Below are 230,686 nucleotides of genomic sequence, written 5' to 3'. Positions count from 1 at the left end.
AACAAATCGTATACGACCTGTACCTACAGGAAGCTCGTTATAATAAACTAAAATATGTTTACATTCCTCACCGATTTCATCAAATGTATCGAATTCATCCTCCAGAGGGACATTTTGTTCTTTTATAAATACTTCTTTTCGAATATGAAAGGCAGTTTCTAAATCAGTAAGTTCTGTTATGAGTTTGGAGTGCAAATTGTTCAGCCCTTTCTAGTTTGATGTACTTTTGTTTTCATAGTATATCATAATACCACGCTATAAAGAGAAAATATAAAAAGCTGACTGTAAGAGTCAGCTTTCATTATAATTCCTTAATCCCATTTTTTGTTCCAATAATCGCCTTACTAGTCATATTAACAAATAACCCTGTTTCAACTACGCCTGTAATCATTTTTAATTGCGTGTGTAAATTGGCGGGATTCGTTATGTTTTGAGGGAATACACAATCGATAATCACGTTATTATTATCGGTAATAAACGTTTCATTATTTTGTAAACGTAACGTTGTTTGACAACCTAAAGATCGAATTTTTCTTTCCGTTTGTTTCCATGAAAAAGGTGTAATTTCAACAGGTAAAGGAAAAGTACCTAAATGCGTTACGAGTTTTGATTCATCAGCAATGATAATTAGTTCTTTGGAGGAATTGGCAACGATTTTTTCACGAAGTAATGCGCCACCGCCGCCTTTTATTAATTGTAAATTTGAATCAATTTCATCTGCACCATCGATTGTAAGATCGAGTATATCAATTTCGTTTAAGGAGATTAATGGAATGGAAAGTTGTTTAGATAGAGATTCCGTTTCTTTTGATGTTGGTATAGCTTGAAATGATAAGCCTTCCTTTACACGCTCACCTAATTTTTGTATCGTCCAATATACAGTAGAACCTGTACCAAGTCCAACTTTCATCCCTTCTTTTACAAAGTTAGCAGCATATTCACCGGCAAGCTGTTTTAAATTCATCATATTATTCTGCTGGACGCGGGCCTGCATCAAGACCTGAATTTTCTACTGTAAGTATAGGGCGAACGACTATATCTTTATGTACGTGCATTTGGCATGATAAACGTAAGTGATCTTCAATTCCTTTTTCCGTAATCGCATTTTTTTCATTAGAATTCGCTTCACAAAACTCACCTGCTATTATTTCAACCCTACAAGTTGTGCAGCGGGCTTTTCCGCCGCAGCGATGGAGAATGTGTACACCGTTATCTTCAATCGCTAATACTAACTTAGTGCCTTCTTTTACATCAAAAGTTCCCGCACCTTCAATTGTTAATTTTGGCAAATTTGTTCCTCCTCACGTAATATTGTACATAACATATTTATGACCGCGAATTATTAAACATAAACATAATTTTTTTATATGCCCCGTAACTTTTTTATTTATTGAATCGTTAATTTAGTAAGCGCTGAAAAGGAGTGGTTATTTTGTGCACAAAAGTAACTCATATTTTTAAAAATCATATCGATATGAATCATTCAAATATAAACTTTTTAATTGAGCAATACGGAGAATTGAAAAGGTACTGTACATTTTTAACGAAAAACAAGTGGGACGGCGAAGACCTTGCCCAAGAAACAGTTTGTAAAGTTCTTCAAAAATATAGTAATAAAGATATTTGTATGACACTTGTATATAAAATAGCTCGCAATCGTTGGATAGACCAGATGAAATCAAAATCAGTTCATGAAAAAATAAAGGGACAAATTACTTTTGAAGAACCACATGAGAACATTGCAGATTTGCATGAAATGGTAGGGAAAGTATTATCGTTACTCAATGTACAACAATCCACCATTTTATTATTAAAGGATGTTTTTCAATATAGTATCGCTGATATTGCTAAAGTATGTTCCATATCGGAAGGTGCAGTAAAAGCTTCTTTATTTCGGAGTAGAAATAGGCTGAAAACTGTAAGTGAAGAAGGGATTGAGATTGTAGAATTCACAGATGATATTGAAGTTGTAGTAACGTCTATTCGTGAGGAAAAGCCGGAATTGTTAACAAAGCTTCTTCCGACAATAGATTTTACTAAGTTACCGTCTAAACAGCCAGTCTTATTATTTAATGCAAAAAAACCTTCTTCCTACAGTTGTATGCTTTGCGTGGCATAACAATTATTGGAGGGATTAAATATGAATGCAATTCCATATGTAGTAGAACAAACGAAATTAGGAGAACGTTCCTATGATATATATTCAAGGTTATTAAAAGACCGCATTATTATTATCGGTTCAGAAATAAATGATCAAGTAGCAAGTAGTGTCGTAGCTCAATTATTATTTTTAGAAGCGGAAGATGCCGAGAAAGATATATTTTTATACATTAACAGCCCAGGCGGCTCAACGACAGCAGGTTTTGCCATATTAGATACGATGAATCTCATTAAACCAGATGTACAAACGCTATGCATGGGATTTGCAGCATCATTTGGTGCATTGTTATTATTATCAGGTGCAAAAGGGAAACGGTTTGCACTCCCTAATAGTGAAATTATGATTCATCAGCCACTTGGTGGTGCGCAAGGTCAGGCAACAGAAATTGAAATAACAGCAAAAAGAATACTAAAGTTAAAGCGTGATATTAATAAAATGATTGCAGAAAAAACAGGGCAATCAATTGAAAGAGTAGCACATGATACAGAAAGAGATTATTTTATGACTGCAGAAGAAGCGAAGGCATATGGGATAGTAGATGATGTTGTTACGAAAAAATAAGATAAAACAGGCTAGAGGATATGCTAACCCTCTAGCCTGCTTTGTTAATCTTTTACCCATTCATCAACTAGCGCTTGATTCTTTTTAATCCATTTTTGTGCCGCTTCTTCGGGATCTTTCGTTTTATTTAACTCGACCATTAATGTACCAAGTTGTTCATCGTTCATTTTCCATTTATCAAAGTATTTTATGATATCCGGATGATCTTTTTCGAAACCTTTACGAACAGAGTAATAAATGTCATCTTTTTCACCATATACTTTCTTAGGGTCTTTTAAATATTTTAAGTCAAATTCCGAAAAGCCCCAATGCGGATTCCAAAGCGTAACAGCGATTGGTTTCTTTTTCGTATATGCTTTCTTTAGTTCACTCATCATTGCAGCTTCAGAAGATTGGACAAGTTTTAGTTTAATATCATATACCTTCATTGCTTTATTCGTTAAATTCATAAGACTACTACCGGGTTCGATGCCAACAATTTTGTTATCTAGCTCATCTTTATGTGCATTTAAATCCTCAATACTGTTAATGTTTTTCATATAAGAAGGGACGACGAGGCCAAGTCCAGTACCTTCATACCATTTGGATTTTAAGACAATATCATCTTTATAACGAGCATTTAACGGTTTATCCGTAACGGGTAGCCATACTTCTAAATTAGCATCAACATCACCGCGAGCAACACCAGTCCAAATTGCCGCTTTTTCTAAATACATGAGTTCAACTTTGTAACCTTTTTGTTCTAATAAAACTTTCCACATGTTTGCCGTGGCAATGTTTTCTTTCCAACTTGTTACACCAAGTTTAATTTTTCCTTTCGAATTTGCATTTGTTGCATTACATGAAGAGAAAATCATAGTAATAAATAACGAAAGGCATATAAGCCATATTTTCTTTCTCATTGAAACCCTCCTAAGAAACGTTTGCCTTTTTAAATAAATGTATAAGTAAGCATTCTTATTATGAACGGAAACAAGAATTTTAAAGAAATCTTATGAATGTCATTTTTATGTAATATTTCTTTGCAAAATCGCAACACTATGTGAATAGATGGGTAGAAAAGGAGTAGTGACATGGATAATACAAAGGTGCGTATTGAAAACGTAACAAAAGTATTTGGGAAACACCCGCAAAGAGCGCTTACCTTATTAAAAGAAGGAAAAAGCAAATCGGAAATTTTGAAAGAGACAGGAATGAACGTTGGTGTGAAAAAGGCAACGTTTGAAGTATATACGGGAGAAATTTTCGTAATTATGGGGCTGTCTGGTAGCGGGAAATCTACGTTAGTTCGTATGTTAAACCAATTAATTAAGCCAACTGCAGGACATATATACATAGATGGGGAAGATATCGCAACGATGGGAAAAGAAGAGTTGCGAAGAGTGAGAAGAACGAAGATGAGCATGGTTTTTCAAAAGTTTGCTTTATTTCCGCATCGTACAGTGATACAAAATGTTGCGTACGGATTAGAAATTCAAGGGGTTCCAGTAGAGGAACGAGAGCATAAAGCATTAGAATCGCTACAGTTAGTAGGACTTGATCATCATAAAGATAATTATCCAAGTCAACTTAGTGGCGGTATGCAACAGCGTGTTGGAATCGCAAGGGCATTAACAAATAATCCCGATGTATTGTTAATGGATGAGTCATTTAGTGCATTAGATCCACTTATTCGAAAAGAAATGCAAGATGAGCTGTTAGAATTACAAGATAAAATGGAAAAAACAATTATATTTATTACACATGATTTAGACGAAGCGCTTCGAATTGGAGATCGGATTGCATTAATGAAAGATGGAGAGATTGTTCAAGTTGGAACGCCAGAAGAAATTATGATGAGTCCTGCCAATGAATTTGTCGAGAAGTTCGTGGCGGACGTGAATTTAGGAAAAGTCATTACGGCGGAATCTATTTTAAAACGACCAGAGACATTATTGATTGATCGTGGACCACGTGTAGCACTTCAAATTATGAGGAACGCTGGTGTATCAACTGTATATGTTGTTAACAAAAAATATGAATTTTTAGGTATATTAACTGCGGACGATGCGAGTAAAGCCGTTCAAAAACAGTGGCCAATTGCGGATTTATTACTTAACGATATCCCGCACGTGTATGTAGATACTTTGCTTGAGGAAACATATGCAAAAATGGCGGAGATGAAATATCCGTTGCCAGTAATTGATGAGAAGAAAAGGCTAAGAGGAATTATTAAACGTGAAAGTGTCATTCAAGCTCTTGCAGGTAATATTGAGGAAGAGGTGAAAGACGATGAGTAGTATACCACGTATTCCATTAGGCGAATGGGTCGATTCATTTGTGGCAAGTTTATATGAGCACTTTGAAGGATTATTCCGAGGATTCTCTTATATTATCGGCGGATTCGTTGATTTACTCACTAATTTTTTAACAATAATACCAGCCGTATTGATGATTATTATCCTTTGTTTCCTCATTTGGTACACAACGAGAAAAGTATCTTTAGTTATTTTTACACTGATCGGTTTATTATTTATTTTAAATATTAACTACTGGGCACAAACGATGCAGACATTAGCACTCGTACTTACATCTGTTATTATTTCAATCATTGTAGGAATCCCAATCGGAATTTTAGCTTCTCAAAATGAACGCTTCTCAAAATTTTTAAAACCGACATTAGATTTTATGCAAACAATGCCTGCTTTCGTATATCTCATTCCTGCGATTACATTTTTCGGAGTAGGTGTAGTACCTGGAATTATTGCATCTGTAATCTTTGCAATGCCACCGACAATTCGGTTTACTGACTTAGGAATTAGGCAAGTTCCAGAAGATTTAATAGAAGCAGCGAATGCGTTTGGCTCTACCGCATCACAAAAATTATTTAAAGTACAATTACCACTTGCAACTGGGACAATCATGGCTGGTGTGAACCAAAGCATTATGCTTTCTTTATCGATGGTAGTAACAGCATCTCTTGTAGGTGCACCAGGTCTTGGGGTTGATGTATACCGCTCTGTAACACAAGTAAATATCGGAATGGGATTTGAAGCCGGACTAGCTATTGTTGTCATTGCGATTATATTAGACCGTATTACACAAGGTTTTCATCAAAAAAGAAGATAAACAAAAAACACACTTTATTATACAAAGTGTGTTTTTTGTTCGGAAAAATTACATACGAACGATAACAGAACCACCAGCTGGTGCACAAACTTGGTTTTGTTGCTGTTCCATTGATTTAATTAAATGATTATTTTCTTCGATTAATGAGATTAATTTCGCTAATTGGCTTTCAAGACTTGCGATACGCTGCATCATATATTGTGAATCATGATGCAATGTATTCCTTACGGGATGGGGGGAATACACATATTGTTGATTTATATTTGGATTCCAATGAGGATGCATTTAAATCGTTCCTCCTTCAATAAATTACGAAGCTTTCTTATAGTAAATGCCTATGCATAATTAATGGTTACTTGAAATTTTTCATTATAAAAGGAGTATGTACAGAAAATGGAAAATATTATATATGAAGTTAAATCGCATTTTTTGGAAATATTTAAATGAGATAGTGAATATAGTAATACATTCAAGTAAATGTATGTTATTTAAGGAGAAACCTTGGGAGGCGATGCAATTTTGGCTAAAAATAATAAAAGAAATGATGCCTTGGCGATAGGTATCGGTATAGGGGTTGTAATCGGTGTATTTCAAGGGTACTTTACAAATAATTTAGTAATCGGAATTGTGATAGGGATCGTAATTGGCATTGCATTTTTGAAGAAATAATGAAGTTGTAAATTCATTTCAAAAATTGCCTTTTAAAAGAACGAATTTTCGGAATATAAATCCTATTTTTCCTTTTTTTATGATATTATAAATAAAAAGGATGGTGATGGATATGTCAACAAACAATCAAGTAGAGCAAAACTGCTTTATTTGCGAAAAACATAGAGGAAACATTACAGTTCCAGGTGGAGCTATTTACGAAGATGAACTCGTTTACGTTGGACATGTCCACTGGGATAGGGAAGAAACATACCTTGGTTATGTAATGATAGATATAAAAAGACATGTACCTGGCCTTGCTGAACTAACAGATGAAGAAGCAAAAACGTTCGGACTTATAACAAGTAGAGTAAGTAAAGCGCTAAAAGAAAGTGAAGGTGCAGAACATATTTACACTTTTGTTTCAGGGAATGGTGTACCACATATGCATATGCACATCATCCCGCGTTATCCAAATACACCCAAAGAGTTTTGGTCACCAACGGAAGTAGCGAAATGGACTGGTGCGCCATATGGTGACGCAGAGAAAATCAAAAAACTATGCGAAAGAATACGAAAGTATATGGTGAGTGAATATGCATACAAGAAATAATAGACAATATTCATGGATTGGAAATAAGAAGATGTGTTTAGACGAAGTTTCAGTAAAACAATATGGTGATATCGTACTCGGTACATATGGCGGGAATATAAGTGCCGGAGCAAAAAAGAACGAAGATGGCGCGTTAGTTTGGTCAAATGGTGATTGGGAATTTGCAGCTATTTTAGATGGACATAATAGTGCGGAAAGTGTTGATTTAGTAGTAAATACAATCCAAAAAGAATATGAAAATATAAAAGTAATGATGAATGAATCGATTGATACAGTATTTCGATCTGTTGAAAATCATATACTTACAATTTTTCAGTCCTCTTCATTTAAAGAAAAGTGCCAAAAAATTAAAGGTGAAACAGCTTGCTTAATATGTGTAAGAAAAGAAAATTATATATGGTGGTTATCTATTGGTGATTGCCTCATTTATGTATTTCATGAAGAATTACATAAGTTAGGACAATATGCATTAAATCAGCGTCATTTTTATGAATGGATTGGAAATGTAAACATATTTCATTTACCAGTTCCTTGCTATTCAACAGGAATTCGTGAATTACGTACTGGAAAGAATCGAATTGTAATGGTTACAGATGGAGTATTAGAATGCGGGAAACGACACTATGAAACACCATTAAATCTATATAACGATATGAATAGAAATATAATAGAGCTTGAAGAAAGTGTTCAGCATGTATTAGAACATGTTCATCATCAATTCGGACGAGATAGTGCGACAATTATTAGTTGGGACGTTGAAAACAAAGAGAATGCTACATATCCGAGTAATCAGCCGGATAAAAGGTAAAGGAGGAGACATCACTGTTTTTAGTTAAAGTAATTCTATTAGTATTATGGATCATATTTGTAGTTATTTTGGAAAAAGTAGTGAGAAAAAAATTAAATATACCGAAACAAACTGACTGGAATAGTAAATATGTAAACAACTCTCATAAATGGGGTACTAGGGTTCTTATCATTTCTTATATAATTGTTACAATGATATGTGCCACTTTAAATCCCATTTATATTAGTAATTTACCCATATTATTTTTAATAACTTTATATTGCTTTCAATCATATATGGAGTGGAAATATGATAAAGAATCGAGGGAATATGTCATTTCTTTAGGAACAGTTCCATTATTAATAATAACAGGAATTATGTTTAATCTCTTCTTTTATAGTTATTGGATTTAATCATATGTGGAATGAACGGGGTGCCAAAATGAAAATACCTAAATTACGTGCTGAAGTAATGATTGTAAATGAAGATCGTTCTAAAGTACTTGTACAATGTGATTTAAGTGAAACATTTTATCGTTTTCCAGGCGGTTCTATTGAATTTGGTGAAACAGCAAAAGAAGTAATCATGCGAGAATTAATGGAAGAATACGATTTGAAGATCTATGTTCAAGAATTAGCCGTTGTAAATGAGCATATTTTTGAGTGGAACAACGAAAAAGGACATCATTGCACATTGATACATAGGGGGACTGTTCAAGAGAGAATTACAAATGAAATAAGACATAAAGAATATGAGGATATTATATTAATTTGGAAAAGTATAAATGAATTAAAGGAGAAGCGCACATATCCTGAAGGGATTGTAAGCTATTTAGAAGAGGATAACCGTAATATAGTCCACTTTATTTCTAAAAATATATAAGGTAATAGGGGGGATCACAATGGGAAGCTCTACTTTTTGGATACTAATTATCGTTTTTTGCATAGCTGGCTATTTTTTCGATAAGTACTTGAGAAAAAAATTGGATATGCCAAAGAGTCGTTTTTGGGGATATAAGCATGCGAATAGCCTGCATGTAAAATTGGAAGTAGGACTATTTATAATTTATTTAATAACTAGTTTTATTTATATATATAAATTCGAAAACGCTAATATTGGATATGCTATTATTACTTATTTAGGGGTAACATGGATTTTAAGATCATGGATGGAATGGAAGTATGATAGAGAGTCGAAAGAATATATATTTTCGATAATCGGACTAGTTTCATTTATAGTTATGTTCTTAATATTATTTTATATCGTTCCACCTGCTGCGCAATAAAGTGACTATTTAGAAAATACTAGCTATCATGTAATCCACTTTACTTTAAATAATGCAACGTAGTAATAGGAGGGGATTAAACATGTGGAATTCTACAGTTTGGATAATCAATATAGGAATTGCTATAGGTGGTTATTTTTTAGAACAATTTTTAAGAAGAAAGTTGAATATGGAGAAGAGAGGTTTCTTTGGATATAAGCATGTAAATAGCTTGCATGTAAAATTGAAAATAGGCTTGTTTTTTATTTATTTTATAAGTGGTATCGTTTATGTTAATAGTTATGAAAATGCAAATGTAGCTTATGTACTTTTCACTTTCTTTGGAATATCACAGGCGTTACAAATTTTGATGGAGTGGAAATTTGATAGAGAATCGAAAGAATACATCCTTTCAACAATCGGTTTACTTGCATTTGTAGTTATGATTTCATTGCTACTTTACTTCGATCCGATTTCAGCGTAAAGGTAAGTCTGTAGATATAAAACGAGGGGATGAAATGGTTTGGGGTTAAATGAAATATTAGAACGAATTCGAGTGAAGTCTGTAGAGCAATCACTACTAATAATAGGTGTTGATGGTTGTGGGGGAGCAGGAAAAAGTACGTTAGCTAATAAAATAAAAAATAAATTTTCAACTGTAACGATTGTTCATATGGATGATTTTTATTTACCATCCACACAAATTGTAAATGAACATCCTATGAATAAATCGGTTGGTGCAGATTTTGATTGGAAACGCCTTTTACAAGATGTTTTAGATCCGATTAGTGATGGTATTGAAGGATGTTATAAACGTTACGATTGGGAAACGGATTCTTTAGCAGAATCTCATACTGTCCCTACAAACGGAATTGTTATTATAGAAGGTGTATATGCAACACGTCAGGAGCTGGCGGAACTGTATGATTTGAAAATATGGGTGAATTGTCCTCGTGAAACACGTATAAAAAGAGGGATTGCTAGAGACGGGGAAGCAGCACGCGATATGTGGGAAAACAATTGGATGGTTGCTGAAGATATGTATGTAGAAAGTCATAAGCCACATGCATTTGCAGATATTATTATTGATGGCACAAATCAATAGTTAACTAATAAATAAGAAACCATTTACTACTAAATGGTTTCTTATTTAAATTCATCATTTATTTTGGATAATATGGATGTAACGAAATTAGTTTTATCCTCTGTATATTGATGTTTATCATTAGGATTACATTTTCTTAAAGGTTCTCAATACAATGTATTCCCACAATCTCCAAGGAAGAATCTTCTTCGCAAAAATCATAAATTTTACACCTTTTCCAATCGGATATCGTAAATTCGTATGCTTAGATTCAGCGATTTCTACGATTTTATTTGCAACATCTATCGGATTACCGAATGTATCACTGCCGCTATTAATATGTTTTTGTATTTTATCCATATATTCTTTGTAAGGAGACGATGTATCAGATTGGTTTGTAGCTAGTTGTTTACCAACTTCCCAAATATTTGTGTTATAAGAACCTGGTTCTATTAAAGCAACCTCTATTCCGAACGGTTTTACTTCTAAACGAAGAGATTCACTCCAGCCTTCTAATGCATATTTTGAAGAAACGTAAGGAGATAGACCAGGGAATCCAACTTGACCACTAATGCTACTTATATTAATGATTTTCCCACTTTTTTGTACTCTCATATAAGGTAATACAAGTTGAGTAATTGATATAGCTCCAAACAGGTTCGTTTCAAATTGTTTACGGTATTCCTCTACTGGAATTTCTTCTACAAAGCCCCCATTTGCATATCCTGCATTATTAATGAGAAGGTCTACTCTGCTTATTTCTTGTAAATACAATTGAAAGTTATGTATAGAGTTTTGATCGGTTACATCTAATTGTTGAATTTTTATGTTTTGTTGTAAGTTGAGTTTAGTAGCTTGAGATATTAAATCTTTTTGCTTATTAATGTTTCGCATTGTAGCGATAATTAAATAGTCTTTTTTCGCAAGCTCAAGTGTTGTTAAAAGTCCGAATCCACTTGAAGCCCCAGTAATAACAGCGATTTTTTTATTCATTTTTTGCTCGCTTTCTTTTTCTTTTATCATAACGAATTGTATAGCGAATAGCTATTTATTGTATAAAGATATTTGTTATACTTGAGAAGTATTATCAATTAATTAATGGTTTATTTATAAAAGGAGTGTGGATTTCATGAGGACTAACGGTTTTCATGATATTTTTCATAAATATTTTCATGGATTACAAATGGAAGATGAGAGACATATGTATGTACCAAATATATTAGGTAAAGGAGAAGTACGAAGATGGACGTCGTTTTCTGGAATGGAAATTGTGTTATCAAACTTTCAATTCCATAATAATCACCATATTCAGTTTGCATCAGATGCAGCAATGGTGGAACTTAATTTTTGTTTGCAAGGTTTTGCGGAGGTGCAAGTAGGTCATTCTTCGTATGAATTAAAGACTGGAAATAGCTATTTATATTTTATGAATGATTTTGAAGTGTTATTTGAATATGAAAATGAGAAGCCTCTATATTCATTAGCTATTGGAATCCCTGTACCATTATTTAATCATTTTATGTTGGATTATGCGGATGAAGGAATGCTTAATTTTCACTCTATATTAGGTAATAACTCATTTAAAAAGTTGCAAAGTCCAATTGACTCTCTATCAGCTAATATTATTTCAAAAATGATAGATTTTCCACATCAAGAACGTATATATCAACTAGAAATGGAAAGTAAAGTGCTTGAATTACTCTCAATACATTTTGGTAAGTTTTTGTTAAAGAATCGTAATGAAATAAAAAGAAGAGTTTTATCAAAAAGTGATATAAATAAAATAAAACGTGCTGAAGAAATATTAATGCAGCGGATGGAATTACCACCATCATTATTAGAACTAGCTAAGTTAGTAGGATTAAATGATTATAAATTAAAACTGGGATTTAAAGAGTTATTTGGTACATCTGCATTTGCATATTTAAGAGAACAGCGAATGGAACGGGCAATGTTTTTATTACGTTCTGGAACTAGTAATGTAACTGAAACGGCAATCACTGTTGGGTACAAAAATATAAGTCATTTTTCAGAGTCATTTAAAAAGAAATATGGAATAAAACCTTCTGAAATTTTACGTATATATTAAAAATCCGCTATACCGTAAACTCCTCCGTTATTTGGTAGTTGTATTTTGTATTGGTCAGTATAATTACAATCAACATCCAATTGCAAATAACTATTTATGGAGGAATTTAAATGAATGAACGGAATGAACATCACTTTTGGGTATTTGTATTAATAGGAATGTTCCTTATTATAACAACAACCGGTTTTGCACGTATGGCATATGGAATTATATTGCCATTTATGCAAGAGGGACTTCACTTATCTACAGCCCAATCAGGTATGTTAGGAACTATACTTTTTTTAGGCTATTTATTAACTGTAGGAACATCTGGAATATTTACTATCCATTTTGGTGCAAAATCCGTTTTATTAATAGGGAGTTGGCTTGTTGTTGTAAGCTTATTGGGATTAGCTTTTGTTTATTCATTTTGGCTAGTCGCTATTTGTATGCTATGTGCTGGAGCTGGTAGTGCTTTAGTATATACACCACTCATGTCAATAACGGTAGGGTGGTTTCCAGGTAAAAGAGGAACTGTAATGGGGCTGTTATTAAGCGGTGCTGGAATAGGTATGCTATTTAGTGGAATAATTGTTCCTTATGTAGTACGTGCATTTCCCGAGTATAGTTGGCGCGGTGTATGGTTTTTGTTTGGAGTTATTACATGTATCGTAGTATGTATCGCTTCAATTATTTTGAAAAATCCTGATGTAACCGAAGATGAGGAGAAAAGGAATCATAAATCGTTTTTATGGAAAACAAAAGAACTATATGTTATTGCATGGATGTATTTTATTGTGGGCATTGTTTACTTAATTCCGAATTTATATCAAACTAGTTTTATGATTGATAGTGGTATATCGGCATCAATGTCAGGAACCATTTATGCAATTGCTGGTATGTTTTCAATAGTAGGAGCTCCTATCTGGGGATTGATTTCAGATAAGATTGGCATAAAGAAAACGTTATGTATTGCACTTTTATTAGCAGTAATAGGTGATGTGATGCCAATCCTTTTTGACAACATAATGGGTTTTATCGTATCGGCAATAATTTGGGGTTCTAGCCTCGGTGGTATCCTTTTATTAATACAAGTTGCAGCATCAAAGCAAGTATCCCAAAAGTACGTATCAATGGCAATTAGTTTTATATCTGTTTTTTATGCAGTTGGTCAAATGATTGGACCAGGACTTGCAGGCTGGATTATTGGAACAAGTGGTTATACAGCTGCTTATGGATTAGGTGCTTTCGGTTTCTTTATATGTATATGTATGGGATTGCGTTTAAAAAGAGGAAAACTTACAAATTCAGCGTATTTAGAGAAGTGAGTATTGTCATAAAATGAATTTTTTAAGGAGGGACGTAAAGTGGTACATGTGAAAGATGTATTAGCAGATCAATTATTAGCGAATGCGAACGATCCTAGTTGGTATATGCCATTTTCAGATGCAGTGAAAGATCTACCTGAGAGAGAAGCTTTCTGGAAACCGAATGAAGAGAGTAATAGTATAGCTGAAATTGTACAACATTTATTGTATTGGAACTCAACGTGGCAAACTAGGTATAAAGAATCGAATGTGAATGCCGTGCCAGCTATTGGTGATAACAACAAAAGTTTTATGCTTTCAGATAATCAATCTTTCGATGAGTTAAGAGAAAAACTACTAGAGAAACTGTTACAATGGCAAAAGCTTATAAATGAAGAGAAGGTTGAAAGCGATGTAGTTGGATTTCCTGTTTCAGCAAAGTGGTGGGAAGTGTTAGCAAATGTAACAACCCATAACGCTTATCATATTGGTCAAATTATTTATATCCGAAAATTACAGAAGAGTTTTGATAATGAATAAGATAATAATTCTCAAATTAGGTGAACAAAAGTGGACAAAACGAGACATATGTCTCATTTTGTCCACTTTTTTATTTTGAAAGAAAAGAGAAAACCTATGAAATCAAGGATTAGAATTTGGCACAGTACTTGCAATATAAAAGATGAACAAGAAAATAGGAGGGCTGGACATGTTAAAAACAACTGAAAGTAAAGGGAATGAAATTACGAAAGAACAAGCTCGTTGGATGTATGAAAAAATGTTAGAAATTCGTAAGTTTGAAGATAAGGTACATGAATTATTCGCGCAAGGCGTTCTGCCAGGTTTCGTTCATTTATACGCAGGTGAAGAAGCTGTAGCAGTTGGTGTATGTGCCCACTTAACAGATAGTGACAGTATTACAAGTACGCATAGAGGACATGGGCATTGTATCGCAAAAGGCTGTGATTTAAATGGGATGATGGCTGAACTTTTTGGGAAAGCGACAGGGTTATGTAAAGGTAAAGGCGGTTCCATGCATATTGCCGATTTAAATAAAGGAATGCTTGGTGCAAATGGGATTGTAGGCGGAGGTTTTCCACTTGCTTGCGGCTCTGCATTAACAGCTAAATATAAAGGAACGAAAGATGTAAGTGTTTGCTTCTTCGGTGACGGAGCAAATAATGAAGGGACATTTCACGAAGGGGTTAATTTAGCGGCAATTTGGAAGTTACCAGTTATTTTTATCGCAGAAAATAACGGTTACGGTGAGGCGACAACATTTGAATATGCTTCAAGCTGTAATTCCATTGCAGATCGCGCGAAAGCTTACAATATTCCAGGTGTCCAAGTAGATGGAAAAGATTTACTTGCGGTGTATAAAGCAGCAGAAGAAGCAGTAGAACGTGCGCGTAATGGCGGTGGTCCAACAATCATTGAATGTATGACATATCGGAATTACGGTCATTTCGAAGGTGAAGCGCAAACATATAAAACTTCAGAAGAAAAAGAAGAACATTTAAATGAAAAAGATGCGATTGTGAATTTCCGTAAGCATTTAATTCATGAAGCTTTATTAACTGAATCTGAACTTGTTGATATGGAAAAGGCAGTGGATGAAGCAGTACAAAAATCAATTGAATTTAGTGAAAATAGTCCATATCCAGAGGATGAAGAATTATTAAAAGATGTATACGTTTCTTATAAATAAGAGGAGGGTGAAAAATAATGACTAGAACAGTAAGTATGTCAACTGCAATCAATGAAGCGATGAAAATATCAATGCGTCGTGATGAGAACGTAATTTTAATAGGAGAAGATGTTGCAGGCGGTGCACAAGTGGATCACTTACAAGATGATGAAGCGTGGGGGGGGGTACTCGGTGTTACGAAAGGGCTTGTGCAAGAATTTGGCCGGAATCGTATTTTAGATACTCCAATTTCTGAAGCTGGTTATATGGGAGCAGCAATGGCAGCTGCGGCAACGGGATTACGTCCGATTGCTGAATTAATGTTTAATGATTTCATCGGAAGTTGTCTTGATCAAGTATTAAACCAAGGTGCAAAATTCCGCTATATGTTCGGTGGTAAAGCGAAAGTACCAGTTACAGTACGTACGATGCACGGTGCTGGTTTTAGCGCAGCAGCGCAGCATTCACAAAGTTTATACGCATTATTTACGAGCATTCCAGGTATTAAAGTTGTCGTTCCTTCCACTCCATATGACGCAAAAGGCTTATTATTAGCGGCAATTGAAGATGATGATCCAGTAATCTTCTTTGAAGATAAAACACTCTACAATATGAAAGGCGAAGTACCAGAAGGGTACTATACAATTCCTTTAGGGAAAGCAGATATTAAACGCGAAGGTTCTGAGGTAACAATCGTCGCAATTGGAAAACAAGTTCATACAGCACTTGCAGCTGCTGAGCAATTATCGAAAAAAGGACTTGAAGTAGAAGTAATCGATCCACGTTCTTTATCACCGCTTGATGAAGATACAATTTTAGCATCTGTTGAAAAAACGAATCGCTTAATTGTTATTGACGAAGCAAATCCAAGATGTAGTATTGCAACAGATATTGCGGCAATTGTAGCAGATAAAGGATTCGATTTGTTAGATGCACCTATTAAACGAATTACAGCACCACATACACCAGTTCCGTTCTCACCACCACTTGAAAAGTTATATTTGCCAACGCCGGAGAAAGTAATTGAAATTGTATCTGAAATGATCGGAGACCAATCTTTATTACATGTGTAATGAAACGATGAGAAGGGAGAGAGCAACATGGCTGTAGAAGTTGTAATGCCGAAGTTAGGTATGGCGATGAAAGAAGGTATTATTACGAGCTGGAATATTAAAGCGGGTGATCATGTAGCAAAAGGTGAACTAATTGCTAGTATTAACTCGGAAAAAATCGAAACTGAAATAGAGGCACCAGCTGATGGAACTGTTCTTGATATAGCTGTAAGTGAAGATGAGGGAGTTCCACCCGGCACTGTAATTTGCTACATCGGTAAGCAGAATGAAAAAGTAGAAGTTCATGAAAGTACACATGTTGTAGAAGAAAAAATACCTAATTTAGAATCTAAAAATGTACAACATCCAGAACCATATGTGAAAGAAGTAGCAAAGCAAAGAATCAAAATTTCACCTGTAGCGAAAAAAATTGCAAAGTCTGAAAATCTGGATATCAAGGTATTGGTTGGTACAGGTCCTGGCGGAAGAATTACAAAGGTAGATGTATTAAAGGCGCTTGAAGAAAGAGTGCTGATTCCAGAAGTACTTGAACAAGAAGAAAGTAAAGTCATTCCTGTTACTGGTATGCGGAAAGCAATCGCAAACCGTATGCATGCAAGTTTACAAAATAGTGCGCAATTAACATTAACGATGAAAGTAGATGTGACAGATTTAGTGGCTTTACATAAAGACATAGCGGAAGCTGTACAAAAACGATACGATAACAAACTAACCATTACGGATTTTGTTTCTCGTGCTGTAGTATTAGCGCTTGGAGAGCATAAAGAAATGAACAGCGCGTATATAGATGACGCAATTCATCAATTTGAACATGTTCATTTAGGCATGGCAGTCGCGTTAGAAAAAGGATTAGTTGTCCCAGCTATTCGCTTTGCTAATAATCTATCTGTAGTAGAGTTATCTAAAGAGATTAAGAATGTGGCACAAAAAGCACGAGCAGGTAGTTTAAGTAGTGATGATATGCAAGGAACAACATTTACAATTAGTAATTTAGGTAGCTTCGGTATTGAATATTTTACGCCTGTATTAAATACACCTGAAACTGGTATTTTAGGTGTAGGTGCAATTGAACATGTTCCTGTATATAAAGGGAAAAAATTAAGAAAAGGCAGTATGTTACCTTTAAGTTTAACATTCGATCATCGTGTATTAGATGGTGCACCAGCAGCTGCATTTTTACGTACAATTAAACGTTATTTAGAAGAACCTGTAACAATTCTTTTATAAAGAGAAGGTGAGAGAATGAGTAAATTAGTTGTCATTGGGGGCGGTCCTGCTGGCTATGTAGCAGCAATTACCGCGGCTCAAAACGGAAAAGATGTCACTCTTATTGATGAAGCTGACCTTGGCGGGACTTGTTTAAATGTTGGTTGTATGCCTACGAAATCATTGCTAGAAAGTGCAGAAGTGCATGACATTGTGAGAAAAGCGAACTATTATGGAATTGCTCTTAATGAAGGAAGTATTTCAGTAGATTGGAAGCAAATGCAGGTGCGGAAATCACAAATCGTAACGCAACTCGTGCAAGGAATTCAATATTTAATGAAGAAAAATAAAATACAAGTTATACAAGGTAAAGCGAGATTTGAAACGGATCATCGAGTGAGAGTTACACATGGTGATAAAGAAACCGTAGTAGATGGAGAACAATTCATTATAGCCGCAGGTTCAGAACCAACTGAATTACCTTTTGCTCCATTTGATGGGAAGTGGATTTTAAATAGTAGCCATGCAATGTCCCTAGAAAATATACCGAAATCATTACTAATCGTTGGAGGTGGTGTAATAGGGTGCGAGTTTGCAAGTATTTATAGTCGTCTTGGAACAAAAGTTACGATTGTTGAAATGGCACCGCAATTATTACCTGGTGAAGATGAAGATATCGCACATATTTTAAGAGAGAAACTAGAAAATGATTGTGTAGAAATATTTACAGAAGCAGCTTTAAAAGGATTAAATAATTATAAGAAGCAAGCTTCATTTGAATATGAAGGAAATATCCAAGAAGCCAATCCGGAATATGTACTTGTTTCTGTCGGCCGAAAACCACGTGTACAAGGATTAGATTTAGAAAAAGCAGGCATTCAATTTTCAAATAAAGGGATTGCTGTGAATGAACATATGCAATCAAATGTATCACATATTTACGCAGCAGGTGATGTGATTGGTGGAATCCAGCTTGCTCACGTTGCTTTCCATGAAGGAACGACAGCAGCATTACATGCGAGTGAAGAAGATGTGAAAGTAAACTATCATGCTGTACCTCGATGTATATACACATCCCCAGAAATCGCAAGTGTCGGTTTAAATGAAAAAGATGCAAGAGAGCAGTACGGTGACATACAAATTGGAGAATTTCCTTTTACAGCGAACGGAAAAGCGCTTATTATTGGTGAACAAACGGGGAAAGTAAAAGTTATTGTGGAACCTAAATATCAAGAAATTATAGGGATTTCAATTATCGGCCCTCGTGCAACCGAACTGATCGGACAAGGAACCGTAATGCTTCATACAGAAGTTACCGCTGATATAATGAGAGATTATATTGCGGCACATCCAACTTTATCTGAAGCGATTCATGAAGCTTTATTGCAAGCGATAGGACAGGCTGTACATGCTTAAATGAAAATATAATAAACCACTATTCTCTAAATGAATAAGAGAATAGTGGTTTGAATTTTTACAGAAAAAATTGAATATCCTATTATTTTTTTACGTCAATCGCTGAAGTAATATCGTTCCAATCAGCAGCTAAATTAGCAGTTTTACCGTACCAATCAGCATGTTTAAATACAACGCCTTTTCCATATCCCTGTGTAGAAGTATGCTCCCAAAGTGTTGTGGAATAACTTGCTGAAGGCGATGCTGTACTTACAGAAGAAATTCTGTCATTCCAGCTAGAAGGCAAGTTTTTAAAACCGCTGCTCCAGTAAATATATTGGCCACCTTTATCTTTATGTTCATAAAAATCAGTACTACCAGCACCGCTACCTAAAGGATTAATTTTATTTTTAAGTGCTTTTTTATCCTTTTCAATATAAGCATCTAATGTTTCACGGCTAGTAAAACCATAAGCTAGCCAATCTCCATTTTCATTTTGCTCAGGTAATACCATAGTAATTTGGATGTCTTTTTTCTCCTGATCATTTAATTTTGCAAATGAATTAACATTCTGTTCATCCACTTTTAAATAGTCAAATGACTTAATTGTGTTACTTTTTTCTTCTGCACTTACTGCACCTAATCCTCCAGTTAATGCAAATCCCGCTACTAGTGAACCTGCTACTAATTTCTTCAACATATAACCATCCCTTTTTGTTTAGATTTTTGTACAGGTGAATCTTTGTACTAGTAAAATGTATTCTAATTATTTATTTTTGTAAATATTCTGAAGTTTTAGAAATAAAAGGCGGAATATTTACAGTTTTGCATTTTTTCTTTAGAAAAAATAGTTATTGGAATGATATAATAAATAGATATATCGCTTTTGTTGGATGTTAAAATGTTTTAGGAGGGAAGCTATTGAAGTATTTCAATAAAGATTGGTATAAAGAAATGCAAGTATTTGGATTTTTAATTTTCCCAGAAACAGTAGAAGAATGGGAAGAGCTGTTGCGAGAGAGCGAAAAAGTAGGAATGGATTATAAGCAAAGTTTAAGAGAAGACGTGGAAGAAAAGAAAGAAGATTTATTAAAGTTTCTCCCTAAGTCATTACATCCATATATTCATGACAATACCATTAATTCAGGATACCGATCGGAAAAATTAAAGAAACTTATGCTTGAGTGGACAGTAGATTATGAGAAAAGAATGAATGATTTAGAACAAGCTTGTATAGATAATTATAATAGTATAAAAGAAAAGCTCTCGCAGACTGTCGTTCAACTACATGATTACTCACTACATGATAGTGTAGTCAAATCAGTAGAGAGAAGATTAAAAGATACGCTAATTATTACTTTAGATTGCAGTGGTACTTTCAGTGAATTTGATAAACTGCAAGTAACTTTTACAGGCGTAACGAAGTGTTCAATTCCGGAAAATTTTGAAGGCGCTTGGTGGTTAAGTCATGAAATAGATCTTACTAATGAAGGGTTCGAATTAGGTGTTTTATTTGATTGCCCATTTGAAGAAGTGACAATTTGTGCAAAAGACGTATTGCTTGAGATAGGTAACTAGTAAACTTTATAAATTTACAAACAAAAAAACAGTCTTATAAGACTGTTTTTTATTTAGATGCTAAATTATCAAGTTTCCAAAATGTATCTGTTAACGGTGCAGCTTTACTATCTATGTATAAATACATAGAATTTAAATCTTTTGGTGAAGTTTTCATATTAAATACAATGTCGCTAGTTAAAGAAAACTCAGAAGGAACCTTTTTAGCATTTTCATTTTGTATAACTTCACCTTCGTATTTTTCACCCGTTTTTTCATCTTTTATGAAATATTTTATTTCTGAAAGATCTATCGTTTGTCCGTCAGTACGAGCATTATTTATAGTAACGCGAGCTGTGAGACGCCACTCTTTGTCTATTTTCTCGAATTTTGCATTTTCAACAGTTGCTCTATAGTATTCGTTTTTTAATATTTCCCCATAGTGCATTGCATTCTTTTCAAGAGCGCTCTTTTCTTGTTTTGGTGTAGTACTACCATTACATCCTGCCATTACTCCTGTAAATACTAATGCTGTACAAGTTACTTTAATTAAAGATTTCATAGCAATTCCTTTCTGTGTTAAAAAGTAAAACATAGGAATAATTTTACATCAATAGGAAGGTAAATGGAAGTATATTTACGTAATATACAGATATTCATTTATTTAGTTGTCAAGTTAACGGGATAGAAAGTGAGAGAAAACGGTATAAAGCTGAATAAATAAGAATTGAAAATATTGTAATACAGAAAAAGCATGCATATAATTAAAATAAAGATGAAATTTCAGAATCTTTAATGACGGTGGTGGGTACATGTTTACTGAAGAGCGTAGAGAGAAAATTTTAGAGTTACTTAAGAAAGATGGAAGAGTAATCGCTAAGGATCTTGCGGAAAGTTTCGATATGTCTATTGATTCGATAAGAAGAGATTTATCTATTATGGGGAAGGATGGCCTATTAAAAAGAACGCACGGAGGTGCAGTTGAACTTACGCGAGTGAGAAACTTAGCTACTGAACCATCGAAACGTTATCGTGATAGTTCAATAGAGGAAGATGCGATTGCAAAAGTTGCTGCATCCTACATACAAGAGGGAGATTCCGTTTTTATTGGCGGGGCTTCTATTCATTATGCCATGTTAAAATATTTACCTGAAATGTCATTTACAGTGATTACGAATTCTTTAGAAATTGCTAGTAAGTTACGGGATTATAAGAATGTAGATACGTACTTAATTGGTGGAAAGGTGAAACCATCAGGAAATATGATAGATACACTTGCCTCAGAATTGATAAGTAGATTCTCTATTGATCTGTATTTCTCTACAGGCGGTGGCATTTCATTGAATGGTATAAGTACTGCTACGCCGGAAGTTGCTTATTTTGGAAAAACAGTAAGTAAAATTGCTAGAAAAAACATTTGTTTAGCTCCTCATACGAAACTAGGAATAGACTGCTTTATAAAAGGAGAGTCACTAATAGCAATTGACCTTATCATAACAGATGAAGAGACTAGTAAAGAAACAATTCAACAATTTGAGAAACAAGGCAAAGAAATTGTAATAGCGTCAATAGACCTCATTTAAAAGGAGTTTAAGATGATTATAAAAGAACAAGAGTTTCATATAAATGGATTAACTTATACAATTCGTTCAGCAGTTGAAACGGATGCTGAGCAGTTATCAGAAATTAGAGTTCAGATCGATGGCGAAACTGAAAATATGGATAGAGAAGCTGGAGAGGGATTTATAGATAAGAAAGGGTTTCAAAAAATAATAAAAACAGATAGTGAAGAGATAAAGAATCTGTTTTTAGTTGCAGAAGTGCGCAACCGAATCGTAGGATTTGCAAGATGTGAAGGTTCTAATTTGAAAAGATTAACCCATAAAGTAGAGTTTGGTGTTTGTATTTTAAAAGAGTTTTGGGGATATGGAATGGGTAAGAGTCTATTGCAACAATCTATTCAGTGGGCTGATGAAAATGAAATGAAAAAGATATCATTACAAGTGTTAGAGACAAATGAAAAAGCCATTCAACTTTATAAGAAATTAGGTTTTGAAGTAGAAGGTATTTTGAAAAATGATAAAAGACTGTCGGATGAGAAGTATTATAATACGGTAGTAATGGGAAGGTGTATTTGAGGCTGTTCATAAAAGAGGTGGAAATGTATGTTTTATAGAAGAAAGTACTATATAGTAAAGAATGAATTTATAGAAATATTTAATGAGCATTTTACTAACACGAACTTACCTAATCAATTAAAGCATGGTTCCAGGCTAATAGGACGCTGGATGAAAGATAACAATGATGGTACAACTGAAATATTCGCCATATGGGAATATGATAGTTATGATGAGTATAAAGAAATAGAATCGAAAATTAGAAGCGACGAGAAGCATGTTAAAAGAATACATGATTGGTATGAAAAACATGGCGGAAGAGAATCTGTTTTACAGAAGTACATATTAGAGTTAAAAAATGAAGAGTTAGTATGTACTGTAAAGTGATAGAGGAGTGAGGAATGATGAAAATTAAAACAAAATTATATTTTAGTTTAGCATCTACCATTTTATTTTCAATAGCGGTCATAATTTTCTTTATAAATGATACTCCAGAAAAGTGGTTTTGGTTATGTATTTTCTTTGCGTCCATTATACAAAATATATTTCTACTAAAAAAGAATAAAGAAGTTCATTAATATGTACTAATTATTAACATATTTGTGTCGTCTTTCTAGTTTTATTGAAAACGCTTTTATTCAGTTTTATAATAAAAGTATATTTTTACAGATCTCCAAAACAATGAATAGGGAGATGATACAATGTTAGCTTCACCGTTTTACTTACATACATGGAAAAAGTTTGTTGATGAAGGTGTTCTTGATTCGAACCGTATAAACGAAAGGATTTCAGAGTCATGGTATCGATGTAAACAAGCAAATGTGAATCCTCATATGAATAAAGGTCAGAAAATTTTGTCTTCTAATATTTTTCAGGATCAAAAGAAAAAGAGTGAAATCTTCCTTGATATTGCAATACCTCAAATACAAAATATGAGAAAAACCATTGATGAACTGCAAATGATGGCATTATTAATAGATCCAGATGGTTACGTTCTATCATTAAGTGGCAATCAGCAAACGTTGAAACGAGCGAAACATATTAATTTCATTGAAGGTGTGAAATGGACGGAAGCCGCTGTTGGTACAAATGCGATAGGAACCGCGTTACAGATTGAAGAGGCTATTATGATAAGTGGTACAGAGCATTATTCTGTCGCATCTCATAGCTGGAGTTGTGCGGCTGCTCCCATTCATAATGATGATGGGAAATTAATTGGTGTTCTAGATTTTTCCTGTCCAATTGAGTTTTCCCATCCATATATGCTTGGGATGGTAACTTCGATTGCACATGCGATTGAACGTGAATGTAGTATTCGAGTGCATCAAAATGAACTACACTTAATCCATCGTTTTTTAGATGTAATTGACAGTGATGAACAAGTTGTTATATGTAATCATCGTGATGTTATTGTTTCTGCAAGCAAGAGTGTACGGGAACGAGTTTCGAATTGGTCACGAATGAAACTTGAAGATTTAATGCAAAATGGATTGAAACCTAAATTAGAAGTACCAGTATATAGTAATGATAGAATGATTGGGAAATGTATGTATGTAAAGGAAAATAAACAGGGGAATGTATTTTCAACGTCCCCATTTATAAGCGGAATCACTTTCCATGGCGTTATTGGGACGAGCAATGCATTTCAACATACTTTAGAAGAAATTAAGCTTGTATCTCCAACTGACGCTAGTGTATATGTTTGTGGTGAAACAGGTGTAGGGAAAGAATATGTAGCGAGAGCGATTCATGAAAATAGTCCAAGAAAAAATGGTCCTTTTATAGCTGTTAATTGCGGTTCATTGCCGAAAGAATTAATGGAAAGTGAATTATTCGGTTATGCTGAAGGAGCGTTTACAGGTGCACGACGCCAAGGATATAAAGGGAAATTTGAACAAGCGGACGGAGGTACAATATTTTTAGATGAAATTGGTGAAGTACCGCCAGAGATGCAAGTAGCATTATTGCGTGTTTTACAAGAACGAACAGTAACCCCAATTGGCGGTTCAAAAGAGGTACCGGTAAATATTCGTATTATTACTGCGACACACAAAGATTTACTGCGATTAGTAGAAGAAGGGAAATTCCGTCAAGATTTATATTATCGTTTACATGTATATCCGCTGTATGTTCCATCGTTAATGGAAAGAAAAGAGGATATTCCGTACTTCATACAACATTTTTGTGAACGAAAGAATTGGAATGTTTTATTTCCAAAGAGCATTTGTAATCAATTTTCACAACATACATGGCCCGGAAATATTCGAGAGTTATTAAATGTATTAGAACGTATTTACATTTTGTCGCAAGGACGGGAAATATGCGAAAAACAAATCTCCTTTTTATTACAAACAATGATGGGAAATCAACATCAACTTGCATTGCAAGCAGAAAATATAACAGAGTATACATTAAATTTCCGTGAAAAAATACAGCGTGATAGCATGATTGAAGCGCTAGAAAAGACGAACGGAAATGTTTCATTAGCTGCAAAATTGTTAGATGTACCTCGAAGTACATTTTATAAACGAATGCAAAAATATAAGCTATAAAGTAGATTTTTGTAATCTACTTTTTCTTTGTGGGCTCATGTTCTGTCGGAATGTGCGCTTACCGGGGAAATAATAGAATAGTTAGAAATTAATTTCCAAAAGGGGGACTTTTGTGAAGTATATTGAAATTGGCATCGGAAATAGATGGTTCGTTCGAACGGAAACTGAAAATAAAGATGGAACTGAATTTGAGGAACGAGGAATTATAAAACCTATTTACTTTGATTCTTTATATGTACGAATTTGGTTTCGGAAAACGTGTTTTATTTTTGATACGAAAGAAGGGTTTAAGAAAGTAAGAAAGGGTAGAGATGAGTATAAGTTTATTGTTGGAATTGTAAGTAGGATAAAACAATAGAATGAAATAGGGGGTGTTTTTATGATTAGAATTACTACATTCATACTCGCTATTATTGTAATGGGCTATTCTATTTACAGTTGGAATGATGATTCGAAGCAAAGTATGCTTATTTTGCAATTATTATTAGGTTTTATGCTTGCTGGTATGGGGATACAGAATGTTAAGAAGGATGAAAAAGAGAATAAGAATATGGGACTGTTGCTTTTACTTACATCGTTAATTTGTATCATTGTATCGGTAATAAAATATTTAAAATAACCTGGTACTTAATTTGTTGAGTAACAGGTTATTTTTTTGAAGTTTGCTCATTAAAAATTTTAATAACTGTTTGGTACATCTTTCTATCAATACAAAATCGTAATGTTATCCAATAAGTAAGTTTAGAAGAGGTGAGAATATATTTTTCTTACCTTGGAAATATTGCTAAAACATTCCCGCTATTTTAAAAAACTTTTAGCGTTACCATACCCAGATAAAATAGCACACCTTACTTATTGAAGGTGTGCTATTTATATAACCCTGTCGTATACATTTCCGTCAATGTATGTACTATCTCTTCTAACTCTAATTTTCTATCATTTTTCACAATCGTCCAAAGAAACATCTCATTCATCGCGAACCAAGCACGTGCTACAATTTCTTTATTTAATTCATGCTGTGCTAATCCACTTTCTTGGGAGTATGTAATATCCTGCGTAATATTGTTTATAAAGCGTTCCCGTATCTCCTCCCATTTTTGACGTATCTCTTTTGATAATCCAATCGCTTCTTGTACAACTTGCAAAATAGCTCGTTCTTTCTTTGCTAGTTGTAGAAATGCTCTAACTTGATTTTGAATCATTATACGTGCTTCTTCTTTCGTTTGAGGCGAAAAGGAGCGGTCAGCAATATCATAAAATTGATTCATGACATCTTCCATTAAAACGATGAGGAGGTCGTCTTTGTTTTTAAAGTATACATATGCGGTTCCATAACCGGTTTCTGCATGTTTAATAATTTGTGTAATTGTCGTTTTTTGAAATCCGTTACTTATAAAAATAGTGTAACCAGAGTTTAATAGTTTCTTCTTTGTTTCTAAGGAGCGGTGTTTTCTTGATGAAAGAGTATTGTTTTTCAAAGAACCACCTCTTTATACTGAAATATCTGAAAATATAACTGTATTGTAAAAGAAATGCATATATAAAGTCAACTGACATAATATCATTGACGTTATATCAACTAAGGTGATATATTTCAATTAGTTAGAATAAAAAGAAAATTAAAAGAAGGTGACACCATGTATAAAGAACCATTTCAACCAACTTATGAATATGCGCTTGAATGTGATAAACATGATGAACTGAAAGATTTTCAAACTGAATTCTATAAAAAAGAAGGAACGATATATTTAGATGGAAACTCATTAGGGCTACTTTCAAAAAGAGCAGAGAAATCATTACTTACGTTGCTCGATTCATGGAAGGAGTATGGTATTGACGGTTGGACAGAGGGTGAGCATCCGTGGTTTTTCCTTTCGGAGAAATTAGGTGAATTGACTGCACCTCTTATTGGAGCTTTACCGGAAGAAACAATTATAACCGGTTCCACGACGACGAACATTCATCAAGTAATCGCGACATTTTATGAGCCAAAAGGAATACGTACAAAAATTCTTGCTGATGAATTAACGTTTCCATCAGATATATATGCACTTCAAAGTCAAATTCGTTTAAAAGGATTAGATCCAGATGAGCATTTAGTACGAGTAAAGAGCCGGGATGGTAGAACACTTTCTGAAGATGATATTATTCAAGCGATGACAGATGATATCGCATTAATCTTATTGCCTTCTGTACTATATAGAAGCGGCCAAATTCTTGATATGAAACGTTTAACAGCGGAAGCACATAAGCGTGGTATTCATATCGGTTTCGATTTATGTCATTCAATCGGTTCTATTCCGCACCATTTCAAAGAATGGGATGTTGATTTCGCTATTTGGTGTAATTATAAATATTTAAATGCAGGACCTGGTGGAGTTGCGGGGCTTTATGTAAATAAAAAGCATTTTAATAGACTTCCAGGATTATCAGGTTGGTTTAGTTCTAGAAAAGATAAGCAGTTTGATATGGAACATACATTAACAGCTGCTGATCATGCAGGTGCTTATCAAATTGGTACACCGCACGTATTAAGTACTGCACCGTTAATCGGTTCTCTTGAAATCTTTAAAGATGCTGGAATCGAACGTTTACGTGAAAAATCGTTACATATAACAAGATACATGCTTAATTTAATTGATCATGAATTAAAAGATTTTGGATTTATAATTGGCAATCCATTAGAGGATGAAAAACGAGGCGGACACATTTATTTAGAGCATGCTGAAGCGGCACGTATTTGTAAAGCGTTAAAAGCAAATGGAGTTATTCCTGATTTCCGTGCACCTAATGGAGTAAGACTTGCACCGGTTGCTTTATATAACACATACGAAGAAGTGTGGCATTCTGTTCAAATTTTAAAGAAAATCATGACAGATGAAGAATATAAGCAGTTTGAAAATAAGCGAGAGGTTGTGGCATAAGCATGAAAACTTCAGAGTGGATTGATATTTCACAACCGCTAAATAATGATATTGCCACTTGGCCAGGTGATACACCGTTCTCGTATGAAGTTTCATGGTCAAAAGAAGAGAGTGGGTCAGTAAATGTCGGAAAGTTATCGATGAGTATTCATACAGGTACTCATATTGACGCACCGTTTCATTTTGATAATGATGGAAAGAAAGTAATAGATTTAGATGTTCAAGTTTATGTTGGTCCAGCGCGCATCATAGATGTTTCTAATATAGAAAGCATTGGGAAAAAGGAATTAGAAAGCTTTCATTTAGAAGGCGTAGAAAGATTGTTGTTACGCACATCTTCACATGGTAAAGCGAATGAATTCCCAGATGTAATCCCGCATTTACGTGCAGATATAGCACCGTTTCTTTCAAAGAAAGGTATCCGTTTAATCGGGGTAGATGTACCTTCAGTAGATCCATTAGATGATAAAGAATTAGCAGCGCATCATCAATTGTTTAAACACGGCATACACATTTTAGAAAATGTCGTACTAGATCATGTAGCAGACGGCGATTATGAATTAATCGCATTACCACTTGCTTTAACAGAAGCAGATGGAAGTCCAGTTCGAGCAGTTATTAGACCAATTTAAGTAGAATTATATAAAAGGGGCGTTTGGCTAATATGAAAGAAAACGAAAAGGTAATTATGGAAAAAGGAATTCATACGGACTTTAAAGAGAATATGACGTACGGGGAGTATTTACAATTAGATAGTTTACTATCTTCTCAAAAGAGATTATCAGACCATCATGATGAAATGTTATTCATCGTGATTCACCAAGCAAGTGAACTTTGGATGAAGCTTATTTTACATGAGTTAAACGCAGCAATCGAATCTATTAAAAATGATAAATTACAACCAGCTTTTAAAATGTTAGCACGTGTATCAAAAATTCAGTCTCAAATTATTCAATCTTGGGATATCCTTGCGACATTAACACCATCTGAATATATTGAGTTTCGTGATTCACTCGGTCAAGCTTCTGGTTTTCAATCGTATCAATATCGTATGATTGAGTATGCGCTTGGCTATAAAACGCCTCACGCATTAAAAATTTATGAAAAAGATCCAGAATTACACGCTCGCCTTCATACAGCGCTACATACACCAAGTTTGTATGATGTTGCAATTCAAGCTCTTGTAAAAGAAGGATTCCCAATTCATAAAGATGTGTTAAACCGTGATATTACGCAGCCTTATGAAGAAGATGCGACAGTAGAAGCAGCATGGATAGAAGTGTATGCCGATGTGAAAAAATATTGGAACTTATATCAGCTTGCTGAAAAATTAATTGATATCGAAGATTGGCTACAACAATGGCGTTTCCGTCATATGAAAACGGTAGAACGTATTATCGGACATAAAATGGGAACAGGCGGATCTTCTGGTGTATCTTATTTAAAACGAGTACTTGATCAACGATTCTTCCCAGAACTTTGGAATGTTCGTACAAAATTATAAAAAACAAACCTGTCAGTTCATAACTGGCAGGTTTGTTTTTTATTTGAACGCAACTATGTTTTAATGAAAGCTACAAGTTATAATAAATCAAGTAACAATCTAATTGGAGGTAAAGTTTTGGATTTTAAGCAACTAGAAAATAAATTTGAAAAGAAAAAAGTAAATACATTTCTTGTTTATCAAAAAGGTGAGTTAACAACTGAGTATTATAAAACGTTAGAATGTGAAAATAATCTATTTAAAATAAATTCGATTACAAAAAGCATCGTATCTATATTAATTGGTATTGCAATAGATAAAGGCTATATAAATGATATACATACACCGATTACAGCTTGGATTGAAAATGTATCTGAGGAAAAGCAGGATTTGACTCTGTATCTTTTATTAACGATGACTACAGGTGAGGATTGGAAAGAGTTTGGAAATGGAGTAGTGTTCCCAAATGATTTTGTAGAATCGGAAAACTGGGTCCAGTACATATTAGAAAAACCAATAATTGAAGAACCCGCTACCAAAATGAATTATAACTCAGGTTCTTCGCATTTGCTCAGCTACATCATCCAAAAAGCTACTGGAATGTCGACAGAGCAGTTTGCGAAAAGGTACTTATTTAATCCGTTAGAAATTACAGAATATGAGTGGCAACAAGATCCCCAAGGAATACATGTCGGCGGGTTCGGCATGAAAATGAAATCTAAAGATTTATTAAAGCTCGGAATATTATGTTTGCAGAATGGATATTGGCAGGGGAATGAAATTGTATCATCGAAATGGTTAGAAGAATCAACTACAGCTCTATTTGAAACGTATGAACATGTCGGGGCGTATGGATATCACTGGTGGGTTTTGAATAACGAAAGATTTCACATACCGTATTGTATTTATTTTGCTATGGGATACGGCGGACAATACATCGTTATCATTCCGCAGTTAGAGCTTGTTGTTGTAATAAGTAGTCATATGCCAAAACGAGGACTCGTTCCATTGAAATTATTTATGGAGCATGTACGGGAGAATTATAAGTTTATTTAAGAAAAGGAGAGAATGTATGCAAGGTGTAAAAACATTATCTTTATTTAGACTATGTTTAAGTCTTTTAGCATGTAGCGCGATTATTACGCAATTTATAATAAGAGCACAAGTGAAACCATTCAATTCCGTTAATTTTTTTAGTTTTTTCACGATTGAAAGTAACATCTTAGTAGCAGTTATTCTCCTTCTTAGTAGTATTGGAACTACTACATTTGTTCGATCAGAGCAGTTTGGTATACTTCGTGGTGCGGCAACTGTATATATACTTACGACAGGCCTCATATATTTTTTACTATTAAGAGGATTAGAAGAATCACTTCAAACCGCAATACCATGGGTAAATACAGTGCTACATTATATCATGCCAATTGCCATGCTTTTAGATTGGATTTTAAATCCACCAAGTAAGAAGATTACTTGGAAACAAGCTGCAAGTTGGCTCTTATTCCCGTTTTTTTACGTTGTATATAGCTTAATTCGTGGTTCAATCGTAGATTGGTATCCATATCCTTTTTTAGATCCGAAAATAGGGGGATATGGTAGAGTGCTTTTATACAGTATAGGGATAGCAGTTGTAATTGGCGCTATTTGTATATTGGTAAGGTTTTTAGGGAATCGAAACTTTAGGAAAGAATTTTAAAAATGAAAGAAACCCCACTGTTCATATTTTTAACAGTGGGGTTTCTTTCATTTTATCTACTCGCCTTCTGAAACGACATCTTTATAAGCTTATCCGTCTTCGTTTCAAACTCTACATCAACAAAAACACCATATTCTTTCCCATCCTCACGTAGCCACAATTTAAATTTTTCTACTGTTATCTGAACGGTTTTTGGCTTTCTACCTATATGAAGATAATCAACAATCTCAGCTTTTGGATATTGTTCTTTCGTCTTTTCTACAGCAAGTTTACCCCATTTGGCATACGGAGGCTGCGCATGAACAATTGATGGAACGGTATATATGTTTGAACATGTTGTTATGAACAAAATGACGAGTGCGATACACTTAAACAATTTTTTCATGATGAACTCCTTTTATCTTTTTTTATATTGTTTACATATTTTTTTAACGATATGAGTTTGGATTTTTTTGTCTTCTTTACATAAAAGCGAGTCTTTTACAAAACATAACCAAGAAATCATTTCCGTAATTAAGGAGGGAAAATTATGCGCCAAAAAGCTATTTTTAAAATAGCAATTTTACTTACGTTCATTGGGCTATCTTTGATGGTAAGTAGTATACAACTAAAAAATGTAGAAGCTTTTTCTAATCAAGTCATTCAAAGAGGAGCATCTGGCGAAGATGTCATTGAACTGCAATCTCGTTTGAAATATAACGGGTTTTATACGGGAAAAGTAGATGGTGTTTTCGGATGGGGTACATACTGGGCACTTCGAAATTTTCAAGAGAAATTCGGATTACCTGTTGATGGTTTAGCTGGAGCTAAAACGAAGCAAATGCTTGTGAAGGCAACGAAGTATGACAAGTCGACTGCTAATAAAGGGACGACAACGAATAAAGGAAATAGTGGTGGTACTGCACAAGAAAATAAACCATCTCAAAATAAAGGGACAAATGTTCCGAATGGTTATTCTCAAAATGACATTCAGCTCATGGCAAACGCAGTATATGGAGAATCTCGTGGAGAACCGTACTTAGGGCAAGTTGCAGTAGCTGCGGTTATTATAAACCGAGTTACAAGTGCATCATTTCCAAATACTGTTTCAGGAGTAATATTTGAACCGAGAGCCTTTACGGCAGTTGCGGATGGACAAATATATTTAACACCAAATGAAACAGCGAAAAAAGCTGTATTAGATGCACTAAATGGATGGGATCCAACAGGAAACGCATTGTATTATTTCAATCCAGATACAGCGACAAGTAAATGGATTTGGACTCGTCCACAAATTAAAAAGATCGGAAAACATATTTTCTGTAAATAGAGCGGAGGTGGAACTATGTTACGAGGTATTATAATCGTATTATTAACAGTCGGTGTAGTTGGAACGGGTTACTGGGGCTATAAAGAGCACCAAGAGAAGAATGCAGTATTAATTCGAGCAGAAAATAGCTATCAACGGGCATTTCATGATTTAGCATATGAGGTTGATTTATTGCACGATAAAATTGGAACAACGCTTGCAATGAATTCACGTGCTTCTTTATCACCTGCATTAGCAGATGTATGGAGATTAACATCTGAAGCTCGTTCGGATGTAGGACAACTTCCTTTAACATTAATGCCTTTTAATAAAACGGAAGAATTTTTAGCGAATATCGGTGATTTTAGTTATCGTGCAGCCATTCGTGATTTAGAAAAAGAGCCGTTAAATAATCAAGAATACAAAACGTTGGAAACTTTATATTCAAATGCAGGAAATATACAAGATGAGTTACGAAAAGTACAACATCTAGTTTTGAAAAATAATTTACGCTGGATGGATGTTGAGATGGCACTCGCATCAAATCGTGATCCTGCAGACAATACAATTATTGACGGTTTAAAAACAGTAGAGAAAAACGTAACATCGTATTCATCTACAAACTTCGGACCTACCTTTACTAGTGCACAAAAAAATAAAAAAGGCGGATTTGAAGCAGAAGGGAAAGCAATTTCTAAAGATGAAGCAGCGAAAATTGCAAAATCGTTTTTGAACTTAAAAGGAAATGAAAAAGTAGATGTTGAGAAAAGTGGAAAAGGTGCGAAAGAATCTTTCTATAGTGTGAAAATAAAAGATCCAGCAACGAATAATGAGTTTTATATGGATATTACCGGAAAAGGTGGATATCCAATTTGGGTTATGAATAATCGAGAAATTAAGGAACAGAAAATTAGTTTAAACGATGCAGGAAGTAAAGGTTTGACATTTTTAAAAGACCATAAGTTTAAGAATATGGAGCTTTTTGATAGCTCACAATATGATAATGTGGGTGTATTTACGTATGTAGTAAATGAAAATGGCGTACGAATTTATCCAGAAGCAATCCAAATGAAAATTGCTTTAGATGACGGTTCTATCGTTGGATTTTCCGCAAAAGAATATTTAGCATCACATCAAAAGCGAACAGTTCCATCAGCAAAGCTAACTGCAGCAGAAGCAAGAAAGAAAATCAATCCAGATGTTAAAGTAATGGAAGAACGAAAAGCTGTCGTAGTAAATGATTTGCATAATGAAGTACTTTGCTATGAGTTTATAGGTACTTTAGGGAAAGATACGTACCAAATTTTCATTAATGCAAATAGCGGCGCAGAGGAAAAAGTGAAGAAAATGCAAGCTGTTGAAAAAATTTATGATTAAACTTTAAAAGTAAAGTGGTGAGAGTAATGAAGATCTTAATATATATGTTGATGCTTTGTTTCTTAATAACTGGATGCAGTATTGGAAAAAAGGACAATCCAAACGAAAAACCAGAGCAAAAAAATGTTTCGACGAAAAATGTGAATTACACGAACAAACCAAATAAGCCAAATGAAAAAGCAGCGGACCATTTAGCTTCTTTAGCCGCTAGTGTGCCAGGTGTGAATGATGCAACTGCCGTAGTAGTTGGCAAATATGCTATTGTAGGTATTGATGTAAAAGCGAAACTTGATCGAACTCGCGTTGAGTCAATTAAATACTCTGTTGCAGAAAGTTTGAAAAACGATCCTGATGGTGCTAATGCAGTCGTTGTAGCAGACGTTGATACGTATGAACGACTGAAACAAATTGGAAAGCAAATTAAAAAAGGAAAAACAGGTGAAGGTATACTTGATGAGTTAGCTGCAATCGTTGGCCGCGTAATGCCGCAAGTTCCAAATGATATGATTGAAAATCGAGAAACGAATCCAATTAAAGATAATGATAAACAATTACCAAAAGATGAAGAACAAGAACTTAGAAAAGAACAGAATGACCAATCAAATAATCATTTGAATAAATAAAATTAACCCCGTACTTAATTGTACGGGGATTTTTCAATATAATATTTAATATTCAGTTTATTTTTAAGGGAATATATGGTTTAATTATGATGGGAGGGACAACTGTTATGATGAAAAAAAGCGCATTAATAGTATGTAGTTTATGCTTAGGTTTCAGTATGACAGCGTGTGAACAGAAGAAAGAAGTGAAAAAACAAACAGCGACTTCTTCTACTGTGTTGGAAAGTGCGAAGAAAGAATCTATCAATATAAATCATTTCTCGAACATAAATGAAGGAATGACTTATACAGAAGTGAAGGATTTAATTGGCTTTGATGGTAATTTACTTATAGAAGAAGGTGTAGAAGATTCTACACAAATTAAACAAATTTTTTCTTGGAAGGGAAGCGATCCAACTTCATTAGTTGAAATTACTTTTTTAGATGGAAAAGTAATTTCAAAAGCGCAGCAAGGTTTAAGTTAATATGTTGAAAAATGGGAGAGTTTAGCATGAACATACATACAGGGGAAATTCAATTAGTTCCGTATAAGGAGAAATATAAAGAAGTTATACAAACATTTACTTTACCAAGTGAACAAGTTCAATTCACATCAGATCCAGGCGAATTATTGGAGAAAGCAAAAAGTGATCGAACAAAAAATGTGATTGTTATTTTAGATTACAATTGGTTACCTGTTGGTCTTTTCGCATTGCAAACAGGGGATAGAGTACAGGAATTCACAGACAATCAAGATGCTTTACTTTTAACATCATTTTCTATAAATCACAATAGACAAAGAAAAGGATATGCTAAAAAGTCATTGGCACTATTACAAGAGTTTGTAAAACGTTATTACCCGATAAAAAATGAGGTTGTACTTGCTGTAAATGAAAAAAATATTCCTGCACAAAATTTATACGAAAAAGTCGGTTTCCAAGATCAAGGCTTTAGAAGAATGGGACCAATTGGTCAACAAATTATAATGCATTTACCTATTATAAAATAATGAGAAGAAAACTTACTCTTGCATAACAAAGTAGTAAGTTTTTTTATTTAGAACGATAAGAGAATATATGTTAAAAGGCTTTATTTAAGAGTAAAGAAATTATAGCTACATACATAAAAAAATAAAGATGTTTGAAAAACATTAAATTTAGTTAGTTCGATACTCATTAAATAATACTTTTTGGGGGCGTAGCTGTATGGAAATTATTCAATTACTAAAGAAGGATGACTTATTTAATAAGGCAATAGATGTTTTTTGGAAAGAATGGGGTGAGGAAGGTGGGCGTGCATTCTATAAAGATTGCATGACTAATGCTTTAACTGATCCAAATGACATACCGAGTTTTTACATTGCAAAAGTAGATGATAAAATTATCGGAACATATGCATTAATTCGCAATGATTTAAATAGTCGTCAGGATTTGAACCCTTGGCTAGCATGTTTGTTTGTAGATGAAAAATTTAGAGGTAACTCTATTGGTGAAAAATTGTTGAATCATGGACTGCTAGAAGCTGCAAAAAGAGGGTACCATTTTCTTTATCTTACGTCAGATCTTAACGGCTATTATGAAAAATATGGATGGGATAAAATTGGAGTTGCTTATGGGCCTAGTGGAGGGTGCATACCTTTGTTTAAAAAGTCAACGGCTCTATAACGAAAGCACTTTTTATTCAACAAACAGATGCTTTCGTTGAATAAAATTTAACCGCTATAAGAACCTTACTATAATAAAATGTAGTAAGGTTCTTATAGGGTATTAAATATCTTTACATCAACTTTGAAACACATTTAAATGAGGAGAAATGATATGACAATTTATATTGCATTACTAAGAGGAATCAATGTAGGCGGGCATAAGGTAATTAAAATGGCTGATTTAAAACAAATGTTTGAATCCATAGGGTTAAAACAAGTAAAAACATATATTCAAAGCGGTAATATCGTGTTCGAATCTGAAAAAGATATTGGTTTTCTAAATAAACGAATACAATCGGAAATTAAAAACGTTTTTGATTTTGATGTTCCAGTCATGTTAAGAACACGTGATGAATTTATAAATACGATAAAAAGGTGTCCTTATGAAGTCGATTCATTACTAGAAGGGGAAAGTATACATGTTGCCTTCTTAGCAAATGAACTTTCTGAAAAAGAAATAGATCAGCTACTTATGCAAAAAAATGAGACTGAAGATTGTTTTATACATGAAAAAGTTGTGTATTTATTTTTCAAAAATAGCATTCGAAATTCTAAATTAATGAGTCAATTTCAGAAGCTACATTCAGCAGCTACAGTAAGAAATTGGCGGACTGTGAATAAATTAAAAGCGATAGTTGAGGGTATGTAAATTTAAAAAGATGAGATTTTCTGTATATAGAAAATCTCATCTTTTTATTTATATTGTTTTGCGACTATAAGTTCGACAATAGGATAAATAAAGAAAGAAGAACAAAGAGCGATAAAAAGAGGAAGATTCTTTATTTCATCGAGTAATAGGAATGCAAATCCTTCTGATGCTATTAAAATAAAAAACATAAGGCATATTAGTACAAAATAAGAAATTTTAAAGCTTTTATATTTAATTTGTTGTCCCATTTCATCTTGGCTTTCTTCTGATACACCATGGGAATCTCCCCACGTAATATGATTGATGAGGTAGCCAATTATTATAGCACTTGTGAAGATTGTTCCACCTAAAATTGCACCTTCAGAAATGTATTTATAGGCTCCGTGTATAAGTACTCCAAGTAACGATAAAATGATTGCTAGTAAAATGAAATTTTTGCGATTCATATTAGAAATGACACCTCCAAGGTTGTAAAAAACTCTTTACATCCATAGTATAAAATTGGAAAAGTTTTATGTCAAATAATTTTTACATAAAGGGGGCAAGAATGTGATATTTTGTTTTTACGATAAATAAAAAATTACATTACATTTGAATGTAAAAGAATGGGCTCGCATATATTTGGAAGGGATGTCAGATTAATTTAGGGGGTAGTTATGTCTATTCTATTAAAAGCTGGTGCTGATGCAGGAAATAACGGTTTGAAGTTAATGGTGAAAGGGCAAGACCCTATTTTTATTCCGAGTATATATTCTTTATATATAGGAGAGCCTACAGGATTGTTAGATGAGGTAGATGTTTCATTATCTGAATTAGAAAATCACATTGACGTGACCATTAGTTCTCCATCGCTAATGTTAAATAACGTGCGGTATATTGTTGGAGAAAAAGTCATTCAAGACCAATTAAAAGGTACTGAGGTTGAGAAGAAATCGAATAAGTCAACTGATGAGTTAATGGTTATTACAATTCTATCTGGTTTAGCGGTAAGTGCTATGCGTCAAAGTCCAACTTCTAGTCATATTAATATTCGTTACGATTTATCTGTTGCTCTTCCTATGCAGCTTATTACACAAGAAATAGCTGCGGAAAATGCGAAACGTTATATGGGTAATCATAAAGTTGTGTTCCATTATCCAAACGGACGTGATGTTACGATTAATGTATCTATCGAGTTTTGTAAATGCCTACCTGAAGGTGCTTCTGGGACGTGGGGCATTGTATATGATGAAGAAGGAAATGTTGTGAAACATAAAATAGAATGTGAACAAAATCAAGTTTCAGAAATTGATTTTGTTGATAAAACACTATTATCTTTTGATATTGGTGCAGGGACGACAGAAGAAGTAGTTTCACTAGGTGTGAACTTTAGGCCACAACTAAGTAAGGGCTTATCATATGGTGTGAAAGAAACGTTGCTACAAATTATTACGAGATGGAACCGGAAGTATCCAACAAAAACGATTGATAGCATTACAGAATTTAACCAAATTTATTTACATGAAAAGCACCCGCGTAATGCGTTATTAGTTGAAGAATCACAACCGGCATTATTAGGTTTAGCAGCGCGTGTCGCAACGGATATCATAAATAAAATTGATGATATGAAAGATGATCCATACGTATTTATTTATGGCGGGGGCGCAGTAATTATTAAAAACAGTTTGAAAATGATTTTAAAGCAAAAAGGACGATTAACAAATGTAATTTTTGTAGATAATCCGTTATTTACAAATGCACGTGGATTATTAGTATACACTTGTTCACCAAAATATAGAGAGCATAAGCAAAAAGAGTTAGGGTTTACAAACTTAACGATAAGTTAGTTGGTGGAAGTATGCGATCTAGGCGATATAAACGTGGTGATCGAGTAAAAATCAATATTCATAAGTCGGTATCACCTGAAATGCTTGCATGGCTAAATAAACAATCAAACCCAACGAATTTCTTTTTCTTTGCAGCGCAGCAACTTTTTAAACAAGTAGGAGATATTGATGTGTCAAAAGCAATACCTAGTAGCCATGTTTTCTCATTATACGTAGAGCCATCTTCCATATTAAAAGTTGAAGTAAACCCTTTTAAAAACGTACCACTAGAAGCTAATAAATCCACCGAAAATATAAAAAAAAAATCATGGGAATCTGTTGATCAATTAGATTGTCCGTTTTTTTAAACATAGAAAAATATAAGAAGTGCCCATCACTATACATATGGATACAGTGATGGGCTTTTTTCGTGTAACGAATAAAAGGGCACAAATTGTGGTGTGCCCCTCCTATACGTTATTTATCTATATTTTAGAAGTATGTTCAGTAACAGCATGAATTATGTCTTTCCAGTCATCAGGATGATTCTCATGTCCTGCGCCTTCAAGGGTTAATAGAGCTGAGTTAGGGATTTCATCAAGAAGTGCAAGACCGTGTTCAAAAGGGAGTGCGGTATCGTCTGTTCCGTGAATGACTAATGTAGGTGCTTGTATGGAGTGAAGCACACCTTCATATGTATCATCTCCTCGTAGTAGAGCGTGATTAAACATACTTAATAAATTGTTAGCTCGTTCTATTTCTTGTTTCACTTGTTTATAAACTCTTTTTTCATCAAATGTTCGTGTTGATCCACATAAAAGCCGAGATCCTGAGACTAAATATTCTGCTACAACTTTATCATTTGTCCAATCTAAATGCGTGCCATTTGCGTGATGTGTTAAAATCCTTTCATCCATTCGAGGTAAATCGCGCGTGTTATCGTCAGAGCCTATTACACTTGTAGCTAGTAATGTTAATGACAATATTCTTTCAGGATGTTTAACAGCAGCAATTTGAGCGATCATACCACCTAAAGACATACCAAATAGATGCGCTTGATTAATATGATAAGCATCAAGTACTCCAATTGCATCTTCTGCCATATTTGTAACTGTATAATTGGAAGTACCGGGTTCATATGCAACAGAGCGCCCTACATCACGGTTATCAAAACGAATAACAAATTTCCCTGTGTTAGCCAACTGTTCACAAAATTCTTCATCCCAATAAACCATTGAACACGTAGCACCCATAATTAATAAAATAGCTGGATTTTTAGGGTTCCCAAAGCTTTCTGTACATATATCAATCCCGTTTATTTTAAATATCTTTTCAGTCATAAAGTTATCCCCATTTCTTTTTTAATGTAATTAAAAATACAGTTTTGAATGATTCTAATGTGTGTGTAAGATTCATTTTGGAATTCATAATGTTTCTTACGTAATTACCTCCAAAAATAAGTTTATGATAATTCAAGGCAAAAAATTTTGAGAAATATTTGTATGTTATTAAAATAAACAGCAAGGAGGAATGGAAATGAAAGCAATTATTATAGATCAATATGGTAGTGTTGAAGAATTAACAGAAAGACAAGTTTTAAAACCGGTTGTTAAAAATAATGAGGTATTAATACGTATTCTCGCAACATCTATTAATCCTGTTGATTGGAAAATAAGAAAAGGAGACTTGCAACAACAGTTACGATTTTCATTTCCAATCATTTTAGGGTTAGATGTAGCTGGAATTATTGAAGAAGTTGGGGAAGAGGTAGAGTGTTTTAAAATAGGAGATAAGGTGTATACGAAACCTGAAAATATAGGACATGGCTCTTATGCTGAATTCATTACAGTAAAATCGGATTTAGTATCCTATATGCCTACAAATCTAAGTTTCGAAGAGGCAGCTTCAATTCCTCTTGCAGGACTTACAGCGTGGCAAAGTCTTGTAGATTACGCAAAAATAAAAGAACATGACCGAGTACTTATTCATGCTGGAGCTGGCGGAGTTGGAAGTTTAGCAATCCAAGTTGCAAAATCATTTGGAGCTTTTGTTGCGACAACTGCAAGTAGTAAGAATGAAGAGTTTTTAAAGTCTTTAGGAGCGGATCTTGTTATTGATTATAAAAAAGATAAATTTGAAGAACTACTATCAGATTTTGATATTGTGTTAGATACAATTGGTGGCGAAGTACAGGAAAAAAGTTTTCAAATTATAAAACCTGGTGGTGTTTTCGTTTCGATTGTTCATGAGCCAATTCAAAAAGTAAAAGGAATAAAATCAGGTTTTTTATGGCTAAAACCAAATGGAAAGCAACTAGAAGAATTATCAGATTTAATTGTACATGGAAAAATAAAACCAATCATAAGTAAAATTGTTCCGTTTAATGAAACAGGGGTTAGAGAAGCTCATATTTTGAGTGAAGGTCAACATGTAAGAGGTAAGATTGTAATGAAAGTCGGAGGATAATGTTTGAACCACGAAAAGACTCAGAAACAAATACTATCCCAAAAGTCACATTTTCATTTTGGGATAGTATTTGTTATTGGACATGTAATGTTATCTCTATCATATATAGTTTCGTATTATATCATGTAATCTCTCTAAACCAATTAACATATCTTTTTCATTTAACATAGAATAGCTAATCCTAAATTGGTGATTATTTATTTCGGGATTTAATAGACAAGCTGTTCCTGGTAAAAAAGAGACATCTACTTCATTTGCTTTTTGTAATAAGGTAAAGGGATCTATCGAATCAGGAAGTGTAATCCATAAATTAAAGCCACCATTTGGTATTTCAAATCTTATTTCTTTAAGTGGTGATAACAAATCAATCGTTATATCACGTCTAATTTGTAAAGCCGTACGTAATTTTTCTAAATGGTTTTTCATACGTTCTGCACGTAAAAACGGTAGAAGTGCTTTTTGTGTTAATAAAGGGCTACCGATATCCATTGAACCTTTTACAGCATATAACCATTCGAAAATAGGACCATCTGAAATAAGAGATGCAATACGCAGTCCAGGTGCTAACGTTTTACTAAATCCTTTTATATATATTACGTGGCCATTCGTATCAAACTTTTTGATAGGAGGGGGAACAGTCGCACCCTCAAAATATATTTCTCCGAAAGAATCATCTTCAATTATAAAAAAATTATATAGCTCTGCTAGTTCTATAAGTTCCATTCTCCGTTCTTTACTCATTACGGTACCTGTTGGGTTCTGGAAAGTTGGATTCGTATACAATAATACGGGATTTTTACTTTGACAAATATCATCTATTAAGTCAGAGCGAACTCCTTGATTATCAAGAGAAACTGGAATAATTTGAGCACCTTTATTGATGAAAATATCAAGTGCAGCACTGTAACACGGACTTTCCACTAATACAATATCACCAGGTTTTAATAATGTTTGAGCAATTAAATCAATTCCTTGTTGTGCTCCGCTTGTAATTAATAATTGAGAGGGATCTGTCAGTAATTGCTGGTGTTCTTTTAAATAATTTGCTATTTCAACTCGCAGTTCATAATCGCCTTGAATTGGCCCATAGGTTGCTAGAATCATTTGGTCCTTATTCAGTATTTTATGCATTTCATCAGCTAAGAATGGATTTGGCAATAAGCGAGGATATAAAATCGCTTGTGAAAAATCGTAATATTTCCGGTGCTGATTCATTGTATATTGAGATCGCATAACATTAATCGTTTTCGATTGTTGCCATTTATACGGAATTGGTTTGAAGTCTTTCTTTCCATGCTTATGTATATAAGCAACTTTTCCTTGCTCAATTCGTATATATTCTTTTTTTTCTAACTGCTTATATGCTTTACGAACAGTTAATAGGCTAATCTGTAAATCTTCGGCCATAGTGCGTAAAGATGGAAGTGCGTCACCATGTGAAAGCATGCCACTTTGTACTCTTTCAACAATTTGCATATATATTTGCTTGTAATACGGTATGTTGGATTCTTTACGAAGAACAATCTTCATGGTTTCACCTTCTTCGTTTTTATTTAATTAAAGCGAAAAATATAGAGAGAATCAACTACAATTTTAGGCAACTGTTATATACATAGTTACACTGTTATACACTATACCTTCTATACTCATGGTAAGAGTAAAAAGGAGGAAGAAAAATGGTCATTTTCAATTATATTTTAGTATGTATTATTTTCGGAACAACATTTTTAACGATAAAAATCGGAATTGAAGCAGGAGCACCGCCATTATTTTCAGCAGGTATTCGTTTCTTTTTAGCAGGAGTAATTCTGATGATTATATTTAAGTTAAAAAGGAAAGAAATTATGCCACATGTATTTTCGAAACGTATTATGTATGCTGGTTTTTGTTTAACATTTATGACATTCGCATCACTGTACTGGGCAGAACAATTTATTTCTTCGGGATTAGCTGCTGTGCTTTCTGCAACGGGACCGATGATGATTTTGTTATTACAGGCAAGGAGAAATAAGACAAAATTACAAAAGGAGCAATTTTTCGCATTAATTATAGCACTAATAGGCGTTGTTTTTGTTTCTTTACCAGGCATGCACCAAGAAGTAAGTTTCATATGGAGTATTGCTTGTGTTGTTTTAATAATAGGAGAGTTATTTTACGGAATAGGCTCTATTCGATCAAAAGAAATACTTTCGGATTTACAAAGTGTATCACCATTTCTCATTAATGGTATTCAAATGTTTTATGGAGGAGTTTTACTATTAATCGTGTCTGCCGTAGTAGAACAACCGAATGTATCTGTATTAGCCTCTTGGAGTGTACAATGGCCTATTTTATATCTAATCTTTATCGGATCAATTGGTGGGCACGGATTATATTATTGGCTCTTATCAAAAACAAATCCTGTATTCCCGTCAACGTGGTTATATGTCTCACCGTTAATTGCTATTATAGTAGGCTATATCATATTAGGAGAACCTTTAAACCCAACAATGGGAATAGGTGCATGTTTCATTTTGGTTGGTGTATTTTTAGCTAATCGATCCACACTCCGTACTTATTTCAAACAAGGGAGATTATTTGAGAAGGAAATGTAGTAGAATCAAAAACACAGTTGGAAAAATAACCAACTGTGTTTTTTTGCTTAATTTATTTTTTTTATAAATCCTTTATAATGACGTTTCACAAGCTGACTTTCTAACGTCTTCATTGTTTCAAGTGCTACACCTACGATGATAAGTAAGCTTGTACCACCAATTTGTGCAGAAGGTGGTAACGTAGCAATTTTCGTGAATACGAGCGGTAAGATTGAAATTGCACCTAAGAAAATTGCGCCGATAAATGTTAAACGATATAAAATTTTCGTTACATATTGTTCTGTGGATTTACCAGGGCGAATACCAGGTACATATCCATTTTGCTTTTTCAAATTCTCAGCCATTTGTTCAGGATTTACTTGAATAAATGCGTAGAAGTATGTGAAAGCAACGATAAGACCGACATAAAGTGTCATTCCAAATGGATGTGCAAAATCAAGATTTGCAACGATCCATTTTGAGACGCTTGAATCAGGGAAGAGCTGCGCAATTGTACGCGGCGTCATTAAAAATGCGGAAGCAAAGATTACTGGAATTACACCAGCACTATTTACTTTAAGAGGTAAATGAGTGTTTTTTGCTCCTTGATATTGATTGTTTCCTGAAACAGCTTTTGCATATTGAATTGGTATTTTACGCACGGCTTGTTGTATGTAAATTACACCAACAACTATCGCTAAAATTACGAGACCAATTAATACCATCTTTATGATATGCATGAATAATTGATCGCCTGCATTTTGAAATTGTTGCAAATAAATTTGGTTCGCAACATTTGGAATCGCTGCTACAAGTCCTGCAAAGATAATCATCGAAATACCATTACCTACTCCATTAGCGGTAATTTGTTCACCTAACCAAAGTAAAAATGCAGTACCTGCAGTTAAAACTGTCGCAATAAATAAGTATGTAGTCCAGCTTTGATCTGTTATTAATTGTCCACCTGCTATATTATTAAAACCATAAGACATCCCAATGGCTTGTATGAATGCGAGAATGATTGTAAAGTATCGAGTGAATTGAGCTGATTTCTTACGGCCCATCTCTCCTTGCTTTGCCCATTCCGAAAATTTAGGTATAACGTCCATTTGTAGTAATTGTACTATGATGGAAGCTGTTATATAAGGTGTAATACCTACAGCAAAGATTGAGAAGTGTTGCAGTGCTCCTCCACCAAATACGTTTAGCATACCTAAAACGTTAGCTTGATCTTGTACTTTTAATACCTCTGCGTTAGTATGAGGAACTGGAATAAACGTGCCAATTCGAAAAACGATTAACATCGCTAATGTAAAAAGAATTTTATTTCTTATCTCAGCTACTCTCATGAAATTTGAAATCGTACGAAACATTTTGTCGCCTCCTATATTTTTATCAGTTTAAAACTGATTATTATATCCCGATGAAGTAACCACAAACCTCCTTCCGCATTAAATTCATTTGACAAATGGATTTACATACATTTTGTAGTTTTCTCGGATATAAAAATATAAGGTTTTTTAGCGACCTATAAACTTTTCATAATCATTCAATACACATAATATATCGAATAAATTAACAAATGTACATACATACGCATGAAAAATGAATGAATAGGGGCATTTTTTACATTTATTTAATGATGAATTGAAAGAGAAATGTTTTTAATTAATGTATTGCTAGTAATTTGCTAGGACAATAAAAGGGGTTCTATTATGTTATTTAGTATAAAAATGGCAGGAATTCTTTATTTAAAGTTAACATGAATTTTAGCATACCTATAACTTCTACAAATGTAGTGATGTAATATCAATTCTAAAACATCGATCTATGTTTTAAAGTTTTTGCCATTTTAGAAGTTGATTTATTTTAGTATAAAACCCACTCTTAAAAATAGTGAAGAGTGGGTTTTATGTTGTTATTAAGAAAAAATTCACTTTAATTAATATGAATATTTGTTTAGAAGATGAATGGACGCAGTAGTACATAATAAAAAATATACTTTTTTGTCACAAAAATGAGCATTCTGGTTTCTCTATAATGCAGGCATCAAATGAGAGAGAGGTTTTACTTACATGCAAATAATAAAAAGTGAAGAGAGGAATGTTTCAAATATAACATTTGAAGAGTTGTTTAAACAAAACTATACGTATGTTGTTAAACAAATCATATGGATCATAAAAGAACAGACAATTGCAGAGGAATTAGCGCAAGAGGTGTTTTTACAACTATATCATTCAGATTGGAAAGCAATAGAAAATTTACGTGCTTGGCTTATAAAGTCTTCTACGTATGTCGCCTATAACTACATTCGCTCTGAAAAGAGACATCAGGCAAGAATCGATAAAGAAGCCCAATACCAAGAAGTACAAATTGAATCGTCACTAGATGATGAATGGATTAGAAAAGAAGAAATTACAAAAGTACAAATAGTATTACGGCAAATGAAAGAACAAGAACGAACGATATTATTAATGAAATTTTCAGGGTTTCGATATAAAGAAATCGCGCAAGTACTTCAGATTGACGATTCTTCTATTGGAACATTGTTGGCACGAGCTAAACTAAAGTTCCAGAAAATTTTTGAACAAATGGAGGGGAAATAAATGACTTGTTATGAAATGGGAACCATTCAATCATATATTGATGGCGAGCTTTCTCGTGAGGAAAGAAAACAATTTATAAAGCATTTAGACAAATGTACGGAGTGTCAAAATTTATTAATTGAGCTAACGGAATTAAATCAGTGGGAAAATTCAACACTTGCCGAGGAGAAGCTTCATGAGACTCCAGAAATAAATATTGATGTCGAAAAAGCATGGCAAACATTTAATAGTCATAACCAGTCTAATAATGTACTTAGTACAAATCAAATGATAGAAAAAAAGCAGGGAGTATTTTCAAATATGAATAAAAAATCAAAACGTTTCATGTATACGGCGGTTGCTGCGGTAGGTATTTTTACTACAGCTATGATTCCGCAAGTTCAAGTTGCAGCAACTAATATTGCTTCTTATTTTGTTAATGAGGTTTTAAATGATGCGGTTGTGAATGAAGGAAGTAAAGATGAAAACGGTGTACAGCAAGAAGGTATGTTGAAAGGGCAGTTTATACCTATCGATGAAAAGATAACGGATCAAGGAATAACGGTACATTTTAAAGAATTATATGTGGCAGATGCGCGTATATCTGTTCATTATAGAGTTGAAAAAGCCGATGGAACTCTAATGCCATTTGAATTTGATATAAATGGATTAGATATAAAAAGCGATGGAAAAGTAAACGGACAACAAGAAAAAAATCCTGAATATAACATTGGAAATGGTATGTTTTCACAATTATCATTTATTCAAAGTGAAGACAATTTACCATTCGAATTAATGTCCGAAGGAAAAAAGTTAGAGCATATAGGCATTCGTGATAAAGACAGACCAGAAGGTGTCATTACATTTGTTGAAGGTCCTGAAGGAAAAGGTTCCTTTAAACAGCCTTTAACATTAGATGTAAACATAAATAAAATAGGAAAAATAGCTGGATCTTGGAAAGGGCAACTTCAAATTAATCCTGAAAAAGTTAATAAGTAAAACAAATTATTATGAAAAAAAGATTAAAACAATACCTGTCGAGTGCTATCTTTATCTATTGGTTTGCTTTTATGATGTTTGTTTCTTACATTATCTTAACTATTTCTTTGCTTTACTAATTAAATAGTAACGAAGAATTTCAATGTATTAGATAACGGATTTTTAAAGGATATTGTGCAGAGAAATCACCAAATAAACAAGACGAGCATATACTAATAAATAACACAATGCATTTATGATTTATAATCGTATGTAAAGAGCGCCTTAGGGAGCTCTTTTTTTATTGAAAATAATGCACTTATATGAGTTGTTCTTTATTTATATCATCGTCCTTACAGTATGTAATTCTGCATAATATTACATAAATTGTGTATTTTCCCTTTTTTTCGACAGAAACAGCAAGTATACTTTGTACAAGCTTTCTATTTCAAAAATTATACGAGGTGAAAAAATGAAAAACAAAAAGACATTAACTAAGGTAGCTTTAACAACAGGCTTAGCTTTAACAGCTGTAGCACCATACGGAGTAGGTCATGCAGAGGAAACAGATCAACTACAAGTTCAAATTCAAGAAGAATCGTTCCGTTCAGGTGAACTTACACAACCGTCACAAAAGGCACCAGAGAATGTAGTACAAGATGCTCTGAAGGAGAAAACAGAACAAGCTCTTTCTCCAAAGCAAGTCAATGGGGAAACAGGAGTAGATTATAAAGTGCTTCAAAAACGTGGTTCATATGATGGGACTACACTTGTACGTATACAGCAAACATACGAAGGAAAAGAAGTATATGGTCATCAATTAACTGCACACGTAGATAATAAGGGCGTTATTAAAAGTGTTTCAGGCGATAGCGCGCAAAATTTAAAACAAGAAGAATTGAAAAAACCTATCAATCTATCAAAAGATGAAGCAACACAATATATTTATACGAAGTACGGGAATGATATCAATTTTATTACTGAGCCAGAAATTAAAGAAGTTATTTTTGTTGATGAAAAGAATGGACAAGCTAGCAATGCATATCAGGTTACATTTGAAGCTGCAACACCAAACTATGTTTCCGGAACTTATTTAGTAAATGCACAAAATGGTGATATGTTAAAAAATATGGTACAAGAATCTAACTTAAAAGCAAGTGAAAAACTAGTTGGCGCATTAAAGAAAAGTAAAAAAAGCAATCTTACATCATTAACTGGAACAGGAAAAGATGATTTAGGTATATCACGTACATTTGGTATCTCTAAACAAAGTAATGGCAAATACGCTCTTGCTGATTATACAAGAGGCCAAGGAATTGAAACATATGATGTAAATTATAGAGACATTACTAAAGAAGAAAGCTATTATCCTGGTACATTAGCAACTAGTACTTCGACAACATTTAGCGATCCAAAAGCAGTAAGTGCTCATTACTTAGCAACAAAAGTATTTGATTTTTATAAAGATAAATATAAGCGTAATAGCTTTGATAATAAGGGACAAAAGGTAGTTTCAGTTGTACATGCTTGGGATTCTGGAGATACGAATGATCCGAAAAATTGGCAGAATGCTTTAAGTGCGAATAATGGAAGTATGCTTGTATATGGAGATCCTATCGTCAAAGCATATGACGTAGCTGGCCATGAATTTACACATGCTGTTACTTCTAGCGAATCTAATCTTGAATACTACGGTGAATCTGGTGCGATTAATGAGGCGCTATCTGATATTATGGGAACATCTATTGAGAAATACGTAAATAATGGAAGCTTTAACTGGACGATGGGAGAACAAACTGGATCTATTTTCCGTGATATGGAAAACCCGGCTTCTGTTCCATCTTCACTTGGTGTACCTTATCCAGATGATTATAGTGAATTTAATGATTTTAATGGATGGGATCAAGGTGGCGTTCATTTTAATTCAAGTATTATTAATAAAGTTGCGTATCTCATTGCAAAAGGTGGAACTCATAACGGTGTAACTGTTAAAGGGATTGGTGAAGATAAAATGTTTGATATCTTCTATTATGCAAATACAGATGAGTTAAATATGACTTCTAATTTCAAGGAATTGAGATCAGCATGTATTCGAGTGGCAACGAATAAATATGGAGCGAATACAGCTGAAGTTCAAGCAGTTCAAAAGGCATTTGATGCAGCAAAAATTAAGTAAGTTAGAAATATAGTTTTCATTCATATATTATTACATTATGAAAAATAGCTACTGTCATTTTAAAGATAGTAGCTGTTTTTTTATGCAGCAATGTATGAGTGAAAATAAACTTACTAAGCGATAATGAGGCTGTCTATCTTCAATAAGTTGTGACAAATATATAAGGATTAAAAATAAAAAACTGAAAATTAATAATATATTGACCTATTGATAGGAAGTACTATAGAATGAAAGCGATAACAAACGATTGCTTTAAAATAATTTCCCTGATCTTTTAGTAATTACAAATATATGTAAACGGAATCAAATCTATTTTTTTAACAATTAATGCAAACGTTTTCATAATAAAAAAGATCATTGAAATACAGATGTGAAAATAGCCAATATGGGGGTGAAGTAAAAGAGATTTCTAGATTAATTTAAATAGTGTAATTTAGTACGAGCATAATAAATTGTGCCTACTATTTAAAGAAAGGGTGTATGTGGTGCAAATGATAAAAAGATTAGTTAACAAATCAGTTTTATTACTTACTATAATCGTTATGTTATCATCTGTTTTCTCTTTTCAAAGTGTAAAGGCAGTTTCAAATTCGAAAACAACTGAAGTTATCATTCATTACAAAGAGCAATCTGGAAATACAAAGAACTGGAACCTTTGGACATGGGGAGAAAACGCAAATGGTAAATCATATGAATTTACTGGTGAAGATGAATTTGGAAAGTACGCTAAGATTAATATAGATGGTGAATATAATCGTGTAGGATTTATCATTCGTACAAATGAATGGGAAAAAGATGGTGGCGATCGTTGGATTGAAAATATAAAGGACGGTCGCGCTGAAGTGTGGATTCTTTCTGGTGATGATAAAGTATATAACTCTAAGCCTTCTTCGGATCTATCAATTCAAAAAGCAACTATTGATAGTTTCAATGAGATTACTGTAACGACTAATGTCCCGTTTCATATTAAGGAACTGAAAATTGAAATTGAAGGCATTAAAATAAAGAATATTAGTCCTTATGATTCAAGCAGTGGAAATATTACTAATAAGGTGAAAATAATTACGGAACAGAAAATTGATTTAAAACAGACATACAAAGTTAAAATAGAAAACTTAGCTGATACGAACACTGAAATCGGTAAAGTCATTCGTAGTGAGGAATTTGATCATTCATTTTATTATGGCGGTAACGATTTAGGGAATATATATACGCCACAATTTACTAAGTTCCGTGTATGGGCTCCTACTGCGAGTGAAGCGAAGTTAGTTACATATGAAAAATGGAACGATAAAATAGGTACTGAAATAAACATGAAGCAAGCTGAAAAAGGGACCTGGAAAGCAGAACTTAAAGGGAACCGAAAAGGGCTCTATTATACGTATAAAGTGAAAATTGGTGATAAGTGGACTGAAGCAGTTGATCCGTATGCACGCGCTGCTTCTGTAAATGGAGATAAAGGGGCAGTTGTTGATTTAAAAGAAACAAATCCCCAAAAATGGAAAGTGGACAAAAAGCCAAAATTTAAAAATCCGGAAGATGCTATTATTTATGAATTGCATGTACGTGATCTTTCAATTCAGCCCGAAAGTGGCATTAAGCAGAAAGGGAAATATTTAGGCGTAACAGAAAAAGGAACAAAAGGGCCTGAAGGTGTGAAAACAGGACTTGATCATATAAAGGATCTTGGTGTTACGCACGTTCAGCTTTTACCGATATTTGATTATGCATCAGTAAATGAAGAGAATTTAAACGAACCACAATATAACTGGGGATATGACCCGAAAAACTTCAACGTTCCAGAGGGATCCTATTCTACAAATCCATATGAGCCTACTGTTCGAATAACTGAATTAAAGCAAATGATTCAAACACTGCATGATAATAATCTTCGTGTTGTAATGGATGTAGTATATAACCATATGTATAATGCTGCTGAATCTAATTTTCATAAGTTAGTTCCAGGTTATTATTATCGTTACAATGAAGACGGAACATTCGCAAATGGAACCGGAGTAGGAAATGATACAGCTTCAGAACGAAAAATGATGAGGAAATTTATGGTTGATTCCGTAACATACTGGGCAAAAGAATATAACTTAGACGGATTCCGTTTTGATTTAATGGGTATTCATGATTTTGAAACGATGAATGCAATACGTAAAGCTGTTAATCAAATTGACCCTTCTATTATATTGCATGGAGAAGGGTGGGATTTAAATACACCTCTTGCAGCTGAGTTAAAAGCAAATCAAAAAAATGCGGAGAAAATGAAAGGGATTGCTCATTTTAACGATAATATACGAGATGGATTGAAAGGTAGTGTATTTGAGGAGAAAGAAAATGGCTTTGTAAATGGGAAGGAAAACATGGAAGACCGTATTAAAAAAGGGATTACAGCAGGCATTGACTACGATATAAACTCGTCTACTTATCAAGATCCGGAGCAGGTACTAACTTATGTGGAAGCACATGATAATCATACATTATGGGACAAACTTGAGTTGACGAATCCAGGTGACAGTGAAGAAGTGCGAAAACAAATGCACAAATTATCTTCTTCGATTTTATTAACATCACAAGGTATTCCATTCTTACATGCAGGACAAGAGTTTATGCGCACGAAATATGGTGATCATAACAGTTACAAATCCCCTGATTCAATTAACCAAATGGACTGGTTACGCCGTGCAGCATTTAATAATGAAGTAGATTATATGAAGGGCTTAATAGAATTACGCAAAAAGTATCCAGCATTTCGAATGACATCTGCAGAACAGATTAAAAAGCATATAACTTTTATCGATGTTCCAAAAAATGTTGTCGCTTATACAATAGATGAAAAGGTAAGTGGGAATAAAAGCGAATACTTTATGGTGGCTCACAATGCAAATAGGGAAGACATTGACATAACGCTTCCATCAAAAGGTCCTTGGAAAGTACTAGTGGACGGTAAACTAGCAGGTAGTAAAACACTTTATGTTGTCCATGATAATAAAATTAAAGTTCCTGCGTTAAGTTCATTAGTTTTAAAAATAGAGAAACCAATTAAATAAATTCAAAAAGCGAAGTGAATGTTGTTTTCACTTCGCTTTTAAAGTTTAAGTAATATAATTTCACGTACTGTAATTTTATTACAATTTAATAAATGAAATAAACAAAAGGAGGAGAACTCACCAAGGTTCTCCTCCTTTTTATGTGTAATTAGGATTTCCATAATTGTAGTTACAAGAATTTTTGAAAATAGCAAAAGGCAAGGCGATGAACAGATTTACAAAGTGACGAGAAAATGACAAAACTGTAAGAATGCACGAACGTTTGTAAGAAAGTTCGATGTTTTCCTTTTTCTTTTTTTATTAAAGTGAAAAAGAAGAAAGCGATGTCATATGAGGTTGATATTTAGATGAGTAAAATAACCAAAACTATTCATGTAATGAAGGTATATGGCAATTGGTAAAACACCTTACAAAAAAGGAGGTATTTGAATATGTCTTTTTCTCAATTCAATATTGATATTTTTCGAGCAATTAATGATTTAGGTAAACAATATTCATCCTTAAACTCAACCATGGTATTTTTGGCAGAATATATGGTATATATTTTAGCTTTAATTATTTTAGCTTATTGGTTTACTGGGTCCAGAAAAAGTAGGATGATGGTTATTCAAGCGATGGTTGCTTTTGTAATTGCTGAGGTGATTGGAAAAATAGCAGGGGAATTTCATCTGAATTATCAACCATTTGCAGTATTGCCTAATGTTAATAAACTTGTCGACCATACTGTAGATAATTCATTTCCTAGTGACCATACGATTCTCTTTTTTTCGATTTGTTTTTCGTTTTGGCTTGTTCGTAAAAAAACTGGATGGTTATGGCTTATACTTGCATTTAGTGTAGCGATTTCTCGTATTTGGGTAGGGGTCCATTATCCATTTGATGTTGCAATAGGGGCTTTAATAGGATGTGTTGCAGCGTTATTTTCGTATTGGTTAGTACCGGAATTTGCTTTTATCCAGCAATTACTTACTCTATATGAAAGAGTAGAGAAACATGTTTTACCATCCAAAAACAAATCAAAGGGATTTTGAGTATAGCCCTTTCTCATCCTCATTATTATTCTACACAAGTTGAATGGGTCGATACATTCAATGCACCTATTTACATCCACGAAAACGAAAAAGAATGGGTAGTACGTCCAAGTAACAAAAAAATTTTTGTTCGGGCGAGTCTTTTGAATTAACAAATGGCATTACTTTAAATCGTATTGAAGGTCATTTTAAAGGGGGAACTGTTTTACACTGGAAAGGTGGCAATCATAATAAAGGTATTTTGCTAACAGGTGATATCATTCAAGTGATTGCCGACTGTCAGTGGGTTAGTTTCATGTACAGTTATCCAAATCTGATGCTACTTCCTGCTAGTAAAGTAAGAGAGATGACGGATAAAGTAAAAGGGATACCATTCAACCGTATTTATAATGCTTTTCATCGAGTCGTGTCAAAGCATGCGGACCTTGCTGTTCAGAAGTCAGCAGATCGATACATAAAAGCACTGCAGGTAACACTTTTTAATACATGAGATGTTTCAATATTACCTGTAGATATCTTTAAGAAATTAAAATAAATAGATAAGTTTAGAGCAAGTTATTATCATTTTTTAAAACATGCTCTTTGTATTTAAAGTAACACCAGTATTACTAACACATACAAGTTTTCAACAATCTTTATGTTGAAAAAATCTTAGTGTACGAATGTTGGTACTACCCCCTACTTAGAAATCTCACAATTTAAGGTATGTCATTGGGTAAGTTCTGGGAGTTCAATCGATTTTGAATAAAATTGATAGTATCAGTTGCAATTTTTTTACGTTTAAGGACAATCCCGGCATGCCCACATGTATAAATATATCGCGTAGGTCTTTCCCAGGATTCCCACAAATAGTCCGTATCCTCAGAATGCACATAAAGATCATGCTTGCCTGAAATTAATAAAATATTTTCTTTTTTTACTTTTGGTAATGCTTGACTCGGTTCAGTGATTTTCCAATAAGCTATTAAATCATCATGCGTAACACCATGATGTTCCAAGTCTTCTCTAATAAATTTACCGGGACTTGTCTTCCAAATTGAATAAGAGAGTCGATTCGCGTAGAAAATGGATGCTAACACATCGATTTCTGGTTCAACAAGAGATGTTAAGTTAGTAATAACTCCACCTAAACTGATTCCTATTAAAATCAAGGGACCATTTTTATTTGCTTTAATCCATTTGATCAAAGTTCGTAAATCAGCTACCGCTTGTCTAGTTGATTCTACAGTTCGTTCAATATTGGCACTTACCATGTACTCTCCACTGTATAGGGATTGGTTCGGTTTTCTGTCAAAATGATATGGTAAAGTGAAATAATACATATTCCACTTCAAGTTGGTCATATGGTCGTGGAATATTTTTTTTACACGTTCATTAGAATCCATTCTCCAACCGTGAACAAAGATGACATGAGGTGCATCTTCATTTTTATGTAAAAATAATTCCCCAGTGACAGAATCGTTGCGTGAATCACCAGATTGAACCGAGCTTTTATATTTGAATTGTCCAACCATGTATTCCTTTTCTTGTTTTAAATGCATAATGTTAAAATGAATATGAGATGGTTTTACTTTATAAAAAAATTCTATGTCCTTTATATATAGTGAGGTGTTAGAAAGAGAAGTATACTGAAACTCTACACTTCTTTTTTTGTGCAAATCATACAAGGCGTATCGATCAATGAGTTTTGAAAAAATCAAATTAACCTCCTCCAAAATACATATCGTCTAAAAGATGGACAAAATTTATGCTGTAAATTAATTGTAAAATATTCTCTTTTCCTAATAGTAGATGCTTGAATTATAAAACATGTGAGGAATTTGTATATTATATTATAAAGCTATCAATAAAATAAAACTATAAATAATTTTTACTAAAATCTAAAAAGCAAGTTAATATTCTCATTCATAAAAGAGAACATTAACTTGCTTATTTTCGTATCAAAAGGTGCACCTTTTGAAGTGACATAATTTATATGAAAGACAATGTGTCAATTTGTATATTTAATACAGTGATAGGTACCATAATTTTCGAAGCCTATAGTTAATTTACCTTACAATATACGTCTTTTTGGTATATAAATAGCTATATTCATTAGAGAAAGAGTTTTAATCCTTCATGAGAATCTTTAAAACCTAATTTCTTATAAAATTGTAAAGCTTCTTGTCGTTCTTTATCTGTTGTTAACTGTACTAAATGACATCCCCGTAATTTAGCACGATGAATAGCCCATTTAATAAGTTTACTTCCTATACCTTTACCACGTTTTGATGAGGCTGTCCGTACACCTTCAATTGTAGCTCTCCAACCCCCTTGACGTACAATGTAAGGCGTAAATGTAATTTGTTGAATACCAACAATCTCCGTCCCATCACACGCTACAATCAACTCGTTATTTGGATCACAATCAATAGCATGAAATGCTCTTATATAACTATCAGGGAGTGGTGTTTCATAGCGCTCTCTTTTATTTCCTAAAACATCATCAGCAAGCATTTTTACAATTTCATCTAAATCATCTGTCGTTGCAATCCTAAATGTTATAGTTTCTGTCACTATCAAAAAACCTCCTTAATGTATGGTACTTGTTACTTTTATTTTACTTGTTTAAATACAATAGGTTAAATTATAAAATATTATGAGTCTCTATAACTTTTTCTTATGGATAGCATAAAAGCCTAACTTATAAAATTATAAGTTAGGCTTTTTAACAAAACATTATTATTAGAAAATCCGACTAACTTCAATAAAACTCCATATTCTTAAATGGATTTTTATATTTAACAAACAAACATAGAATCATTCAAATAGGGTGCTTTTTATTTGGTGTATAGAAATTACGTAATAAGCATCGATTTGTATGCTCTCTCATTCAATGAACCTTAACCTAACTCTAAGGACTGCCTCTTTATCAATATTCAACAACGATTACGTTTTTGGATTGGTGTTCCGGTTTTTCTTGACCAGGCCAATGAATAACTACACATAAACTCCTTATATCTATAGATAAACTACTGATTAGCTCCATATAGACTCTAGATAACATATATAGAATACAAGTTATCAAGGAGGTAAGAAAAAATGAATTTTATGAAACGCGCAATTCTCAGTTTGAAAAAAAGGATAGGAACATCATTAATTTTAATGGCAGTATTTCTGATTGTTACAAATTTGGTTCTTTCAGGATTCACAATCCAAAATGCATCAAAAAAGGCAGCTGATGCTGCAAGAAAAAAACTTGGTGCAGATGTTACTTTAGGTCTTGATTTCGACAAATTAGGTCAAAAAGCTCAGGAAACTGGAGAAATGCCAAAGCCACCGCAGCTCGATACAAAAGAAACAGATCAATTAGCGAAATCCAAGTATGTAAAAGACTATAATTACATAGCTAACACTTTCGGTATTTCTGATGGACTTAAACTAGTAGGAGCTTCAGAAGGAGAAGAAGGAAAAGGTAAAGTGGGAATGGCGGCTGTGCGAGGCGGTTCAAGCTCTGGTACAGAAATAGATATGAATGCTTCTTTTATGATTGAGGGAGTCCGCAAGACTGCATTACAAGAAAGCTTTAAAAACGGAAAAAGTAAAATCATTGATGGAAAACCAATTACAGAACAGATGAAAGATCAGAATGTAGCTTTAATGGAAAAACGATTAGCGGAATTAAACAATTTGAAAGTAGGAGACAAAGTAAAAGTACAATCAGGGGATAAGAAGGAAACCCTCGAGATTGAAATTATAGGTATTTACGAAACGAATGAACAAGCAATGGGTCAACAGGCTCCTCCTATTATGGATCCAGCTAATAAACTATATATGCCACATTCAACTATGAAAAAATTAGAAGTAGACCAAGGTATAAGTAGTGTTCAAGTCGTGTATTTCTTGAATGATCCACAATATATTGATGCATTTAAAAAAGAAGCAAAAAAATCTAATATTGATTTTAATTATTATAAATTAGATGCGCATGATTCATTGTACAAACAAATGATTGGTCCTATCGAAAATATCTCTTCGACTTCTCAAATGATTATTTATATTGTATCGATTGCAGGTGCGATTATATTAGGGTTAATCATTATGCTATCAATTAAAGGACGTCGTAAAGAAATGGGAATTCTATTGTCTATTGGAGAGAAAAAGTGGAAGCTGATGGCGCAGTTCGTAGTAGAAGTAGTGTGTGTCGCTATTTTAGCATTTGGATTATCCATAACAACAGGAGCTAAAGTTTCTCAATATATCGGGGATAATTTACTTTCGAATGAAATTGCTACAACAAGCGAAGAAACGGACACCATGCGAAATAATAGCACTGTAATGATGTCTGGACCTGGTGGCACGCTACAAAATCAAAAAGAAGATCCAATTGATAAAATTGATGTAAGTGTAACAGGAGAAGATGTAGGGAAAATGGGAGGGATTGGACTAGCTATTGCTATAATAGCAACGCTTCTTCCGGCATTATCTATTCTGCGTTTAAACCCAAAACAAATTCTTTTAAAAGATGAATAAGGAGGCTTAACATGGAAACGATTTTACAATTTAAAAATTTGGATTATTATTATGAAAGTAATGGAAAAAATGTAGCGATACTAGACAATGTTAACTTTTCTTTTCAAAAAGGGCATTTCTACACGATTTTAGGACCATCTGGATCTGGTAAAACTACAACTCTAAGCTTAGGTTGTGGATTGGATATCCCTAAAAATGGTTATGTACTGTATAATGGAAAAGATATTCGAAAAATTGGTTTGGATCGATATCGTAATCAAAATGTATCTGTAATTTTCCAATCTTATAATTTGATTACTTATATGACTGCTCTTCAAAATGTCCTAACAGCAATGGAAATTACAGGTGTCAAAGTGAAAAATAAGACAGTAAGGGCATTAGAATTATTAGAGAAAGTAGGACTCACAGAAGTAGAAGCGAAACGAAACGTCTTGCAACTAAGTGGCGGGCAACAACAACGTGTAGCAATTGCTCGAGCATTATCTTGCAATGTTGATTTACTTATTGCAGATGAGCCGACGGGAAACCTCGACGAAGAAACGGCAATGGATATTATAGAACTGTTTCAAGAACTTGCACATAAAGAGAATAAATGTATTATTGTTGTAACGCATTCACAGGAAGTTGCAAAAAAATCCGATCGTGCAGTGTATTTAAGTAAGAAGAAGTTGGTCGTAAACCAAATCTAATACGAATATCTTAGTTTTTAAATTCATATAATTTTCAAAAACCAACCATTTCAAAAGCTTATATTTGATATATAATAAAATTAAGCCATAATCAAAATGGTCTCCCTGTATTGAATGTGAAGATAGTTTGTTGTTTCCTTTTTAACAATATTTGAAAAAGAACTTGTAGGATATTCTACAGGTTCTTTTTGTTATGATTAGTTACCTATATTATTGTCCCGTTTAACTGTTTATCTACATAGTTATTGAAGAATTAAACCTACTAACATAATTAAACTAAATACAATCCCCCAACCAAATGCACAATAGCCAAAGATTCTAATCCATTTAGGTAATTGATTCATGTTCACTTTATTTGTGGGAACTCCTTGCATAGAAAACATCATTTTTTGGTCTCTATCCCTATTATTTTGTTGTTCATACATAACATCATCACCTTTCTAGAACTATTGTGTTTATAGTATATCTGCCTGAAGAAATTATGTACAGAATAGAAGGTGCTAGTTTATATCTAATGTGAAAAATTTTATAAATAAAGAAGTTTAATTGTCCATGTCTCTATGCGCTAACCATTTGGAATAAAGAAGTGATGTATCAGTTATACTATGTAATATTTCTTCATTACTAAATATGGTGGTAAATATGACTAAGCAAACAATTACTTTATTTCAAGTTTCTATGATACTCATTGGTAGTATTGGGATAATTAATCATGTCATTATGATTCCTATGCTATTAGATACATCAGGTAGAGATTCATGGATTTCTATCATATTAGTAAGCATTTTATACTTGCTTTGGATTTCAATAATATTCATCATATATAAAAACATAAAAAATGAACATTTGTTTTTGTGGCTAAAAAATAATTTCGGGAAATTCAGTGTATATCCAATCATATTCATAGTTGCACTTTATTTAATAACGATTGGTGTCGTTGCACTAAAAGAAACCTTAACCTTTTTCTCTTTTTATTTACCAGAAACACCTCACTTTGTATTAGGAATACTTTTTTCTTTGATTTGTCTCTATAATGCTACAAAAGGAATTCAATCTATTGCACTTACAACAGGTGTTTTGTTACCAATTGTATTTTTACTTGGTTTTTTTGTAATGTTTGCAAATGTTCCACATAAAGATTATTCTTTACTTCAGCCAATGATGGAAAATGGAATGAATCCAATATTTAGGGGAATGGTTTATCCTGCAGCAGGATTTCTAGAATTAATTTTTATTCTTTTTTTACAACATCATATTTGTTCAAAAGTAAAATTATATCAATTGATTGCTTTAGGTATTGTTATTATTGGTATCACAATAGGCCCAGTTATGGCAGCTATTATAGAATTTGGTCCTTTCGCAGCAGCAAACCAACGATATCCAGCATTTGAAGAATGGAGACTTGTGTCAATAGGTAGGTACATTGAAAATTTAGACTTTCTCTCCGTGTATCAGTGGCTTGTAGGAATCTTTATTCGTCTATCGCTTGTTGTTTTTCTCATTCCAGATTTGTTATCAATTACAAATCGGAAAACAAGAAATGGGGTTATGTTTGCAATACTTTCATGTATTTTAGTAATAAGTATACTACCCATCAGTGACTCTAGTTTCTATTGGTTTGTATCTCAAATTGTTTTGCCAGTTTCAGCATTAGGGCTATTTTTGTTTTCTATATTACTAATGGTGTTTGTGTGGGTTGTTAAATTTAAGAAAAGCTCTTGAAAGAGTATGAGAATGTATTTTATATAAGGTTGCTGAGTTTGAAGGAGACAATGTAGATGAACAAACGAGTAGAATTAAACAAGAAGATAATACTAGAGTGGTTTGAAGGGTGCAACGATGTAAAAGTAATAAAGCGTGAATTGGATAAAAAAGAAAAAATAAGGTCAGTATTGTTTATTTATTGTCAAAACTTAATTGATAATACAAAATTAAAACAAGCCACATCATCTCAAGTTTGCAAAAAGCTTTTAAGTAATTCTATAGAAGAATTTAACCTTTCAACATTAATTCCTCAGTTATCAGTAAAGAAATTAGATATAGTAAATTCGAATGAAACTATATCTAAGATTATATTTGAAGGTAACCTCCTCATTATTTTTGAAGAATCTAAACAAGGGTATATAGTTGATATTGCCCAAATACCTACAAGATCAGTTGAGCAAACAAATACAGAGATGACCATTCGTGGTGGACGTGATGGATTTGTTGAAGAGTTAAACACAAATATAGGATTAATTAGAAAAAGGCTAAAAACAAGTTCTCTTAGTTATGAAGAATTTATTATTGGAGAAAGAACACAAACTAAAGTAGCCCTCTTGTATTTAAAAGATATTGCATCCCGAGACATCATTAATCAAGTTCGATTAAAATTAAGACAAATTAAAATAGATGGGATTGTTTCAAGTGCACAGATTGAAGAATTAATTACAAACAATCAATTTAGTGTATTTCCTTTAGTTGAATATACAGGACGTCCTGATTATGCTGTGAATTGTTTGTTGTATGGGCGTTTTATTTTATTAGTCGAAGGGTCACCGACAGCCACTATTGCTCCAGTTACATTTCCTTTTTTTGTGAATACATCTGAAGATCAAGATTTTTTCTATATATTCGGTAGCTTTGTACGGCTTGTAAGTCTTTTTGGGATAGCAATTTCTATATTTCTTCCAGGAATTTGGATAGCATTAATTACATATCATCCAGATCAGATTCCCTATACGTTGTTAGCTACATTAAGCTTATCAAGAGAAGGGATTCCTTTTCCTGCTCCTTTAGAAGGGCTAATAATGATGACCCTATTTGAAGTTTTGAGGCAAGCAGGATTGCGTGTTCCTGCAGTATTTGGTCAAACATTATCTGTGGTAGGGGGATTGATTATTGGACAAGCCGCCATTAGTGCTGGAATTGTTTCAGCATCTATGGTCATTATAATAGCAATCTCGGTTGTTTCGACATTTGCTTTAACTAATCAGTCGGTAACAGGGATAATAAGTATATTGCGATATACAGTATTTGTAGTGTCTTCTTTATTAGGTATAGTAGGATTTATCTTCTGTGTTCTTGTGATGGCGATACATGTAGTGAATTTACGATCTTTTGGAGTCCCATTCTTTACACCATATTCACCCCCTGTATTTAAAAGTATGCTAGCAGCCACATTTAGAATTCCTTTCACGTATATGAAAAAAAGACCAAAAGAATTGCATACTCAAGATAATACAAGGAAAAGAGAGAGTACCGATGAAGAAAAATAAAAGAATAGTTATATTTCTTTTTATGATGTGTACATTTCTAACAGGGTGTTGGGATCAAAGAGAGTTGCATCACGTTTTGTATATAAATAGTCTAGGTATCGATTTTAAAGATAATAATTATATCATTCGTCCGCAATTTATTAATTTTTCTAACATAGCTAAACAAGAAGGGAGCACTACTCGTAATTATAGCCAGGCCTATATTGGAAAGGGAAAAGGACCCATTTTAGATGAGGCTGCATTTGATTTTTATAAGGGGGCTCAACAAGAAATCTCATGGGAGCATCTCAAAACAATTGTTGTAACAGAGCGATTTTTAAAACATGGTGACATAAATCAATTTAATGATTTTTTCTCTCGTTTTTTTCAATTTCGAGACACTATGTGGATATTTGGAACTAAGGAACCTTTAGAAAATATATTAGCGAACAATAATATTTTAAATATTTCTCAATTATATACAATCATTAATTTACCAAAAGAGATAACCAAGCAATATACAATAATAGATCCTTTACCTTTATATAAATTCCAAAGAAATTATTATGAACCCGGGATGACAACTCGTATTCCTTTCTTAGCTACGACTAAAGCATATTGGAAAAAAGGGCATACATCATTTCCAATGTTAAAATTTAATGGTTATGGTTTTATAAGTGATAAATCCTATATAAATCATTTAAACAGCCATGATATTACTGGGATTCGCTGGACGGATGAAAATACGAAACGAGCTCCATTACTTTTAAAATTTAATCAGAAAATTATTGGACATATAGTATTGAAAAACCCGAAGATAGATACAAAATATTTTGTGAAAAATGGAAAGTTACACATGCTTATGAACATCCATTTCGATGCTGATATTTTTCAATTAATACACTCTATGACTGTAAATGATATTAAAAAAATTGCAGAGGCCCAAGTTGAAAAAGAAATTAAAAAAACGTACCGAAAAGGAATCGAAAGAGGGATTGACACGTATCAGTTATCCCATTCTTTATATCGGCAGAATAATAAATTATGGAAAAAACACAAAAAAGAGGGGGGGATATCCCTTCAAAATAAAGAATTAGATTTAAATGTCTCGATTAATATAGCTACAAATGGAAAATCTAAAAATAAGCGTAATATGATTGAGCATTAGAATGGTTGAAGGTGAGAGGAAACATAAAATATTAACTCTAAATAGGAGATTCGAACGTGAATGACCATTCCGGTGTGGTGGCATCTTCAATAGGATTAAGATGAGAATTTGATTAGATCAGAAGGAGGATATTGCCTCCTTCGTTGCCTGAAAACACGCTTACATTTCTTGGTGTTTAGATAAAGTAGAAGTCTTTCAAACTATATGTGCTGCAAAATAGGAACGGCTTAAACTCATTACTTTGATTTATTCTTTACTTTTAAAGAATCTAACACTATTTTAGTTGCGTCCGCAATAAGTTTATCCTCATATTTCGCATCCTCTTTAGCATGATTAGAAAGTACCGCAAGAACAATTGGCTTTTTATTTGGTGGCCAAATAATTGCGATATCATTCCTTGTTCCATAAGACCCAGAGCCAGTCTTATCGGCTACTTCCCATTCTTCTGGAACTCCAGCACGGATTAAGTTGTCCCCCGTAGTATTTCTTTTCATCAAATCTATTAAAAAGTTCCGTTTCTCAATTGGAAGGATATCACTTAGCGCGTAAGTTTGAAGACTAGTAGCTAATGCCATTGGGGTACTAGTATCACGAGTGTCACCTGGCTGCACTTCATTTAATTCTGGTTCAAAACGTTCAGGATTTGTAACGGAATCTCCTATTTCTCTTAGTAATTTTTTGAATTCACTTGGCCCACCTAATTGTTTAAGAATAAGATTTTGTGCAGTATTATCACTATATCGAATGGAAGCATCTGCAAGCTCCTTCAGAGTCATACCTGTATCTACATATTTTTCTGTAATTGGATTGTAATTCACAAGATCTTTGCTGGTATACTTAATTTTTTGATCTAAATCTTCTATTGATTTCTTTTGTAACAGTGCTCCAACAGCAAGGGCTTTGTGGGTAGATGCGTATGCAAAGCGTTCATCTGAACGATAAGTAACAGTTTGATTCGTACCTGTGTCCAATGCATAAATACCGAGTTTAGCATCATATTCTTTTTCAAGCTTTACAAAAGAATGCCTACTTGTATTTTCTTGTTTGGCTTGTTTCGGTGGTTCGGATTGAATATTACTATTGGAACAGCCTATAAGCGTTACACATGAAAGTAATACTACAGGTAGCACCTTTTTATAATGTGCAATGTGAAAAAACTTCTTTGAAACTATCATACATTTTCAACCTCTTTCAAGAATATATGGATTTTGTATACCTATACAATTAACAAATGCACTGGATAGCACTCCTCTTGTATTTCTTATATTACAAAATGAGAGGACTATCAAGAACACCTTTTTTATACGTAATAGACAATCTAAGTAACACATTTGTTCCATTTATGATTAAATTTTTTAACATATCTATTAACTTTGTTTTTAAGCATCGCAAACTCCATTTTTTGAACTCCACTTGATTTAATATGGATTTAGATTGAGTTTTTCTTGTAACGGGAATTTCAATTGGATAGCCCATATATAACAACCTCGTTTCGGATAGAATAAGTAATAACAACTACTGATTTTATTTTAAGATTGGATGGTAGAAATAAAGATCTTAAAAAAACGAAAAGTCCACTTATTGATTCCTAATAAGATTATACTTACTACAAAAACAAACAAACTCGTCCTACTAAGAGGGGAGTTTGTTTGTTTATTGTTTAGATAAAGGAATGTTCATGCAAAATTGCACACTGTGTTCCATATTTTTTATAGAATACTTTATATTTAGCGTTTCAAGAATTTGTTTAACAATATATAGCCCCAAACCACTTCCTCCAGTATTTCGATTCCTAGATTTTTCAATTCGATAAAATGGTTTGAAAATTTGTTGTATATCTTCATCTTTAATATTGACACCTGTATTTATAATTTGCATTTTGATTTGACCATGTTTAGAATCCTTATTTAACTTTATATAGACTTTTTCATTATGTGGTGAATACATAACTGCATTATGGATAATATTTTTACATGCTTTTTCAAAAAGAACACGATCTGTATAAACAGAAAAGTCAGAGTCAATTTCTTTTATTATTTGGATGCTTTTTTGAGAAGCGAAAAATTCGAGATCTTTTGTGATTGTACCTATTAACTTTAAAAAATTAACCTCTTCTATTTTTAGTTTAAAAGTGTGTTGTTCTAACTTTGACATACTTAAAATTTCACGAACTAATTGTTCCATACTTTCAATAATTTGATGATTTTTCTTTAAATATTGATCACGATTTTGATAAGGCCCAATATTGTATATCATCCCTTCTAAGTATCCTTTCATTACAGTAAGAGGGGACTTTAATTCATGTGCCACAATCGCAAAAAACTCTCTGCGTTTAGTTTCTATTTCTCTTTCTTTTTCAATATCATTTTTTAATTGTTCATTTACTTTTTTAAAATCAAACATAGCTTGTTGTAAGTTAATAGACATGTCATTCAAACTATTAGATAATTCTCCTAACTCATCTGTAGAGCGAACCTCAATTTTTTCGGAGAAATCTAAATTTGCCATCTTTTGTGCACCCTCATTAATATAAATAAGTGGCTTTGTAATAAACCTGGAATAGAAATAAGCACTCCCTATACCAATTACGAGTACAATGATACTAATATAGGGGAGAAAACGTACTAATACTTGCGAAGCTTCATCTATCGGTTGAAATGTTGCGAACACTACAAGCATTAAACTACCATCTTGGAATTGGATTGGTTCCGTAACATTATATGAATTGCTAATGGTACCTGCATTCTCAAATCGTGTGGCTTTAGTAACTACTGTTGTTTGTGTACCACTTTGAATAAAAGAAAATGAAGGCGAGTAAATAATAACTCCTTCTTTATTTTGAAGCGAAAGCATCGCGTTATTTTTTTTTGCGTATTCATCAAAAAGTGGTATCGCATCTTGAAACGTAAGATCTTTGGACTTATCAATTATTTCTTTTATCCCTGTTTGAAGTTGATCTGTTTTGTATTGCTCATAAAACGTAGGGAGAAAGAAATATAAAGTTAAATAAATCAACACTGCAAAGGATAACAAAATGAGAGATGTAGTCATAAAGAGTTTATAAGTAATTTGCTTCATCTTCATGACTTTTAAAATTTTATTCATCAACTTTATAACCAATACCCTTTATTGTTTTAATGTAGGGGATAGCTAGTTTTTTACGTAGGTTTTTAATATGTGTATCTATTATTCGTGTTTCCCCAAAATAATCGTATCCCCAAACTTTTTCTACGATATTTTCCCTTGTCAGTACTTTTCTCTCATTTTGAAATAGTAGTTGTAGAATTTCGAACTCTTTTGTCGTTAACAAAATTTCAACATCATTTACATATACTCGATATGCATCAACATCAATGCACACTTCTTTAAATACCAAATGATTATTTATATTTTTATCATAACTTCTTCTAAGTACAGCTTCGACTCGTCTAATCAAAACATGAAACGAAAAGGGTTTTGTTATATAATCATCAATCCCAAGATCGAACCCTTTCATTTGATCTTCCTCTTCTTCTAACGCAGTTAGCATAATAATTGGTATGTTTGACTGACTTCGAATCATTTTAGCAACTTCAAATCCATTAAGATTGGGCATCATTACATCTAGAAGAACTAAATCAAAGTATTGCTTATTAAATTGTGTCATACCCTCTAGTCCATCTGAAGCAACTACCACTGTATACTGTTGTGTCATTAAAAATTGTTTAATTAATTCCTGAATTTCTTGATCGTCCTCAACCACGAGGATATGATAGTTTTTCATAATATCACCTCTGGTAGTCATTATAGCCGTACTATCTGTAGTTTATGTGAAGATACAGTAGGAAACTTCATAAGACGTTTAACATATTAACTCCATTTTTCAAGATTGTGTATTCTCCGTAAAAAAGTATTATTACCGATATTCCCTTTTTATGGAGAAATATTTGTGTGCATAAAAAAACTTATCATATAGAAAACTGAACGATTAATATTTACGAAAAACTAATGTATAATAATGTAAAATGTATGTAGTTTTTTAAACTTTTTGAAAATATATTTTCGGAACTTTAATAGAAGGGAGAAAGGGAGATGAATTTAAATATAAAAGAAGCTAGCGAAATTCTAGAGCGTACGCCACAAACTTTGGAGTTTTTTTGCTAATTTAGTAAAGGCCTAAGGTGCGAACTAAGGATTATTTAAATTATGTGAGAAAGGTTGTGAAATTATTTGATGGGTTATAAAGCGATGCTGTTTGATTTAGATGATACGTTACTTGATAGGGATAAAGCAGTAGATAACTTGTTTTTATTAGTTTTAGAAAAGTGTTATGAGGATGTTAGTGATACAGTCAAAAACAATATGTTACAGAAATTTAAAGAGTACGATAAAAGGGAATATGGCATTAGTGATAAAACGATAGTTATAGAATCATTATTTGATGAATTCGCGCCGAAATATAGATTGCCGCGCAATTATATCCAAGATTTTTGGAATGAAAATTTCCCTAAATGTTTTTCAATTGACCAAAATACTATTCATTTCTTAAATCATATAAAGAAACACTTTAAAGTGGGAATAATAACAAATGGCTCAACTCAGAGGCAAAAGGCTAAAATAATTAATACGAATTTAAACAATTACTTTGATACAATCATTATTTCGGAAGAAGTGGGATTGAGTAAACCTGATAAACGTATATTCGAACTAGCATTAAGTAAGCTAAATGCACAGCCGGAAAATACCTTATTTGTTGGGGATGACTTAGAAAAGGATATTGCTGGTCCTCAAAATGCAAATATAAAAGGTGTGTGGTTTAACCCTCAGAAAATCAAGAATACTACCCAAATACAACCATATGCCGAGATTAACACTTTGGATAGTTTGTTAAGTTATGTTACTCCACAATATTTTTATAACAAGTAAAAGCAATTTCATATATATATTCAAAAATATACAAAAGAGAAACTATCATTAATTTCATTGACCGTATTAATAATAAAAAGTATATATTTACAATAAAAAATAGAGGCGATTTTAATAGCTGCGGCTAATTTAATCTATGATTAATACGAAGTTTTGTAAAACGATTTTACTCATACTGTGTAAATTATATAGGGGTGGGACTATGAAGATAAAGAAAGTAGTAGTCGATGGAATCAATATTGCGGTCATTAGAAACGATAAGGTATTAATATCGGATGTTCAGTCTGCATTAGATACTATGGCAACAGTTCAATATGAGGTAGATGCGAAATATATTATTATCCCAAAATCTTTAATAAGCGAAGACTTCTTTGATCTAAAGACACGTCTTGCGGGCGATATTCTTCAAAAGTTTATAAACTACAAGGTAAAGTTTGCTATTGTTGGGGATTTCTCTATGTATACTAGTAACAGCTTAAAGGATTTTATTTATGAATGTAATAAAGGAAAAGACATTTTTTTCTTGGCAACTGAACAACAAGCAATTGAAAAACTAAGTACATTGAAGCTTTAATAATGCCCCAGTAAAATCTCTTTCTTTTTCACGTCGCTTATTATTTACATCATATAAGAACTGATGTTTGTGATAAACTAAGAGGTGAATAAAGGGGGAATTTTCTTGAATAAATTTAATGATGTAATCCGAAATTTAAACACTATAATTTACAAACCTAACAAATTAATAATCACGAATCTAAAAGAAGAACAGCAAAACGCAGAATATGCGGGTTGTTTATTTCACTTAAATAACAAAACTATCCGTTTTAGAGTATCAAAAATTACGCCTAATAAAATCGGGCAATTTGTTTCTTTTTGGGAGAAAGATGACAATTTGAAAAATCAAGCGTTCACGTATGACGCTGCTCCTGACTTATTAGTTATCACTTGTATTGATGATAATAAACTAGGACAATTTATTTTCCCTAAAGAAATTCTTCTTAAAGAAAAAATATTGAAAACGCAAAGTCAAAAAGGAAAGATGGCTATGAGAATTTATCCGCTTTGGGATACTCCTGTTAGCAATCAAGCGAAAAAGAGCCAATTGTGGCAACTTCAATATTTTGTTGATTTAAGCGATCATAATAATTTACCTTTAGATAAACTATTAAATTTGTATTTGTAGTTTCTGTTCTTATGTAATATTGTGAGCGAGACTTTTTGTACCGGTACAGTTAAACGAAATGTACATTGTTTCAGTACCCCATCAAATATACAATCAGCATATACTATTTTAACTTATACATGTTAAGGGGTGCTGACTATGACAAGTCTACAACATAAGCTTTTTACAAGATTGAATCTTGCAAACCGTACTGAAGTGAACTTTGAAGAATTAAACACAATTCTCTTTGCATTTGCACACACTATACCATTTGAGAATTTAGATGTTATAGCACGTAATGCGAATACAATTACTATGGAAAATTTACAGAATAAAATTTTAACTACATCCCGTGGCGGACTTTGTTATGAATTAAATACTCTTTTTTACTACTTTTTACAAGATTGTGGTTATGATGTACAGCTTGCACTTGGTACTGTATATAAAAATGATATACACGCATGGGCACTTGAGGATGGGCATATAACAATTATTTTAAATCATAATAACGGACGATACTTAATTGATGTAGGTATTGCTTCTTTAGTACCTATAGTCCCAGTGCCATTTAGTGGTGAGTCTGTTTCCTCTAAAAACGGTACGTATCGAGTAAAAAAACGAGACACGAGTAAAGGAAATTACGTTCTAGAAAGAAAAGATACGAACGGAGAGTGGAAAGTTTGTCATGCTTTTTATAATCGTATCATTGATGAGACAGTAGTGAATGATGTTCAAAAAAGAGTAATAGAAGATGAGAAATCTATATTTAATAATGGCCCAATCGTAGTCAAATTAACGGACTCTGGACATATCTCTTTAACAAATACAAGTTTAACTGAAATCATTCATGGTGAAAAAGTGAAACGTGAAATTACAGAAGATCAATATAGAGAGCTTTTATATACTTTATTTGCTATTGAGTTATGATGTAACGAATAGCTAGCCGGTTCTTATACAGAATCGGCTATTTTATTAACTTTAATTTAAAACTACTATTAAAGTTTGATTTTCTTAATAGATATAATACACTAGAACAGTATGAACAATGAATTTTGAATGTAAAGGAAGATTTTTATGTCAATTATTGATAAATTGAAACTTAATAAGTATACAAATATGGTCGTAATTAATGAACCTAATGATTATAACATTTTTACAGAGAAAGAAACTGCATTTTCAAAAGAACACGATGCCATTTTTGTTTTTGTAGAAACACTTGATGAAATGGTGAAACAAACGAATTATATTATTAGTAATGAAGAATTACTAATTGAAAAAGGCTACATATTCTTCGCGTATCCGAAAAAAGGGAATTCTCGTTACAGTACGTTTATTCACCGTGATGAGATGTTTCCTGCATTAAGCGTTGGCGAAGATGGGTATGTAGGACAGAGTGATATTAAATTTGCACGAATGGTGAGTATGGACGACGTCTTTACTGTTGTAGGTTTAAAGCGTGAAAAGAAAAAAGAGAAGAAAACGCCTGCTAGGAGTCAATGTGTTGCCGATTATGCAGATCGTATTAAAGATGTAGAAGCCCTATTGGCTAATCATCCAATTGAACTTAAATTTTATCAAAGTTTAACACCTGGATATCAAAAGGATTGGGCACGTAATTTATTTTCTGTAAAACAAGAAAAAACACGCGATAAACGTCTTGAGAAAATGATTGAAATCCTTTCACAAGGCTATAAAACAATTGAATTATTCCGTAAGACGAAAAAATAATGGTTAGGAACGTCACAATGATGCAACAATTAATGATACTTTGCACATTGAAAAAAGAATTCCTTTCAGTATACTAAAGTATGTTCTTATATTTAAATAATTAGTAAAAGAGAAAAGGTGTTTGAAATGAAATCGTATATTGTAGTTGGAGCTGGAATTTTAGGAGCGTCTACAGCTTATCACCTTGCTAAAGCAGGTGCGAATGTTACTATCGTTGATCGCCAACAATTAGGTCAAGCAACTGATGCAGCGGCTGGTATTGTATGTCCATGGCTTTCACAGCGTCGTAATAAAGCGTGGTATAAAATCGTTAAAGGCGGCGCACGTTACTATTCTTCGTTAATCCAGCAATTAGAAGAAGACGGTGAGACAGATACAGGTTACAACCGTGTAGGTGCAATTAGTTTACATACTGACGAGAAAAAACTAGATCAAATGGAAGAGCGAGCTTATAAACGACGTGAAGATGCGCCAGAGATTGGTGAAATCACTCGCTTATCAGCTGAAGAAACGAAAAAATTATTCCCAGCATTATCAGAAGAATACAGTTCTGTTCACATTAGTGGCGCTGCACGAGTAAATGGAAGATTATTACGTAACGCATTAATAAGTGCTGCGAAAAAACATGGTGCTACTTTTATAAAAGGAGATGCTGTATTAGTTCGTGAGGGTAATCGTATTACTGGAGTTACAGTAAACGACGAAACAATTGTAGCAGAAAAGGTCATTGTAACTGCAGGCGCATGGGCGAATGAAATCTTGAATCCGTTAGGAATTAATTTCTTAGTTACATTCCAAAAAGGACAAATTGTTCATTTACAAATTGAAAATACAGCAACAGAAAATATGCCGGTTGTTATGCCGCCAAACGATCAATACATTTTAACATTTGACAATGGTCACGTCGTAATTGGTGCAACACATGAGAATGAAACTGGTTTCGATCACCGTGTAACAGCAGGTGGTTTACATGAAGTATTCCATAAAGCATTAACAGTTGCGCCTGGCTTAGAAGATAGTACTATGCTTGAAGCGAGAGTTGGATTTAGACCATTTACTCCAGGATTCTTACCTGTTATCGGACCATTGCCTAACTTTAAAGGCATTCTCGTTGCAAATGGATTAGGTGCTTCTGGTTTAACTGCCGGTCCATATTTAGGATCAGAATTAGCTAAACTAGCACTCGGCCAAACAATAGAATTAGATTTAAACGATTATGACGTTGCGGGGGCAATTGAATAAATAAAAAAGATTAGGATTCGCTCCTAATCTTTTTTATTTATAGCTAATTTTTTAATTGCTTTAATAACCGTTTGTTTAATTCCCACAAAGCAGTTTTGTTACTATCCCATTTCAAAAGCGTTACTGCTTCCTCAAAGCATAACCATTGATAATTGAGGTGTTCTTTTGATAATGAAATATTTTTTGTAGGAACTTTAACTCCAAAAGAAAATTCTTTTATTACATAAATATCTTCTCCCCAAAGAAATTCTCCAACTACATCCACTACAGGTAGTGAAGACACAGAATCTAATTTAATATAGGGATATTCTCTTAAAATACCAGCCTCTTCAAATGATTCTCGTTTTGCTGATTCAATAGGAGTCTCACCATCTTCTCCACCACCAGCAATTCCTTGCCAATAACCATAATCACTTCGGTTAAAAATAGCATATTGAATAGAATCATCAGTTATTATATAAGGAAATATTAATACTTGATATGATGCTCTCATTGCATAACCCCTCCCGAAAAAAAGCTTTAAATAAATATGAATAATTGTTAATTATTATATGGAGTGGGTGTTCTTTTGAATATAAATACTACGGATAAAATAAAGATTACGGCCTTTAAACTTCCCCAATACGGATAAACAGTATGATTTGTTAAACTAGCATATTGAAAGATATTCTCTAAACCGAAAATCCCTATAATGACCGCCAAAAGAAATGCAGCTGATCCATACGTTCCATTACGATAGAGGGTAAATAAGTATATTGCACATATAAGTGGTACGATGATTTGTAGTAAGATTGCCATTGATTGTCCCCCTAATTTATATTTTATACTTACATTATATCAAAAAAATGCAATAAAAAGGAATGTAAGTTAATTGATGCTAAATAGAAAACAGACTTGTACGAACAGGGATATCACGCTTTCACGTCTATAGTTTTGATACTAATTGAACAACTCTAATCATATTCTTCTATTAAAAAGAATAAAAAGAGGTGTACAGTTAATTGACAAAAGTTAAGGTTCGTTTACAGCCCATCGTTCATAACTTAAATTTACCAACTGTAATAAAAACAGCTATACTTCCAGGTGAATCGACCGAAAGGCTATTTATCGTAACTCAATTAGGGGAGGTTTTTTACATAGGAGACGGAGCTATAAAGACATTTTTAAATATTCGTCACCGAATTATTAAATTAGGCACATTTGAAGAAGGTGTTGCAAGTAGCGGTTATGATGAACGTGGATTGCTGGGATTAGCGTTTCATCCGCAATTTAATCATAATGGTTTATTTTATCTTCATTATTCAATGGTTGGGACTCAAGGACCAGGTGCACTTTCAGAACAATTTAAACCGAATCCGTGTGACCTGAAAACTTTAAACTTAAAGTGGACTAATAGAGATACTCAATATGATCATATTGATACAATTGAAGAATGGATTTTACAATCAAACGGTCAACCTCAAAAGCGACGAACATTACTGAATATAAAACGGCCATTTTTTAATCATAATGGAGTAAATAGCTTAAACTTTTCACCTGAGACTGGAAAACTGATTTTTACAAATGGAGATGGCGGTTCAGGCTATGATCCATTTAATTTAAGTCAGGATGATTTAGAAATAGCGGGTAAAATAATTGAAATCGATGTAAGTAAAAATACGTCCATAAACAATCCTCCAGTAGTTACACGCTTTAATGAACTTCCTTTATCTTTACAAGAAACACTTACGGTAATTGCAAAAGGCGTTCGAAATATAACAGGCATTTCATTTCAAAGGTTTTATAATCAATATATCAAATATGCCGGAAATGTCGGACAGGATATTGTAGAGTCTATTTTTTCTTTTGTTCAATATAAACCAATACCAGTTACCGAACTTGTTCAAAACCATTTAATAAGAGATACTCCCGATCAATATGGATTTATTAATTTTGGTTGGAGAGGGTGGGAAGGAGAATTACCTACTTCTTTTATAAGGCACTGTTCTGAGAATCCTACTTTAGATGAGAGAACAATGGCTTATTATAATGAAACAATAGAAACATCCGCAAAGCGAATCCAACCTCTAATCAGTTATTTTCATAAAGATTCTAGACCAGATAAATTTAGTGCAACTTCACTTACAGGAGTCCAGCCATATATGGGAACTGCAATACCTAATTTAACGGGTAGTATCGTGTTTACTGATCTTGCTAAGAAAGAAAAATCTCAGTCTCCAGTAAAGGGTGCGTTAGCTTATTCTAGAGCTGGTATAGACGGGACACGTAATGATTTTCAAGTTATTGAAACTAATTATGATTTTGGTGAGCAAGCAGCTTATTTTATGAGTTTAGGAACAAACTTAGATCAAACTAGATTATATTTAGGAGTTTACGGTTCTATGAAAGTAACTGATTTTAACAAAGGTACTATTTTTGAAGTCGTTCTTTGATATGATAAAAACTTTCATGAAGTGCATGAATAAAAATAGAAAGTGATAAATTATATATCTTTAGGGGGGATTTGATGAATCACTTTAGAAACTATTGGTATCAACCGATGATCGCGCATGATACGAATTTTGTTCACAAAAGAAAGGTGACACCAGCAAAGAGGTTAGTCATTACAGCGTTACTTGGTTCACTTGCCGCTATTTTTCAATCGGCAGGGAACTTAATCCCTGGTATTGGCTTATTTATTAGCCCTTTTGCTACGTTACCGATTTTTTTAGCTATTTGTTATTCTATTCGCGAGGGAATACTTTCTTATATTCTTACTATTCTCCTATTATTTATTATTGAGCCAAGTGAATTAATTGTCTTTCCTTTTACTACAGGTTTATTAGGTATAGCGTTAGGAGTATCCTTTATACAATTCAAGAGGAGGATTTTGGTGGTTTCCTTTTCAGCAATATGTTTACTTATAGGAATTATGGTCGTTCTTGATGTCTTTCGATTTCCTGTATTAGGTCCTACTGTTCATACAACTATGGATATAAAAATTATATTATCGATATTTATACTGAACTTTCTATATTGTTGGATCTATGCAGGCCTTTGTAGAATAATGTTGAATAGAGTATATAAAGTATTGTCTTAACATTTTCAAAGATTGGAGATTTAAGTCGTGTATAACGTTGAAATAAGAAGGCCAAATTCGGATGATTTAGATGAACTTAATTTGTTTTTTCGTCTTGTTATTACTCATACATTTAAAAATGAAGGGTTATCAAAATTATTGGATGACATAGAAAATGAAATACATACGAAAAAGCAGTATTTGAAAAATGATTTGGAGAGTAACGGAGAAAGTCGTTACTTTTTATTAGCAATTGATACAAGTAACGATAAAATCATAGGAACAATTGAAATCGGTCCAGTAGGTACATTGATTCATAGTTGTACAGGCGGTGTTCTTAAAGATTTATATGAAATAGGAACAGTATTTGTACTACCTGAATATCAACGAAAGGGCATAGGCAATGTATTACTAAATGCAATGTATATTACATTACTTAGCAGAGGAATAACAGAATACTGTTTAGATAGTGGATACAAAAAAGCGCAAAGTATATGGACAAAGAAGTTTGGAGAGCCTAGTTATGTACTGAAAGATTATTGGGGAGAATCAAGTGATCATATGATTTGGAAGAAGAGTTTACATGATACTCCTATAATATTTGAATTATAAAATGAAATATGCCTCTGAACGTAGCTTTTCTTACATATGTATGCTATTATTTATCTTTATAATAAAAGAGGACGTGAATGAACTTGATTAAAATTAATATTCCTGAAGCTAACGTTTCAATTACTGAACGTAAACAAGTTTTTAAAGGAGACGAGCCAATAATCACTCCAATTAATGGTTTTATCGATTTCCACTTGTTCCCTAGAGATAAAGGCGGCATTTTTATGTTTTACAATATTAATGACGAACTTCTTTTCGTAGGTAAAGCCCGTAAAATTAGACAACGTATTAAGAAGCATTTTGAAGACAATGTTTCACCAATTAAAAATCACCGTGATGAAGTATACCGCATTGATGCATGTATCGTAGAAGATCCAACAGAAAGAGAAATTTACGAAACATACATTATTAATGAATATAAAGCAAAATATAACGTTGATAAAGTGTTCTATAAATAAGTAACAAAAAACAATCCTAGCACATATACTAGGATTGTTTTTTTATTGTTTCATTCTTCATTTCTTTCTCCTTTTTTAAAATGATTAGCAGCAATTAAACAGAAAAGCCCTATAAATAAAATTATGATTCCAAGTGTTTTATGTTTCCCTTCAAAAAAAGGAATATCTGAAATAACATTTGTCATACATAACCCCACAAACACAAGGATTGGTCCTATCCAAAGTAATACATTGCCGAATTTCGTATGTTGCCACATAGTAACCCTCCTGACCTCTTTTTACATATATATCCATAAAATGAAAGTAAATTCATAGAGAAATATAGTTTTTTTCATATCGAAAATTTAACCTTCATATATTGGTACAAGCAAACGAGAAAGGGGACTATCATGAATTGGTTAGAAGCTTTTATTTTAGGAATCATACAAGGTTTAACAGAGTTTTTACCGATAAGTAGTACAGGTCATCTTTATTTAGGAAGACATTTGTTTCAATTAGATGAAGCCGGATTGTTTTTAGATACGATGCTGCATATTGGGACTTTGCTTGCGGTGTTTATTTATTACAAAAAAGAATTTATATATTTAATTAAAAATCCATTTTCAAAACTAATGCTACTACTTATTGTCGGAACGATACCTGCAGTTGTAATTGGATTGTTATTTAAAGACTTTTTTGAGGATATTTCAAAAACAGGTATTACGATTGGTTGGGAGTTTTTAGTGACAGGTTTATTTCTATATATGGCCGATAAACAAAAAAATGGTCGTAAAAAAATGGATGACATTACATATAAAGATGCATTAATTATCGGTTCTTTTCAAGCAGCTGCTATTTTTCCGGCAATTTCTCGTTCTGGAATGACAATCGTCGCTGCATTATGGAGGAAGTTAGACCGTGAAACTGCTGCTTACTTTTCTTTCTTGTTATCAACTCCAGCCATTGTCGGAGCTATCATTTTGCAATTAGCAGATGTTTATCAAGGGAAAGCAGAATCTATTTCCAGTACATCTTTAATCGTCGGAACGTTATCAGCAGCATTTTTCGGTTACATAGCTGTTTCATGGATGATTCAATACTTAAAACGTCACTCATTAAAAGTATTCGCGTATTACGTATGGGGATTAGGCGTTTTAATTTTAACGTTGCAATATACTAACGTGTTTTAATGTGGTAACTATTCGTTTAGATCCTGTTTCATTCATACAAGGCAGGATCTTTTTTCATTAAGGAGGAAAATATGTTTAATAAGGCTATTGTGATTGGCGGAAGTATCGCAGGGAAACTCGCAGCAAAAGCATTATCAACTACTTTTAAAGAAGTAATCATTATAGAAGCTGGTGAAAGATGGGATGGAAAAGCTTCGAGAAAAAGAGTTCCGCAAAGTAGTCATCCCCATGTGTTATTAAAGGGGGGAGAAAAAGCAATTGAGGAATTGTTTCCTGCTATCACTAATGAACTAATTGAAGCCGGTAGTATCGTAAATAACTTTACTCGTGATATAAAATGGCACCAATTTGGTTTATGGAAACAGCAATTCATAGGAAAAGTAGATATGATCCAACAAAGTAGGTTTTTGCTTGAATGGCATATCCAAAAACGAATTGATGATATTTCAAATGTTACGACTAAATATGGAACATCGGTTGAAGGGTTATTAGTAGATAGAAAACTCAACAGAGTATGTGGAGTAAAAGCTAAATGTTTAGAAACTAGCTCGCAGGAAGAAATCCAAGCAGATATTGTCGTTGACGCGAGTGGATTTGGTTCAAAAAGTATAGCTTGGTTAGGCGAACACAATATCGAAGTGCAAGAAGAGAAAGTGCGTATTGATTTATTTTACGCAACTAGACTGTTTAAACTCAAAGAAAATGAGAAATTTGACTGTTGTAATATGCTAATGTCTCCAAGTTTCCCTGACAATCCGTATGGTGTTCTTATTCAAACAATCGAGGATCATCGTTATTTTGTTACTTTCAGCGGGTACGCAAATGAGAAAGCACCACAAACTGATGAAGATTTTTATAATTTCGCTGAAAACCTATCAATCTCTAATGTTACAGATTTTCTAAATAAAGCAGAAGCCATTTCAGATATCAAAACGTACAAAATTCCTTATCAAGTACGTCGGCGATTTGATTTAGTGAATGATCTACCCGAAAGACTGTTAGTAGTTGGGGATGCACATTGTCGTTTCGATCCTGTTTTCGGGCAAGGTGTTTCAGTTGCTGCTATGGAGGCTCACCAATTACAGTTACTTTTGCAAAGAAGACAAATACTTAATAAAGCATTTACAAAACAGTTTTATAAAAGGACCGCTCATATCATACAAACTCCTTGGGAAATGACTACAACGGAAATATCACGTCATCCTCAGCTGAAAAGAGAATTATCGATAAAGCAAAAATTTCAGCAATGGTATACGAAACAAATATATCAACTATCTGCAACTGATTCTGAAGTTTATATTCGATTGGTAAGAGTAATGAATTTAATGCGTAGTCCATTGCACTTATTTCATCCGAAAGTGCTACTTGCTGTGTTACTGAAGCGAAAGAAATAGAAGGAAAATAGTTGATTAAAAAAGAATATATAACAGTTAGTAGATATAGAAGGGGTAAGCGAGATGAAAATATATATAGAACAATTAAAGAAACACGATGCGAAAGATTTATTTACGTTTGAACTTACGAATAAATCTTTTTTTGAAACAATGGTACCAAATCGTGGCTCGCAATATTTTGATTTTGAATATTTTCAAAAACTACTAGATGATTTATTAATAGAACAAGCGGATGGAGATTCTTATTTCTATTTAATTCGTAATGAAGAAAAAGAAATTGTAGGACGAATAAATTTAGTAGATATAGATACGGAAAATCGAAGCAGTTCGTTAGGGTATCGAGTCGGAGAAAAGTTTACTAAAAAAGGAGTTGCAACAGCAGCTGTACAATTAGTGTTAGACGTAGCGAAAAATAATGAAATTAATGAGGTTCATGCTAAAACAACTACTAATAATCTTGCATCACAAATTGTACTAGAAAAAAGCGGATTTTATTCTTATCAAAACGAAGCAGATACAAATTCTGTAGAATTAAACGGGGAACATGTGAAGTTTGTACATTATATATGGAGAAATACTTTACGCTTATAATAAGGGGGACTTATTCATGAATGATTTACGTTATCCAATTGGCCAATTTACATACAAACGTCCTATAACTGAAGAAATGATTGATACATGGATTCAAGAAATTGAAGATTTACCTGATGAACTAACAAAGGCAATCAAAGATTTAGATCAGAAGCAGTTAGACACACCGTATCGAGTTGGTGGATGGACAGTTCGTCAAGTTGTACATCACGTTGTTGATAGCCATATGAACAGCTACATACGTTTTAAATTAGCACTAACAGAAAAGAATCCAACGATTAAACCATATAAAGAAGAGAAGTGGGCAGAACTACCTGATTCTAAATTACCAGTAGATGTTTCACTAGTAATGTTAGATTCATTACATAAAAGATGGGTTAACCTTTTATATTCTCTAGAACTTGAAGATCTTGAAAAGACATTTAACCATCCGGATACCGGTGAAACAAAACTTGCTGCTGCAATTGGACTATATGCATGGCACGGACGTCATCATACTGCTCATATAACTTCATTAAGAAAACGACTAAATTGGTAACATGGAGATTAGTTTAAAGAAGGCGACAGAAAATGATGCAGCAGTTTTATTTCAAATGTAAAAAGACTCATTTAACCCTTTATTAAATAAATATAAAGACTATAATACAAATCCAGCAAATGAATCCATTGAAAAAACTATTTTAAGGATAAATAATCCTAGCAGTAACTATTATAAGATGATAATAGATTCTAACCTTGTTGGAGCGGTATGTATATCTCAAAAAGAAATACCATATAAATTTCGGATTAGTCCAATGTTCATTCATCCAAACTATCAAGGGAAAGGAATTGCTCAGAAGGTACTGATTTTAATTGAAGAAATGTTTCCGGAAGCACGGAGTTTTGAACTTGCTACGATTTTAGAAGAAGAAAGAAATTGTTTTCTATACGAAAAGATGGGATATAAAAGAACGGAAGTAATAAAGAAATTAAATGATAAAACTACCCTTATTTATTACAAAAAAGAAAGGTAAAGCATTTAAAATACGCTTTACCTTTTTATGTTATTTAAGATTAAATATACAAATCCTATGCATATTCTTCCAAAATACTCGGGCTAGTAATTTCGCAAATGAATAAACATACGAAAAGACGTTATCTTGTCGTATATGTTACTAACGCTTTTTGAATGCTTAAAACACTATCATCACCTTTAAATTCTTTCGTAATTGGCGTACTCAAACTAGATACCCAAATCTTAAGCTCAGCATCTAAATCAAAATGCCCAGCTGTTTCAATGCTAAATTGTGTAATGCTTTTATAAGGAATTGAATGATACTCTGTTTTTTTACCAGATATCCCTTGTTTATCTACTAGAATAAGACGACGGTTTGTAAATACGATTAAATCACGAATTAATTTATAAGCATGCTCAACTTTTTCATCGTCTAGCATAATCTTTTCTAAATCACGTTCTACACTTTCTGTACTCGCATTTGATGCATTTCCTAAAATACCGCTAAATAAACCCATATAAAATTCCTCCTCCATTATTATGGATAGTAATACTTATATTGTACCATGGTATTTACTAAGAAATTATGACATTGCTTTAGTAGTTTCTGGTTATAGTTGCAAGCAATTTATATAACCTCATCTTAAAATCTTGTGCTAACATGTAAGTAAGAAAAAAGAAGCAGAGGGATATAGCATGAAAAATATCGGTTTAGTATTAGAGGGCGGAGGAATGAAAGGGTTATATACTGCGGGAGTACTCGAATATTTTATGGAAAAAAACTTATACTTTCCTTATGTAGTCGGCGTATCCGCAGGAGCATGTATGGGAGCCACTTATTTATCACGCCAAAAAGGAAGAAATAAAAAAGTAAATACAGAGCTAGTATCAGATCACCGATATATATCTTATCGAAATTTGATTCGAAAGCGTGAATTATTTGGAATGGATTTTTTATTTGATGAAGTGCCTAATAAAATTGTGCCATTTGATTTTCAAACATTCTTAAACTCAAGTGAACAGTTTGTCATAGGAACGACTGATTGTGATTCAGGAAAAGCAGTTTATTACAATAAAACAGAACATGGAAATGATATTTTAAAAATCATTCGTGCATCAAGCTCTGTCCCGTTTATAGCACCTGCAGTAGATTATGACAATCGAAAATTGCTAGATGGAGGGATTATTGATCCTATACCGGTTCTAAAAGCGCAAACTGATGGTTTTCAAAAGAACGTTGTGATTATGACAAAGCCAGAAGGATATGAGAAGCAGCGAAATAAATTATCTGGGCTAGCTAAAATTTTATATAGAAAATATCCGAATATCGCAGAGTCTTTAGTAGAACATTATCGTTTTTATAATGAGACGATATCTTATATGTATCATATAGAACAAAAAGACAACTTTTATGTCATTCAGCCTAGCGTAGAGCTTCCTATAAGCGGAATAGAAAGAAATAAAGAAAAGCTCGTCAATCTATATAATCTTGGCTATACAGATGCTCAATATCATTATGAAAAATTATTAACTTGGATAGAGAAATAAAGGGGTGGAAAGTTGCTATTAGGTAAAAAGATTATTTTTAATGAATTACAGAAAATGCATAGTCCACTGTATAAACCGTTTCCGTATCGTGCTACAGGAAAATTGCAGCGAGATTTTAAAAATCGATTTACTGAAGAAGACTGTATAAACGCTGATTTTAATCATTATTGGATGCATACAGCAGGCACTTTAAGTTCTGTACTAAATGGAAACGAACAGAACATTACGTATCAGCAAATAAAGTGGCTAAGGAAATCGTTTTTTGAATGGTTTCCACAATATCGTTCTATAGAATCAGAAATTGTGAAGTATCCCGTTTTGTATAGAGATTTCATGAATTATGAGAAGACCCGAAAACTATTACTATATTATCTTACTGAATAAAAATTAAAACGTACAAGTTATGCTGCTTATGCGTTTTTTGTTCATAAAAAAGACAATATTTATACCTTGTTTCTATAGGGATATTAATGTGCAGAAAGAAGTATTTATAGAATGAAGTAAAGGAGGGAGGAGAGGCGTTTAGCGATTGTTTTCCTTTAATGCATAGTCCAACTCGAATATCGGTAGTTATTTGTGTTAAAATATTTCGGGTAAAATTAAGTGCTTATTTTATCAATAACAAAACTAGAAGGGACAACATTAAAATGGATAACGTATCAAATATAGATAAATTGGAATCAATAAAATCTTTACAATCGACAATTCGTAAACTTGAAAACGCACTATCACAGATGACTGAAAAAGGTGCAAATACTACATTAGTAAAAAAACGACTTAAAGCAGTTTGCGTAGGTTTAGCAGTGCTAGAAAACGTTTGGAATCAAGAAAGTCACCAGTATAGTCAAGAAGAGTTAGCAGAAGCTCGTAATGTCCTTGCTGGTTTACTTCCATCAATAGAGAGGGCCTATGATAAGTCTAAAGCTGGAAGTCCTCAAAGAACACTTTTAACAAGACGGATAAAAGCATTGGAACTTTCTATTCAAGCAATTGATAAACTTTCTAATAAATAACTCATCTACATACATAACATCCTAATCCTAAATTTTATAAAAGCAATCTAGTGAAAAGAAATACAAAGGAGGAAGATGGGTGACTTCAATAATTAGTCCTAAGTTAGAGGAGCTTAATAATCAATTAAAGAATGGAAACGAGAAAGCTTTTTATACTTTTTTGCATGAAATAAAGTCGAATAATACGCCACTAATAGAACAATGTCCTCTAGATAGTCAGTATAGGCTTATAACGTATATTTGGATAGGGGATCGAAAAACTGAAAACGTTTATGTATTCGGCAGTTTTCCTGGTTGGGATCTGTCTGTAAATCAATTAAAACGATTGTTACAGACAGATATTTGGTATGCGACGTTTAGGACGGATAAGAGTTTTATTTCAACGTATTATTTTTCAGTAAACGATGTTTTCGAAAATGATTGGATAAAGCGTAGTGAACAGTACGAACTAGACCAATTTAATAGAAATACATTTGGAGAAGGTGCCCATAAAGCGTCTGTGTTAAACATAGGCATGGAAGTGCAGTATAGCAGTCGTTTTCCTTCAAACCATTATCCATCTGGTAGAATTGAAACATATTCTTTTCATAGTACGATTTTAAATAACACACGTAAAATTCATATTTATACGCCTCATGATTATTCTCACACTTCACATCTTCAAGAACTTCTCATTGTATTTGATGGGAATTCATTCATTAATAACCTTTCAATCGCAAGAACACTCAATTATTTAATTTACGAAAAAGAAATCCCATCTTGTATTGCTGTTGCAATAGATCTTGTTGATCGGCTAGAAGAGCTAACTTATAACGATAAAATGAATGCATTTTTAACAGAGGAATTACTTCCATGGGTTCAGGCGAAGTATCGTGTGCATCAAGAAGCGAAACATACAACAATTGCTGGGTTCAGTCTTGGTGGCTTAGCAGCTTGTTATGCAGCGCTTCAAAATCCACACATTTCCGGGAACGTGTTGTCAATGTCCGGATCCATTCATTGGAAAAAAGATGGTTATGAAAATAAAATTCCTTGGATTGAAAATAAAATTTCAACTATAGATTCAAATGCAACGCAACCTCATTTTTATATAGCAGCCGGAGAAATTGAAAACGAACCTCTTTTAACGGCTAATAGACGCCTATATAAAGCTTTAAAAGAAAATAGATACCAAATTACTTATGAGGAGTTCCAAGGCGTTCATGACGGCATTTGGTGGCGAGAGAAGTTATTTGACGGGTTGAAAGCTTTAAAACTTACCAAAAACACACTATAAAATAAAAAGGAGAGAGAATCTATGAATCAAGAAAAACTAGATAAAAAACTAAAAAAACAAAAGATATTAGTAAAAGATGAGAAAGTTTGGTCCTATACGTATGAGGATCATATTAGTTCTATTGTTAAAGAAGCAGAAAAGAAAGGGTCTTTTGATAATATGCCTGGTAAAGGAAAACCTCTAAATCTAGATAAAGACCTTTCGTACAATCCTGAAAAGCAACTTTATAGAACGTTAAAGAATAATCATGTTTTACCTAGGTGGATTGAGCTTTCAAAGGAAATTGATGATTTAAAAGAAAGGCTAAAAGAAAATACAAATACTGCAGAAGCAGCGGATTTAATTCGGACTATTAATAAAAAGGTTTTAGAACATAACTTACTTTGTCCACCAAGTGCGCAAAAAACGAGGGTGAAAACGGACTTTTAACAATTTCCAATGTAGCTATCTCATGCTATATAATTAAGCAAGGGATTTTTAATTCATTATTAAAGGGAGGCAAATGTGATGAAGAATACGTATCAACTTCAAATTCCGAAAGAACTAGAGCAGTATCGTAGTATTTTAGAAGAAAGTGTGAAACCGTATATTAAAGTGTCTGGAACATTAGCAGAGACAACGCTTTTTGAGAGTAAGTTTGGTGGTTATCCGTATTTACCTATAGATCAAGAGCATCCTAAAGATTCAAATGGACAACCTATGATGTTACTTGCGCAGCTAAACTTTGGAGAAATGCCGCATGTTGAATATATGCCTCAAAAGGGAATGTTACAATTTTTCGTAAGTGCTGATGATGAGCTTTACGGCGCAGATTTTGACCATCCAACAACCCAAAAAGACTTTCGAATTATTTATCATTCTACAATTATAGAAGATTTAAATAATGTTATTACTGATTTTAGTTATTTAAACACATTAGAATTAGAGAACTTTATCATACCTGAAGCAGCAAAATTAAAGTTTGAATTAGGTTATCAACCAGTAACACCAAGGGATTATCGATTTGAAAAGATGTTTAGTGAGGAAATTGATTGGGAAGAAATTGTTGATGAAGAAAATAATACAGAATTAGGCGAACTGTATGATGATTTATGTAAAGATCAAGGGCATAAAATTGGTGGTTATCCATTTTTCACACAGACAGATCCAAGAGAATGGGAAGAAAAATACCAGCAACATGATGTATTATTGCTACAAATCGATACAGACGATTCATTAAATATTATGTGGGGAGATTCTGGTGTTGCTAATTTCTTTATAAAGAAAGACGATCTGTTAAATCTAGATTTTTCCAATGTTATTTATAATTGGGATTGTTATTGAAAATTTATAAATGGAATACTAGCAAGCTAAAAAATCTTCCTGAAGGTGAGGGAGATTTTTTTATGTTAAAAATAAACGTTATGTTAACTAGAATACAGAACAATGAGTGTAATGAAAGTCAAGCGTAAAAAACATAAATAGCTACAAATAAAGTAAAGTTATCAAATGTGTGCAAATAGCAATAAATTCATTAAGTAAAACATAAAATGAATTTAATAATTTATATTTTGTATAGAAATAATTTTTCTGTATAAAAATTTCTTGCCGATCAAAAATATTTTTGTATCGTTAAATCTTAAACGATTATTGATTAAGATTTGCTGTGATGGATTTATAACAAAAAAAACGATAAAAACTGTAGAGATTCGTTTAGATAAGATTTTATGTAAATCTCACTAAAAATCTCCGTTCCGTCTCATTAAGTATAGTTTACTTGGTTTTTGATACCTGATATTGCTTTGTTTCAATAACTACCTATAATATATATTATGTTAACTAATTAAAAATAATAAACTTATTATATGTTAGTTTACGTTGTTAGGCTCCCCTTTTCATTGGAGTTATTCTGTGTGATGGATTGTGTGCTTATTTGTTGTTGTTTTATGAATTGATGATGATGTCTCCAGAAATAGATTATATTTAAGACAATAAAAAATGCAATTCATTTTAAATGAATTGCATGGATATGATTCATAATAAGTTTTTAAAATTAGTTCGCTACAGCGATTGCTTCGATTTCAATTAATAAGTTATCGTTAATTAACTTTCTAACTTCTACAGCCGAACTTGCTGGAGGATTTTTAGTGTCAATATATTGGTCTCGTATATCTCTAACAGTGGCCATTTGAGAAATATCTGTTAAGAAAAATGTTAATTTTACTACATCATTAAATTTTAATTCCGAAGTTTCTAATGCACTTTTGAGGTTTTCGAATACTTGTCGCGTTTGTGTAGCTAAATCGCCAACGCCAACTATTTGACCATCAGCATTAATCGCTACTTGTCCAGATATGTAAATTGTTCGTTTCGCGTTACTAACTTCGACTACATGTGAGTATCCAAAAGTTGGTGGCATCGTTTCTGGATTGATAAATTTCTTTTGCAAGATTCTTCTCTCCTTTTATATCGTACTTTCTATATATTTTATAGATTATCTGTTTGTAAATGATCAATTTTGTTATATTTATGTATTTTCCATTGTTCTTGATTATAATAGATGCTACTTATACAGGCAGTAAAAAGTTTTGTTTTTCCTGATCCAATTTCACTATTTGATATTAAAGCTAGAATTGTATTTATGACGGCACTATGAGTAACTAAAATAACATTACTATTTGCATGTTTTTTCAAAATTATATTTAAACCGGTTATAATTCTTGTTTTTAATAGTTCTCTCGGTTCTTGATTTGTATAATTACGATTTGGAAACATTTTCACCCGGTCTTCTGTCGTTAATCCTGAAGCCATACCATAATCACGTTCTATAAAATTTTCCATTTCAATGATTTCAACTGGTTTTAACATGTACTGATTTATGATTTCAGCTGTTTGTTTTGCTCTTGATAAAGGACTACAAATAATTACATCCCATCGGTTTTCGCGCAAATACAAACCGCATTTTTCGGCTTGTTGCTTACCGGTTTTATTTAGATCAATGTTCTCACGGCCTTGAAGCTTTCCAATAGCATTCCATTCAGTTTCACCATGTCTAATTAAGCATACAACAGTCATATACATACACTCCTGTTACTTATATGAAGGTCAAATTTAATAAATTATATATGTCTGGTTCTTATGAGAACTGATTCTAATTACACCTTGTTTTATTAATTCTTCAGTTACTTTTGTATAGTAAAAGTGATACCACCAGATAAAAAACTCTTCATAAGTTATTTCTTTTGAGTATCTGCTGCTTACAAAGTATTCTTTTAAAGATTTATCGTTTTCTTTAAACAATAAGACTAAATCTTTACTGATTGTGTTCGCAATTTCGTTAAGTATAGATAAGTCTGTTGATTTAAATACAGGGATAACAGGTTGTGAATTTTGATATAAACCTAATTTTTCGTAAACTATATTTAAATGTAAATCTATTTGTCTATCTGCTGCTACGAAACCTTTTACTAATTGCTTTTTCTTATAATTAATATCAGTATTAGTGTTTTGAAAATATTCTTCAAATGTTTCGTTATCTGCTGTAATTAAATTTAATGTTGAATATCGAGAATTTCCATAAAGACCAATTTGAACTTCTTCTAAATCTAAATACGTATTACCATACATCCCGAAAGCCTCTATATCTGTTCGTTCTTGTTCTTGAATTGCATAATAATATCGTTTCTTATTTCTTAAAGGTCGCTTCTTTTTTAAATAGTTTCCTTCAATGTTATTTATTTGTCCAAAATCTAATAACACTCCACTATATAGTAAAAGACTATAAGATTCTTTACATAAATGATTAAGCGTCTCTATTCTTTTAGAAATAACATCAATTTGATTTGAATAATTTTCAATGATTTTAAGTGTTGGTTTAATTAAAGGTTCACATAGGTTGTACAACTCTTTTCCTTCATTAACTGTTATAATCATACACGTTGGATAGTAGCTCTCTCCTATCTTTTTCAACAAACCTTCTAGTTCTAATGCATGTAATTGTTTTTCGAATTCTTCGTTCGTCCAATTTAGTTTCGTTTTTATTGTCTTTGACTCAATTCCAAGATGAAACATGACAAGTAAGTATTGAAGGTTTGTCCCACTTATTTTTATAGTTGGATAATTGTTACCTGATGAAATCATTTTTGCCTCATAAGATGTTTGAAGTATTTCCTCTGAAGTATAATTAGCGAGCATTTTAAAATCCCTCCTTTTTTAGTAATTTAATTGTAAAATCTATGTATTTACTATGTTCCATAAGCAAAAATAAGAATCCTTTAATGATTTCAAATTAAAAACCTTAGTATAGCTATCTTCATACCTATACTAAGGTTTTCTAAAGTTTTATATTTAGTTATCGCTAGTGGAACTTGTCAAATTAATCTTTTCATACTCTCTTTTAAATTGCTTATCTTTTGTTAACCAACGTTTAAAAGTTGATTCGCTTATTTCTAAATTTGAACAAGCTGAAGCATTACATTTATCTTTCATGTATTCTTTAAGGAAATTTTGTTTTCTTTGTTTAACGGCAGTTTGAGTTTGTTTTAGTTTTCGATCTTATAATTGGTCTAAACTCAGACTTTCTTTCTGAAATACTTCATATTTTCTATGCAAATAAATATCTTTGTCTTTATAAATCCAATTTGAAAATAGTTGTATTGATTTTCTTCCAGATAAAATAACGCGATAATGTTTGTTTTGATTTAGTAAATCGGCTCGTAAATTGTGATTTTGAAGAATTTGATGTAAAGAATCCATAAATCTATATGATCCTCCTACAAAGCTTACTATATAATTTTCATACTTGACGTAACCATCCCCATCAAAATATCCACGAACAAAATGATGTAAATATTCTTCTGGTACAAATGGAAATTCAATGTTAAAAGATTTACACGGCTTAATTCCGTGAATGTTCATAAGGTCGTCTTTTATTGTTTTGCTATTAATGTTTAGCATATATACGCCTGTTTTTTTATTTTGGTATAGTGGCTGGTTTGTGTTAAGTTCTTGTTTTATATCTTCTAAAATGTAACTTTCTTTTTGAGATATACTGACACATTGATTTTCTTTTTGTATAACACCATCTGCTGCTATAAACCCTAAAATATAAGCCATGTTATTTGACCACGTTTTAAAATAATCTTCTGCTATTGCATACTGCCTCTTCCAACTCCCTATAGCGCGCCTTGGAACGTTATTGTCTGTTAAAACCATACGTATATACCTAGCAGACACATTAGCAAGCGTAGCTATTTCTGGGGTACTCTTCCCTTCTGTATATAGCTGTGTTATTTCAGATTTTGATAGTTTACATTTTGATTTCTTGTTTCTTTCTGTTTGCATTTACAACTTCTCCTTCCTTTTATTATTTAGAGATTTATTTACTTCTATAACATACAATAAAACGTATGTTCTTTTTTGCGTATAAGAATGAATTTACTAAATTAAAACAATTTACATTTACTTCATATTAGTTTCCTCTGCTGCTATATGATTTTCATTTTATATATAAGAATAATGAATTTGATAAATTTATGAAATGTACTGCATTTAAGATGAAAGGTAAAATGATTTCGTTTACACTACAATTAGCTACAATAACAACATACGTATATTGTTAAACGTAAAAAGGAGAACGAATGAAAAAGAAATATATAAATCAAATTCATACTGATGTAAGTTTTAAACCGAAAGATATTATCGGTTTAATGACTGATTACTTTAAAATGAAACCAAAGCTGCGTCCTTTAAAAAATTTACCTATTGTTTTATCGAATAAAAATAATGAGTCTTTAGAGAGTGTGATATGGTTTGGGCACTCTGCTTCCCTTTTGAAAATAGAAGGTAAAAAATTGTTATTAGATCCGATGTTTGGAGATACATCTTCCCCATTTCCTGTGTTTACTAGTAAACGTTATAGTGGTGTTTTTTCTTTAGAACGTGAAGATCTTCAAGAAATTGATGCAATTATCATTTCTCATAATCACTATGACCATTTGAATTACAAGAGTATTATGCTGTTAAAAGATCGTGCAAAGCACTTTTATGTTCCAACTGGAGTTGCGCAATATTTAATTAAATGGGGTGTTTCACCTAGTAAAATTAGTGAGCATAATTGGTGGGACGAAATTACGTTTGATAATATAAAGTTAGTTTGTGCACCTGCAAGGCATTTCTCTGGACGGAGTATGACAGATAGAGATTGTTCGTTATGGTGTTCATGGCTTATTCTTGGCCAAGAGACTAGAGTTTTCTTTAGTGGTGATAGCGGGTATGCTCCTCACTTTAAAGAGATCGGTGATAAATATGGTCCATTCGATCTTACGTTAATGGAATGCGGACAATATGATCCAAGGTGGTCTGCTATTCATATGTTACCTGAAGAGACGATTCAAGCTCATATTGACGTGAAAGGAGATCTACTTCTTCCGATTCATTGGGCTGCTTTTACATTGGCATTACATGAATGGAGTGATCCAATTGAACGAGTAACGAAAGAAGCTAAGCGTTTAGGAGTTAAAATCGCAACGCCGCAAATTGGTGAATCGATTACGTTAAAATCTTCAGACTATCCTTCATCAGCATGGTGGAGAGAAATTTAATTATAAATAAAAAAGAGCGAACCTTCTTATAAGTGATTCGCTCTTTTTTATGTATTTAAGTTTATTTCACTATGTTTGCCTTCTCGATATCTGAAACTCTCCTTGTTCGTACAGAGGTTCATTCCTGCTTTTTACAATCGAATTATATTATCTATAGAACTATCCTGCTTAATCAATTCTGCATTCCTATAATCTATTAATTTATGATTAGATAAAACAAAATTGTGCTCTAATATTAATTCATTGTGGAGTACTTCCGGTAAAAAATTAGGTATCATCTCCCCTACGCCGTAATTATAGTCACTTAAAATCCACGAAATCTCTTTCCAGTCTAGAATGCCTTCTGAGGCTTTTATTGGAGTGTGATATGTAAATTCATTCATTAGCTCTATTAGATAAACATACATGCCGCCAGAATATGAAGAGTCCTCCCATTTAATAATACCTTTAAATTTAATTTGGTCATGCGTAACTTTTATATTAGTCTCTTCTTTTATTTCACGAATTGCATTTTCTAAAGGTGTTTCTCCCTTTTCTATTTTTCCTCCTACCCCATTCCACAATCCTTTTACAGGGTCATATTCTCTATTTAACATAAGTATCTCTTCATTTCTTTTTATAAAACATAAAGTATGCTTGTACATAATGTAATTCCTTCCTACGTTTTTAATATACTCTTACTGGTGATATAAGATGTACTGCTGCAGATTGCGTCCCTGCTTCAATTAATATTGGTCTCATAGAACCACTGAAACTCAAAGTAACTGTTTCTTCTTTTATCGCCTTTAAAGCATCCATCATAAATCTTCCATCGAAAGATATATTTAATTGATTTTCACCTTGAATCGCATCTATCTGTTGTGTCTCGGATATTTTACCAATCTGAGAAGCGTTAGAAGAAATTTTTAATGTGGATTCATCTATGATTTCTAAGTTGACATTGTTATTTGCCCATTCACTTGCTAATAAGCTGGATCGATCTACACCTTGTAAAATTCTTTGTCTATCTACGTTAATGACTGTCTGAAATTCATTTGGAATTAAACTAGATATATTAGGATATTTCCCTTCAATTAGTCTTGAATATAATGTAGTTGTGCCGAATGTAAAAATAATGTGACTTTCTGAAAGATAGATGTATACGGATTCTGAATTACTATTCATTAATTTTAGCAGTTCACTAATAGTTGCACTTGGTACGATACAATTTGCTTTCACATCTGTAGATATCATCGTTTCGCGTATAGCAAGTCTATGTGAATCAGTTGCTACGCAAATTAATTTATTATGATTTAACTCTAAATGAACGCCAGTAAGAACAGGTCTTGATTCATTTTTAGCTACTGCAAAGACAGTTTGTTTAAACACTTCAATCAATTGTTCTGTTTCCGCTTGTGTTTTTGTATCACCGTCTATAAGTGGTACATTCGGAAACTCATATGCTGGAAGTCCATTTAAGTTTAATGTAATTTCTTCTGATTGTATCGTAATGATTTGCTCATTCGTACTTTTTATTGATACATCGCTTGGCATTTTCTTTATAATTTCAATGAAATATTTTGCAGGTACTACAATAGTTCCTGCTTTTAATATAGTTGTAATTTGGTCGTCTTCGTTGGAACTAGGGATAAATTTTTCAATGAAAATATTTGAATTGCTTGCGATTAAAGTAATTCCAGATTGATCTGCAGTTATTTTTATACCAGATAATATAGGTATTATAGCTTTAGTAGATACAGCTTTACTTACTTCAGAAAGTGCTTGAGTGAAATGTTTATGATTAACGATAAACTCCATTTTTTCCCCGCCCTACATGAAATGATAATGTTATGAAGATTGATGAATGATTGTTCCGTTAAAAAAGTAAGGTACTGTTTCTTTCTTATGTAATATCTTTAATAAGTGTTCTGGTATACGTAAATGCGGTGCTGCTCTATGTAATTCCATCCAGGTAATCTCTTCAATTTCTTTTGGCCTTGTTATATTTGTCTCTCCTTCAATTATTTCGCCTAAAAAATTAAAGAAAATTGCATGATGACCTCTCTCTTCGAAAAAAGCTTCGCTAATGTAACAAATGCCGTTTACAGTTATATGGAGTCCGGTTTCTTCTTTCACTTCCCGAATTACTGCCTCTTCTAACGTTTCTCCCAGTTTAACTGCGCCACCTGGTAGCGTGTAATATGAACCATTCTTCCCTTTGTTTTTTACCATTAAGATTTTTTCGTTTGTTTTATCGTATAAAAGTGCATATGTAACATTTACTTTTTTCATACGTACCTCCTCCGTTTTTAATAAAAGGAATTTTCTGTCTGTTTATCATTCTATCATTAACTCGGTTTAATAGTAAGTTCCCTAAGTATTAGAATAAAAATTGATTAAATTAATACTAAATGAAAATCAAAGAGTAGCTCCAAAATTAATAAAAACCCCGCTCTCATTTTGAGACGAGGTTAAACTTATATAACAAATCGGATTCCAAATTAACCTTTCTTTAGATTAATTTTAAATGTATACATATGAGACCTGTATTTTTTGTTAATAGCTAAAGATTTTTACTTCCCAATTTCACAAAGTAATTTTATCTCTTTGATTTGTTCTATATGACGTTGTTCATGCAAATAGATCAGTTCTATCCACTGATCAAGAAGTAATTCTCCAAGTGCTGGATGCATCACTGATTTTTTCGTTAATATAGATTCATCTTCTATTGTACTTAGGAAACGCATTAATTCTTTTCTCGATTCGTTTAACAAATCGACCATTTGCTGCACCTCAAACGGTTCTAGACTTGGTTCAATCATTTCTGGAGCTGCAAATTTTATCGCTCTATCTTGTAATATAGAGTGAATTTCTCGACGTTCTTTTAGGGTGCTATCAACTTTTTTAAATCCAGATGAAATGACCATTATAACCCTCTCATCCAATAAAACTAAGTGATGACATACTTGTGCTATACTCCATATATTTCTGTCTGGCTTATTATTGAATTGAGCATCATCTAACATCGTAATTTCCTCGAATAGATGTTTTCTCGTTTCTTCAAAATTTTCTTTTACAAATGAATTCATAAGATTTCCCCTTTCATCTGAATGCATATATGTAGAGTCCTACTTTACATATATTCGCTATAAATAATTAGTTTCCCGTAACTACTATTCCACTTCTATCTTTTCTTGCTTTAAAAGTACCTTTAAATATGAATTCACTCAAGATTCTCTTTTATATGCATAATCAAAAAGAATAAATTTGTATTCAAAATAATAACGTTAATTCTATATACACTTTATAATCGTTTTTCTAAATAATAATGATTATGTCCTTTTGGATGATCTTCACTTACTCCAATCACTTTATATCCATTCTTTTTATAAAAATCAGGTGCCTGAAAACTAAAAGTATCTAAATTGATTAGCCTACACTCTTTTTCAATTGCAAATTCTTCAATAAGTTTTAATAACTTGCTTCCATATCCTTCGTGTCTATAATCTTTAGAAACCCAAAGGAAATCGACATGCACGTGGTGCCAAAATGTAATTGCAGTTATTCCACCTACAATTTCTTCCTTTTCATTTTTCACTATAAAACTAATTTTTTCTGAAGGCTTTTTCTCTTCATCAGCAATATGTTTTTGGTTATATTCAATTACTTTTACTCTTATGTAATCACTATCTTCTTGGACCCATTGCTGTACTATTTTCATTTTAATTATCACGCTCCTCTTTACTTATTTATTCAGCTTCTTAATGATATTGTCCTGTCTTTTAATAAAAACGGTAGCAAAGTTAACGTTACATTGAAAAAAGAGCCCTATCATGAGGACTCTTTTCCAGTATTAAGCTACTTTTCGATATAAATGTTGTGTTTCTTTTTTCTTTTCTGCTTTTGGTGGACGAATTAATATCGAAATAATGAAAGAAATAACACTTAAAACACCGATTATAATAAATGTCGGTTGAAATCCACCAAGTAACGCTCCGATGAACGCTCCTGCAAGTGCACCAAATCCGAAACCTTGATATACAATCCCGTAATTTGTACTATGATTTTTTAAGCCAAAGAAATCTCCAACAATTGCTGGGAAGATTGTGATATTACCACCAAAGCAAAAGGCGACACTTGCTACACAAGCGAAGTAAATTCCGTAATTTAGTGGAATGAAACTTAAAGTAAAGACTGATAATCCAATTATTATAAACGTTGCAGAAACAATTTTCATTCGACCAATTTTATCTGATAACGTTCCAAGTACAATTCTACCTACTGTATTAAAAATCGCAATCATTGCGACGGCGTTAGCAGCGGTTGCTGCGCTAAGTCCAACGAGCTGTACCCCAATATCTTTTACCATACCGATTAAATATAGACCGCCCATACACGATGTAAATAACATAAAAAACAAGAGATATACTTGTTTCGTTCGCATCATTTCACGAGGTGTATAGTCATTTTGTACGGATTCAGTTACGGTGTTACTTACGATTGCTTCACGTAAGAAGAACGATCCGATTAAAACTAAAAGCAAGACGATGATACCCCAATATAAAAATGCTTGTGATACACCAAGACTATCAATAAGACTTCCGTTTATATATCTAAAGATTAAGCTACCCATTCCATATGCAGAAACAGATATGCCAGAAATAAGTCCTTTTCGATTGGGAAACCATTTAATCAAATTAGATAGTGATGTAATATAAGCAGTTCCATCTGCATAACCAACAACGACACCAGCCAATAAATATAGTAATGGTAAGGAAGAAACTTGTGAACTAAGTATTAACCCAAGTCCAAGAACAATCCCTGCCGTAGCGATGAGTTTACGAAGTCCTAACTTTTGCTGCAACTTTCCTGCAAATAAGGTTGAAAATGATAAAGAAAAGCTTGTTATGGAGAAAGTTATCGCAACGGCATTGAGGTTCCATCCAAACTTACTGACAAGGGGTTGATTAAATAAACTCCATGTATAAATTGTCCCAAGGCCAATTTGAACAATGATTGTACCTAGAACAATTAGTAACGGATTTATAGAAGTTTGTTTCATACTAACTGTCCCCTTCTTTAATCATGACATGAATTTTCACAGTTAGTATATCCATCATAAATTGCAAAATACTGTACGGAAAATGGTAATTCAGTTCATGTACACAAAAAGACACTCCATAATGAAGTGTCTTTTTGCAGGTTATATCAGATTTACTTAAAGAAAGCTTTGTTAAGATAAGACATTTTCAAATGCTTATGTATATATGATATCAAAATACTTCTGTCATGTGATGGGACTTAAGATGTATTTTTCATTCATCATATAGTCGGATGGATAAAAATTAATATTCGATTTCATCAAAATCTTTCGGCTGCGGTACCGTCTGCATATTAGCTGCGTCTTTTGGATCGCTATAAATTGCATTTTGTTCTGTTTTTACATCTTTAATGTTTTGCTTTTTGTTTGTATTCATTTTATCTTTCACTTTTCTCACTCCTTTTCATTATAGGAGTCATTATGCCCTATTACTGTTACGAAATGTATCTGCGACTAAATTGCTAAATTCACGTAAATAATATAAATAATTATCACCGCCGTAGTTATATCTTTTATTATACATTTTCGCAACAACTACATTATATTCAGGTATTACTAATAAAGTCGGTCCTGTAATTCCTAGTATTTGATATGATCCTTTTGGAACTCGTTCACCAAGTTCATTTGAAAGCGCAGGTTCATTTTGAATGAACCAAAACAACCCGTTTTGTGGTAGTTCTTTGTTTGCAAATGCTGGACTTTGCAAACTCGTAGCAATTTTTATAACTTCTTTTGGAACCATTTGTTTTCCGTTTATCATACCTTGATTTAAATGAAGATTGCCCCACTGCGCAAATTCTCTAGCTGAGACAAATAGATTTTTTTGAGTACCGTCATCTACTGTACCAATTTCATTAATTGCGTCTTCACTTGGATTATTAACAACTTTAACTAAGTTTTCATTTTGCTGAATTCTCCAACCTGTTTCTTGAAAATTAGCAGGTGTAAACACACGCTCTTTTAATAATTCAGGAAAACTTTTATTATATAGCTGATAAATAAGACGTGTTATCATTCTTACATTAACATCTCTATACGCCCATGCTTGTCCAGGTTCAAATTCACGAAAAATTGTTCCGTCATTCGTTTCTCCTATACCGTGCGAATGGGTTACTAAATGTCTTATCGTTGTTTTACCAAGTAATACAGGATCAAAGTCTTTAAAATACTTTATCGCTTTATCATCAATAGAGTTTATTTTCCCCTCGTTAAGCGCAAATGCTACCATTAAACCTAAATAACTTTTTCTAGCAGAAGCAACATTGAACTGTGAAGATGCGGTCACTTTTTTATTAGTCGATGTATTTGAATGATATCCACTATAATGCTCTAGTACAATTTTGTTATCTTTTATAATACAAAGTGCTGTTGCAGAACTATGATTTTTTTCTTTTATATTTTCTACTCAAGAAATTAACTTATCGTAAGTATACAAATAAATCCCCCTTAATACGCATAACAATTACAGTTGAAAGAAAAGTGCAAAATAATTTTCGCACCTTTCTTTCAAGTAAAATAGTTTTCTTTCTATACTTAAATGATCCACCAGTTCCAGCAGTTAAAACAACCGAAACATCCAGCACAACCTACACAACGTCCACCGCATCTTCCGCCGCCACATCCACCACAGCGTCCACCACAACCTCCGCATCCGCCGCAACGACGTGCTTCATCTTGAATGTAATAGTATGGATATTGATTTTGTTGTAGTTGATCCCAATACACAACATTACCAGATTGATAATCATTAAGGTTTAATGATTGTAAGTCTTGTTGAAACTGATTCATTACGAAACCCTCCATTTATAAAAATAAATTCCGTCCAAATGTTAAAGTTTATATATTTTTGCAAACAAAGTAGAAATAAGACTATAGACTAAATGCGTACATCAACAAAATATGAACTTACAATAGGTGATGTACCTTGTTTTTTAGCCTATTTTCTTAATTTGCTTTCGGTGGACGTATTTACTATTAATAGAGGTGCTTAAAAATTGCTAATCCAACAGTTTAGTAGTTCATCGCTTAATTTTCTTTCTAATAACTCTTTAACTGAAGGTGCTGGCATGATTTTATACGTATGTAAAGCTTCTTGATTATAATCTATCCAGTGAAATGCTAAATGAGATTCTTTAGATTTTGGTATGAAATCAATATGTAACTCTTGCGAATCTACTTCAAAAATGTGATTAATTTCATGATGAAGAACTTTACGGTCTTGCCATTGGTTTTCTATCACGCCTAAAAATTGTTTTATGTTACAATTTACTCCGAGTTCTTCTCTTAGTTCTCTTATTAATGCATTCTCAGCCGATTCGCCAACTTCAACATGACCACCTGGTAAAAAATAATGATGGCCAATATATTCAGCCAATAATAATTTATTATCCTTTAACATTACAGCTCGTACAATGTGATGAAATTTATTTTCCAATTGTTATTCCTCCCAGTCATTAATTTTATATTTGATTAAAATAGTCATTTAATATAGGGATAATATAAATCATAGTTGTTTCATACGGGTGAATTTCGTTAATCACTTCAAGGGCATCCTTTACAAGGTCCCGTTTACACTTTATTTCAATTTTACATTCTTGCCCTTCGCATATTTGGCCTATTTCTCCATTAAAAGGTGATGCATCATCTAATGGTCTCCAGTATCCTTTCACGGAACTATAGGAAAGACAATGGCCATATTTCCCCATTTTACTAGCACCAATTTTATTTAGTTCATTCCGTAATATCTCAATGTATTCTTCAGGAATAAACACTTCGATTTTCACTTCCGAAAATTGCATCTTTCTTTTCACACCTTTACTTCATAATATTTAAACGAATAAACGATAGACTTGCTCACCATCATAATCATGTCCCAATGGTTGAAAACCGGAACGTTCGTATAGTTTCTTTGCAGAGAGATTATCTTTATGTACGGTTAATCTTATTTCTTTACACGCCTTACATGTACTTTTTAATAAGTAAATACTTTCTTGTAACGCCGCTTTTCCATAACCATTCCCTTGCTGCTTTTGATCAATAATAAATCCATTTATCCAATACATATCAGTTGTTTCTCTTATAACAGCATGCATAATAAAACCAACCATTAAATTACCGTCGTATATCGCAAATGGTATGTACTCCACATTGTCACCATCTGGTTTTATATATACTTTAGCAAGTGAAACTGCTACAGCTGGAACAAATTTCATTTGATTTTCTTTAACTTGTAGCTTTAAAGCATCTTCCCAATTCTCTCTTGTAACAACCTTTAACTGGACATTCAATATTGTAAGCTCCTTTATAAAGAGAATGTATTTATATATTCAACGTAGTGAAATAAATCCCTGTTTCGGCAGCGACTTATAGCATCGTTTTAATAAAGTCTTGAATAAATTTTTCTTCATCTATTTCTAAAGCTATACAGGCTCCTTCTGATATAGAACTATGTCGAAAATCAGCAAATGTTTGTCCTTTCGTATCTCTGTATGTATCTACATTCACTGTACGATTTACAAATTCAAAAAAACTTGGATTTACTAATCCACTTATAGCAACCACATCATGAAGCAATGGCCCTTCGATAGATGGATTAAGTTTTTGGTATGCAGAAAAATAGTAATCATACATTGGTTTCATTATCATATGAAATGGATTCTTTGAATTAGCTTGAATATAGTCAAACATATTTGGCGTTAACACAGCTTTGTTTGTTACATTTAAAGGAAATATAAATAAATTATTTGCTTGCTGAAAAACAATTTTACTTGCAATAGGATCTCCATACACATTTGCCTCTGCTAATGGCGTAACGTTCCCTACTTCTAAAAAGACACCACCCATGAAATATATTCCTTTTACATTTAGCATTAAATCATTCCATAAATTAAAAGCAATCGCTAACGAGGTAGATCTTCCTACATCGACAATTGTTAAGTCCTTTCCGTACTTTACAAGAATCGAGGCAATACTACCAAAATTGTATATCGGGATAGACAGTACACTTTCTGGCACATGAATAGGCCCTAATCCTTCTGGTCCATGAATTTCAGGATAATATGTAGTAATTTCTTCTGTAAGTGGTTTTGTTGCACCGCTAATCACAGGAATGTCTTGTCTATTTGCTAACTGTAAAATATACGCTGCATTATGCGCAGCATGTATATGTTCAACATTTCCATATCCAGTTACAATACCAACAATTTCAATTTCAGGATGCAGTAAACCAAACATAATGGCAAACGAGTCATCAATACCTGGGTCTCCGAAAAATAATACTTTTTCCAAAGGATGCCTCCTTTCATATAGTAAATAGCAGTTGATAACTATGTATATGTAAAAAAATAATTAAACTATACAATTTTATATAGATATTACTAGTAAGAATTGTATAAATAAAAAGGATTAACATTATGCTAATCCTTCCACTAATAAGAACTCTAATTAACAGTTCAATTATATCTCTTGCAAATACTAACCAAACTTCCTTGCTGTATTGCGGTACTCTTCACTTTGCATTTCTTTTTTTAATGATACATGTGCAATTAAAACCCCAAGTATAGTAATTCCCCCGCCAATTATCGAAACAAATGTCGGCACTTCACTTAACCATAACCACGCAATAAAACATGCAGTTACTGGCGTTAAATATAGAGAACTTGTTGCCTCAGCAGCACCAGAATGAGAGATGATATAAGCCAATGCAATATATGGGAGTACTGTTGGAAATAAACCTAAATATAAAACACTCATATTCACTTCAAGAGGAGCTGCTAGTATTTCTGTATACATTCCCGGTAAGAAAATAAGCATACATACAGTACTAGATAAAATTGTATATATGGTAAATGGTAAGAAGCCGTATTTTTTTAAGTAAGAAGTTTGGAAAACGAAAAATAGGCTTTCTGAAATCGCTGCTAATAATATAAATAATCCTCCACTATTCAATTGAATAGCATCTCCTTGACTAAATGATATGAAAGCAATTCCTATAAAACTAATTACACCACCAATCCAGCCATTTACTTTCATTTTTTCGTTCAAAAAAACAGAAGCAAAAATAGCCGTTACTATAGGTGTGACTGAAACAATTAAACTTGCAGATCCAGCATTTACTGTTTTTTCACCGTAGTTTAATGCAATGTGATAAATAGTAAACCCTAAAGCACCAAATATAAAAATTGCTGGGAGATCCTTTAAATCTGGTAGCCGCAACTTATATATACAGGAAAACAAAAGAAGTATAAATGAAGCAATTAATAAACGTAGTAGAGTAAGGTGCTCTGGTGTATAAGATTCGAGTCCCATACGAATTGCCGGAAAAGCGGTTCCCCATATTAAAATCGTAAAAGCGTGAGCACATATGATGCGTAAATCCCATTTTTTATTCTGCATGTTATCTTTCCCTCCCTAATAAACCAACCACTTTCAAATTACCAATTATTTCTTTTCATCATATTTAATAGTTGTTACAATGTCTTCAACCAGTTATTTATTGTAAAAACAAACCACTTGGCATTTTTAAAGTGAACGAGGGAGTTTTTTTATGACAACTAATAAAAAACTGCCTAAATATCGGCAGATAGTAGACTATATGAAAGAAAAAATCGAAAACGGAGAATGGCCTATTGGCAGTAAAATCCCTAGTCAACGGCAGTTAGCCAAATTATTTCAAGTAAATCGTAGCACTGTAATAACTGCACTAGATGAACTTATGGCAGATGGATTGATTCAAGGGAAAATTGGAGCAGGAACAATTGTAACAAATAATACATGGTCATTATTAGCGACGAATCCCCCGCCTGATTGGAGTGAATATGTAAAAGCTGGTATTCATAAACCTAGTAAGTTAATGGTACGAGACATAAATGAAGCAGAAGCAAATAAAACGCTTATCCATTTAAGTAAAGGTGAACTCGCGCCGCAACTTTTCCCACTAGAAACTATGCAGTCCATTATGAAAAGTGTAAGTGACGAATTAGATTATTTTGGATACGAAGAACAAAAAGGGTTTTTACCGTTACGTGAAGCAATTAGTAAATACGTAAAATCATTTGGAATACATGCATCAGCCGGTTCTATATTAATCGTTTCTGGTGCGTTACAAGCATTGCAATTAATATCAATTGGTCTATTGCATAGAGAATCAACCGTTTTACTCGAGCAGCCTTCTTACTTATATTCACTTCATGTGTTTCAATCAGCAAATATAAATCTAGCTGGTATATGTATGGATCATCACGGTATCTTACCTAACGAGTTATTAAAACGAATCAAATATAGTCAAAAGAAAAATATTTTATATTCTATCCCTTGTTTTCAAAATCCAACAGGGATATTAATGTCTCAAGAGCGAAGAAAAGAAATATTAAAAATATGTGAAAAGGAACAGTTACCTATTATTGAAGATGATATTTATCGCGAATTATGGATTGATGAACCACCTCCAGCTCCTTTAAAGTCGATAGATAAACATGGACATGTATTATATGTTGGTAGTCTCTCTAAAACACTTACTCCTGGTCTTAGAATTGGATGGATTATTGGACCAGAACCTGTAATCGATAGATTGTCAGATATAAAAATGCAAACAGACTATGGATCGAGTTCATTATCCCAAAGAGTTGCTGCTGAATGGATACATAAAGGTTTTTATGAAGAACATGTTGCAAACGTAAGAATTCAATTAAAAGAACGAAGACAAATCATGATACGTGCTTTAAATAAGTACTGTGCAGATGTTGCATCGTGGGATATTCCTACTGGTGGATTTTTTATATGGCTAAAGATTGTACCTAGCATTCCGATGAAAAAATTATTTTCAGAGGCACTGTCAAAAGGAATTCTTTTAAACCCAGGGCGTATATATGAAGAAGAATCAGATCAGTATATTCGTTTATCATATGGATATGCTTCTGCAGAGCAAATGACTAACGGGATTAAAGTGTTAGGTGAATTAATCCGTAAGTTAATGACATAACAAAAACTCCTCTTTTATTTATAGAGGAGTTTTTGTGTTTCGTATTTACCACAATCTCATTTCCTGTCCCAATAAAATAAGTTCGTCATAAGGATCTCCGTCGATATTTAATACTTGAGCAAAAGCAGGTTCTGTTTTTAAACCGTTCTCTTTTAAGTGAAGAATTTCTTCCCTTATATGTGGATGCTGCATTAATAGCATGTGCTCTACGATCATATGTCTATATGCATTTTGGTTACGTACTGGCTTAGGCTGAGCAAATAATTCAAATTCAAAACCTTCAAATTCAAAATTTACCTTTATCGATTCGGTAGTTTTAATTTTTTTCTTTTTTATTTTGAATCCTTTATAAGAACCGTATAAAGATCTCATTTCCTGTTCAAAAACATCAAAGTTATGTACTTCCATTACTATATCTAAGTCGGATTGAATTGTATCAATTCTTATAGGGATTGTCCCGCAAAGAACGGGACTATACAAAGTTAAATCCTCCATTATGTTTAATTTATTCAAAACATCATACACTTTTTGTTGCTTCTCATTCCCAGATTGTAAATATGTAATAGATGTAAACATGGAAGTCTCTCCTTCATTTCACGTAATACGTGCCTCACTATGTTCAAGAAAAATTTGTCCGTTTAAATTTGTTCTAGAAGTACCTTTATTTCAGTATATTAAGGCGAATAAACAATATGTTTCAACTTTTCTCCTATACTGCAATACTATAAAAATAAAAAAGGAGGAATTATTATGAGCATTTTCAATGTTCTTTTAACCATCCACATATTATTTGGAACAATATGTTTAATCACCGGTATTGTAGCGATGGTTGCTCAAAAGAAGAAAGGAAAACATACGGAATGGGGTGAAATATATCATGCATCCTATGTTGTGATCACGGTTACTGCAATTATATTATCCATTATGAACTGGGATAAAATCGCATATTTATTTTATGTAGCAATTTTCTCTTATTCATTTGCGATTTATGGATACCTAGCACGAAAAAAACGTTGGAAAAATTGGCTGCATCACCATATTAGAGGTATGTTAGGTTCTTATATTGGTGCCGTTACCGCGCTATTAGTAAACGTCGGTATTCATATTCCCTTAATTAATTTACTACCACCTATATGGTTTTGGTTTTTACCTACATTAATCGGTATTCCTCTCGTAGCCAGTGTATCAAAAAAATATAAAAAACGTAGTTAAAATTCATTACAATTTCGTTACTTTCTGATGGTAATTACAAAAAATCACACTCAATGTAATATTTTATTAACAAATTCATATTGCTTTAAGTTCGTCACTTAGATTTAAATAAAAAGAATCCAATAAAAATATTGGATTCTTTTTCGGATTTCATTTCAACAGCGGCTCTATGCATTCAATGATGTTACCATTTGGACCAAAAACCATCTTTGTATACTTGTGGGTACTTGTTTTATTGGTTCAGTGATAATTACACCATTATAGTTTAAGATTGTAATAACGAATGTAAACGATCCGGGTAATTCGTAAACATCCCATCAACGCCCCATAAAAGTAACTTTTTCATATCTTTTTCATTATCTACAGTAAATGGATGAACTTCTAAACCGTGTTTCTTTATTCTCTTTACATAAGCTGAATCAATATATTTATAGTTCATCCCAAGACCGATGCAGTATGTTTTATACTTTTTTATCTCTAATTCGGTTAATAGAACTGCCTTTTTGTAAGGGAGTAATTGTACAAGAGGTATATGAACATCTAAACTATGAATTTTTTGCAGACTTTCTTCACTAAATGATTGAATAATAACGTTATCACTTATTTCGTAGTGCTTTATAATTTCGAATAGCTTCTCTTCCATACCAGCGTATTCATCTGGTGATTTTGTTTCAATGTAATAATTAGCACTATGCCCAAACGTTTCAATAATTTCTTCTAGTGTTGGGACTTTAGCATCTTCAAAGTCTTTCTTTGCTAAACTTGGATGCTTTTCATTGAAAAGAGAACCTGCATTAAGTTTCTTTATTTCTTCTAATGTATGTTCCTTAACTAGACCCGTACCATTTGTAGTGCTGTTTACTGTTTCATCATGCATAGCTACTAAATGTCCGTCTTTTGTCATTTGGAGATCAATTTCTATATAATCTCCTTTTAATTGTTGTCCTAATTTATACGCTGCTATTGTATGTTCCGGCGCATACGCAGAAGCGCCTCTATGTGCAATGTTTTTTATATGATTTAATTGATTAATAGCTCTCGTGTACTTAAGTTCATTTGCTTTATGAAAAACAAAAGTACTTATTACTATAAAGGTGCAAATGATTGTAACGATATATATTCTTTTCATAATGATGTATTAACTCCTACATGAAAGCAATTTGGCTTGGATAATTTATTCAAATAAATGTCGATTTTCAAATACTGTCATTTGTCCAACAGATTGAAAGCCAGCCTTTTTATAAATATTAATTCCATCAGGTGAAGCTTGTAATACACATTGAGCAACTTTCAATTCTTTTGCTTCTTGCAGCAAGTAATTAAACATAGTGGAGCCAAATCCTTGCCCTCTCATTTCTTCTTTAGTTGCTATATCATAAATACCAATACTATCTTTTGTACATACTAATGAACCAACCGATACGACTTCATTTTTAAAAATCCCTAAGTATAGTTTCATATTTCCACTATTCCATAAATCGAAAGAAGCGGTTTGATTGTAGAATGCTTGTATATGTGTACCTTCCTCCGATGTACCAAATAGATTAGCTAATGTTTCCCCAAATTTTTTAATTTGTCCTGGCGAAAATGCTTTTTGTATCGTAAAACCTTCTTGCATGTTTATTGTTGGATGTATTGCTTTTAAGTCTGCTACCATCGCGATATTCTGTTCTGCTTCTTTTAAGCCAAGTTTTATTAATTCGTTTTTTATAGTTTGCTCATGCCTATCATCCCAAAACCAAACACTCATTGGAAATTTCTTTTGATTATAGCTGTTTACAACTTTATATAATTTCTCAATTCCTTCCGTTACATCATTGTTTAGTAAAGTAATGATATTAAATGTATCTGCAGGTAAACCACAGTCTACAGCAATATAATCCTTCGTTTCTTTTACATTCATTCCATGTACATGACGCGCAATATATGACGTTTTATATGTGAAGTTATCTATTAATAACTGCTTATAATTCATTCTTTTTTCTCCTTTCATAAAAATTCGTATTCGAATCGTTCAGTATTAAATATAACATATATGAAATGTACCTATTTTTATAAAAATAGCTCTATACATCACTCTTTTCACTCTAAAAGAATTAAAAATGATATAACGTTGTCGGAATGAAAAAAGTGGTATATAATAAATATTAACATTACTAGTAATTATTTTAGGTATTCCTAGAATAAAGGAGCGATACATATGAAAATTACTATTTATTTCGGAAGTCATGAAGATCAAGATGTTCGTACTATGGACTGTCATTTAGATGTAGAAGATACAGAAGAGATTGTTTCTGTATCATAATATAAATTGTAGGGATGAACCCTCTTCCCTACAGCGTTTAAGGCACCTTTTACAGGTGTCTTTTTTGTTGTTTTTTTCGTCAAAAACCCTTTACTTTATAGCGTTTTAATAGTAAAATATAAATATACGAACAAATGTTCTTTTTATTTTAATTGTACATGAAGGGATGATTTTTACAATGGCTCAAGCAAAGCGCAGAGGGAGAAAAAAGCAAACACCTATCATTTCAAATACAGGCTTTATCGGCTCTGTCTTTATTGATACATTGGAGTTACAAAAGAAATCCTATTATTTCGCTCGTAAAAAACTTCAAATTGTTCATCACGTACTTGATGGCCTCTCTGGGGCAACAAGTTCTCTTTTTAAAGAACATAATATTTCAGCATACATGTCATGTGTGTATTTACATAAACAAAAGAAAATCGGCTTTGTTCTTTCAACGAAACCATTTGAACAAAGTGATGGTGTTGCTTATTTTGTAAATTATTTAATCGAAAAGAATTTTTACGGTAATGATGAAGAAGTAGAATATCAAGAAGTATTTAATACAGGTTTTATCGGTGTAGTATTCGCTGATTTATGTAGTATAGATCGCTTTAATTTCGAGTTTGAAATGGGTATGTTAACGAAATTAATGAAAGATATGATTATTCCGGTTAAAGAACTCTTTTTACGCCACAATGTACCTGCCTACATCTCCACTTCTCATTTAGAGGAACAAAACAAATTAGGTTTCGTTCTATCTGTAAAACCGTATGATGAACGTGCAGAAGCAGATTTATATTTTGAGGCGTATTTAAAAGAACGCGGGTTATTTATCGGTGATGAAGAAGATGATATTGATAAGATTGTTATTAGAAAAACAGCTGAATTACGATAGATAAGCGCAGGATCATCCTCCTGCGCTTTTTATAATTTATGAAGTTGATTTACCAAATAAACGGTATTAGTTTTTTTGTTTTCTGTTTATACACTGTAAATTGTTCCCCATACTTGTTTTGTAAGTAATCATCAGATTTTGGAATATAGTCAAAAACAAATACTAAGAATAGGCCTAGCGGGATAAATAAACTAAAAATATTGCAAGAGATTAATGCTAAACCAAGCACCCAAATGCAATCCCCAAGATAATTAATATGAATCGCATATTTAAATAAACCGCCTGTATATAGCTTACCGTGATTTACAGGATTGTCTTTAAAAGGTTTTCTAAGTAACTCTGAAACTACGAAGCACTATAATCTTTCGAATGAACTTCTAATGTGAAACGATTTGATGAAATTTTAATTACTATTAAATATAAGATTCCACCTGCAATTGGAATGATGTAGGCTGGGATATAATTTAATAATAGACCTGATATTGCGAGTGCTATTGGCTGCATCATTTTCCCTAAGCTTAATCCAATACTAAGCACTCTTCCCCTATATTCATCAGGAATCTCTTTTTGCATGAAATAAATTAAAGGAATATCAATTAGCGCTATAATAAACCCTAAAAAGATCATAACAACACAAAACGTAATAACGAATACAAAATCATTCACTTCAAAGTTTTTGAATAAAACTGGAATCCCTGAAAAAATCATAATAACTGACAACATAGAACTTAGCTTTTTCAAAAGATAAGAGTAAGAAAAACGATTAGTTATCTTTTTTACTACAATTGCACCAATTATCATCCCTACTGGAAAGGTCCCTTGAATGATACCAAATTGCTTAGAACTAAGATTGAGTACTGTGTTAATAATGTATGGCAATGGAACGGTAACAGCAAAGCCTAAGAAGAAATTAAACGAAATTAAAATATGAAACGTATTCTTTAAGCTTTCCTTTTCAAGTAAGTAAGAAAAGCCCTCTTTTATATCTTTAATAAAATTAACTCTTCTTTTTGAATTTTCCTCATTTATATTACACTCGAACAGTTTAAAGTGAATAAATAGTAATGCTATCCCTGAAAGAATAAATGAAATACCGTTTATAATGATAAAAGTTTTAATATCAAATACTGAAAAAACGATGCCACCTAACATGGGTCCAAGAATTAGAGATACAGAATCAATAATTTTACTTATAGAATTAATACTCATAAGCCTCTCTTTAGAGACGATATTCGGTTTCGCAGCTTCTAATCCTATTCCAAAAAAGGTTGAAAAGACCGTCGTCGTAGTATAAATGATGAATAAGTTTAATCCATAACGGCTGCTTACTATATAAACAGCTATTAATAAGCAGCCACTTAGTAGATCCATACAAACAACTAGTTTCTTTTTATTAACTTTATCAGCAATTACACCAGCAAATGGATTCATAACAATCATTGGAATTGTTCCTAATATGAGCGTAATCGCGAAATTTAACGCTGATCCAGTTATTTGTAAAACATATAAACTTAATGCGAAACTATACATAGAGGTCCCGAATATTGATACTGTTTTTGCGATTGAATATAAACAAATATTTCTTAGTTCCGGGTTTCTATTTTTATTTTCAATATGTAATCGTAAACTTCCCATAACAATTCCCCCACTATTCTTTGTATTACATTAAGTGTAAGTTCTTGGGTTAACCCAACATCAATACGTCGTGTTTAAAAATAAATACAAAGAAATAAAAAAAGATGGGGTCAACCCCATGCACATCAAAATCAGCTCATGTACCGTCAATGATAAGCAGTATTGCTTCTTTTCGTCGATAGATGCTTTAAAGATTTGCAACAGAAATAGACATATAAAAACACCATCCTTTTCTATAATTAATTCTACAGAAAGGATGTCGCTTTTTTACTTTATATAGCCGTTTAATACTTACGTTTGTTATTTATATAATCTTCATTAGTGAAAGTTAACAATAGTTGAATCATTTAGATCGCACTTCCATCGAAAGGTAAAATTATTAGAGTTTCAGAAAGCACATTTATCCCTTTCATATGGGTACACGTGTACAAATGCGAATCTTTTTATTGAAATGTAAAAAGTAATATGGTATCTTCTATTACATTGATTAATTACATATGAGAATCATGTATAACTCCAAGAATATGGCTTGGGGGTCTCTACCAGGAACCAATAACTCCTGACTACAAAACGCGTCTTTTAGCGTTTGTGGTCAGGAGTTTTTTTGTTCTAAGGTAAATAATGATGAGAAGGGAATACAAAAATGAATTTCAAAGTATTTATATTAGCTTTAGCAACAATAGCAGTAGGGCTTGTAGAGCTTATTGTTGGAGGAATATTGCCAGATATCGCTAAAGATTTTAATGTATCATTAAGTTCCGCTGGTCAATTAATTACAATTTTCGCCTTTACTTATGCAATAGCAGGTCCTGTATTATTAATTTTCACAAGTAAAGTGGAAAGAAAAAAGTTGTATATTATTTCACTTTACATTTTTCTAATTGGTAATATACTTACGTATTTTAGTCCTAACTTTACTTTTATGATAATAGCAAGAATTTTAACTGCTATGAGTACAGCTTTAGTTGTTGTACTTTCCCTTACAATTGCAGCTAAAATTGTTAATCCCTCTTACCGAGCAAAAGCATTAGGGTTAATTTATATGGGTATTAGCTCTTCACTTGTTCTAGGAGTACCACTAGGCATATTAATTTCAAACACATTTGGCTGGAGAGTTATTTTTCTTTGTATAGCTATTTTATCATTGGGATCTATTATCTTAATTTCAGTATTTTTAGAGAAAATACCTGGAGAGGAAAACCGAATTCCTTTATCTATCCAATTAAAGGCTGTTTGTAGTCCAAAACTAGGAGCTGCTCATCTAGCTACCATGTTTATGTTAGCAGGACACTATACTTTATATGCTTATTTTACTCCTTTCTTAGAAGAAAAATTTCACCTTACCCCTTATTGGATTAGCATATTTTATTTAGTATTTGGCATAGCTGCAGTAAGTGGCGGAGCGTTTGGCGGTATATTATCAGATAAAATAGGGGCTCCAAAAAGCATTGTGATAGTTATTACTTTATTTGCTCTAATCTTATTTATATTACCGTTCACGACAGTTTCTATTGGTCTATTTATTCCTGTTATGATAGTTTGGGCTGCATTAAGTTGGGGGCTTGCACCACCTCAACAAAGTTATTTAATCCAAACCGCCCCAGATACGTCAGATATACAACAAAGTTTTAATAATTCAGCTCTACAAATAGGAATCTCACTCGGTTCCGCAGTTGGAGGTATAGCTTTAAAACAAGTAGAGAATGTTGCTAATATGGCTTGGGTTGGTGGATCTCTAGTTCTATTGTCTTTAGGTTTGGCTATCTTTTCTCTAACTAGATGTACACCGATAAGAGAGTGTCATGTGAGTGCTAAACATGCAGATTAACATTCTCTTTGTCTTTTAATCCCAAAGAGTATAAATATAAATCGTCAAAAAAAGTCCAGTTATAAAACCGGACTTTTTTTGACGGGATTACACTTATCTTTTTCCGAAAAATGAATATGTATAAATTTCTTCTCCTTGAACAAAGAAATCCTCGTACTTACCTCCTCGTTTCAAATAGTTTGAAGTACTTTCATCAATCGAATGAAACTGTAGATTTTGGATTTCTTTCGTTACTTTTGACAGTGTAAAATTTGCTCGGAATTTATTTGTAATTTGGCTATTTGAGCTGAAATTTTTAAATAAAATAAATAAGCTTAATAAATAGCAATCTATTTTAAAAAGCGGATTTAATTCGTGAAGTAAAAAACTCTCATGTTCAAAACTATAATTGCTCGTACCAGAATGATCAATTATAATATCAACAGACTGATTCTGAATAGGGATGTTCAAAAAATCAGCACAGATAAAAAGTATGTTTCTTTTCGGATTTCTACTCGTTAATACATCCTTTAAAAATAAAAGTTTATTAAAATCTCGATCCACTGCAATGTATAGGCAATCTTCTGGCAGTTCTTCATAAATATTTCTCAAAAAGAATCCAAGTCCCGATCCTATATCCAGTATTAATTTGTTATTTAAATCTAAATGTATTAGTTTCTTTTTCGCCCATTCACCTTCTTTAAGCATATTTTCCAAATATGCATTATCAGTTTCATGAATATAATCCGAAATAGTATCTTCAAGTGACGTTCGCTCATTTTCTTTAAATGATTTACCAGCAGTTATAATTCCTGAAGTAATACTATATTCTTCACCACAATTACAAATTAACTTCCCCTCAGTAATTTGATTGTTAGTTATAATTCCATCTTGAAGAATTAGCTTTTTGCTACACCCAGAACATGTAAGCAAATGAAGTACGCTTAAATCTATCCCTATAATTGAATTAGAGGTTTCACTTGTTAATAATAAATCATGTAACACTTCCTTTAATTTATCCCGTTTCTTCTCCAAAAGTTCTATTTCCTGTTCCAACTTGTCATATTTCAGTTTAAATAAAGATTGGTAAAAAGTATCTTTTTCGTAATTCATAGATTTCGCTAAATTTTTATAAAAAAATAGTTCTTTAATTTCATTCAAACTAAATCCTAGCGCTTTGTAATGTAATATAAGCTCTAAATCCGTTTGACAATACTCGTCAAAAAAATAGTGACCTCCCTTTTTTTTCAGGAATAATCAGACCCAGGTCCATATAATGTCTAATTGTATCAATACTTATGTTATTTAATTCTCCAAATTTACCTATTTTCATAGCATCACTACCATTTATATATTTTTTTATATAGATTTCTATTTTTATATTTAAAAACCCTTTAAACTTTCGAAACAACATTATTTACGTTATGTATGGGATATTTGGATGCCACATATTTTATAGGTGTATAATCCTTTTATTTAATTAAATTTCCATCGCATAGAATATACAGGAATTTATAACTTAATATAGAAAATTAAAAGGAAAAGTTTATATTCTAAATAAGGGGACATACATACGGAATGAGGGATTAGAAAATGAAAATTGCAATAGTCTGTTTCGATAACTTTACTGATATAGATGTTTTTTTACCATGGGATTTATTAAATCGTGTACGGTTAGTTGGCGGTGTTTCTGATTGGAACGTTCAACTATTAGGAACGGAAAAAACTCATATATCCATGTCTGGTTTACGTATTCCCATGACAGGAAGCATATCTGATATTCCTTCTGCTGACGCAGTAATATTTGCAAGCGGTAAAGGTGTACAAGATTTATATAAAAACCAAGAATATATTAATAGCATTCATGTAGAGCCTCAAAGACAATTAATAGGATCTATGTGTTCTGGTTCATTACTACTAGGAGCTAAAAAATTGCTAACAGGTAAAAAAGCGACTACATATCCGTCCGTAGTAGAACAGCTTAAAGAATTCGATGTAGATGTTATTGAACAAAGTTTCGTGAACGAAGGAAATATCTCGACTGCTGCAGGCTGTTTTGCTGCTCAAGATCTCTCAGCTTGGATTATAAGAACCCTAATCAATAAAGAAATGGTCGATACTGTGCTAGAAACTGTTCAGCCAGTAGGCAAAGGTTTATATTTTTAATTTCAAATCAAGTTGAGGGATTGGTTGCTCCTAAAAATAATAAAATGAGACTTTTAGCTCAATGGCGACGTAATATGCCTCAATTTTCAATTTAATTAAATAAAAAAACCCGCGAATCATTCACGGGTTTTCCTCTTAATAACTAATTGCTATTGTACCTTCACCTGCATGAACTGCAAATGAAATTGGTAATGGATATAGTTTGAAATCCATTTCAGGAAATGCTTGTCTAATATCTGCAATCCATTCTTCAGCTCCATCTTTATCGTTTGCATGGAACATGTGAAGTACTTTTGGTAATTCTTTTTCAAGCTCATTTTTAATGTATTCTCGACATTTTTGGATTTTGCGAACTTTCTTTTCAAGTAAAAGTTCTCCACCTTTTACTTCTAATATTAAGTTGACACTTAATAAACTTCCAAGTAAAAATTGAACGCCTTTTACACGCCCACTTGCGTAAAGGCCTTTTAAACTTTTCGGGAATACGTGGAAAGGTCTTCTTTTTTCATCTACTAATGTTTTGTGTATATCTTGTAAAGTCATACCATCATTGTATAACGATTTCGCTTTTCTAATTAGTTCATCCATCGGATAACTTGTTGTTTCACTATCTAATACCGTTAATGGGAAACCTGCCATTTCTGCAGCTAACTTCATGTTTTGATAGGTTCCACTTACTTTTCCGCTAATAGCAACTGCAAATCCCTCTTCATATTCTTCTTTGCATTTCGAAAATAACTCTACCATTTCCCCTATGTTAGGCTGTGATGTAGTGACAGTTTTACCTTCGTTTAACGCATTATAGACGCGCTCACGCACACCTTCTTCACAATCTTTGTACGACACACCATCAATAATAACTTCAATTGGGATAACAAAGTTATCTCCTTCTGTTGTAAAACTCGCAGTTGTACTATCAGTAATCCAAGCAACACGCTTCATGTTGTTCCTCCCTTAATTCAATTCCTCTTTTCTGACTTTTCTATATATTTATGTTACGAAAAGAGAATATCCCTGTAATAGTAACAGGACTTTATTGTTTTTGCTATAGTAGATGCATATTAAATGTGAATATTTTTTGTCATTTTCACGAAAAAAAGAAGAAAACCGAAGTATTTGCCCCATTTTCTTCTTATCGTGCATTATTTAAAAGTTTCATTATCTAAAATTACAACATAATCATTCGTCAATCGGCCAGCTTCTTTCGTATAACTAACAAGTCTTTGTATGTTATCACAGCTAAGTTTTGCTCCCCATACGAGTAATGGTACTCCGATAAAATCGATATGGAACCTTCTAGAAAATAGTCCACCGAAAGTCATAGGTAAAGGTACTGTTGGTGATGTATTAGAAAAAATAATTTTTTCATGGCTGTGATAATGTTTTTGCAGAATCTCTCCTAAATGCTTCATCGCAGGTACGACGACTTTGGATGCCCCACACCCAATTGTATATACAGGATTCCCATATTCATCTACTCCATGAAAAATGATTTTCCCCATATCCTCTGTTTTCAATTTATTAAAGTAATCTACATTTAATATTTCTTCTTTCGTTAACTTACGATCCGTTGGTAATTTATTTAAATGATACGCTGCAGCGAGTGCAGTTGAATGCGTTCCGCCGAAATCTGTGTAAATGAATATCATATTATCATCCCTTGTTGTAAAAATTCAATGTTATTTAGTATTACCGTTCACAGCATTGTTAAACAAGGGATACATGTATTTACATTTTTTGTATTAACTCATTATATTTTTTCCAAATATAATATCGTCTACTTATAACTGTGCCTAATGTTATGCATAAAAAGGCATTTGTCACAACCATTAATGTGTTGTGAGTACTATCAGAAAACATACTTTGCTTAATTACAATTTTCGCCCCTAAAATAATAAGAAGAATTATTGTGCTTAACCAATTTCCTTTTCGTAATACATGACCCGTTTCACTATCTATTCGAAATGTTAAAGCTTTTCCTCTAATAATCCCAAGAACCAATCCAATTCCGAGCATGGCAACGAATAATAGTAATTGTAATATAGTTAATTGTCCCATATGAATAATGGACTGAATTGTTACAAAGCACAACAAAGTCGGAACGAGCCAAATGCGATTAACTTTCACTTTACGTTCCTTACTTTGCATTAACACGATAATAAGAATAACAAGTAAAATATCCATTTAGTATCCCCCTTTATACTTGTTTACCTATAAAATTATATTCACCTCTTTTTACTCCATACTTAAAATGCGATAGCCACTTTAAATTGTAAAATATGGAATGTGATTCCTCATCAGTCTGAAGCATTATTTTTAAAAATAAAAAGACATACTTTTTACTCGTACGTCTTTAGTATCTATATTCGTATTTTCATATACCTGTTTAAGCCATTTATTTTTCAGTTAACTCCATACCTTTAGGATTAGTTTTATTTAACACTCGAAAATTAAATTTACTTGCTAGCATTAAAGTGATTTTATAAATAAAATATCCAACAATAGAACCTATAACGTTACAGATCACATCATCAATATCAGTAATACGTCCCCATCTACTAAATAAAGACTCCATTAGTTGTAATAATTCGATACTAATTGATATAACCAAACCTAATAAAATAGTGTTTTTAAGCTCTTTAAATTTATCCCATATAATTGGTGCTAAAAATCCTAAAGGCATTAATAATAAAATATTCCCGCCTACATTTCTTACGATGATACCAATCATAAATAGGACATCACCATCATAAGCAATTCCTATTTCCCCTATATCTTTAATAATTGAAACAAAGGGGATAATATTAATTGAAAGTCTAATATGTTCAATACTAGTTGAAAAACCAATTGGTATGGGGAATAAAGTTACTGCAATAACCATACCAATATAAATTGCGAACAGAAAACTAATTAGTTCTTTCCACCAATTTACACCTTTTTTATTTTTCATTCCAATTGAAACAATTCGTACAAGCAAATAACAGATAACCCCCAATAAGATAAACACATTACCATTGATCATATACAAACAATTAACACATCCTTTCATAGTAATATTATAATTTCTATAAATTTATAATATAATAATTACGTGTTTATTTGTATAGAATTATATTTCATGCTAGAAAACCTTTATTTATAAAATAAAGATTTTCTAGTTAGTTAAAACACTTTTCAAAACAAAAACAATCGTGAACTCGTTTAAATTGTTTTCTTATCTCTTCTTTATTTTCACCTGTATAATGAGCAAATGTTTGAACTGGATATAATTTATCTATATTACTTTTCATTACACCTTTTATCTCGTCTGTATGATCGGAGTATACGTGTAAATATGAATCTACGTTTACAAATCCGTTCTTTTCATACCACCCATGTACCCATAGGTTGTCTCTAGTCCATGCTTCTATTCGATTGAGGTTAAGTTCTTTCGCTAACTTCTCTGCCTCATTTAATAGTTGATTAGCAATCTTCATTCTACGGAAATCCGGATGAACTGCAATATGCCAAATCATGCCGCCAAGACCAGTTCCTCTTGAGCAAACTGTACGTTCTTCTAATTCATATTCAATATCTATTAAACCCACAATTTGATTTTCATATAGGGCTATTAATTCAATAGCAGGATTTTCATATTTTTCTTTTTCTCTAAATATATTATCGTAATATGCTGTATCTAAAAAAGACAACACACGACAACGTACCCAGCCTGTTTCATCAGATTTTTTATACGCTCTAATCTTAATATCCATGTAATCTAAAAACTCCCTCTATATTTTTATTAATTTTTTAATTCCTATATCGTTAATTTGGATATATACCACTTGAACACTCTAATCCATAGTGTAATTCTTTTACACTTTTCGAAATTACATGCTATGTATTGATCATAATGAAACTAAGATTCTTCCACCTAATTATTATTCAATATATAGATGGAAGAATCCTCTAGTTACATACACTAATTAAAGAGTGACACTTAAAATTATTTAGAATCTATTGTTTCAGTATGATATACCTTGGATCTTGAAGGTAATAAAGTAAACACACATAATACGATAGTAATAAGTAGCATTACTAATGAGCCTACAATAACCACAAGTTGTATAGAAATAAATTGAGTTGCAACTCCGAATAGAATCGTAATCAAAATAGTAATGCCCGCAATCACAAGCCCATATATACTCCCAATCCGTCCCATAATATGGACAGGGATATTATTTTGATAAAAGGTATAAAATCCTGTATTTGCATATGCCATAGAGAAAGATAAAATAAAGAATCCAATAGTAGCTATTAAAAACTCATTTGAAAAAGCATAAATTAAATAACCAATTGCGATGAATAGTGATCCTATTCCAATTAAAAATGAAGGTGTTAATTTTTTTGATAAAATTGTATTTGTTATGGCTCCTAAAATAAAACCGGCTCCAGCGATACTAACTAAAAAGCCATATTCACTATCTGTTAGCAATAAAACCTCTTTCGCAAATGATAATTCAAGTGAATCATTTGCGGCAGCTAATACCATCATTCCTTGAAATAAGAAGTACACAAAAACGATATACAAAGATTTTTTACTGAAATTTAAAACGATGTTCCAATCTTTTTTTAGTACAGCTAAAGATAACGTCTCATTTGATGTATGAATATCGGATTTTTTATCAAGATTAGGTAACAGCAAAGTAATTACTCCAGATAAGAGAAATACTATAGCATTCATATATATAGCAAACTCTGGCGTACTTGCTATTAACAATAGTCCCGCTATTGCTGGACCAATTAAAGATGCACCAGATCCTATTAAACTACGTAATGAGTTGAAACGTTGTCTTTGCTCTACTGGTACTAATTTCGTCATATACGTCATAGCAGTTGGCTCATAAATCGCACTCGCCATACTTATAAAGAATACGAATACATAAACAATCCAAAGTGATGGAAGTAAAGGTAAAATAGCGATAAATACCGCACGATATATATCGAGATGAATCATTAACTTCCGTTTATTTAAACGATCAATCATACTTCCTGACCAAGCGTTTGTAAATAAGGCGGCTAATGGTTTAATTACATACAAAGTAGCAACAGCTAAGGCTGATCCTCCCATATGATAGACAAGTACATTCAGTGCTATTAAATAAATCCATGCCCCTAAATTCGCAATACCAACTCCGGACAGTAGTAATAAAGGATACTTCCAATCTTTAAATAAGTTTTTCATTTTAGGCCCCCGCTTTCCAAATTGTTTTAAAACAACAAAAAAATCCCACCCCCAAGACTTTTAGTCTTAGGGACGAGATTTATCATCGCGGTGCCACCCTAGTTTGTTAATATGTCGCCACATTAACCTTATCAGGTACTGCATTGTAATTCATGCTTATACCATAGCTCTATAACGGGAGCTCCCGTCACACCATCCCCTAATAATAGGTTCCGATGCGCTGCTCAGAGGCTTGGTTCAATAAAGAATTTTTACTCCTTTTCAGCTAAATGGAGCTCTCTGTGAAAAATTCATTTTATTTACTCTTCTCTTCACTGCATTTGATTTTTTCCATATTATCACAATTATTTTTAACTGTAAATAAAAAATAATCAGATATTTACCGATGAATCATTGTGTTGATTCTCTTATTTATTTTGTAAAATAATTACGGTGCGTGAAATTACATTATATAATAAGACATTAAAACTATTAAAAACTTACAACAAGCATAGCCCCGTTTTAAGTTTAGGACGGGTTATGCTTGTTTAATTTCCGATATAAGATACTTAACTGTAATCAAAAATAGTGCTCAATTGTTTTTGTATGTATAATCAAATAAACTATTAAACTTTGCGACAATTCAACCTAAGATTCTATTCTTTATTGTTTTGAGCTGCGTAATCACCATAAAAGTAATTGTCCCCTAACTCATCGTATTTAGGAGTAGCAATTATAGTGTATTTACCATTTTCATCGACTTCAAACAAAGCTACGTTACTATATTCCGAACCCACAATATGATCTGGATTTGAATCCTCTACTAACATATCTATATTGTATATACCTTTTGTTAATACTTCACTTTTTTGAAAATCATCAATTAGATCTTGGGCCTTTGGAATAGGATGTTTATTTTTATACATGTCAAATTTAAATGAAAAATTCACCACACCTAAACTACCATTATCATTTTCACGTCGGGGGGCACTTGGTATTAAGGTAGGTAAAAGTTCAGTAGTATTTATCTTTTTGGCCTTTTTAAAATCATCAAGTAGATCTTGAGAATAAATTATATTAAATTCAATGTTGTCCTAAGGAAATATATAAACAGGATCATCTTCTACGGAGACAAATGTATTAGGATATTTCACTAACCCATATTTTGTTATGATCTGTTCAATTGCTTGAACTACTTCTAGATGTTGCTCAATATACGCACCCTTGAATTGCTCAAGATAGATATCGTCACTGTCATCATTTAAAATTTTCAAAGTACCTCTTTCAATTTTTAGGAACGGATAAGCACGATATGGCTTTTTCATTTCTACATAAGTTCCATGGTCAATCCCTTGAAACCAACAATCATTTGTCTTAACAATAGAAAACCCACCTTGTATTCCATAGTTTGTTTTTAAATATTCTTGTATTGGTTGATTCAGATCATCTTTAGAGAAATTAGAGAAACATCCACTAAGAATTAAGATTGGTGTACTTACTACGAGGACTTGAATCAATCTTTTAATACTCTTCATTTTTCACCCCTACTTTTCTAAAATCCAACTTATAGTTATAACATTTTTTATTCAACTAAACTTTCAGGTTGGCTTTCGTACACTTTAACTATAAAAAAGAGCCTATAGTATATAGACTCTTTACTTTATCCGAATTAATTCGTATTCGCTTCTGCTAACGGTTGTAACGGTGGTTCTAAGTTTAGTTCTAATGCATCTCCTTCTTGTATAGCTTGTCCCTTTTCAATGCTTTGATTTGTTACATAGCCCGTACCTGTAGTTTTTAAATCTAATTTTAATAATTTAGAGAAATACATAACATCACGCATAGACCAACCTTGTAAATTAGGCATTTTTGCGTTGTTTCCTAATAAAAATATACGATCCCCTTCACTCATTACTTCACCTGACTGCGGATATTGTTTTATTATTTTTCCTTCACCTAAAATTATCGGTTGGAACTTCTCTTTTTTTACATTATTCTCTACGGTATCCATTGATTGATTGACATGATTTTGTACTTTTAATTGGGATTTTTTCGTTGCATTTGCCATTTGTTTTTCTGTGTATGGTTTCACCTTTAAATATTCAAGGCTATTTTTCACAACTGGTTTAAATATTTCAGCAAGCGGCTGCGCTCCATACTCGTCTCCCTTTAACTTCGGCTGCTTAATAGCTAAGTATACAATTAACTCTGGATCATCAATCGGAGCCATTCCTAAAAATGAAAAAATATAATTTTCTTTTCCTTCCATATAACGTCCATTTTCAGGATTCGGAATTTGGGCTGTTCCTGTCTTACCTCCTATTGGATAGCCATCAACTTTATACATTGTACCGGTACCTTTTGAAGACGTAATAACACGCTCCATTAAGTCTCTTACTTTATCCGCTGTCTCTTTTTTTATCGGATTTCCAGTTTCTTTCGGTTGATTTTCCATAATAACTTGTTTGTTTGTTGGATTTACAACTTTGTCAACGATATATGGTTGCATCATTTTCCCGTCATTAGCTATAGCAGTAGCTGCTTGGATTAATTGAATCGGAGTTACTGTAGAACCTTGTCCGAAAGAAGTTGTAACTTGTTGAATTTGTGTATTTAATAATAAAGTATTTTTACTTTCACCAGGTAAATCTATTCCGGTTTTTTGGTTGAATCCGAATCTATTCATATATTGCTTAAATTTATCTGGTTTTAATAACTGATCTTCTAAAATAGAAAAAGCTACATTTGATGATCTTTCAAAGCCTTCATCAAATGTGATAGATCCCCATCCAAATCCACCATTATGATCTTTAATATCAGATGAACCAACTGAATATTTTCCGGATTGAAAATATTCTTTCCCGTTATATACACCTTCATTAATTGCAGCAGCTAGCGTAAATATTTTCATTGTTGAACCTGGTTCGTATGCATTTGCGATTGGATCATTTAAAAAATATTCGATATCGCCTTTATTAGGATTAAAACTAGGTTTACTAGACATTGCTAAAACTTTCCCTGTCTTTGGATCCGCTATGATTCCAACTAACATAGAAGGATCATAGTGCTCTTGTGCCTTATTCATCGCTTCTTCTAAAAAACTATTAATTTGTTTATCAAGCGTAAGGTACACGTTATTTCCATTTTTAGCGGGTTCTATTTTTCCTATATCATTTGTAAGGGGGATACCTCTTCGTGCTCCCACATATTCTATTTTCCCATTTGTCGAGCGCAAATATTTATCCAGACTCTCTTCAAGTCCGAATTTCCCTTCTGTATTTCCTTTATCGTCAGGTCTAGCAAAACCAAGAATATAAGATGCAAAATCTTCATTTGGATATACTCTTGCTTTCTCTGACATAAAGGATACACCTGGAATTTTTAATTTTTCAATTTGTTCTTTTACTTCCCTAGATAAATTCCGACCAACTTTTCCAATTTCAACTTGTGTACGCCCCTCATGAAAATTTTTTAATACGTCCTCTTTATCAATTTCAAGCGCATCAGCTAATTGTCCTGCAGTTTCCTCTTTACTTTTCACCTTATCTGTACCTTTCAAATTTACAACGACACGATACGTTGTGGAATCTTGGACTAGCACCTTTCCATTTTGATCATATATCGTACCACGATTCGCTTCCAAAACACCGTTTTTATTATGTTGCTCGTTTGCTAAATCTTTTACATTCACATTATGCAAGACTCCTACTGCCTGAATATAGAAAAACCGCGAAAGCATAATAAGAAACAAAACAATAAAAGCAACCATAAAATACCGCGCGCCTTTATTCGTTTGAAGTTTATGCATATTTATCCCCTTTCTTTCACAATTAATTACTGCAAAAGTGTGCTAGAAATTATGTAGTTTTTGCTTTCAATACTATATGTTTCGAACTTTTCCTTTTAATTCCTTTAAATCGTTCTGAAAGTAGTTATTGTTTCTTATTTTATTTTTGTATTAACAGTACGGTGCGTGAAATTTACGAATATTCCGTCATATGATAGTGAACTTATAATAAGCTACAAATTTAATTGGTACTAACTCAGTTGTACTTTCGCAACTCTTTTAATGCATATGTCTTTTTCTTGTGCACAATAAAAAAGTTCTCCTCTGGATTTCCAAAGGAGAACTTTTAAACAAACTTACAAATAGTTATTTATAAGAATTAAGCTATATGATTATATTTCGCTAAAAAGGGAATTCGTTTCGCTACTAATGCGTACATTTTAAATACAAATTTCGCTATCGGTTCAAACATACGTGTACTTTGTACTACTAAGCCGCTCGTAATAAATGTTAAGAACGCAGCGCCAAGTATATCTAGAGGATAATGAACTCCTACGTACATACGTGAAACACCAACTAATACTGCCCAAATAAGAGCGACATATTTAAGTTTTTCTCCTCTAAGTAAAAATACAAATGCAATAGAAAATACAAGTACAGAATGATCACTTACAAATGATGAGTCTGCTGCATGTGGCACTAATTGATGTACATCATGTGATACAAACGGACGTGGATGGTAATATACCGCATGTATCACAACATTTACTAGTAATGCGATAATGACTGAAAGTGTCGTATATAACACTGTGTATTGTTTTTTAATGGCATTGACTTTCTTTCCATTATTAAACCATAAGATAAACATAAACAAAATTGCTACATATACAGCACTATTTGTAATAGCAATCATTAGCGTATCTAATAGTTTGGACAATCCAGCAAAATTATTAAACCATTGAAATACTGTGTAATTCATAATACTCTCTCCTTAAATAAAAGCGCTCTTGATTTACACAGTATACAACATCAATATGAAAATGGGCTTAAACTTTTCTCATCTAATTCTTATTTTACTAGTACTCATTTGACAATTGTAAGACTAATTATAACGGCTAATTATGTATAAAGCTGAAAAACCTTTAAAACAATACGAATCATACGCTTTTTATGTGTAGAATACATAACATAGTTATTTAAATAAACTTGTTGCGAAATCATATTTTTATTACATACGAAGTGCGATATTACCAAATTGTTCTCCTTGTTCCAAACGATTTAACGCTTGAATAGCTTCTTCTAACGAATATACTTTATCAATAATTGGTTTAATTTTATGTTTCTCTATAAACTTAACCATTTCATGAAATTCCTCACGACTACCCATAGATGTTCCCATTATATCGATTTGATTATAAAATAATGCTCGTAATGGTAATTCAATTTTATCTCCTGAGCTTGCACCGAAATTAACAATTCTCCCATTTGGTTTTAATACATCAAAGTATTTTAAAAATGTTGCTGGACCTATACTATCAATTATTAAATCTACTTTCTTTCCGCTTAAACTCTCTTCCCAATTTCCAGAACTATTAAAAGAAAAGTCTGCGCCGTATGTTTCGGCAAACTTTCTTTTACTCTCTATTCTTGAAGTAACACTTACTTTTGCACCAATTGCTTTTGCAAATAACATGGAAAATGTCGCTACACCACCGCCTATCCCCGGAATTAAAACATGTTCTCCGCACTTTAATCTACCCTTTGTAAAAAGTGCTCTATATGCAGTTAGTGCCGATAAAGATAGAACCCCAGACTCTTCCCAAGTAAGATATGACGGTTTTGCCACTACATTTTCAGCTGGCACAATAACATATTCTGCAAACGTTCCATCTTTCGGTCCACCTAACACCTCTGGTAACTCAGGTATTTCAGCAATATTATCCCATCCGATACTAGGATTAATAATAACCTCGGTTTGCAATAAAGCACCTGAAATCCCTTCTCCAATTTCCGTAACAATACCTGCACCATCTGATCCTAGAACTAACGGTAATTGCATTTCTTTTCTATTATTCATTATAAATAAGTCACGATGATTTAAGCCGGCTGATTTTAATTTCACTTTCACTTCTCCAGCATTGGGTGTTATCTCTGGTAATACTTTATATTCTACCCCTTCAAATCCAGATTTATATTGTTGTACGATAGCTTTCATTATTATTCCCCCTTCATGATTCTAATGTACTAGAAAGTTCGAAATAAACAAAATAATTTGACCATAAAAAAGAAGGAATGCACAAAACATCCCTTCTTTCCGAATTATTTAAGTGAAACGGTAGGCAGTGTAATCGTAACGATTGTTCCTTCGTCTTCTTTACTCTCTATTTGTATCGTTCCGTTGTATTTCTCTATAAGTCGTTTTGCAATAGACAAACCTAGACCATTTCCACCCTGTTTTCGACTTCTTGCTTTATCCACACGGTAAAAGCGGTTAAGAACAAAAGGTATATCAGCTTCGGGTATTCCCGCTCCACGATCTATGATACGGATTTTAACTTTCCCTGATTGTACACTAGATTCAATACAAATATATTTATTAACTTCTTTTGTATATTTCACTGCGTTATCCATTACGATAATAATAATTTGTTCTAAGTAAGATGAAGGTATTGAGACATATGCCGCATCTCCACCTAGTTTCATATCAAATTGAAATTCAGTTTGAAGTACGCCAAAGTTTTGTGTAACTTGTTTTAATATGCTATTTACATGGACTGAATCAGCTGCAATTGGATGCATCTGTTCTGATTCAGCTCTTGATAGTTCTAGCAATTCTAAAACTAACTTATTTAAACGATCGACTTCCTTTAAACTGGATTGAAGCGATTTTTCTAAAACTGCCGGATCATTTTTCCCCCACCGATTTAACATAGACAAGTGTCCTTGAATAATTGTTAGTGGTGTTCTCAGTTCATGGGATGCGTCTTCTACAAACTGTTTTTGTTGTGTAAAAGAAGTTTCTACCTCATCCATCATTTCGTTAAAAAGAAACGATAATTTTGCAAGTTCATCATTATTTTCACGTACTGGAACCCGTTCATTTAGTCCATTTTTCTTTATACGTTTCATCGTATCTGTTATATTTTGAACACTTGATAATAGTTTTTTCGTGATTAGTAGCCCACCTAAAAAACTAAAGATTAGTCCACATATTCCGGCAATAACCATTACCACTAGAATAATTTTTAATAAGTGATCGAAAGCCTCTAAGTTTTTCGTAAGTTCAATAGTACCAGTGAACTCTTTTGTTTGAATTGGTATACGCTGAACTAATATACGATCTTCTACATGTCTTTTTATAAATAATTCCTCTTGTGTAACTTGTTTTGGTTTTATCCACGCTTCATTAAACTCTCGCGAAACAGTAACAATTGTTTTCCCGTCCATACCGATAATACGAATCATTTGATGTTTATCAATCATATTGTTTAAGAAATCTTTACTGTTTTCAAACGTTTTACTCGAAAGGGTATCATTTTTATCTTGGAAATAGGCCGCTATTTCTGTCACTTGTCTATTTATTTGTTTCTGTTCATAGTCTATAGTCCACTTATTTATTACAATAAACTGCAGAGCACTATATAAAATGAATAAAATAAATACTAGAGTCGTCGACCAAAGTGTTAGTTTCCACTTTATAGGTAGATTTCGAATTCGATACACAATATTTTTAATCATTTCATTATATATCCAGCACCGCGGACCGTTTGGATATATTCCTCCTTATCCACACTATGTAACTTGTTACGTAAATAACGAACGTATACATCAACGATATTTGTCTCAACCATCGCGTCATATCCCCATACTTGATCCAATAAAACATCACGGGTAAGTACTCTATTAATATTTTTCATAAACATCAGTAATAGTTCAAATTCTTTATTTGTTAGTTCGATTTCTTCATTTCCTTTCGTAATCGTTCGCGATTCAATCTGGAGCTGTAAATCTTTGAACGTAAGAGATGAAACATGTTTATTTTCAATATGTTCTTCTCGTCTAAATATAACTCTCATTCGTGCTAACAGCTCTTCAATTGCAAATGGTTTCGGAAGATAATCATCGGCTCCGCTATCTAATCCTGTCACGCGGTCCATAATACTATCGCGTGCAGTCAACATAATAATAGGTGTATTTTTAGTTGCCCTTAATCTACGACACACTTCTAGTCCATTTAACCTAGGCAGCATTAAATCAAGTAAAATAAGATCATAATTTGTTTCAAGTGCGGCTTCTAATCCCTTCCTTCCATCAAACTGAATGTCTACCTTATATCCTTCATACTTTAATTCTAATTCTAAAAAATCAGCTAAACTTTCCTCATCCTCAATAATTAATATGTGTTGCAACAGTAATTCCTCCTATACAGTTAAATGAATGAGTAATCCTAACCCAAATATAATTGCAATGATTTGATGTGCTTTTCTATACAATATCAAGTTTGTTTTTTTATTATGTTTCTGTAAGAGAAATCCAACGATTCCTAGTATGATTAAAACGAAAAGAGAGAATATACCACTATAAAATATAAGCAAATGCCGACTTCCTTTTAATAAGAAATAAATGCCGTGAGTAATTGATACAGCTAATACAGTATATCCAATTAATACGTGAAACTTTTTAATAAAAAGATATACATCCTTTATCAATTTAAACCCAATTATATTTTTCTTTTTAAAAAATAACCATATATGACGTAAAATCCATAACGATGCAGCTAAAATTGCACCATATTCACCGATAGAACCTAATTTCTTATTTAACCATTTCATATTTAATGCGTTGCCGTATATTACATTAATAAATAACAATGCTATACTACAAAAAATAATAATAATGCCTATAATTTTAACATACAAATGAAAGTATTTATTTCTTAGTATCTTCTCCAATTCATTTAAGCTCCTTCCTTATAAACCTTCTGTAACAAGCAGAATATCAAATTAAAAAGAAAGGAACATGAGAGAAAGATTAAAATAAAATGAGAATTTAAAGATCACTTGAATTTTCTAGTGATCATTTTTAGCTAATTTTATTATATTTTGAATAAACGGTGCTTTTGCATTTGTATATGAAACACGATCAAACGGATATGTAGCTGCAAGTTTCTCTTTTAATTCTCTATATTCAATTTGTGCCCATTTATGTTCTATAAGAAAATCACGAAATAAAATGTTATTCTTCCACTCCTCACTATTATAAATATAAACATGTAAATGATGGGTACCAGCTCTCCATTTTCCCTTTCTAAAAAAACGCCAATTAGGTGTTTCTTTTGGAACATATTCATATCCAATTTTGATTAGCGCTTCAATCCACTTTTCAATAATTTGCAAATCCGTTACGCCAATCATCATATCTATAAGAGGTTTCGCTCCTAATCCTTCTACAGATGTACTTCCAATATGTTCAATAGCAATACAATCTCCTCCGAATAAAGAAATAAATTTCTCTTTTTCTATTACATACTCTTCATGCCAGTCATTTTGATATGGTTTAATTACGATTTGTTGTTCCATTCTATCCACCTTCTTATAATTGTTTATTATTATATTTATAAAATTTCATGTGATTAACATAGGATTTCCACAAAATATGTCGAATACTGAAGTATGCAACTTAATTATAATAAATGCGAGGTATATTATGAAAGCTAATCCAGTTGAAATTCAGTTGAATCAAATAACATTCCAATTAAAAGAACATCATAATTTTGATTGGCTTACAAAATTAGGAACCGTATTTGCGGTTTTTGACCAGCAAGATTCAGGTAATCTATCTTTCGGTGTAGAAAAAGATGGGCATAAGAAATTTATTAAATATGCAGGAGCAAATACAATTGCATATAACGGTAAAATCAGTGATGCTATTGATAGATTAAAAAATTCAGTTTCCCTATATGAGACATTAAAGCACGAGTCGCTTATACAATTAATTGAGCATTTTCCCGTTCAATCTGGATATGTTTTAATTTTCGATTGGTTTGATGGTGAATGTCTTCATTCGCATTGGAGTTTTCCGTCCCCTGAGAAATATAAAAATCCAAACTCTCCATTTTATAAATTTAAGCATTTATCAGTTATGGAACGCATTCAATCCTTAAATTCAATTTTTTCTTTCCATACATATGTCGAAGAGAAAAACTATGTAGCAATAGATTTTTATGACGGTAGTATTTTATATAATTTCCATACAAATGAAACGCTGATTTGTGATATAGATTTATACAATAAGAAACCCTATGTAAATACAATGGGACGACTATGGGGATCCTCGCGTTTTATGTCCCCTGAGGAATTTCAGCTAAACGCTATCATTGATGAGAGAACAAATGTATTTAATATGGGGGCAATGGCTTTTGCTCTTTTAGGTGGTGAAAAAGATCGTTCCTTTATAAAATGGGAAGCAAGTAAGGAGTTATATGAGATAGCTTTCCGTGCTGTAAGTGAAAACCGTATGGAACGATATGCATCAGTTGAAGAATTTTATGAAGAATGGTTAAACGTAGCAAATACTGAAAAGATATAAACCTATATTTTTAAAACAAATATATAGTGTATACTATTATCATGTATAACATAGATACTTTCATAAATATTGTATATTAGTACTGTCTACTTGATTAAGTCTATTTTTTTAAATGACATTTCAACGATAATTTATGTCTATTTTGTATAAGTGTTAGCAAGTTCCTTTACAAACTTGTTAGCACTTTTTTATTTCTTCTAATACTAAACCTTATAAATCCAACATGCTATGCAGTTATATCCCCGGTCTCTATTCTCTGTATATCGTAACACTAAGTAATTTTATAAAAATGCCTATGTACATATTGAAAATAATAATTTTATTTATTAAAAGGATATAATATTATATAGAATTCAGTAATTTTCTATAAAATAAGGAGAATGTTTATGAAAAAATCTAGTATCATGATATTCTTACTCACATATGGTTTGTTTTATCTTTCCAGTATTTTATTCCCTATCGATCGTATTTGGTATGATGCCCTACACAAACCACCTTGGACTCCTTCTGGTATGATAATCGGAATCGTTTGGTTTTTATTATATGGACTTATTGCAATATCAGTTACAATAATTTATAACAGGTATGGATTTCATCAAAAACTATTTTGCTTCCTATTTGTTTTAAATTATATCTGCAATCAAGCGTTCAGTTATTTTCAATTTAGCCAAAAGAATTTGTTTTTAGCAACAATAGATTGTTTTTTAGTCACTATTACCACATTGTTACTAATTGTCTTTTCTTTGAAATTATCTAAGATATCAGCTTACTTATTCATCCCATATTTTTTATGGTCTGCATTTGCTACATACTTATCCTGGACGATTTTTAGTATGAATTAATATCTTATAAAAACTTGAGCATAACTAAAAATGCTCAAGTTTTTTCATGTTTGCCGATTAATAAAAAGACATTTTGGAAATAAAAAAGCTAAACTTTCATGCAATCAATTCTATTTAATTCATGTTCTTTAGTTCTTCTATACATTTTTGAACAAGTGTGACTGCTTGACTCATAGTAGGGCCACAGCCAAATGCTGCCGTTACACCAATGCTTTCTAGTATCTCTTGTTCCGAAGCTCCTTGATCCAAACATCCCTTTGTATGATAAATAATACAAATCTCATCCATCGCTTTTTTTCGTTCATTGTGTTCGTTTGTTTTGTTAGTTCTTAAATCGAATTATAACTATATCTTTGTATTTAATAAGTATAAATTTAGAAAACCCTTAAACAAAAAAAGAGTGCTGTGAAGAAACGCACTCTTTCAAAAGACATTACCAATCCTTACGCTTATCACAATCAAAGTCACGATCATGATTACATCTACGACGACATTCATCACAATCACAGTCGCGGTCACGTCTACAACGACGGTCATCACAATCTCTATGCCTGCGTCTGCAGAACATTAAATCATCCCAAAATCTATTACAATCTCGGGAACGTCTGAAATTACAATTACAACCCATAAATATAATTACCTCCTCTTAACTTTAGGATTCATCATATTCTATGCACAAAAACAAAAACAGTTTGTTTACTAGTCTACTTTCTACATTTTAAAGTAATAATATTATTATCTAATCCCTAAGTTTCAACTATATTCTCCTTATCTTTCCTTAACAACAAACAAGACGCCACCAGATCACCGCAGCGCCTACAATAATTCCTATTAACTTAATCAAACTTATTTATCCTCATATTATTTATTTCTTTGCTTCCATACCCCATTCTCTTTACGATAAGTATTTTTACCATCCATGAAGTCAGCTGTATTACCAGGAATGCTATATTTCTTATTCTTTTTCTTAGCCTTCTTCTTCAGCCTTTTCTCTTCTTGTATAGCTTGCAAATCTGCCTTCCATTGTTTCAACAAATCCTTTTCACGTCGCATCGAATTTGTACCCCTTGGTTTAAATGTGAATCAAATAATTAGATTCTTCCTATTTATATACTCATTTAAACCAAATGTCCATTTTGTTCTAGTATGCGGGTAAGGATCTGCACCTTACATAGAGTTGTTTTATTAAAGTCGATTATCATCACTTACCTAGGAACGTGCTACTCTGAGTCACTACCGTGTCTACCTATTCCACCACCGCATTACGTTTAATGTATAATTTCTATATAACAAAGAAAAAGCACCTAAATAGGTGCTTTTTCTCCGAATCATCTTTTTCTATATCTTTTTCTTCTGCTTCCTTTTACTTCCTTCATTTCTTCTTGCTTAACTAGTCTTTCAAGGTATAAACTTACTAGCTTATAAACACTCTCTTTCCGCTGATTTTCCTGCTCTTTCTGTTCTTCTTTTTCTTTCTGTTCTCTTCTCTTTTCCTGCTCTTCCTGTTCTTTCTCTTTCTGCTCTCTTCTCTTTTCTTCTAGCTCTTTCTCTTCAATACAAATGTCAACCAGTTTACTAAAGAAAATAATCTTACTATGCTTCTTTTTCCCAGGTCTCAATACGAAAAGAATAAAAGTTATGATTGTAAAAATCCAGAAACCTGTTACGGTAAATCCACTAATCTGCATAGAATTAGTCGATCCATTAATCATCTTTGCATTAACGAAAAATCCAGTTGCAAGTGCAGAAAATAAAACCGTAACAGCTGGTAGAATCATTGAATCCATTTTAAGTGGATCATGGTACTCAGATAAACTTTCTATCCTTGCTTTCACATACTTTAAATCATTTTTTTCTAACTCCATTAATTTATCCTTATTAGATAAACTATCAGTATCATTAGAAAACTCCTTGGTATGTACATAACTATCTACGATAAATTCAACAAATCTCTTATCTTTTTTATAAAGCAGATTTTTTTTAAAATCCTTTTGGTCCTGTTGTGTAATTTTAAACACTAGCATTCACCCTCTATTTAGACATTTAAAATTAATCAAAAGTAATACTATCTTTTCATTTAAATTTTAAAGTAATATTCGAAAAATGAATAGCAAAATCTTCATTACTACACTATTCTTGTATCCAAAGTTAATGGGAAGTAACCTTTTTTATAAATTCCTTTATGTCACTTATGAATCTAGTAGAGAAAATACTAAATTTAATAAAAAACACAAAAGCCACGACACTCACACTGTGACTGAATATATAAATATAATTGGTCTTTCTTCCTTTTTGCGGGTTTTTACCGCCCTTTCCCGTTCTCCGGTAACATTTTGATAACAGGGCTATGATCATTGATTGTGAGCGCATAGATACACTATCCCCACGTTATGCTCTTTTCAAAGAACAATTAACTGTAGGAATAACTGCCATATTTTCTGTAACTAAAGAATTTCAAAAACCAGAAAAAAGAAAGTTTTGGATTACATTCGAAACTTTAATTCTAATCGGGGCAGCTTGGATGTTAATAGGACTTCTCATGTAAACTACATAATTAGTACCTCCCCTGAATAAAACCCATTATTCCGTCAATAATGTAGACAACCCATTAAGTTACTTTCTCCTTGTTCCCCCTTGGAGAACCAAGCAGTTAGCCTTTGCTGACTGCTTTTTTGTGATTCATCGTCACATTATGATGAAATAGTCATATATTATCTCGAAGTAAAAAACCCTAATTCACTTTTCTCTTAAAGAGCACTGTTCAAAGGTGCTCTTTTTAAGTTTGTCCGAATAAAATTTAAAATCCTGTACATACTGTTGATAACGCTTTTCTTAGATACTTTTCCATTGAATTCTCCTTCTGGAAAGAGCAGTTAGCTTTTGCTAGCTGCTCTTTAATTTATGAAAAAAAGATTAGATTCTTTATAATTTTTTCTTTATTTCTCAATATAAAGAGTCTTGGATTTTTGCTAACAATCCTTTACTATATAAACAAAGAGTAGGGTAAGAGTTACTCTTTGCCATTTTAGGAAAGGTTCTGTTGGGGACAACGGGGCCTTTTTCGTAAAAGGATTATTTTGTTAAGTTCCTTGTAAATTATTTTCTTCTATCTCTTGGCTTTCTTCTTTTATTTGACCGATTAATGAAACTACTGAGCCAACTGCTTGGACCCAACTCCCCGTAATTACTATAAGCTGTCCATCCTCCTCATCCCCCTCAAAAATCTCCTCCATTTTATCCCGACTGGCTTTCAATTCATCTATCCCGCCTATTGCCTGCAATGAATTACCTGTCGCTTGTAACAGATTCCCCAAAATGTTATACGATTCATCTATATTTGAACTATCCTCTATTTCCTCACCTATTGCGGTAACACCACCTAATGCCTGTACCCAGTTCCCTGCAATCACTAATTTTTTTTGCGTTTCATCTTCAAAATCTATAATGAGTCCTGTTAGAACCGTTATATTACCGATTGATTGGATTCCGTGACCAATAAATTCAAGGGATATTTCTTGTTGCCCATCAGCTTCCAGACCATTCCCCGTCGCCTGTAATACATTGCCCCATATGCTCAAGTCTTTTCTTATTTCACTGTTCAAACTTTTTAAAGGGGTACTCCCAATCGCAGCAATAATTGTCCCTACTGCAACAAACCAAGCACCAACTATCTCCTTAATTGGATTATCCATTCTTAATCTACTCCGTCATTAATTTATTACTTATAGGATATGAAATTGCGCATATCCAGGTTAATATCCTACTTCTCTCATCACTTGAATAAAACTTAATATTCCGTAAATAATATAGACAAGGCTTTAAAAGATCCGCCTTAAATTTTTCCCACTCTAATTCTCTTGGCCGAGAACCGTGCTGTTAGCTTTTGCTAGCTGCTCTTTTGTGATTCATCGTCACATTATGATGGAATGGTCATATATTATCTCGAAGCAAAAACCCTAATTAACTTTTCAATATCTCACTTTTCCCTTAAAGAGCACTTTATTTAGTGCTCTTTTTTGGTATTTCAAATACATACAATATGAAATTTTTATTGTAAATAATGAACTTTCAACGCTACTCAATTGTAAACATACATACAATATCATTTATCTATAAAGGGGCGTTTTTATATGAATCTATATCAAAGAATATCTTTAATAATGGTTATTTTAGTACCACTCCTTTTCTTAACTGTCAGCCTATTAACTGGTCGATGGGGGTTCTTCTTTTGGAGCCTACTGCCTAGTTTTATAAGTGGGATAACTGCTTTCACCTCTTTTAAAAAAACACGACAGTAGACAAAAACCCTGCAAAGAGTGCCTTTACAAGGCGCTCTTTTTTAAAAATACTTACCAAATAGCGTTTTTGTTGATTTTCCGTTGACATTTTGTTGATTTTTTCTTCACATTTAAAAAAAACAAACATATGGATATTGTATGTAGTCTCTCCGCTCATAGAGATCTACCTTTCTTATCGAAGAGCACGCTTATATGTGTGCTCTTTTCCCGTTCTTATGAAATAAAGGCTTCACATACATTAAAAACGTACATACAATAATCATGATCATTTCATTTAAGCCTTGGTTGTAATTCAAAGCTATTAATTTCATCTGCAGCTTGACGTATTTTTAATCCGGAGTAATAATCTGTCTCTGCCTTACTATCAAATACATGGCCGTCTAGTTTTACTTTTTTGTTGTTATATTAACTCATTGTTTTTCTCTTTTTCTTTACTGATTAACTGAGTAATTTCATAGACACCGTTTATCAAATATTCCATGTATCTTCACCCCTTGAATATTTTTTTAATAAAAATACATACTATTTTCAAGCCGCCGTATCCACGGCTAATACTTCTTTCTTTTGTTACAGCAGAAGCAGGTAGGTTCTTCACTTATCTGCTTCCTCTGTATATTTTTTAAAATAACGAGAACAATACTTACAAGCTGTTTGAACTAGCAGCATCACTCTTCTTGTAATGGGAAAGCAATTTATCACAATTAGCTAACTCGTTCGACTCACTGGCAGACAACCAAAATTGTTGTCTGCTTTTTGTATGAGATTTTTGATTTTACATATACTAGTCTTGAGCCTGTTACCAATGCAAGCCATTTTGGTGTTTTGAATTCCGACTAAGTGTTTTTGTTGCATAGATTATTACATCTTTGACAACACTGTTTTAAAGCACGTTTCTGGTTATTCGTAGTTCTAATCCAGAATAATTTTTCTCCTATAAAGGACAGCAGGTACGACTGCTAGTCCTTTTTTCTTATACCGCATTTTCCCCCTTCTGGTAGCTTCGTACAATATTTCTCTCAATATGTAAATAAAAAGCACTCATAATGAGTGCCTTTTTACACGTTATAACCAATCCATTTTTGTTCTAAAGATGTATTAATTAAATACCATACTTGGTTTACAGTAACATTTTGCCACTCAACATAACCTACTGCATTTGGGTTGCCTGGACTATTATATAGCGGCTTTTAATTCATAACATAATGCTTTAATTGTAAGTCATCATCTACCTAAAGTATTGACTCAACATTTCCCGCTGCCATAGCTGGTGTAGAACCAATAGCCGTAAATACTAATGCTAGTGCAAAAATACTGCTAATAACCTTTTTATCATTCTTCCTCCCCTTGTATTACTTTACATTTCCATTGATTATATCACTAAACTCCCTGTATATTATAAATATTAAATTAATAGTATCTGACAATCGTATCCTATAACTGAATTTGTTTATATATGGTAAAATGTATCTATCGCTGATATGTCCAAACATGTAAATTTCATAGCAGCAAAATTACAACTAGACTTATACAACATGATTCAAAACAAAATGAAGGAGTGTATTAAGTGAAAGGACATATTCGAAAAAGAAGAAATAAGTACTGTAGCGTTATTGATATCGGTCCTGATCCAGAGACAGGAAAAAGAAGACAAAAGTGGTTTTCTGGTTATAAGACAAAAAAAGAAACCGAAAAAGATTACGGAGTTAAATGAAGGGATTTTTGTGGAGCCGTCTAAGCTTACTTTAAAAGACTACCTGGTTCAGTAGTTAGAAATTAAAAGGATGAGTCTAGAAAGAAATAGCTACGTTTCTTTTAGTAGCAATATAACCCACCATATTTATACCTAGCATAGGAATGATTGCACTTCATAAATTAAATGTTATGCACATCCAGAAATGCTATAAATCAGCACTAGATAATGGTATTTCAAATAATTACATACTCCAATTGCATCGAATACAAATTAATAAAAAGAAATTAAGAATGGCTTCTGCTTATAAAGATTTAGATTTAATTAATTGCAATAAATCGGGTGGGGTTTTATTCAAAAATGTTTTCAGGGAAAAGTTTTATAAGGAAATAAAAAATACAGCAGTAAAAAAAATTAAAATTCATGATTTAAGACATACACACGCAACTATACTATTGAAACAAGGAGTTAGTCCTAAAATTATCAGTGAGAGATTAGATCATACAGACATTTCATTAACGCTTAGGATTTATTTTCATGTTTTACCGAATATGCGGGAAGAAGCAGTAAAAAATCCCGGTAAAAGTTGCTTTAGCTAGCCAAACAAACCTTGTATTATCAAGATTTGTTCAACTCAATACATGTTATCATGTATAATATATATAAAATGGAAATTCAAAATAACGAGGAAAATATTATGAACTTTGTTTATATTAATCAAAATGTATTAAATAACCTTCTTTACATTTTAAGTAGTATATTTATTTTTTATTTTATATATGATAGCGGGCGCTATTTAAAGAAATATAAAACACTACTTATTACTCTTTGTTCGAGTATCCCACTTATTTTATGTATGAGATACCCTATCTATATGGATGAGAGTTGTATTCATGATTTAAGACAAATTCCAGTCATAATTGGTACACTTTATGGCGGATTCCCTGTCGGTATCATATTGTTTACAATTTTACTAATTACAAGATTTTTATTTTATGGCTTTAACATGCTAACTGTCATTGTTTACGGGATAATGTTCATTATTACAGCATTCGCATCTTCAAAATTTAATACATATAATAGAAAACTTAAAGTAGCTTATGCAATGTTTTTAACATTTTTTCTAGCAATATTTACAACCGTAATTGTATTAACTTTATCAGATTTTGAAGTAAATAATTTATATATTATTTATTTCATAATATTACCGACTACTTTAATGTTATTTATTGTTTATATAAATGAAGTTATAAAAGATGCAGTAAGTATGCGATCAAAATTAATAAAAATGGAAAAAATGGAGATTGTTAGCCAACTCGCTGCTAGTATATCGCACGAAGTAAGAAATCCCTTAACTGTCGTAAAAGGATTTACACAGCTTTTAAAAACACCGAATTTAACTCCTGAATCGAGAGACGAGTATATTAAACATATACTTGAAGAGTTAAATCGTGCCCAAGAAATTATCGATGATTACTTAACGTTTGCCAAGCCTGCTCCAGAAAAATTAGATCATATTTCAGTAGAACAAGAGTTAAATCGAGTTATTAATATGATTTTGCCATTATGTAATATGAATACAATACATATTACAAAAGATTTCTCTAAGGCAACGATTGTTGGTAATAAACAGCACTTTCAACAATGTTTTTTAAACTTAATAAAAAATGGTATTGAAGCAATGCCTAATGGTGGTACTTTAAATATCTCTTCATCTAGTAGTAATAATAAAGTTATCATACGAATTGAGGACAGCGGCATTGGTATGTCACAAGAGCAAATAAATCGATTTGGCGAACCATATTTTAGTACGAAAACGAAAGGTACAGGTTTAGGTACCATGGTTGCTGTTAAGATCATTGAAACGATGCAAGGTAGTTTAAAAATCCGAAGCGTTATTAATAAGGGTACATCTTTGACAATTACATTCCCAAAATGGAATACGAACTCATCTGAAAACAAATAAAAAAGGAGCATTTATGCTCCTTTTTTATTTGTATCGATACATAAGTATCTTCTATGTTTTTTTAGTTTACATTTGTGGAGACTAATTAGAAATTAGTACCCTCCGCCCCAGCAGCTGCATCCTACGATAATTAATAAAATAAATAACACAACTAATAAAGCGAAACCTCCACCAAAACCACAAGAACCACCGTAACTCATAATTTCTCCTCCTTTTGGTTTGAAAACTAATAGGTAGTTGATCATTTTAACTGGTTCGTATTATACATTATGTAAATATCCCTTTTTTGAGCATGTCTACAAAAAAATAACTAAAAGCACTCATTTGAGAGTGCTTTAAAATGGATACCAAAAGTTTTGAAATACATGTAACTTTAAATATACTGCTACAATTAAAATAAAAACACCTACAAATAAAGCAATGAAATCCCCGCTTTTTGCTTTATTTGTATAAAACCAAGTACGTTTATCCTTTTTTCCAAATCCTCTTAAATCCATTGCATTTGAAACTGTATCGATTCTCTCTAGTGAATGAATAATTAAAGGCCAGAAAATTAAGACACGATTTTTCATACGAGTCCATAAACTTGCTTCTCCTTTTTCAAAGGCTACTCCTCTCGCCTCTTGTGCATGTTTAATAATTTTATATTCAGACTGAATATCAGGTATATAACGTAACGCAATTTTTATTGCATAGGTTATCTTATAATGAATTCGAAATTTACTTAAGCTACTCACAAATTCACTTGGATCAGTCGTATAAATAAAAATAAGTGTAAATGGTAATAACGTAAAATATTTTAATGAAAGTGTAGCCGCATAAAATAATGTTTCATAAGTAATTGTCGCATATCCGATATGTAAAAACGAAGTATATGATTCAGTTAATTCAGATCCATGGGTTGGTGTAATAAATAAAATCATGACAGAATTTAATAAACTAAATGTAAATATAACACTAAAAACTATTAAAATTTTACGAAATGGAATTTTTGCAACTAGCAGTCCAATACAGCCAATCACAAAAACAATAAGCAATATGCGAAAATCAAAAAACAAAAAAGTAAGTGTCATACAGAAAATAAATAACAACAATTTCACTGCCCCATCCATACGATGAAAGTATGTACTATACATGTTCCTCCCTCCTAGTAACCTCAAAATAAAGTTCTATAAACCTTTCAGGATAGGAAATCCCACTAAAATTAACTAGCTTGAATAAAGAACTTTCCCTTAGGTTCGCTCTTTGTAGCGTTTTTGAATGACCTAATACAATAGACGCAGTATTATTTGCAATAATTTCCCCTTCATGTAAAATGATTGCTCTGTCTGCATATTCTAATGCGAGATTCATATCGTGTGTGATAAAAATAAAAGATATTCCCTTTGCAGCTAGTTTTTTAATAAACGACATAAATTGTTTGTAATGATAATAATCTTGTCCCGCTGTCGGTTCATCTAAAATGACCAGTTTCGGATTTGTTGTTAGTACAGATGCAATTGTTACTCTCTTTTTTTGTCCATAACTTAATGCCTGAATTGGCCAATTACGAAATGGATACAAACCACAAATTTTTAACGTTTCTTCCGCTCTAAGCTTAATTTCTTCCTTTGAAACCTTTTTTAATTTTAATGAAAATGAAACCTCTTCTATAACAGTAGGTTGCGTAATCATATGATTTGGATTTTGCATCACATAAGATATAATCTCTCCACGTTTACGAATAGACCAAGAATTAATATTTACTCCATCAAATAAAATGCTATCATTTTTTGTTTTGTTTATACCTATAAGACTATGAGCTAATGTTGATTTTCCAGCTCCATTATGACCTAAAAGTGCTACAATTTCCCCTTCTTTTATTGAGAAATTTACATTTTCTAATACTTTTTGTTTATTAGGATAGGAGAACGACAAATTTTCAACTTTCAATAATTCTTTGTTTGTAGGAGTGCTTTTACAAAAAACTTGCTTCTCCATCCACTCATTTATTGCGCTACTTACACTTTCTCTTTGAAGATTTTCGAGTGGATATATTCCAGTATAATTACCATTAAAAGGTAATTTCTTTAATCCTTCTATGTACATAGGTTCTCTTAAGCCGATAGACGGTAATATATTTGACGTTAAAATCTCTTGTGGAGTGCCTATCGCAATAATTTCCCCGTCATCCATTAAAATGATTTTATCTAAATCTAGATTTAACATTTCCTCTATACGGTGTTCAATAATTACAATAGTTTTATTATATTGTTTATGTATATCTTTAATAAGTTCTATTGTATGTAAGCTACTTACAGGATCTAAATTCGCTAAAGGTTCATCAAATAATAATATATCGGCATTCGTTGTTAACAACCCTGCTAGAGAAACAGTTTGTTTTTGTCCCCCTGATAATTCATGTGGACTTTGTTTATGAAAAGAATGCATCTTTACCTTTTTTAATGAATCTGAAACAATTTTTTTCATAGTGTTTTGATTTACACATTCATTTTCTAAATAAAAAGCTACATCTTCTTCTACTGTAAGACCAATAAATTGAGCATCTTGATCCTGCAAAATTGTTCCTACCTGTTTACTCTGTTCAAAAATACTCCCTTTCCTCGGGTCTTTTCCAGCAATTAAAATATTCCCAGTACTAATCCCTTCATAAGAAAACGGGATTAGCCCATTCATACAATGAGCTAACGTTGACTTCCCTGAACCACTACGTCCAGCAATTAATACTTTTTCCCCAGGATATATATGAAACGTAATGTCTTTTACAGTAGGCTGCGCCGCATGCTCATATTGAAAGCTAAATTGTTCAAAAGAAATAATTGGTTGCATGTTAACATCCCTACTTTTCAATTTTTAAATGTGTGTGTTTCTTATTAGACTTAGCTAGACCTATTGTAATTGGTAACCCAAGTACTAAAAATACAATAACATCCGCAATTGTTGCTCCTAATACTTGTATAACAATTTTGTCAAACGGTTCTCCCATCACAATAATATCGAATGCACCAGCAAATATAATAGCAATGACAATACCAAGTAACCCCGCAATAGCTAAATAAGAAATATTCCCCTTATTATACGTCCCGTTTTTCACACTAAAGCCAACTCTTTTTTGAATGAGTCCCATTGCAAAGCCGATAATGCCTGAACTAATAACCCATCCCCACCAAATACCCCAACCAGCGATTGTATCCGTTACGGTATGACCGATAAGTCCTATTAGCAGTCCTGCCACTGGGCCAAATAACGCTCCAAAAACAGTTAAAATAACTAATGCAGGTTTAATAAATGTATTTGGTGCAATAGAAAATCCCCAAAGTCCTAATATCCCGTATAATGCTGCTCCAATTCCGATTGCCACTACTAACTTCGTTGATAATTTTTTCATTACAATTCCCCTCTCATATTAGTCAACTTTTATTACTCTATATTTATTTTGAAAATGAATTATGCATCGACACTCCCTTTCTATACAACAAAAAATGACCCCTTATATAAGAGGTCATTTTCTTTCACGTTCAAGAATCCTCTTATCTTCCAAAAAACACATCGTGTCCTCTGCGGAATTAGCACCTTCCTATAAATGTACATAGGGGTTGCTGAGGTTTCAAAGGGCCGTTCCCTCCACCTCTCTGGATAAGTATTAATTTGTAATTCGTATTATGGCACTAAGAAGAATAAATTTCAATACTTTTCTAATTATTTTTATTTTTTGTTAAATGATACATTTAAATCATTGTATTCTTATCGGAATTATGAAATAATGAACTCAAAATTGTTTCGGGAGGAATGTATGATGAAAGTAATTGGTTTAATTGGTGGACTAAGTTGGGAATCTACATCGTTATACTATAAACATATTAATACACTTACACTCTCTCAATACGATCAAAATGCAAAGCTTGTTTTATATAGCATGGATTTTGGTGAGGTAACTACCTTACTACAAAATCATCAATATGAAGAAGTGAAAAACGAATTAGTCACCGTTGCAAAAAAGGTTGAAAATTCCGGGGCTGAATGTTTATTAATGTGTTCCAATACAGTACATTTATTTGCTGAAGAAGTAGAACAGGCAATATCAATACCACTCCTTCACATCGGTGATGTAAGTGCAAAAAAAATGGTAGAACAGAATATAAAACGTATTGGACTATTAGGAACAAGACAAACGATGGAACAAGACTTCTATAAATCTCGTCTAGCGAATTATAACATTGAGACAATCATCCCAATTAAAGAAGAGAGAGATTTTATACATCATGTTATTTTAAATGAATTAAGTAAAGGAATTATTTCGGAATCATCAAAAGAAACGCTATTACAAATTGCAAAATCATTAATTCAAAATGGTGCAGAGGGTATATTACTTGGATGTACTGAAATTCCTTTGCTTATTTCTCAAAACGACCTTACTGTACCTGTTTTTGATACTGCTTTAATACACGCAAATACTGCTGTGCAGTTTGCAGGATAATAATATAAAAGCATAAAGGTTGCATCTCTATGCTTTTATATTGTCCAAACTATTTATTTGAAAGAGCTTTAATAACTTGGATTGCTTCTTTTGAACCACCGCATTCTAAAAAACTATCATTCAGTTTTCGTATACCATGTTTATACTTTTCATTTGAAAGAACGTCTATTACCGCTTCATTTAGAGTTTGCACATTAACATGCTCTTTCAATAATCTATGTGCTGCTTCCAGCTCAGTTAATCTTTGTGCTATCATTGGTTGGTCTTTATCATGTGGAATTATGACAAATGGGACATTAAAATAAATAGCATCGTGCACACTATTCATGCCGCCATGTGTAATAAAAACATCTGCTTCACTTAATATTTCTGATTGGGGTACGTATGAAGCAATTATAAAATTGTCTGGCGCTTTCTTAATTTTAGAACGATCATTTCTATCACCAATTGCCATTACAACTATTCCATCAAAATCTGAAAAAGTATCAATGCAAGTATTAAAGAATGGTTGGAGTCCTTCAAGCAGTGTTCCCATTGAGATATAAATAACTTTCTTATTTTTAAGTAATTCAAGTGGAAACTCTACATTAGTTTTACGCTTTGAAATACTCGGTCCAATAAAAATGTTATTTTCTCCGAACGCATCGCTATTAGGTTGAAAATAACGACTTGTGTACACGAGAGAAATATCACCCTTATTATGCATAAATTGAAGATTATTTTTGGGCTTTACTCCAAATTCGTGTTCTATTTGATATAATAACTTTTCAGAAAGTTCATCAGGTTGAAATTGTATTTCTGCATTTGGATGAAAAGGTAAAGTTTCCAAAAATTCTGGCGGAATTAAAAATATAGGAGAAGAAACTACGCCAGGAATTTGTAAATACTCCTTTACTAACTCTCCAGCACCAAATATATCATAAATTACGAAATCAAAATTTATTCTTTCACATAATTCTTTTGTAATTTTCAATATATATAAAGAAGTTTGAACATGTACATGAAAGAAAGAATTCAGCCCAGATGAAGTTTCATTATCAATAGAAATCTCCTTTAATAAATCTGGATGGGTATATACAGTCGCTCCCAAATCTTCAATTCTGCCTTTAAAGTGTTCTGTTGTAATATAATGTACATGATCCCCCCGTTCAGTAAAGGCTTTGACTAAACCCAATGTAGGATTTACATGTCCTTCTGCTGGAAAATTAACCACTAAAATATTTAGCACTTATTTCTCACTCCTTACATTTCAATACTCTTATTAATCATACTGTAAATATTACCGTCAATCTTCACCTAATAGTCCTAATATGCTTGCTACTTAAGGTTGATAAATAATTGTCAGTTAATAACAAAAAAAGCATCTACATAAGTAGATGCCTAACCGTGATAAGGAGTGTTCTGTGAGGATAGAATAAGCTTTTCAGCTTGTCCTATGCTATCAATATATGATTTATTTTATAAAAGGTGAATAATTAATAGAATTATTTCACCCATTTTATTCAATTAAATAGATAATATACTATTTCTACTTTACCTATTATACCTCGTTTCTAATTTATTCCTATGAAAAAACGCCTCTAGTTCACATGATTGCTAGAGACGCTTCGTACATTTTAATTCTCTTTAGGATCATCTATTTTTGGCGATTCTCCACTTAAACGCTTGTTTTTCAATTCGAAATAAGCATCTAAAACTTCTTTTCCAATATCAGAGTTAATGCCAGATTTATCATTAATAACCCATGGTACAACAACAGAGAACGCTACTTCTGGATTATCATATGGCGCATATCCTGCTAACGTTAAATTATAACATTCCCTTCTCTCGCCCTTTTCATTTCTTCCAATATCACTTTCACCACCGTAAACTGTCTGTGCTGTCCCTGTTTTACCTGCTGGTTTATACGATGCTTTTTGGAACGCCCTTACCCCAGTTCCATCACCTTCTTGGAATACCCTTCTAAATCCTTCCTTTACTTGATTTATATATTCCTCTTTCATATCTATTTTATTTAAAACGATTGGCTCTACTGAATGCATGACTTTACCAATTTCATCTTTTTGCGACGTTTGCTCTCTAACCTCTTGAACAATTTGCGGCTTCATTCGGTATCCACCGTTTGCGATTGTTGAAATATACTGTACAAGCTGAAGCGGTGTATACGTGTCATATTGACCAATTGAGTAGTCTAATAAGAAACCTGGTTGGTTATCTTTTTTACCAATTTGTCCAGCTGTTTCATTTGGTAAATCGATGCCCGTTGGAACACCTAATCCAAATTGCCTAAAATAATACCTCATTTTATCAAAGTACTCCTGTTTAATATTTAATGAGCTATTTTTCACATAATCCACACCTGCAATTTTTAATGCTGTATGAAACATATAAACGTTTGAAGAAACTTGTAACGCTCTTAAATCGTCAATATTTCCGAACTCTTTCCAAGACTTTTTTTCCTTAGTTCCTTTAAACTTCATTGGTGCATCATAAAAATAAGTACCTGGTGTTATAGCTTTCGTTTCAAATCCAGTTAAAACTGTCGCACCTTTCACTGTTGATCCAAGCTCGTATGAACTAGTCATTGTGCCTAATGCATAGTCTTCAACTTCTGTTTTCCCGTCTTTTTCTACAAGTCTTTTCCCAGCCATTGATAATACTTGTCCGTTTTTCGGATTCATCATTACCACGAAAGCACGGTCCAACATCGATTCTGAACCTTTATATGCTTTTAATATTTTTTCAATACTTTCTTCTACTTTTTTCTGCAGATCCATATCTATTGTTAAAGTTAAGTTCTTACCGCTTTTCCCCTCAGAAACTGTTTCCATTCTAATTGTATTACCTTGTTTATCAGTAACGCTTCTTACTTCTCTTTTTGCCCCATGAAGTACATCTTCATATTGCTGCTCGATATAACTTTTTCCAACCCTATCATTTCGGCTATAATCACGTACCAAGTAGTAATCTAATCGTTCACTCGGTAATCCTTCATCGGAATTAGAAACATTACCAAGAACGGATCGGAATAATCCATCATTTACATACACTCTCTCCCAATCAACCGATACGTCTACTCCTGGAAGATTCGCTAAACCTTCACTAATTATAGTAAATTCCTTTTCACTAACATCTTTTTTAATAATTTGAGGAGCCATTTGATAGCCTGCAGTCATCTTACTTTTAATAGCTAACACTTTTATATCATTATCTGTTAATTCCTGAAGGTTTTTATTTGTAACTCGTTTTCTTTTTAACTCTTCTATTTTTTTATCTAGCTTCTTACCGCTAATATCCTTCTCTCTAAATGTATCTATTTCTTTTTTAGATACTAGATTTTCAGCCAGTTTCGGATTTAATTGCATCCAAAAATCTTTCTTATCTGTCTCAGTTAACTTAGTAATATCTTCTTGCGGCATTTCAATTATATCTGCAAGTTGTCTTGCAGTTTTTAATATATCTTCTGATTTTACACCTTTCATCTTTGTGTACGTGACCGTTCGTAAAGATTTATTATCAACAACCGGATTTCCTTCACGATCAAATATTTTCCCGCGCGGGACGGAAAGACTCACAGTTGCATTTTCTCTCTTTTCTACTTCATTTTTATACGTCTCTCCATCGAGAATTTGCACTTTCCCTAACTGTATAATCATTGCAGAAAATAATAAAAATACACAAAGAAATAAAATGTTTAACCGCGTCGGTATTGCTCTACCACTTTTTTTCTCTTGCTTATTCACTTTGTCATAATCTCCTCCTTACAGTATTCCTCATAATAATAGAATCTATATATTAAAAGTAATGCACATTTTCTATACAGTACTTTATACAAATATTAATATACCGATAAAAACTTAATAGAAATTAAAACAAAGGTAAAGAAAAGGTAAAGTTTATTAAATTAAATATAAAAATACCCAATGAAAAAAGTTTAGCTTTTTTTCATTGGGTATTTAATCATTTATTTAAGAATGAATGCTAGAACGTATCGATATGCATCTATCATCACAATTTGATAGAGGTTCTTTACTCTGAACTTTCGGCAAGTAAATCGTTACTGTTGTCCCGACACCAACCTCACTCATAATACTTATATTTCCTTGATGGCTTTCAATAATTTTGTAACTTAACATTAATCCAATACCGGTACCTTTTTCTTTCGTACTATAAAAAGGCTCACCTAATCTCTTAATTCTTTCTTCAGGTATTCCTATTCCTTCATCAATTACATGAACAATGACACCATCATCGTTTATTTCTTTTATGTGGATTGTAATTTCCCCACCATTTGGCATAGCTTCGATAGAATTTTGCAAAATATTAATAAATACTTGTTTCAATTGATTTTCTGAGCATTCAATACTTATATCGTTGGATTCTGCATATAATTCGACTTGAATATTTGTCATAATTGCTTTTGTATTCATTAACGATACGACATTTTTATAAATTTGATAAATATTTTTTTGTTCTGTATTCATTTCATCTGTTTTAGCAATTGACAAAAATTCTTGGAGGATCGCCTCTATTCTTTCAATTTCCGAAAGCATTAGATCAAAATATTTTTCTTGATCCTCTTTATTAATTTGGAATAACTGTATAAACCCTTTTATGACTGTTAATGGATTCCTCACTTCATGAGCTACACCCGCTGCTAATTGACCGATTGCTGCAAGTGTGTCTGATTTATTTAGTAATTCTTCTGTCTTTTTCCGCTCTGTAATATCACGTACAATGATCATTATTTTATCATGTAATAATGGTAAGCATCTAGCTTCAAAGAAATCGATACTCCCATTAATTGTAAGTAGATATTCAACAATTACATTCGTTCCTTTTTCCTTCACTTGATGAATTGCTTCCTGAAACTGCTGTGCTACTGGAGAAGGTAATACTTCGAAAAACTTTTTTCCCATAAAAGCTTCTGCCGGTACATAAAATTTCGAAGGGGATCCTGCTTTATAATCTATAATTGTGCCATCATTTTCTGTTAAAAAACATAAATCTGGTAAAGCCTTAAAAATTAATTCCAATTCAGACGTTTGTTGTTTTAACTGCTCTTCTATCGCTTTTAAATGTGTAATATCTACACCGACAGCCCAGTAGCTATACCCTGTTACAGGAAACTGTTCCGATATATTGGACCACATGATTGTTTTAATTTCACCATTTTTACATGTTAAGTGCATTTCCCAATCCCTGAAATTTTTTCCACAAGTTAAAAATTTCGTTTGTATTTGGTGACGATAATTATGATCTGGGTACAATAATTGAAGGGCATTTGGATTTCCTATTATTTCTTCAGCGGTATAACCTGTTACAATTTCACACTCCCGATTCCACAACACAAAATCTCCATTATAATCAAGCGCATCAACCATAACAGGCATGTTTTGTAAAATCGTATGTAGTTCCTCCTCTTTTCGAGTAAACAACATTGTATTTTTACTTTGAAATACTTTTGTTGCTCCATCAATAATTAGATTTGAAAGCATTTCAAAGTATTTTTGACAATTGTAAATTTCGCTTTTGTTGGACCATACTACAAAAGATCCTAAATGTTGATTGTATAAAAAAATGGGGATTTCAATTTTGGGAAGTTTACATATTTTCGTCTCATTTATTCCAAAAGAAAATATACATTCTTTTTCAGCATCAAGAAGTTGATGTGATATGTTGGTTAATTTATAAAACTGTTCTGCCATGGTTTCTATTGTACTCACATCAATAAGTTCCATTAGCCGCGCATTCATTCCTTTTTCACCTCAATATGTAAAATTAATACAAATTCAAAATTTATACTCCTCCATTATACGAAGAATGTGCCTTTAGGTATATAGCTGTAGAATAATTATTCGAACAAATTTTATTTTTCAATTAAAAACAGAAAAGAATTCGCATGAAAAATGAACTTTTAATCCATTTGTATTTACTCATCTCATACATGGTTTTGATATGAGAGTAATACACATCACCTTTAGTAGTATAAAAATACAAAAAATATAAAGTTCATAAAATTTTCACAATTAACATGAAAAATATAAACATTTATTCCAATATATTCTATATAATAAAAAGTAATAAGGCTTCTATGAATCTCATAGAATACCTTACCCCTAATAAAAAGAAAAAAAGAATCTATTTAGATTCTTTTTTTCTTTTTATATTACATTACATATTTATATAAGGCATGTGCAACACCGTGTTCTTCATTTGATAATGTTTCGTATTGACACATCGCTTTTATTTCTTCCACTGCATTCCCCATTGCAATTGATATATTCGCTTTTTCCATCATGGAAACATCGTTTAGCCCATCACCAATCGCTACAGTATTTTCGACTGGAATATTCAGATGTTCTGCTAAAGTATATAAGCCATTTCCTTTTTGGGCATCACGATGATTAATCTCTAAATTATGCCAATATGAAGATGTAATTGCTAAATCAGTATTATGCAGAAACGCTGCTTTTAACTTTTTTAATTTTTCTATGTCATAAGAAAATGGCAAAAGTTTATGCACATGTATATCAGTTTCTACAATTGGTTTACAACTTTCTGCACTATGAAATGCTGTATGTTCAAGATATAATGCTGCAATCGTTTCTAACTCTTTCACATCAAAACTTTCTTTTGAATTCTTCACATATTCGATCTCATTACGCACACTCTCTACGCCATAATCTGGTACATAAACACCTTTATTAGTATAAAGCTGATAATATAAGCTATTCTCTTCAAGATAGTCTATAATCTCAAGTGCCTGCATATTTTCAATTGGATATCTCTTCATCATTTTTTTATCTTTATATATAAGCGCACCATTTTCCGCAATAATTGGACAGTCTAAATTAACCTCTAACAACAATCTTTCAATATCAACGATAGAACGCCCTGTACAAATTGTTACAACATGGCCAGCTTCCTGACATTTTCGAATTGCATCCGCATTCTCTTTACTAATCATTTTATTCCCCGAAAGAAGAGTTCCATCTAAATCAATTGCGATTAATTTCATTATTTCTTCACCACTTTCTTTAAATACACGAGTTCAAATTAAACAAAAGGTATCGTTTTCATACTGAACTCGTGAAGTACTCCTTATTTATAATTTATGAAAAGCGTTTCAGGTCAAGAAATAATTAAAAATAAAATCAAAAGCTTTTCTTTTTAAAGAAAAGCTTTTGATTTTAATCTATGAATTATAACTAATATATTTTGTCTCACACATGTACACATTTTTTTCTTCAGTTGGGACATATACTTTAAACTTTTCTAAACGTTTTCCGTAAATATGAATCGTGACAACGCTTTCGTTTTCAGCTATTTCAAGAATATGACAATCTGCTGGTGGAATGACTGTATCTGTTTCTCCTTCTCCCAAATAAAGATTTCCTGTATGCGTTAAATAAACAAGTGAATTTTCAATCTGCTTAGTTTGTATAAAATTCTGCACCATTATCCTTCCTGTAAAAACACCTTCTACTCCCCATGTACCATCATGATCATGTAAAGGTGTAGATTGTCCATCTTTCCATACAAGAGCTAATACTTCAAATCGCTTTAAAGGATCTTCATATAATAGGTGTCGTGCATATTGAGCCGAATTCGCCTTCTGTTTTTCTAGTGGAAGCCATGTTTTCTTTTCTAAAAGTTCTTCTAGTAATTTTTCAATCGCACAAACAATTTGATCTTCTAACAAATTACTATCAATTAAATCCGTTACAGCTTTAATAAATGTTTGAAACGTTTTACTTCCATTACACGTTAACATAAGCATCCTCCTCTACTCTTTTCACACACTTCCATATTAAATAGCCCACCAAAAATTTACAATTGAGAAATAAAAAAACAAGGTACAATAATTTTGCACCTTGTTGATCAGGTTATTGAGTTGTCAAGCGAATAGGTAAGAATTTCAAAGTTTGTTCATTTTCCAATATACATTTTTCTAAATTGAAAGATGACGATAACTCTATTTTTTTAAAAGCATTTATAAAAGTTCTTAATGCAATCTCAGCTTCTAGTCTTGCAAGTGGTGCCCCTAAGCAAAAGTGAGGACCTTTACCAAAGGTTAAATGCTTTTCATTTCCAATTCGGTGTAAATTAAATTTAGAAGCTTGTGAAAACTTTTTCTCATCTAAATTTGCTGCACTTACCCATGCAACAATCATTTGATCCTTTTTCATAAAAGGTCCAAATATATTTGTATCCTCTGTAATTCTTCTAGCCAATGTAACGGGAAAGCGATAGCGTAAAACTTCCTCAATCGCTTTTGAAATTAATGTAGGTTCTTTTCTTAACTCTTCATATGTTCCAGGTGAATCCACTAAAAAACAATAAAAGCTATTAATAATTAAATTTGTAGTTGTTTCATTACCTGCCGCTAATAAGCCTAAAGAAAAAGTAACTATTTCTTCATCGGTTAATCTTTCGCCTTCATATTCAGCTCGTATTAAATCTGAAATAATATCGTCGGATAAATGATATCTTTTCTCTTGAACAATTGGAAGAAGGTATGCTTTAAATTCATTTAACGCAATTCCTTTTTCTACATCCAAATCGTTAAATTTTTCTTTACTAAATGGCATAAATAAAATATCAGACCATTCTTTAATTTTTTTACGGTCAGTTGTTGGTACTCCTAACAAATCGGATATGACGGTAACAGGTAAAACTGCAGCAAACTCTTCAACGATATTAACCTCACTATATTTTCCGATATGTTGTACAAGTTCATTTGCGATAGACTGTATTCGAGGTTTCCATTGTTCTATACTTCTTGGAGTAAATGCTTTAGAAACAATAGAACGTACATTGCGATGTTCTGGTGGATCAGTAGAGTTTATATTTATTCTCGTTTCTAAAGGTGGGATTGAAAATTGTCTTCGTTCCCTTCTACTTGAAAATAAGCGATAATCCGATAAAACTCGATTTACATCATCGTATAAAAAAACATTCCATACATCCTGCTCCTCATCATAATGAACCGGATGGTTGTCCCTCATAAATTGATACCACTCATACGGATTCCACAATTCTTCTTTTGTTTTCAGCTTTGAAATTTCATGAACTAAAATCACATTTTCAGGCGAAGCCATAGTTCTTTCCTCCCTTTTCTTTTACAATAAAAGTGATAGGTCGGTAGTTCAAAGTTGTATAATCTAACATATGTTATTTTAACATATGCTAAAGCGGATTTTTCATTGGAGAACTTGAGAAATATACAAGGGGGATTTTTATGTATGTTGACATTTTATTACTAGCAGAACTAACGACTGGACCAAAACATGGATATGAAATAAAGAAAAATGTTCAAAATCGGTTAGGTGCGAATTTCGAATTAAATCATAATACACTGTACCCTGCTCTTCGGCGTTTCGAAAATATGGGTGCTATAACGAAAAAAATACATAAACAAGTCGGAAAGCCAAATCGAAATATGTACGACATAACTGAAACTGGAGAAGAAGTTTTTTATGAAATGTTAAGAGAGTTTCCCGAAAAGATTGCGACAAATAACGCTGAATTCCTTGTGCGTATCGCACTATTTGAAAAACTTGATTACGAAGCTAGAAAAGAAATTTTAACAATACGCCAAGACGTATTACATAAACAGCTTACTGCTATTCAATCTTTACATGTTAGCTCACCTTTTATTACAGAAGTCATTGAATTTAGTAAATCACGTATTGAACATGAATTGCTCTGGATTACATCACTCATGAAGAAAATATGAAAAAATAAAAAGAAAAGTTAAAAACAATGAATGAAAATGAGATTTATTATCAATACTATAATTAATAAAAGGGCAACCACGATTTGGCTACCCTTCAAAATTTTATATTTCTGGATCGAAAGTTTTGCAATCTGTTTCTTCAGTAGTTGATGCATGTTTCCCTTTATTACTTACTACATAAATTGCATCTGCACTACATTTATTGCCGTTAGCCCAAAATTTACAGTTGTTTACTTCACATAAAACGTCTTGTGCCATAGTATCACACCTCCTTGTTCTATTATCATTAACAAAATTCGGAGGTATGATACTCTTTAGACTGCATTTTTTATTCCCTTTTTAGCTTTCTTAATGATTCAATATCTCCTTGTACAATCGCATCTATATTTTCAGTTATTTTTTCAATGTCAAAATGCCACCATTGAATTTGCAATAATTCTTCTATAATTGCATTTGTAAATCGTTCTTTTATTTTATTTGCAGGGTTTCCACCGACAATTGTATATGGTGCGACGTTTCTAGTCACAACAGATTTAGCTGCAATGATTGCACCATCCCCTATTTTTATTCCGGGCATAATCGTTGTATCCATACCTATCCAAACGTCATTTCCTATAACTGTATCACCTTTGTAGGGTAAATCAGACAAATTAGGTGTATACTTCTCCCACCCATTTCCAAATATATTAAATGGATATGCCGAAAATCCATCCATCCGATGATTCGCTCCGTTCATAATAAAGGTAACTCCATTTGCAATACAACAAAACTTTCCAATGGTAAGGCGATCTCCAAGAAATTCATAATGATGTAATACACGATTTTCAAATGTTTCTCCATCTATCGCATCATAATAAGAATAGTCACCAACTAGTATATTAGCTTTTGTTACTGTATTTTTTATAAAATGGACATTTTGATTTCCTTCAATAGGATATTTAACATTTGGATTAGGATTCATGTTGCGCAGCACCTCCTTTATCATTTATTTCACTTTCTACCGTTATTACTGGTTTTAAATTATATATAGGTAAAATACATAATAATCCAATTATAAAAAGTAAAGCTGTACCTTCATACATCGTACTTAATGAGAACATCTCCTTCAATGAGCCCGCAATACTCATCGTTACTACCATTGATCCTGTAAATAATGGACTTAAAATACCGTTTACCCTTCCAATAAAATCTGTATCGCTATTTTGAATAATGAGCGTATTAATGCCTATTTGGATACATGGGAGAGCTAAACCACTAAAAAGTTGTGCTGTAAGTGTCACCCATAAATTTGTCGAATAACCTATAATACCAATGCCAATCGCCTGACCGAGCATCCCTACAATTAACATCTTTTGCGGTGCAACATTTTTGGCAAATATCATCGCAATTGCTCCACCAACAATCATTCCTGCACCATTTACTGTTAGTAACCATTGTAAACTCTCTTTTGATAGCCCTAACTGTTCAGTTACAATAAATATACCCAGTGGCTGAATTAAACCGATACCTAGTCCTGCGGCCATAAAACAAAGCCCTAGCAAAGTTAATGCTTTTTTCTTTTTTACATATTTAATACCGTCTAGCATTTCCTGTAATAGCGTGATTTCTTTCTTCTCATTATCGTTCTCAAGATCTTTCGGAAGAAATAACAACACTGCTGCTGCAAGTAAAAAAGCGATACCTGTTATGATGATTGAAATATAAATTCCAAAACTATGAAAAATAAACGTTCCTAGTATTGGCCCTAACACCATAAAAATCGCAAATATCGTTTGATATATAGACATCGCCAATTGGATTTGTTCCGTTGATAAATGTTGTTTAAACAACTTCATACCCGATGGTTGAGAAAACTGCGAAAGGATTGCAGAAATAAGCGTGACAAAAAATACGATTTTCCACGTTCCAAACATAAGTGTAATTAATACAACGAATACGGAAATAGAACTTAAAGTCTCACACCATATCATTGTCTTCTTTGGTTTCCACCTATCAGCAAAAGTTCCACCAATGAATGAGAAAATAAAAATGGGAGCAAATTCAGCTACTGAAATCATTGAAATAGCAAAAGCATCACCTTTCGTCATTTCCATTACATACAGTAATACGGCAAAGTTTCGAACCCATATTCCAATTTGTAAAAATAATGCTGAAGCTAAAATTCCCTGTACAAATCTATTTTTCAATACTTGTGATACCCCATTATTTTGTTTCGTTACTACATTTTTCGACATAAAAAGGCCTCCTATTTCGTGTTCTGAACAGGAGGCAGCACAAATCATATAAAAAGACTATATATTCGCAGAGCGAAATACATCCCTTTTCTATACATGTACAGACTAACCCTATTCAGAAGAATATTTCGTTTTTTAACGAAGATCTCTTACAAATAGAATTAGTTGATCATTGGGATGTTTTCACCCTTCCGTTTCGAATTTAAATAACACATACATACTCTATGTAAATCATTTTCTATGTATGCATGTCTAAAAATAAATATTCTAGAATGTTAATGGTAATTCCTCTAAAGAACGCATTAAATAATTCCCCTGCCATTTAACATCTTCACGATTCCCTTTTATTTGTAATTCAGGCATCCGATTAATCAAAGTAGTAATAGCAATCTTCGCCTCCAACCTAGCAAGTGGGGCGCCTAAGCAGAAATGGCTACCATGTCCAAAGGCAATGTGACGATTATTCTCCCGAGTAATATCAAATACTTCTGGGTTTTCAAATACTGTTTCATCGCGGTTTGCCGAAGCTAATGCAATGACAACCATATCCCCTTTTTGGATTGTTTGTTCGTGAATTTGAAAAGGTTCAGCTGCCCATCTTGCAGTTGTAACCTCAACTGGAGAATAATAACGCAATCCTTCTTCAATTGCAGAATCGATTAATTTTGGGTTATCTTTTAATAACTGTAATTGATTTGGATTTTCAAGAAGTGCTAATACCGTATTCGTAATTAAATTCACTGTTGTCTCATGTCCTGCTACGATTAATAGCATTATCATTGAATATAGCTCTGGAGCACTAAGTTTATGCCCTTCATTTTCTGCAAGTATTAGCGCGCTAACCAAATCTTCTTTTGGATCTTTTCGTTTTACATCAACTATATATTGAAGATATGTAATAAACTCAGATAGTTGTTTTTCCGTTTCTTTTATTTCTTCAGGTGTTTCTGGCGATGCAATAACAGCATGAGACCAAATTCTAAATTTCGCTTGATCTTCTTTTGGAATACCAAGCATTTCACTTATTACAATAATCGGTAAAGGGAACGAATAATCATCCACAAGATTTAAAGTTCCTTTCCGCTCTATCTCACTTATTAAATCATCCGCTATTCTCTGAATTCTCCCGTCTAATTGTGTAATCATCTTCGGTGTAAAAGCTTTTTGAACTAAAGATCGTAAACGACTGTGATTAGGTGGATCTGAATTTAACATGTGAGTTGTTAAATGATCACTATTATCAACGGAAAGATACATGTTCGTTGTATCTTGAGGAAACACATTTGTCATATCTTTTTTCAAACGATTATCTTTTAAAAGTGGCAGAGCATCTTCATATCTTGTAATGAGCCATTCTTTACCGAGTTCAACTTCATTTACAAATAATATAGGTTGTATTTTTCGCGATTCTTTATAAATTTCATAAGCATCTTCTTTAAACTGCGCTGAAGCTAAATTAATACCATCCTCTATTCTTTGCCCAACTTTGTTTTTCATTGACATTGTATCCCCTCACTCTCATTTTTTTGAAAACGAACCAACAGTTGCATTATACTCTAATAAAAACGTGAAAATTGTAAATTTTTAATCAAAATCTTACTTCTTATATTGAAAAATAAAAAAGTGAGAGAGTAAAGCCCTTCTACTCTCTCACTCTTATTTACGCAAAACACATGAAATTACTAATTTGTTGATAGCGATAACTTACTTTACGACGGCGACCACCTTGCCAAGTGTAACCTGAAACCCCATTTCTCCTCACTTCAGTCGGGAAGAACCATAAGTCCCTTCCGAAAGGTCCAGGACGATGCAAACGTAAATAGCCCCATCTTCCTAGACAATTACACATCCAGGATTTCATATTGCCTGCTTGCGCTGGAGAAGAAAATGTAGATGGTAACGATGGCGCTTGAGACGGTGGTGGTGACGTTGGAGCATCTTCCGCATCATCTGGTCTATAATCTTCTTGTTCCATTTCTCTTACTTCATTTACAGATTCATACCCGTAGTTTTGTGAATTATAATACATCCCTTGATCATATGGATAATTTTGTTGGTTATACATTTTAACAAATCACCTACTTTTCATTCAGTACCTTTAACATTCATATGTGATATGCCCTCTATAGGAAGCTTATGTATAGCCTAAATTTAATAAAAAATAAAGCTCGTATTTAAAAATACGAGCTTCTTCATAAACGGAATTGATGTATTATTTTCTTAATTTCACACTATAGAAACGCATTTCATCTAATGAACCTTCAAATTCAAATACTTCTTGTTTAATTAATTCTTTTAAGCGATATTCTAAAAACGTATCGCCAACTAACTGCTCTACATGACCTAGCGCTTCACCAATTACTCTAGGAGCTTTTAGGAATTCTTGATCAGCACCTATATTTTTAGCGCATTCAACAATAAATTGATCAAAATAATCTTCTTGTACAGAACGCACTTCATTGTCTGTCCAAACTCTTAAAAATTCCGTACTTTTCGATAGACTATCCCACTCATGTTCAAACTGCATACGATTCTCTACAGTTAAATACGGCAATTCTACAAAACTTTTTTGAATTAGAGCTAAACTTTCAGGTGCTAACTCTCCAGTTCCACGAATATCATATTCTTGTTTTAATATTTCTTTACTTGCTTCAGACGTATTAATAACGCGAATGTTTTTCTTATCTTTTAATTGTGCAATTACAAAACTTAAGCCTACATGTTCATGTGCGTTATCTGCCTTCCAAATGGTAATTGGTGTTTCATTTGGAATTGAATGTAGAACTTCTAAAGTTTCCTTAAATTTTGGTAAATACTCTTCTTCAAAATAACAATCATAAGAAGTTAAGTTATTTAATAACCACTCTTTTCTTGCTAATTGACCTTCATTTGTATGTAATTGATGAACAAGCCCAATTGAAAAAAATTCAGAGAATGAAACTACACCCTCCTCAAGTAATCCTTCCTGTTTCAACATATATTTTAAACAACCAGCTGTTGAATCATCAAAGGCGATATGAATGTGTATACTTTTTCTTACGTTCTTTTCCTGAGTCGCATGACTTGTCAATTGCTTAGGAATACTCGTTAAATTTTTTATCATATCTTCGTTATAATTCCCGTCTAATACATCTAATTGTATTAGAATACTTTGAAGTAAATGTTTTGCTTCATCTTCGTACATATCATCTACAGCATTTTTAATTTTATCTATCATGTAAATCCCTCTATTCATTTCAAAACTAACGTAGATTATAGTTTATCATTTTAGTATAGTTCTTTAAAAGTTTTTTTAAGTAAAAGCATTTATTATTTAGATTGCTACAGCTAAATAAAATTATTAATAGCTAAATATTTTTTGTAAATCCTTTTATTTAAATGTATAATTATATAGAAAATAAAAAATACAGGAGCTATGTTTATGGAAAAAGTATTTACTAATTATAAACATTATCTAAAGAATTGGAGATTTTTATTTATTTGTATATTACCTACCATCGCCTTATTATATGTTTTCGATGTCATCTTCGAATTACTATTTCATCAAAATTTCTATTTATCTAACTTAATTTTTGCTATTATATTATTTTTAATATTTATTAACATCAAAGATATGTTTAAAATTGAAAGTTAAAGCGCTGAATAAAAAAGAGCACCCTGCAATTGGATGCTCTCATGTGATAGAGGTTTTTTCTGAGTATTAAGTAGGACACGAAGGTCTTGCCCTACTAGATAATATATGCTTGTACTTATTTTATTGTGCACCTATTACACATCAAATGTATACGTATTGCTAAAAATTTTGCTCATATATTCATTGTACAATTATCATATTTATAAATAAAAAAACATCCCTATGGATGTTTTTTATGTACCGTTTTTAAGCTTCCATAAATTTAGCCGGTACACCAATTTTTTCAACTACAGAAGATATATTAGTAGGATTAATCATTACATTTTCAATACTAACTAATTTATTTTCTAATAGTCCATTCTCTGTAGTAATAAGTTCTTCAAACCGATCTAAAGTCATCGAGAATTTGTGTTCGCTTCCGCCATTCATACATACTTTTACATACTTCATAGTGTCACCGCCTTTCATAATAATCTATATTTCGATAAGAAGACGCTTACATCCTTTTTATTTCCTACTAGATTTCTCACTTTTACTCCTTGCTAATTCACGTATATTTATTTAAAAGTAAGTAGGTACTATTTTATGTTCACGATATTATTGCTAGTAAGAATGATAAAGATAAAAATGCACAAAGTGGTATATATAAAACAGTATCCATTTTAGCAAATTGCGTATCCTTTTTTCGCTTAAAGATACCAAAATAATGAAACTCACCAATTACTCTTATGAAAAACACAATCATACAAATCCAGGATCCCATTTGAACGATAATATTAGGAAATGCAAAATAAACAACATTCGTTTGTTGTAATAAAATTATTGCTGCCATACTTAATAATAGCGCAATGAAAAATGTCATCCCTGTACCTGGTGTAAACGCCTTTTCTCCAGCTTTTGTTGGAATGACACTATTTGTCGCCCACCTACCTCCGAAAGCCCAGTAAACATGTAAAAAGCTAACTAAAAACAATATACAGACCGAAATATATGTAATAATAAGCATTTTGTCCTCCCATTATTTTATTTAAGTCCTCAACTTTAGAGTATGCTACAATTTCCACATTAGCAATCTATATTTAATTACATAAAAAAACCCTTTAATGATACATCATTAAAGGGTTTACTGAAATGTTTTATACATTATACCTATTCCTACGACGTTCCATCCTCGTTTGTCCTTGAACAGTACCTTCTTTATATTTTTGTATTTGCTCTGTCATTTCATATGTTGCAGTTGCAGCTGAAGCTGGTTCTTCGTAATTATGCTCACGTATGTTTTCTGGTGTTTTTCGTTTTAATGCTTTTCCACCAAACTTAAATAATTTTATCTTTACTTTCGGTAATTTTGGAAGTGGAATCTTAAATGATAATTTTTTGCGTTTCTTTTTTTGTTGAAATAGATTTATATTTTCTTTATTATCATCCTGCTCATTACGATGTAATAACATCGCAAGTAATCCACCTAATATAAGTCCTCCAACTAACAGTAGAAGATATAAGTAATGACTTGTCATTAAACTCGACATACGTTCAAGTATAACTAACGACTGTACTTCTTTAATATCCCATAGTAAAGCGGCCCATAATGAGAATAAGCCTAAAGTAAGTCCATATGTACGAAAACGAAATAAACATGGAATTAAAGCGATACAAGCGGCAATTTTCGCATTCGCTATTATGGAACTTATTGAAATATCTTGATGCCAAATGACTAACAGTAGTGTTATGAATGGCGCGTACGCTATCCAACTACATATACGTGAATATATTTTTTTCGCGAAATAACTACCGAAACTAGTAAAAAATAATAGGCCTCCAATATATAAAGATTGTTCAAGTGGGATTTGCTTCATAATTCCTGCAACTGGAAAGAGGCCGCTTAATAGCATTAATAACACATCTAATTTCTTCACAATTCCTCATTCCTTTCAAATTTCTTTTGAATCAATTCATATTGCTTTTCCATAGGATGTAGATTTTGTATTTCTAAAAAATATCTTAATCCTGTATGTAAATAAAGTAAATACATAAAAGAAAAGATACATGACAAAGGATATCCTTATTTACATGAAAAAATGACAAATCCTGATCAATATAACGAGTAGGATTTGTCTACTATTATTTAAAGCAGAAAGATTAAATCATTCTTTTCTATTTTCATTATATCTACATCCAATTCATCATCAAACTCTTTAAATTCTCTTGCATCTATATCAGTCATATCGCGAATATTTTTATAAGCAATTCGTATAAGTGTGATCTCTTTAATTAAAGCTGTTTTAAAGAAGACATATCAGCGATAATTTATGTCTATTCTGTATAAGTGTTAGCAAGTTCGTTTGCATACTTGTTAGCACTTATACATTATTTTTTACTCTAATAAAATAACATGTTCCAAATCATACAAATTTGCTTTTGGTTTGGCATAAATGATTTGAGTAAGACCATATTTATCTGACTCTTGATCCACCACTTCTGCTACTTCAAGACCAGATATTATCTTCGTACTTAGACTAGATGTAACAAATTTATCACCTTTATTAATTTTTTCAGCCTTATCTTTTGGGATGTTTTCAATTTTAAGAACTTTCTTCTTCTCATCGTACCCTGTAACAAACCCTAAAATAGATTGATCAGTTTGCAATGTTACTGCCAAACGATTCGTTCTTTCATCTTTAGACATCAAATTTACGATAGAGGTAAACTGCTCTACACTTTCTACCTTCCCAATAAAACCGTCTGTTGTAATTACAGACATGTCACGCTTTATACCATGTTGTGCCCCTTTATCAATAGCAACCCGATCATACCATTTGTCCAACGTACGATTTATTACAGTAGCATTCATAAATTTATGCGTTCCTTGTTCCTTTAATTCTTTATTCTTATTGTATAGTTTTTCTAAATTCTCTTTATCATTTTTCAACATATAAATTCGTGCATTTACTACTTCATACTGTTGTAGTCTCTTTTTTAAAGTCTATTCTCTTCATATATTTGATGAGTTTCTTCGATATTTTTAGAGACTTTTTTTATATAATTATTATTCATAAAAAAATACACTACAGTTAAAATAGCCGCCATAATTAGCAAAAGTAACACTATTTTACGACTTAACATTCTTCTAAACATCATAATTATTCCTTTCTTGTATAATCAATATAAATTTTAATAGGAATAACTAAAGAATATATTAAGATTTAATAATTTTTATTTAAATATTATTAAGGCTTTCTTCCCTATAAGCCCCACTATACATGGCCATTAACTACTGAAATTCCAAAAACGTTATCTTTTCTGTAGAATTATAGGAAAGGATGGTGTTTTTAATTTGAATTTACCGATTATTGATCAACTAGAATTGTTTTCTAAAGAGTTGCAACGATATATGTCACCTTAGAAGGACTGTTATCTTTTATTTCGCTCTTATATACTTGCAATCACATAAACCTTCACAAATACATCACGCTTTGCTACTAACTCTTCCAGTTTCTTTACTTTGCATTTGTTAAGTATGAAAAAATGAAGTATTATTATTTTTCTATGTTTTTTTATTCTAAAATACCTTTTCGTTTCATACGGCTTCTTTTCACATATCCTATTAATAGGAGAAAACATATATGCTACCTTTCGAATCCACATTCAAGAAACAGAATGATAAAAAAGACTACTATAAAAACCCACTCATTACTAGAGAAAATACATATTATAATAGCGAACGTTTAAAATTTCGATTTATTTTAAGGGGGAAAATTATTAAATGTCAAATGAACAGTGTCCAATTATTGTTCCGTGTCCAGTTTTCAGTCAAACACAAACACCTTTATCTAATGCACCAGCAGAACCTATTGTTACGGTAAATCCTATAATAAAAGTTCCAGTTGTATTAGCGGAGAGAACACTTCAAATTGTTGTAGAAGCAGATGTTCCATTAGATCCACCGGCATCTGAAATTAAACGTGTGTTAAAAAATGTATTTTTAACACAAGGTAAATTAGTTCCTGTAGCATTTACTCCAGTAGAAGGTACGCCTTATCGTCGTGTTACAAGAGCAAAATTATTTGTATCAGGTTATATTCGTAAAAATATTGAATATGCATCTGGTGAATGTAATGCAGCTTTATATGATCGTATTGCTAATGTTCCTTTTTCTGGATTTGCAGATTTAACAGAAGGTGATTTTTTCACTTTACCTTTAATTGCAGCTTCTTCAGATACAGCTTCTCATTTTATTAATCCTAAGGATGGCGATTTACCTCGTTTGGATAAATACTTCTTCGAAAATCATGTAGTTTATAACGAACAACCTACTGTTGAAATAATCAGTGCTAATTTTTATGAATTAGATTTTTCTCCATGTCCAACAGCGTTAGAAGCAACATTTGATGCTTTACGTGAAAAAATTGTGTTAGATCTTACACTAAAAGTGTTGCAAGTACAACAAGTACGAGCTGGTATTGTTTAATAAACAGAAAAGACATTATCTTCTTTATAGAAGATAATGTCTTTTCTGTTTTGATAAAACATACATAATATTAACAATGAGTGTATATAACTGAAATGGATTTAGTTATAAATTCATCGGATGGGATGTGTTTTACTGATGAATAAGCCATGGTCTGGTAATAATATGGGGCATAAAATTTATAAGATTAAAAATTTAAATGAGCAATTAGTTTCAAAGAAAAAACAAAAAAAAGAAAACGAAAAAGAAAAAGAGAATGCATTTTCTGAAATGAGGCAAAGTAATAGAGGGAATTCTATGGTGGTAAAAACACCTTTTTCTGTTGTGTCAGAAGTAACAGATTTTTTGACAAATCCTATTTTGAGCGAAAGAAGACAGGAAGTGTTTCTATTTGATAATAACAATATTAATAATGAATTCCATGAATTAGAGACACAATTAATAACTACCTCAAATTATTATTATGAAGAGCCCTATTGTAAAATGGTTTCTTCTAAGATTTTTGAAAATAGAATTCTTTTCGAATTGGATATAAAAAAAAATACGAGTGATATTCCAAGAATAAATAAAGTAGAATCATCATGGGTTCCTATACACAATTTCATAGTAAAGAATAAAGATATAGAATTTGAGAACTATATAACAGGTGAATTACCAATTGAATTAGGTAGATATAAAACAGAAATTAGCTTACAAGAAGTGATAGATTTTAAGAATAGGATTAAAGGTTTTCAAAACATTTCACAAGATGTTATTTTAACTGAAAGTAAATTATTGTTATCAAAGAGAACAGAGAGAGCAGATTCGCATTCAAAAGAAATTGTAATAGACAAAGGTACTTTATTTGTGAAGGGACATATTCTTCAAACAATTGAATGTCTTATAGATAATAAACAATCTCGTGATAATTTTTATTGTTTAATGCAGAATATAGAGTTGGAAGTAGTTGTTAAAATTTTACAAAAACAAGAGCTGTCCAATTGATTAAGGACGGCTCTTGTTTTTTCACTTCACAAACACATGAGCTTCATTTGCTGTTACAAATGCAATAGAGCTCTTACTTCAAGTGTTAAACTATTCGTTTTAAAACATGTTATAACTTTTTATTTTCTTCTGTTAAAAATCTTCATTGTATTTTTTCTTTTACACGTCAATCAAACTGCCACTATGACCAAAGTCATTAATTAAAGAAAAAATAATAATAGTCGCGTTCATAACTTGCAAATTTCAAAAAAATTCTTCTTAGGCTGTAAAATTCGTGCTTTGTTGGTACTTCCCCATCATAGATGCCTTAGCCTTCAAAACTATATAAGTCCAATGAGTATTTTTAATAACTACTTCAGTCACGGTTAGCGATATTCTCGGTTTAATATTATCCATAATAGACGTACCACAAGCATTTTAATGAAAATAATTTTTTTCTAAAGAGTTGCAACGATATATGTCACCTTAGAAGGACTGTTATCTTTTATTTCGCTCTTATATAATTTAAATCACATAGATCTTCATAAACACATAAGATTGTTATCTTTAGAATAAACAGTTAGCTTTTACTAACTGCGCTTTTATATAAATTAAGATCTTCACTTGAATTAGAAAGTTGGTTGATGGTTGTAAAAAGAACCACCTTTTTATTTATGACAAAATAATTTTTTTTATAAAAGACACACAATTAACAAACATGACTACATATGATATATTGTATCCTCTCTTTTTAGACTGAATAATCTTTACAAAAGGGCACTTTCCTAAGTGCTCTTCTAATTACATACCAAATAGTTTTCTTGTTTAAAATAATGGCTACAGAACAATTGGACACATTCTCCAATTTATTTACCTCTAAATCCATGTTAAAATCGCTTGTGAGTATGACATAACTTATACTAGTCAAGCACTAAAACATTTCATGCAGGGCTTCTTTTTTCATCAAGCCGTTATTTAATTGTACTGACTAGCTTGACGTACAAAGTAACGTTTTTGTTCAATTTCTTGAAATTCATATATTTTTATAATCAATAATTAGTTATACTATTAAAATTCCTAACAGTTATTATTATAGTATCGACAATTGCAATAACTTTACTTCCAACTTAATAATACTTCTCGATTTTCACCCCCTTGAAGCGCAGCTTGAGGTTGATTTAATTTTAATAAAGGTTTTGTTTCAAAATTGCACCACCATTAAAAACATAAATACAATGTCGTGTATTCTTTTTCAATGTATGTTTAGATGAAAGAGCACTTTTCAGGGTGCTCTTTCATTTTTAAAAGGATTTTGTTTAAAATATAAAAATAAAAACATATTTAGTTAAACCACTCATATATTTTTATAGTGTTGTCATTGGCATAATGGAGTGCTCTTCAGGCACTCCTATTTTTTTGCTTACTAAATAACTAATTTGTTAAAATGAACACTTTATATTTTATAATTAAAATTTTTCAATATAAATGCAAACTGTTATCATTTTCTTTAGAGCTATATCAATAGAAAAAATCACTGTACAGTGTCTTTTCTTTATGCAGAAGTAAGCTAAAAAACTTTATAAAAGAACGCCAATTTATTTAAAGTAAGAACAAACGTCATTTTATTTGGATAGGAATTGCACTTGCATAGCAAAGGCATTGACTTCAGCTGTATTTCAGAAAAGTATATCCCTTCAATCAAAAAAGCCAAATTCTAATGCGTGACTATACAATAGAAGAATTTCCGATTGTTTTACTTGAACATATTGAAGAAGTTTGGTATCGACTTAGAAGACAAAACAAGTTAGCTCGGCTGTCTTAAGACAAATTCGTTAGCTATCAAAAGTAATGATTAACCGAGAAGCCCTCACTTCAAACAGTCCGTTAGGACGTTAAGTGGCGGGTAGCCCCCGGAAGCATTATCTGCTCAAATGTCCATTTTATTCAATAAAAAGAAAGCACCTGTGCTAGAAGGGACTCCCTTAATGTGATAAGTAGTTTTCAATTAGCATTAAAATAAAATAAATTACAAACCTGTAAGCCTGTCCTTCTATCCAATATATGCTTGTCCTTCTCAAAAAGTGAAAACAAAAGAGAGCACTCTCACAATAAGTGCTCTCTTTTGAAAAAAATAGGGGAACAGGTTGGATACCGTTCAGTATCATTATATGATGATTCTCCCCAACTATAACTAATATATCTATTAAAATCGGTTAATGTGTAATTTTTATATAACAACGAAAAAAGCATCTAGTATAGATGCTGTCTATTATCTTTTCTCTTTTTTGCATTTGCAATTATAATCAATTATTGTGCATTCTGCCCTATTGTAATTGCAAAAAGCTAAAAAATCTGATAAGACCACGAGAATTTTTTGAAAAAACGCTCTGCAGTCATACAATCTTTTCTTTTTTATTAGTAAAAGTTGATTCTATCCCCATCCCCTACTGACCCAGAGATACGACATAGATATTCCTCATTCCCTTAACTTTTACATATGTTTCATCAAATCTCCAGGAATTGCTTGTTAATTTAAAATGAATATTGGTTAAATCTTTTTCCATAAATCAATGCTTACTTACTTTATTTTTTGCATATAAAAGGTTAAGAAGCTGCATATATTCATCTTCTTGTCCAATATCAAATCGTTTACCCTCAATCATTTTTCCATATACTTTTTTAGTCATAATTAAAGAATGTATCGCATCTGTTAATTGATATTCCCCCCCAACACCAGGTTGAAGCTTTTTTAATAATGGAAAGATATCCGGTGTGAAAACATATCTACCAATTACTGCGAGATTAGATGGAGGGTTTACTTTTGGTTTTTCAACAATATTTGTAACATCTATACAATCTTCTCTTACAATATCCCCTTCAATAATACCATACTTTTCTACACATTCATTTGGTACCCTATGAATGCCTATTACACTATTTTTCTTCTCTTTATAAATTTTAATTAACTGGCTTAAAGCGGTTTCTTTATCTGAAACTACAATATCATCTGGTAAGAGTACAGCAAAAGGTTCGTTACCAATAAATGTTTCACCTAATTTTATCGCCTCACCAAGTCCTTTCGCATATGGCTGTCTTATATAATGAATTTGAACCTTAGGGACAGTAAGCTCCTTTAACAGATGAGATTTTTTCTCTTTTTCCAAAAAAGCCTCCAATTCTAATGATTGATCAAAGTAATCAACTATTAAATCCTTTCTACTAGAAAGTACAATTAATATTTGCTCAACACCTGACTTCACAGCCTCTTCCACAATATAATGAATCGCGGGTTTATTACCTATAGGAAACATTTCTTTTGGAATTACCTTTGTAATTGGAAGGCTCCTCGTGCCGTAACCAGCTGCTGGAATAATTGCTTTTTTAATCACTAATCTCTCTCCTTCAATTGTTTATAACAATGTATTCAGCACCCTCTGTACCTGCGCATAATGAAATCAAAAGAGGCCTTTACCTTCTGCCTACTTTCATTGCTTATATGAATAGGCCCTTTTACTTGTCACCAATCCAACTTGTCCAACAATATACTGTTACAACTAGTACTAAGTTTAGAAAGGTGAGTAGCATATGAAGATATGTATTATAGGCTCTGGTTATGTTGGTATTACATCAGCAGCAGTATTAGCAGACTTAGGTCATGATGTTATATGCGTAGATAAAGATCAAGATAAAATTTACTCTCTCCAAAAGGGAGAATGCCCCATTTATGAACCCAATTTAAAAGAACTTATTCACAAAAATCGAAAACGATTACAATTCAGTTGTGATATTGATAGTGCTATTCGACAATCGCCCATTATTTTTATTGCTGTAGGGACTCCCTCTACCTCAAGTGGAAAGACGGATTTAAAATATATCTATTCTGTTATCGATCTACTAGTTCCAGCTATAACATCGTATAAAAGTATTATTATCAAAAGTACAGTTCCACCAGGTACAAATCAAGAAATGTGTGAAAAACTTATTAAATCTGGTGTTTCATCATCCCTGTTTAATATTGTTTCTAATCCTGAATTTCTTCGTGAAGGTTCTGCTGTTCGTGATATGCTCATCCCAGATAGAACTATTATAGGAATCCAAAAAGGTGACACAAAGTCTTTAAATATTATGCAAAATATATATAAAGGAATTAGTGCTCCTTTTGTTTGTACTGGTCTAAATGAAGCAGAGATGATTAAATATACATCCAATGCATTTTTAGCTACAAAAATCTCATTTATTAATGAAATCGCTCGGATTTGTGATGCATATAACATTGACATTGTTGAGGTAGCAAAAGGAATTGGGCATGACTTTCGAATTAACCCTCATTTTCTCCAGGCGGGAATGGGTTATGGAGGATCATGCTTTCCAAAAGATTTACATTCACTCATCTATACAGCAAATGATAGGCACGTAGCAGTTCCTATCTTAAAAGCTGTACAATCCATTAACTCCACACAAATAGATCTCTATGTTGAAAAAATTCAAAAAGCTATAAAAGAACCCTTTTCAAAAAAAATAACGGTGTTAGGAATTTCCTTTAAGCCAAATACTGATGATATTCGTAGCTCCCTTGCCGTAATACTTCTTGAAAAATTAATTCCTCATGGCTATGATCTACATGCTTATGACCCCAAAGCTCTTCTTCCTTCACATTTAAAAAAACAAATTACACAGCATGGTAACCTAGAATCTTCAATCACAAATTCTGATTGTATTATTATCGCAACGGAATGGGATGAATTTACAACACTTAATTGGAAACAAGTCAAACAAGTTATGAAGGGATGCACAATCGTAGATGGACGCAATTGCATTGAAAAAAATGAAATAGAAAAATACGGATTACAATATATTGGAGTGGGTCGGTCATGAAAATACTTGTAACGGGAGCCGCTGGTTTCATTGGCTCACATTTGTGTCAAGCGTTACTTAAAAATAGTGCATATCATGTCGTTGGAATTGATCATTTCATTGGTCCTACTCCAGCTACTTTAAAGACAGATAATATAGAATCTCTCGAATTGAATTCGCGTTTCCAATTCATACAGGAAGATATTTTAAATACAGACTTATCGAAACTATTAAAAGATATAGATGTTGTTTATCATCTAGCTGCTATTCCTGGCGTGAGAACAAGTTGGGGAAAAGATTTCCAGCCTTATGTTTCAAATAATATAATGGCTACACAGCAGTTGCTTGAAGCCTGTAAACACATAAAATTAGATAAATTCATTCATATATCAACATCTTCTGTTTATGGTGAAAAATCCGGCGCAGTTTCTGAAGGTTCATTACCTACGCCCCTCTCTCCATACGGTGTTACCAAATTAAGTGGTGAACACTTATGTCATGTTTATCACAAAAATTTTCACATACCAATTGTTATTTTAAGATATTTCACAGTTTATGGGCCAAGACAGCGTCCTGATATGGCATTTCATAGATTAATTAAACAACTGCTAGAAGATAAACCTCTCACAATATTTGGTGATGGCACACAAACACGTGATTTCACCTATATTGATGACTGTATACGAGGAACAGTAGCCGCGTTAGAAACAAAAAAAAATATAGTAGGTGAAGTTATAAATATCGGCGGAAGAGAACAAGCATCCATTTTAGACATCATTTCTATGTTGGAAATAATATCAGGGAAATCAGCAAGCAAAAAGTTCCTAAAATCAGTTCCTGGGGAACCGAAGCAAACATGGGCAGATATATCTAAGGCCAGTACATTACTGCAATATTCTCCAACAGTTTCTCTATCCGATGGGTTGGAAGCAGAATTTCATTATATAAAAAAACTATACAAAGGGGATTAGTTTATGAAAATTGCATATATATGTACAGAAAAATTACCATCTCCGGCAATTAAAGGTGGAGCAATTCAAATGATGATTGATGGAGTGTCCCCCTATATAAGTCAAGATTATGAACTTACTATTTTCTCAATTTCAGATCCAAGTCTTCCAAATCAAAAAACACAAGATAATGTCAATTACGTGTATTTTCCTCAAAAAGAATATGAACAGCATGTTATAAGAACACTTCAAACCAATACTTTTGATATTATACATGTCTTTAATCGACCCAAAAATATACCTCTATATAAACAAGCTTCTCCACACAGTAAATTTGTATTAGGTCTTCATAACGACATGTTTGCTGAGCATAAACTATCCATATATGAAGGCAATCTTATTCTTGAAATGGTTACCGCCATCGTGACCGTTAGCAACTATATTAAACAAACTGTGATTGAAAGATTTCCACAAGCTGAAGAAAAGATTTCTATTGTCTACTCTGGTGTAAATTTAAAACAATCCCCCTTCATCTGGACACCTACAGGACAAAAGATAAGAAATGCATTTCGTACAAAATACGGTATCCAAGATAAAAAGGTGATTCTATTTGTTGGCCGATTATGCAAAAATAAAGGACCTGACTTACTCATTCATGCTATGAAGAAAATTATTCAAACACATAAGGATGCGGTACTTGTAATTGTTGGTGGTAAATGGTTTAGTGATAACCGAGTAAATAAATATGTTAAAAGGCTATATAAAATGGCTAGGCCAATTAAAGAACACGTAATTTTCACCAAATTTATTCCTGCAGATCAAATTCATAACATTTTTCTAATGGGGGATATATTTATATGTAGCTCACAATGGAACGAACCCTTGGCACGTGTTCATTATGAAGCAATGGCTGCTGGAATCCCAATTATTACAACAAACCGTGGGGGAAATGCTGAAGTTATAACAGATGAATATAACGGCTGCCTAGTAGAACAGTATAATAATCCATTGGAGTTTGCCAGACTTGTCCACGCATTGTTATCCCAACGAGAATTTGCGCAATGGATTGCTGAAAACGGAAGAAAGGTTGTAGAAGAAAACTTTACATTTAAACATACAGCGACAAAACTTGATCAGGTATATAAGCAAGTCGCAGAATCTGCAAATCAACCTTCTAAAAACTTATTACGCCCTCTCAAAATTCAAATCATTTAAACTACCGGTATTATCCATTTTCATTCAGGTCCACAAAATTTAAACATAGAGCTAAATAGAATTAATTATTTTTGATACAAATACAATTTTCTTTCCGTACAAAGTTTTTTATAAGCTAAACGCAATGGAGTAAGAATGCTCCATTGCGTTTACCCATTTCTATTACAAGATGATTTAATATAGCAAGGAAACAATTAAATACAAAATAGCTACAAATAATTGTTCTCACAATTAAGATTTTTTATCCTTGATTCGGCCAAATGCAAATTTGTATACCTTATCGACTAATATGGATTGTATCTCGTTTCCTTGTAAAATTTCTGTACTATAAAATAAAAATATAGGCTAATGCCTACCTAGGGTCAACCTCTTCCTATATTTAGAAGTTCACATTTTTAACTATTATGTATGTAGAGAGCAAAAAACGCTTGGGGAAACCAAGCGTTTTTAAGTATCAAATATTTTATGCGTCTTCTTCTTCCTCTTCTTCATCTTCGTCTTCTTCGTCTTCTTCTTCATCTTCGTCCTCTTCTTCGTCCTCTTCTTCTTCGTCTTCTTCGTCCTCTTCTTCGTCCTCTTCTTCGTCTTCTTCGTCCTCTTCTTCTTCGTCTGTAAAAGTAACTTCTGTTTCATCAAAATATTGAATTTCAACCTCTACACCATTATGCGTGCCTGATTGTATTACTTCAGCTAGAGCTTTTAGAACTTCTTGTAAATCATCTCCAGGATTAACACTAAAGCCATTCTCAACATCTATTTTTATTTTTGCTCTTTTCACATCAGCCATTTACCTAACTCCTTCCATATAGATTTATATATACTATGTTGAAAGAGTATAAAAAGATTAATATATTTGCGGAAGTTTCATTAATCGGTCTCCTTAGCGTTATTTACCAATATTGATACCCATGGACCTTTTAATGGATGATCTGGAGTAATAATAGTGACTTTTATTTTTGGCTTTTCTATTTGCGTTAAAACGGTCTCATTTAATTCCTTACTTTGTTCTTCCAGCTCTATTACATCTTGAATCTCTTTATCTTGTACTTCATCAATCAATGTAGTTTTTGGTGGTGACTCCTCTTCAAAATCTAGCAATCCAATTTTGGGTAACTCCTCTAATTCCAATTCTTTAATAACGGCTAAATTCTCTAGCACCGAAGATTCATTTAGTACAATATTTTTTTGCTGCTCATACTCTGACAATTCCCATCCCATTGGCCCTGGTGGAGAAAACACAAATTTCTCTAAATCTAAAATAGGGATTACTATCTCTTCTTGTTCTGAACTCATTTTATTTCCCCCCACTATTACTCTTGATTTCATGATAAATATCAGGAAAATTTTGTAAAAATCCTTCCTTAGAATCTTCAAGCGCAATAATATTTTGCAATGCCCAAATATACTTTTCGTCAGACCATGAACGCTTTTGTCCTAAATAGTATTTATGTGCAATTGAACAGAATAAGTGAGGAAACGATAAATCAGTCCAAAGAACACGGAATTGTTTTTCTAAAAAGGGATTTTCCGAATTATACGCACTCAACATATGAATAGCTAAATTAGTATCCCAAACTGACATTTTTTTCATTACTTTATTTAAAATAATACGTAGGTCCCTCACTGGTAAATCACTTGTAATAGAATGTAACTCTTTCATAAACATAGCATCATCTATTTCTGTAAACCTCGCTAAGGTAAAATCTTGCTGACAAAAACTATTAGATGCAATAACTTCTTTTGTCCATTGGTCATAATATGGATCATTTAGTTCTTGTAATGCTTTATTTCCACGTGCTAACATCTTATCAACATACTCTAAAAACATAGTTGAAAATACATCATCTGGAAAGGAAAGTGCAATTCTTTTGTTTCCTTCTAACTCTTGTAATTTCCATCTGTATAATTTATGCCATTTTCCTAATCGACTCCGAATTTTACTTTCTTTCATCGGAATATATCCTTCCGATGCTTGATGGAATTTACCTGCATATATTAGTATCTTCTCTAATTGTTCTTTATTATAATAAATAACCTCTTTCCCTTGATGCTTATCATATAGTACATACGCATACTCATTAGATCCAATACAAAAGCCCCCTCTTTTTGTTTTATAAATTTTTGTAATTGGCAATCCATTTTGAAGGAGATGTAAATGTGCTCCAGCAATAAATAGCATCCTTTTGGGGTGCATTTGTGCTTGTTTTAATATTTTTAAGCCTTCTTCTGTTTCAACTTCCCACATTGTTCTCCCACTTCTGCTTGATTGTAAAAAAATATTACTTATTTCAAATGGATAAAAGCTAAGAACCTTTTTTAAATGTTCACTCTCTAATCCAGTTGTTTCTTCCACCTTTCATCATCCCCTTCTTAAAATTTATAAGATTTCCCCATATACTTTCATTAAATCCATAGCAACTCGGTTCCAATTAAATTCTTTTTCAACCTTACTACGTCCATATTTCCCTAACTGTTTTCTTTTATTTTCGTTATTTAAAAGATTAATTATCTTTTCTGCATATGCATCAGGGTTTTCAAAGTCATTGACAATATATCCATTTTTTCCTTCTTCAATTACTTCAGGATTACCACCTCGATTACTCGTAATTATTGGTAAACCTGCTGCCATTGCTTCGTAATGCACCCTAGCAAGGGGCTCTTGCCATTGTGAAGAGCAAACAAAAATATCTGACATAGCATAAAGTGTTGAAATATCCTTTGGCTTAACAAATTTAATAAAGACTACATGTTCTGGAAACATCGCGCCTAAGGTATATAAGTGTTTTACATAATTATTTACATTGTTATCTCCAAACCATTTTGAACCAATAAATACCATTACAATGTCTGGATTCTCCTCAATAATTTTAGGAAGAGCTTGTAGCAAAATATGAGGACCTTTTACTTTACTCAAGCGTCCAACAAATAAAACTATTTTTTTACTTTGTAAATTCAACTGTTTTTGCACATGACTTTTAACTTTTGTTCCATTCACAGTCCACGAAGGATAGTACTCATTTACATCTACACCAGAATATACTGTTCTCGTCTTTACTTTTGCAGCTCGAAAGCGCGAGGTAATTGTTTTTCCTATATAATCACTAACTGTTACAATTTTTGAAACAGCTGCAATACATGCTTCTCCCTCTTCATCACTTATCTTTTCATATGCAAACATTTCATTATGCACACTTAACACGAATTTTGTCTGTGGTGCTGCCTCACGTAAAATTGTAATCCAATTTGGACGATTGCATAAATGAACTACATCATATTTTTCCTGTTTCAAATGTTTAATAACATAAGGGAGATATTCCTCTTCTGGAAATCGTATATACCTTACGCCTTTGTTTTTTTCTTCTGGTTTCAAATTTGGATCTGTTATAGAAATAACCGTCACATTTTTTCCATTTGAAGCAATAATGGAAGCAACAGAATCTATATAAATTTGAATAGCTCCACCTCGTACAGCTGGTACAGGTAGCTTTTCAGTAGAAATTATTGCAATTTTCATTAAAACGCCTCCCCGTTTCATAAAAATACAACCTTCTTCATATGTTACGAAAAAAACTTTGTGTTTGTGATTTATCTACCATTTTTTCATCCTTTATTATGAAATTTAGTCAATAGTACTTTTTCTTCTTAAAGGCAAATGGCTAGAACAAAAATGGTCATGTACCATACAGTAATAAGAGAGTATAAAAGGATGGTGATATATGTGGAGAATAACAATGAAGAAGCGGTGTATACATTATCGCCCGAAGAAGAACAAAAACTAGTAGAATTGGCAGCGACAATGATTCAACATTGGAATATTCAAGCAACTACAATCGAATTAATACAAGGTGGACAACTGGCCTTAGTATGGAAAATTCAAACTGCAGATGGACCATTTTGCTTAAAGAGAATTCATCGCCCCGAAAAAAAAGCTCTATTTTCCATTCACGCTCAAGATTATCTAGCCAACAAAGGCATGCGTGTTCCAAGCATAATCCCAAGCAAATTGAATCAGTTGTATACGAAGCACGGTCCATTTTTATTTGTTGTTTATGATTGGATTGAGGGAAGACCATTTGAGCTTACAATGCAAGAAGATCTTGAAATGATTATGAAAGGGTTAGCAGATTTCCATGTAGCCTCTATTGGCTATAAGCCCCCACCAGGCATACCTATATTTACAAAACTAGGACGTTGGCCCAATCATTACATTAAAAGATTTCAACAGATGGAGATTTGGAAAACTTTATCCGCAACTATGCCAGATGATCCATTTTCACAGCTATATTTGGCTGAAATTGATGCGTTTATTTTAGAAGCAAAACAAACTTACCAAAGACTATTGGAATCTGAATATACTAAATGGACTGACGAATTACAAACATCCCCCAATTTATGTCATCAAGATTATGGAACAGGAAATTCCTTATTAGATACAAGTAATCAAATTTGGGTAATAGATTTAGATACGGTTTCTTACGATTTACCTATTCGAGACTTGCGTAAAATGATTATTCCTCTTTTAGATACAACTGGTGTTTGGAATGAAAACCAATTTAAAATTATGATTAACGCATATGAATCAGTTTCTCCTTTAACAGCTGAGCAGAAGAAAATTATGTTTATTGATATGTTATTTCCATACGAATTGTATGATGTAATTCGCGAAAGATATGTTAGAAAGTCGCCTTTACTTGCTGATGAGCTTGCTGAGGCTATGGAATATGAAAAGATTAAGTCAAAAGCTTTAAATATATTAATAGAGGAACTTTAATATGCAATACTAAGAGTTCTAGTGTGAAAATTACCATTATTAATAAAGAAAATAGTTTTGTTGCATATTTGTATCCATATAAACAAAAAAACGCTATTCTTTTTGTAGAATCATAGGAAAGGATGGCGTTTTTGATATGGACTTATCGATTATTATTGAATTAGAATTGTTTTCTAAAGAGTTACAAGGATATATGTCACCTTAGAAGGACTGTTATTTTTTATTTCGCTCTTATATACTTGCAATCACATAAACCTTCACAAAAACATCATACTTAGCTGCTAACTCTTCTAGTTTTTTTCTTGATATTAAGAATCAGTTTATGAACATTTCGTATTAGAGCGTTCGAGTTAATTTAAGCTATTTTCAAACACAACATATCAGCGATAATTTATGCCTATTCTGTATAAGTGTTAGCAAGTTCGTTTGCAAACTTGTGAGCACTTTTTTATTTTCTTCTGTTAAAAATCTTCATTGTATTTTTTCTTTTACACATCAATCAAACTGCCACTATGACCAAAGTCATTAATTAAAGAAAAAATAATAATAGTCGCGTTCATAACTTGCAAATTTCAAAAAAATTCTTCTTAGGCTGTAAAATTCGTGCTTTGTTGGTACTACTCCATGCCCACAAACCTAAGAAAAGCAAATACCCCAAAACAAGAAAATTGAGCTGAACTCTCATAAATAACTGTAAAAAGCTAAAATTTTGTTATAAGGGTCTCAAAATCTTAGCTTGATAGCAATGGGGTCTTCCCCCTATTAAGTAGACAATAAGAAAAAGACTAAATTACCAGTGTATTTCGATGTTAGATCGAAACACACTGGTTTGATTCCTTATTAATGTGGAACAAATTTATTACTTAGATTGTCTATTAAGTGTATTCCTAAAAATATAGGCAAACAGCATAAGGGGGATTTCTGTTGAAAATTAATGTGATAAGAACAATATTTGAAGTTAGGTTATCAAAAGAAAAGGCTTCAAATATTTAATAAAAATTTAAAGTTTACCCTACTTTTTATTTTAATAGTTCCTTATATCCTATATGTATATGTGTACATCTCTCGCACTACACTCTTTATGAACAGCAAAATTTACAATTTACAAGGAGTAGACTTTATGAATAAGAGAATCAAAGAATTAGAATCCCAAGTTGTTAGAAAAGTAATCCCAGGCTATGCAAGATTTATCAATGGACTAGGCGAAATATCTAAAGTAGGTGTAAAATGAATTTTATCAATAAACGAGAAAAGAAATTTACTAAACGACAAGTTATATTATTTATTTTAATTACAGGATATTATTCCCTTTTAATGATATCTACCACATTTGGGCGTTCAGCTGAGAATATCTTTGTAAGAACTATTGATTTCGATGTACTAAGCCAGTATCAACAAGCATGGAATCAATTTTCATTTAATTCTTTTTTTCATATATTTGTTAATATAGGTATGCTGTTTCCGTTAGGGATTTTATTACCTTTATTTAATGAAGTTTTTTTAAAAGTAAAATGGATGTTAATCAGTTCAATTACAACATCTTTATTTATTGAAACTCTTCAATTTATAACACTTCGTGGAAGTGCGGAACTAGACGATTTACTTCATAATACTATTGGAATGATGCTAGGGTATTGTATATTCAATATAGTTCTTATTCTTCTCAAAAAAAAGGAATCACACACATATATAGTCAAATATTTAATCTTACCAGCTGCTGTAAGCTTCTTCGCACTTGGAATAATTATTTCGTATGTAATGAAGGAATTTGGTAATATGCCATTTGATCCTTACAGAAAAACAGATATGTCTCATGTCACTATAAAAACATCACTAGAGTTAAGCGATGAAGGTAAAAAAATGCCTGTTTACGATTCTAAAGGTGAAAAAGTGCGAGACGTCGAAATTATTTCTCCAAAAGAAGCATTTCAAAAGCTGAAACAAGGAGATATTTATCCTATGGGAGCTTTCGGAGCGGGTGAAGAATTTGAAGGTGAGACTTTAGTCATTACGGAATATAATTTAGAACACGTCACGGATACAAAAGGTTTTTCTCAACCAGTATATATCTTTCGCGTACAGTTAAAAGATCATGACGTAGTTCTAACGAGTCCACCTATTTCCGCAAGGAAATAATGTGAATTTTCATTTTATACACATATAATCATAAAGTGAACTTCCCCCCGATTGTTAGACACAGGGCAGTACCACACACCCATCGACTTAAGTTTTTGTTGCATCCCCAAGTGTAAAAAAACGTTATTTTCTAAAGTTAATGAATTCCAAAAACTTAATTTGTTTTTTTCGTTATTTCTCAGTTACTTAATTTTCAAAAAAAGACTATCTTCTGGCTTGTGTACAGGGATAGTCTTCTTAATTATTAATTAGTTGAAACAGCCTTTACAAACGGTGAGAACTTATCTTCATAAATGCCTTAGCCTTCAAAACTATATAAGTCCAACTAGTATTTTTAATAACTACTTCAGTCACGGTTAGCGATATTCTCGGTTTAATATTATCCATAATAGACGTACCACCAGCATTTTAATGAAAATATACGCTAAGTAAATTTCTTATGTACATTCTTTTTATGTTATTAAATACATCTTTCTAAGATACGAGTTAATTCTTCATGGTTTGTTTGCATAACCCAATGCCCACCTCTTTGAATAGAATATACATCCCATTTTCTCTCCTTTGCTATTTCAGCTGATTTTTGAAAAATAGGGGCCATTGGCCAATTTGCAGGATGATCAAGAATTTCTATATATGTATGCGGAATCTCATTCACTATCGAATTATTCATTTCAATTGATTGTGTAAATGCTAATAGCGGCATAGCAACTTTTCTTTGATCTGATGCATTTCTTGGAATAATACGCCATCCATCTCCATGAGCCTTTACTTCTTCTATAAAATGTGAAGACATTTCCGGACCAGATATATCCATTACAGAATCCCCGTTATTTGGAATCATCGCATCAATATACACAATATTTTTAATGCATTCTGGAATAATTTCTGCAACCCCCGTTATTACCATTCCAGCATAGCTATGCCCTACTAAAATAACCTCCTTTAATTTTTCATAGTGAATAACGTTCACAATATCTTGAATATATGTTTTTAATCCTACACCCGGATGTGCAAGATGCGCTCTTTCTCCAAGTCCCGTTAATGTAGGTGTATATACTTCATGCCCCTCTTTTCTCAACTGTGTTGCAACTTCCCTCCAAACATATCCACCATCCCATGCACCGTGTACAAGTATAAATGTTGTCATAATATATCTCCCCTCTAATATGTTTTATATTTCCAAAATTCATTATAATCCATTTTTACAAAGTTAACCTTATATGTGGCTCAGCTTAAGAGATTTTAATACCCTCAAATACAAAAAAACGCTATTCTTTCTGTAGAATCATAGGAAAGGATGGCGTTTTTTTATGTCTGTTTCTGTGTCTGACGAATTACAACTATTTACTCAAGAGATTCAAAGCTTCTTATCTCCAAATATCTTACGCGATCTTGCCAGAGATGTTGGTTTCGTGCACATGCCCATCAAGCTAAGATCTTAAAGTACCCCCTAAATGGAAATTTTGTGTTTTTATAGCACCGAAGTTTATTTTTATCGTTTTAGAGAACAACAGATTTTTTAACTTGATAGCAATGTGGTGCTGCTCCCAGATGAACTCAAGATAGATAAAGAAATGAAGGAAACTGTTATAGAAATTTCTACATTTCTTTGGTAACGTATCGCTTCTTTCTTACAAAAACCTTAACTTTAACACATCAAAAAGGTTCTTTATGAAAACTTATAGAATTAGAACATATCGCAGCACTTTATAATTGAAGGGGTGATTATGTTGGAGTATTTAACAAAAACAAAAAACTCATCATCAGGTCTGAGAAAGTATTTGGAATCCCATCCGTTAACTTCATTCTTTGTAATGGCATATTTATTCTCGTGGGTTGTATTAATTCCATTTATCTTATCCCAATGGGGGATTTTACCTAAAACAAAAGCGTTTGATATTTTCTTTGTTGCCAATGCATTTGTAGGCCCTATGTTAGCAGCATATATCATGATTCGAATTCTTGAAGGAAAAGAGTCATGGAAAAAAGTTAGAAAAAGCATCATATCTACTAAAGTCGGTTTGAAGTGGTACTTGTTTACTCTCATCGGTATCCCTTCTGCAATGTTTCTGGGTATGGTGATTTTAAATAGGGGGATACCCACTTTCGATGACCTTACTTTTAGGTTTTTTATAACCTATCTCATCTCTTTTGTAGTTACTTTCTTTCTCGGTGGACCTTTACCTGAGGAAATCGGATGGCGCGGTTTCGCTCTCCCTCGTTTACAATCGAAGTTTGGAGCATTAAAAGCAACCTTTCTACTTGCCGTCCTGTGGGCTTTTTGGCATCTTCCTCATTTCTTAACTGCTGCACAAAGGGGTGGACCAGGTTCTAACCTTTCTATCCTATATATTCATTTACCAATTTTCATATTGATGTGTTTGCCGATTTCAATCATTCTCACTTGGGTCTATAACTGCAATCGCGGTAACTTATTTATTGTCATGCTAGTTCATGCGAGTGTAAATACGTTTAGCTTGGTACAAACTAATACCACCAACCCTGTTTTAAAGAATTCAGATTTATTTGTAGGGATAGGATTGAGCATTGTTGCTTTGCTTATTCTTATTTTCACACGAGGCAGCCTTGGATATAGACAAATTACTAATGAAATAGAATTCAGTAACAATGAAAATATAAGTAATTAGAAATGAAAACTATAAAATAGGTTGATGCAATGAGTGCGCACCACATCGCTCTAAAGCTAATGTAAATTAGTATCCATAAAACGAAAAAACGCTATTCTTTCCGTAGAATCATTGGAAAGAATGGCGTTTTTGTATATATATCTATCGATTCGAGATGAATTTCACTTTTTTGTTGAATCTATATATACCCTTCAACAACTTGCAAATGAGCTGGGATTTGTAAAACTTAAAAATATTTATGGTTCACAAGCATTGACTGATTTATTTAATTTGGATTAGTCAACATGTAACTTTCATCAATTCTGTTTTATGGGCTAATCTTGAGAAAATATTAATCGAATAAAAAAATAACATTTTTTCAATTTATTGTAATTATAATTAAAAGTATTCTGTTAGCCTTATACAGATGTATCCGTTGATTGATTCAATGTATGAATCTAGTTTGGCTATCCACAGAATATTCCACATACCATTGAAAAAGGGGGAAGGTTTATGCAAAGAGTTTTTAAGTTCCTGTTCATATCCGTTTTTTCTTTTATTTGTGTTTTGTATGTTCAAACAAACGCTTTTGCCGCACCAGCATACGATGGAGTTGTCAAAATGAAGCAGCCATCAGGCGAATCGTTTGAGGGTACGTTGCATGGGGATGAATGGTTCCATTGGGTAAGTACAAAAGATGGTGACGTACTTTTACAAGATCAGAAGGGATATTGGAATTACGCTGAGCTTACATCAGATGAACTGAAATCGACGGGGGAAAAATATAAAATTGATAAGAAGCCTTCGATGGCGGTAAATGAGAACAATTTGAACAAATGGATAAAGAAATACAACCCTCAAGCAAAGAAAAAACAAGAGTACATGAATAAATTACAAATAGAAGCACCAAAAAATATAGATGGAACTGTCACTCCAGTTCTAGGAAATAAAAAATTGCTTGTTTTGTTAATTGGATTTACAGATGTTGATATTGCATATAACGATAACGATTGGAGTAATAAATTCTTTTCTACAAATCAAAAGTCAGTAAAGAATTACTATAATGAAGTAAGTAATGGAAAAGTACAAATCACTCCAGCTTCCGAAACATATGGTACGCAAAATGATGGGGTAGTTAAAATAAAATTAGACTACGCTCATCCGAGTACATCGGGAAAAAGCATGGGAACGGTTATAACAGATGCATTGGCTAAAGCTGATTCCCAAGTGAATTTTGCTAGTCTTGATACTAATAACGATCAAATCATTGACTCCAAAGATGGTTTTTACATTGTAACTGTTCTTGCTGGTAATGAACAGGCTAGTGGCGGTCCACTTCCAAATATTTGGGCACATCAGTCAAATGCTCCTAATACAAATCACGATGGTGTTACAGTATCAGGCATGTATACAGCGCAGGGTGAAAAACAATATGGTCATATGGCGACAATTGGTATACCTGCTCATGAGTTAGGCCATTCTTTTGGTCTTCCAGATCTATATGGCGACAATAACCGTGTGGGTAGTCTAAGTATAATGGGGAATGGAGCTTGGAATAGTCTTCCAGGGGAAGAGTATGGAACTACGCCAGATCATATGGATGCTTGGTCCAAGACAAAACTAGGCTTTGTAACGCCAAATGTAGTAAATACCAGCAACAATTTTACTCTAAATGCGATCCCAAATAACTATAATGTGTTAAAGATTCCTTTAAAGGATAATACGTATTTTTTAGTTGAGAATCGCGCAAAGGTTGGGTATGATGAGAGCTTACCAACTAATTCTGGTGGTATTGCGGTTTGGCATATTGATGAATCCATGAATAATAATTCCAATGATCCTCATCCTTTCATTGATATAGAACAATCCGTCAGTGAATACCAAGACCCTTTCTATTACACGAATCAAAATCATGCTGCTACCTTTAGTCCAGACACCAATCCGAATAGTAATACCTACACAGGAGAAAAATCAGGAGTAACAATTACAACTACAAGTACAAGTAATTCTGCAATGAATGTAGCAGTCACAACAAAAGAAGCTAGTTTAATTCCACAAACAAACTGGACACTAAAATATGTAGATAGCTATAATTGGTACAATTTAGGTACGTATGCCTTTGATGGAAACAAAGACACATTTTGGCATACAAACTGGAGCCCCGTAGCTCCAATGCCACACGAGATTCAAATTGATTTAGGTGCAACCTATAACCTCTCCAAATTTAGCTATCTGCCAAGGCAAGACGGCCAAATAAACGGAACGATTAAGGACTATGAGTTTTACATTAGTAGTGATGGAGTGAATTGGGGAACAGCTGTATCTATAGGTGCTTTTGCCAATAATACTAATTTGAAGGAAGTCAGCTTTGCAAACAAGACAGGTCGTTATATTAGACTACGTGCATTAAGCGAGGTAAACAATAATCCATGGGCAAGTTCGGCTGAAATCAATGTATTTGGAGTGGCTCAATAATATATTCGTGAGGGTATCTATTTAAATCATTGATGCGATATTTCAGAAGGTTATCATTCGCTGAGAGTTTCATTCAGCCTTTGATAACCTCTTTATTTTGCCAATATGTTAAAAACAAAGAATGATAAAATTGAAAATATGATATACCAAAACACCCTGCATGTTTGAAGCATGCAGGGTGTTTTTTAGTCTTTGTTTTTCATAATGTAAGAAACCAGACGAAGGATCTCCAAGTATAACCATACTAATGTCATCATAAGCCCTACTGCACTGTACCATTCCATATACTTTGGTGCTCCACTATGAACGCCAGTTTCAATTGAATCGAAATCTAGTAATAAATCTAATGCAGCGACAATAATTACAATTGTACTTATGATGATACTAATTGTCCCACCTTGGTGAATATATGGAACAGTCACCCCTAAGATACCCAGTAAGAAAACAATAAAATACATAATAAGAATTCCAAGTATTGCAACCGTAACAACCGCACGAAACTTTTTAGTCACTTTTACTATTCGAGCTGCGTATAACACTAACATGACAAATAAAATCGAAATTGTTAATAATACAGCAGTTAAAACAATAGAATCACCAAATCGCATTGTATAATATGCTGAAATACTTCCTAATAAAATCCCCTGTAATACTGCGTAGATCGGTGCGCAAATTGGTGATATGTGAGGAATGAATATAACTACAAATGCGACAATTAGAGTAACTATTATAATTCCAATTAACACAGGTATTTTCATTATACCTTGTATCATTTGTACGTATGAATAGACAGATGCTGCAAGAAGTAAGATAAGCAAAATAAATGTTTTGGCTATCGTTCCACCAATAGTCATCGTAGAAGCATTTGTCTTCTCTTTATGAAATTTTTCTTTTTTAATATTGGATTAGTTGTTCTCATTTGTTCCTCCTAAATACACTCTACCTTTAAAGTGAATCTTTATATTTCTAATTTTTTATCAATGATACGCCCTGTAATAGCTGCTACGACAATTATGAATAAGCAAGTAAAACATACATCTAAAATAGTAAATCCTTCACTAGGATACAGTGATGTGTCAATAAAACCATTTTTATCTATGAATCCCGTACTCTTTATAGTGATTACATATTTCTCTAATTTACTTAATAAATCCAATACGAATGTTTCATTTGCTATTACATAGTATATTTCACTTAACTTCATACCACCAACCTTTACGGTCAAGGTATTCTTTCATTGCATTAAGTTGTGCATCTGATGTTGATTCCGAAACAAAATACGTTAAACCATCAGATTGTAATTTGAAGTTCGCTGTCATTTTAACAGATGTTAAAGCTTGCATAGCATCTTGAACCTCATATGGTGAAAATGCCCCCGTTTGGATGATATTTTGTTTCGGTTCTTCTGCTTGTACTTGCTCTTGCTTCTGTTCTGCTCCGGTAAACCAAGACAATAACTTGCTTCCAATAAGCGAATTCAAGTCACACTTACCAATACCAGGTACATTGCCTGTTTCCGTGTACTGCCAAATATCACAAGGATACGCTGGTTTATTGCCAACATATCGAAGAATCCAAACGAAATCACATTTCACATTTGCCATTTTAAACGGTGCGTACATATGATGCCCAACATATAAACCGACTTTCTTAGCACCTAAACGGTATAACTCATCGATAAAGGCTTGTGTGCCGGCTCTCATATCCCCCATCGATTTGTCTACTATTATTTAAAGCAGAATAATTGAATCTTTCTTTTCTCCTTTTATTATATCTACATCCAATTCATCATCAAACTCTTTAAACTCTCTTGCATCTATATCAGTCATATAGCTCTTTATTACTTTTGCCATATGCATAGAATACGGCATATGTATATTTTTTTCCTGAAGCATGCTTGAATTACAGCACATATAGTGTATCATTTTAGCGATGTAATTCCTTTCTACAGGTTTTACACCTAGCGTTAATATCTCAAGTATATATCGTTGCAATGTTTCACTACCATTTAGCGAATATTCGCCAGTGCTATAATACATTCCTTTTTGATCTACATATAAACTTGTGCCCTCAGGAACATCATTACGTTCTATCACCCCGTATTTTGGTGTATCAAAAGATGTATTTATTCTTATAACGTTTAAATTAGGAACCTTTAGCACATCCGGAACAATGTCAGGGAATGTATCTATATCAATTTTTTTATTTTGTAACTCTTTTATCCAATGTTTTCTTAAATTTGCATCTATAATGAAATACACTTGCTCATTCTGCTCTTTTGCACGTTGTAAAATTTCCGCTAATGTTTCAAAAACAAATTGTTTAAATTGAATTCCCATATCATTTCTTTTTGAAGGCTGCGGTAAAAAGGTATTATGTTTATTTACATTTAACAACAAGTAATCAATCGTTTGCCACTCTGTATTCCCATATAATTTATATGAAATTTCTTTTCCTTTTATTTGTGAAATAATAGGTAAGAAATCAAATTTCGAGATTCGTTCAATTGATAAATTAACATATGTACAAGGTAAATTTATTTTATTCCAACTACGTTTCAAAAACCCTTTTTGTTCTAATAAACTAAGAATACAATTTATTATTATTTTACGTGTTACACTTTGGCCTATAAATAAATTAATAAATGCTGAAATACGGTTTGTTCGTGCAAACCCTTCTCTAACGATTTGCTTTGGATCGATTTTTTCACGCCCATCACAATTTTTCATTGCGATTAACGCCAATGTCGCATCATTGCGCTCACCTGCAGTAGCATAAACCGCTTTCATAACATCCTCTACTAAATTTGTTTTGTATTTCTGGCAATATTGCATTTTATATGGATTTTGCAATACTTTTTCAATATTATATCTTACTATTTTTAACAATACTGGAGAATCTGCATTTAAAACATATAATGACTCACCGATTTGAGCTAGCACCATTTCACTTTCAAATAACGCTTGTTCAACTTCCAACGAGATTTTTTCAGACCATATTTCTAACGTTATAGTCTCTAATCCTTTTGGTGCAATTAAAGGGAATAATTCATTTTCATTATTTGTTGCTACCTTTTTACATTCTGGTAGTAATGTGAAATTAGCGAATTTTTGCTGAAACCCTTTAAATAGATGCTCTCTTTCTTTTACTTTTATACCAGGTTTTATTTTAGTACCTTGAACTTTATATATTCTCTCATTGTATGGAAGCAACACCCTTATATTTGTTCCTATCATATAATCTTTCGGATATTGAAGAATATGCTCTAATTCAACTTCTCCACCTATACGAAAATCATCTTTTAAATTTCTAAATATCTTAATCCATTTTATGCCGTTTGTAGCCTGCTGAACTTTTAGTTTTACAAATCGTAATTTCTTATTATTCGATGCAAATTCTGGGGTAGAAACCAATATCATGCCCCGTTTTCGTCTTAATAGCAAAGGAATATCTGGATGGTTATATTCTTGATAAAATCTCCGAACTCCTATTGAAACATTTAATAGTGGAATATTTTCGCCTCCGCGCGTGATACATTCGAAACGATATACATAGGCGAAATAATCTTGAGTTTTTTCATCTTTAATAGGCTCTGACATTGCCTCACAAATATTTTGTGATCTAAGAGGAGAAAAATATATATCTTCTTCATTGATATTCTCTAATCGTACAGGTTGTTCACAAAAAATATGAGAAATTAAAGCAGGCACCCACTTAGAATATATTTCATTATCATGTAGTACTGTTAAGTTAGAAATTAAATCATAATGCCATTCATATTTTGGCAATTCTATTAATTTATTAGGTTTCCAATCATGAATTACCTCATACCAACTTTGGAAAATATAATCGAGTTGTTCTTTTCTAATAGGTTCTTTCGATACAATCCATGGTGTATTTTCATTTAATACATACGGATTATGCTGAATAAATAATATATCAGAAAACATATCATATAATCTTTCATTCAATCGTTTCAACTTACTTGTTAATAAAAATGTCTTATAATGTATCTCTACAATATCAAGCCAATCAATAGGAAAATATATAAATGATACACTTTCGTTTAAAAGAGGTACTACTATATTTTCAAATATTAATAACTTTAATTTTCCCATCAGATGATTACTTCCTTTCTACATTTACTTGATCATCAAAAACTAGAAAAACAGTTACATAATTTAATCAATTCATTTTTAAAAATCTATTTATTTTAATTATGAAATATAATTAACCCACTAATGAAAGTAATATTTATTTTCTGTATATGATTAAACGTAGCATATGCATCACATCCCTCACGCTTTTAATACTTAACATTCAAATTATACAATATAAATACTTGCATTGTATTTGAAATTTACGAAAATTTTACAAAAAACTATATAAAAATAGGCATTGTACATACCTCTATTCTTTATCCAATAATATTTGTATTCATTGTTGAGTTTTTATTAAATAAACCAGTCTCCTAATACATCTAAGAGACTGGAAAAATTCACTCCAGCGGCCCTTTATATGGAATACGTGGCATATTAATAAAATCATACGTCACAATATTTTCTATGTTTGTCAAATAGGCATGTAAGCTTTCAACTAACATAAGATTAGGTATACTGTCTTTTTCTTTTATCAAAATAATAGGCTTTTGGAATGCATATGCGTAACCAATTTCAAAAGCCGTACCACTATCTACACATCCATTCACAAAGTCATGAATTACCACTACTACATCCGCTCTTCTTAAATATTTTAAATCATTATGAAAAACTGCAGTTCTCCACTCCATAGATCCAAAAATTAAATGTTCATGTTGATAAAACCTGGCTGAAAAAATATCTGCAACAAAAGGATTGTTACTAAGCGCATTTTCTAGTCTCTTTACCCTGTTAAGTTGTTCATCATTAAAAAATGGACTTGCTATAAATACCCTAACAACCCTTGTATTCTTTTTATCCATACCACCTATACCTCCTTTCGCTCTTATAAACTTTAAATATTCCGTGTATTACGTATATATTATCGTTTATTAAAAAGTTATGAATATCTCCCCCCTAAATAAAACCAAAAATTCTGCTAATAATTCAGACACATGGTTATCTTTCTCCGATTTTCTTACATGAGCAGTTAGATTTTGTAGCTGCTCTTTTATTTCATTCCTGCTCTTGTTTCTCAAAGAATTCCTTAACTGTGTTTTCCCAATAAGAACACGTATCCATTCCCATTTTCTACAAAATGAAATTTTATTAAGTTTTCTATTAATTACGTATATTGATTTCTTTTCTAAATTAATTTAGAGATGAATAGTTCATTGACGAACTATTCTATGTTAAACTAATTAAAAAAAGAAAAGGGACGAGTATTATGAGTTTAAAAAATCATAGTTTCAAACAAGCAGGAGAAGTTGTCCAGTCATTTGTAACAATAAACAAAGAAATTATAAAGTTCACACATCAAAACGCCTCCAGTTTAGGATTAACAGTACAACAAATGGGTATCTTAAATACAATTTATGCACTTCCTAATGTTACTCTTAAAGAGATTTCAGAACGTCTTTCAGTTCCTAAAAGTACAGTAAGTGTGAATGTAGATGAATTAGTTAATCTACAGTTCATCGAGCGAAAACAATCAGATGAAGATCGTAGAGAAATAAAATTAAAAGTAACAAACCAAGGACAAGAAGTATCGAAAAGATCCATTGAAAACTCTACTTCCTACAAAGCAATGGAACTAGCACTACAACAACTTCAAGAAGATGATATTCAAACATTATTACGTGTTCATAAAGATTTATTAATCTCTCTACAGCAATTTCGTTAATAAATGTAAACCATTTTAAATACAAATTCTAATTCTTATTTTTCAAAGAACTGCGCAGTTAGATTTCACTAGCTGTTCTTTTATTTTAAATAGTATTTTTGTTGAATTTTCATTGACTTTACGTTGACCTTTTGTTGATTTTTTCTTCACGTTTAAAAGAAACAAACATACGATATTGTATGTAGTCTCTCCGCTCATAGGGATCTACCTTTCTTATCGAAGAGCATACTTATATGTGTGCTCTTTTTACTTACAATGAAATAACAATTTTATTTACTATCCATTTCCTCTTGCATAAGAACTACAGTTTTAAACATTACTTGCTCAAAATCTTTTTCATCCATGTATGGCTTTACAATCTCTAGAATCGCAATAATCCATTCAGAGTTGTTCACATCCTCACATGTATCACTACATATAAATATTAAATTACGCATTTAATTAACCTAGTATAATGCGGGAAATTGATAATCATATTTATCTTTTAAAGAAGAGTCCCCAAATTTCAGCCCCTTGACACGCACCGTTACTCCTTTGTTGCGATTGGAATGATGTAATGTATTTAACCTCTACAATATAAATAAAAAAGAACACCTTAAGTCAGTGCCCTTCTTGCAAACATCAACCTCTATGTAATTGAACATACTGATAACATAAATCCTCCAAATGTAACTGCACCTAGTAATCCTAATACAAATCCAGTTATACAAACACAATCAGCAAGACAAATGGAAGACTGCGATAATGGAACAAATGACCTACTTGTACTCGATCCATATTGTTTTATTTTCTCATAATTTATATCTAACATTAATTGTAGACATGCTATACCTTCCTCAATAGAATGAAAAGATTCTTTTTCTAATCGATCCAATAATTTACTATTAAAAGTAATTGGAAGAGGATACCGTTTATCTAATTTCATATTTTGATAAATTAATTGTAAACGAGATAATATATTATTTTTCTTTTTTTCACATGTTACTGTGTGTTTCATTTTATTACATTCATTTAATAACAGTGTCAATTCATCTCTGTTTCCGTATAAATCCCTTGCTATTTTTCTCTTTAGTTTGTACGAATGGATCATAGATTTAATTTCAATCATTTTAATACACTTCCTAATAAAATTTTACTTACCCTAATATTTTAAAAATAAACAGTACTTTTAAATCTTATTTAAAATACACTCAAGTATCTTCTTTTACTATCGATTAACATTACATTAACCTTACATACTTGTAATAATTTCTTTTGCTACCTACTAACTAGAAGCAACAGATTTCTTATTTTATGGTAAAAAATACAAAAAAGCAATGATTAGGTTTTAAATCTAGTCATTGCTTTTTCGATCTTATATTGATTTACAACTAAAAATCTAAATATCTTTCTTTAACTTGAATGCTACATGTGTATTAATTAAATTCTTTAATAAAAATTATATAATGCTTCACTAATGGATTCCTTTTTTCTTTTATCAATATTCATATGTTACAATAGTACCAGTTGTATCAGTAGTACCACTAAAACCATTAAAACAATTTGAACAACTACCACAGCTACCACAACCTCCGCAGCCGCCACAACCAAAACAACCGAAGCAACCAATACAACGGAATCCACCACAACGAAATCCACCACAGCGACCTGCACAACCGCCACAACGACCGCCACAGCCTCCGCAGCGACGAGCAACATCTTCAATATAGTAATATGGATTTTGGTTTTGTTGGTCCCAATATACGATATTTCCAGGCTGGTAATCATTAAGGCTTAACGCTTGTAGTTCTTGTTGAAAATTATTCATTTTCATGACCTCCGTTTATAAACTTCAACTTTTTCAATGCTTTCTTATATTTCTGTTCGTTAAATCTAAGTAAAAATAGCGCTATAAAGTGAAACTTTAATCAGTGAGGGTTTTCTTCATCCCCCACTGATTATTAGTTGAACCAATCGGACTTTTATGGGCAGTTGATCCCCCACCTAACTTCTTTGCTTTCGCTGAATTTTGAGGCGGGGGTCTTACTGCCCATTAAAGCGAGATAAACTAAGTTCAATACGTACCCCTACAAAATATGACCTAACACTATATGATGCACCTTGTTCATACACCTATTTTTAGGTTATTTTTTCCATGGGTTCATTTTTATAAATTGAAAAAAGACGCACTTAGATTAATGCGTCTTTTTGCGATACTTCTTTGGTGAAATCCTATTCATAAGTATTATTCATACCTGTGAATAGCAATACCTCTACTCATTATCCAATTACATCTTTTATTTCTGTATTCACTGGCCACTTTTCTAAAGTATAGGCCATTTCCCAAAATGAATATTCATATTGACTGCTAATAATAAAGTGCTGTTTCATTCGATTTCGATCAGACTCTGTTACTTTTTCAGCGATAGTGTCTAATCGCGTAATTTGCTCTTCAACTAATGTACGGAACCAATCAGATCCATAAGCAGAAATCCATTCGTTATAAATTGGCTCTTCTGGCTGACACTCTTTTAAACGTTCACCAATTTCATAATACAACCAATAGCAAGGTAATATTGCTGCAATGATATCACCTAAATGTCCTTCATACGCAGCACGATACATATGTGAAGTATATGCATATGCAGTTGGAGCAGGGATAAAATTCTCTTTTTCTTCTTGAGTTATCCCTAGTTTCTTCGCAAAATTCTCATGTAAAGATAATTCTGCTTCATATGTATTTTGAGCATGGTGTGCCATACGAGCTGTCGTTTCTAATTCTAGAGCCTTTGTAGCTCCTAACGTTTGTACTCTAGCGAAATGACTCAAATAATATGAATCTTGAAGCACGTAATAGCGAAAACTAGCTAAATCTAACGTTCCTTCACCAAGTTTTTTTACAAAAGGGTGTTGAAAACTAGCTTCCCAAATTGAATCTACTTCTTTACGTAATGATTGTGAAAAAGTCATTTAAATCCCTCCAATTATGTATAAAATTTAAGTATTTACCCACAATTATTAAATCTGTAAAACAAAAAAACTTTCTTTACAGGCGTAAAGAAAGTGAAATTGACAGTATTTATTCATAAAATAGTAATGTCTTCCCACTTCCCTACGCTAGTATTAACCAGATCAGGTACTAAGAGTCTCAAATTTGCATTTAATCTCAGCCTATAATAGGCCCCCCTAGTGGATAAATATTTAATTTTCGTATTGTATTCATCATAACATACTTCATGTTACTGTCAAAAGTATTCATGCTACTGCTACTTAAAATCCTTCTTCTTGTCTTACTCTTACTGAAGTTTCAATAATCATATCTAATAGTTTACTATAATGAATTCCAGCCGCGTCTGCACTTTTTGGTAGTAAACTTGCTTTTGTCATCCCTGGTAAAGTATTAATCTCCATTACATATGGAATACCGTCCTTCACCATCATATCAACTCTCGCATAAACGCTGCATTTCAAAGCTTTATAACAAGCCAGTGACGCTTTGTTTACACGTTCCTTCAATTCAGCTGGAAGTTCGATAACTTCTTCAATTGTACCAGCATCATCATATTTCGCATTGTAATCAAAGAATTCAGCTGCATGTCGAATTGAAATGATAGGTAACTGTTTTCCATCAAAAATTGAACATGTAATCTCGTCACCTTTTATATACTTCTCTATTACTACTTCAGAATCCCATTCGAACACAGTTTCCAGCATAGAAATTAATTCCTCTTTATCATAGACAATCTTTACCCCGACACTTGAGCCACCAGAGTTTGGTTTTACCACTAATGGAAACCCTAACTTATCTAATTCATCAAGATTTAGATCCTTCATTTTTGTAAGTTCAATCCAATCTGGTGTTTCTATTCCTTCATAACGTAAAATCTTTTTCGAAATATTTTTGTCCATACATATACCACTAGATAACATATTGCTCCCACTATAAGGAATACCTAAACTTTCAAGCGTTCCTTGAACCGTCCCATCTTCTCCGTATTTTCCGTGTAATGCGAGCAGCGCAAAATCAATGTCCTTCGCTTTTTCGATTAAATCCATTTTTTCATCTAACGTAATTGGAACTATTTCATACTTACTTTTATCTAAATGTGCAATCATTTCATTTCCAGTCATAATTGATACTTGTTTTTCAGAAGATACTCCACCCATAATAACGCCAATTCTCATTTCCTCAACTCCAAATTTCATTTTTTATTGTATCACCAATTATTTTGATTCCCCGAACTATATCTTCTTCTTTCAGACGTGAAAATCCTAATCGAAAAGTGTTCGCTCCTCCTCCATCAGAATAAAAAACATCTCCTGGAGAGAATGTAACGCCTTGCTCATAACACTTTTGCAAAAGCGTACGGGCATGAATTTTTTCTTCTAACTCTATAAATAAATGGAGGCCACCATCACCGGTCATTCTTTGAAACGGAATGTACTCGTTACACGCCCCAACAGCTAATTCATATTTTTTCTTATAAACTGATCTTGCCTTTTTTAAATATTTTTCAAAATATCCTTCATGTAAATATTGAAATAGAACAGCTTGATCTAACGTAGATGTGTGAATCGTTCTTGCTCTTTTTACACTTTCTAAATGATGAATCAGCTCTTTATCTGCAATAATCCATCCTACACGTAAACCAGGGAAAAGTACCTTCGAAAAGCTACTAATATAAATCACATTATTACCAGCGCCAGCAAAGGTTAATAATGGTGCTAAATGTGAACCTGAATAACGTAGTTCTTCATTAAATCCATCTTCTATAATAGGAATTTTATATTTTGAAAATAATCTCATCAGTTCCGTTCTTTTCTCCGAACTCGTAACAATACCAGTTGGATTATGATAAGAAGGAATTAAATACGCGAAATCAAAATCCTTTTCACGCAAACTTTTTTCTACTTCGTTCGTATCGATGCCATCTTCATTCATATTAATTCCATGCACTTCAAGTCCATGTAAACGGAAAAGCTTCAGTGCAGCATGATGAGTCGGGTTCTCACAAATAACCCGCCCCGATTTTTTGGATAACGAGGAAAGTACAATATCCAATCCTTCAGTAAACCCATTTGTAATTAAAATATCTTTGTTTGAAATATCTACACCTTTCATTTCCATATAATGAAGTAGATAATTCATTAACGGTCTATAACCTTTTGCGTATCCGTAATTTAATACGACATCTCCTTCAATGGACATGCGAGTAAGAAAAGCTCTTTTGAAATTTTCCACATCAAATAGCTTTTCGTCCGGAGCAATACTGTTAAAAACAATCATTCCTTTTTCCCAGCGAACACCATGTTTCATTAAATCTAATTCATCCGCTAATAAGGTAACTGTATTAAGTTTATTTTTCCAATCTATTTCAACTGACGAAGTGTTCGATATATCAACCTTCGCAACAAAATTTCCTTTTCCTTTAACTGCATAAATGAGTCCTTCTTGCTCTAAATCGGCATAAGCAGCGAGTACAGTATTTCTGCTCACACTTAGTAATTCGCTTAGCTCCCTTGTTGAAGGAATTTTTTGATCCCCAAGCAAATGCCCTTTCATAATCATCTTTTTCAAATAATCTTTCAATTGAATATAAACGGGACGATCTTTGACAACTTTAAAATCTTTAAACAATTCCTTACCCCCTGCAATCATTTTTGCATAATTATTTCATTCTCAAAAGGTCCACTACATATGTATTTTTTATAAAGGGCGGTACGGTATTTTAAAAATAAAGGCTAATAATCAATGGTGGATGTTACTCCTCACTAATACGGTACAAATCTTTACGGTATAAGTTAATAATATCTTTTAAAGCTGCTGCTGCGGCTCCGCGTGGATTAGAAGCACCACCAATTGTAGTAATTTGTCCCATCGTATCTGTAAAGAACGTAATCCCTTTTTCTGTCCCATTTACATTTGCTAGCGGATGATCCTTATCTATTTCGTACGGTTCTACTTTAAGAACCATTTTACCCTCTTGATCCTTATATGCTGAAGCTATTAATTTAATATATTTATTATGTTCCTTAGCATTTCGAATTTGTTGTTGTGTAACATGTTCGATTCCTTTTATATGTATATCTGCAAGCGTATTTTCTGTTCCCATTAAACTGTTTATCAAAAGTAACAATTTACACGCACTATCAGAACCACTTACATCTAATATTGAGTTCGTTTCAGCAATTCCTTTATGTTGCGCATCTTTCAGTGCTTCTTCAAACGTAATATCTTCCTCATTCATTTTCGAAAGAATATAATTTGTAGTCCCGTTTAATATTCCTTCTATTTTTTCAATATGACAACCAGCTAAACTAAATTGACCAATATCAAGTGTCGGTAATGCGGCCGCGGTTGCACCACTATATCGAATTCGTACATTTGCGATTTTTGCTGCTTCATTTATTTCTCTCCAGTTTGTAACGAGTGCACCTTTTGAAATTGCTACTATATCCATATGTTTCTCAATCGCTTGTTTTATATATTGTTTTCCTGGATTTCCATCTTTAAGATTTGTAACAGTCGATTCCACCAGTACAGTACCACTTATGTTATCTGTTGCTCGTTCCTTCGGATGATGTTCAATATATTCTTCAATTGCAGAGCTACCACCACCATACCTTAATAAGTGATGAATAGATAAGCCATCCTCATTATGTATTGCAACATTTCTACCTAATACGCCACTTACAATTAATTGAATCCCGTATGTTTCATATATATATGAATATTTTTCGTTTAATAATTTTACAAACTCTCTGCCAACTGTTCCAAATCCTGATAATACAACTTGAATTTTCATAATATCTCCCCATATTTTTCTACCAAATCCCTCTTTCAATATAATGTCAACTACCCCCACTGAAATGAATCGTTTCAGTGGGGGCTTGAGTTCAAACGCTAGGTCTTTTCGTCCATCGCTAGACAGTTTGACGCTCTAGCATTCATGTCACCTTATGGTAACACCCCAAGTATGTTTTTGGTTGGTACTGGCAACGAACGATTGTTTTCCCACTTGCACCACCCTTTCGAAAAAGAGCAATTCTTCCTTATGGAAGAAGCCACCACTCAGATGAATCCGGCGTGTACTACAAGCCCCGACAAGTCGAGTACACATGGATGGTTGACACACCCACTAAGCTATGCGCGAAGCAACCGCCTTACGTTTTTGCACTTCTAATAGAATCGGCGTTTTTACTTTAAGATTTTCATCTAATTGTACCACTCTTGATTTTCCCAATGTATTCAGCGCACCATTAATATCAGCATGGATACATGTTCCTGCTTTACTTTGGTACAGACCACGAGTGATTCGTTTTCCACTAAAGCGATAATGCGCCTTACCTTCCTTAAACCAAACTGGAACCGGATCTTTGTCTAGGAAACTGGCTTTTGAAGTATAGCTTTCTTCTTGTTTCAAAAATCGGATGCCTTCTTTTACACATTTATTCTCAATTGCTGCAATCAGTTTATGAAATGGGATTTGAACAAATGTTTGATTATTCTTTTTTCCCATATCAGATTTTTGTTTCCAGCCAGCGTTATACCCTACGACAACCGTATCTACGCTACATTCTTTCACTTTTTTGAACAACAGGCCTACAGTTTGTGAAATGTAACCATTTATTTTTCTTTCTCGTTTATGCCAAAGTGCAGCCATTTGATTCGTTACAACTCGCTTAGAAAGTCCGTTTTCCATATTTTTCAGCCCTAGATTACGTATCATTTTGTTGAAGTACTGGTTAATAGATTTTAGTTTTTTTCCATCAATTAAAAATGCATCGCCTGTATTTGTCACGCAACTTACTAATCTATCTACACCTAAATCGCAACTCAAAGCGTTACTCGTAGTCGTGGATGGTTTCTTCATTTGAGAAACGTGCAGTTCATATGTGTAATGCACCTCAAAGAACCGACCTTTTTGCTTCGGTACAATCTCAATGTAGGAGATTTTTTTATTTCTTAAGTTTTTCGGCATACGTATTTTAATGGAACCGAATTTTTGCCTGAACGCAACACTCATCGGAATCACCCAATACCCGTTATCATCCACTTTTGGAACTTGATAAATTTCAATAATTCGTTTGTCAGTGGAACGAGAATAATTCGGAAACTTAGGACGCCCTGTGAATGTTTCTGGTTTTTTCTTCCACAGTTCCATTGCTTTAAAAAAGCTCTTCACTTCTGCATATAAGGCTCTACGAATCGCTTGAACAGAGTTTGATTGCATGCCCGAGTAATTCATATCAGCCTGCATGGCAGTATCCACTTCTTTTACAGTAGCCATTTTATGATGGTTCAAATAACTTTGTTTTATCGTGTACAATCCAACATTTCGCAATGCTTTTGAAGTATGTGACATGCGCTGAAGTAAGCGAAATTCTTTTGCAGTGAGACAAGCTCGTCCAATATTCTGTTTCTGTGTGAATCGTTGTATTGTTTCTCTTTTCTTTTGTTTACGTAATACTTTCACCGCTTTCTTTTTAGCCATTGTTTTCACCACCTTTCTTAGAGCGTTCATTAAAATTATTTTTGATAAATTAATATTTAGAAAGGAATGGAACAAGAACATGTTCTTCATCGTAATTCCTTTTAGATCAAGTAGCGGAATGATAATCATTATCCAATTTCGTTGCCTTACAATCTATTCCCTCCTCATCTACATTATATCGTAAGACAAAAAGAAACAAACATTCGCACTCAAAAAATTACTATGAGCGAAACAAAAGAGTTCAACCTACCTTCTGACGGCAATTCATCTCCACGTGAATTGTTGGGTTTCACCCGTAACACAAATCAGATGGAGTCTTGTTCTAAAACGATTATATCCATGTTTCACAGCATGCTATAATAACTGAAACAAAATGTAAATATTTATATAGGTTGTATATATACAACCTATATAAATATTTACTTTTTACAATACAACTTGTAAATCTGTTTATTTGAATTTATAATTAAAAATAACTTCCTCATGTTAAAAAAATTTAATACCATAAGTAAACTAATTTCATCGCCTGAAAAGGAGGAAAAAGCATGCAAATTGGCTCAAATATTCATAGATTATCTCAACCTACTAAAATAACTCCATCTAACCTTGAGCATAATAACACCACTTCTACTAAACTGGAAGATAAAAAATCAAATGATCCAATCAAGTTTGATATTCGTTCATCTGAAAAAGAGATGAAACAACCTGCGCATAAATTTAACGAATTAGATTTATGGAAGATGTTAAAAGATAAAGGTGTTCCTTTATGGATTATACTTGAAATGCTACAAAAGGCCCGTAAAGAAAAGGAAGCTCAAGATAGTTCGGTTCAATATGCAAATGGTATTGAAGAAACGAACGAGACACGATTAAATGAAGTAATGTAAGTTATTTACATGGTATTAAAAAGAGTTCGAGGTTGATAAAGTTTCTATCAATCTCGAACTCTTTTTTTAAGACTTTTCTCCAATCGTTATAAACTGAAATGATACTTCCCCTTTATAACCTTCAATTAACTTGTCTACTTTTACCTTTTCATTTATCAATGTATTATCTGTCGACATTTTTGGTTTTTCATCACCTAAAGACTTTTTCAAGTGGAGAAGGTGCATTTTCGTTTCATTTGCTTTTATTTCTTTATACACACTATCTTTTGCTACAATTACATAATATTGGGTTGGATATTTACGAGTGTTACCTATCCAAGCATCACTATCGTATTTAACAGCAATCTCCTGTCCCTCTAATTCAATACTTTTTAAATCTTTTTCATCTTCTTGTGCCAACAAAAGCGAGCCTTCTTTTGGTAACTTGGGTAACGTATCTATAGGTCTAAATTGGGATCCATTCTCTCTATGACGAAAAACCTTAGTTTTAATCAATGCTTGTGCTGTATATTCATTTAAAATTAATACTTGTCCTTTTCCAAATGTAGCTGTTTTCACAGAAAACACTTCATTTTCTTTCGTAATTTCCTGATAACGATTCATAATTGATAAAGTATTATTTTCATCTCCAATGATTAATACACCGTTAGCTGGAAATCTGTTTTCATTTTTAGAGCATGCACTTAAACTTATTAACATTAATATACTTAAAATGAAAATAGATAATATTTTCTTCATCACAGTTCCTTTCATAACTCAAATTATTTTTACATGCTTTTATGCAGTCTTACTTACTCATATTCCCTACTGTTCCATAGTTTTATAAAGCTTTTGTAAATAACGCCAACGAGTTATATAGAAATATAAAACTTGTATACAGATAAATGTAATTAAAATTACAATGGAACTATTTAAAATAGAAAAATCGACTAATTGTTGCAATGCCATATAAGCAACCACTGTGTGTATTACTGCAATGATAATCGGTAAAAAGAACATTAATAATAACTGTCTCGTTACAACTTTTTTCAACTCTCGTTTACTTAATCCCATTTTCGAAATCATTTTATATTGTTGTTGATCGCGATCCAAATCAGTATATAACCGGAAGTAAATAAAACTAGCGGCAAACGTGAAGAAGACGATTCCAACTAAAACACTTGCCATAAGTAATAATCCATTCGTTTGTTTTGCCTCTAACAAACTTAAAGTCAAAGCTTGAAAATAGAAGTTACCTTCCCTTGCATCTTCATCGAATATACTATTTAATTGATTTGAAATTTCTTTCGTCTTTATCCAGTCATCTACAACAAATCCGTATGTACGATGTTGAATAACTTCATCTTCTTGATTGATATTAAAAGGAATACCGTCATATACACGATCTTGAACTGCGATAAAAATACCGCTAGTATCATGTGGTAAAACTAAATTTTCCACAGCTTTTTTCACACGAAATATCTTTATCCAATCTCCTTCAATGACTTCAATATTCTTTTTATAATCACCATTTTTAAATTCTTGTTTTTGCGATACCATTCCAGGGATTAGTAATATTTCATCTTCTTTTTCAATTGTTTCTTGTTGATATCCTAGTGCTCTCGCAAGTTCGTTATATTCACTTAACTTCATTACATATACATTACTTTCTGTATATTTATAAGAAGATGAAGCCGTTCGATATGGAATATTCGCATCAGCAAGATGTTTTTTTATAATAGAGAGATGTTTATCCACCACTTTGTCTTTTTCAGGTCCAACATATAGAAACGTATATGGGTTTGTCATCCTTACCAATTCTTTATTCCCAACAGCAGCTGTAGTTCCAATCGCTGTAAAAGCAACCGCTGAAATAATAGACACTATAAAAAACATCGTTGCATTATCTTTCATACGGTAAATTAATTCTGAAAACGTTAGTATATTGGTTCTCTTTAAAAAGAAAGATTCACTTCTTTTCGCAAGATGCAATATATAAACGCTACATTGTGTATATAAAAAGTACGTTCCTATAATTACTAAGAGTACACCCATTACGAGTATGATAAAACTATGATTTTGAATAAAGCGAAATACTGAAATATATCCACACCCTATACTAATTAAAGAAAGTAACGATAATATTATTGAAGCTTTCGGTTCAGGCTTTGGCTTTTCTCCAGCTTGAATAAGTTCCACAAGTTCGGTTACTTTAACCGTTTTAAATGTAACTAACGAAACAATTAAAAATAAGACAAGAAACGTAAAAACTGTTAATAATACAGCCTGAACTGGTATATAAAAAGGTAAGCCATTACTAATCATTAATACACTGGCACTGATTAGTAAAACTAGTTTAGAAAATATGAGACCGATGAGGATCCCAATACAAATCGAGCCAAGTCCAATTAACATATTTTCAATTAACAATAACTTCTTAAGCTGTTTCATTGACATACCTTGCATCATTAAAATGCCAAATTCTTTCTTACGCGTTTTTAAAAACGAGCTCACTGAATATAGAATAAAGAAAAAAGAAAATACAAAAATCAAACCTTGGGATATTTGAAATCCTAATGTACCAAATGTACTTATTGTTTTACTTGTCGATTTCAACTCCCCCTGTAAATCCGGATGGAATAATAAAAGTGCATACGTAAAGAAAATCATAATCGAAAATGCACTACTTAAAAAATGGGCTGCATATGTACGCTTATTTCGAAAAATATTATTAAATGCGAACTGACGAAAAGTCATGCCTTTTCCCTCCTAACAAAGAAAGGACATCCATAATCTTTTGATAAAAAGTTTGCCGACTATCACCACGATAAATTTCGTTATATAGTTGACCATCTTTAATGAAAATTACCCGGCTGCAAAAACTAGCTGCATACGGATCATGTGTAACTAACATCATCGTTGCCTTTTCTTCCTTATTAAGCGTATCGAGCATCTCCATTACATCATTTGAAGATTTAGAGTCTAAATTCCCGGTTGGTTCATCTGCAAGTAATAATTGCGGTTTATGAACGATTGCACGAGCGATTGCTGTTCTTTGAGCTTGTCCCCCTGATATTTCAAACGTTCTTTTATTCAATATATCTGTAATATTTAATTTCACTGCAATTTCTTCCACTCGTTTGTTCATTTCTTGCACAGAAACACCATCTAATGTCATCGGCAATACGATATTTTCCTTCACTGTAAGCGTGCTAAGTAAATTAAATGATTGGAATACAAATCCTAATTGCTTTCTACGGAATAAAGCTAAATCTTCCGATGATAATTGAAAAGGATTTGTACCATTTATTACTATTTCTCCTGAGGACGGAGAGTCGATAGTAGATACCATATTTAATAACGTTGTTTTTCCACTACCTGATGGCCCCATGATCCCTATAAATTCACCTTCTTGAATTGATAAATCAATATCCACTAATGCTTTAAAAGGGATTTTCCCTTTATATACTTTACTAATATTTTTCGCATGTAAAATTTCCATTTCTATTCTCCCTTCATTTGCACTTCTCACAATAGAGTGTAAATGAATTGTCTTATAGCTCATATTGATTCATCTTTCATTTATCTTACACGCTTGTAAGATTTCTAAAAAAACTGATAATAGAACTATTTACAAATTAAAATTAACGCATAACTATCTTATAATAATTGTATAGTGGCAGGAAATACAATGTATATCATATATTTATTAAATAAAAGGGAAAAGACCGAGCGATCGGTCTTTTCCCTTTCGAATATTATGTTTTTAACTACTTTCTTAAACGGAAACATATTTGGTAAAACTTTTTATACTATTTCACATGATAATAACCTCTACAAAAAATTGAGTTCTTCAGTTTAATCGCAATTAATAATGAATTATATATATCTGAAGCAGAAATGATTGCGTTTATCCAACATACAAATAATAAGATTGATTTAATATTTCCTGATACAAAAGATGATATAATGGCCGGAACGACCGATAATACAATAATAGGTAAACTCTTGAACTACTCACCACTTAACGTCCTTACGGACTGTTTGAAGTGGGAGATTCCTAAGTACAGAAGCCTAGTGGCTTCTAATTCATTAGGCTATCCCCGTAGTTCCTACGGTTAGAAGCCTTAAAGCTTCATTTTTAAGATTGATACTTGCGTTAATATCTCTGTCGTGATGACTATTGCACTCAGGACAATCCCATTCACGAAGATTTAGATTCTTAACGTCTTTATTTTGATACCCACAACAAGAACATAATTGGCTTGAAGCAAATGTTTTGGATACCGGAATGACTTGTTTTCCATACCATTTTTCCTTGTATTCTAGCAACGTTCTAAACTGTGACCAAGATACTTCACTAATCGCTATATCCCCCATTTTATTTATAACAATAATGTGTAGACATTCATGAATGATGAAGACTAAACTCCCTAAAATAATGAGATAAAATATATTAATATGAGTGAAACTTTCTCCAAAATAATACGGTATTAGAAAAATAATGATTTGAAGTACATATACAAACCTTCTATGTCTGAAATGTTCGCTGTAATCCAAGTTAATCGTTTTTGTAGCGATTCCATTCGTTCAGATAAGTAATCTTCAACCGATGGAGGTACAACTAGTCTATTATTATACTTCTCTTTTTCCCACTGATCTTTTGATATCAAATACTCTTCAAAATCTTGATGTTGTCGGCTCCCTGTGATAGAAACATTACCTGAACGAACAAGGTTTCTAAGTTCTGTGAGGACGGCCATTTCATAATAATGTCTATCTATACTTCCATCGATTAGGAACAAAATTTAACGGTGCATCTTCTGGAATTTTTCGTTTCCTGTGTCTATTCATCTCTTTAATGGTATCAATTGCTTGTAGCAACAGCTCCCCTGATTTAGTTGAAGTAAATTCTAAGACATCTAATAAGGTTGGTGTATATTTGCGTAGATAAGTAAAACGATTCTTGAGTAAATCCAAGTAGTCATAATCCATAGGTCTAGATAATTGTTTGGCCTCCTCAATGGAGTTTACAACATCTTCCCAAGGCATTATAGATTCTAAGGCTGCATATGGATCTTTTCCTTGCTCTCTTTCTTCTTGTGGTCTTTTTTTGTCGTTTTTTGATTCCGGAAGCATGTTTCTATGCCGTTACACCTATTATAGGGAGGTGATTAACGAAAACTTAGTAGTAGATTGTTGTAAGAAATATACACTCTTTTTAGGAAAATATAATAAAAAATGGAGGATTTTAATCCTCTTTTAAAAAATATATGTAAATATAATAAAAAACGAATGATTAATAGAAATATTCTACGCCACTCGTTTTTTATCGGACTTCTTTTTACTGTACTTTTATTTTCTTTATGAGTTATTAGAAAAATAATTGTCTATATAAGTCTTTATTTTTTCAAAATCCTTTTCCATAAATAAGATTGCTGGTACTTCAATTATTGGAAGATTATTTTCATTATCAAAAGGTGGACACGGTTTGGGAACTACCAAATAGTCAACTGAGTTTTTATCCCTAATATAATTAATTGAAACATCATAATACTCAGAAAAATATTCCTTCAAATTATCCTGATTCCTTAAAAATGGTAGAGAAAATATTGAACCATAATTTATACCAGCGTCGACAATTAATACAAAGCATATTTTTTTCATGATACACCCTCCTCGTATAATAAGTTTTAAGTTAATAACTGTTCCTTGAAAATTAAATAGTTTTTATCTTCGTTGTCCTTCAACGTTTAACACGATCTAGATATCAACTCGTTCACCAGCAAACAGAATGTAAGCAACACTTTCTGGAGAACCTTTACTACAAATGTAATTTCTATGACGAAATAAACGATCGGTGCGGTATACATTCAGTACGTCCATCAATTTGTCGAGCATTTGGTTATTATAATAATCTCCTTTGTTTTCGTAATCCGAAATTAGCTTTAGCTTCTAGAAGAAATTATATGGCCAGCTCATATCCTGTCGGTATCTTGAGTGTTGATTTTACATGGAACAACTTTACTTAGGCGAAAAGTCTAAACTTTTTTACGGATCTAATCGGCTTTATATTTGAGAGATATTGTCTTATCGTGTTTTTTATGACATTTAGTTGGTGGCCCCGTGGTGTAATTAGAAAAAGGTAACACTGATAAAAACAGGTTTCCTTTTTCTTTATATTCAATTAAAATATATCATTATTTTAATTGAATTTCCAGACTTTGTCTTTTTTATTTTATTGGTAAACTTATGCTTAGCATGAATTGGAGGGATATATATGATAGATTATAGAATAATTTCAAGAGAAAACTATTCAAATAAGATTGGAGAGCTTGTAACAATGCTCGAACATACAAGAGATGTTACATTGAGCGAAATCTCCAATTTAAACCAAAGTGATTTAGATTTCTTACCAAACGGTAGTTCAAACACTATTAGTTCTCTCTTATCACATATTGCAGCGATGGAGTTTGTTCATCAAGTTATCTCGTTTGAAAAAAGAGATTTAACTGAAAGTGAATATCTAAAGTGGCGAATTTCTTTAGAACTTGGAGACAAAGCAAGGGAATGAATAAATAAATCTTATTCAACCAAAGGGTGCTTTACTTGAGAAAGTCACTAGAATAGTCAAATGATAACTATGAACTGCCCCCAATTGCTAGGTTTTGTTTAACAATTGGGGGCAGTTCATTTATAGCGCATAGGTAATCAGCTTTTTGTTAATCATGAGGTAGATATTTTTAACTAAAAAACCAACGATGGAAATATATTACAACTTATGACCCATTTTTACACGTATCTCGGCTGAACCCCTGATAGGCTTTATGTTCATAAAGATTATCAAGGGAAAGGTATAGCTTCAGCTCTTGTTGATATGCTTGAGTTAGAGGCAAAAAGATTAAACTTTTTAGAGATTATCACAGAGGCCAGTATTACTGCCAAGTCATTCTTTAAACACAAAGGGTACCAAGTAATCTGTTCACAAATTATAGAACGTAAGGGCATTAAATTAACTACTTATCGAATGACTAAAAAGATAATAGCATAATTTCGCTCTACTACTAGCTATATACTCTATAAGTGCATCCATATTTTGAAACCACAATTTATACCAAAGTAGCTGTTTGGCCCCAGGTTAAGAAAACAACTATAAATTCATTACTAAGCTAAAAACCGATTTCCTTAGCGTACAGGAAATCGGTTTTTTTTTTGCTAGAAGTTGCTTAGCGTATAATTTCCGCGTTTTGTTGGCAGGACCCCAACTAGTACTTTAAAATGCAAAAAAGCTTAGAATTTTAACTCTAAGCTTTTTGCATTGTATGATTCCCTTTAAAGAGCACTATTTTTTACCCATTCGGATTTACTCAATACATAATGATTATAAATTTGGTTTTCTATCTTCTGTTGACTCAAATAAACGAACCCGCATTTTTCAATCACTTTATTTGACGGTACGTTATTAATTAATGCAATTGCGTTAAGGACATCCACATTTGTATTTTCAAACAAATAGCCGATCAAGCCTTTTGTCGCTTTCGTTGCATATCCATTATTATGATATTCACTTGAAACAGCATACATAATTTCTCTATTCGGTGCAGGAAGCTCATCTTTCAGACTTGTGCAGCACCATCCAATAAATTCATTTGTGATTTTCTTAAATATTCCTAGTCTTAATATGTGATCATCTATGTTAGTCGTAGTTCTCACTGCATGAAGAAATGCTTTGTTTTCTGGTATTTCGTAATTTGTAACCCAATTAACTCGTTGTTCTTTCGTTGATTTCCAGTCTGGTAAAAACTTTTCTATTTCCGGTTGATTTGCTATTTTATAAATACTTTCTGCATCTTTGACCGTAAACTCTTGTAGGTATATATCTCCGCAATCTATTTTAAATAACTTAGTCAAACTCTCTTCTCCCATGTTAATCCCCCTTACTTACGTTAAAGCGCCTTAATCTGCTTCGTAAGTTCCATAAACCGTTCATCTAGTTCTTTATATTCTTTGTCTTTAGAAGTTAAAAAGCTTAATTTCCCTAACACTTCTTGTCTTTCTGTTTCTAACGTTAAACGCAGTTCTTCAATTTCATCTCTAGTTTTCGTCGGTTCTTCGAGCTGCTTTTGTATCGTATTGTTTACAAACACGAGTTTTGTGTTGGTTGTCTTCTCCAAAAAATATCGATCGTGAGAAACGATAACGAGTGTTCCATTATACTCAGCTAACGTATTTTCAAGCTGTTCACGTGAAGGGAGATCAAGGTGATTCGTTGGTTCATCCAATATAAGTACATCTTTTTCATCTAAAATATAAGCCATGAGCTTACATTTCACTCTTTCCCCCATACTCATATACTCTATTGGCTCTTTCCATTGAGAAGCTTGGAACCCTAAATGTTTCATTAAATTTTGGACTTTTCCTCTTTCTTCAAATGTCTCTTTATAAAATAAATCTTCTGGTGTTTTATCAAGCGGTAAATCAAATACTTCTTGTGTTAAATATCCAATGTTTGCTGATGGTGAAATCCATACTTCTCCTTCGGTGGTTTCTGTTCCCATAATCATCTTCAGTAAAGTTGTTTTCCCGCTACCGTTTGGTCCAATAATCGCAACCTTCTCACCGTGCTGGATAGTAAAATTAACGTTTTCAAATAATATACGTTTATTAAATTCTTTCCTCAATTGTTTTACTTCTAAGAAACGTTTTCCTACTTTTTTACTCGCTTGAATGGAAAATTCAACTGAATACTCTTCTTTCACACGTTCTACTTTCGTTTTCTCCAGCTCTTTTTCGAGACGTTTTCGTTTCGATTTAACTTGCGCGTCCATTCGCTTCGCCTTTACACGATAAAATTCTTTCACTCCTTCTTGTTTTGTAGACTGTGCATGTGCCTTTTGTGACCATGAACTTAGTTCTTTTATATGTGTTTCTACTTGTTCTATCTTTTTTTGTTGTTTTTCATATTCACGCTGCTGCGTCATTCTTTTATGCTCACGTGCTTTCATATAACTCGTATAATTCCCGCTATGGTCAATTAATTTCTTATCCTCAATTGACCATATTCTTGTTGCGACAACATCTAAAAAGTATCGATCGTGCGATACGACGATAACTGTACCTTTCATATTTTTGATTTGTTTAATGAGAAATTCCGTACTCATCTCATCTAAATGATTTGTCGGTTCGTCTAATATTAAGACATTAGGATTTTCGGCAAATCCTTTTGCTAATCGAACTTTTAGCTTTTCACCACCACTTAAAGTTAGAAAATCGTTCGTTGGCACGCCCCATTTTGCAAGAAGTTCGGCTTCTTTTGCAATCATATCCTTACTAACGAAAGATTCTTTTTCTTGTTCAACATATGCTGTTGTCATATTCATTTGCATCCATTCAACAGTACCTTTTGAAGGTTCAATCTTTCCATTAATTAATTGAAGTAAAGTTGATTTACCAGCACCGTTTTTACCAATTAATCCGATAACATCCCCTTGTCTTACTGTCACATTCATTTTCTCTAACAAAGTGTTTTCCTTTATTTCAACATAAACATCATTTAATTTTAATAGTTCTTTCATAATACCGATCCCTTTCATTAAGGGAGAATAAAAAAATCCTCCCAAATAAATTTGGCAGGATTAGTCGTTAAAATATTTATACCCAAATAAGCTATTGCGCAACATAAATAGCAATACCGTTGTATGGAAATTGGGCAGACTAATCCTATTTTTTAGAAATTGAAATTTATTTAATTTCAACATTTAAAAATAAGATTAGTTAATCATCGTCCACCCATCATTCCTTTCCGTCGTTAGTAACCATATTGTACCATGATAGTACTGTATGAGTAAATGCAATTATATGTGCTATTATTATGATTGCTTTCTTCTAGGTCTATTTATCATTTCTTAGCTCCAAATTGAACAAGCTTACTTTATTTTTAGATTCCCCTAATAATAACTTTCTAAGCACGCCCTCTTATATAATTTTTATATAACTGTATGATTAATTTTATATTATACATACTACATTTCAGTTTTTATAATAAAGTTATCATTTTAAAGGAGGGATTCTACAATGGAATTTAGCAAACTTGGAAACAGTGGATTAACAGTAAGTAAGATTGCATACGGTAACTGGATAAACCATGGTGGAAAAGTAAATGAAGATACTGCAAATGAATGTGTAAAAGCCGCATTAGATGTTGGAATTACAACGTTCGATACTGCAGATGTTTATTCGGACACTATTGCTGAGGAAGTACTTGGTCGCTCTTTGAAAGGAATACGCCGAGAAAGTTTAGAACTTTGTACAAAAGTATGCCATCCGACCGGACCTGGAAAAAATGATCGTGGATTATCACGAAAACATATTATAGAAAATTGTAATGCATCGTTACAACGGCTACATACAGACTACATTGATGTCTATTATGCACATCGATTCGATACAACAACACCTCTTGAAGAAACGATGGTAGCTTTCTCAGATCTTGTAAGACAAGGTAAAATTCTTTATTTAGGTGTAAGTGAATGGACATCGGAGCAAATCACACGCGGTGCAGCACTGGCCCGAGAATTGAACATTCCGCTTATCGCTAGCCAGCCTCAATATTCGATGTTGTGGCGAGTTATCGAAACGGATGTAATACCTACATGCCAACGTGAAGGACTCGGTCAAATTGTTTGGTCTCCTCTCGCACAAGGTATTCTCACTGGAAAATACCAACCAGGTAAACCACTCCCCGCCCAATCACGTGCTAATTCAGATGCAGGAAAACCATTTTTCAACAAACTCGTACAACGTTGGATGAGTGATAATGTACTTACTGCTATACAAAAACTTAATCCTATTGCACAAGAAAATCATCTCACCCTACCTCAACTCGCAGTTGCATGGGTACTACAAAATCCAGCTGTTTCCTCTGCTATTATTGGCGCTTCCAATCCGGAGCAAATAAGAGAAAATGTAATTGCTTCTAGTGTTACATTGTCACCTGAAATTATGGGTCAAATTGATAGTGTGCTAAAAGGTTTCATTGAGTATGATCCAAGTAAAACAGGTTAAATCATAAGTGATTGAACAATAAATATAGTACCTTTCCAAATTCACTACTGCCCATCCATTCAAGATGGGCCTTTACTTTTCAAATTCAAATTGCGAACTCTTATAAATCTCTCTAACAACTGCTAAGAAATTCTCGAGCACGACAGACTTTTCATCTTGTCTCCATCCAGCGTATAAGTTTATCTCCGGTGTATGTTCCTGAATGTCTTTATACATGACTCCCGATTTTTTATAACTTTCCACCGAAGATGGAACGACAGAAATCCCCATTCCTGCTGCGACTAAATTAACAATCGTCTGCATTTGAATTGCTTCTTGAACAATATTTAAACTCACTCCATGTTCCCAAAAGTAACTAATAATTAAATCATAAAAGTTACTACCGAAATGACGAGGAAATAAAACAAATGGTTCATCTACTAGTTCTTTAATAGAAATATTAGGTAGCGAAACTAATGGGTGATCTTCATATAAAACCAATTTTAAACGTTCTTTGGAACAAACTTCGGAATACAATATTTCATTATTCTGCTTAGAACGAATAAATCCAATATGAATTTGTTTTTCATAGAGTGCTTTTATCTGCTGATCTGTTGTCATCTCGCGTAATATAAGCTGAATTTTAGGAAACCGCTCTCGAAAGGTTTTTAATATGTCTATAACCGTTTCTGTAGAATCGACAAAGCCAATGATTAAATGCCCGATCTTCCCTTCATCCGCGAGCTGTGTTTCTTTAATGGTTCTATCTACTTGAAGTAACGTTTGTCGCGCACCTTCTAAAAAGATTTTCCCCGCATCGGTAAGTTCAACCATCCTTTTTGTCCTGTGAAGAAGTTGAACACCTAATTCTTCTTCCAACTTTCGAATTTCTTGACTTAAAGGCGGTTGTGCCATCATAAGACGTTCTGCCGCACGACTAAAGTTTAATTCTTCTGCCACTGTTATGAAATATTTCATTTTACGAATATCCATTACAATCCCCCTAACATTCACAACTAGCAAAAAAGCCCTCCTTCTAATAAATTATAAATAAAAATAGGAGGAAACTATATCAATTCCTTTTCGTTTCTTTTTTATCATAAATCATTTCGTAAAAATACAAGAGATTTATACTAAATTGAATTACATGTTTTGGGCAATTTCATTACTTTCATATATTATTTGATTTACCATTTTGTTGAGTAACGAGTACTTGAAATTTTATTCATCTAATTATAAAAACAAAATGTTATTCGTTATCCAATAATCAATTATTGTTTTTCGATAAATTTTTATTGATTATACCCTTACAATAAGCTATTATATGTTTGTAGAAATTTTTAATGTAAGGATTGAATTTATGGACAGGACATTAAAAATCACAAAGTTAAATATGTTTTTAAGGATTTTTCTCATCCCGATTATAGTAGGGATTATTGTTGGTATACTAACTAAATTGGGGCAAGGTATACTTCCAGGACATTGGAATTCATTAGCTAATCTAGGAAGCGTTTGGTTAATTCCATCCTTTTTTGTGGCTAGCTTTAGTTATTCTAAGCGTACAGCTATACTTTATGGTATCCTTGCACTACTCGGTATGGTATTAGGCTATTATGGTTATGCAATCGTTATTACATATGTAGCTCACTCTATTTATTTTATATCTGTATGGATTGTATGTGCATTTATAGGAGGAACTATCTTTGGAATTGCAGGTTTTCTATGGAAAGATACTACAAATCCACTTCATAAATTCGGAAGCGCACTTATTAGTGGAGTTTTTGTAACGGATGGACTTCACATTCTTTTAAATTTTGAAGACTATAGTCACATGTTACCTGTTGGATATACGGAAGTGATAGTCGGGATTATCTTGATTCTTGTATTAGAACGCTCTAATGCTAATCGAATTTCTTCTTTCTTAATGATGGTCCCTATCACTATTTTAGGATTAATTGGATATAAACTATTAAGTTTGTTTACTTAATTACAATACTGTATCATGAAAAAACAAAAGACAAATTCTATTATAATCTACAAAACATATCACGAATTCGAACATTATACTTATTAATGTTGATACACTTATTCATAGGATGGATTCATGAAGCTATCTCTTTCAAAGGGGTGGCTTTTTTCTTACAAAAACTATTTATCAGCTTTTTATTAAATACTTCTAATTTAACAATCGTATTTAATAGCGTGTCATCATACATACTAAGATGACCTTTTACCATTTCATATAATCGCTATAAAGTGAAACTTTAATCAATGGAAGTTTTCTTCATCCCCCACTAATTATTAGTTGAACCAATCAGACTGCCCATTAAAGCGGGATAAAATAAGGCTAAAAAACTTATCTCCAAAGTTCTTTAGCCTAGATCACTTATTTACACATTAAAAAATATAATACGTACAACGGTACCTTTACCAACTTCTGAATGGATTTCTACACTATGTCCTAATTGTTTCGTAATTTCATATACAAGATATAGCCCCATTCCAGTTGATTCTTTAAAATCTCTACCATTTTCTCCTGTAAAGAAAGGTTTAAACACTCTTGGTAAATCTTGCTTCGGAATTCCTACACCACTATCGATAATTTCAAGTTTAACGTTATTACCTTCCTTACAAGCATTTACTTTAATCTTCTCTCTACTACCTGACGAATATTTAATCGCATTCGATAGTATTTGTCCAATTAAAAATTGTAACCATTTTGCATCACTTTCCACAGTAATATCCTTATCAATTTTAAGCTCTGGATATACAAAATTCCGGATAAAGAAGCGTTTATGCTCATGCACGGAATCATTCACTATTTTATGTAGCTGTACTTTTTCTACATAAAAATCTTGTGTAAATGCTTCTAAACGTGCGACATACAAAGCCATCTCTAACCCCTTTTTCAACCTATCTGTTTCCTCATTTATACTTTCAAAACGTGGGTCTACTTCATCCTGTGTAATTAATTCTATTACAGATAAAGGTGTTTTCATTTGATGTATCCACTGGTTCATAAAGGTTAAATGATCACTATTTTTTCTCTCTTGTATTTGCAGCTGATTTTGATAATGGCGATATTGCACCTCAAGTAGGTCTTGAAGCGCAGTAGATACAGCTGAAAAATCAGATTTTTGAACAGATTCATCCAAAGATTCAAGCGGATTTGCTAATCGTTCATAAAAAGAGCGATGTGTAAAGTAACGAAATACTAAATAACTCAACATAAAAAATGCACCTAAAAACATTGCATATAATGCCGTTGCAATATGGTTATGCCCATCAAACCAATATACAAGAAATATGGCTAGTAGCTGGATTACTGTAAAACAAATAAGTGGTATATGATCACGAATAAATAATTTTATCATTTCTCTATACCATTATCCCAAGTTATATGTAATCTATAACCGACACTGCGAATCGTTTCAATTGCATCTTCAATCTGTAATGTTTTTAACTTTTTACGCACACGAGTTGTATTTACGCTTAAAGTATTATCATCAACATAAGATTCGCTATCCCATAATTTATTTAATAGCACTTCTCTACCCACAACACGCGGATAATTTTTCATTAACATCTCTAATAAAATAGCTTCATTTCTTGTTATATCAATCTCTTGATTCTTAAGCTTCAATACAAGCCTTTCGGGATATAAACAAAGACCTTGTTGCTCAACCATCCGTTCTTCTACTTTCGGTGCATAATCTCCGTAAGCACGTCTTAAATGACTACGAATTTTAGCCATTACAACTTCGTAATGGAATGGCTTTGAAATAAAATCATCGCCACCATTTTCAAGCGCCATAACTTGATCCATTGTGCCTTCACGAGCCGAAATAAATAATATCGGACATGTAGAAACTCCGCGAATTTGACGACACCAATAGTATCCATCAAAACTTGGTAAATTAATATCTAATAAAACTAACTCTGGTTGTTCTTCTAAAAAAATGTTTAATACATTTTGAAAATCCGATACAATAATTCCTTCATACCCGTATTTCGCGACATGTGTTGATAATAGTTCTGCAATTTTCATATCGTCTTCTACAATCATAATTTTAACCATGTGATTACTCCTTTTTCGATCCACAATCTTATATTCAATTATATAAAGTGAAACTTTAATCAGTGGGGGTTTTCTTCATCCCCCACTGATTATCAGCCCTCACCAATCGGACTTTTATGGGCAGTTGATCCCCCACCTAACTTCTTTGCTTTCGCTGAATTTTGTGGTGGGGGTCTTACTGCCCATTAAAGCGGGATAAAATAAATACTACCTTTTTTTATATAATCCGTAAATCCAAAAAAGGATACTTTTATACAACAGCATCCTTCTTCTATTATTCTTATCTAATATGAAATTCACTCAAAGTAAACCCTAGTTTCTCCACATAATTCATACCTAATTCCATCCGAGCGGTCTTCAATGGATCCACAACTTGGCAAATTTTCAAATTACCTGCAGCTGATAATAAAAGCGTTGCATCAGCTTTAGACATTTCTAATTCTTCATGTAAAAATGTCACCATATTACGTACAGCACGATTCGCTGCATCATCTAACAATTTCTCTGAAGCAATCGTCATTACTTTTTCTTTTTGAATAGCCATTGGTAGTGGCCATTTCTTTCCTTTTATAATTTGAACTGTTACAGTAACCTCACCAGCAACCTCTACTCCACTAACACCAATTTCACCATCACCCATCGCCGCGTGTAAATCACCTAATGCTAATAGAGCGCCAGGAACATTTACAGGTAATAGTAATATTGTCCCTTCTTTTATTTCTTTACAGTCCATATTACCGCCGTGATCATGCGGAGTGCCACATGAAATACTCTCTTCTTTCGGCGCAGTACCAATAACACCAATCATTGGATTAATCGGAATTTGTAGTTCATTTGAAAACAAAACATGTTCATTATGTATCGGGACAATTTTCACTGTATTTTCGTTTAAATCTTCACCCATTACGCCAAGATTCGTTCCTGTAGTTAAAACACCTTGCTCTGCGATTTTAATCTGTTCAATCGATACGACTAAAATATCACCGGGTTCTGCACCATTAATAAATACTGGACCAGTCGCTGGATTAATTCGGTTCCAATCTAATTCTTGAAACGCAACATCTTCAGAGTCAATTTGATTTTCAAAGCAATCATATGTTTCAAATACAAGACGACTCCCTACTTCTACTTCCATACAAGGCTGATTATCTGGTGACATTGCATAAACAATATGTTCTTTATGAATGCGATACATTTTATTTCTCCCCTTTTATATTGGTCTACAATTACTAATTAGCTTTTTTCGTACAAGCTCCTGTTAAAAATTAATAAATTTACATATAGAAAAGCACCTAGCTTATTTTCATACATACACTCTTTACTATAACAGGTAAAGAAAGGTGGTAGCACTATGCCCCTTATTCCATATAACGAAAGCGATGTTGACTTACTCGCTCGATTAATACGCGCTGAAGCTGAAGGCGAAGGTCGACAAGGCGAACAACTTGTTGGATGTGTTGTCGTAAATCGTGTATTTTGTGATTGTTTAGACTTTAAACAACTTCGATCTGTGCGTGATGCAGTGTATCAAAGCCCAGGTGGATTTGAAGCAGTACAATACGGATATTTTTATCAGCGTGCTCGCGAATCAGAAAAAGATATCGCAAGAAAAGTTTTACAAGGCGAATGGCGCTGGCCAGCACGATGGGCTCTTTGGTATTTTCGTCCAACTGGATCTTGTCCACCTGAATGGTATAACCAGCCGTTTGCAGGGCAATTTAAAAGTCATTGTTTTTATGAACCTCGTGGTGATGAATGTCCGAAAATGTATTCACGATAGCAAAATTTGAAACGCAAGTACTTAGACCACTGAGTACTTGCGTTTCCTTTATTTTTTAGAAATCTAATAATGTGATGAATTTTTCAAGGCCTACTACATGTATTAATAACGGTATACGCGGGCCACTAGACTGATTCATAATGAGCCTATAAATAATAATAAATAATTGTTTTTGATTTTCTTTCATTATTTTTTTATTTTCATGATGACAAATCAAATACAATTGTTCCATGAAGTTTGAGTAATCTATATTAGAACGAAGTATTTTACAAACTTCTACTAGCCATTCTTTCTGTCTTTCATCTAATGTGTTGTAAAACTCTGTATTTCTCTCTTGATTTACCGCAATTAATTTTTCAGATTGAAAGTTTTTTATCCAATACTCTGCACGGTTACTTATCGCTATCATATCATCTAATGCATAACTCCTATCTATTTTTTCTAAAATACTTTGTAAAATAGATGGATCAAAATTTAGCAGCGGTAACGTTCCAGCTACTTGATTAAATTTTGGATATTCTTTAAACCCGCTATCAACTTTAGAGAGTTTAATTACATCAAATAAATCTTCATTTTTGAGCGTTTTATTCTCATAATTAACTTTCAATCGTTCATATTCTGTATAATTGCGAATCACATCTTCATCAAGACCGATATGAAAAGCTGCGTTTGGTCTATATTTAGCAAACATAAACAGAATCACTTCCTGTAAATACACGTTTAACAACTCACTAGGTGTAATACTATTCCCTGAAGAACTTGACATTTTTTCATGATGCCCTTTAATGCCGATGAAATCATAAGCAATATAATGCGGCGCTTCACGATTGAATATTTTCCTTGTAATTTCCTTTGATACATTATAACTACCCGTTTCCGATGAATGATCTCTTCCGCCCGGTTCAAAAATAACATCCTCTATCACCCACCTCATCGGCCAATCGATTTTCCAATTCAGTTTCATTTTATTTGTATTTAATACCGATAATGCATTTTGATTTCCACACACACATTCATACCGAACCGTTTTTAATACTTCATCAAAATGCGTAATCGTTGTTGCATCTTTACCGCATTTCTCACAATATAATGTAACCGGATAAAAGCTCTCTCGCTCTTCTGCACTACACTCCCCAGTTTTAAAACTCATTAAAATATCATATATTTCTTTTCTTCTATATAAAGCCTCTAATATGTTTTTGTTATACCTTCCGCTTCTATATTCAGCGTGTTGATATATGAATTCCACTTCAATCCCAAATGCTTGAAGCGATTTCTCAAATTCTTTTTCAAAATGCTCTGCATACGAATTATGACAGCCATATGGATCTGGAATATCACAGTATGGCATACCAATATATTTCGCAAAAGATGGATCAATATTTTTAGGGACTTTTCTAAACCGGTCATAATCATCCCATGAGAATATAAAACGAGTCTTTTTCCCTAAATCTTGAAGTGCCCTTACAACGAAATAAGTCGTTATTATTTCGCGAAAGTTCCCGATATGAACAGAACCAGATGGACTGATTCCAGATGCGCAAACAAACGTTTCTTTGTTTGGATGTTTTCTAATTAACTCATGTGCTACTTCATACGCCCAATGCATATATTACTCACCTCAATTATTTTTTGTTTTCACATTTTCAAATTTATGCAATAAAAAAACTCCCACCCCCAAGATTATTCATCTTGAGGACGAGAGTTGTTAGCTTCGCGGTACCACCTCAGTTTGTTAATACGTCACCATATTAACCTTTTCAGGTACGGCAAAATATGCTTATACCCTATCTCTATAACGGGAGAACCCGTCGCACCATCCCTAAACAAATTAGTTCCTTGCGCAGCTCCAAGTCTTTTTTCATTAAGATGTATACCGCTCTTTCTCAGCTACCAGAGCTCTCTGTATGCATTCTTTCTTAACTACTCTTCTCTTCCATGCCATTTTAAATATTAGTTTTTCATATGATAATTTATAATACTTTTATTGTCAAACTTTTCCGGACAAAAAAGCTATCTAAATAAATGCTTTATCGCTTCTAATTGAATTTTGTGGCTACATTCATCACAACAATATGTCCCTTTTGATTTCTCTTTAAATCGTTTATATTTTTCACTTCCCTCGTAAACACGGAATATATTTTTACAAGAAAAACAAACAATTTCATAATACATCATATGCATTTTCCTCTCCATGTTTATACATTTTTTAATCACTTGAGAAATCAGTTTTCCAAAGTACAAATCTTAATATCTTCTGACTAAAGGTTTACCTCTATTCTTATCGAATTATATAAATATCTTATAAAGCGAGGTGAACATCTTGATCAGTAATATAGAATTAGTTTTAGATGCTAAAGCAAGTTTAGCTGAAGGGCCATGTTGGAATGAAAATAAACAACTTTTATACTGGGTTGATATTATGGAGAAACAATTATGCATATTTAATCCTACTACTAATACAAACCGAGTAATCGCTCTTAATCAACAAATCGGCTGTGTTGTTCCATATTTAGAAGACGTACTACTCCTAGCTATGGAAAATGGCTTTTATTCTATTCATGTAAAAACAGAAAAACTGACACATATTTTTGACCCTGAACCACATTTATTTGAAAATCGTTTTAACGATGGAAAATGCGATCCAGCAGGACGTTTTTGGGCAGGCACTACAGATACATACGGTATTAATGCTGCAGGTTCCTTGTATTGTTTAAATAATAATTTAAGTGTCGAGAAAAAAATTGCACATGTAAATACATCAAATGGCATTGCTTGGTCACCTGATTACACATACCTTTACTTTATTGATACACCTACTAAAAAAGTAGTTCGATTTCATTATAATATTTGTACTGGAGAAATTCGCAATCCAAATGATGTAATCATTTTCCCCGAAAATGACGGTCTACCTGATGGTATGACAATAGACGAAGAAGGTTGTTTATGGATTGCACATTGGGGCGGTTCAAAGATTACTAGGTGGAACCCTTTAACTGGAGAGCAAATATTAAGTATCCCAATCCCAGCGTTATATGTAACCTCCTGTACATTTGGAGGGCCTAATTTAACAGATTTATATGTTACAACAGCCAGAACAAGAATGACAAATAACGAATTAAAAGAATATCCACATGCTGGTGGTATTTTTCGAATTCAAACGAATATAAAAGGTTGTCCTACCCATTCATTTCGCAATAATAATATTGGAGCTGAAACTATATGAACCGTATCGATTACATAAGACACGAAGAAAAGAAATATCATGACCTTTGCTATGAACAATATAAACTATTTGAAACTGGCTCTTGGCTTTACAAACCGGTTAAAACAGTTATGGACTTAATGGAGTACTTTGAAGGACAAAATAACTTACAAGTACTTGATCTCGGCTCTGGCGTTGGAAGAAATAGTATTCCAATTGCACAAAAGATACAAAATGGTAGTGGTACTGTTACTTGTGTGGACTTACTGGATTCCGCTTTAACAAAATTACAAACTTACAGCAAAGAACATGATGTATTTGAAGTCATACAAACAGAACAAGCAGCAATTGAAAACTACTACATCCAACCTGATACTTATGATTATATCGTTGCAGTATCAAGTTTAGAGCATGTCAAATCAGAAGAAGATTTAAAAAACGTGCTCCATTCTATGAAAAAAGGTACAAAAACTGGTGGTATCAATTGTTTCATTATTAACTCGAACATACAAGAAATAGACTTACATACGAATGAAAAATTAGATGCTTTAATTGAAATTAACCTTCCTACTGAAGATATGATATATCTATTAAAAAGCATTTATAAGGAATGGAAAGAAATTAAAGTTGAAGTAAAAGAATTAGTCTATGATATTGTTCGTGATGGAAGGCATATTCAATTAAAAACAAATGCTATAACGTATGTCGTTCAGAAATAATCTTATAACATTTTCATTTTATGAGATTTGTATCATTTACTATTAATTAAACAGAAATATAAAAACCATGCTTCGACATCATTAGAATCATGGTTTTTATTAGAGATCACATACAAAACGACTTAACTATTTAATGAATTCATTAAGTGGAAGAAATGTTCCGGTTCATGTGTCTTATTTAATTCATACCATGAATGGAGTGTATCTGGCGCCAAGACATCTAATTTTTTCAGAACTTCCATCGCAAATTCCAAAGGAGCTACTCCAGATGCAGTAATAAGATTTTCACCAGACGCGACAGGTCCCATTTCATATAAATCTTCTCCTTTATAAGTAGGGCAAACCATTTTCATATAATCTAAACTATTACTTGTATGCTTTCTATTATCTAAGTATCCATAATTTGCAAGCCCTATAGTGGCACCACAAATTGCCGCCACAATTACACCGCTCTCTAAAGCTTCATCAACTTTTTGCAAAATAGGTTTATGTATATGTTCACTCCAAGTATTCCCTCCAGGTAAAATTAATAAGTCGTTACTCTCGAGGATACATTCATCTAGGGAAATATCTGGCTTTATATTCAAGCCCCCCATTGAAATAACCATTTCTTTATTTATTCCGACTGTAACTACTTTAATAGGTGCTAAACCTTTTTTAAAGTATCTCCCTGCATTTAGTTCAGCAGTTACATGCCCGTATTCCCAATCGGACATCGTATGAAATACATATAAATAAGCTTTTCTAGTTTGCATTCAATAACACACTCCATTCACAATTTAATATAATCCCGTAATTTCTAAAAAATAATCTATCTATTATTTTTAATTGCTTGTCGAGCTTTTTCTTTATCGTCAAAATGAATTGTTGTATCTTTTAAAATTTGATACGTTTCATGTCCCTTCCCAGCAATTAAAACGATATCATTAGAAGATGCCATTTTTATCGCATAATTTATAGCTAGTTCACGATCTACTTCTACTTTATAATTCAAATTATTATTCTGTAAAAATCCTATTTCAATATCTTTAATGATTGCCTGCGGGTCTTCCGAACGTGAATTGTCAGAAGTAACATAAACAAAATCGCTATAACTTCCAGCAATTTCACCCATTATAGATCGTTTTTTTGTATCTCTATCTCCACCGCAACCGAAAACAGTAATAATTTTACCTTTTGAAAACTCACTAATTGTAGAGAGGACATTTTCTAACGCATCGGGTGTATGAGCATAGTCCACAATTACAAGGAAATCTTGATTTTCGTCTATGATTTCCATTCTACCTTCAATGCTCTTTACATGAGATAAACTGTCACTGATGTTTGTAAGCGGAATATCTTCAACCAATGCAACTGTTATTGCTGCTAATGCATTATAAACATTAAAGCGGCCTACTAGATTTAGATTGATTTCTTTTTCCCCATTAAATGTAGAAACTAAAAACTGAATTCCTTTTGGGCTTAAAGTTATGTTCTTCGCTTGAACATCCGCTCCATTATGTATCCCATACGTAATCACTTCAGCAGAAGTAACTTTTTTAAAGTATTCTACTGATGGATCATCTGCATTCAAAATAGCAATTTTTTTATCTGTAGTAGAAAAATCATTTCCTAATCTAGAAAATAGAAGGCCTTTTACTTGCTTATATTCCTCAAATGTTCCATGGTAATCCAAATGATCTTGCGTTAAATTTGTAAAAACAGCGGTTTTTAAGTTACACCCTTTAACTCTTTCCATATGTAAACCCTGTGAGGTAACTTCCATAACACAATAATCTGTATTATGATTTTTCATCATTTGCAAATTCCGCTGAAGTATCGGTGGCTCTTGCGTATTAATATCAGTAGGATACCATTTCGGACCAACTTTCACTCCGTTATTCCCCATAAGCCCTGTTTGAAATCCATGATCAGTCAAAATTTTTTCAAGTAAATAGGATGTAGTGGTTTTACCATTTGTTCCTGTAATTCCAATGAGCTTCATTTTATTAGATGGGTAACCATAGAAATGTGACGCAATAACTGCCATAGCATACCTTGCATCTTTAACAATTATTTTAGGTATTTCAATAGTTATATCTCTTTCTACAATTAATGCCACGGCGCCATTTTTCACTGCATCTTCAACAAATTGGTGACGATCTTCAAGAAAACCATCAATACCTGATACACATATAAACAGATTTCCACTTGTAATCTTTCTAGAATCCATTTCTAATCCCGTAATTTCTACATTCATATTCCCAATGGTATCTTTAATCAATAACAAATCCGCCAGCTCTTTTAGTTTCAAATCCCTCGCCCCCTTACACATTTACCCTACTTATTTTACCACTTCATATAAAATAATGGTTTAAAATTCCATATCAGTCGAACGAATTTTAATTATCTTCAATATACATAAATAAAAGAGCACTTGTTTCCGCAAGTGCTCTTTTTGGGGATTTTGAGATACCCTATTAACGAAAGTTAAGGTTACTTAAAGTTAAAAGGTATTTATATTATATGCTTGTCCTTTTTATTTGTGCATTATCAATATATAAACATCTTTAATAATATTTAATAACTATTAATTATAGTTCTTTTTTACATTTTATCATTAAGAAATTAATTGAAGGTTTATTTACCATGTTTTTATTTGGTTCGTCAATTTCCAAAACTTGTACTAGTCCATATTTAGTAAAATCTTGTTTTACAGATTCAGAATCATAGAAGAACATTTTTACGCCTTCCATTACCTCATAATAGTCTATATCCAACTGTTTTCCTTTTCCATACATTGGCGCTTTTTTAGAAACTGTTGTAAAAACCAAATACCCGCCTGGTTTTAACTGATGATAACAATCTTTAATAAATTTCTCTCGCTCCTCCCCATTCAACAAATGGAGAAGTGCATGACTAAATATCCCATCATAAAGTTTATCATCAAAAGGCATTTCGTTTACCGAACCGTGATACATACTAACATCTTCTAGCCCGTTTTCTCTTGCTAAATCGATGGCTGTTTTTGAAATTTCAATACCTGTTACATTTATACTATTTTCGATAAACACCTTTGCGTTTCTTCCGTATCCAATACCCGGAACTAATATGTCTTTAACATTGTTTTCCACAAAAAAAGCTTTTGTCAAAATTGCAGATTCAGTAGGTTCCAATCCCCACATCGTTTGCTTCTCAATAAAACTTGATTCCCAAAATTCCATTTTATTTCTATCTCCTTATTCTTATCTCATGTTTAGCATCACATGAAAGACCTATTAATTTTAACGCTGCTTTTTTCACCACAGTCACTATAGGTCCATTGAATATAGCATATTAATAAGCCTATATCTATTTTAAAGATTGGTTGAATATGTATTCTAAATATTAACTTTTACATTTAGAAAAAATAAAAAATGCCAATACTTCTATTGTATATTGGCATTTTCACATAAGAAATTATCTTTTTATATTGTACTGATCTAATACCTTTTCTAGCATTTCTAAAGTTATCGGTTGCGCTTTCTGTATTAATTGGTAGCCAATACGGCCATTCGGTTCGGCCATAACTTGTTGTAAACTCTTTAAATCATGAATCCCTTTTTCTCTTAATTGCATATATAGTTGTTGTTCTGACATTTTTGCCTTTATCAAGTTCGCTTTAATAATCTCACCGTTTTCAACGATTATAATGCTACTGCCATTAAGGAATTGTTCCACCTTCCTTGATTTCAATTCAAAGAAATGAATGATAAGAAGTATGCTTGCGAATATTACAGCCGCAAATATAGATGGGACTACTTTCCTACTTAATACAGGCTCTACAATAATACGTCCAATTGATACTACTATAATGATTTCAGCTCTTGTCATTTGGCTAACAGATGTACTACCAGTCATTTTTAATGCAATCATTCCGGTGAAAATTAAAATAATACTCTCCAAAATAATATTCATTATGGCCCAATCCTTTAATAGTGAATGTTAATAGCATTCCCATTTCATATAGCATTCTAAATGAATTTTAATTAAACTTTTTTGTGAAAATCATACTTACATATTCTGAAAAGAATCTATTTTGATCAATCTTCCATTGCCCCCAAAATAAAAAGCACCCGAATGGATGCGTATAGATTAAACTAATTCATTATTACTTTCTCCACTTTTATCATCAACTGATTTCAAGTCTAACATGCTGCCTATATCAGGTGGTAAAGCTAACTCTATACCAGCTACTGGTTGATTATCTTCATTAAACCATTGTTTCTTAAATTTACTCAATGCTTCACTTTTCTTTTTCTCATCCATATTAGCCCGCCTTTTATGTACATGATATTAAACACTTTACTTAATATGTACATTGAGAAAGATAATATACTATTTGTTCATAATGAAAGAGCAAAAAAACTTCTTTGTTTACACAAAACGTTGCACCTGTAAAAAATCCCTATAGTTGTTATCCCTCGTTTTATTATCATATTCATGACGAAACATACGTGAGCTATGTGACATGTACCTGATCATTTTATTCATATGAGACAAATACTTTTAAGGGGGTAATTATCCCTTCACTCAATTCTTCAAAACATTTTTCAAGAGCAGTATAATGAATCTCATGTTGAAAAATCTCTTCTATCCATGGTGTTCTTTCTATCTGATTAAAAAACCAATTTGCATGTTTTTGATAATCATATCCGTCACTTGAACCAATGATCTGCAATTCTTTTCGATAAAAGTCGGCGGTTAATGTTAAGTCTTCTATATTATCATCAGAAAGAATGCATATAGCCCCATTACTTTTAATAGCCTTTTGCAATGTGTGAAACCCTCTATTTGTAGCAGAACATTCCAAACCGTAATTATATGTTTCTATTATTTGCTTTTCTGAATCAAAGAGGTTTTTCGCACCAAACTTCTTTGCAAATTCTTTTCTATTTTTATTAGGCTCAACAACATCCACATGTTCCACACCTACATAGTATTTTAAGAAATAACAAGCGAGTAAACCGATAACTCCCATTCCAGTAATAAGTACTTTTTCATCCTGTCGCGGGTCTAGCTTCAATACCCCTTTAGCAGCATCACACGAAAGAATAGATAATAAAGCAACTTTAGATTTTATATAATTAGGCACTCGGATTACTTTATCTCCCTTAACTATTCCTATCGTATTATGCCCATAAAAAGAGACTACTTTATCACCTACGTTTAAGTTTGTTACTTTATTACCAACTTGAGTAACTTCACCATAACTTTCATATCCAGTTTTTCTAGGATACATAGGATTGGTATCTGAAACATCCGATTCTTTATACTGTGGTAACTCTGCTCCAATACTTATTGCACCTGCAATTGTTTTAACGATAATTTCATCATCCTGTATGGACTTAATTTTACATGTTTCCCACTTAAGACGTTTTGGTCCTTCTAAAACTAATTTATTTTGTTTCATCTATGACCCTCACATTTTATAAAATATATTCTCACTAAACTTTAAATAATGTATAATGGATTCATCTAAAATTTAAGAGTTGGCTAGCACCCAACAGTGATAATATGATAATTGAATTTGATGGATATGGAATTAATGAGTATGTTATAGGCCATAACTGTTCTCTAAACGAATTAAGAACAATGTATTTAAATGTGAAAAATGAAGAGATATCTAATGAAGAGCTTCTAAGCTTATTTTGTGTACATTACCATTATGAAAAAATCCCAAAATTACTACGAGAAGACATCATGAGCGATGTTGTCATTGACTTAGATACGGACTATATTTATATCCCTAATAGATAACAATACATTAGATTAAAAGAATAGGGATTACGATTCAGCTAAGTGTTTAATGAAATAAGTAAATGCCCAAATTAATGTCGCAAATTGAGTGACAAAATACATTGTCCATTCAAAACCCGTCAATTTTCTCTCTCGTTTCACTTTCTTTAAGTATCTGTAAAATATAAATGTACTTAAAAACATTAGTAATAACGATAATTGCTGTAAATCATCGACTATACGTACTCCCATAGACTCGATCACCTTCCTATTCAAAATAAGTGCTATACTTTAAGGATATCATTTATTGGTATTTTATTTCCATTTAAAACAATTATGTCCTAAAAAAAAGAGCACTCAACAATTGAGTGCTCTAAAAAGTATTAACGTAACACTTTTCTTCTACTTTTTATCACTAAGTTCTATCACTTCCGGTATATGATTACTATCATATTTTCTCGTATAGATTTCACCATCTGGAGTAACTAACTGTAATGTAATTTCACCACAAACACCATGTGGTATTTAAAATTTACCTTCTGCATTTGAAATACTACGTTCCTTACTTTCGATTGTATCTTCATAAATTTTCACATTTGATATAGGCTCGTTATTTTGATCTACGATAATACCTCTTGAATACTTGCCAACCGCAATGCATTGATCATCTTTTTTATAATATTTAGTCACAACGATAGCTCCAATTATTATAACGATACACACAAACAAGAGAATTATTTTGCGCCTCACAACAAACCTCCTTATTTATTTTTTAAATTGAAAGGTTATACGTCTCACTTGTTTGGTTTCCTCAATCACCTTACGAATACCTTCTTCAATTTTATCTTCTTTTACATTCGATACGTTTAACTTTAACAACTTTTCTTTATGAAAATCATTTAAATAATTTCTATCAACCGAATCGATACTAATTTGATTTTCACTTAAATTTTTTATGATTGTTTCTATAGATATGTTTTTTTCTAATTCTAAACAAGTGTGTATTCCCAATGTGTTTTGTCTATTATATGCAAATAATGATGGATTTTCATTTTGCACTTTTTTTAATGTTTCCGCTAATTTTATTGATCTATTGTAGTAGGAAGATTTAATTTTATTTTTATGACGTTCAAACATACCGCTCTTTATATAAATTTCTAAAGCCGCCTGAGAAATCATCGGACTATCAATATCTAATATCTTTTTATATGTATGGAAATCATTTGCGATGGATGGCGGAATGACCGCAACTCCAACCCGTAAACCTGGAAAAATAATCTTTGAATAACTTTTTAAATATATTACGTGATTACAATTATCCAAGCTATATAACGGATCTGCTTTTGAATCTGTTTCTAAATCTGCTAAATAATCATCTTCCACTATAAATACATTATATTTCTTAGCCAATAACACGATCTTTTCTTTCTCGTCTTTAGAATAAGAAGTTCCAAGCGGATGATGATATCTCGGTATCGTATAAAAGAATTTTATTTTACCTGTTCGAAAAATACGTTCCAATTCCATTAAGTCGATACCTTCATTCGTACGTTTAATACCGATTACAGGAATTTTGTTTATTTCTAGGTATTCAATATATAGATGATATGTTGGCTGTTCAATTAATATCGTTTTATTCTCATTTGGAAATGGTATAGAAGTTAGTATAGCTAGCGCTTGTTGTACACCTGACGTTATAAAAATATTTTCTTCTTTAGTGAAGACTTGATAATTTGCTAATTGTTTTTGAATGACCGGAATTAAAGACGGTAAACCTTTCGGTGTTCCATATACGAACAAGTCATTTTTATACGTATCAATGGCCTTATTAATACAATGCTGAAAATCTAAATATGGGAAAACATCTGGATCTGGTGCTGAGGAAGCAAAATCAATTATCTCGTTATTTTCTATGGTATTCCCAGATTTTTTAACAACGTAGTATCCACTTTGAGGCACAGAATAAATAATATGACGCTTTTCTAATTCATGTAGCGCCCGTATAACCGTTGCCTTATTACACTCATATTGCGTAACTAGTGTCCGAATAGACGGTAGTTTCTTACCTTCTTTTATCTCCCCATTTTGAATCATACTTTCTAAGTCGTTGAAAACATGTAAATACTTATACATCATTACCACCTCATCATTTAATTTGTACCGGTACAGTTTGTATTTGTTCACATTGTAGCACTAGATCAGAAAGTTTACTATGTACGTATACTGGCCAGTAAGAAATCAACTACTATGAGGTGAAATTATGAAAAATACAACAAAAGCATATATATCAGCTTTACTCTATTCATTTATTATTGGATTTTCCTTTTTATTCGTGAAACTAACACTAACCATAACAAGCCCTCTTGATACTCTGGCTCATCGTTTTACAGTTGCTTTCATAGCAGCAAATATTCCGGTTATTTTTGGATTCATAAAGTTAAATATATCATTTAAAAATATAATTTCTCTTTTACCAATTGCGATTTTTTATCCAGCACTTTTTTTTGCTTTTCAAGCTTTTGGATTAGTGTATACAAGTTCATCTGAAGCAGGAATTATACAAGCGGTGATCCCAATATTTACGATGATCTTAGCTTCCTATTTTTTGAAAGAGTATACGAATACATCACAAAAAATCTCTGTACTCATCTCCGTCATCGGTGTCATTTATATATTTATAATGAATGGTCTAGGGGCTTATGAAACTAGTATCATCGGCGTTATTCTCATTTTGTTATCGGCATTATCATCTGCTTGCTATAATGTATTAGCACGGAAAATGGCAAATAATTTCAAGCTAATGGATTTAACTTATACAATGACAGCGATTGGTTTTATTAGTTTTAATTTAATTGCTATCGTCAGCCATATAAACAAAGGGACATTAACTATATACTTTAAACCATTTATGAACGGAACATTTCTTATTTCCATTTTATATTTAGGTTTGCTATCTTCTTTACTAACCGCATTGTTATTAAACTATTCGTTATCTTATATTGAAGCAGCTAAAATAAGTGTTTTCAGCAACTTATCTACACTTATTACAATTATCGCGGGTGTTGTATTCTTACATGAACAAATCGCATACTATCACATCATCGGAACAATTTTGATTGTTCTTGGAGTTGTGGGCACAAACTTCCTAGGAAAAAAAGGGATTGTAGTAAAGAAGAAGAATACTTCCTTAAGTAAATAAAAAGTGAGGGATAAATATTGCAACGTGTAAATACGATTGATATTAGTAATGTATTAGAATTAGAAAATGCTCTTTCTACTTTATTAAATGAAGCGATTTCTTCAAAATCAGAGCTTGAAAACTGGTTAAAAAAACAATCTACAGTCATTTGGGAAATCGAAGAACAATTAAGATCACACTATATCGCCTTTCAATGTAATACGGATAATAAAGAAATAAAAGATACTTTTGAATATGATCAACAATTTGTAAGGCCTCTTTTGAAACGTTATCAAAATTCATTTGATAATAAATATTTAGAGTCCCCTTTTCGAATGGAACTTGATCCAAAAACGTATAGCTTACTAGATAAAAAAATTAAGAACGCGGAAACATTATTTTGTGAAAAGAACATTGATTTAGAGATAACTGAAGACAAACTAGTAACACAGTACTTCGAAATTACAGGTGGTTTAACTGCACTATGGGACGGTGAAGAGAAAACAATTACTGAACTACAGTCTTACTTACAAGATCCGGATCGTCATATAAGAAAAAAAGCAAAAACGCTCATTTCTGAAACATTCTTATCTGTTGAAGATACATTACAACATATATTAAATGAATTAATCGCAATCCGTCACCAAAAGGCCAAAAACATTCAATTAGATAATTATCGTGATTATATGTTTAAAAAATATGAACGATTTGATTATACGCCTGATGACTGCTATGAGCTTGCTGAATCTATTCGTAAATACGTTGTACCACTTATCGATAAAATATTGAATGAGAAAAAATCTGAACTTCAAGTAGATTTCCTTCGTCTGTGGGATGTAAAAGCAACCGCACCAAATCAAAAAGCATTAAAACCTATCGAAGACGCGAGCGATTTAATCGAAAAAAGTTCTCATGTTTTACACAAACTAGACCCTGAATTTTCAACATTACTGGACCGTATGCATAAAAATAATTACTTGGATTTAGAAAGTCGTAAAGGAAAAGGACCAGGAGGATTTTGCGAATATTTACCTGCTTCTCAATTATCTTTTATCTTCATGAATCTCAATCATACACATTATGACGTTACTACTTTCCTCCATGAAATGGGCCATAGTATTCATAATGAATGTATGAAGCAACTAGAGCTACAAAAATATTTAGAAATCCCTTCAGAATCAGCTGAGCTTGCTAGCATGACAATGGAGTTATTTTCGATGGAGTATTGGGATACATTTTATGAGAATACAGAAGAATTTATAAAAGCAAAATTAGATTTCTTTATAGATATTGTTAAGTACTTACCACAAATGCTTATCGTTGATCAATTCCAGCATTGGATGTATGAAAATCCTAATCATACTGCTAAGGAAAGAAACGAAAAATATTTAGAATTACATAACACTTACCAATCGAGCGTCGTAAATATCGAAGGCTATGAAAATTGGGTAGCAACTGGCTGGTTACCTGTACTACACATATTCGAAATACCATTCTATTACATCGAATATGCTATCGCACAACTTGGTGCATTGCAAATGTATAAACAATATAAAGAAAATCCTAAACAAGCACTAGAAAATTATAAAAAAGCTTTATCATTAGGTAGCTCTAAATCTTTAACTGAGGTATATGAAGCAGCTGGTATTCGTTTTGATTTTTCTGGAGAAACGATTAAAGAACTAATGTTATTTGTAGAGGGCGAATTAGAGTCACTTGAACAATTGTAAGAAGAAAGCTGTTCCTATATTTTAGGTTCAGCTTTCTTCTTTATTTTATTTATCAATTTTATGTACTGAGAATCACCGTAACCGATTGTTGGAAAAAGTTGAAACAACTTTATTAATAATTCATGATTTGATAAGCCTTGATTTTTAGAGATGAATTTCATTACGATATTATCTTCTTTTAGCATTTCTAAATATAAGTCTATAGCCTGATACATTACAGGTGGTACCTTACGGGAAATTTTTTTATGGTTTACTAATACTTCATTGTATATAGAAGAATAATTCCCCAATTCAAGTTCAATTTGATCTACTTTAAATTCATCCTCTCTGAAACTATTTAAGTATACCTTCCCTTCATAAGAAGACTGTTCAAGGTAAGAAAGTAAAGTAAGTAGATTCATTTGACAAAACATATCTTCACCGAACCATAAAACAATACATTTATAATTTTTCGTAAACAGGTTTTTTAATGGGTCTATAACCTTTTTTGTATAACTTTCTATTGAATTGTTATGACCTTCTGCTCTTGTTTTAATAAACTCTTCATTAAAAACTTGTGTAGTAGCCAGGTTCACACACATTGCCTCATTAAATGGTGCATATTCAGAATCACCCATTAGCTTTTCATTTTTAAATTCTTCATACATCATTTGGCCATTTAATATGTTTAGTACATCTTTATCAAACAGCTCTCTTTTCGCATTTCGTAACTGCTCAACCTCTAATTTTCTAGAAACATTCATTTTAAACTCCCCTTCTATTTTTAGTTTAATAAATGACTGAATAGGCATTTTGTTAAGCTGGAATTCTCTTGGATTCATTCCAAAAACATTCTTGAAAGCCCGGCTATATGCTTCTTGGGAAGAATACCCATAATCAAAAGCGACATCGATTATCTTTCTATCAATCGTCAAATCCCGCGTAGATAAATATAATCTCCTCAAAAGAATATAACGTCTAATACTAATGCCTGTTACTTGGTGAAATTTAAAGGAACAATAAAAAGGAGAGTACCCTATATAACGGGATAATTCATTTAATGAAAATTCTTCTTTTAAATTGCTCTCAATCCAATCAATCATCTTCTGTATATGTTCATTCATTTACTCCCCCCCCTTATTAAGCATTATAAAAGATGTTCATTACTTTCTTTTGATATTTCTTGTGTTTGATAACATGGACCATCCATTACTTCATGCTTCATTTTAAAGGAAATTAAAAATAAAACACGAATTTTATAAATTTAGACCCCTTTCGTTCTCTAGTAAAAAAGTAAAATTTGGAAAGGATGTTACAATGAACGAGCGAGAAAAAGAAATACTTCAATTAATAAATGAACAATATTCGTTAAATTTTATTAACATTAAGCCCATAACGAATGAAATGTATCAATGTTTTACTAGGTACATACTTCATTAGAATTACAAACTACAAAACATATGAAGAACAGTTAGAAGAAGTTACATATACGAACTTTTTATATGAAAATGGTTTAGCAGTTCCTCCAATAATACCTTCTCTTAATGGGAATTTAGTAGAAAGGTTAACATTAGACAAGGAGATTTTTGCCGTATTATATAAAGCTGCGTCTGGTATACATTTACCAAGGTGCGAATGGAATTCTAATGTATTTAGAAAGCTTGGTAAACAAATTGGAAAATTACATCGTATTTCTAAAAGCTTTGAAAAGACTAAACCGGTTAAACATATAAACGATTGGTATGAAAATGAAGAATATAATTTTCTTAAGTATATCCCTAAAGATGAAACTACTATAAGAGAAATTGCCTCTGACGTTTTAACTTCTATAAAGGGGCTAGAGAAATCTACTTCGAATTACGGCTTAATTCACGGTGATTTATGGCTAGAAAACATTTTAGTTGAAAACAATTCAAACTTAACAATGATTGATTTTCAAGACTGTGAAAAACATTTTTACATATTCGATTTAGCAGTTCCTATTTATAGTGCGATAGAATATTCATTTGCTGGAAATGGGAATATAGCAGACTATGAGCATTCTATTACAAAAGCAATATTTGACGGATATCAAGGGGAAAATGAACTACCTAAAGAAATGATAGACAAGCTGCCTATGTTTATTAAATTAAAGGAGATTTTTGAATATAGCTTA

The 230,686-nt window shown here is 32.5% G+C and carries 225 protein-coding genes, 23 pseudogenes, 3 riboswitches and 2 other annotated features (2 of these 253 only partly in view); of the genes and pseudogenes, 114 read left to right on the top strand and 134 right to left on the bottom strand.

Annotated features, from left to right (window positions below; translation table 11 throughout):
- The 3 genes from MR115_RS02365 to MR115_RS02355 form a co-directional block, all read right to left on the bottom strand.
- Positions 1-195: the start of a GNAT family N-acetyltransferase gene (locus MR115_RS02365; RefSeq protein WP_242239671.1), read on the bottom strand. The gene continues 240 nt to the left of window position 1, outside the view; 195 of the gene's 435 nt are visible here — the first part of the coding sequence; it begins with the start codon at positions 193-195; its stop codon lies off the left edge, out of view.
- Between the two features lie 106 nt (positions 196-301).
- Complete coding sequence (gene rpiA, locus MR115_RS02360) at positions 302-964, bottom strand: ribose 5-phosphate isomerase A (protein ID WP_242239990.1); 663 nt, start codon at positions 962-964, stop codon at positions 302-304.
- Positions 965-968: 4 nt separating this feature from the next.
- Positions 969-1,289 carry a 2Fe-2S iron-sulfur cluster-binding protein gene (locus MR115_RS02355; protein WP_063263086.1) on the bottom strand — a complete coding sequence of 107 codons (321 nt, stop codon included), beginning with the start codon at positions 1,287-1,289 and terminating at the stop codon, positions 969-971.
- Positions 1,290-1,432: 143 nt separating this feature from the next.
- Between MR115_RS02355 and MR115_RS02350 the strand changes: the two genes are divergently transcribed.
- Both MR115_RS02350 and clpP read left to right on the top strand, forming a co-directional pair.
- A complete protein-coding gene (locus tag MR115_RS02350; protein ID WP_242239669.1) occupies positions 1,433-2,119 on the top strand; it encodes an RNA polymerase subunit sigma-70 in 687 nt (228 codons plus the stop codon).
- 21 nt (positions 2,120-2,140) lie between these two features.
- The gene (gene clpP / locus MR115_RS02345; RefSeq protein ID WP_098884911.1) at positions 2,141-2,722 is read left to right on the top strand and encodes an ATP-dependent Clp endopeptidase proteolytic subunit ClpP; all 582 of its coding nucleotides are present in this window, start codon (positions 2,141-2,143) and stop codon (positions 2,720-2,722) included.
- A gap of 44 nt (positions 2,723-2,766) precedes the next feature.
- Here the strand turns inward: clpP and MR115_RS02340 are convergent, their stop codons facing one another.
- Entirely contained in the window at positions 2,767-3,624 is an 858-nt protein-coding gene (locus MR115_RS02340; protein ID WP_242239667.1) for a glycine betaine ABC transporter substrate-binding protein, read from the bottom strand.
- A gap of 171 nt (positions 3,625-3,795) precedes the next feature.
- Here MR115_RS02340 and MR115_RS02335 point away from each other — a divergent pair, with 171 nt between their 5' ends.
- Together MR115_RS02335 and MR115_RS02330 are read left to right on the top strand one after the other, a co-directional pair.
- Entirely contained in the window at positions 3,796-5,001 is a 1,206-nt protein-coding gene (locus MR115_RS02335; RefSeq protein ID WP_242239665.1) for a quaternary amine ABC transporter ATP-binding protein, read from the top strand.
- Complete coding sequence (locus tag MR115_RS02330; protein ID WP_237980327.1) at positions 4,994-5,830, top strand: ABC transporter permease; 837 nt, start codon at positions 4,994-4,996, stop codon at positions 5,828-5,830. The genes MR115_RS02335 and MR115_RS02330 overlap by 8 nt, the downstream gene beginning before the upstream one ends.
- 48 nt (positions 5,831-5,878) lie before the next feature.
- Here the strand turns inward: MR115_RS02330 and MR115_RS02325 are convergent, their stop codons facing one another.
- On the bottom strand, positions 5,879-6,115 hold the full coding sequence (locus MR115_RS02325) for a hypothetical protein (RefSeq protein ID WP_002147404.1): 237 nt from the start codon (positions 6,113-6,115) through the stop codon (positions 5,879-5,881).
- Positions 6,116-6,331: 216 nt separating this feature from the next.
- Here MR115_RS02325 and MR115_RS02320 point away from each other — a divergent pair, with 216 nt between their 5' ends.
- From MR115_RS02320 to MR115_RS02285, 8 genes are all read left to right on the top strand, one after another.
- On the top strand, positions 6,332-6,499 hold the full coding sequence (locus MR115_RS02320; RefSeq protein WP_242239663.1) for a glycine zipper domain-containing protein: 168 nt from the start codon (positions 6,332-6,334) through the stop codon (positions 6,497-6,499).
- Positions 6,500-6,590: 91 nt separating this feature from the next.
- Complete coding sequence (locus tag MR115_RS02315) at positions 6,591-7,091, top strand: HIT family protein (protein WP_375337811.1); 501 nt, start codon at positions 6,591-6,593, stop codon at positions 7,089-7,091.
- Positions 7,075-7,899 carry a PP2C family serine/threonine-protein phosphatase gene (locus tag MR115_RS02310; RefSeq protein ID WP_242239656.1) on the top strand — a complete coding sequence of 275 codons (825 nt, stop codon included), beginning with the start codon at positions 7,075-7,077 and terminating at the stop codon, positions 7,897-7,899. The genes MR115_RS02315 and MR115_RS02310 overlap by 17 nt, the downstream gene beginning before the upstream one ends.
- Before the next feature lie 68 nt (positions 7,900-7,967).
- The gene (locus MR115_RS02305; RefSeq protein WP_144611594.1) at positions 7,968-8,291 is read left to right on the top strand and encodes a DUF4181 domain-containing protein; all 324 of its coding nucleotides are present in this window, start codon (positions 7,968-7,970) and stop codon (positions 8,289-8,291) included.
- Positions 8,292-8,319: 28 nt separating this feature from the next.
- Complete coding sequence (locus MR115_RS02300; protein WP_242239653.1) at positions 8,320-8,760, top strand: NUDIX domain-containing protein; 441 nt, start codon at positions 8,320-8,322, stop codon at positions 8,758-8,760.
- A 19-nt stretch (positions 8,761-8,779) separates the two neighbouring features.
- Entirely contained in the window at positions 8,780-9,163 is a 384-nt protein-coding gene (locus MR115_RS02295) for a DUF4181 domain-containing protein (RefSeq protein ID WP_242239651.1), read from the top strand.
- 82 nt (positions 9,164-9,245) lie between these two features.
- Positions 9,246-9,626 carry a DUF4181 domain-containing protein gene (locus MR115_RS02290; RefSeq protein ID WP_242239649.1) on the top strand — a complete coding sequence of 127 codons (381 nt, stop codon included), beginning with the start codon at positions 9,246-9,248 and terminating at the stop codon, positions 9,624-9,626.
- A gap of 39 nt (positions 9,627-9,665) precedes the next feature.
- Complete coding sequence (locus tag MR115_RS02285; protein ID WP_242239647.1) at positions 9,666-10,247, top strand: uridine kinase family protein; 582 nt, start codon at positions 9,666-9,668, stop codon at positions 10,245-10,247.
- 41 nt (positions 10,248-10,288) lie between these two features.
- On the opposite strand, the pseudogene MR115_RS02280 reads toward MR115_RS02285, so the two are convergent.
- Positions 10,289-10,387, bottom strand: a pseudogene (locus MR115_RS02280) (GrpB family protein); the annotation flags it as partial.
- Entirely contained in the window at positions 10,374-11,219 is an 846-nt protein-coding gene (locus MR115_RS02275; RefSeq protein ID WP_242239645.1) for an oxidoreductase, read from the bottom strand. The pseudogene MR115_RS02280 and the gene MR115_RS02275, both read right to left, overlap by 14 nt.
- Before the next feature lie 136 nt (positions 11,220-11,355).
- On the opposite strand from MR115_RS02275, the gene MR115_RS02270 reads away from it, so the two are divergent.
- The 7 genes from MR115_RS02270 to lpdA all read left to right on the top strand — a co-directional run bounded on the left by MR115_RS02270 (position 11,356) and on the right by lpdA (position 18,983).
- The gene (locus MR115_RS02270) at positions 11,356-12,315 is read left to right on the top strand and encodes a helix-turn-helix transcriptional regulator (protein WP_242239643.1); all 960 of its coding nucleotides are present in this window, start codon (positions 11,356-11,358) and stop codon (positions 12,313-12,315) included.
- A 110-nt stretch (positions 12,316-12,425) separates the two neighbouring features.
- On the top strand, positions 12,426-13,622 hold the full coding sequence (locus MR115_RS02265; protein ID WP_242239640.1) for an MFS transporter: 1,197 nt from the start codon (positions 12,426-12,428) through the stop codon (positions 13,620-13,622).
- Between the two features lie 39 nt (positions 13,623-13,661).
- On the top strand, positions 13,662-14,141 hold the full coding sequence (locus tag MR115_RS02260) for a DinB family protein (protein ID WP_242239638.1): 480 nt from the start codon (positions 13,662-13,664) through the stop codon (positions 14,139-14,141).
- Positions 14,142-14,310: 169 nt separating this feature from the next.
- Positions 14,311-15,309 carry an acetoin:2,6-dichlorophenolindophenol oxidoreductase subunit alpha gene (gene acoA, locus MR115_RS02255; RefSeq protein WP_242239635.1) on the top strand — a complete coding sequence of 333 codons (999 nt, stop codon included), beginning with the start codon at positions 14,311-14,313 and terminating at the stop codon, positions 15,307-15,309.
- Between the two features lie 17 nt (positions 15,310-15,326).
- Positions 15,327-16,361 carry an acetoin:2,6-dichlorophenolindophenol oxidoreductase subunit beta gene (acoB, locus tag MR115_RS02250; protein WP_242239633.1) on the top strand — a complete coding sequence of 345 codons (1,035 nt, stop codon included), beginning with the start codon at positions 15,327-15,329 and terminating at the stop codon, positions 16,359-16,361.
- Between the two features lie 27 nt (positions 16,362-16,388).
- Complete coding sequence (locus MR115_RS02245; protein ID WP_242239631.1) at positions 16,389-17,588, top strand: dihydrolipoamide acetyltransferase family protein; 1,200 nt, start codon at positions 16,389-16,391, stop codon at positions 17,586-17,588.
- A gap of 15 nt (positions 17,589-17,603) precedes the next feature.
- Entirely contained in the window at positions 17,604-18,983 is a 1,380-nt protein-coding gene (gene lpdA, locus MR115_RS02240; protein WP_242239629.1) for a dihydrolipoyl dehydrogenase, read from the top strand.
- A gap of 82 nt (positions 18,984-19,065) precedes the next feature.
- Here lpdA and MR115_RS02235 read toward each other — a convergent pair whose 3' ends face one another.
- Positions 19,066-19,662 (bottom strand): hypothetical protein, encoded by a 597-nt coding sequence (locus MR115_RS02235; protein WP_242239627.1) that lies wholly within the window; start codon positions 19,660-19,662, stop codon positions 19,066-19,068.
- A gap of 221 nt (positions 19,663-19,883) precedes the next feature.
- Between MR115_RS02235 and MR115_RS02230 the strand changes: the two genes are divergently transcribed.
- Entirely contained in the window at positions 19,884-20,540 is a 657-nt protein-coding gene (locus tag MR115_RS02230; protein WP_242239625.1) for a DUF4085 family protein, read from the top strand.
- 49 nt (positions 20,541-20,589) lie between these two features.
- Here the strand turns inward: MR115_RS02230 and MR115_RS02225 are convergent, their stop codons facing one another.
- Complete coding sequence (locus MR115_RS02225) at positions 20,590-21,081, bottom strand: hypothetical protein (RefSeq protein ID WP_242239623.1); 492 nt, start codon at positions 21,079-21,081, stop codon at positions 20,590-20,592.
- 250 nt (positions 21,082-21,331) lie between these two features.
- Here MR115_RS02225 and MR115_RS02220 point away from each other — a divergent pair, with 250 nt between their 5' ends.
- From MR115_RS02220 to MR115_RS02190, 7 genes are all read left to right on the top strand, one after another.
- The gene (locus tag MR115_RS02220) at positions 21,332-22,102 is read left to right on the top strand and encodes a DeoR/GlpR family DNA-binding transcription regulator (protein WP_242239621.1); all 771 of its coding nucleotides are present in this window, start codon (positions 21,332-21,334) and stop codon (positions 22,100-22,102) included.
- A 12-nt stretch (positions 22,103-22,114) separates the two neighbouring features.
- Complete coding sequence (locus tag MR115_RS02215; RefSeq protein ID WP_242239620.1) at positions 22,115-22,657, top strand: GNAT family N-acetyltransferase; 543 nt, start codon at positions 22,115-22,117, stop codon at positions 22,655-22,657.
- A gap of 27 nt (positions 22,658-22,684) precedes the next feature.
- Positions 22,685-23,023 (top strand): NIPSNAP family protein, encoded by a 339-nt coding sequence (locus MR115_RS02210; protein ID WP_242239618.1) that lies wholly within the window; start codon positions 22,685-22,687, stop codon positions 23,021-23,023.
- Positions 23,024-23,037: 14 nt separating this feature from the next.
- Entirely contained in the window at positions 23,038-23,214 is a 177-nt protein-coding gene (locus MR115_RS02205) for a hypothetical protein (RefSeq protein WP_242239993.1), read from the top strand.
- A gap of 123 nt (positions 23,215-23,337) precedes the next feature.
- On the top strand, positions 23,338-25,188 hold the full coding sequence (locus tag MR115_RS02200) for a sigma-54-dependent Fis family transcriptional regulator (protein WP_242239615.1): 1,851 nt from the start codon (positions 23,338-23,340) through the stop codon (positions 25,186-25,188).
- A 112-nt stretch (positions 25,189-25,300) separates the two neighbouring features.
- Positions 25,301-25,546 (top strand): DUF3977 family protein, encoded by a 246-nt coding sequence (locus MR115_RS02195; protein ID WP_242239613.1) that lies wholly within the window; start codon positions 25,301-25,303, stop codon positions 25,544-25,546.
- 21 nt (positions 25,547-25,567) lie between these two features.
- Positions 25,568-25,807, top strand: coding sequence for a DUF3953 domain-containing protein (locus MR115_RS02190; RefSeq protein WP_073515272.1), 240 nt, complete (start codon positions 25,568-25,570; stop codon positions 25,805-25,807).
- A gap of 247 nt (positions 25,808-26,054) precedes the next feature.
- Here MR115_RS02190 and MR115_RS02185 read toward each other — a convergent pair whose 3' ends face one another.
- Entirely contained in the window at positions 26,055-26,666 is a 612-nt protein-coding gene (locus MR115_RS02185) for a TetR/AcrR family transcriptional regulator (protein ID WP_242239611.1), read from the bottom strand.
- 159 nt (positions 26,667-26,825) lie between these two features.
- On the opposite strand from MR115_RS02185, the gene kynU reads away from it, so the two are divergent.
- The 5 genes from kynU (at position 26,826) to MR115_RS02160 (ending at position 31,291) form a co-directional block, all read left to right on the top strand.
- On the top strand, positions 26,826-28,112 hold the full coding sequence (gene kynU / locus MR115_RS02180; protein ID WP_242239609.1) for a kynureninase: 1,287 nt from the start codon (positions 26,826-26,828) through the stop codon (positions 28,110-28,112).
- A 2-nt stretch (positions 28,113-28,114) separates the two neighbouring features.
- Positions 28,115-28,744 carry an arylformamidase gene (gene kynB, locus MR115_RS02175; RefSeq protein WP_242239607.1) on the top strand — a complete coding sequence of 210 codons (630 nt, stop codon included), beginning with the start codon at positions 28,115-28,117 and terminating at the stop codon, positions 28,742-28,744.
- A gap of 32 nt (positions 28,745-28,776) precedes the next feature.
- Positions 28,777-29,616, top strand: a complete 840-nt coding sequence (kynA, locus tag MR115_RS02170; RefSeq protein ID WP_242239605.1) for a tryptophan 2,3-dioxygenase — start codon at positions 28,777-28,779, stop codon at positions 29,614-29,616.
- Positions 29,617-29,733: 117 nt separating this feature from the next.
- Positions 29,734-30,651 (top strand): serine hydrolase domain-containing protein, encoded by a 918-nt coding sequence (locus MR115_RS02165; RefSeq protein WP_242239603.1) that lies wholly within the window; start codon positions 29,734-29,736, stop codon positions 30,649-30,651.
- A gap of 16 nt (positions 30,652-30,667) precedes the next feature.
- Entirely contained in the window at positions 30,668-31,291 is a 624-nt protein-coding gene (locus MR115_RS02160; protein ID WP_242239601.1) for a Pr6Pr family membrane protein, read from the top strand.
- Positions 31,292-31,343: 52 nt separating this feature from the next.
- Here MR115_RS02160 and MR115_RS02155 read toward each other — a convergent pair whose 3' ends face one another.
- Positions 31,344-31,676 carry a YqzG/YhdC family protein gene (locus MR115_RS02155; protein WP_242239599.1) on the bottom strand — a complete coding sequence of 111 codons (333 nt, stop codon included), beginning with the start codon at positions 31,674-31,676 and terminating at the stop codon, positions 31,344-31,346.
- A 144-nt stretch (positions 31,677-31,820) separates the two neighbouring features.
- Here MR115_RS02155 and sleB point away from each other — a divergent pair, with 144 nt between their 5' ends.
- From sleB to MR115_RS02120, 7 genes are all read left to right on the top strand, one after another.
- Positions 31,821-32,600, top strand: coding sequence for a spore cortex-lytic enzyme (sleB, locus tag MR115_RS02150; protein WP_132132366.1), 780 nt, complete (start codon positions 31,821-31,823; stop codon positions 32,598-32,600).
- Between the two features lie 15 nt (positions 32,601-32,615).
- On the top strand, positions 32,616-33,956 hold the full coding sequence (gene ypeB / locus MR115_RS02145; RefSeq protein ID WP_242239597.1) for a germination protein YpeB: 1,341 nt from the start codon (positions 32,616-32,618) through the stop codon (positions 33,954-33,956).
- Between the two features lie 26 nt (positions 33,957-33,982).
- On the top strand, positions 33,983-34,579 hold the full coding sequence (locus MR115_RS02140; RefSeq protein WP_061679794.1) for a YhcN/YlaJ family sporulation lipoprotein: 597 nt from the start codon (positions 33,983-33,985) through the stop codon (positions 34,577-34,579).
- 107 nt (positions 34,580-34,686) lie between these two features.
- Entirely contained in the window at positions 34,687-35,043 is a 357-nt protein-coding gene (locus MR115_RS02135; protein WP_242239595.1) for a hypothetical protein, read from the top strand.
- A gap of 26 nt (positions 35,044-35,069) precedes the next feature.
- Entirely contained in the window at positions 35,070-35,567 is a 498-nt protein-coding gene (locus MR115_RS02130) for a GNAT family N-acetyltransferase (protein WP_242239594.1), read from the top strand.
- A gap of 196 nt (positions 35,568-35,763) precedes the next feature.
- Entirely contained in the window at positions 35,764-36,222 is a 459-nt protein-coding gene (locus tag MR115_RS02125; RefSeq protein ID WP_242239593.1) for a GNAT family N-acetyltransferase, read from the top strand.
- 153 nt (positions 36,223-36,375) lie between these two features.
- A complete protein-coding gene (locus tag MR115_RS02120) occupies positions 36,376-36,912 on the top strand; it encodes a DUF1697 domain-containing protein (protein WP_242239592.1) in 537 nt (178 codons plus the stop codon).
- Positions 36,913-36,956: 44 nt separating this feature from the next.
- Here the strand turns inward: MR115_RS02120 and MR115_RS02115 are convergent, their stop codons facing one another.
- Positions 36,957-37,358 (bottom strand): hypothetical protein, encoded by a 402-nt coding sequence (locus MR115_RS02115; RefSeq protein ID WP_242239591.1) that lies wholly within the window; start codon positions 37,356-37,358, stop codon positions 36,957-36,959.
- Between the two features lie 210 nt (positions 37,359-37,568).
- Between MR115_RS02115 and MR115_RS02110 the strand changes: the two genes are divergently transcribed.
- Together MR115_RS02110 and MR115_RS02105 are read left to right on the top strand one after the other, a co-directional pair.
- Positions 37,569-38,738 carry a ParM/StbA family protein gene (locus tag MR115_RS02110; protein WP_242239590.1) on the top strand — a complete coding sequence of 390 codons (1,170 nt, stop codon included), beginning with the start codon at positions 37,569-37,571 and terminating at the stop codon, positions 38,736-38,738.
- 11 nt (positions 38,739-38,749) lie between these two features.
- A complete protein-coding gene (locus tag MR115_RS02105) occupies positions 38,750-39,085 on the top strand; it encodes a hypothetical protein (protein WP_061679806.1) in 336 nt (111 codons plus the stop codon).
- A gap of 117 nt (positions 39,086-39,202) precedes the next feature.
- Here the strand turns inward: MR115_RS02105 and mle are convergent, their stop codons facing one another.
- Positions 39,203-40,057: a BCA family alpha/beta fold macrolide esterase gene (gene mle, locus MR115_RS02100; protein WP_242239589.1), complete on the bottom strand. Its 855-nt coding sequence runs from the start codon at positions 40,055-40,057 to the stop codon at positions 39,203-39,205.
- 196 nt (positions 40,058-40,253) lie between these two features.
- On the opposite strand from mle, the gene MR115_RS02095 reads away from it, so the two are divergent.
- A complete protein-coding gene (locus MR115_RS02095; protein WP_242239588.1) occupies positions 40,254-41,183 on the top strand; it encodes an NADP-dependent oxidoreductase in 930 nt (309 codons plus the stop codon).
- Between the two features lie 99 nt (positions 41,184-41,282).
- On the opposite strand, the gene pdxR (MR115_RS02090) is transcribed toward MR115_RS02095, so the two are convergent.
- The gene (gene pdxR / locus MR115_RS02090) at positions 41,283-42,713 is read right to left on the bottom strand and encodes a MocR-like pyridoxine biosynthesis transcription factor PdxR (RefSeq protein WP_242239586.1); all 1,431 of its coding nucleotides are present in this window, start codon (positions 42,711-42,713) and stop codon (positions 41,283-41,285) included.
- A 146-nt stretch (positions 42,714-42,859) separates the two neighbouring features.
- On the opposite strand from pdxR (MR115_RS02090), the gene MR115_RS02085 reads away from it, so the two are divergent.
- Positions 42,860-43,777, top strand: a complete 918-nt coding sequence (locus MR115_RS02085; RefSeq protein ID WP_242239582.1) for a DMT family transporter — start codon at positions 42,860-42,862, stop codon at positions 43,775-43,777.
- Between the two features lie 47 nt (positions 43,778-43,824).
- Here the strand turns inward: MR115_RS02085 and secY are convergent, their stop codons facing one another.
- Positions 43,825-45,129: a preprotein translocase subunit SecY gene (gene secY, locus MR115_RS02080; RefSeq protein ID WP_242239580.1), complete on the bottom strand. Its 1,305-nt coding sequence runs from the start codon at positions 45,127-45,129 to the stop codon at positions 43,825-43,827.
- 702 nt (positions 45,130-45,831) lie between these two features.
- Between secY and MR115_RS02075 the strand changes: the two genes are divergently transcribed.
- The 6 genes and pseudogenes from MR115_RS02075 to MR115_RS02050 form a co-directional block, all read left to right on the top strand.
- Entirely contained in the window at positions 45,832-46,362 is a 531-nt protein-coding gene (locus tag MR115_RS02075) for an RNA polymerase sigma factor SigX (RefSeq protein WP_242239578.1), read from the top strand.
- Positions 46,363-47,340, top strand: coding sequence for a DUF4179 domain-containing protein (locus tag MR115_RS02070; RefSeq protein WP_242239576.1), 978 nt, complete (start codon positions 46,363-46,365; stop codon positions 47,338-47,340).
- Between the two features lie 451 nt (positions 47,341-47,791).
- A complete protein-coding gene (locus MR115_RS02065; protein WP_073515247.1) occupies positions 47,792-49,495 on the top strand; it encodes a M4 family metallopeptidase in 1,704 nt (567 codons plus the stop codon).
- Positions 49,496-49,980: 485 nt separating this feature from the next.
- On the top strand, positions 49,981-52,551 hold the full coding sequence (pulA, locus tag MR115_RS02060) for a type I pullulanase (protein ID WP_242239574.1): 2,571 nt from the start codon (positions 49,981-49,983) through the stop codon (positions 52,549-52,551).
- A gap of 431 nt (positions 52,552-52,982) precedes the next feature.
- Positions 52,983-53,582 (top strand): undecaprenyl-diphosphatase, encoded by a 600-nt coding sequence (locus MR115_RS02055; RefSeq protein WP_242239572.1) that lies wholly within the window; start codon positions 52,983-52,985, stop codon positions 53,580-53,582.
- A pseudogene (locus MR115_RS02050) lies at positions 53,561-54,072 on the top strand (MBL fold metallo-hydrolase); the annotation flags it as partial. The gene MR115_RS02055 and the pseudogene MR115_RS02050, both read left to right, overlap by 22 nt.
- Before the next feature lie 208 nt (positions 54,073-54,280).
- On the opposite strand, the gene MR115_RS02045 reads toward MR115_RS02050, so the two are convergent.
- Together MR115_RS02045 and MR115_RS02040 are read right to left on the bottom strand one after the other, a co-directional pair.
- Positions 54,281-55,282, bottom strand: coding sequence for an alpha/beta hydrolase (locus MR115_RS02045; RefSeq protein WP_242239570.1), 1,002 nt, complete (start codon positions 55,280-55,282; stop codon positions 54,281-54,283).
- 394 nt (positions 55,283-55,676) lie between these two features.
- Positions 55,677-56,138 (bottom strand): GNAT family N-acetyltransferase, encoded by a 462-nt coding sequence (locus MR115_RS02040; protein WP_132132341.1) that lies wholly within the window; start codon positions 56,136-56,138, stop codon positions 55,677-55,679.
- Positions 56,139-56,663: 525 nt separating this feature from the next.
- Here MR115_RS02040 and MR115_RS02035 point away from each other — a divergent pair.
- Both MR115_RS02035 and MR115_RS02030 read left to right on the top strand, forming a co-directional pair.
- Positions 56,664-58,094 (top strand): ABC transporter permease, encoded by a 1,431-nt coding sequence (locus MR115_RS02035; protein WP_242239568.1) that lies wholly within the window; start codon positions 56,664-56,666, stop codon positions 58,092-58,094.
- Positions 58,095-58,105: 11 nt separating this feature from the next.
- A complete protein-coding gene (locus MR115_RS02030; RefSeq protein WP_073515243.1) occupies positions 58,106-58,783 on the top strand; it encodes an ABC transporter ATP-binding protein in 678 nt (225 codons plus the stop codon).
- A gap of 242 nt (positions 58,784-59,025) precedes the next feature.
- On the opposite strand, the gene MR115_RS02025 is transcribed toward MR115_RS02030, so the two are convergent.
- A complete protein-coding gene (locus tag MR115_RS02025) occupies positions 59,026-59,208 on the bottom strand; it encodes a hypothetical protein (protein ID WP_242239566.1) in 183 nt (60 codons plus the stop codon).
- A 217-nt stretch (positions 59,209-59,425) separates the two neighbouring features.
- Between MR115_RS02025 and gerXB the strand changes: the two genes are divergently transcribed.
- The 3 genes from gerXB to gerXC are packed head-to-tail and all read left to right on the top strand — an operon-like array spanning position 59,426 to position 63,187.
- A complete protein-coding gene (gene gerXB / locus MR115_RS02020) occupies positions 59,426-60,505 on the top strand; it encodes a spore germination protein GerXB (protein WP_120450291.1) in 1,080 nt (359 codons plus the stop codon).
- Positions 60,506-60,561: 56 nt separating this feature from the next.
- Positions 60,562-62,040: a spore germination protein GerXA gene (gerXA, locus tag MR115_RS02015; RefSeq protein ID WP_242239564.1), complete on the top strand. Its 1,479-nt coding sequence runs from the start codon at positions 60,562-60,564 to the stop codon at positions 62,038-62,040.
- Positions 62,027-63,187: a spore germination protein GerXC gene (gerXC, locus tag MR115_RS02010; RefSeq protein ID WP_242239563.1), complete on the top strand. Its 1,161-nt coding sequence runs from the start codon at positions 62,027-62,029 to the stop codon at positions 63,185-63,187. Before gerXA ends, gerXC begins: the two co-directional genes overlap by 14 nt.
- 236 nt (positions 63,188-63,423) lie before the next feature.
- On the opposite strand, the gene bla is transcribed toward gerXC, so the two are convergent.
- The 4 genes from bla to MR115_RS01990 all read right to left on the bottom strand — a co-directional run bounded on the left by bla (position 63,424) and on the right by MR115_RS01990 (position 66,950).
- The gene (bla, locus tag MR115_RS02005) at positions 63,424-64,362 is read right to left on the bottom strand and encodes a class A beta-lactamase (protein ID WP_242239561.1); all 939 of its coding nucleotides are present in this window, start codon (positions 64,360-64,362) and stop codon (positions 63,424-63,426) included.
- A gap of 91 nt (positions 64,363-64,453) precedes the next feature.
- The gene (locus MR115_RS02000; RefSeq protein WP_242239559.1) at positions 64,454-64,663 is read right to left on the bottom strand and encodes a hypothetical protein; all 210 of its coding nucleotides are present in this window, start codon (positions 64,661-64,663) and stop codon (positions 64,454-64,456) included.
- Between the two features lie 177 nt (positions 64,664-64,840).
- A complete protein-coding gene (locus MR115_RS01995) occupies positions 64,841-66,292 on the bottom strand; it encodes a sensor histidine kinase (protein WP_242239557.1) in 1,452 nt (483 codons plus the stop codon).
- A complete protein-coding gene (locus MR115_RS01990) occupies positions 66,285-66,950 on the bottom strand; it encodes a response regulator transcription factor (RefSeq protein ID WP_097818001.1) in 666 nt (221 codons plus the stop codon). The genes MR115_RS01995 and MR115_RS01990 overlap by 8 nt, the downstream gene beginning before the upstream one ends.
- Positions 66,951-67,399: 449 nt before the next feature.
- Here MR115_RS01990 and MR115_RS01985 point away from each other — a divergent pair, with 449 nt between their 5' ends.
- The 6 genes from MR115_RS01985 (at position 67,400) to MR115_RS01960 (ending at position 72,224) form a co-directional block, all read left to right on the top strand.
- Positions 67,400-68,092: an HAD family hydrolase gene (locus MR115_RS01985; RefSeq protein ID WP_242239987.1), complete on the top strand. Its 693-nt coding sequence runs from the start codon at positions 67,400-67,402 to the stop codon at positions 68,090-68,092.
- Between the two features lie 202 nt (positions 68,093-68,294).
- Complete coding sequence (locus tag MR115_RS01980; RefSeq protein ID WP_242239555.1) at positions 68,295-68,666, top strand: DUF4180 domain-containing protein; 372 nt, start codon at positions 68,295-68,297, stop codon at positions 68,664-68,666.
- 84 nt (positions 68,667-68,750) lie between these two features.
- The gene (locus MR115_RS01975) at positions 68,751-69,275 is read left to right on the top strand and encodes a MepB family protein (protein ID WP_242239553.1); all 525 of its coding nucleotides are present in this window, start codon (positions 68,751-68,753) and stop codon (positions 69,273-69,275) included.
- A 138-nt stretch (positions 69,276-69,413) separates the two neighbouring features.
- Complete coding sequence (locus MR115_RS01970) at positions 69,414-70,181, top strand: arylamine N-acetyltransferase family protein (protein ID WP_242239551.1); 768 nt, start codon at positions 69,414-69,416, stop codon at positions 70,179-70,181.
- A gap of 147 nt (positions 70,182-70,328) precedes the next feature.
- Positions 70,329-70,982, top strand: coding sequence for a YdeI/OmpD-associated family protein (locus MR115_RS01965; RefSeq protein WP_242239549.1), 654 nt, complete (start codon positions 70,329-70,331; stop codon positions 70,980-70,982).
- Between the two features lie 126 nt (positions 70,983-71,108).
- Positions 71,109-72,224, top strand: a complete 1,116-nt coding sequence (locus MR115_RS01960; RefSeq protein WP_242239547.1) for an NAD(P)/FAD-dependent oxidoreductase — start codon at positions 71,109-71,111, stop codon at positions 72,222-72,224.
- Positions 72,225-72,267: 43 nt separating this feature from the next.
- On the opposite strand, the gene MR115_RS01955 is transcribed toward MR115_RS01960, so the two are convergent.
- Both MR115_RS01955 and MR115_RS01950 read right to left on the bottom strand, forming a co-directional pair.
- A complete protein-coding gene (locus tag MR115_RS01955) occupies positions 72,268-72,717 on the bottom strand; it encodes an NUDIX hydrolase (protein ID WP_242239546.1) in 450 nt (149 codons plus the stop codon).
- Positions 72,718-72,764: 47 nt separating this feature from the next.
- A complete protein-coding gene (locus MR115_RS01950; RefSeq protein WP_098585342.1) occupies positions 72,765-73,022 on the bottom strand; it encodes a hypothetical protein in 258 nt (85 codons plus the stop codon).
- A gap of 203 nt (positions 73,023-73,225) precedes the next feature.
- Here MR115_RS01950 and MR115_RS01945 point away from each other — a divergent pair, with 203 nt between their 5' ends.
- The 4 genes from MR115_RS01945 (at position 73,226) to MR115_RS01930 (ending at position 76,352) form a co-directional block, all read left to right on the top strand.
- The gene (locus MR115_RS01945) at positions 73,226-74,656 is read left to right on the top strand and encodes a PQQ-dependent sugar dehydrogenase (protein ID WP_242239543.1); all 1,431 of its coding nucleotides are present in this window, start codon (positions 73,226-73,228) and stop codon (positions 74,654-74,656) included.
- 74 nt (positions 74,657-74,730) lie between these two features.
- Positions 74,731-75,303, top strand: coding sequence for a YybS family protein (locus MR115_RS01940; RefSeq protein WP_242239541.1), 573 nt, complete (start codon positions 74,731-74,733; stop codon positions 75,301-75,303).
- 27 nt (positions 75,304-75,330) lie between these two features.
- On the top strand, positions 75,331-75,894 hold the full coding sequence (locus tag MR115_RS01935; RefSeq protein ID WP_242239539.1) for a GNAT family N-acetyltransferase: 564 nt from the start codon (positions 75,331-75,333) through the stop codon (positions 75,892-75,894).
- A gap of 77 nt (positions 75,895-75,971) precedes the next feature.
- Positions 75,972-76,352 (top strand): nucleotide excision repair endonuclease, encoded by a 381-nt coding sequence (locus MR115_RS01930; RefSeq protein WP_061679041.1) that lies wholly within the window; start codon positions 75,972-75,974, stop codon positions 76,350-76,352.
- A 50-nt stretch (positions 76,353-76,402) separates the two neighbouring features.
- Here MR115_RS01930 and MR115_RS01925 read toward each other — a convergent pair whose 3' ends face one another.
- Positions 76,403-76,609, bottom strand: coding sequence for a hypothetical protein (locus tag MR115_RS01925; protein WP_061679040.1), 207 nt, complete (start codon positions 76,607-76,609; stop codon positions 76,403-76,405).
- Positions 76,610-76,741: 132 nt separating this feature from the next.
- Between MR115_RS01925 and MR115_RS01920 the strand changes: the two genes are divergently transcribed.
- The 5 genes and pseudogenes from MR115_RS01920 to MR115_RS01900 all read left to right on the top strand — a co-directional run bounded on the left by MR115_RS01920 (position 76,742) and on the right by MR115_RS01900 (position 80,519).
- Positions 76,742-77,521, top strand: coding sequence for an undecaprenyl-diphosphate phosphatase (locus tag MR115_RS01920; protein WP_163096702.1), 780 nt, complete (start codon positions 76,742-76,744; stop codon positions 77,519-77,521).
- A 71-nt stretch (positions 77,522-77,592) separates the two neighbouring features.
- Positions 77,593-78,915: an FAD-dependent oxidoreductase gene (locus MR115_RS01915; RefSeq protein WP_242239536.1), complete on the top strand. Its 1,323-nt coding sequence runs from the start codon at positions 77,593-77,595 to the stop codon at positions 78,913-78,915.
- A gap of 63 nt (positions 78,916-78,978) precedes the next feature.
- Positions 78,979-79,506: a GNAT family N-acetyltransferase gene (locus MR115_RS01910; protein WP_242239534.1), complete on the top strand. Its 528-nt coding sequence runs from the start codon at positions 78,979-78,981 to the stop codon at positions 79,504-79,506.
- Positions 79,507-79,522: 16 nt separating this feature from the next.
- The gene (locus MR115_RS01905) at positions 79,523-80,044 is read left to right on the top strand and encodes a YfiT family bacillithiol transferase (protein WP_061679037.1); all 522 of its coding nucleotides are present in this window, start codon (positions 79,523-79,525) and stop codon (positions 80,042-80,044) included.
- 1 nt (position 80,045) lies between these two features.
- Positions 80,046-80,519, top strand: a pseudogene (locus MR115_RS01900) (GNAT family N-acetyltransferase).
- A gap of 121 nt (positions 80,520-80,640) precedes the next feature.
- Here the strand turns inward: MR115_RS01900 and MR115_RS01895 are convergent.
- Positions 80,641-81,018: a PH domain-containing protein gene (locus tag MR115_RS01895; protein WP_242239532.1), complete on the bottom strand. Its 378-nt coding sequence runs from the start codon at positions 81,016-81,018 to the stop codon at positions 80,641-80,643.
- A 178-nt stretch (positions 81,019-81,196) separates the two neighbouring features.
- Here MR115_RS01895 and MR115_RS01890 point away from each other — a divergent pair, with 178 nt between their 5' ends.
- The 6 genes from MR115_RS01890 (at position 81,197) to MR115_RS01865 (ending at position 85,660) form a co-directional block, all read left to right on the top strand.
- Positions 81,197-82,048: a patatin-like phospholipase family protein gene (locus MR115_RS01890; RefSeq protein ID WP_242239530.1), complete on the top strand. Its 852-nt coding sequence runs from the start codon at positions 81,197-81,199 to the stop codon at positions 82,046-82,048.
- A gap of 12 nt (positions 82,049-82,060) precedes the next feature.
- Positions 82,061-82,432: a YxiJ-like family protein gene (locus MR115_RS01885; protein WP_242239528.1), complete on the top strand. Its 372-nt coding sequence runs from the start codon at positions 82,061-82,063 to the stop codon at positions 82,430-82,432.
- Between the two features lie 263 nt (positions 82,433-82,695).
- Positions 82,696-83,061: a hypothetical protein gene (locus MR115_RS01880; protein ID WP_061679033.1), complete on the top strand. Its 366-nt coding sequence runs from the start codon at positions 82,696-82,698 to the stop codon at positions 83,059-83,061.
- A gap of 79 nt (positions 83,062-83,140) precedes the next feature.
- On the top strand, positions 83,141-84,337 hold the full coding sequence (locus MR115_RS01875; RefSeq protein ID WP_242239526.1) for an alpha/beta hydrolase: 1,197 nt from the start codon (positions 83,141-83,143) through the stop codon (positions 84,335-84,337).
- A 21-nt stretch (positions 84,338-84,358) separates the two neighbouring features.
- The gene (locus tag MR115_RS01870) at positions 84,359-84,766 is read left to right on the top strand and encodes a DnaJ family domain-containing protein (protein ID WP_242239525.1); all 408 of its coding nucleotides are present in this window, start codon (positions 84,359-84,361) and stop codon (positions 84,764-84,766) included.
- Positions 84,767-84,844: 78 nt separating this feature from the next.
- Positions 84,845-85,660, top strand: coding sequence for a YwqG family protein (locus tag MR115_RS01865; RefSeq protein WP_242239522.1), 816 nt, complete (start codon positions 84,845-84,847; stop codon positions 85,658-85,660).
- 709 nt (positions 85,661-86,369) lie between these two features.
- Here the strand turns inward: MR115_RS01865 and MR115_RS01860 are convergent.
- From MR115_RS01860 to MR115_RS01845, 4 genes and pseudogenes are all read right to left on the bottom strand, one after another.
- Complete coding sequence (locus MR115_RS01860) at positions 86,370-86,765, bottom strand: RidA family protein (RefSeq protein ID WP_242239520.1); 396 nt, start codon at positions 86,763-86,765, stop codon at positions 86,370-86,372.
- Between the two features lie 38 nt (positions 86,766-86,803).
- Positions 86,804-87,391 (bottom strand): histidine phosphatase family protein, encoded by a 588-nt coding sequence (locus MR115_RS01855; RefSeq protein WP_242239518.1) that lies wholly within the window; start codon positions 87,389-87,391, stop codon positions 86,804-86,806.
- Between the two features lie 36 nt (positions 87,392-87,427).
- Entirely contained in the window at positions 87,428-88,510 is a 1,083-nt protein-coding gene (locus MR115_RS01850) for a hypothetical protein (protein ID WP_242239516.1), read from the bottom strand.
- A gap of 153 nt (positions 88,511-88,663) precedes the next feature.
- Positions 88,664-89,659 (bottom strand): annotated as a pseudogene (locus MR115_RS01845) (LAGLIDADG family homing endonuclease).
- A 296-nt stretch (positions 89,660-89,955) separates the two neighbouring features.
- On the opposite strand from MR115_RS01845, the gene MR115_RS01840 reads away from it, so the two are divergent.
- Positions 89,956-90,918: an MBL fold metallo-hydrolase gene (locus tag MR115_RS01840; protein WP_242239514.1), complete on the top strand. Its 963-nt coding sequence runs from the start codon at positions 89,956-89,958 to the stop codon at positions 90,916-90,918.
- 131 nt (positions 90,919-91,049) lie between these two features.
- On the opposite strand, the gene MR115_RS01835 is transcribed toward MR115_RS01840, so the two are convergent.
- The 14 genes from MR115_RS01835 to MR115_RS01770 all read right to left on the bottom strand — a co-directional run bounded on the left by MR115_RS01835 (position 91,050) and on the right by MR115_RS01770 (position 101,392).
- Positions 91,050-91,562: an NUDIX hydrolase gene (locus MR115_RS01835; protein WP_242239512.1), complete on the bottom strand. Its 513-nt coding sequence runs from the start codon at positions 91,560-91,562 to the stop codon at positions 91,050-91,052.
- Positions 91,563-91,584: 22 nt separating this feature from the next.
- On the bottom strand, positions 91,585-92,715 hold the full coding sequence (gene dnaN / locus MR115_RS01830) for a DNA polymerase III subunit beta (RefSeq protein WP_242239511.1): 1,131 nt from the start codon (positions 92,713-92,715) through the stop codon (positions 91,585-91,587).
- A gap of 30 nt (positions 92,716-92,745) precedes the next feature.
- Positions 92,746-93,189 carry an NUDIX hydrolase gene (locus tag MR115_RS01825; protein ID WP_242239510.1) on the bottom strand — a complete coding sequence of 148 codons (444 nt, stop codon included), beginning with the start codon at positions 93,187-93,189 and terminating at the stop codon, positions 92,746-92,748.
- Between the two features lie 281 nt (positions 93,190-93,470).
- Complete coding sequence (locus MR115_RS01820) at positions 93,471-93,986, bottom strand: DinB family protein (RefSeq protein WP_242239509.1); 516 nt, start codon at positions 93,984-93,986, stop codon at positions 93,471-93,473.
- 215 nt (positions 93,987-94,201) lie between these two features.
- Positions 94,202-94,618: a GNAT family N-acetyltransferase gene (locus MR115_RS01815; protein WP_098883952.1), complete on the bottom strand. Its 417-nt coding sequence runs from the start codon at positions 94,616-94,618 to the stop codon at positions 94,202-94,204.
- Positions 94,619-94,750: 132 nt separating this feature from the next.
- Positions 94,751-95,959: an L-lactate MFS transporter gene (locus MR115_RS01810; RefSeq protein ID WP_098374455.1), complete on the bottom strand. Its 1,209-nt coding sequence runs from the start codon at positions 95,957-95,959 to the stop codon at positions 94,751-94,753.
- A gap of 283 nt (positions 95,960-96,242) precedes the next feature.
- Positions 96,243-96,386 carry a hypothetical protein gene (locus tag MR115_RS01805; RefSeq protein WP_061679021.1) on the bottom strand — a complete coding sequence of 48 codons (144 nt, stop codon included), beginning with the start codon at positions 96,384-96,386 and terminating at the stop codon, positions 96,243-96,245.
- Between the two features lie 30 nt (positions 96,387-96,416).
- Complete coding sequence (locus tag MR115_RS01800; protein WP_242239982.1) at positions 96,417-97,394, bottom strand: serine hydrolase domain-containing protein; 978 nt, start codon at positions 97,392-97,394, stop codon at positions 96,417-96,419.
- Positions 97,395-97,531: 137 nt separating this feature from the next.
- A complete protein-coding gene (locus tag MR115_RS01795; protein ID WP_242239508.1) occupies positions 97,532-97,786 on the bottom strand; it encodes a heterocycloanthracin/sonorensin family bacteriocin in 255 nt (84 codons plus the stop codon).
- Between the two features lie 199 nt (positions 97,787-97,985).
- Positions 97,986-98,432, bottom strand: a complete 447-nt coding sequence (locus MR115_RS01790) for an NUDIX domain-containing protein (RefSeq protein WP_242239507.1) — start codon at positions 98,430-98,432, stop codon at positions 97,986-97,988.
- A gap of 25 nt (positions 98,433-98,457) precedes the next feature.
- A complete protein-coding gene (gene cutA / locus MR115_RS01785) occupies positions 98,458-98,796 on the bottom strand; it encodes a divalent cation tolerance protein CutA (protein ID WP_242239506.1) in 339 nt (112 codons plus the stop codon).
- 30 nt (positions 98,797-98,826) lie between these two features.
- Positions 98,827-99,285 (bottom strand): GNAT family N-acetyltransferase, encoded by a 459-nt coding sequence (locus tag MR115_RS01780; protein ID WP_242239504.1) that lies wholly within the window; start codon positions 99,283-99,285, stop codon positions 98,827-98,829.
- A gap of 76 nt (positions 99,286-99,361) precedes the next feature.
- Positions 99,362-100,285 (bottom strand): nucleoside hydrolase, encoded by a 924-nt coding sequence (locus MR115_RS01775; RefSeq protein ID WP_242239502.1) that lies wholly within the window; start codon positions 100,283-100,285, stop codon positions 99,362-99,364.
- A gap of 186 nt (positions 100,286-100,471) precedes the next feature.
- Positions 100,472-101,392: a DMT family transporter gene (locus tag MR115_RS01770; RefSeq protein ID WP_242239500.1), complete on the bottom strand. Its 921-nt coding sequence runs from the start codon at positions 101,390-101,392 to the stop codon at positions 100,472-100,474.
- A 151-nt stretch (positions 101,393-101,543) separates the two neighbouring features.
- On the opposite strand from MR115_RS01770, the gene norG reads away from it, so the two are divergent.
- Positions 101,544-102,977, top strand: coding sequence for an efflux pump transcription regulator NorG (norG, locus tag MR115_RS01765; RefSeq protein WP_242239498.1), 1,434 nt, complete (start codon positions 101,544-101,546; stop codon positions 102,975-102,977).
- Positions 102,978-103,022: 45 nt separating this feature from the next.
- Here norG and MR115_RS01760 read toward each other — a convergent pair whose 3' ends face one another.
- Entirely contained in the window at positions 103,023-103,553 is a 531-nt protein-coding gene (locus tag MR115_RS01760) for a DUF4269 domain-containing protein (protein ID WP_060631042.1), read from the bottom strand.
- 174 nt (positions 103,554-103,727) lie between these two features.
- Here MR115_RS01760 and MR115_RS01755 point away from each other — a divergent pair, with 174 nt between their 5' ends.
- Positions 103,728-104,189: a DUF2306 domain-containing protein gene (locus MR115_RS01755; RefSeq protein ID WP_061679012.1), complete on the top strand. Its 462-nt coding sequence runs from the start codon at positions 103,728-103,730 to the stop codon at positions 104,187-104,189.
- Between the two features lie 265 nt (positions 104,190-104,454).
- On the opposite strand, the gene MR115_RS01750 is transcribed toward MR115_RS01755, so the two are convergent.
- Positions 104,455-105,318: a glycerophosphodiester phosphodiesterase gene (locus MR115_RS01750; protein ID WP_242239496.1), complete on the bottom strand. Its 864-nt coding sequence runs from the start codon at positions 105,316-105,318 to the stop codon at positions 104,455-104,457.
- Between the two features lie 45 nt (positions 105,319-105,363).
- Positions 105,364-106,164, bottom strand: a complete 801-nt coding sequence (locus MR115_RS01745) for a GNAT family N-acetyltransferase (RefSeq protein WP_242239493.1) — start codon at positions 106,162-106,164, stop codon at positions 105,364-105,366.
- Between the two features lie 496 nt (positions 106,165-106,660).
- Between MR115_RS01745 and MR115_RS01740 the strand changes: the two genes are divergently transcribed.
- On the top strand, positions 106,661-107,374 hold the full coding sequence (locus MR115_RS01740; RefSeq protein WP_242239491.1) for a hypothetical protein: 714 nt from the start codon (positions 106,661-106,663) through the stop codon (positions 107,372-107,374).
- A 49-nt stretch (positions 107,375-107,423) separates the two neighbouring features.
- Here the strand turns inward: MR115_RS01740 and MR115_RS01735 are convergent.
- Positions 107,424-107,720, bottom strand: a pseudogene (locus tag MR115_RS01735) (methyltransferase family protein); the annotation flags it as partial.
- Complete coding sequence (locus MR115_RS01730; RefSeq protein WP_242239490.1) at positions 107,720-109,009, bottom strand: MFS transporter; 1,290 nt, start codon at positions 109,007-109,009, stop codon at positions 107,720-107,722. The pseudogene MR115_RS01735 and the gene MR115_RS01730, both read right to left, overlap by 1 nt.
- 486 nt (positions 109,010-109,495) lie before the next feature.
- A riboswitch (purine riboswitch) is annotated at positions 109,496-109,595 on the top strand.
- A 57-nt stretch (positions 109,596-109,652) separates the two neighbouring features.
- Here MR115_RS01730 and MR115_RS01725 point away from each other — a divergent pair.
- On the top strand, positions 109,653-110,837 hold the full coding sequence (locus MR115_RS01725; RefSeq protein ID WP_242239489.1) for an MFS transporter: 1,185 nt from the start codon (positions 109,653-109,655) through the stop codon (positions 110,835-110,837).
- A gap of 93 nt (positions 110,838-110,930) precedes the next feature.
- On the opposite strand, the pseudogene MR115_RS01720 reads toward MR115_RS01725, so the two are convergent.
- Positions 110,931-112,149, bottom strand: a pseudogene (locus MR115_RS01720) (methyltransferase domain-containing protein).
- A gap of 260 nt (positions 112,150-112,409) precedes the next feature.
- Here MR115_RS01720 and MR115_RS01715 point away from each other — a divergent pair.
- On the top strand, positions 112,410-112,982 hold the full coding sequence (locus MR115_RS01715) for a DJ-1/PfpI family protein (protein ID WP_242239488.1): 573 nt from the start codon (positions 112,410-112,412) through the stop codon (positions 112,980-112,982).
- 135 nt (positions 112,983-113,117) lie between these two features.
- Here the strand turns inward: MR115_RS01715 and MR115_RS01710 are convergent, their stop codons facing one another.
- The 14 genes and pseudogenes from MR115_RS01710 to MR115_RS01645 all read right to left on the bottom strand — a co-directional run bounded on the left by MR115_RS01710 (position 113,118) and on the right by MR115_RS01645 (position 127,551).
- Positions 113,118-113,924: a DegV family protein gene (locus MR115_RS01710; RefSeq protein ID WP_000831945.1), complete on the bottom strand. Its 807-nt coding sequence runs from the start codon at positions 113,922-113,924 to the stop codon at positions 113,118-113,120.
- A 200-nt stretch (positions 113,925-114,124) separates the two neighbouring features.
- Positions 114,125-114,631 (bottom strand): DUF3189 family protein, encoded by a 507-nt coding sequence (locus MR115_RS01705; RefSeq protein ID WP_199694301.1) that lies wholly within the window; start codon positions 114,629-114,631, stop codon positions 114,125-114,127.
- 79 nt (positions 114,632-114,710) lie between these two features.
- The gene (locus MR115_RS01700; protein ID WP_242239486.1) at positions 114,711-115,166 is read right to left on the bottom strand and encodes a CcdC protein domain-containing protein; all 456 of its coding nucleotides are present in this window, start codon (positions 115,164-115,166) and stop codon (positions 114,711-114,713) included.
- A gap of 211 nt (positions 115,167-115,377) precedes the next feature.
- Positions 115,378-116,010, bottom strand: coding sequence for a VanZ family protein (locus tag MR115_RS01695; protein WP_242239484.1), 633 nt, complete (start codon positions 116,008-116,010; stop codon positions 115,378-115,380).
- Between the two features lie 130 nt (positions 116,011-116,140).
- Complete coding sequence (locus MR115_RS01690) at positions 116,141-116,734, bottom strand: GNAT family N-acetyltransferase (RefSeq protein ID WP_242239482.1); 594 nt, start codon at positions 116,732-116,734, stop codon at positions 116,141-116,143.
- 233 nt (positions 116,735-116,967) lie between these two features.
- Entirely contained in the window at positions 116,968-118,206 is a 1,239-nt protein-coding gene (locus MR115_RS01685) for an MFS transporter (protein WP_242239480.1), read from the bottom strand.
- A gap of 65 nt (positions 118,207-118,271) precedes the next feature.
- Positions 118,272-118,530: a binding site (T-box leader), on the bottom strand.
- A 311-nt stretch (positions 118,531-118,841) separates the two neighbouring features.
- Positions 118,842-119,720, bottom strand: a pseudogene (locus tag MR115_RS01680) (hypothetical protein).
- A gap of 134 nt (positions 119,721-119,854) precedes the next feature.
- Complete coding sequence (locus MR115_RS01675; protein WP_242239477.1) at positions 119,855-121,993, bottom strand: penicillin-binding protein; 2,139 nt, start codon at positions 121,991-121,993, stop codon at positions 119,855-119,857.
- A 358-nt stretch (positions 121,994-122,351) separates the two neighbouring features.
- Positions 122,352-122,951 (bottom strand): undecaprenyl-diphosphatase, encoded by a 600-nt coding sequence (locus MR115_RS01670; protein ID WP_242239475.1) that lies wholly within the window; start codon positions 122,949-122,951, stop codon positions 122,352-122,354.
- A gap of 249 nt (positions 122,952-123,200) precedes the next feature.
- Entirely contained in the window at positions 123,201-124,187 is a 987-nt protein-coding gene (locus tag MR115_RS01665) for a zinc-binding dehydrogenase (protein WP_242239473.1), read from the bottom strand.
- Positions 124,188-124,291: 104 nt separating this feature from the next.
- On the bottom strand, positions 124,292-125,710 hold the full coding sequence (locus MR115_RS01660) for a HAMP domain-containing sensor histidine kinase (RefSeq protein WP_242239471.1): 1,419 nt from the start codon (positions 125,708-125,710) through the stop codon (positions 124,292-124,294).
- On the bottom strand, positions 125,707-126,381 hold the full coding sequence (locus MR115_RS01655) for a response regulator transcription factor (protein ID WP_242239469.1): 675 nt from the start codon (positions 126,379-126,381) through the stop codon (positions 125,707-125,709). Before MR115_RS01655 ends, MR115_RS01660 begins: the two co-directional genes overlap by 4 nt.
- 12 nt (positions 126,382-126,393) lie before the next feature.
- Positions 126,394-126,924, bottom strand: a complete 531-nt coding sequence (locus MR115_RS01650) for a hypothetical protein (protein ID WP_242239466.1) — start codon at positions 126,922-126,924, stop codon at positions 126,394-126,396.
- Between the two features lie 117 nt (positions 126,925-127,041).
- Entirely contained in the window at positions 127,042-127,551 is a 510-nt protein-coding gene (locus MR115_RS01645) for a GrpB family protein (protein WP_242239464.1), read from the bottom strand.
- A 127-nt stretch (positions 127,552-127,678) separates the two neighbouring features.
- Between MR115_RS01645 and MR115_RS01640 the strand changes: the two genes are divergently transcribed.
- Positions 127,679-128,560 carry a protein kinase family protein gene (locus MR115_RS01640; RefSeq protein WP_242239462.1) on the top strand — a complete coding sequence of 294 codons (882 nt, stop codon included), beginning with the start codon at positions 127,679-127,681 and terminating at the stop codon, positions 128,558-128,560.
- Between the two features lie 386 nt (positions 128,561-128,946).
- Positions 128,947-129,402 (top strand): TspO/MBR family protein, encoded by a 456-nt coding sequence (locus MR115_RS01635; RefSeq protein ID WP_242239460.1) that lies wholly within the window; start codon positions 128,947-128,949, stop codon positions 129,400-129,402.
- A 114-nt stretch (positions 129,403-129,516) separates the two neighbouring features.
- On the opposite strand, the pseudogene MR115_RS01630 reads toward MR115_RS01635, so the two are convergent.
- The 4 genes and pseudogenes from MR115_RS01630 to MR115_RS01615 all read right to left on the bottom strand — a co-directional run.
- Positions 129,517-129,693: pseudogene (locus tag MR115_RS01630) on the bottom strand (carboxymuconolactone decarboxylase family protein); the annotation flags it as partial.
- A 142-nt stretch (positions 129,694-129,835) separates the two neighbouring features.
- Positions 129,836-130,030, bottom strand: coding sequence for a hypothetical protein (locus MR115_RS01625; RefSeq protein WP_097817952.1), 195 nt, complete (start codon positions 130,028-130,030; stop codon positions 129,836-129,838).
- 233 nt (positions 130,031-130,263) lie between these two features.
- A complete protein-coding gene (locus MR115_RS01620) occupies positions 130,264-130,455 on the bottom strand; it encodes a hypothetical protein (RefSeq protein ID WP_061654973.1) in 192 nt (63 codons plus the stop codon).
- A 275-nt stretch (positions 130,456-130,730) separates the two neighbouring features.
- Positions 130,731-131,420 (bottom strand): hypothetical protein, encoded by a 690-nt coding sequence (locus MR115_RS01615; RefSeq protein ID WP_097863571.1) that lies wholly within the window; start codon positions 131,418-131,420, stop codon positions 130,731-130,733.
- Between the two features lie 329 nt (positions 131,421-131,749).
- Here MR115_RS01615 and MR115_RS30205 point away from each other — a divergent pair, with 329 nt between their 5' ends.
- On the top strand, positions 131,750-131,947 hold the full coding sequence (locus tag MR115_RS30205) for a hypothetical protein (protein WP_142324851.1): 198 nt from the start codon (positions 131,750-131,752) through the stop codon (positions 131,945-131,947).
- 535 nt (positions 131,948-132,482) lie between these two features.
- On the opposite strand, the gene MR115_RS01610 is transcribed toward MR115_RS30205, so the two are convergent.
- Positions 132,483-133,094 carry a DUF6944 family repetitive protein gene (locus MR115_RS01610; RefSeq protein WP_242239456.1) on the bottom strand — a complete coding sequence of 204 codons (612 nt, stop codon included), beginning with the start codon at positions 133,092-133,094 and terminating at the stop codon, positions 132,483-132,485.
- Positions 133,095-133,970: 876 nt separating this feature from the next.
- Positions 133,971-134,093, bottom strand: a pseudogene (locus MR115_RS29800) (DUF1064 domain-containing protein); the annotation flags it as partial.
- 1,171 nt (positions 134,094-135,264) lie between these two features.
- On the opposite strand from MR115_RS29800, the pseudogene MR115_RS30030 reads away from it, so the two are divergent.
- Together MR115_RS30030 and MR115_RS01590 are read left to right on the top strand one after the other, a co-directional pair.
- Positions 135,265-135,989, top strand: a pseudogene (locus tag MR115_RS30030) (tyrosine-type recombinase/integrase).
- Between the two features lie 98 nt (positions 135,990-136,087).
- On the top strand, positions 136,088-137,356 hold the full coding sequence (locus tag MR115_RS01590; protein WP_242239450.1) for a sensor histidine kinase: 1,269 nt from the start codon (positions 136,088-136,090) through the stop codon (positions 137,354-137,356).
- 92 nt (positions 137,357-137,448) lie between these two features.
- Here MR115_RS01590 and MR115_RS01585 read toward each other — a convergent pair whose 3' ends face one another.
- The 4 genes from MR115_RS01585 to MR115_RS01570 form a co-directional block, all read right to left on the bottom strand.
- On the bottom strand, positions 137,449-137,556 hold the full coding sequence (locus MR115_RS01585) for a YjcZ family sporulation protein (RefSeq protein ID WP_000120182.1): 108 nt from the start codon (positions 137,554-137,556) through the stop codon (positions 137,449-137,451).
- 135 nt (positions 137,557-137,691) lie between these two features.
- The gene (locus tag MR115_RS01580; RefSeq protein WP_242239448.1) at positions 137,692-138,492 is read right to left on the bottom strand and encodes an energy-coupling factor transporter transmembrane component T family protein; all 801 of its coding nucleotides are present in this window, start codon (positions 138,490-138,492) and stop codon (positions 137,692-137,694) included.
- Positions 138,485-140,185 carry an ABC transporter ATP-binding protein gene (locus MR115_RS01575; protein ID WP_242239446.1) on the bottom strand — a complete coding sequence of 567 codons (1,701 nt, stop codon included), beginning with the start codon at positions 140,183-140,185 and terminating at the stop codon, positions 138,485-138,487. The genes MR115_RS01580 and MR115_RS01575 overlap by 8 nt, the downstream gene beginning before the upstream one ends.
- Positions 140,186-140,195: 10 nt before the next feature.
- Positions 140,196-140,744: an ECF-type riboflavin transporter substrate-binding protein gene (locus tag MR115_RS01570; RefSeq protein WP_242239445.1), complete on the bottom strand. Its 549-nt coding sequence runs from the start codon at positions 140,742-140,744 to the stop codon at positions 140,196-140,198.
- 139 nt (positions 140,745-140,883) lie between these two features.
- Positions 140,884-140,999: riboswitch (SAM riboswitch) on the bottom strand.
- Between the two features lie 150 nt (positions 141,000-141,149).
- Between MR115_RS01570 and MR115_RS01565 the strand changes: the two genes are divergently transcribed.
- Positions 141,150-141,833 (top strand): aspartate/glutamate racemase family protein, encoded by a 684-nt coding sequence (locus tag MR115_RS01565; protein WP_242239443.1) that lies wholly within the window; start codon positions 141,150-141,152, stop codon positions 141,831-141,833.
- Between the two features lie 49 nt (positions 141,834-141,882).
- Here MR115_RS01565 and MR115_RS01560 read toward each other — a convergent pair whose 3' ends face one another.
- The 6 genes from MR115_RS01560 to MR115_RS01535 all read right to left on the bottom strand — a co-directional run bounded on the left by MR115_RS01560 (position 141,883) and on the right by MR115_RS01535 (position 150,937).
- The gene (locus MR115_RS01560; protein WP_242239442.1) at positions 141,883-143,061 is read right to left on the bottom strand and encodes a macrolide family glycosyltransferase; all 1,179 of its coding nucleotides are present in this window, start codon (positions 143,059-143,061) and stop codon (positions 141,883-141,885) included.
- 388 nt (positions 143,062-143,449) lie between these two features.
- On the bottom strand, positions 143,450-145,576 hold the full coding sequence (locus MR115_RS01555; protein WP_242239441.1) for a peptidoglycan D,D-transpeptidase FtsI family protein: 2,127 nt from the start codon (positions 145,574-145,576) through the stop codon (positions 143,450-143,452).
- Positions 145,577-145,801: 225 nt separating this feature from the next.
- On the bottom strand, positions 145,802-147,589 hold the full coding sequence (locus tag MR115_RS01550; RefSeq protein WP_242239440.1) for a PAS domain-containing sensor histidine kinase: 1,788 nt from the start codon (positions 147,587-147,589) through the stop codon (positions 145,802-145,804).
- Between the two features lie 413 nt (positions 147,590-148,002).
- On the bottom strand, positions 148,003-148,854 hold the full coding sequence (locus MR115_RS01545; RefSeq protein ID WP_242239439.1) for a Cof-type HAD-IIB family hydrolase: 852 nt from the start codon (positions 148,852-148,854) through the stop codon (positions 148,003-148,005).
- Between the two features lie 177 nt (positions 148,855-149,031).
- On the bottom strand, positions 149,032-149,610 hold the full coding sequence (locus MR115_RS01540; protein ID WP_098324584.1) for a cysteine dioxygenase family protein: 579 nt from the start codon (positions 149,608-149,610) through the stop codon (positions 149,032-149,034).
- Between the two features lie 112 nt (positions 149,611-149,722).
- The gene (locus MR115_RS01535; protein ID WP_242239437.1) at positions 149,723-150,937 is read right to left on the bottom strand and encodes a cytochrome P450; all 1,215 of its coding nucleotides are present in this window, start codon (positions 150,935-150,937) and stop codon (positions 149,723-149,725) included.
- A gap of 140 nt (positions 150,938-151,077) precedes the next feature.
- Between MR115_RS01535 and MR115_RS01530 the strand changes: the two genes are divergently transcribed.
- Positions 151,078-151,575 (top strand): PadR family transcriptional regulator, encoded by a 498-nt coding sequence (locus MR115_RS01530; RefSeq protein ID WP_242239436.1) that lies wholly within the window; start codon positions 151,078-151,080, stop codon positions 151,573-151,575.
- Positions 151,576-151,677: 102 nt separating this feature from the next.
- On the opposite strand, the gene MR115_RS01525 is transcribed toward MR115_RS01530, so the two are convergent.
- From MR115_RS01525 to MR115_RS01500, 6 genes are all read right to left on the bottom strand, one after another.
- The gene (locus MR115_RS01525; protein WP_000046092.1) at positions 151,678-151,833 is read right to left on the bottom strand and encodes a DUF1540 domain-containing protein; all 156 of its coding nucleotides are present in this window, start codon (positions 151,831-151,833) and stop codon (positions 151,678-151,680) included.
- Positions 151,834-151,903: 70 nt separating this feature from the next.
- Positions 151,904-152,536 (bottom strand): Vat family streptogramin A O-acetyltransferase, encoded by a 633-nt coding sequence (locus MR115_RS01520; RefSeq protein WP_242239435.1) that lies wholly within the window; start codon positions 152,534-152,536, stop codon positions 151,904-151,906.
- Entirely contained in the window at positions 152,526-153,809 is a 1,284-nt protein-coding gene (locus MR115_RS01515) for an MFS transporter (RefSeq protein WP_242239434.1), read from the bottom strand. Before MR115_RS01515 ends, MR115_RS01520 begins: the two co-directional genes overlap by 11 nt.
- Positions 153,810-154,076: 267 nt before the next feature.
- Positions 154,077-155,312 (bottom strand): cytochrome P450 family protein, encoded by a 1,236-nt coding sequence (locus MR115_RS01510; RefSeq protein ID WP_061678514.1) that lies wholly within the window; start codon positions 155,310-155,312, stop codon positions 154,077-154,079.
- A 157-nt stretch (positions 155,313-155,469) separates the two neighbouring features.
- Entirely contained in the window at positions 155,470-155,874 is a 405-nt protein-coding gene (locus MR115_RS01505) for a hypothetical protein (RefSeq protein ID WP_061678513.1), read from the bottom strand.
- Positions 155,875-156,021: 147 nt separating this feature from the next.
- Positions 156,022-157,026: a DUF1835 domain-containing protein gene (locus tag MR115_RS01500; protein WP_242239433.1), complete on the bottom strand. Its 1,005-nt coding sequence runs from the start codon at positions 157,024-157,026 to the stop codon at positions 156,022-156,024.
- A 204-nt stretch (positions 157,027-157,230) separates the two neighbouring features.
- Between MR115_RS01500 and MR115_RS01495 the strand changes: the two genes are divergently transcribed.
- Positions 157,231-157,443, top strand: coding sequence for a hypothetical protein (locus MR115_RS01495; RefSeq protein ID WP_000416570.1), 213 nt, complete (start codon positions 157,231-157,233; stop codon positions 157,441-157,443).
- A gap of 246 nt (positions 157,444-157,689) precedes the next feature.
- On the opposite strand, the gene MR115_RS01490 is transcribed toward MR115_RS01495, so the two are convergent.
- The 4 genes and pseudogenes from MR115_RS01490 to mreC form a co-directional block, all read right to left on the bottom strand.
- Positions 157,690-157,893 (bottom strand): hypothetical protein, encoded by a 204-nt coding sequence (locus MR115_RS01490; protein ID WP_000878362.1) that lies wholly within the window; start codon positions 157,891-157,893, stop codon positions 157,690-157,692.
- A gap of 139 nt (positions 157,894-158,032) precedes the next feature.
- Positions 158,033-158,449: a DUF3995 domain-containing protein gene (locus MR115_RS01485; protein ID WP_242239432.1), complete on the bottom strand. Its 417-nt coding sequence runs from the start codon at positions 158,447-158,449 to the stop codon at positions 158,033-158,035.
- Between the two features lie 130 nt (positions 158,450-158,579).
- Positions 158,580-159,359, bottom strand: a complete 780-nt coding sequence (locus MR115_RS01480) for a DUF3959 family protein (protein WP_242239431.1) — start codon at positions 159,357-159,359, stop codon at positions 158,580-158,582.
- A 458-nt stretch (positions 159,360-159,817) separates the two neighbouring features.
- Positions 159,818-160,578 (bottom strand): annotated as a pseudogene (gene mreC, locus MR115_RS01475) (rod shape-determining protein MreC).
- 628 nt (positions 160,579-161,206) lie between these two features.
- Between mreC and MR115_RS01470 the strand changes: the two are divergent.
- The 3 genes and pseudogenes from MR115_RS01470 to MR115_RS01460 all read left to right on the top strand — a co-directional run.
- A complete protein-coding gene (locus MR115_RS01470; protein ID WP_097820096.1) occupies positions 161,207-161,911 on the top strand; it encodes a CsxC family protein in 705 nt (234 codons plus the stop codon).
- Positions 161,912-162,049: 138 nt separating this feature from the next.
- Complete coding sequence (locus MR115_RS01465; protein ID WP_098870479.1) at positions 162,050-162,895, top strand: DUF7852 domain-containing protein; 846 nt, start codon at positions 162,050-162,052, stop codon at positions 162,893-162,895.
- 1,613 nt (positions 162,896-164,508) lie between these two features.
- Positions 164,509-164,687 (top strand): annotated as a pseudogene (locus MR115_RS01460) (Y-family DNA polymerase); the annotation flags it as partial.
- A 754-nt stretch (positions 164,688-165,441) separates the two neighbouring features.
- On the opposite strand, the gene MR115_RS01455 reads toward MR115_RS01460, so the two are convergent.
- Positions 165,442-166,263, bottom strand: a complete 822-nt coding sequence (locus tag MR115_RS01455) for a UTP--glucose-1-phosphate uridylyltransferase (RefSeq protein WP_242239430.1) — start codon at positions 166,261-166,263, stop codon at positions 165,442-165,444.
- Between the two features lie 196 nt (positions 166,264-166,459).
- Between MR115_RS01455 and MR115_RS01450 the strand changes: the two genes are divergently transcribed.
- Genes MR115_RS01450 through MR115_RS01440 form a run of 3 tightly spaced genes read left to right on the top strand, consistent with a single transcriptional unit; the run spans position 166,460 to position 169,893 of the window.
- Positions 166,460-167,749 carry a UDP-glucose dehydrogenase family protein gene (locus tag MR115_RS01450; RefSeq protein ID WP_242239429.1) on the top strand — a complete coding sequence of 430 codons (1,290 nt, stop codon included), beginning with the start codon at positions 166,460-166,462 and terminating at the stop codon, positions 167,747-167,749.
- On the top strand, positions 167,746-168,699 hold the full coding sequence (locus tag MR115_RS01445) for an NAD-dependent epimerase/dehydratase family protein (protein WP_242239427.1): 954 nt from the start codon (positions 167,746-167,748) through the stop codon (positions 168,697-168,699). The genes MR115_RS01450 and MR115_RS01445 overlap by 4 nt, the downstream gene beginning before the upstream one ends.
- Before the next feature lie 3 nt (positions 168,700-168,702).
- The gene (locus MR115_RS01440; RefSeq protein WP_242239426.1) at positions 168,703-169,893 is read left to right on the top strand and encodes a glycosyltransferase family 4 protein; all 1,191 of its coding nucleotides are present in this window, start codon (positions 168,703-168,705) and stop codon (positions 169,891-169,893) included.
- Positions 169,894-170,356: 463 nt separating this feature from the next.
- Here MR115_RS01440 and MR115_RS01435 read toward each other — a convergent pair whose 3' ends face one another.
- The 4 genes from MR115_RS01435 to MR115_RS01420 form a co-directional block, all read right to left on the bottom strand.
- Complete coding sequence (locus MR115_RS01435) at positions 170,357-170,680, bottom strand: hypothetical protein (protein ID WP_242239425.1); 324 nt, start codon at positions 170,678-170,680, stop codon at positions 170,357-170,359.
- An 80-nt stretch (positions 170,681-170,760) separates the two neighbouring features.
- Positions 170,761-171,186: a hypothetical protein gene (locus tag MR115_RS01430; protein WP_242239424.1), complete on the bottom strand. Its 426-nt coding sequence runs from the start codon at positions 171,184-171,186 to the stop codon at positions 170,761-170,763.
- A 1-nt stretch (position 171,187) separates the two neighbouring features.
- Positions 171,188-172,246, bottom strand: a complete 1,059-nt coding sequence (gene cotS / locus MR115_RS01425; RefSeq protein WP_242239423.1) for a spore coat putative kinase CotS — start codon at positions 172,244-172,246, stop codon at positions 171,188-171,190.
- Positions 172,247-172,270: 24 nt separating this feature from the next.
- On the bottom strand, positions 172,271-173,407 hold the full coding sequence (locus MR115_RS01420) for a glycosyltransferase family 4 protein (protein ID WP_242239421.1): 1,137 nt from the start codon (positions 173,405-173,407) through the stop codon (positions 172,271-172,273).
- Positions 173,408-173,560: 153 nt separating this feature from the next.
- Here MR115_RS01420 and MR115_RS01415 point away from each other — a divergent pair, with 153 nt between their 5' ends.
- Together MR115_RS01415 and MR115_RS01410 are read left to right on the top strand one after the other, a co-directional pair.
- Positions 173,561-174,664 carry a CotS family spore coat protein gene (locus MR115_RS01415; protein ID WP_304657878.1) on the top strand — a complete coding sequence of 368 codons (1,104 nt, stop codon included), beginning with the start codon at positions 173,561-173,563 and terminating at the stop codon, positions 174,662-174,664.
- 1,227 nt (positions 174,665-175,891) lie between these two features.
- Positions 175,892-176,800 (top strand): VanZ family protein, encoded by a 909-nt coding sequence (locus MR115_RS01410; protein ID WP_242239418.1) that lies wholly within the window; start codon positions 175,892-175,894, stop codon positions 176,798-176,800.
- Between the two features lie 460 nt (positions 176,801-177,260).
- On the opposite strand, the gene MR115_RS01405 is transcribed toward MR115_RS01410, so the two are convergent.
- Entirely contained in the window at positions 177,261-177,947 is a 687-nt protein-coding gene (locus MR115_RS01405) for an alpha/beta fold hydrolase (RefSeq protein WP_098586651.1), read from the bottom strand.
- Positions 177,948-178,527: 580 nt separating this feature from the next.
- Between MR115_RS01405 and MR115_RS01400 the strand changes: the two genes are divergently transcribed.
- Positions 178,528-179,448, top strand: a complete 921-nt coding sequence (locus tag MR115_RS01400) for a CPBP family intramembrane glutamic endopeptidase (protein WP_098586652.1) — start codon at positions 178,528-178,530, stop codon at positions 179,446-179,448.
- A 492-nt stretch (positions 179,449-179,940) separates the two neighbouring features.
- Positions 179,941-181,902 (top strand): M6 family metalloprotease domain-containing protein, encoded by a 1,962-nt coding sequence (locus MR115_RS01390; protein ID WP_242239417.1) that lies wholly within the window; start codon positions 179,941-179,943, stop codon positions 181,900-181,902.
- Between the two features lie 185 nt (positions 181,903-182,087).
- Here MR115_RS01390 and MR115_RS01385 read toward each other — a convergent pair.
- The 5 genes and pseudogenes from MR115_RS01385 to MR115_RS01365 all read right to left on the bottom strand — a co-directional run bounded on the left by MR115_RS01385 (position 182,088) and on the right by MR115_RS01365 (position 186,862).
- Positions 182,088-182,821, bottom strand: a pseudogene (locus MR115_RS01385) (Bax inhibitor-1/YccA family protein).
- A gap of 39 nt (positions 182,822-182,860) precedes the next feature.
- Positions 182,861-183,070 (bottom strand): annotated as a pseudogene (locus MR115_RS01380) (ABC transporter permease); the annotation flags it as partial.
- Positions 183,071-183,092: 22 nt separating this feature from the next.
- Positions 183,093-183,620: pseudogene (locus tag MR115_RS01375) on the bottom strand (N-acetylmuramoyl-L-alanine amidase C-terminal domain-containing protein); the annotation flags it as partial.
- A 12-nt stretch (positions 183,621-183,632) separates the two neighbouring features.
- A complete protein-coding gene (locus MR115_RS01370; RefSeq protein WP_242239413.1) occupies positions 183,633-186,020 on the bottom strand; it encodes an RNaseH domain-containing protein in 2,388 nt (795 codons plus the stop codon).
- A gap of 380 nt (positions 186,021-186,400) precedes the next feature.
- Complete coding sequence (locus tag MR115_RS01365; RefSeq protein ID WP_242239412.1) at positions 186,401-186,862, bottom strand: nucleoside 2-deoxyribosyltransferase; 462 nt, start codon at positions 186,860-186,862, stop codon at positions 186,401-186,403.
- Between the two features lie 404 nt (positions 186,863-187,266).
- Between MR115_RS01365 and MR115_RS01360 the strand changes: the two genes are divergently transcribed.
- The gene (locus MR115_RS01360) at positions 187,267-187,722 is read left to right on the top strand and encodes a MarR family winged helix-turn-helix transcriptional regulator (RefSeq protein ID WP_242239411.1); all 456 of its coding nucleotides are present in this window, start codon (positions 187,267-187,269) and stop codon (positions 187,720-187,722) included.
- Positions 187,723-187,991: 269 nt separating this feature from the next.
- Here MR115_RS01360 and MR115_RS01355 read toward each other — a convergent pair whose 3' ends face one another.
- The 8 genes from MR115_RS01355 to MR115_RS01320 form a co-directional block, all read right to left on the bottom strand.
- Complete coding sequence (locus MR115_RS01355; protein ID WP_242239410.1) at positions 187,992-188,159, bottom strand: hypothetical protein; 168 nt, start codon at positions 188,157-188,159, stop codon at positions 187,992-187,994.
- Between the two features lie 191 nt (positions 188,160-188,350).
- Positions 188,351-188,830 (bottom strand): homoserine dehydrogenase, encoded by a 480-nt coding sequence (locus MR115_RS01350; RefSeq protein ID WP_141658062.1) that lies wholly within the window; start codon positions 188,828-188,830, stop codon positions 188,351-188,353.
- A 369-nt stretch (positions 188,831-189,199) separates the two neighbouring features.
- On the bottom strand, positions 189,200-189,529 hold the full coding sequence (locus MR115_RS01345; RefSeq protein ID WP_061678505.1) for a heterocycloanthracin/sonorensin family bacteriocin: 330 nt from the start codon (positions 189,527-189,529) through the stop codon (positions 189,200-189,202).
- A gap of 452 nt (positions 189,530-189,981) precedes the next feature.
- Positions 189,982-190,671 (bottom strand): thiaminase II, encoded by a 690-nt coding sequence (gene tenA, locus MR115_RS01340; protein ID WP_242239409.1) that lies wholly within the window; start codon positions 190,669-190,671, stop codon positions 189,982-189,984.
- 122 nt (positions 190,672-190,793) lie between these two features.
- Positions 190,794-190,899, bottom strand: a riboswitch (TPP riboswitch).
- A 72-nt stretch (positions 190,900-190,971) separates the two neighbouring features.
- Positions 190,972-191,886 (bottom strand): D-alanine--D-alanine ligase, encoded by a 915-nt coding sequence (ddlB, locus tag MR115_RS01335; protein WP_242239408.1) that lies wholly within the window; start codon positions 191,884-191,886, stop codon positions 190,972-190,974.
- Between the two features lie 4 nt (positions 191,887-191,890).
- Entirely contained in the window at positions 191,891-193,339 is a 1,449-nt protein-coding gene (pdxR, locus tag MR115_RS01330; protein WP_097819148.1) for a MocR-like pyridoxine biosynthesis transcription factor PdxR, read from the bottom strand.
- A gap of 124 nt (positions 193,340-193,463) precedes the next feature.
- Complete coding sequence (locus tag MR115_RS01325; RefSeq protein ID WP_242239407.1) at positions 193,464-194,507, bottom strand: homoserine dehydrogenase; 1,044 nt, start codon at positions 194,505-194,507, stop codon at positions 193,464-193,466.
- Between the two features lie 333 nt (positions 194,508-194,840).
- Positions 194,841-196,196 (bottom strand): RNA-guided endonuclease TnpB family protein, encoded by a 1,356-nt coding sequence (locus MR115_RS01320; protein ID WP_242239405.1) that lies wholly within the window; start codon positions 196,194-196,196, stop codon positions 194,841-194,843.
- Between the two features lie 545 nt (positions 196,197-196,741).
- Between MR115_RS01320 and MR115_RS01315 the strand changes: the two genes are divergently transcribed.
- On the top strand, positions 196,742-197,083 hold the full coding sequence (locus MR115_RS01315) for a DUF3914 domain-containing protein (RefSeq protein ID WP_242239403.1): 342 nt from the start codon (positions 196,742-196,744) through the stop codon (positions 197,081-197,083).
- 66 nt (positions 197,084-197,149) lie between these two features.
- Here MR115_RS01315 and MR115_RS01310 read toward each other — a convergent pair whose 3' ends face one another.
- From MR115_RS01310 to MR115_RS01295, 4 genes and pseudogenes are all read right to left on the bottom strand, one after another.
- Positions 197,150-197,821 (bottom strand): lipoprotein BA_5634 family protein, encoded by a 672-nt coding sequence (locus tag MR115_RS01310; RefSeq protein WP_242239401.1) that lies wholly within the window; start codon positions 197,819-197,821, stop codon positions 197,150-197,152.
- A gap of 66 nt (positions 197,822-197,887) precedes the next feature.
- A complete protein-coding gene (locus MR115_RS01305; RefSeq protein WP_242239399.1) occupies positions 197,888-199,819 on the bottom strand; it encodes an ABC transporter permease in 1,932 nt (643 codons plus the stop codon).
- Entirely contained in the window at positions 199,794-200,564 is a 771-nt protein-coding gene (locus MR115_RS01300) for an ABC transporter ATP-binding protein (protein WP_242239397.1), read from the bottom strand. Before MR115_RS01300 ends, MR115_RS01305 begins: the two co-directional genes overlap by 26 nt.
- Positions 200,565-200,874: 310 nt before the next feature.
- Positions 200,875-201,075, bottom strand: a pseudogene (locus MR115_RS01295) (metalloprotease family protein); the annotation flags it as partial.
- On the opposite strand from MR115_RS01295, the gene MR115_RS01290 reads away from it, so the two are divergent.
- The gene (locus MR115_RS01290) at positions 200,996-201,184 is read left to right on the top strand and encodes a hypothetical protein (RefSeq protein WP_375337810.1); all 189 of its coding nucleotides are present in this window, start codon (positions 200,996-200,998) and stop codon (positions 201,182-201,184) included. The pseudogene MR115_RS01295 and the gene MR115_RS01290 overlap by 80 nt on opposite strands.
- Here MR115_RS01290 and MR115_RS01285 read toward each other — a convergent pair.
- The 3 genes and pseudogenes from MR115_RS01285 to MR115_RS01270 form a co-directional block, all read right to left on the bottom strand.
- Positions 201,155-201,430: pseudogene (locus MR115_RS01285) on the bottom strand (zinc ribbon domain-containing protein); the annotation flags it as partial. The gene MR115_RS01290 and the pseudogene MR115_RS01285 overlap by 30 nt on opposite strands.
- 155 nt (positions 201,431-201,585) lie before the next feature.
- Positions 201,586-202,156 (bottom strand): annotated as a pseudogene (locus tag MR115_RS30200) (Tn3 family transposase); the annotation flags it as partial.
- Positions 202,157-202,426: 270 nt separating this feature from the next.
- Positions 202,427-202,729, bottom strand: coding sequence for a hypothetical protein (locus MR115_RS01270; RefSeq protein WP_098597028.1), 303 nt, complete (start codon positions 202,727-202,729; stop codon positions 202,427-202,429).
- Positions 202,730-202,797: 68 nt separating this feature from the next.
- On the opposite strand from MR115_RS01270, the pseudogene MR115_RS30195 reads away from it, so the two are divergent.
- The 3 pseudogenes from MR115_RS30195 to MR115_RS01255 all read left to right on the top strand — a co-directional run.
- Positions 202,798-203,094: pseudogene (locus MR115_RS30195) on the top strand (YkgJ family cysteine cluster protein); the annotation flags it as partial.
- A 248-nt stretch (positions 203,095-203,342) separates the two neighbouring features.
- Positions 203,343-203,633, top strand: a pseudogene (locus MR115_RS01260) (DUF664 domain-containing protein); the annotation flags it as partial.
- 246 nt (positions 203,634-203,879) lie between these two features.
- A pseudogene (locus tag MR115_RS01255) lies at positions 203,880-204,113 on the top strand (GNAT family N-acetyltransferase); the annotation flags it as partial.
- 281 nt (positions 204,114-204,394) lie between these two features.
- On the opposite strand, the gene MR115_RS01250 reads toward MR115_RS01255, so the two are convergent.
- Positions 204,395-204,988 carry a GNAT family N-acetyltransferase gene (locus tag MR115_RS01250; protein WP_242239393.1) on the bottom strand — a complete coding sequence of 198 codons (594 nt, stop codon included), beginning with the start codon at positions 204,986-204,988 and terminating at the stop codon, positions 204,395-204,397.
- A gap of 20 nt (positions 204,989-205,008) precedes the next feature.
- Positions 205,009-206,637: a ribosomal protection-like ABC-F family protein gene (gene abc-f, locus MR115_RS01245; protein WP_242239392.1), complete on the bottom strand. Its 1,629-nt coding sequence runs from the start codon at positions 206,635-206,637 to the stop codon at positions 205,009-205,011.
- A gap of 499 nt (positions 206,638-207,136) precedes the next feature.
- Here abc-f and MR115_RS01240 point away from each other — a divergent pair, with 499 nt between their 5' ends.
- Entirely contained in the window at positions 207,137-208,126 is a 990-nt protein-coding gene (locus tag MR115_RS01240; protein WP_098597026.1) for an aldo/keto reductase family protein, read from the top strand.
- A 72-nt stretch (positions 208,127-208,198) separates the two neighbouring features.
- On the opposite strand, the gene MR115_RS01235 is transcribed toward MR115_RS01240, so the two are convergent.
- Entirely contained in the window at positions 208,199-209,098 is a 900-nt protein-coding gene (locus MR115_RS01235) for a LysR family transcriptional regulator (protein WP_242239977.1), read from the bottom strand.
- Between the two features lie 367 nt (positions 209,099-209,465).
- Between MR115_RS01235 and MR115_RS01230 the strand changes: the two genes are divergently transcribed.
- Positions 209,466-210,092, top strand: coding sequence for a DUF6518 family protein (locus MR115_RS01230; RefSeq protein ID WP_242239391.1), 627 nt, complete (start codon positions 209,466-209,468; stop codon positions 210,090-210,092).
- Between the two features lie 403 nt (positions 210,093-210,495).
- Here the strand turns inward: MR115_RS01230 and MR115_RS01225 are convergent, their stop codons facing one another.
- The 3 genes from MR115_RS01225 to MR115_RS01215 form a co-directional block, all read right to left on the bottom strand.
- Positions 210,496-211,479 (bottom strand): sensor histidine kinase, encoded by a 984-nt coding sequence (locus tag MR115_RS01225; RefSeq protein WP_098597024.1) that lies wholly within the window; start codon positions 211,477-211,479, stop codon positions 210,496-210,498.
- A complete protein-coding gene (locus MR115_RS01220; RefSeq protein ID WP_088063556.1) occupies positions 211,476-212,183 on the bottom strand; it encodes a response regulator transcription factor in 708 nt (235 codons plus the stop codon). The genes MR115_RS01225 and MR115_RS01220 overlap by 4 nt, the downstream gene beginning before the upstream one ends.
- 280 nt (positions 212,184-212,463) lie before the next feature.
- Positions 212,464-213,378, bottom strand: a complete 915-nt coding sequence (locus MR115_RS01215; protein WP_242239389.1) for an acetamidase/formamidase family protein — start codon at positions 213,376-213,378, stop codon at positions 212,464-212,466.
- A gap of 156 nt (positions 213,379-213,534) precedes the next feature.
- On the opposite strand from MR115_RS01215, the gene MR115_RS01210 reads away from it, so the two are divergent.
- Positions 213,535-213,963 (top strand): cell wall hydrolase, encoded by a 429-nt coding sequence (locus MR115_RS01210; RefSeq protein ID WP_097819163.1) that lies wholly within the window; start codon positions 213,535-213,537, stop codon positions 213,961-213,963.
- 55 nt (positions 213,964-214,018) lie between these two features.
- Here the strand turns inward: MR115_RS01210 and lysS are convergent, their stop codons facing one another.
- Together lysS and MR115_RS01200 are read right to left on the bottom strand one after the other, a co-directional pair.
- On the bottom strand, positions 214,019-215,572 hold the full coding sequence (gene lysS, locus MR115_RS01205; protein WP_242239388.1) for a lysine--tRNA ligase: 1,554 nt from the start codon (positions 215,570-215,572) through the stop codon (positions 214,019-214,021).
- Between the two features lie 82 nt (positions 215,573-215,654).
- Positions 215,655-215,911, bottom strand: a binding site (T-box leader).
- A gap of 65 nt (positions 215,912-215,976) precedes the next feature.
- Positions 215,977-216,147: a DUF2197 domain-containing protein gene (locus MR115_RS01200; protein ID WP_141530576.1), complete on the bottom strand. Its 171-nt coding sequence runs from the start codon at positions 216,145-216,147 to the stop codon at positions 215,977-215,979.
- A gap of 139 nt (positions 216,148-216,286) precedes the next feature.
- On the opposite strand from MR115_RS01200, the gene MR115_RS01195 reads away from it, so the two are divergent.
- On the top strand, positions 216,287-217,189 hold the full coding sequence (locus tag MR115_RS01195; protein ID WP_142331726.1) for an SMP-30/gluconolactonase/LRE family protein: 903 nt from the start codon (positions 216,287-216,289) through the stop codon (positions 217,187-217,189).
- Positions 217,186-217,887 carry a class I SAM-dependent methyltransferase gene (locus tag MR115_RS01190; protein ID WP_242239387.1) on the top strand — a complete coding sequence of 234 codons (702 nt, stop codon included), beginning with the start codon at positions 217,186-217,188 and terminating at the stop codon, positions 217,885-217,887. Before MR115_RS01195 ends, MR115_RS01190 begins: the two co-directional genes overlap by 4 nt.
- Positions 217,888-218,009: 122 nt before the next feature.
- Here MR115_RS01190 and MR115_RS01185 read toward each other — a convergent pair whose 3' ends face one another.
- The 6 genes from MR115_RS01185 to MR115_RS01160 form a co-directional block, all read right to left on the bottom strand.
- On the bottom strand, positions 218,010-218,642 hold the full coding sequence (locus MR115_RS01185; protein ID WP_242239386.1) for a type 1 glutamine amidotransferase family protein: 633 nt from the start codon (positions 218,640-218,642) through the stop codon (positions 218,010-218,012).
- A 56-nt stretch (positions 218,643-218,698) separates the two neighbouring features.
- Positions 218,699-220,180 (bottom strand): UDP-N-acetylmuramoyl-L-alanyl-D-glutamate--2,6-diaminopimelate ligase, encoded by a 1,482-nt coding sequence (locus MR115_RS01180; RefSeq protein WP_242239385.1) that lies wholly within the window; start codon positions 220,178-220,180, stop codon positions 218,699-218,701.
- Positions 220,181-220,460: 280 nt separating this feature from the next.
- Positions 220,461-221,090 carry a class I SAM-dependent methyltransferase gene (locus MR115_RS01175; protein WP_242239383.1) on the bottom strand — a complete coding sequence of 210 codons (630 nt, stop codon included), beginning with the start codon at positions 221,088-221,090 and terminating at the stop codon, positions 220,461-220,463.
- Positions 221,091-221,325: 235 nt separating this feature from the next.
- The gene (locus tag MR115_RS01170; RefSeq protein WP_242239381.1) at positions 221,326-221,823 is read right to left on the bottom strand and encodes a DUF421 domain-containing protein; all 498 of its coding nucleotides are present in this window, start codon (positions 221,821-221,823) and stop codon (positions 221,326-221,328) included.
- Between the two features lie 177 nt (positions 221,824-222,000).
- A complete protein-coding gene (locus MR115_RS01165; protein ID WP_081110398.1) occupies positions 222,001-222,174 on the bottom strand; it encodes a hypothetical protein in 174 nt (57 codons plus the stop codon).
- A gap of 217 nt (positions 222,175-222,391) precedes the next feature.
- Positions 222,392-223,318 carry a zinc-dependent alcohol dehydrogenase gene (locus MR115_RS01160; protein WP_242239379.1) on the bottom strand — a complete coding sequence of 309 codons (927 nt, stop codon included), beginning with the start codon at positions 223,316-223,318 and terminating at the stop codon, positions 222,392-222,394.
- Between the two features lie 104 nt (positions 223,319-223,422).
- On the opposite strand from MR115_RS01160, the gene MR115_RS01155 reads away from it, so the two are divergent.
- On the top strand, positions 223,423-223,665 hold the full coding sequence (locus MR115_RS01155; protein ID WP_242239377.1) for a hypothetical protein: 243 nt from the start codon (positions 223,423-223,425) through the stop codon (positions 223,663-223,665).
- A gap of 27 nt (positions 223,666-223,692) precedes the next feature.
- On the opposite strand, the gene MR115_RS01150 is transcribed toward MR115_RS01155, so the two are convergent.
- The 3 genes and pseudogenes from MR115_RS01150 to MR115_RS01140 all read right to left on the bottom strand — a co-directional run bounded on the left by MR115_RS01150 (position 223,693) and on the right by MR115_RS01140 (position 225,777).
- A complete protein-coding gene (locus MR115_RS01150) occupies positions 223,693-223,896 on the bottom strand; it encodes a hypothetical protein (RefSeq protein ID WP_000538966.1) in 204 nt (67 codons plus the stop codon).
- Between the two features lie 150 nt (positions 223,897-224,046).
- A pseudogene (locus MR115_RS01145) lies at positions 224,047-224,394 on the bottom strand (carboxypeptidase regulatory-like domain-containing protein).
- 15 nt (positions 224,395-224,409) lie between these two features.
- Positions 224,410-225,777, bottom strand: coding sequence for an aminotransferase-like domain-containing protein (locus MR115_RS01140; protein WP_242239375.1), 1,368 nt, complete (start codon positions 225,775-225,777; stop codon positions 224,410-224,412).
- A 127-nt stretch (positions 225,778-225,904) separates the two neighbouring features.
- Between MR115_RS01140 and MR115_RS01135 the strand changes: the two genes are divergently transcribed.
- Together MR115_RS01135 and MR115_RS01130 are read left to right on the top strand one after the other, a co-directional pair.
- Entirely contained in the window at positions 225,905-226,843 is a 939-nt protein-coding gene (locus tag MR115_RS01135) for a DMT family transporter (protein WP_242239373.1), read from the top strand.
- Positions 226,844-226,860: 17 nt separating this feature from the next.
- The gene (locus tag MR115_RS01130; protein WP_242239371.1) at positions 226,861-228,552 is read left to right on the top strand and encodes a M3 family oligoendopeptidase; all 1,692 of its coding nucleotides are present in this window, start codon (positions 226,861-226,863) and stop codon (positions 228,550-228,552) included.
- A gap of 14 nt (positions 228,553-228,566) precedes the next feature.
- On the opposite strand, the gene MR115_RS01125 is transcribed toward MR115_RS01130, so the two are convergent.
- Positions 228,567-229,655: a helix-turn-helix domain-containing protein gene (locus tag MR115_RS01125; RefSeq protein WP_242239368.1), complete on the bottom strand. Its 1,089-nt coding sequence runs from the start codon at positions 229,653-229,655 to the stop codon at positions 228,567-228,569.
- A 193-nt stretch (positions 229,656-229,848) separates the two neighbouring features.
- On the opposite strand from MR115_RS01125, the pseudogene MR115_RS01120 reads away from it, so the two are divergent.
- A pseudogene (locus MR115_RS01120) lies at positions 229,849-230,686 on the top strand (phosphotransferase enzyme family protein) (it continues 105 nt past the right edge of the window).

This window comes from Bacillus cereus group sp. BfR-BA-01309 (assembly GCF_022664315.1).
In the GTDB taxonomy this organism is placed as follows: Bacteria; Bacillota; Bacilli; order Bacillales; family Bacillaceae_G; genus Bacillus_A; species Bacillus_A mobilis.
This window is presented reverse-complemented; position numbering and strand designations above follow the sequence as displayed.

What these genes read in the sequence shown, in the direction of transcription:
- rpiA (WP_242239990.1), bottom strand. Translation starts at nt 964, where the DNA reads ATGAATTTAAAACAGCTTGCCGGTGAATATGCTGCTAACTTTGTAAAA.
- clpP (WP_098884911.1), top strand. Translation starts at nt 2,141, where the DNA reads ATGAATGCAATTCCATATGTAGTAGAACAAACGAAATTAGGAGAACGT.
- MR115_RS02340 (WP_242239667.1), bottom strand. Translation starts at nt 3,624, where the DNA reads ATGAGAAAGAAAATATGGCTTATATGCCTTTCGTTATTTATTACTATG.
- MR115_RS02335 (WP_242239665.1), top strand. Translation starts at nt 3,796, where the DNA reads ATGGATAATACAAAGGTGCGTATTGAAAACGTAACAAAAGTATTTGGG.
- MR115_RS02330 (WP_237980327.1), top strand. Translation starts at nt 4,994, where the DNA reads ATGAGTAGTATACCACGTATTCCATTAGGCGAATGGGTCGATTCATTT.
- MR115_RS02325 (WP_002147404.1), bottom strand. Translation starts at nt 6,115, where the DNA reads ATGCATCCTCATTGGAATCCAAATATAAATCAACAATATGTGTATTCC.
- MR115_RS02310 (WP_242239656.1), top strand. Translation starts at nt 7,075, where the DNA reads ATGCATACAAGAAATAATAGACAATATTCATGGATTGGAAATAAGAAG.
- MR115_RS02300 (WP_242239653.1), top strand. Translation starts at nt 8,320, where the DNA reads ATGAAAATACCTAAATTACGTGCTGAAGTAATGATTGTAAATGAAGAT.
- MR115_RS02295 (WP_242239651.1), top strand. Translation starts at nt 8,780, where the DNA reads ATGGGAAGCTCTACTTTTTGGATACTAATTATCGTTTTTTGCATAGCT.
- MR115_RS02290 (WP_242239649.1), top strand. Translation starts at nt 9,246, where the DNA reads ATGTGGAATTCTACAGTTTGGATAATCAATATAGGAATTGCTATAGGT.
- MR115_RS02275 (WP_242239645.1), bottom strand. Translation starts at nt 11,219, where the DNA reads ATGAATAAAAAAATCGCTGTTATTACTGGGGCTTCAAGTGGATTCGGA.
- MR115_RS02270 (WP_242239643.1), top strand. Translation starts at nt 11,356, where the DNA reads ATGAGGACTAACGGTTTTCATGATATTTTTCATAAATATTTTCATGGA.
- MR115_RS02265 (WP_242239640.1), top strand. Translation starts at nt 12,426, where the DNA reads ATGAATGAACGGAATGAACATCACTTTTGGGTATTTGTATTAATAGGA.
- acoA (WP_242239635.1), top strand. Translation starts at nt 14,311, where the DNA reads ATGTTAAAAACAACTGAAAGTAAAGGGAATGAAATTACGAAAGAACAA.
- acoB (WP_242239633.1), top strand. Translation starts at nt 15,327, where the DNA reads ATGACTAGAACAGTAAGTATGTCAACTGCAATCAATGAAGCGATGAAA.
- MR115_RS02245 (WP_242239631.1), top strand. Translation starts at nt 16,389, where the DNA reads ATGGCTGTAGAAGTTGTAATGCCGAAGTTAGGTATGGCGATGAAAGAA.
- lpdA (WP_242239629.1), top strand. Translation starts at nt 17,604, where the DNA reads ATGAGTAAATTAGTTGTCATTGGGGGCGGTCCTGCTGGCTATGTAGCA.
- MR115_RS02235 (WP_242239627.1), bottom strand. Translation starts at nt 19,662, where the DNA reads ATGTTGAAGAAATTAGTAGCAGGTTCACTAGTAGCGGGATTTGCATTA.
- MR115_RS02225 (WP_242239623.1), bottom strand. Translation starts at nt 21,081, where the DNA reads ATGAAATCTTTAATTAAAGTAACTTGTACAGCATTAGTATTTACAGGA.
- MR115_RS02220 (WP_242239621.1), top strand. Translation starts at nt 21,332, where the DNA reads ATGTTTACTGAAGAGCGTAGAGAGAAAATTTTAGAGTTACTTAAGAAA.
- MR115_RS02215 (WP_242239620.1), top strand. Translation starts at nt 22,115, where the DNA reads ATGATTATAAAAGAACAAGAGTTTCATATAAATGGATTAACTTATACA.
- MR115_RS02210 (WP_242239618.1), top strand. Translation starts at nt 22,685, where the DNA reads ATGTTTTATAGAAGAAAGTACTATATAGTAAAGAATGAATTTATAGAA.
- MR115_RS02205 (WP_242239993.1), top strand. Translation starts at nt 23,038, where the DNA reads ATGATGAAAATTAAAACAAAATTATATTTTAGTTTAGCATCTACCATT.
- MR115_RS02200 (WP_242239615.1), top strand. Translation starts at nt 23,338, where the DNA reads ATGTTAGCTTCACCGTTTTACTTACATACATGGAAAAAGTTTGTTGAT.
- MR115_RS02190 (WP_073515272.1), top strand. Translation starts at nt 25,568, where the DNA reads ATGATTAGAATTACTACATTCATACTCGCTATTATTGTAATGGGCTAT.
- kynU (WP_242239609.1), top strand. Translation starts at nt 26,826, where the DNA reads ATGTATAAAGAACCATTTCAACCAACTTATGAATATGCGCTTGAATGT.
- kynB (WP_242239607.1), top strand. Translation starts at nt 28,115, where the DNA reads ATGAAAACTTCAGAGTGGATTGATATTTCACAACCGCTAAATAATGAT.
- kynA (WP_242239605.1), top strand. Translation starts at nt 28,777, where the DNA reads ATGAAAGAAAACGAAAAGGTAATTATGGAAAAAGGAATTCATACGGAC.
- MR115_RS02160 (WP_242239601.1), top strand. Translation starts at nt 30,668, where the DNA reads ATGCAAGGTGTAAAAACATTATCTTTATTTAGACTATGTTTAAGTCTT.
- MR115_RS02155 (WP_242239599.1), bottom strand. Translation starts at nt 31,676, where the DNA reads ATGAAAAAATTGTTTAAGTGTATCGCACTCGTCATTTTGTTCATAACA.
- sleB (WP_132132366.1), top strand. Translation starts at nt 31,821, where the DNA reads ATGCGCCAAAAAGCTATTTTTAAAATAGCAATTTTACTTACGTTCATT.
- ypeB (WP_242239597.1), top strand. Translation starts at nt 32,616, where the DNA reads ATGTTACGAGGTATTATAATCGTATTATTAACAGTCGGTGTAGTTGGA.
- MR115_RS02140 (WP_061679794.1), top strand. Translation starts at nt 33,983, where the DNA reads ATGAAGATCTTAATATATATGTTGATGCTTTGTTTCTTAATAACTGGA.
- MR115_RS02135 (WP_242239595.1), top strand. Translation starts at nt 34,687, where the DNA reads ATGATGAAAAAAAGCGCATTAATAGTATGTAGTTTATGCTTAGGTTTC.
- MR115_RS02130 (WP_242239594.1), top strand. Translation starts at nt 35,070, where the DNA reads ATGAACATACATACAGGGGAAATTCAATTAGTTCCGTATAAGGAGAAA.
- MR115_RS02125 (WP_242239593.1), top strand. Translation starts at nt 35,764, where the DNA reads ATGGAAATTATTCAATTACTAAAGAAGGATGACTTATTTAATAAGGCA.
- MR115_RS02120 (WP_242239592.1), top strand. Translation starts at nt 36,376, where the DNA reads ATGACAATTTATATTGCATTACTAAGAGGAATCAATGTAGGCGGGCAT.
- MR115_RS02115 (WP_242239591.1), bottom strand. Translation starts at nt 37,358, where the DNA reads ATGAATCGCAAAAATTTCATTTTACTAGCAATCATTTTATCGTTACTT.
- MR115_RS02110 (WP_242239590.1), top strand. Translation starts at nt 37,569, where the DNA reads ATGTCTATTCTATTAAAAGCTGGTGCTGATGCAGGAAATAACGGTTTG.
- MR115_RS02105 (WP_061679806.1), top strand. Translation starts at nt 38,750, where the DNA reads ATGCGATCTAGGCGATATAAACGTGGTGATCGAGTAAAAATCAATATT.
- mle (WP_242239589.1), bottom strand. Translation starts at nt 40,057, where the DNA reads ATGACTGAAAAGATATTTAAAATAAACGGGATTGATATATGTACAGAA.
- MR115_RS02095 (WP_242239588.1), top strand. Translation starts at nt 40,254, where the DNA reads ATGAAAGCAATTATTATAGATCAATATGGTAGTGTTGAAGAATTAACA.
- pdxR (WP_242239586.1), bottom strand. Translation starts at nt 42,713, where the DNA reads ATGAAGATTGTTCTTCGTAAAGAATCCAACATACCGTATTACAAGCAA.
- MR115_RS02085 (WP_242239582.1), top strand. Translation starts at nt 42,860, where the DNA reads ATGGTCATTTTCAATTATATTTTAGTATGTATTATTTTCGGAACAACA.
- secY (WP_242239580.1), bottom strand. Translation starts at nt 45,129, where the DNA reads ATGTTTCGTACGATTTCAAATTTCATGAGAGTAGCTGAGATAAGAAAT.
- MR115_RS02075 (WP_242239578.1), top strand. Translation starts at nt 45,832, where the DNA reads ATGCAAATAATAAAAAGTGAAGAGAGGAATGTTTCAAATATAACATTT.
- MR115_RS02070 (WP_242239576.1), top strand. Translation starts at nt 46,363, where the DNA reads ATGACTTGTTATGAAATGGGAACCATTCAATCATATATTGATGGCGAG.
- MR115_RS02065 (WP_073515247.1), top strand. Translation starts at nt 47,792, where the DNA reads ATGAAAAACAAAAAGACATTAACTAAGGTAGCTTTAACAACAGGCTTA.
- MR115_RS02055 (WP_242239572.1), top strand. Translation starts at nt 52,983, where the DNA reads ATGTCTTTTTCTCAATTCAATATTGATATTTTTCGAGCAATTAATGAT.
- MR115_RS02035 (WP_242239568.1), top strand. Translation starts at nt 56,664, where the DNA reads ATGAATTTTATGAAACGCGCAATTCTCAGTTTGAAAAAAAGGATAGGA.
- MR115_RS02030 (WP_073515243.1), top strand. Translation starts at nt 58,106, where the DNA reads ATGGAAACGATTTTACAATTTAAAAATTTGGATTATTATTATGAAAGT.
- MR115_RS02025 (WP_242239566.1), bottom strand. Translation starts at nt 59,208, where the DNA reads ATGTATGAACAACAAAATAATAGGGATAGAGACCAAAAAATGATGTTT.
- gerXB (WP_120450291.1), top strand. Translation starts at nt 59,426, where the DNA reads ATGACTAAGCAAACAATTACTTTATTTCAAGTTTCTATGATACTCATT.
- gerXA (WP_242239564.1), top strand. Translation starts at nt 60,562, where the DNA reads ATGAACAAACGAGTAGAATTAAACAAGAAGATAATACTAGAGTGGTTT.
- gerXC (WP_242239563.1), top strand. Translation starts at nt 62,027, where the DNA reads ATGAAGAAAAATAAAAGAATAGTTATATTTCTTTTTATGATGTGTACA.
- bla (WP_242239561.1), bottom strand. Translation starts at nt 64,362, where the DNA reads ATGATAGTTTCAAAGAAGTTTTTTCACATTGCACATTATAAAAAGGTG.
- MR115_RS02000 (WP_242239559.1), bottom strand. Translation starts at nt 64,663, where the DNA reads ATGGGCTATCCAATTGAAATTCCCGTTACAAGAAAAACTCAATCTAAA.
- MR115_RS01995 (WP_242239557.1), bottom strand. Translation starts at nt 66,292, where the DNA reads ATGAATAAAATTTTAAAAGTCATGAAGATGAAGCAAATTACTTATAAA.
- MR115_RS01990 (WP_097818001.1), bottom strand. Translation starts at nt 66,950, where the DNA reads ATGAAAAACTATCATATCCTCGTGGTTGAGGACGATCAAGAAATTCAG.
- MR115_RS01985 (WP_242239987.1), top strand. Translation starts at nt 67,400, where the DNA reads ATGGGTTATAAAGCGATGCTGTTTGATTTAGATGATACGTTACTTGAT.
- MR115_RS01980 (WP_242239555.1), top strand. Translation starts at nt 68,295, where the DNA reads ATGAAGATAAAGAAAGTAGTAGTCGATGGAATCAATATTGCGGTCATT.
- MR115_RS01970 (WP_242239551.1), top strand. Translation starts at nt 69,414, where the DNA reads ATGACAAGTCTACAACATAAGCTTTTTACAAGATTGAATCTTGCAAAC.
- MR115_RS01965 (WP_242239549.1), top strand. Translation starts at nt 70,329, where the DNA reads ATGTCAATTATTGATAAATTGAAACTTAATAAGTATACAAATATGGTC.
- MR115_RS01960 (WP_242239547.1), top strand. Translation starts at nt 71,109, where the DNA reads ATGAAATCGTATATTGTAGTTGGAGCTGGAATTTTAGGAGCGTCTACA.
- MR115_RS01955 (WP_242239546.1), bottom strand. Translation starts at nt 72,717, where the DNA reads ATGAGAGCATCATATCAAGTATTAATATTTCCTTATATAATAACTGAT.
- MR115_RS01950 (WP_098585342.1), bottom strand. Translation starts at nt 73,022, where the DNA reads ATGGCAATCTTACTACAAATCATCGTACCACTTATATGTGCAATATAC.
- MR115_RS01940 (WP_242239541.1), top strand. Translation starts at nt 74,731, where the DNA reads ATGAATCACTTTAGAAACTATTGGTATCAACCGATGATCGCGCATGAT.
- MR115_RS01930 (WP_061679041.1), top strand. Translation starts at nt 75,972, where the DNA reads ATGAACTTGATTAAAATTAATATTCCTGAAGCTAACGTTTCAATTACT.
- MR115_RS01925 (WP_061679040.1), bottom strand. Translation starts at nt 76,609, where the DNA reads ATGTGGCAACATACGAAATTCGGCAATGTATTACTTTGGATAGGACCA.
- MR115_RS01920 (WP_163096702.1), top strand. Translation starts at nt 76,742, where the DNA reads ATGAATTGGTTAGAAGCTTTTATTTTAGGAATCATACAAGGTTTAACA.
- MR115_RS01915 (WP_242239536.1), top strand. Translation starts at nt 77,593, where the DNA reads ATGTTTAATAAGGCTATTGTGATTGGCGGAAGTATCGCAGGGAAACTC.
- MR115_RS01910 (WP_242239534.1), top strand. Translation starts at nt 78,979, where the DNA reads ATGAAAATATATATAGAACAATTAAAGAAACACGATGCGAAAGATTTA.
- MR115_RS01905 (WP_061679037.1), top strand. Translation starts at nt 79,523, where the DNA reads ATGAATGATTTACGTTATCCAATTGGCCAATTTACATACAAACGTCCT.
- MR115_RS01895 (WP_242239532.1), bottom strand. Translation starts at nt 81,018, where the DNA reads ATGGGTTTATTTAGCGGTATTTTAGGAAATGCATCAAATGCGAGTACA.
- MR115_RS01890 (WP_242239530.1), top strand. Translation starts at nt 81,197, where the DNA reads ATGAAAAATATCGGTTTAGTATTAGAGGGCGGAGGAATGAAAGGGTTA.
- MR115_RS01880 (WP_061679033.1), top strand. Translation starts at nt 82,696, where the DNA reads ATGGATAACGTATCAAATATAGATAAATTGGAATCAATAAAATCTTTA.
- MR115_RS01870 (WP_242239525.1), top strand. Translation starts at nt 84,359, where the DNA reads ATGAATCAAGAAAAACTAGATAAAAAACTAAAAAAACAAAAGATATTA.
- MR115_RS01865 (WP_242239522.1), top strand. Translation starts at nt 84,845, where the DNA reads ATGAAGAATACGTATCAACTTCAAATTCCGAAAGAACTAGAGCAGTAT.
- MR115_RS01855 (WP_242239518.1), bottom strand. Translation starts at nt 87,391, where the DNA reads ATGACTGTTGTATGCTTAATTAGACATGGTGAAACTGAATGGAATGCT.
- MR115_RS01850 (WP_242239516.1), bottom strand. Translation starts at nt 88,510, where the DNA reads ATGCTCGCTAATTATACTTCAGAGGAAATACTTCAAACATCTTATGAG.
- MR115_RS01840 (WP_242239514.1), top strand. Translation starts at nt 89,956, where the DNA reads ATGAAAAAGAAATATATAAATCAAATTCATACTGATGTAAGTTTTAAA.
- MR115_RS01835 (WP_242239512.1), bottom strand. Translation starts at nt 91,562, where the DNA reads ATGTACAAGCATACTTTATGTTTTATAAAAAGAAATGAAGAGATACTT.
- dnaN (WP_242239511.1), bottom strand. Translation starts at nt 92,715, where the DNA reads ATGGAGTTTATCGTTAATCATAAACATTTCACTCAAGCACTTTCTGAA.
- MR115_RS01825 (WP_242239510.1), bottom strand. Translation starts at nt 93,189, where the DNA reads ATGAAAAAAGTAAATGTTACATATGCACTTTTATACGATAAAACAAAC.
- MR115_RS01820 (WP_242239509.1), bottom strand. Translation starts at nt 93,986, where the DNA reads ATGAATTCATTTGTAAAAGAAAATTTTGAAGAAACGAGAAAACATCTA.
- MR115_RS01815 (WP_098883952.1), bottom strand. Translation starts at nt 94,618, where the DNA reads ATGAAAATAGTACAGCAATGGGTCCAAGAAGATAGTGATTACATAAGA.
- MR115_RS01810 (WP_098374455.1), bottom strand. Translation starts at nt 95,959, where the DNA reads ATGAAACAAACTTCTATAAATCCGTTACTAATTGTTCTAGGTACAATC.
- MR115_RS01795 (WP_242239508.1), bottom strand. Translation starts at nt 97,786, where the DNA reads ATGAATCAGTTTCAACAAGACTTACAATCATTAAACCTTAATGATTAT.
- cutA (WP_242239506.1), bottom strand. Translation starts at nt 98,796, where the DNA reads ATGCAATTTTCGGAAGTGAAAATCGAAGTGTTTATTCCTGAAGAATAC.
- MR115_RS01770 (WP_242239500.1), bottom strand. Translation starts at nt 101,392, where the DNA reads ATGCAGAATAAAAAATGGGATTTACGCATCATATGTGCTCACGCTTTT.
- norG (WP_242239498.1), top strand. Translation starts at nt 101,544, where the DNA reads ATGACAACTAATAAAAAACTGCCTAAATATCGGCAGATAGTAGACTAT.
- MR115_RS01760 (WP_060631042.1), bottom strand. Translation starts at nt 103,553, where the DNA reads ATGTTTACATCTATTACATATTTACAATCTGGGAATGAGAAGCAACAA.
- MR115_RS01755 (WP_061679012.1), top strand. Translation starts at nt 103,728, where the DNA reads ATGAGCATTTTCAATGTTCTTTTAACCATCCACATATTATTTGGAACA.
- MR115_RS01750 (WP_242239496.1), bottom strand. Translation starts at nt 105,318, where the DNA reads ATGAAAAGAATATATATCGTTACAATCATTTGCACCTTTATAGTAATA.
- MR115_RS01745 (WP_242239493.1), bottom strand. Translation starts at nt 106,164, where the DNA reads ATGAATTATAAGCAGTTATTAATAGATAACTTCACATATAAAACGTCA.
- MR115_RS01740 (WP_242239491.1), top strand. Translation starts at nt 106,661, where the DNA reads ATGATTTTTACAATGGCTCAAGCAAAGCGCAGAGGGAGAAAAAAGCAA.
- MR115_RS01730 (WP_242239490.1), bottom strand. Translation starts at nt 109,009, where the DNA reads ATGGGAAGTTTACGATTACATATTGAAAATAAAAATAGAAACCCGGAA.
- MR115_RS01725 (WP_242239489.1), top strand. Translation starts at nt 109,653, where the DNA reads ATGAATTTCAAAGTATTTATATTAGCTTTAGCAACAATAGCAGTAGGG.
- MR115_RS01715 (WP_242239488.1), top strand. Translation starts at nt 112,410, where the DNA reads ATGAAAATTGCAATAGTCTGTTTCGATAACTTTACTGATATAGATGTT.
- MR115_RS01710 (WP_000831945.1), bottom strand. Translation starts at nt 113,924, where the DNA reads ATGAAGCGTGTTGCTTGGATTACTGATAGTACAACTGCGAGTTTTACA.
- MR115_RS01705 (WP_199694301.1), bottom strand. Translation starts at nt 114,631, where the DNA reads ATGATATTCATTTACACAGATTTCGGCGGAACGCATTCAACTGCACTC.
- MR115_RS01700 (WP_242239486.1), bottom strand. Translation starts at nt 115,166, where the DNA reads ATGGATATTTTACTTGTTATTCTTATTATCGTGTTAATGCAAAGTAAG.
- MR115_RS01690 (WP_242239482.1), bottom strand. Translation starts at nt 116,734, where the DNA reads ATGGATATTAAGATTAGAGCGTATAAAAAATCTGATGAAACAGGCTGG.
- MR115_RS01685 (WP_242239480.1), bottom strand. Translation starts at nt 118,206, where the DNA reads ATGAAAAACTTATTTAAAGATTGGAAGTATCCTTTATTACTACTGTCC.
- MR115_RS01675 (WP_242239477.1), bottom strand. Translation starts at nt 121,993, where the DNA reads ATGCATAAACTTCAAACGAATAAAGGCGCGCGGTATTTTATGGTTGCT.
- MR115_RS01670 (WP_242239475.1), bottom strand. Translation starts at nt 122,951, where the DNA reads ATGAATTACACAGTATTTCAATGGTTTAATAATTTTGCTGGATTGTCC.
- MR115_RS01665 (WP_242239473.1), bottom strand. Translation starts at nt 124,187, where the DNA reads ATGAAAGCTATCGTACAACAATATAAATCTGGATTTGAAGGGGTAGAA.
- MR115_RS01660 (WP_242239471.1), bottom strand. Translation starts at nt 125,710, where the DNA reads ATGATTAAAAATATTGTGTATCGAATTCGAAATCTACCTATAAAGTGG.
- MR115_RS01645 (WP_242239464.1), bottom strand. Translation starts at nt 127,551, where the DNA reads ATGGAACAACAAATCGTAATTAAACCATATCAAAATGACTGGCATGAA.
- MR115_RS01640 (WP_242239462.1), top strand. Translation starts at nt 127,679, where the DNA reads ATGAAAGCTAATCCAGTTGAAATTCAGTTGAATCAAATAACATTCCAA.
- MR115_RS01635 (WP_242239460.1), top strand. Translation starts at nt 128,947, where the DNA reads ATGAAAAAATCTAGTATCATGATATTCTTACTCACATATGGTTTGTTT.
- MR115_RS01625 (WP_097817952.1), bottom strand. Translation starts at nt 130,030, where the DNA reads ATGGGTTGTAATTGTAATTTCAGACGTTCCCGAGATTGTAATAGATTT.
- MR115_RS01620 (WP_061654973.1), bottom strand. Translation starts at nt 130,455, where the DNA reads ATGCGACGTGAAAAGGATTTGTTGAAACAATGGAAGGCAGATTTGCAA.
- MR115_RS30205 (WP_142324851.1), top strand. Translation starts at nt 131,750, where the DNA reads ATGATCATTGATTGTGAGCGCATAGATACACTATCCCCACGTTATGCT.
- MR115_RS01610 (WP_242239456.1), bottom strand. Translation starts at nt 133,094, where the DNA reads ATGGATAATCCAATTAAGGAGATAGTTGGTGCTTGGTTTGTTGCAGTA.
- MR115_RS01590 (WP_242239450.1), top strand. Translation starts at nt 136,088, where the DNA reads ATGAACTTTGTTTATATTAATCAAAATGTATTAAATAACCTTCTTTAC.
- MR115_RS01585 (WP_000120182.1), bottom strand. Translation starts at nt 137,556, where the DNA reads ATGAGTTACGGTGGTTCTTGTGGTTTTGGTGGAGGTTTCGCTTTATTA.
- MR115_RS01580 (WP_242239448.1), bottom strand. Translation starts at nt 138,492, where the DNA reads ATGTATAGTACATACTTTCATCGTATGGATGGGGCAGTGAAATTGTTG.
- MR115_RS01575 (WP_242239446.1), bottom strand. Translation starts at nt 140,185, where the DNA reads ATGCAACCAATTATTTCTTTTGAACAATTTAGCTTTCAATATGAGCAT.
- MR115_RS01570 (WP_242239445.1), bottom strand. Translation starts at nt 140,744, where the DNA reads ATGAAAAAATTATCAACGAAGTTAGTAGTGGCAATCGGAATTGGAGCA.
- MR115_RS01565 (WP_242239443.1), top strand. Translation starts at nt 141,150, where the DNA reads ATGATGAAAGTAATTGGTTTAATTGGTGGACTAAGTTGGGAATCTACA.
- MR115_RS01550 (WP_242239440.1), bottom strand. Translation starts at nt 147,589, where the DNA reads ATGAATGCGCGGCTAATGGAACTTATTGATGTGAGTACAATAGAAACC.
- MR115_RS01545 (WP_242239439.1), bottom strand. Translation starts at nt 148,854, where the DNA reads ATGAAATTAATCGCAATTGATTTAGATGGAACTCTTCTTTCGGGGAAT.
- MR115_RS01540 (WP_098324584.1), bottom strand. Translation starts at nt 149,610, where the DNA reads ATGTTAACGTGTAATGGAAGTAAAACGTTTCAAACATTTATTAAAGCT.
- MR115_RS01535 (WP_242239437.1), bottom strand. Translation starts at nt 150,937, where the DNA reads ATGGCTTCGCCTGAAAATGTGATTTTAGTTCATGAAATTTCAAAGCTG.
- MR115_RS01530 (WP_242239436.1), top strand. Translation starts at nt 151,078, where the DNA reads ATGTATGTTGACATTTTATTACTAGCAGAACTAACGACTGGACCAAAA.
- MR115_RS01525 (WP_000046092.1), bottom strand. Translation starts at nt 151,833, where the DNA reads ATGGCACAAGACGTTTTATGTGAAGTAAACAACTGTAAATTTTGGGCT.
- MR115_RS01520 (WP_242239435.1), bottom strand. Translation starts at nt 152,536, where the DNA reads ATGAATCCTAATCCAAATGTTAAATATCCTATTGAAGGAAATCAAAAT.
- MR115_RS01515 (WP_242239434.1), bottom strand. Translation starts at nt 153,809, where the DNA reads ATGTCGAAAAATGTAGTAACGAAACAAAATAATGGGGTATCACAAGTA.
- MR115_RS01510 (WP_061678514.1), bottom strand. Translation starts at nt 155,312, where the DNA reads ATGTCAATGAAAAACAAAGTTGGGCAAAGAATAGAGGATGGTATTAAT.
- MR115_RS01505 (WP_061678513.1), bottom strand. Translation starts at nt 155,874, where the DNA reads ATGTATAACCAACAAAATTATCCATATGATCAAGGGATGTATTATAAT.
- MR115_RS01500 (WP_242239433.1), bottom strand. Translation starts at nt 157,026, where the DNA reads ATGATAGATAAAATTAAAAATGCTGTAGATGATATGTACGAAGATGAA.
- MR115_RS01495 (WP_000416570.1), top strand. Translation starts at nt 157,231, where the DNA reads ATGGAAAAAGTATTTACTAATTATAAACATTATCTAAAGAATTGGAGA.
- MR115_RS01490 (WP_000878362.1), bottom strand. Translation starts at nt 157,893, where the DNA reads ATGAAGTATGTAAAAGTATGTATGAATGGCGGAAGCGAACACAAATTC.
- MR115_RS01485 (WP_242239432.1), bottom strand. Translation starts at nt 158,449, where the DNA reads ATGCTTATTATTACATATATTTCGGTCTGTATATTGTTTTTAGTTAGC.
- MR115_RS01470 (WP_097820096.1), top strand. Translation starts at nt 161,207, where the DNA reads ATGTCAAATGAACAGTGTCCAATTATTGTTCCGTGTCCAGTTTTCAGT.
- MR115_RS01465 (WP_098870479.1), top strand. Translation starts at nt 162,050, where the DNA reads ATGAATAAGCCATGGTCTGGTAATAATATGGGGCATAAAATTTATAAG.
- MR115_RS01450 (WP_242239429.1), top strand. Translation starts at nt 166,460, where the DNA reads ATGAAGATATGTATTATAGGCTCTGGTTATGTTGGTATTACATCAGCA.
- MR115_RS01445 (WP_242239427.1), top strand. Translation starts at nt 167,746, where the DNA reads ATGAAAATACTTGTAACGGGAGCCGCTGGTTTCATTGGCTCACATTTG.
- MR115_RS01440 (WP_242239426.1), top strand. Translation starts at nt 168,703, where the DNA reads ATGAAAATTGCATATATATGTACAGAAAAATTACCATCTCCGGCAATT.
- MR115_RS01435 (WP_242239425.1), bottom strand. Translation starts at nt 170,680, where the DNA reads ATGGCTGATGTGAAAAGAGCAAAAATAAAAATAGATGTTGAGAATGGC.
- MR115_RS01430 (WP_242239424.1), bottom strand. Translation starts at nt 171,186, where the DNA reads ATGAGTTCAGAACAAGAAGAGATAGTAATCCCTATTTTAGATTTAGAG.
- MR115_RS01420 (WP_242239421.1), bottom strand. Translation starts at nt 173,407, where the DNA reads ATGAAAATTGCAATAATTTCTACTGAAAAGCTACCTGTACCAGCTGTA.
- MR115_RS01415 (WP_304657878.1), top strand. Translation starts at nt 173,561, where the DNA reads ATGGTCATGTACCATACAGTAATAAGAGAGTATAAAAGGATGGTGATA.
- MR115_RS01410 (WP_242239418.1), top strand. Translation starts at nt 175,892, where the DNA reads ATGAATTTTATCAATAAACGAGAAAAGAAATTTACTAAACGACAAGTT.
- MR115_RS01405 (WP_098586651.1), bottom strand. Translation starts at nt 177,947, where the DNA reads ATGACAACATTTATACTTGTACACGGTGCATGGGATGGTGGATATGTT.
- MR115_RS01400 (WP_098586652.1), top strand. Translation starts at nt 178,528, where the DNA reads ATGTTGGAGTATTTAACAAAAACAAAAAACTCATCATCAGGTCTGAGA.
- MR115_RS01390 (WP_242239417.1), top strand. Translation starts at nt 179,941, where the DNA reads ATGCAAAGAGTTTTTAAGTTCCTGTTCATATCCGTTTTTTCTTTTATT.
- MR115_RS01370 (WP_242239413.1), bottom strand. Translation starts at nt 186,020, where the DNA reads ATGGGAAAATTAAAGTTATTAATATTTGAAAATATAGTAGTACCTCTT.
- MR115_RS01365 (WP_242239412.1), bottom strand. Translation starts at nt 186,862, where the DNA reads ATGGATAAAAAGAATACAAGGGTTGTTAGGGTATTTATAGCAAGTCCA.
- MR115_RS01360 (WP_242239411.1), top strand. Translation starts at nt 187,267, where the DNA reads ATGAGTTTAAAAAATCATAGTTTCAAACAAGCAGGAGAAGTTGTCCAG.
- MR115_RS01355 (WP_242239410.1), bottom strand. Translation starts at nt 188,159, where the DNA reads ATGCGTAATTTAATATTTATATGTAGTGATACATGTGAGGATGTGAAC.
- MR115_RS01350 (WP_141658062.1), bottom strand. Translation starts at nt 188,830, where the DNA reads ATGATTGAAATTAAATCTATGATCCATTCGTACAAACTAAAGAGAAAA.
- MR115_RS01345 (WP_061678505.1), bottom strand. Translation starts at nt 189,529, where the DNA reads ATGAATAATTTTCAACAAGAACTACAAGCGTTAAGCCTTAATGATTAC.
- tenA (WP_242239409.1), bottom strand. Translation starts at nt 190,671, where the DNA reads ATGACTTTTTCACAATCATTACGTAAAGAAGTAGATTCAATTTGGGAA.
- ddlB (WP_242239408.1), bottom strand. Translation starts at nt 191,886, where the DNA reads ATGAGAATTGGCGTTATTATGGGTGGAGTATCTTCTGAAAAACAAGTA.
- MR115_RS01325 (WP_242239407.1), bottom strand. Translation starts at nt 194,507, where the DNA reads ATGAAAATTCAAGTTGTATTATCAGGATTTGGAACAGTTGGCAGAGAG.
- MR115_RS01320 (WP_242239405.1), bottom strand. Translation starts at nt 196,196, where the DNA reads ATGGCTAAAAAGAAAGCGGTGAAAGTATTACGTAAACAAAAGAAAAGA.
- MR115_RS01315 (WP_242239403.1), top strand. Translation starts at nt 196,742, where the DNA reads ATGCAAATTGGCTCAAATATTCATAGATTATCTCAACCTACTAAAATA.
- MR115_RS01310 (WP_242239401.1), bottom strand. Translation starts at nt 197,821, where the DNA reads ATGAAGAAAATATTATCTATTTTCATTTTAAGTATATTAATGTTAATA.
- MR115_RS01305 (WP_242239399.1), bottom strand. Translation starts at nt 199,819, where the DNA reads ATGACTTTTCGTCAGTTCGCATTTAATAATATTTTTCGAAATAAGCGT.
- MR115_RS01300 (WP_242239397.1), bottom strand. Translation starts at nt 200,564, where the DNA reads ATGGAAATTTTACATGCGAAAAATATTAGTAAAGTATATAAAGGGAAA.
- MR115_RS01270 (WP_098597028.1), bottom strand. Translation starts at nt 202,729, where the DNA reads ATGAAAAAAATATGCTTTGTATTAATTGTCGACGCTGGTATAAATTAT.
- MR115_RS01250 (WP_242239393.1), bottom strand. Translation starts at nt 204,988, where the DNA reads ATGGGAGAAGAGAGTTTGACTAAGTTATTTAAAATAGATTGCGGAGAT.
- abc-f (WP_242239392.1), bottom strand. Translation starts at nt 206,637, where the DNA reads ATGAAAGAACTATTAAAATTAAATGATGTTTATGTTGAAATAAAGGAA.
- MR115_RS01240 (WP_098597026.1), top strand. Translation starts at nt 207,137, where the DNA reads ATGGAATTTAGCAAACTTGGAAACAGTGGATTAACAGTAAGTAAGATT.
- MR115_RS01235 (WP_242239977.1), bottom strand. Translation starts at nt 209,098, where the DNA reads ATGGATATTCGTAAAATGAAATATTTCATAACAGTGGCAGAAGAATTA.
- MR115_RS01230 (WP_242239391.1), top strand. Translation starts at nt 209,466, where the DNA reads ATGGACAGGACATTAAAAATCACAAAGTTAAATATGTTTTTAAGGATT.
- MR115_RS01225 (WP_098597024.1), bottom strand. Translation starts at nt 211,479, where the DNA reads ATGATAAAATTATTTATTCGTGATCATATACCACTTATTTGTTTTACA.
- MR115_RS01220 (WP_088063556.1), bottom strand. Translation starts at nt 212,183, where the DNA reads ATGGTTAAAATTATGATTGTAGAAGACGATATGAAAATTGCAGAACTA.
- MR115_RS01215 (WP_242239389.1), bottom strand. Translation starts at nt 213,378, where the DNA reads ATGTATCGCATTCATAAAGAACATATTGTTTATGCAATGTCACCAGAT.
- MR115_RS01210 (WP_097819163.1), top strand. Translation starts at nt 213,535, where the DNA reads ATGCCCCTTATTCCATATAACGAAAGCGATGTTGACTTACTCGCTCGA.
- lysS (WP_242239388.1), bottom strand. Translation starts at nt 215,572, where the DNA reads ATGCATTGGGCGTATGAAGTAGCACATGAGTTAATTAGAAAACATCCA.
- MR115_RS01200 (WP_141530576.1), bottom strand. Translation starts at nt 216,147, where the DNA reads ATGCATATGATGTATTATGAAATTGTTTGTTTTTCTTGTAAAAATATA.
- MR115_RS01190 (WP_242239387.1), top strand. Translation starts at nt 217,186, where the DNA reads ATGAACCGTATCGATTACATAAGACACGAAGAAAAGAAATATCATGAC.
- MR115_RS01185 (WP_242239386.1), bottom strand. Translation starts at nt 218,642, where the DNA reads ATGCAAACTAGAAAAGCTTATTTATATGTATTTCATACGATGTCCGAT.
- MR115_RS01175 (WP_242239383.1), bottom strand. Translation starts at nt 221,090, where the DNA reads ATGGAATTTTGGGAATCAAGTTTTATTGAGAAGCAAACGATGTGGGGA.
- MR115_RS01170 (WP_242239381.1), bottom strand. Translation starts at nt 221,823, where the DNA reads ATGAATATTATTTTGGAGAGTATTATTTTAATTTTCACCGGAATGATT.
- MR115_RS01165 (WP_081110398.1), bottom strand. Translation starts at nt 222,174, where the DNA reads ATGGATGAGAAAAAGAAAAGTGAAGCATTGAGTAAATTTAAGAAACAA.
- MR115_RS01160 (WP_242239379.1), bottom strand. Translation starts at nt 223,318, where the DNA reads ATGAAACAAAATAAATTAGTTTTAGAAGGACCAAAACGTCTTAAGTGG.
- MR115_RS01155 (WP_242239377.1), top strand. Translation starts at nt 223,423, where the DNA reads ATGATAATTGAATTTGATGGATATGGAATTAATGAGTATGTTATAGGC.
- MR115_RS01150 (WP_000538966.1), bottom strand. Translation starts at nt 223,896, where the DNA reads ATGGGAGTACGTATAGTCGATGATTTACAGCAATTATCGTTATTACTA.
- MR115_RS01140 (WP_242239375.1), bottom strand. Translation starts at nt 225,777, where the DNA reads ATGTATAAGTATTTACATGTTTTCAACGACTTAGAAAGTATGATTCAA.
- MR115_RS01135 (WP_242239373.1), top strand. Translation starts at nt 225,905, where the DNA reads ATGAAAAATACAACAAAAGCATATATATCAGCTTTACTCTATTCATTT.
- MR115_RS01125 (WP_242239368.1), bottom strand. Translation starts at nt 229,655, where the DNA reads ATGAATGAACATATACAGAAGATGATTGATTGGATTGAGAGCAATTTA.